Origin of the sequence: Paraburkholderia sediminicola (assembly GCF_902859805.1) — a bacterium.
Classification (GTDB): domain Bacteria; phylum Pseudomonadota; class Gammaproteobacteria; order Burkholderiales; family Burkholderiaceae; genus Paraburkholderia; species Paraburkholderia sediminicola.
Genome location: NZ_CADIKC010000002.1, coordinates 631,777 through 828,729, shown reverse-complemented (window position 1 = coordinate 828,729; position 196,953 = coordinate 631,777). Strand labels below are relative to the sequence as shown.

The 196,953-nt window shown below is 61.6% G+C and carries 171 protein-coding genes and 3 pseudogenes (1 of these 174 only partly in view); 107 read left to right on the top strand and 67 right to left on the bottom strand.

Features of this window, described 5'->3' with window-relative positions; translation table 11 throughout:
* Together R8871_RS12240 and R8871_RS12235 are read left to right on the top strand one after the other, a co-directional pair.
* A pseudogene (locus tag R8871_RS12240) lies at nucleotides 1-277 on the top strand (porin); the annotation flags it as partial.
* A gap of 280 nt (nucleotides 278-557) precedes the next feature.
* Complete coding sequence (locus R8871_RS12235; RefSeq protein ID WP_175050676.1) at nucleotides 558-2,099, top strand: methyl-accepting chemotaxis protein; 1,542 nt, start codon at nucleotides 558-560, stop codon at nucleotides 2,097-2,099.
* Between the two features lie 84 nt (nucleotides 2,100-2,183).
* Here the strand turns inward: R8871_RS12235 and R8871_RS12230 are convergent, their stop codons facing one another.
* Nucleotides 2,184-3,533, bottom strand: a complete 1,350-nt coding sequence (locus R8871_RS12230) for an MFS transporter (protein ID WP_175050675.1) — start codon at nucleotides 3,531-3,533, stop codon at nucleotides 2,184-2,186.
* A gap of 305 nt (nucleotides 3,534-3,838) precedes the next feature.
* Nucleotides 3,839-4,429, bottom strand: a complete 591-nt coding sequence (locus R8871_RS12225) for a TetR/AcrR family transcriptional regulator (RefSeq protein ID WP_175050674.1) — start codon at nucleotides 4,427-4,429, stop codon at nucleotides 3,839-3,841.
* Nucleotides 4,430-4,654: 225 nt separating this feature from the next.
* Here R8871_RS12225 and R8871_RS12220 point away from each other — a divergent pair, with 225 nt between their 5' ends.
* The 11 genes from R8871_RS12220 to R8871_RS12170 all read left to right on the top strand — a co-directional run bounded on the left by R8871_RS12220 (nucleotide 4,655) and on the right by R8871_RS12170 (nucleotide 13,135).
* Nucleotides 4,655-5,983, top strand: a complete 1,329-nt coding sequence (locus tag R8871_RS12220; protein ID WP_175050673.1) for an aromatic ring-hydroxylating oxygenase subunit alpha — start codon at nucleotides 4,655-4,657, stop codon at nucleotides 5,981-5,983.
* A gap of 5 nt (nucleotides 5,984-5,988) precedes the next feature.
* Nucleotides 5,989-6,381 (top strand): hypothetical protein, encoded by a 393-nt coding sequence (locus R8871_RS12215; RefSeq protein ID WP_175050672.1) that lies wholly within the window; start codon nucleotides 5,989-5,991, stop codon nucleotides 6,379-6,381.
* A 104-nt stretch (nucleotides 6,382-6,485) separates the two neighbouring features.
* Entirely contained in the window at nucleotides 6,486-6,836 is a 351-nt protein-coding gene (locus R8871_RS12210; protein WP_246287543.1) for a cupin domain-containing protein, read from the top strand.
* Nucleotides 6,833-7,165 carry a cupin domain-containing protein gene (locus R8871_RS12205; protein ID WP_246287542.1) on the top strand — a complete coding sequence of 111 codons (333 nt, stop codon included), beginning with the start codon at nucleotides 6,833-6,835 and terminating at the stop codon, nucleotides 7,163-7,165. Before R8871_RS12210 ends, R8871_RS12205 begins: the two co-directional genes overlap by 4 nt.
* Nucleotides 7,162-8,421: an NAD(P)/FAD-dependent oxidoreductase gene (locus R8871_RS12200; RefSeq protein WP_175050670.1), complete on the top strand. Its 1,260-nt coding sequence runs from the start codon at nucleotides 7,162-7,164 to the stop codon at nucleotides 8,419-8,421. The genes R8871_RS12205 and R8871_RS12200 overlap by 4 nt, the downstream gene beginning before the upstream one ends.
* 2 nt (nucleotides 8,422-8,423) lie before the next feature.
* Nucleotides 8,424-9,038, top strand: coding sequence for a nuclear transport factor 2 family protein (locus R8871_RS12195; RefSeq protein ID WP_175050669.1), 615 nt, complete (start codon nucleotides 8,424-8,426; stop codon nucleotides 9,036-9,038).
* Complete coding sequence (locus R8871_RS12190; RefSeq protein ID WP_175050668.1) at nucleotides 9,035-9,988, top strand: dihydroorotate dehydrogenase electron transfer subunit; 954 nt, start codon at nucleotides 9,035-9,037, stop codon at nucleotides 9,986-9,988. The genes R8871_RS12195 and R8871_RS12190 overlap by 4 nt, the downstream gene beginning before the upstream one ends.
* Nucleotides 9,982-10,920 (top strand): dihydroorotate dehydrogenase, encoded by a 939-nt coding sequence (locus R8871_RS12185; RefSeq protein WP_175050667.1) that lies wholly within the window; start codon nucleotides 9,982-9,984, stop codon nucleotides 10,918-10,920. Before R8871_RS12190 ends, R8871_RS12185 begins: the two co-directional genes overlap by 7 nt.
* Complete coding sequence (locus R8871_RS12180) at nucleotides 10,917-11,288, top strand: non-heme iron oxygenase ferredoxin subunit (protein WP_175050666.1); 372 nt, start codon at nucleotides 10,917-10,919, stop codon at nucleotides 11,286-11,288. The genes R8871_RS12185 and R8871_RS12180 overlap by 4 nt, the downstream gene beginning before the upstream one ends.
* Nucleotides 11,285-12,382, top strand: coding sequence for an asparaginase (locus R8871_RS12175; protein WP_175050665.1), 1,098 nt, complete (start codon nucleotides 11,285-11,287; stop codon nucleotides 12,380-12,382). The genes R8871_RS12180 and R8871_RS12175 overlap by 4 nt, the downstream gene beginning before the upstream one ends.
* A 45-nt stretch (nucleotides 12,383-12,427) precedes the next feature.
* Nucleotides 12,428-13,135, top strand: coding sequence for a hypothetical protein (locus tag R8871_RS12170; protein ID WP_175050664.1), 708 nt, complete (start codon nucleotides 12,428-12,430; stop codon nucleotides 13,133-13,135).
* A 137-nt stretch (nucleotides 13,136-13,272) separates the two neighbouring features.
* Here the strand turns inward: R8871_RS12170 and R8871_RS12165 are convergent, their stop codons facing one another.
* The 6 genes from R8871_RS12165 to R8871_RS12140 all read right to left on the bottom strand — a co-directional run bounded on the left by R8871_RS12165 (nucleotide 13,273) and on the right by R8871_RS12140 (nucleotide 20,903).
* A complete protein-coding gene (locus R8871_RS12165; protein ID WP_175050663.1) occupies nucleotides 13,273-14,394 on the bottom strand; it encodes a porin in 1,122 nt (373 codons plus the stop codon).
* Between the two features lie 196 nt (nucleotides 14,395-14,590).
* Nucleotides 14,591-15,298, bottom strand: coding sequence for an ethyl tert-butyl ether degradation protein EthD (locus R8871_RS12160; RefSeq protein WP_175050662.1), 708 nt, complete (start codon nucleotides 15,296-15,298; stop codon nucleotides 14,591-14,593).
* A 3-nt stretch (nucleotides 15,299-15,301) separates the two neighbouring features.
* Nucleotides 15,302-16,789: an amidohydrolase gene (locus R8871_RS12155; RefSeq protein ID WP_175050736.1), complete on the bottom strand. Its 1,488-nt coding sequence runs from the start codon at nucleotides 16,787-16,789 to the stop codon at nucleotides 15,302-15,304.
* Nucleotides 16,789-18,339: an amidohydrolase gene (locus tag R8871_RS12150; protein WP_175050661.1), complete on the bottom strand. Its 1,551-nt coding sequence runs from the start codon at nucleotides 18,337-18,339 to the stop codon at nucleotides 16,789-16,791. The genes R8871_RS12155 and R8871_RS12150 overlap by 1 nt, the downstream gene beginning before the upstream one ends.
* A gap of 59 nt (nucleotides 18,340-18,398) precedes the next feature.
* Nucleotides 18,399-19,727 carry an MFS transporter gene (locus R8871_RS12145; RefSeq protein WP_175050660.1) on the bottom strand — a complete coding sequence of 443 codons (1,329 nt, stop codon included), beginning with the start codon at nucleotides 19,725-19,727 and terminating at the stop codon, nucleotides 18,399-18,401.
* A 225-nt stretch (nucleotides 19,728-19,952) separates the two neighbouring features.
* Nucleotides 19,953-20,903 (bottom strand): LysR family transcriptional regulator, encoded by a 951-nt coding sequence (locus R8871_RS12140; RefSeq protein ID WP_175050735.1) that lies wholly within the window; start codon nucleotides 20,901-20,903, stop codon nucleotides 19,953-19,955.
* 186 nt (nucleotides 20,904-21,089) lie between these two features.
* Here R8871_RS12140 and R8871_RS12135 point away from each other — a divergent pair, with 186 nt between their 5' ends.
* The 13 genes from R8871_RS12135 to gltS all read left to right on the top strand — a co-directional run bounded on the left by R8871_RS12135 (nucleotide 21,090) and on the right by gltS (nucleotide 37,345).
* Complete coding sequence (locus R8871_RS12135; RefSeq protein WP_175050659.1) at nucleotides 21,090-22,526, top strand: amidohydrolase; 1,437 nt, start codon at nucleotides 21,090-21,092, stop codon at nucleotides 22,524-22,526.
* Nucleotides 22,527-22,562: 36 nt separating this feature from the next.
* Nucleotides 22,563-23,366 (top strand): alpha/beta fold hydrolase, encoded by an 804-nt coding sequence (locus tag R8871_RS12130; RefSeq protein ID WP_175050658.1) that lies wholly within the window; start codon nucleotides 22,563-22,565, stop codon nucleotides 23,364-23,366.
* Nucleotides 23,367-23,454: 88 nt separating this feature from the next.
* Complete coding sequence (locus tag R8871_RS12125; protein ID WP_175050657.1) at nucleotides 23,455-23,706, top strand: DUF4148 domain-containing protein; 252 nt, start codon at nucleotides 23,455-23,457, stop codon at nucleotides 23,704-23,706.
* Between the two features lie 240 nt (nucleotides 23,707-23,946).
* Complete coding sequence (locus R8871_RS12120; RefSeq protein WP_175050734.1) at nucleotides 23,947-25,557, top strand: ATP-dependent acyl-CoA ligase; 1,611 nt, start codon at nucleotides 23,947-23,949, stop codon at nucleotides 25,555-25,557.
* A 126-nt stretch (nucleotides 25,558-25,683) separates the two neighbouring features.
* Nucleotides 25,684-27,009, top strand: coding sequence for an MFS transporter (locus R8871_RS12115; RefSeq protein ID WP_175050656.1), 1,326 nt, complete (start codon nucleotides 25,684-25,686; stop codon nucleotides 27,007-27,009).
* A gap of 14 nt (nucleotides 27,010-27,023) precedes the next feature.
* The gene (locus R8871_RS12110; protein ID WP_175050655.1) at nucleotides 27,024-28,190 is read left to right on the top strand and encodes a thiolase family protein; all 1,167 of its coding nucleotides are present in this window, start codon (nucleotides 27,024-27,026) and stop codon (nucleotides 28,188-28,190) included.
* Entirely contained in the window at nucleotides 28,187-28,489 is a 303-nt protein-coding gene (locus R8871_RS12105) for a Zn-ribbon domain-containing OB-fold protein (RefSeq protein ID WP_175050654.1), read from the top strand. The genes R8871_RS12110 and R8871_RS12105 overlap by 4 nt, the downstream gene beginning before the upstream one ends.
* Nucleotides 28,490-28,585: 96 nt before the next feature.
* On the top strand, nucleotides 28,586-29,707 hold the full coding sequence (locus R8871_RS12100; protein WP_246287540.1) for a porin: 1,122 nt from the start codon (nucleotides 28,586-28,588) through the stop codon (nucleotides 29,705-29,707).
* A 379-nt stretch (nucleotides 29,708-30,086) separates the two neighbouring features.
* Nucleotides 30,087-30,995: a LysR family transcriptional regulator gene (locus R8871_RS12095; protein WP_175050732.1), complete on the top strand. Its 909-nt coding sequence runs from the start codon at nucleotides 30,087-30,089 to the stop codon at nucleotides 30,993-30,995.
* 209 nt (nucleotides 30,996-31,204) lie between these two features.
* On the top strand, nucleotides 31,205-33,415 hold the full coding sequence (locus R8871_RS12090; RefSeq protein ID WP_175050653.1) for a thiamine pyrophosphate-dependent enzyme: 2,211 nt from the start codon (nucleotides 31,205-31,207) through the stop codon (nucleotides 33,413-33,415).
* 16 nt (nucleotides 33,416-33,431) lie between these two features.
* Nucleotides 33,432-34,931: an indolepyruvate oxidoreductase subunit beta family protein gene (locus R8871_RS12085; protein ID WP_175050652.1), complete on the top strand. Its 1,500-nt coding sequence runs from the start codon at nucleotides 33,432-33,434 to the stop codon at nucleotides 34,929-34,931.
* A 70-nt stretch (nucleotides 34,932-35,001) separates the two neighbouring features.
* Complete coding sequence (locus tag R8871_RS12080; protein ID WP_175050651.1) at nucleotides 35,002-35,781, top strand: cyclase family protein; 780 nt, start codon at nucleotides 35,002-35,004, stop codon at nucleotides 35,779-35,781.
* 361 nt (nucleotides 35,782-36,142) lie between these two features.
* On the top strand, nucleotides 36,143-37,345 hold the full coding sequence (gltS, locus tag R8871_RS12075) for a sodium/glutamate symporter (RefSeq protein WP_175050650.1): 1,203 nt from the start codon (nucleotides 36,143-36,145) through the stop codon (nucleotides 37,343-37,345).
* Nucleotides 37,346-37,422: 77 nt separating this feature from the next.
* On the opposite strand, the gene tssE is transcribed toward gltS, so the two are convergent.
* From tssE to tssB, 8 genes are all read right to left on the bottom strand, one after another.
* Complete coding sequence (gene tssE, locus R8871_RS12070) at nucleotides 37,423-37,857, bottom strand: type VI secretion system baseplate subunit TssE (RefSeq protein ID WP_093641465.1); 435 nt, start codon at nucleotides 37,855-37,857, stop codon at nucleotides 37,423-37,425.
* Nucleotides 37,854-40,646 (bottom strand): type VI secretion system ATPase TssH, encoded by a 2,793-nt coding sequence (gene tssH / locus R8871_RS12065; RefSeq protein WP_175050649.1) that lies wholly within the window; start codon nucleotides 40,644-40,646, stop codon nucleotides 37,854-37,856. Before tssH ends, tssE begins: the two co-directional genes overlap by 4 nt.
* Nucleotides 40,647-40,750: 104 nt before the next feature.
* Nucleotides 40,751-41,236 (bottom strand): Hcp family type VI secretion system effector, encoded by a 486-nt coding sequence (locus R8871_RS12060; RefSeq protein WP_175050648.1) that lies wholly within the window; start codon nucleotides 41,234-41,236, stop codon nucleotides 40,751-40,753.
* A 13-nt stretch (nucleotides 41,237-41,249) separates the two neighbouring features.
* Nucleotides 41,250-42,977 (bottom strand): OmpA family protein, encoded by a 1,728-nt coding sequence (locus tag R8871_RS12055; protein ID WP_246287539.1) that lies wholly within the window; start codon nucleotides 42,975-42,977, stop codon nucleotides 41,250-41,252.
* A gap of 11 nt (nucleotides 42,978-42,988) precedes the next feature.
* Nucleotides 42,989-43,660, bottom strand: coding sequence for a DotU family type IV/VI secretion system protein (locus R8871_RS12050; RefSeq protein ID WP_175050647.1), 672 nt, complete (start codon nucleotides 43,658-43,660; stop codon nucleotides 42,989-42,991).
* Nucleotides 43,657-45,003 (bottom strand): type VI secretion system baseplate subunit TssK, encoded by a 1,347-nt coding sequence (gene tssK / locus R8871_RS12045; RefSeq protein WP_175050646.1) that lies wholly within the window; start codon nucleotides 45,001-45,003, stop codon nucleotides 43,657-43,659. Before tssK ends, R8871_RS12050 begins: the two co-directional genes overlap by 4 nt.
* 120 nt (nucleotides 45,004-45,123) lie before the next feature.
* Nucleotides 45,124-46,671 carry a type VI secretion system contractile sheath large subunit gene (gene tssC, locus R8871_RS12040; protein WP_175050645.1) on the bottom strand — a complete coding sequence of 516 codons (1,548 nt, stop codon included), beginning with the start codon at nucleotides 46,669-46,671 and terminating at the stop codon, nucleotides 45,124-45,126.
* A 26-nt stretch (nucleotides 46,672-46,697) separates the two neighbouring features.
* Nucleotides 46,698-47,204: a type VI secretion system contractile sheath small subunit gene (tssB, locus tag R8871_RS12035; protein WP_175050644.1), complete on the bottom strand. Its 507-nt coding sequence runs from the start codon at nucleotides 47,202-47,204 to the stop codon at nucleotides 46,698-46,700.
* A 273-nt stretch (nucleotides 47,205-47,477) separates the two neighbouring features.
* Between tssB and R8871_RS12030 the strand changes: the two genes are divergently transcribed.
* The 20 genes from R8871_RS12030 (at nucleotide 47,478) to R8871_RS11935 (ending at nucleotide 74,199) form a co-directional block, all read left to right on the top strand.
* A complete protein-coding gene (locus R8871_RS12030; RefSeq protein WP_175050643.1) occupies nucleotides 47,478-49,850 on the top strand; it encodes a type VI secretion system Vgr family protein in 2,373 nt (790 codons plus the stop codon).
* Nucleotides 49,847-50,854: a DUF4123 domain-containing protein gene (locus R8871_RS12025; protein ID WP_175050642.1), complete on the top strand. Its 1,008-nt coding sequence runs from the start codon at nucleotides 49,847-49,849 to the stop codon at nucleotides 50,852-50,854. Before R8871_RS12030 ends, R8871_RS12025 begins: the two co-directional genes overlap by 4 nt.
* A 5-nt stretch (nucleotides 50,855-50,859) precedes the next feature.
* Nucleotides 50,860-53,931, top strand: a complete 3,072-nt coding sequence (locus R8871_RS12020; RefSeq protein ID WP_175050641.1) for a T6SS effector BTH_I2691 family protein — start codon at nucleotides 50,860-50,862, stop codon at nucleotides 53,929-53,931.
* Nucleotides 53,931-54,869 (top strand): DUF6708 domain-containing protein, encoded by a 939-nt coding sequence (locus tag R8871_RS12015; protein ID WP_175050640.1) that lies wholly within the window; start codon nucleotides 53,931-53,933, stop codon nucleotides 54,867-54,869. Before R8871_RS12020 ends, R8871_RS12015 begins: the two co-directional genes overlap by 1 nt.
* Nucleotides 54,866-55,057, top strand: coding sequence for a hypothetical protein (locus R8871_RS12010; protein ID WP_175050639.1), 192 nt, complete (start codon nucleotides 54,866-54,868; stop codon nucleotides 55,055-55,057). Before R8871_RS12015 ends, R8871_RS12010 begins: the two co-directional genes overlap by 4 nt.
* 128 nt (nucleotides 55,058-55,185) lie before the next feature.
* Nucleotides 55,186-56,013 (top strand): DUF6708 domain-containing protein, encoded by an 828-nt coding sequence (locus R8871_RS12005; protein WP_175050638.1) that lies wholly within the window; start codon nucleotides 55,186-55,188, stop codon nucleotides 56,011-56,013.
* Between the two features lie 32 nt (nucleotides 56,014-56,045).
* Nucleotides 56,046-56,201: a hypothetical protein gene (locus R8871_RS12000; protein WP_175050637.1), complete on the top strand. Its 156-nt coding sequence runs from the start codon at nucleotides 56,046-56,048 to the stop codon at nucleotides 56,199-56,201.
* A gap of 110 nt (nucleotides 56,202-56,311) precedes the next feature.
* Nucleotides 56,312-57,139 carry a DUF6708 domain-containing protein gene (locus R8871_RS11995; protein WP_175050636.1) on the top strand — a complete coding sequence of 276 codons (828 nt, stop codon included), beginning with the start codon at nucleotides 56,312-56,314 and terminating at the stop codon, nucleotides 57,137-57,139.
* A gap of 55 nt (nucleotides 57,140-57,194) precedes the next feature.
* Complete coding sequence (locus R8871_RS11990; RefSeq protein WP_175050635.1) at nucleotides 57,195-57,452, top strand: PAAR domain-containing protein; 258 nt, start codon at nucleotides 57,195-57,197, stop codon at nucleotides 57,450-57,452.
* Nucleotides 57,452-58,726, top strand: coding sequence for a hypothetical protein (locus tag R8871_RS11985; protein WP_175050634.1), 1,275 nt, complete (start codon nucleotides 57,452-57,454; stop codon nucleotides 58,724-58,726). The genes R8871_RS11990 and R8871_RS11985 overlap by 1 nt, the downstream gene beginning before the upstream one ends.
* A gap of 73 nt (nucleotides 58,727-58,799) precedes the next feature.
* Entirely contained in the window at nucleotides 58,800-62,366 is a 3,567-nt protein-coding gene (locus R8871_RS11980) for an ImcF-related family protein (RefSeq protein ID WP_246287538.1), read from the top strand.
* Nucleotides 62,367-62,403: 37 nt separating this feature from the next.
* Nucleotides 62,404-63,978 carry a type VI secretion system protein TssA gene (gene tssA / locus R8871_RS11975; RefSeq protein ID WP_175050632.1) on the top strand — a complete coding sequence of 525 codons (1,575 nt, stop codon included), beginning with the start codon at nucleotides 62,404-62,406 and terminating at the stop codon, nucleotides 63,976-63,978.
* Between the two features lie 37 nt (nucleotides 63,979-64,015).
* Nucleotides 64,016-65,839 carry a type VI secretion system baseplate subunit TssF gene (gene tssF / locus R8871_RS11970; protein ID WP_175050631.1) on the top strand — a complete coding sequence of 608 codons (1,824 nt, stop codon included), beginning with the start codon at nucleotides 64,016-64,018 and terminating at the stop codon, nucleotides 65,837-65,839.
* A 74-nt stretch (nucleotides 65,840-65,913) separates the two neighbouring features.
* Entirely contained in the window at nucleotides 65,914-66,906 is a 993-nt protein-coding gene (gene tssG / locus R8871_RS11965) for a type VI secretion system baseplate subunit TssG (RefSeq protein ID WP_175050730.1), read from the top strand.
* A 29-nt stretch (nucleotides 66,907-66,935) separates the two neighbouring features.
* The gene (gene tssJ / locus R8871_RS11960) at nucleotides 66,936-67,547 is read left to right on the top strand and encodes a type VI secretion system lipoprotein TssJ (RefSeq protein ID WP_246287537.1); all 612 of its coding nucleotides are present in this window, start codon (nucleotides 66,936-66,938) and stop codon (nucleotides 67,545-67,547) included.
* A 244-nt stretch (nucleotides 67,548-67,791) separates the two neighbouring features.
* Nucleotides 67,792-70,701, top strand: a complete 2,910-nt coding sequence (locus R8871_RS11955; RefSeq protein WP_175050629.1) for an ESPR-type extended signal peptide-containing protein — start codon at nucleotides 67,792-67,794, stop codon at nucleotides 70,699-70,701.
* Between the two features lie 305 nt (nucleotides 70,702-71,006).
* Nucleotides 71,007-71,699, top strand: a complete 693-nt coding sequence (locus tag R8871_RS11950; protein ID WP_175050628.1) for a response regulator transcription factor — start codon at nucleotides 71,007-71,009, stop codon at nucleotides 71,697-71,699.
* The gene (locus tag R8871_RS11945; RefSeq protein WP_175050627.1) at nucleotides 71,686-72,351 is read left to right on the top strand and encodes a transposase; all 666 of its coding nucleotides are present in this window, start codon (nucleotides 71,686-71,688) and stop codon (nucleotides 72,349-72,351) included. The genes R8871_RS11950 and R8871_RS11945 overlap by 14 nt, the downstream gene beginning before the upstream one ends.
* Before the next feature lie 194 nt (nucleotides 72,352-72,545).
* The gene (locus R8871_RS11940; protein ID WP_175050626.1) at nucleotides 72,546-73,775 is read left to right on the top strand and encodes an MFS transporter; all 1,230 of its coding nucleotides are present in this window, start codon (nucleotides 72,546-72,548) and stop codon (nucleotides 73,773-73,775) included.
* A 49-nt stretch (nucleotides 73,776-73,824) separates the two neighbouring features.
* Nucleotides 73,825-74,199, top strand: coding sequence for a cupin domain-containing protein (locus R8871_RS11935; RefSeq protein WP_175050625.1), 375 nt, complete (start codon nucleotides 73,825-73,827; stop codon nucleotides 74,197-74,199).
* An 11-nt stretch (nucleotides 74,200-74,210) separates the two neighbouring features.
* On the opposite strand, the gene andR is transcribed toward R8871_RS11935, so the two are convergent.
* Complete coding sequence (gene andR, locus R8871_RS11930) at nucleotides 74,211-75,170, bottom strand: anthranilate 1,2-dioxygenase regulatory protein AndR (RefSeq protein ID WP_175050624.1); 960 nt, start codon at nucleotides 75,168-75,170, stop codon at nucleotides 74,211-74,213.
* Between the two features lie 203 nt (nucleotides 75,171-75,373).
* Here andR and andAc point away from each other — a divergent pair, with 203 nt between their 5' ends.
* The 4 genes from andAc to R8871_RS11910 are packed head-to-tail and all read left to right on the top strand — an operon-like array spanning nucleotide 75,374 to nucleotide 78,718.
* The gene (andAc, locus tag R8871_RS11925) at nucleotides 75,374-76,645 is read left to right on the top strand and encodes an anthranilate 1,2-dioxygenase large subunit AndAc (RefSeq protein ID WP_175050623.1); all 1,272 of its coding nucleotides are present in this window, start codon (nucleotides 75,374-75,376) and stop codon (nucleotides 76,643-76,645) included.
* A gap of 18 nt (nucleotides 76,646-76,663) precedes the next feature.
* Nucleotides 76,664-77,140 carry an anthranilate 1,2-dioxygenase small subunit AndAd gene (andAd, locus tag R8871_RS11920; RefSeq protein ID WP_175050622.1) on the top strand — a complete coding sequence of 159 codons (477 nt, stop codon included), beginning with the start codon at nucleotides 76,664-76,666 and terminating at the stop codon, nucleotides 77,138-77,140.
* A 12-nt stretch (nucleotides 77,141-77,152) separates the two neighbouring features.
* The gene (andAb, locus tag R8871_RS11915) at nucleotides 77,153-77,482 is read left to right on the top strand and encodes an anthranilate 1,2-dioxygenase ferredoxin subunit AndAb (RefSeq protein WP_175050621.1); all 330 of its coding nucleotides are present in this window, start codon (nucleotides 77,153-77,155) and stop codon (nucleotides 77,480-77,482) included.
* A gap of 27 nt (nucleotides 77,483-77,509) precedes the next feature.
* Nucleotides 77,510-78,718, top strand: coding sequence for an NAD(P)/FAD-dependent oxidoreductase (locus tag R8871_RS11910; RefSeq protein ID WP_175050620.1), 1,209 nt, complete (start codon nucleotides 77,510-77,512; stop codon nucleotides 78,716-78,718).
* A 170-nt stretch (nucleotides 78,719-78,888) separates the two neighbouring features.
* On the opposite strand, the gene R8871_RS11905 is transcribed toward R8871_RS11910, so the two are convergent.
* From R8871_RS11905 to R8871_RS11895, 3 genes are all read right to left on the bottom strand, one after another.
* Nucleotides 78,889-79,137, bottom strand: a complete 249-nt coding sequence (locus R8871_RS11905) for a CDGSH iron-sulfur domain-containing protein (RefSeq protein ID WP_246287536.1) — start codon at nucleotides 79,135-79,137, stop codon at nucleotides 78,889-78,891.
* A gap of 46 nt (nucleotides 79,138-79,183) precedes the next feature.
* On the bottom strand, nucleotides 79,184-79,402 hold the full coding sequence (locus R8871_RS11900; protein WP_246287554.1) for a CDGSH iron-sulfur domain-containing protein: 219 nt from the start codon (nucleotides 79,400-79,402) through the stop codon (nucleotides 79,184-79,186).
* A gap of 82 nt (nucleotides 79,403-79,484) precedes the next feature.
* Complete coding sequence (locus R8871_RS11895; protein ID WP_175050617.1) at nucleotides 79,485-80,003, bottom strand: flavin reductase family protein; 519 nt, start codon at nucleotides 80,001-80,003, stop codon at nucleotides 79,485-79,487.
* Between the two features lie 320 nt (nucleotides 80,004-80,323).
* Here R8871_RS11895 and R8871_RS11890 point away from each other — a divergent pair, with 320 nt between their 5' ends.
* From R8871_RS11890 to R8871_RS11875, 4 genes are all read left to right on the top strand, one after another.
* A complete protein-coding gene (locus R8871_RS11890) occupies nucleotides 80,324-81,211 on the top strand; it encodes a LysR substrate-binding domain-containing protein (RefSeq protein ID WP_175050616.1) in 888 nt (295 codons plus the stop codon).
* Between the two features lie 357 nt (nucleotides 81,212-81,568).
* A complete protein-coding gene (locus R8871_RS11885; RefSeq protein ID WP_175050615.1) occupies nucleotides 81,569-82,648 on the top strand; it encodes a porin in 1,080 nt (359 codons plus the stop codon).
* Nucleotides 82,649-82,861: 213 nt separating this feature from the next.
* Entirely contained in the window at nucleotides 82,862-83,650 is a 789-nt protein-coding gene (locus R8871_RS11880; protein WP_175050614.1) for an alpha/beta fold hydrolase, read from the top strand.
* A gap of 130 nt (nucleotides 83,651-83,780) precedes the next feature.
* Nucleotides 83,781-84,218, top strand: coding sequence for a DUF3331 domain-containing protein (locus R8871_RS11875; protein WP_175050613.1), 438 nt, complete (start codon nucleotides 83,781-83,783; stop codon nucleotides 84,216-84,218).
* Nucleotides 84,219-84,223: 5 nt separating this feature from the next.
* On the opposite strand, the gene R8871_RS11870 is transcribed toward R8871_RS11875, so the two are convergent.
* Entirely contained in the window at nucleotides 84,224-85,240 is a 1,017-nt protein-coding gene (locus R8871_RS11870) for an AraC family transcriptional regulator (protein WP_175050612.1), read from the bottom strand.
* Between the two features lie 208 nt (nucleotides 85,241-85,448).
* Here R8871_RS11870 and R8871_RS11865 point away from each other — a divergent pair, with 208 nt between their 5' ends.
* A complete protein-coding gene (locus R8871_RS11865; RefSeq protein ID WP_175050611.1) occupies nucleotides 85,449-85,865 on the top strand; it encodes a nuclear transport factor 2 family protein in 417 nt (138 codons plus the stop codon).
* Between the two features lie 602 nt (nucleotides 85,866-86,467).
* Nucleotides 86,468-89,296, top strand: a complete 2,829-nt coding sequence (locus R8871_RS11860; protein WP_175050610.1) for an ATP-binding protein — start codon at nucleotides 86,468-86,470, stop codon at nucleotides 89,294-89,296.
* Nucleotides 89,297-89,354: 58 nt separating this feature from the next.
* Here R8871_RS11860 and R8871_RS11855 read toward each other — a convergent pair whose 3' ends face one another.
* From R8871_RS11855 to R8871_RS11835, 5 genes are all read right to left on the bottom strand, one after another.
* On the bottom strand, nucleotides 89,355-90,059 hold the full coding sequence (locus tag R8871_RS11855) for a LuxR C-terminal-related transcriptional regulator (protein WP_175050609.1): 705 nt from the start codon (nucleotides 90,057-90,059) through the stop codon (nucleotides 89,355-89,357).
* A 262-nt stretch (nucleotides 90,060-90,321) separates the two neighbouring features.
* On the bottom strand, nucleotides 90,322-90,909 hold the full coding sequence (locus tag R8871_RS11850; RefSeq protein WP_246287535.1) for a PqiC family protein: 588 nt from the start codon (nucleotides 90,907-90,909) through the stop codon (nucleotides 90,322-90,324).
* Nucleotides 90,906-92,450, bottom strand: coding sequence for a PqiB family protein (locus R8871_RS11845; protein ID WP_175050608.1), 1,545 nt, complete (start codon nucleotides 92,448-92,450; stop codon nucleotides 90,906-90,908). The genes R8871_RS11850 and R8871_RS11845 overlap by 4 nt, the downstream gene beginning before the upstream one ends.
* A 76-nt stretch (nucleotides 92,451-92,526) precedes the next feature.
* On the bottom strand, nucleotides 92,527-93,804 hold the full coding sequence (locus R8871_RS11840) for a paraquat-inducible protein A (RefSeq protein WP_175050607.1): 1,278 nt from the start codon (nucleotides 93,802-93,804) through the stop codon (nucleotides 92,527-92,529).
* Nucleotides 93,805-94,247: 443 nt separating this feature from the next.
* The gene (locus R8871_RS11835; protein ID WP_175050606.1) at nucleotides 94,248-94,844 is read right to left on the bottom strand and encodes a TetR/AcrR family transcriptional regulator; all 597 of its coding nucleotides are present in this window, start codon (nucleotides 94,842-94,844) and stop codon (nucleotides 94,248-94,250) included.
* Between the two features lie 294 nt (nucleotides 94,845-95,138).
* Here R8871_RS11835 and R8871_RS11830 point away from each other — a divergent pair, with 294 nt between their 5' ends.
* Entirely contained in the window at nucleotides 95,139-95,801 is a 663-nt protein-coding gene (locus R8871_RS11830; protein ID WP_175050605.1) for a DUF3313 domain-containing protein, read from the top strand.
* 131 nt (nucleotides 95,802-95,932) lie between these two features.
* The gene (locus R8871_RS11825) at nucleotides 95,933-96,154 is read left to right on the top strand and encodes a hypothetical protein (protein ID WP_175050604.1); all 222 of its coding nucleotides are present in this window, start codon (nucleotides 95,933-95,935) and stop codon (nucleotides 96,152-96,154) included.
* A gap of 26 nt (nucleotides 96,155-96,180) precedes the next feature.
* Here R8871_RS11825 and R8871_RS11820 read toward each other — a convergent pair whose 3' ends face one another.
* Nucleotides 96,181-96,612, bottom strand: coding sequence for a hypothetical protein (locus tag R8871_RS11820; RefSeq protein WP_175050603.1), 432 nt, complete (start codon nucleotides 96,610-96,612; stop codon nucleotides 96,181-96,183).
* Between the two features lie 127 nt (nucleotides 96,613-96,739).
* Nucleotides 96,740-98,368, bottom strand: a complete 1,629-nt coding sequence (locus tag R8871_RS11815) for a methyl-accepting chemotaxis protein (RefSeq protein ID WP_175050602.1) — start codon at nucleotides 98,366-98,368, stop codon at nucleotides 96,740-96,742.
* Nucleotides 98,369-98,587: 219 nt separating this feature from the next.
* Here R8871_RS11815 and R8871_RS11810 point away from each other — a divergent pair, with 219 nt between their 5' ends.
* The 4 genes from R8871_RS11810 (at nucleotide 98,588) to R8871_RS11795 (ending at nucleotide 102,487) form a co-directional block, all read left to right on the top strand.
* Nucleotides 98,588-98,851, top strand: a complete 264-nt coding sequence (locus R8871_RS11810) for a DUF1488 family protein (protein ID WP_175050601.1) — start codon at nucleotides 98,588-98,590, stop codon at nucleotides 98,849-98,851.
* 287 nt (nucleotides 98,852-99,138) lie between these two features.
* Nucleotides 99,139-99,543, top strand: a complete 405-nt coding sequence (locus R8871_RS11805) for an Hsp20/alpha crystallin family protein (RefSeq protein WP_246287534.1) — start codon at nucleotides 99,139-99,141, stop codon at nucleotides 99,541-99,543.
* A gap of 33 nt (nucleotides 99,544-99,576) precedes the next feature.
* Nucleotides 99,577-101,973 (top strand): endopeptidase La, encoded by a 2,397-nt coding sequence (gene lon / locus R8871_RS11800; RefSeq protein WP_175050600.1) that lies wholly within the window; start codon nucleotides 99,577-99,579, stop codon nucleotides 101,971-101,973.
* A gap of 40 nt (nucleotides 101,974-102,013) precedes the next feature.
* The gene (locus R8871_RS11795) at nucleotides 102,014-102,487 is read left to right on the top strand and encodes a hypothetical protein (protein WP_175050599.1); all 474 of its coding nucleotides are present in this window, start codon (nucleotides 102,014-102,016) and stop codon (nucleotides 102,485-102,487) included.
* Nucleotides 102,488-102,582: 95 nt separating this feature from the next.
* Here R8871_RS11795 and phnY read toward each other — a convergent pair whose 3' ends face one another.
* Nucleotides 102,583-104,037 carry a phosphonoacetaldehyde dehydrogenase gene (gene phnY, locus R8871_RS11790; protein WP_175050598.1) on the bottom strand — a complete coding sequence of 485 codons (1,455 nt, stop codon included), beginning with the start codon at nucleotides 104,035-104,037 and terminating at the stop codon, nucleotides 102,583-102,585.
* Nucleotides 104,038-104,050: 13 nt separating this feature from the next.
* Nucleotides 104,051-105,286 (bottom strand): phosphonoacetate hydrolase, encoded by a 1,236-nt coding sequence (gene phnA, locus R8871_RS11785; RefSeq protein WP_175050597.1) that lies wholly within the window; start codon nucleotides 105,284-105,286, stop codon nucleotides 104,051-104,053.
* 283 nt (nucleotides 105,287-105,569) lie between these two features.
* On the opposite strand from phnA, the gene R8871_RS11780 reads away from it, so the two are divergent.
* From R8871_RS11780 to R8871_RS11760, 5 genes are all read left to right on the top strand, one after another.
* On the top strand, nucleotides 105,570-106,580 hold the full coding sequence (locus tag R8871_RS11780) for a putative 2-aminoethylphosphonate ABC transporter substrate-binding protein (protein WP_246287553.1): 1,011 nt from the start codon (nucleotides 105,570-105,572) through the stop codon (nucleotides 106,578-106,580).
* A 126-nt stretch (nucleotides 106,581-106,706) separates the two neighbouring features.
* Nucleotides 106,707-107,798, top strand: a complete 1,092-nt coding sequence (locus R8871_RS11775) for a putative 2-aminoethylphosphonate ABC transporter ATP-binding protein (RefSeq protein ID WP_175050727.1) — start codon at nucleotides 106,707-106,709, stop codon at nucleotides 107,796-107,798.
* Nucleotides 107,795-109,522, top strand: a complete 1,728-nt coding sequence (locus R8871_RS11770) for a putative 2-aminoethylphosphonate ABC transporter permease subunit (protein WP_175050595.1) — start codon at nucleotides 107,795-107,797, stop codon at nucleotides 109,520-109,522. Before R8871_RS11775 ends, R8871_RS11770 begins: the two co-directional genes overlap by 4 nt.
* 34 nt (nucleotides 109,523-109,556) lie before the next feature.
* A complete protein-coding gene (locus R8871_RS11765) occupies nucleotides 109,557-110,687 on the top strand; it encodes a 2-aminoethylphosphonate--pyruvate transaminase (protein ID WP_175050594.1) in 1,131 nt (376 codons plus the stop codon).
* 106 nt (nucleotides 110,688-110,793) lie between these two features.
* Nucleotides 110,794-112,182 (top strand): FAD-dependent oxidoreductase, encoded by a 1,389-nt coding sequence (locus tag R8871_RS11760; RefSeq protein WP_175050593.1) that lies wholly within the window; start codon nucleotides 110,794-110,796, stop codon nucleotides 112,180-112,182.
* Nucleotides 112,183-112,254: 72 nt separating this feature from the next.
* On the opposite strand, the gene R8871_RS11755 is transcribed toward R8871_RS11760, so the two are convergent.
* Nucleotides 112,255-112,977 carry a phosphonate utilization associated transcriptional regulator gene (locus R8871_RS11755; protein WP_175050592.1) on the bottom strand — a complete coding sequence of 241 codons (723 nt, stop codon included), beginning with the start codon at nucleotides 112,975-112,977 and terminating at the stop codon, nucleotides 112,255-112,257.
* A 104-nt stretch (nucleotides 112,978-113,081) separates the two neighbouring features.
* Between R8871_RS11755 and R8871_RS11750 the strand changes: the two genes are divergently transcribed.
* The gene (locus R8871_RS11750; protein WP_175050591.1) at nucleotides 113,082-113,483 is read left to right on the top strand and encodes a DUF302 domain-containing protein; all 402 of its coding nucleotides are present in this window, start codon (nucleotides 113,082-113,084) and stop codon (nucleotides 113,481-113,483) included.
* Between the two features lie 21 nt (nucleotides 113,484-113,504).
* Here the strand turns inward: R8871_RS11750 and R8871_RS11745 are convergent, their stop codons facing one another.
* The 4 genes from R8871_RS11745 to R8871_RS11730 form a co-directional block, all read right to left on the bottom strand.
* Nucleotides 113,505-113,798 carry a DUF1330 domain-containing protein gene (locus R8871_RS11745; RefSeq protein WP_154562529.1) on the bottom strand — a complete coding sequence of 98 codons (294 nt, stop codon included), beginning with the start codon at nucleotides 113,796-113,798 and terminating at the stop codon, nucleotides 113,505-113,507.
* A gap of 62 nt (nucleotides 113,799-113,860) precedes the next feature.
* On the bottom strand, nucleotides 113,861-115,177 hold the full coding sequence (locus R8871_RS11740) for an MFS transporter (RefSeq protein WP_175050590.1): 1,317 nt from the start codon (nucleotides 115,175-115,177) through the stop codon (nucleotides 113,861-113,863).
* Between the two features lie 122 nt (nucleotides 115,178-115,299).
* Nucleotides 115,300-116,202, bottom strand: a complete 903-nt coding sequence (locus R8871_RS11735) for an HpcH/HpaI aldolase/citrate lyase family protein (RefSeq protein WP_175050589.1) — start codon at nucleotides 116,200-116,202, stop codon at nucleotides 115,300-115,302.
* Complete coding sequence (locus R8871_RS11730; RefSeq protein ID WP_175050588.1) at nucleotides 116,199-117,431, bottom strand: Zn-dependent hydrolase; 1,233 nt, start codon at nucleotides 117,429-117,431, stop codon at nucleotides 116,199-116,201. The genes R8871_RS11735 and R8871_RS11730 overlap by 4 nt, the downstream gene beginning before the upstream one ends.
* A gap of 141 nt (nucleotides 117,432-117,572) precedes the next feature.
* Here R8871_RS11730 and R8871_RS11725 point away from each other — a divergent pair, with 141 nt between their 5' ends.
* Nucleotides 117,573-118,526, top strand: a complete 954-nt coding sequence (locus R8871_RS11725) for a LysR family transcriptional regulator (RefSeq protein WP_246287533.1) — start codon at nucleotides 117,573-117,575, stop codon at nucleotides 118,524-118,526.
* A 112-nt stretch (nucleotides 118,527-118,638) separates the two neighbouring features.
* On the opposite strand, the gene R8871_RS11720 is transcribed toward R8871_RS11725, so the two are convergent.
* The 4 genes from R8871_RS11720 to R8871_RS11705 all read right to left on the bottom strand — a co-directional run bounded on the left by R8871_RS11720 (nucleotide 118,639) and on the right by R8871_RS11705 (nucleotide 122,517).
* Nucleotides 118,639-119,565, bottom strand: coding sequence for a 2-hydroxyacid dehydrogenase (locus tag R8871_RS11720; RefSeq protein WP_175050587.1), 927 nt, complete (start codon nucleotides 119,563-119,565; stop codon nucleotides 118,639-118,641).
* A gap of 22 nt (nucleotides 119,566-119,587) precedes the next feature.
* The gene (locus R8871_RS11715; RefSeq protein ID WP_175050725.1) at nucleotides 119,588-120,364 is read right to left on the bottom strand and encodes a class II aldolase/adducin family protein; all 777 of its coding nucleotides are present in this window, start codon (nucleotides 120,362-120,364) and stop codon (nucleotides 119,588-119,590) included.
* Nucleotides 120,365-120,501: 137 nt separating this feature from the next.
* On the bottom strand, nucleotides 120,502-121,155 hold the full coding sequence (locus R8871_RS11710; RefSeq protein WP_217468898.1) for an RraA family protein: 654 nt from the start codon (nucleotides 121,153-121,155) through the stop codon (nucleotides 120,502-120,504).
* Between the two features lie 9 nt (nucleotides 121,156-121,164).
* Nucleotides 121,165-122,517 (bottom strand): MFS transporter, encoded by a 1,353-nt coding sequence (locus R8871_RS11705; protein WP_175050586.1) that lies wholly within the window; start codon nucleotides 122,515-122,517, stop codon nucleotides 121,165-121,167.
* A gap of 297 nt (nucleotides 122,518-122,814) precedes the next feature.
* Here R8871_RS11705 and R8871_RS11700 point away from each other — a divergent pair, with 297 nt between their 5' ends.
* The 4 genes from R8871_RS11700 to R8871_RS11685 all read left to right on the top strand — a co-directional run bounded on the left by R8871_RS11700 (nucleotide 122,815) and on the right by R8871_RS11685 (nucleotide 126,286).
* Nucleotides 122,815-123,156, top strand: coding sequence for a PadR family transcriptional regulator (locus R8871_RS11700; RefSeq protein ID WP_175050585.1), 342 nt, complete (start codon nucleotides 122,815-122,817; stop codon nucleotides 123,154-123,156).
* Complete coding sequence (locus tag R8871_RS11695) at nucleotides 123,153-124,313, top strand: HAAS signaling domain-containing protein (RefSeq protein WP_175050584.1); 1,161 nt, start codon at nucleotides 123,153-123,155, stop codon at nucleotides 124,311-124,313. Before R8871_RS11700 ends, R8871_RS11695 begins: the two co-directional genes overlap by 4 nt.
* Before the next feature lie 56 nt (nucleotides 124,314-124,369).
* On the top strand, nucleotides 124,370-125,167 hold the full coding sequence (locus R8871_RS11690) for a BPSS1780 family membrane protein (protein WP_175050583.1): 798 nt from the start codon (nucleotides 124,370-124,372) through the stop codon (nucleotides 125,165-125,167).
* 123 nt (nucleotides 125,168-125,290) lie between these two features.
* On the top strand, nucleotides 125,291-126,286 hold the full coding sequence (locus tag R8871_RS11685; RefSeq protein ID WP_175050582.1) for an ABC transporter substrate-binding protein: 996 nt from the start codon (nucleotides 125,291-125,293) through the stop codon (nucleotides 126,284-126,286).
* A gap of 45 nt (nucleotides 126,287-126,331) precedes the next feature.
* Here R8871_RS11685 and R8871_RS11680 read toward each other — a convergent pair whose 3' ends face one another.
* The gene (locus tag R8871_RS11680) at nucleotides 126,332-126,904 is read right to left on the bottom strand and encodes a chromate transporter (protein ID WP_175050581.1); all 573 of its coding nucleotides are present in this window, start codon (nucleotides 126,902-126,904) and stop codon (nucleotides 126,332-126,334) included.
* 2 nt (nucleotides 126,905-126,906) lie between these two features.
* A complete protein-coding gene (locus R8871_RS11675; RefSeq protein ID WP_175050580.1) occupies nucleotides 126,907-127,473 on the bottom strand; it encodes a chromate transporter in 567 nt (188 codons plus the stop codon).
* A 374-nt stretch (nucleotides 127,474-127,847) separates the two neighbouring features.
* On the opposite strand from R8871_RS11675, the gene R8871_RS11670 reads away from it, so the two are divergent.
* The 7 genes from R8871_RS11670 (at nucleotide 127,848) to R8871_RS11640 (ending at nucleotide 137,406) form a co-directional block, all read left to right on the top strand.
* Nucleotides 127,848-128,537: a hydrolase gene (locus tag R8871_RS11670; RefSeq protein WP_175050579.1), complete on the top strand. Its 690-nt coding sequence runs from the start codon at nucleotides 127,848-127,850 to the stop codon at nucleotides 128,535-128,537.
* Nucleotides 128,538-128,625: 88 nt separating this feature from the next.
* Nucleotides 128,626-130,494, top strand: a complete 1,869-nt coding sequence (locus R8871_RS11665) for an amidohydrolase (RefSeq protein ID WP_407673140.1) — start codon at nucleotides 128,626-128,628, stop codon at nucleotides 130,492-130,494.
* 39 nt (nucleotides 130,495-130,533) lie between these two features.
* Entirely contained in the window at nucleotides 130,534-131,181 is a 648-nt protein-coding gene (locus R8871_RS11660) for an HD domain-containing protein (RefSeq protein ID WP_175050577.1), read from the top strand.
* Nucleotides 131,182-131,284: 103 nt separating this feature from the next.
* A complete protein-coding gene (locus tag R8871_RS11655) occupies nucleotides 131,285-131,536 on the top strand; it encodes a DUF1427 family protein (protein ID WP_175050576.1) in 252 nt (83 codons plus the stop codon).
* 149 nt (nucleotides 131,537-131,685) lie between these two features.
* The gene (locus R8871_RS11650; RefSeq protein ID WP_175050575.1) at nucleotides 131,686-132,636 is read left to right on the top strand and encodes a VOC family protein; all 951 of its coding nucleotides are present in this window, start codon (nucleotides 131,686-131,688) and stop codon (nucleotides 132,634-132,636) included.
* Nucleotides 132,626-134,182 carry an alginate export family protein gene (locus R8871_RS11645; protein ID WP_175050574.1) on the top strand — a complete coding sequence of 519 codons (1,557 nt, stop codon included), beginning with the start codon at nucleotides 132,626-132,628 and terminating at the stop codon, nucleotides 134,180-134,182. The genes R8871_RS11650 and R8871_RS11645 overlap by 11 nt, the downstream gene beginning before the upstream one ends.
* Before the next feature lie 203 nt (nucleotides 134,183-134,385).
* Nucleotides 134,386-137,406, top strand: a complete 3,021-nt coding sequence (locus tag R8871_RS11640; protein WP_175050573.1) for a winged helix-turn-helix domain-containing protein — start codon at nucleotides 134,386-134,388, stop codon at nucleotides 137,404-137,406.
* Nucleotides 137,407-137,413: 7 nt separating this feature from the next.
* Here the strand turns inward: R8871_RS11640 and R8871_RS11635 are convergent, their stop codons facing one another.
* The 4 genes from R8871_RS11635 to R8871_RS11620 all read right to left on the bottom strand — a co-directional run bounded on the left by R8871_RS11635 (nucleotide 137,414) and on the right by R8871_RS11620 (nucleotide 145,838).
* Nucleotides 137,414-138,334 (bottom strand): LysR family transcriptional regulator, encoded by a 921-nt coding sequence (locus R8871_RS11635; protein ID WP_175050572.1) that lies wholly within the window; start codon nucleotides 138,332-138,334, stop codon nucleotides 137,414-137,416.
* Between the two features lie 157 nt (nucleotides 138,335-138,491).
* Nucleotides 138,492-141,815 carry an autotransporter gene (locus R8871_RS11630; protein ID WP_175050571.1) on the bottom strand — a complete coding sequence of 1,108 codons (3,324 nt, stop codon included), beginning with the start codon at nucleotides 141,813-141,815 and terminating at the stop codon, nucleotides 138,492-138,494.
* An 81-nt stretch (nucleotides 141,816-141,896) separates the two neighbouring features.
* Nucleotides 141,897-145,028: a winged helix-turn-helix domain-containing protein gene (locus tag R8871_RS11625; RefSeq protein ID WP_175050570.1), complete on the bottom strand. Its 3,132-nt coding sequence runs from the start codon at nucleotides 145,026-145,028 to the stop codon at nucleotides 141,897-141,899.
* Nucleotides 145,029-145,214: 186 nt separating this feature from the next.
* Nucleotides 145,215-145,838, bottom strand: a complete 624-nt coding sequence (locus R8871_RS11620) for a GNAT family N-acetyltransferase (protein ID WP_175050569.1) — start codon at nucleotides 145,836-145,838, stop codon at nucleotides 145,215-145,217.
* Between the two features lie 322 nt (nucleotides 145,839-146,160).
* Here R8871_RS11620 and R8871_RS11615 point away from each other — a divergent pair, with 322 nt between their 5' ends.
* Nucleotides 146,161-146,625, top strand: coding sequence for a hypothetical protein (locus R8871_RS11615; protein ID WP_175050568.1), 465 nt, complete (start codon nucleotides 146,161-146,163; stop codon nucleotides 146,623-146,625).
* An 18-nt stretch (nucleotides 146,626-146,643) separates the two neighbouring features.
* On the opposite strand, the gene R8871_RS11610 is transcribed toward R8871_RS11615, so the two are convergent.
* The 11 genes from R8871_RS11610 to sctU form a co-directional block, all read right to left on the bottom strand.
* Nucleotides 146,644-147,099: a CesT family type III secretion system chaperone gene (locus tag R8871_RS11610; RefSeq protein ID WP_175050567.1), complete on the bottom strand. Its 456-nt coding sequence runs from the start codon at nucleotides 147,097-147,099 to the stop codon at nucleotides 146,644-146,646.
* Between the two features lie 174 nt (nucleotides 147,100-147,273).
* A complete protein-coding gene (locus tag R8871_RS11605) occupies nucleotides 147,274-147,441 on the bottom strand; it encodes a hypothetical protein (protein ID WP_167378473.1) in 168 nt (55 codons plus the stop codon).
* A gap of 159 nt (nucleotides 147,442-147,600) precedes the next feature.
* Nucleotides 147,601-147,849 (bottom strand): type III secretion protein, encoded by a 249-nt coding sequence (locus tag R8871_RS11600; RefSeq protein WP_175050566.1) that lies wholly within the window; start codon nucleotides 147,847-147,849, stop codon nucleotides 147,601-147,603.
* 41 nt (nucleotides 147,850-147,890) lie between these two features.
* Complete coding sequence (locus R8871_RS11590) at nucleotides 147,891-149,210, bottom strand: type III secretion protein (RefSeq protein ID WP_246287532.1); 1,320 nt, start codon at nucleotides 149,208-149,210, stop codon at nucleotides 147,891-147,893.
* Between the two features lie 153 nt (nucleotides 149,211-149,363).
* The gene (locus R8871_RS11585) at nucleotides 149,364-150,401 is read right to left on the bottom strand and encodes a hypothetical protein (protein WP_175050564.1); all 1,038 of its coding nucleotides are present in this window, start codon (nucleotides 150,399-150,401) and stop codon (nucleotides 149,364-149,366) included.
* A gap of 38 nt (nucleotides 150,402-150,439) precedes the next feature.
* Nucleotides 150,440-150,703 carry a type III secretion system export apparatus subunit SctS gene (sctS, locus tag R8871_RS11580; RefSeq protein WP_035546645.1) on the bottom strand — a complete coding sequence of 88 codons (264 nt, stop codon included), beginning with the start codon at nucleotides 150,701-150,703 and terminating at the stop codon, nucleotides 150,440-150,442.
* 36 nt (nucleotides 150,704-150,739) lie between these two features.
* A complete protein-coding gene (gene sctR / locus R8871_RS11575) occupies nucleotides 150,740-151,390 on the bottom strand; it encodes a type III secretion system export apparatus subunit SctR (RefSeq protein ID WP_175050563.1) in 651 nt (216 codons plus the stop codon).
* The gene (gene sctQ, locus R8871_RS11570; protein ID WP_175050562.1) at nucleotides 151,374-152,849 is read right to left on the bottom strand and encodes a type III secretion system cytoplasmic ring protein SctQ; all 1,476 of its coding nucleotides are present in this window, start codon (nucleotides 152,847-152,849) and stop codon (nucleotides 151,374-151,376) included. The genes sctR and sctQ overlap by 17 nt, the downstream gene beginning before the upstream one ends.
* A 14-nt stretch (nucleotides 152,850-152,863) precedes the next feature.
* Entirely contained in the window at nucleotides 152,864-153,598 is a 735-nt protein-coding gene (gene sctP / locus R8871_RS11565) for a type III secretion system protein SctP (protein WP_175050561.1), read from the bottom strand.
* A gap of 10 nt (nucleotides 153,599-153,608) precedes the next feature.
* Entirely contained in the window at nucleotides 153,609-155,639 is a 2,031-nt protein-coding gene (gene sctV / locus R8871_RS11560) for a type III secretion system export apparatus subunit SctV (protein WP_407673145.1), read from the bottom strand.
* An 86-nt stretch (nucleotides 155,640-155,725) separates the two neighbouring features.
* On the bottom strand, nucleotides 155,726-156,892 hold the full coding sequence (gene sctU, locus R8871_RS11555; protein WP_175050559.1) for a type III secretion system export apparatus subunit SctU: 1,167 nt from the start codon (nucleotides 156,890-156,892) through the stop codon (nucleotides 155,726-155,728).
* Nucleotides 156,893-157,206: 314 nt separating this feature from the next.
* Between sctU and R8871_RS11550 the strand changes: the two genes are divergently transcribed.
* The 10 genes from R8871_RS11550 to sctC all read left to right on the top strand — a co-directional run bounded on the left by R8871_RS11550 (nucleotide 157,207) and on the right by sctC (nucleotide 167,056).
* Complete coding sequence (locus tag R8871_RS11550; RefSeq protein ID WP_175050558.1) at nucleotides 157,207-157,812, top strand: HrpB1 family type III secretion system apparatus protein; 606 nt, start codon at nucleotides 157,207-157,209, stop codon at nucleotides 157,810-157,812.
* A gap of 25 nt (nucleotides 157,813-157,837) precedes the next feature.
* Nucleotides 157,838-158,236: a type III secretion protein HrpB2 gene (locus tag R8871_RS11545; RefSeq protein WP_175050557.1), complete on the top strand. Its 399-nt coding sequence runs from the start codon at nucleotides 157,838-157,840 to the stop codon at nucleotides 158,234-158,236.
* Nucleotides 158,237-158,313: 77 nt separating this feature from the next.
* Nucleotides 158,314-159,144, top strand: a complete 831-nt coding sequence (gene sctJ / locus R8871_RS11540) for a type III secretion system inner membrane ring lipoprotein SctJ (RefSeq protein ID WP_175050556.1) — start codon at nucleotides 158,314-158,316, stop codon at nucleotides 159,142-159,144.
* 18 nt (nucleotides 159,145-159,162) lie between these two features.
* Entirely contained in the window at nucleotides 159,163-159,960 is a 798-nt protein-coding gene (locus R8871_RS11535; RefSeq protein WP_175050555.1) for a type III secretion protein HrpB4, read from the top strand.
* A complete protein-coding gene (sctL, locus tag R8871_RS11530) occupies nucleotides 159,945-160,766 on the top strand; it encodes a type III secretion system stator protein SctL (RefSeq protein ID WP_175050554.1) in 822 nt (273 codons plus the stop codon). Before R8871_RS11535 ends, sctL begins: the two co-directional genes overlap by 16 nt.
* On the top strand, nucleotides 160,763-162,112 hold the full coding sequence (gene sctN / locus R8871_RS11525; protein WP_175050553.1) for a type III secretion system ATPase SctN: 1,350 nt from the start codon (nucleotides 160,763-160,765) through the stop codon (nucleotides 162,110-162,112). Before sctL ends, sctN begins: the two co-directional genes overlap by 4 nt.
* Before the next feature lie 20 nt (nucleotides 162,113-162,132).
* On the top strand, nucleotides 162,133-162,639 hold the full coding sequence (locus tag R8871_RS11520) for a type III secretion protein (protein WP_175050552.1): 507 nt from the start codon (nucleotides 162,133-162,135) through the stop codon (nucleotides 162,637-162,639).
* On the top strand, nucleotides 162,636-163,499 hold the full coding sequence (gene sctT, locus R8871_RS11515) for a type III secretion system export apparatus subunit SctT (RefSeq protein WP_175050551.1): 864 nt from the start codon (nucleotides 162,636-162,638) through the stop codon (nucleotides 163,497-163,499). The genes R8871_RS11520 and sctT overlap by 4 nt, the downstream gene beginning before the upstream one ends.
* Before the next feature lie 188 nt (nucleotides 163,500-163,687).
* A complete protein-coding gene (locus R8871_RS11510) occupies nucleotides 163,688-165,163 on the top strand; it encodes a helix-turn-helix transcriptional regulator (RefSeq protein WP_175050550.1) in 1,476 nt (491 codons plus the stop codon).
* 108 nt (nucleotides 165,164-165,271) lie between these two features.
* Nucleotides 165,272-167,056, top strand: coding sequence for a type III secretion system outer membrane ring subunit SctC (gene sctC, locus R8871_RS11505; protein WP_175050549.1), 1,785 nt, complete (start codon nucleotides 165,272-165,274; stop codon nucleotides 167,054-167,056).
* 55 nt (nucleotides 167,057-167,111) lie between these two features.
* On the opposite strand, the gene R8871_RS11500 is transcribed toward sctC, so the two are convergent.
* Nucleotides 167,112-168,170 carry a response regulator transcription factor gene (locus R8871_RS11500; protein WP_246287531.1) on the bottom strand — a complete coding sequence of 353 codons (1,059 nt, stop codon included), beginning with the start codon at nucleotides 168,168-168,170 and terminating at the stop codon, nucleotides 167,112-167,114.
* A 492-nt stretch (nucleotides 168,171-168,662) separates the two neighbouring features.
* Between R8871_RS11500 and R8871_RS11495 the strand changes: the two genes are divergently transcribed.
* From R8871_RS11495 to R8871_RS11485, 3 genes are read left to right on the top strand one after another with little or no spacing between them, the layout of a single operon-like run.
* Entirely contained in the window at nucleotides 168,663-169,760 is a 1,098-nt protein-coding gene (locus tag R8871_RS11495) for an aromatic ring-hydroxylating dioxygenase subunit alpha (protein ID WP_175050548.1), read from the top strand.
* Nucleotides 169,760-171,841, top strand: a complete 2,082-nt coding sequence (menD, locus tag R8871_RS11490) for a 2-succinyl-5-enolpyruvyl-6-hydroxy-3-cyclohexene-1-carboxylic-acid synthase (RefSeq protein ID WP_175050547.1) — start codon at nucleotides 169,760-169,762, stop codon at nucleotides 171,839-171,841. Before R8871_RS11495 ends, menD begins: the two co-directional genes overlap by 1 nt.
* Nucleotides 171,841-173,202, top strand: coding sequence for a polysaccharide pyruvyl transferase family protein (locus R8871_RS11485; RefSeq protein WP_175050546.1), 1,362 nt, complete (start codon nucleotides 171,841-171,843; stop codon nucleotides 173,200-173,202). Before menD ends, R8871_RS11485 begins: the two co-directional genes overlap by 1 nt.
* A 17-nt stretch (nucleotides 173,203-173,219) precedes the next feature.
* Here R8871_RS11485 and R8871_RS11480 read toward each other — a convergent pair whose 3' ends face one another.
* From R8871_RS11480 to R8871_RS11470, 3 genes are all read right to left on the bottom strand, one after another.
* Nucleotides 173,220-176,432 (bottom strand): hypothetical protein, encoded by a 3,213-nt coding sequence (locus R8871_RS11480; protein WP_175050545.1) that lies wholly within the window; start codon nucleotides 176,430-176,432, stop codon nucleotides 173,220-173,222.
* Between the two features lie 169 nt (nucleotides 176,433-176,601).
* A complete protein-coding gene (locus R8871_RS11475) occupies nucleotides 176,602-177,690 on the bottom strand; it encodes an LLM class flavin-dependent oxidoreductase (protein ID WP_175050544.1) in 1,089 nt (362 codons plus the stop codon).
* 14 nt (nucleotides 177,691-177,704) lie between these two features.
* Complete coding sequence (locus tag R8871_RS11470) at nucleotides 177,705-178,373, bottom strand: DUF3455 domain-containing protein (RefSeq protein WP_175050543.1); 669 nt, start codon at nucleotides 178,371-178,373, stop codon at nucleotides 177,705-177,707.
* A 396-nt stretch (nucleotides 178,374-178,769) separates the two neighbouring features.
* Between R8871_RS11470 and R8871_RS11465 the strand changes: the two genes are divergently transcribed.
* The 7 genes and pseudogenes from R8871_RS11465 (at nucleotide 178,770) to R8871_RS11440 (ending at nucleotide 184,039) form a co-directional block, all read left to right on the top strand.
* Complete coding sequence (locus R8871_RS11465; protein ID WP_217468897.1) at nucleotides 178,770-179,711, top strand: TylF/MycF/NovP-related O-methyltransferase; 942 nt, start codon at nucleotides 178,770-178,772, stop codon at nucleotides 179,709-179,711.
* Nucleotides 179,705-180,862 (top strand): cupin-like domain-containing protein, encoded by a 1,158-nt coding sequence (locus tag R8871_RS11460; protein ID WP_175050542.1) that lies wholly within the window; start codon nucleotides 179,705-179,707, stop codon nucleotides 180,860-180,862. Before R8871_RS11465 ends, R8871_RS11460 begins: the two co-directional genes overlap by 7 nt.
* Before the next feature lie 62 nt (nucleotides 180,863-180,924).
* A complete protein-coding gene (locus R8871_RS11455) occupies nucleotides 180,925-181,266 on the top strand; it encodes a hypothetical protein (RefSeq protein WP_175050541.1) in 342 nt (113 codons plus the stop codon).
* A 352-nt stretch (nucleotides 181,267-181,618) separates the two neighbouring features.
* A pseudogene (locus R8871_RS38935) lies at nucleotides 181,619-181,874 on the top strand (hypothetical protein); the annotation flags it as partial.
* 41 nt (nucleotides 181,875-181,915) lie between these two features.
* Nucleotides 181,916-182,236 (top strand): annotated as a pseudogene (locus R8871_RS38930) (hypothetical protein); the annotation flags it as partial.
* 211 nt (nucleotides 182,237-182,447) lie between these two features.
* Complete coding sequence (locus R8871_RS11445; RefSeq protein ID WP_175050539.1) at nucleotides 182,448-183,161, top strand: alanyl-tRNA editing protein; 714 nt, start codon at nucleotides 182,448-182,450, stop codon at nucleotides 183,159-183,161.
* Nucleotides 183,162-183,184: 23 nt separating this feature from the next.
* Nucleotides 183,185-184,039 carry an AraC family transcriptional regulator gene (locus tag R8871_RS11440; protein ID WP_175050538.1) on the top strand — a complete coding sequence of 285 codons (855 nt, stop codon included), beginning with the start codon at nucleotides 183,185-183,187 and terminating at the stop codon, nucleotides 184,037-184,039.
* Between the two features lie 23 nt (nucleotides 184,040-184,062).
* Here R8871_RS11440 and R8871_RS11435 read toward each other — a convergent pair whose 3' ends face one another.
* The 7 genes from R8871_RS11435 to R8871_RS11405 all read right to left on the bottom strand — a co-directional run bounded on the left by R8871_RS11435 (nucleotide 184,063) and on the right by R8871_RS11405 (nucleotide 191,816).
* Complete coding sequence (locus tag R8871_RS11435) at nucleotides 184,063-184,461, bottom strand: hypothetical protein (protein ID WP_175050537.1); 399 nt, start codon at nucleotides 184,459-184,461, stop codon at nucleotides 184,063-184,065.
* Between the two features lie 133 nt (nucleotides 184,462-184,594).
* The gene (locus R8871_RS11430; RefSeq protein ID WP_054039343.1) at nucleotides 184,595-185,275 is read right to left on the bottom strand and encodes an RraA family protein; all 681 of its coding nucleotides are present in this window, start codon (nucleotides 185,273-185,275) and stop codon (nucleotides 184,595-184,597) included.
* The gene (locus tag R8871_RS11425; protein WP_175050536.1) at nucleotides 185,272-186,312 is read right to left on the bottom strand and encodes an amidohydrolase family protein; all 1,041 of its coding nucleotides are present in this window, start codon (nucleotides 186,310-186,312) and stop codon (nucleotides 185,272-185,274) included. The genes R8871_RS11430 and R8871_RS11425 overlap by 4 nt, the downstream gene beginning before the upstream one ends.
* Before the next feature lie 87 nt (nucleotides 186,313-186,399).
* Entirely contained in the window at nucleotides 186,400-187,722 is a 1,323-nt protein-coding gene (locus R8871_RS11420; protein WP_175050535.1) for an MFS transporter, read from the bottom strand.
* 259 nt (nucleotides 187,723-187,981) lie between these two features.
* Nucleotides 187,982-188,881 (bottom strand): LysR family transcriptional regulator, encoded by a 900-nt coding sequence (locus tag R8871_RS11415; protein ID WP_175050534.1) that lies wholly within the window; start codon nucleotides 188,879-188,881, stop codon nucleotides 187,982-187,984.
* Nucleotides 188,882-189,039: 158 nt separating this feature from the next.
* Nucleotides 189,040-190,512, bottom strand: coding sequence for an NAD-dependent succinate-semialdehyde dehydrogenase (locus tag R8871_RS11410; RefSeq protein WP_175050533.1), 1,473 nt, complete (start codon nucleotides 190,510-190,512; stop codon nucleotides 189,040-189,042).
* A 287-nt stretch (nucleotides 190,513-190,799) separates the two neighbouring features.
* The gene (locus R8871_RS11405) at nucleotides 190,800-191,816 is read right to left on the bottom strand and encodes a LacI family DNA-binding transcriptional regulator (RefSeq protein ID WP_175050532.1); all 1,017 of its coding nucleotides are present in this window, start codon (nucleotides 191,814-191,816) and stop codon (nucleotides 190,800-190,802) included.
* 36 nt (nucleotides 191,817-191,852) lie between these two features.
* Here R8871_RS11405 and R8871_RS11400 point away from each other — a divergent pair, with 36 nt between their 5' ends.
* From R8871_RS11400 to R8871_RS11375, 6 genes are all read left to right on the top strand, one after another.
* Nucleotides 191,853-191,996 (top strand): hypothetical protein, encoded by a 144-nt coding sequence (locus R8871_RS11400; RefSeq protein WP_175050531.1) that lies wholly within the window; start codon nucleotides 191,853-191,855, stop codon nucleotides 191,994-191,996.
* A 25-nt stretch (nucleotides 191,997-192,021) separates the two neighbouring features.
* Nucleotides 192,022-193,161 (top strand): ABC transporter ATP-binding protein, encoded by a 1,140-nt coding sequence (locus tag R8871_RS11395; RefSeq protein WP_175050530.1) that lies wholly within the window; start codon nucleotides 192,022-192,024, stop codon nucleotides 193,159-193,161.
* An 86-nt stretch (nucleotides 193,162-193,247) separates the two neighbouring features.
* Complete coding sequence (locus tag R8871_RS11390) at nucleotides 193,248-194,501, top strand: ABC transporter substrate-binding protein (protein WP_246287530.1); 1,254 nt, start codon at nucleotides 193,248-193,250, stop codon at nucleotides 194,499-194,501.
* 75 nt (nucleotides 194,502-194,576) lie between these two features.
* Nucleotides 194,577-195,482, top strand: coding sequence for a carbohydrate ABC transporter permease (locus R8871_RS11385; RefSeq protein WP_175050529.1), 906 nt, complete (start codon nucleotides 194,577-194,579; stop codon nucleotides 195,480-195,482).
* Between the two features lie 19 nt (nucleotides 195,483-195,501).
* Nucleotides 195,502-196,353 (top strand): carbohydrate ABC transporter permease, encoded by an 852-nt coding sequence (locus R8871_RS11380; protein WP_097394315.1) that lies wholly within the window; start codon nucleotides 195,502-195,504, stop codon nucleotides 196,351-196,353.
* 37 nt (nucleotides 196,354-196,390) lie between these two features.
* Nucleotides 196,391-196,953, top strand: partial view of a beta-galactosidase gene (locus R8871_RS11375; RefSeq protein ID WP_175050528.1) — the 5' end (the start) only. The gene runs 1,402 nt beyond the window's last position; 563 of the gene's 1,965 nt are visible here — the first part of the coding sequence; it begins with the start codon at nucleotides 196,391-196,393; its stop codon lies off the right edge, out of view.

Genomic DNA, 196,953 nt, shown 5'->3' with positions numbered 1-196,953 from the left:
GGCTGCCGGCTATAGCTATACGCGCGCAACGCAGTCGAATGGCATCTCGAGCTCGGCACGCTATCAGCAGTTCAACCTCTCGCAGTACTACAGCCTCTCCAAGCGCACTGGTCTGTATGCGCTGGAAGCCTATCAGCGTGCGGGTGGTCAGACGATCGGAACGAACGGCACGAGCATCATCAACGCAACGGCCGATATCGGCGACGGTCAGAACAGTGCGCCGTCCTCGTCACGCAGCCAGTTTGCGGCAGGCGTGGGCATCATCCACCGGTTCTAATTGCCAGGTAACGTGGCGGCGTCTGTCGACGCTGCCACCGCAATTCGCCTTCGAGTGATTGGACTGCACGACCGCGCACCGCAACGTTATCTAATAAGGATAGCTACGCGTGCGCGGAAAAGGCAGCCTACCCCCGTTATCTTGACAGAGCCGTTTCAAGTCAGCCCTGCTGTCACAGAAGTGCAGGTGGATAAGGGTTTGTCCTGGGTCAAGCGGCTTGAAGAAGCATGTCGCGAATGCCGTTAAATGTACCAGATAGTTAACAAGTTGGGGCATTCACATGAAGTTGTCCACCAAATTGCTGGCTCTGGTCGTCGCGGCCTTGCTCGGCGTTGTACTCGTGGCGGCGACCGCCGTTCAGACTGTACGCAGCTCGCTCGTTGATAGCCGGCGGGAGCAGATCGTTATTCTTCTGACGAAAGCCGAGCATCTTGTCAATCACTACCACGACCTGCAGTCGCGTGGCGTGCTGACGCGTGACCAGGCTCAACAGGCCGCCAAAGACGCCGTCTCCCAACTCAATGCAAACACGAAAAGCTACTACTGGGTCACCACGTCCGATGGCGTGAATCTGGTCCACCCGAATGCCCGGTTCATTGGGACCAAGGCGAAGGGCAACAAAACCACGACAGGGTTGACCGACAGCGAGGCCTACCGTGAAGGCATGGCGGCTTCGCATATCGCGCTCGTCGACGTACTCGTGAAGCGCACGCCGGATGCGGACCCGGAGCCGAAGTTGCAGGGCGTGGTTGCGATACCCGATTGGGATTGGTGGATCGGCACCGGATTTTTCTATGACGACATCAACGCAGCGTTCATGAAGCTCGTCATCGTTCTGGGGTCCATTGCAGCCGTTATCTTCGCCGCGGTTGGTGTGATCGCATGGGCCGCGACGCGTAGCGTGAAGAGGGCGCTCGGCGGGGAGCCGGCTTACGCGGCTCATATCGCCACGCAAATCGCGGACGGCAATCTGGCCATCGAGGTTGATGTGGGACGGGCGTTGCCAGGCAGCCTGCTGTGCGTGCTGAACGATATGAAGTCTAAGCTCGCGGTCATCGTGTCCGAGATCCAGTCGACGAGTCGTTCGATCGCGACCGGCTCAGGCGAAATCGCGCAAGGCAACCTCGATCTATCCCAACGCACTGAAGAACAGGCGGCGTCATTGCAGGAAACGGCTGCCAGCATGGAGCAAATTACGGCGACCGTTAAGCAGAACGCGGAAAATGCAAGACAGGCAAACGGGCTCGCCAATGCCGCGACCGAGGCTACAGCGCGTGGAGGTTCGGCGGTGCAGGAAGTGGTCGGCACGATGAAGCAGATCGAGAGCGAGTCGAAAAAGATCGCCGAGATCACCTCGGTCATCGAGGCCATTGCCTTTCAAACCAACATCCTCGCGCTCAACGCCGCTGTCGAGGCTGCGCGGGCAGGCGAGGAGGGACGCGGTTTTGCCGTCGTGGCCGGCGAGGTCCGCGCCCTTGCGCAACGCAGCGCCGCAGCCGCGAAAGATATCAAGAGTCTGATCCAGGCGTCGGTGGCGAACGTGAGTGGCGGCACTCGGCTCGTCGAGGTCGCAGGCGGCCGGATGGCCGAGATCGAGCAGTCGATTCGCCGGGTTACCGACATCATGGGAGAGATTTCTTCCGCGTCGGACGAGCAGAGCACTGGCATTGAGCAGGTCAGCCGGGCGGTGTCGCAGATGGATGAAGTGACGCAGCAAAATGCAGCGCTAGTGGAGCAGGCGGCCGCGGCTGCAGCGTCGCTCGACGAACAGGCGGGGCGTCTGCGTTCTGTGGTGGCGGTATTTCGGGTGGCTGGGCAATAGGGTGTTGTCTGCGGATGCATTGCAAATCCCCGTTGCCCAGGCTATTAATTTGTATGTCTAAATATATTGTTGTTTTTTAGAGAATTAATTTTCGACAGGAATCCCCATCGAGTTCTGAAACGAGTGGCTGCGCTCAGGATTGCGTGTCAGTGCGATAGCCATGGCCGCGACGAGCGCCGATCCCGCGAAGGCGAAGAAATTCCACTTGACGTCGACACCTTGTGCCGCCAGATAGGCGCCCACCATCGGGCCGCTCATCGCGCCGAAGCGGCCGATGCCCACGGCCCAACCCGTTGCGCTCGCCCTTGCATGAGCGCGGTAGTAGTTGGCGATGAAGCCGAGTTGAACCATCGCGACGCCGATGCTGCCGAAGCCAGCCAGCGCGACGAGGATGTAGTTGACGGCGAGACTGCTCTTGATCGCGAGCCCCGAGATTGCCAGCGCGCCGATCACGTATCCGCCGCAGATGGTTTTACGTACGCCCAGGCGGTCGCTGATTCGACCGATCAGAATTCCGCCAATTGCGGACGACAACATGAAGACAGCGAGAAACGACAGGCTCGGGCCCAGGTCGTAGCCGAGTTTGCGCATCAACTGCGGCAGCCATGTCCCCAATCCATAGATCACGAGGACGGCGGCGACCTGCGCGATCCAGAGACTGACCGTCGCCCATCGATTCTGTTTTGAGAACACTTCGCCAAACACGGCGCCGATCGAAGGCTTGGGCAGTGCGTCTTTCGCGAGCCGTTCCAGGCCGGACATCTTGATACCGAGTTTTGCGGCGAGAACTTGCGCCTGTGTCTGTTTTCCACGAGCAATCAGGAAATCGAGCGATTCAGGCAGCAGGTAAAGCAGAAATGGAAGCGCGATGAGCGGACTTGCGCCGAGCGCGACGACGAAACGCCATCCATGCGAACCCAGAAAAGCGATCCCAATCAATGCCGACAGCAGCGCGCCAATCGAATAACCCGAGTACATCAGTGCAAAGTTCAGATTGCGTTTCCCGGCTGGCGAATACTCGACCGTTAGCGCGGCAGCGGCGGAAATGACACCACCCAGACCCAGTCCGCCGGCAAACCGCGCGACTGAAAATGCAAAAGGCGTTGGCGCCCAGGCGGCGCCGAGCATCGACACCGAAAACAGCGCGACGCATCCAATCAACAGTCCCTTGCGGCCAACCAGATCGCTGACGACGCTGATGAAGTATGAGCCGAACAGCGTGCCGAACAGCGCGGCACTGCCCATTGCGCCAATTTCGATCGGTGTCAGCTTCCATGTCTGATCGGCGAGCAGAGACGGCACGATCGTTCCCATCACGCCGATGTCGTAGCCTTCAGCGACAATCGTCAGGAAACAGAGGATCAGAACGAGATAGGTGGTTCGCGCAGGTGGATCGAACGCGGGGCTTGCTGAACTATCGGATAGTGCGGCCATCGAAGACACCTCAGGTGGTGAGCAACACAGATCATGGGTAGGACGTTATGGCCTCCCGCTCGTGACCAGTCTTGTGTGCGATGCCATCTGCCCACAAGGGGCGGCCGGACGCGACGCCAGGGCCGATGCACCAGGCGGCCGTTGCGTCGCTTCGAATCCGGATACGCGCGGAAAGCAGCCGACGTTGCGGCCTAAATACAGAATGGCATTCTTTATTGTGGCGTGTCAAAGAATTTCAAAATTGTCTTTCTATTTTTTCTTCAGACAGCTTGCGAGCGCATCGGCGGGAACCGGCGCCACAGTGTTTAGCGGGCCTTCGGACCCGTGTCGCCTAGCAGCAGATCAGTCATCAATGCGGCGATTCGCTCGATATCCCGCACGTCGCCGATCCGATGGTTGATGACGAAGCCGTCGAACGCCATCCAGATCACATGCGAGATCAGATCGTCGCGTGCGACTTCCGCGCGTTCGGGCGGCAACGATTCGCGCAGCAGCCTGGTTAGAAATCCCTCCACCGAATCGAGCAGTTTCACGGGCTTTCCCATGTTCGGCGGCGCGCTTGCCAATGCGTCGATCAGCGCATTCGCGAACGCCTGGTCGGAGGCTGGAATGTCGGCCCAGAGGCCCGTCAGGATTCGTCGTATCTTTTTCTTCGGATTGGATAGCAGCACCACTTCCGCTCGAAGCGCGTCGAGCTGCTTCATCAGCCACGGCTGGTAGAGCTCGTACAGGATGATGAGCTTCGAATCGAAATAGACGTAGAGATTGGCCACGGTCGTGCCGGCCTGGCGCGCGATTTCGGTCATCGTGGTCGCGGAATAGCCCTTCTCGCTGAACGCCGAAAATGCGGCGGCCAGAATCGCCTCCCGTACTTCTGCTTTTTTTACCTGCGGCACTGGATCCCCTGAATCGGTTGGTTTTCACATTCTGGCGGAGAGGGGCGGAGCGATATCCCCGCTGCACGCTCGTCATTCTAGCAACCGTCCTTGCGACGTGAGTGATCGGGACGCATATCGGCGCTCAACACGTTTGGCCGGAAAGACTTGACAGCACAATTTTTCGAAAACAGAATGACATTCGTTATTAAGCGAATCGTACTTTCCTGTTGAGGATTTCTGCTGATGAACGAGATACCCGCCCCGGAAGGCACGCTCACTGCGCGATACGCGCATCTCGGCTCGGGGTTGATCCCGGTCGAACCTTACATTTCGGCCGAGTACTACGAGCGGGAAAAGGCCCATATCTTCAAGAAGACCTGGCTGCAGGTCGGCCGGGTGGAGGAGATTCCCACCGCTGGCGACTACTTCGTTAAAAAACTGGACGCTTGCGACACCGAAATCATCGTGGTGCGCAACAAGCAGGGCCAGATTCGCGCGATGCACAACGTGTGTTCGCACCGGCTCAACCAGATTGCGTATGACAAGGCCGGCCACACGCGCAAGTTCTTCTGCAAGTTTCACGGCTGGGCGTACGACCTCGACGGCAAGCTGACGGGCGTGCCGGACGAAAAGTGTTTCTTCGGGATCGATTTCAAGGATTACGCGCTGACCCGCGTCGCTTGCGACGTGTGGCAGGGCTTCATCTTCGTCAACATGGATCCGGAACCGAAGGTGTCGCTGGACGACTTCATGAAGCCGATGTACGGCGACATCGAAGGCTATCCGTTCGACAAGATGACGGTCGGTTTTGCATGGGAAACAGTGGTCGATTGCAACTGGAAGCTGGCGCTCGACGCGTTCCAGGAGGCGTATCACGTCGCGTATGTACACGGCAATTCGATCGCCGATGCAATTGACAGGAGTGAGGGTGGAAGCATGCCGCCGCTCGACGCGCTGTGCGGCGACTTGCATCGACGATTGTCTCTCGCGGGTAACCAGAAGTCGGTCTACGGCAATCCGAAAGCGGTTACGTCGGGTGGCGCGGCCGCCAGTGAGGCGCTGTCCGACGCCGGTTCAAAACGACCGATTGCCGCGTCCGCGTTGCGTGCGGGCATCGGCAGTGCACGCCATGCATTTCCGCTCGATGCATTACCCAAAGGCGTGAACTGGACCAAAAGTCCGAACTGGCTATTCGACATTAACGTCGTGTTTCCAGACTTTTATCTGTCGCTGCGGCCGAACTATTGTCAGGCCTACAACTTCCGGCCGATCGCGCACAACAGGACGCTGCTCGAAGCGCGCGTGTACTACCCGGAGATGACGACACCAGGCGGCCGTTTCTTCCTCGAATACATGAAAGTGGCGCTGCGCGACGTGCTCCTCGAAGACCTGAGCACGCTCGAACGCACGCAGCGTGCTGCGGAAACGGGCGTGAAGAAATTCATGGTGCTGCAGGACAACGAACTGCTGGTTCGTCATAGCTATCACGTCATCGAACGCCTGCTGGCCGAAGCGGAAACAGAAGCGGAAGCTAAAGCAGCCGTCAGCAAAGCCGAAGCGGTTACGGAGTGAAGGTCATGGAACAGAAAGTCATCGTCATGCCCAAGCGTGAGGCGCGAACCGTGTCGCTCGCGCTACCCGAAGCGTTCAGCGATCTGGCCTGTTTTGTCGGGATATGGGCGCTGCCCACCGAGACTCAGCGCAACACGCAGCGGCATACCGTCGGCATGGAGGCGATCGTCGAGTTCAAGGAAGCGATGCTACCGAAAGTCGATGAGATCGTCGCATGGTTGAACCAGTACGAACTCGCCAGTCTGCCAGAAGAAGCGAAAACGCTGATGTACCTGTTGCTCTCGTTTGCGGAGATCGCGCCGGCCGTCGAGTTTTACCAGCAGCCGGCGGTGATCGACGGATACGATCCGCGCCGGTTCGTCGCCGATGAAACGTTCACGATGCGTCCGGCAATCTGAAACCGCCGCGACGTGCTAATTCGGATCAGGAGGGCGTTATGCCGAAGTGCCGGATATTTGGAATCGACGATGGCCTCAAGCAGGTCGTCGCCGACGGACTTTATATGAAGACAATGATCGGTCAAACGATGAGCGTTGCCGTCATCAAGTTTGTGGAAGCCGCGGGTCGCGACTTGCCCGCGAAGGCACACGATCACGGCGAGGAGGCGTCGTTGCAGGTGCGCGGCGCATGTTCGATCTTCGAGGTGCACGCTGGTGGCGCGGAAATCGAGCGGCCAATGAATGCCGGCGAGGCGATGATCATCCCGGCCGGATTGAGTCATTACGGTGTGAATCGCTTCGAAGGCGCGGGTGTCAGCATGAGGCTCAATGTTGTGACACCGCCGCGCGCCGAATACGGCAGCGGTGACGAAACACCGTATTACCCGCTCGCCGATCGGGAGAACGCATCGTGACCGGCATCGAGCAGTGCCTGCTGGTCCCAGAGCCCGTTGCATCGTCGGCCATGCAGACTGCGGACGGAGACGCGCTGGCCGCCACAACACAACTGCTGTCACGCGACGAAACCGTCGAGTTCGGCGAAGACGTGCTGGGCGAAGAGGTCGGTGCGGTGCTCGAAGGGCGCGTCGACATCGTCGCGGCACACGAGCATTACGTCCTGTCTGAAGGCGAGGCGATCCTTATTCCGCCCAACGAACCGCGTCGCTATACGTGTGTGTCGGACCGCTGCGTGCTGTACCGCGTGACGGTGCGTACCGCTGCGGATCAGGAGCCTCGGCCATGACTGCGTCGCATATTGCGATTGTCGGGGCGGGGCATGCGGGCGGCCGTGTCGCGCAGCATTTGCGCGCGCTCGGGCACGCCGGCCGCGTCACGCTGATCGGCGCGGAAGCGCATGTGCCATATGAGCGTCCGGCGCTGTCCAAGGATTTGTTACTCGGCACGAGCGCCCAGGAAAGCCTCGCGCTGGCACCTGCGGAGTTCTGGTCGGCAGACGCGTTGTCTGCTGCGAGTATCGAGCGGATTCACGCGTGCGCCGATTCACTCGATATCGACGCGCGGCGCGTGCAGTTGAACAACGGCCGCAGCGTCGATTTCGACCTGATGGTCGTTGCCACGGGCGGCGAGGCGCGACGTCCCGCTTTCATGACCGAGGCAATGCCGGGCGTACATGTGCTTAGAACGCTTGACGACTGCCTTGCGTTGAAGGAATCGCTCGCCGGTTGCCGACGGCTTGCAATCATCGGGGCGGGCGTGATCGGAATGGAAGTCGCATCGACCGCGATCTCGCTCGGTGTGCCCGTTACCGTACTCGAAGCGGGCAACGGCATCATGAATCGCTGCTTGCCTCCGCTCGTCGCCGGTTGGCTCGCGCAGCAGCACATCGCGCGAGGCGTCGAGTTGCATACGGGCGTCAGCGTCGAGCGGATCGTGGCAGCGGAGCGGCAACAAACGAATGTGCTCCGGCTGCGAGTTGATGCCACGCGCAACGGCGCACCGTTTGGCATCGACGCGGATTGCGTGCTGATCGCGATCGGTGTGGATTGCAATCCCCGCTTTCTGATGCACACAGGTCTGTCTGACGCGCGCGGCATCACCGTGGACGCGTTCTGCCGAAGCCCGCAATTGCCATGGCTCTACGCAGCCGGCGACGTCGCCTGCACGCTCGACAGTGACGCCGGTCTTCATCTGCGCCAGGAAACCTGGCGCAACGCGGAGAATCAGGCACGCGCCGTCGCGGAAATCATCATGGGGCGCACGCAGCCGTATCGGGAAACGCCGTGGATGTGGACCGATCAGCTCGGCCACGCGATTCAGGTGACCGGTGTGCCTGATGCTACCGACACGACCGTCGTGCGCGGCGATCTGAATGCGGCGAGCGCGACCGTCATATCGCTGCGTGACGGTTGCGTGAGCGCTGGCGTCACGATCAACCAGAGCCGCGACAGGCGCCATCTGGAAGCGCTTGTGAAATCACGCAGGCGCATCGATCCGCAACAGCTCGGTGACGCGCTGATTTCGCTGAAGGAGCTGGTTTGACGATGAACAGCCCAATCGAGAAAGCCGTGGCGGGAGATGCCGCATCGCTCGAGGCGCGCGTGGCGCGGCTCGAAGCGGTCGATGCCATCCGTGCGCTGAAAGCGCGTTACGCGGCGTTAGCCGATGCCAAATACACCGCTGACTATCAGCGCCAGCCCGAGGGCGTGATGCGCGAGATCGCGCGTCAACAGGCGGAATGCTTTACCGAAACGGCGGTGTGGGTCGGTGGCTCTGGATTCGGCGACAACCTGGTGGGCCGCGAGAAATTAGCCGACTGGTTTCAACGATCGCCATGGCTATTCGCGATGCATTACTACGTCAGCGAAACGCTCACATTCGTCGATACCTGCAACGCGGTCGGCACCTGGCGCTTGTGGCAACTGGCCCTGCGCGACGATGACGCACGCGCTGTGATGCTCGGCGCCGTCACTGAAGAGAAGTACGTGCGTGAAGCGTCGGGCGACTGGTTGGTGCGGGAAATGCGATTTACGCAGCTTCACATGATGGAGCCCGGCGCGCTGGCGTTCCCGCTCGCGAGCGACTTCGCGTCGCTGAATGCGAAACGTGCGGGCGAACAAAGGACATTGATTCGACAGGATATGACGGAAGAAACATGACAAGCTTACAGACAGATACCTGCGCGGCGGAGAATCCCGCATCGGGCAACGAAGCGCGTGCACCGGGCAATGTAGTTCCGCTATGCGCGCATCGTAACGATCCAACGTCAGGCAAGGATCCAACGTGCAGCCAGATGCTATCGATTGCGGAGAACCAGTGTGTCGTGCGTTCGAACGAATGGGTGAATCCGGAATACAAGCATCTCGTGTTGAGCGCACCCGATCTCGCGCTGACCGTGCGCGCCGGGCAGTTTTTCCATCTGGCGTGTCCGCCTTCAAACGATGAAGTGCCTTATTTGCGCCGTCCGATGAGCATCTATCGCGTTGTACCGGACAATCAGCGCATCGAGTTTCTTTACAAGGTGCAGGGCGTCGGCACGCGTGGCCTCGCGCAACTGAACAGGGGCGACACGCTCGACGCGCTTGGACCGCTCGGCAAGGGCTTCGATCTTCCCGCGACGGCAGGCGCGGCTCACGTGCTGCTGCTGGCGCGCGGCGTCGGCCTCGCGACGATGGCGCCGCTTGCGCAAGAAGCGATTGCGGCGGGCGCTCACGTGACAGCCGTGCTGAGTGCGCGCAGTCCGTCGCTGGTGATGTCGGCGGACTATTTGCGCGACGCAGGGGCCGACATCGTCATCGTCACCGACGACGACCAGACCAGCGACGTGGTTCAGGTCGAGCACCTGATCCGTCGCCTCCACGCGTCCCGGCCTGTCACTTTTGCGACGACGTGCGGGTCGAACCGGTTGCTGTCGATGCTTCAACGCGTTGCAGCGGAATTGCAGATTCCCGGACAAATCGCGCTTGAGCAGCACATGGGCTGCGCGATCGGTGCGTGCTATGCGTGTGTGCGCCCGTTCCGCAAGTCAGCCGGTTCCGACGAACTGACCTATCGCCGCGTGTGCTGGGACGGTCCCGTCTTCGACCTTCAGGAAACGACATCATGGTAGACCTCAGCGTCAAAGTCGGCTCGCTCACGCTTGCCAATCCGGTCATGCCCGCGTCCGGCACCTTCGCGGAAGGCACCTCGCGGGTGTTCGACCTCGACTGCCTCGGCGCGATCGTCACGAAGACGATCACGCAGGATATCCGCGAAGGCGTACCGCCGCCGCGCGTCGCCGAGTTTCGCGACGCCACGCTGTTTTCGATCGGCATTCCGAGCAAGGGTAGCGATTACTACATCGAGCAGACTGTTCCGTTCTATCGCCGCTACACCCCACCGCTGGTCGCAAGCATCTCGGCGAACACGATCGAGGAGTTCGGCACGCTGGCCGCGAAAATCGCGGTGCCGGGCGTGGCCGCGATCGAGGCGAATGTGTCGTGCCCGAATCTGAAAAAGGACGGCCGCGCGTTCGGCATGGATCCGGAGGCGACTTACCAGGTCGTCAAGGCGATGAGAGAAGCGTGCGGCCTGCCGGTCTGGGCCAAGATGACGCCGAATGCGGGCAATGTGGTCGAGGTTGCGCTGGCCGCGGAACAGGCGGGCGCGGAGGCGCTTGTCGTCAGCAACGCGATTCTGGCGATGGCGATCGACGTCGAAACGTTCCGGCCGCGTGTCGCGAATGTGATGGGCGGACTGACCGGCGCGGCAACCCGCCCGATCATGCTGCGCATCGCGTACCAGTGTGTGCAGGCCGTGAAGATTCCGGTGATCGGATGCGGTGGCATCGGCACCGCAGCCGATGCGCTGGAATTCCTGCTGGCCGGTTGCCGCGCCGTGCAGGTCGGCACGGCCAACTTCGTGTCGCCCACCGCGATGCCGCGCCTGATCCAGGATCTCACCGCGTACTGCGAGCGGCACGGCGTATCGAAGCTGTCCGACCTGATCGGCGCGGTGCGGATGCATGAACCCATCAAACTTCAACAGAAGGCGGCCCTATGAACGCGATTCATGAGATCAAGGTGGCGTCCGCAGGCGACTACGTCCGTGAGGATGACGGCTGGTATCGGTTGGGGGCGATGGAGCAGGTGTTCGGCTCGCGCGCGTGTCGCGGAATCGAACTGGAGGGCGTCAAGGTCGGGCTGTTCCTGATCGATGACGATGTGCATGCGCTCGACGATATCTGTACGCACGGCGCGGCGCTGTTGAGCGATGGTGAACTCGACGGGCACGAAATCGAATGTCCGCTGCATGCCGGTCTCGTCGACGTGCGCACGGGCAAGGCGTTGTCGGCGCCGATCACGCGGGATACTCGCCGCCACGAGGCGAAAATCGTCGAGGGCGAACTGTTCGTTCGTCTGCAAGCATGAAGCACGATGACATGGAAACGCGGATTGCGTCGCGCGATCTTGTGCGTCCGCGAATCGCAGTGATTGGCACGGGCGGCACCTTTGCCATGCATGGCCGCCACCGCTTCGACTGGATTGAATATGCCGATAGCGGCGTGATTCACCCGATCGACGATCTATTGGCGCGGCTAGGTGAACTCGCGCCGGACGTCGACGTCGTGCCGATTCCGTTCCGCAGTCTGGGCAGCGTAGCAATTACGCCGAAGGACTGGCTCGAGCTCGCCGTGCTGATTCGCGATACGGCCGCCGCCGACCCGTTGCTGACGGGTTTTGTCGTCACGCACGGCACGGCGACGCTTGAGGAGACCGCCTGGTTTCTCGACCTCGTGCTGGCCGTCGAGCAACCCGTTGTGCTGACCGGCGCGCAGCGTCCCGCGAATACAGACGGTAGCGACGCCGCGGCGAATCTGCGCGGCGCGGTCGCGCTCGCAGCGGCGTCGGCCTCGCGCGGCGCCGGCGTGCTGGTGACGATGGGTGGATTGTTTTTCGCTGCACGGGACGTGACGAAGGCGGCCAGTTTCGAGCTTGCTGCATTTGAAGCGCCGCCTTACGGGCCACTCGGCCGGATCGACGCCGACGTCAGCGTGGTGTGGCGCCGTCGCGTGTTTCGTGACGGGCAGCGGAATCCGGCATTTGGCTCGGTGCTCGATCACGCCGGCGCGCACGCGTTCACACTGCCGCGGGTCGATATCGTGACATCCTATGCAGGCGCCGACGGCACGGCGATCGACGCCTTTGTTTCGGCGGGAGCCCGTGGCATTGTCTGCGCGGGGCTTGCGCCTGGGCGGCCGGCCGCCGGCGAGATGCGTGCTCTCCGGGACGCTGTGCAGGCGGGTGTGGCGGTCGTTCAGGCGACGCGTGCACCGCGCGGTGTCGTACCGGTGCAGCGTTTTCTCACGGTTGACGGAATACTGGTCGGTGGCGATCTGGCGCCCGCGAAGCTGCGCATTGCGCTGATGCTTGCGCTGGCCGTGGATCATTCGGACGGGGTTGCGTCTGAGCGGGCGGCGAGCGTCAATGTCGAACGCTTGCAGGCCTGTCTGCTTGACCTATGACGACGCGTTCTCTTTCCCACGTACAACACCTACGTTCAGGCAATCATGCAATTTTCCTACCTCGTAACGTTTACGCACCCCGACGCGAATGCGCGTATTAGCGACGCAGATTTGCAATCCATCACTGATTGCATTCGGGCCACGCCTGCCATGAGCCGCGCGCGCTTATACACGCCGCAAAGCGCGCAAGACTTTTACACGAACGACGGCCCGTCGCCGATTTTCGCGTTCCAGCTCGACTTCGAAAAGCTTGCAGAGCTCGAAGCTGCAATATCCGCCGACGGTCACCTGCAGCAGATCGCTCGTACGGAATTCGAAAGTCTGAAGCCGTCTGCAGTCGAACAGCAGGTCATGGCGCGCCGGCCCTATCCGGTGCTTGATCCTGAGGCCAAGGTGCCGGATGGCGCGCTTCCCTGCCAGTTCCTGGTTCATTATCCGGGGCACGCTGAAAACTTCGACGAGTGGCTCACTTACTATCTGGCTCACCACCCGCAAATCATGAAGTTCTTCGACGGTGTGCGCGAGATCGAGATTTTCACGCGGGTCGATTGGGTCGATGCCATGCCGTGGCGCAAGGTTCACTACATGCAACGTAACAAGCTGATGTTCGATAGCGCCGAGGCGATTACCCGTGCCATGAATTCGCCGGTAAGACATCAGATGCGGGCAGATTTCGAGAAATTCCCGCCGTTCGAAGGGAGCAATATCCATCATCCTATGTCGGCAAGAACCTTCTTTGGTGAGGCCCGTTAAGGCGACACCGTGAGTGCCGTTAAAAACGCGTGCCACTCACTATTTCAGGTTGCGCCGCGATGCGTGCTGCCGGAATGCGCCTCGACCCGTTCGCGCATCCTCCAGCACACATTGCCGTTGTTTCGAATTGAGGGTTGCTAGAACTTCTTCCGGATCCCGACTAGAGCCATGAACTGGCTGTTGTTGCTGGACATCGCCGTTCCGTTGAGAATCCACGCGTGAGCCGTACCTGCGGCCCTTTGGTAGACAAGGTTGCTGTACAGGTCGACTGTCTTCGACAGGAAATAGTTAACCCCTACTGCGCCCTGGTTGTAATGCGTATTCCCGCCGGCGGCAACGGTGCTTCTCTGAGTGGTGTAGAGATAGGCCGCAGTTAGCACCGTGGCGGGCGTCAGTTGATAGCGTAGGCTCGTCTCGTAGTTGTTGAACTTCAGCGTGCCGCCAATGGTCGCGTCGAAGGCCGCATGCGTATAGATGACGCTCGCGAGCAGCGCGCCGAATGTATACGTGCCACCGGCGCCCCATACCGTGTGCTTCGCAATGCCGCCCGCGGCAATCGTTGGAAGCGCGCCATACGTGTTATCCGACGCTTCCGCACCGGCTGTGCCGTAGCCTGGCTGATTGACCGTAAAGAAGCCCGCGTCGAGGTGGACCGGACCGTTCACATAGTCGGCGCTGCCACTCCACAGGCGGTTGGTATTGATCTGGCCGGCGAGGTTCGAAAACGCATACAGGACCTTCGCGGTGAAACCGGCGATGGTAGGTGTCGTGTACTTGACTGCATTGTTGGGCCGGAACGTACAGTTCATGTCGTCGCTGTCATACGGATGGAACGTATAGCCGGACATGTAGAGGGCGGCCATTTCGTTGCCCACATCTTCCTGGAACGGCATGTACTGGCGACCCGCCGTTATGGCTCCCCAACGGTTGTTGACGAGGCCCACGTACGCGCTGCGGCCGAACATCCGGCCGCCTTGTCCGAGCGCGCCATTCTGAATGTTGAAGCCGTTTTCGAGCCTGAAGGTGGCTTGCGTACCGCCGCCGAGGTCTTCGAAGCCGAGCAAGCCCCACCGGTTCGCCGACATGGCGCCGGGCAGCGCCTGAATGCCGTGATTGATATGGCCGTTGGTCGAACCCTGGTTGCTCGTGTAGCCAATTGCCGAATCGACGAGCCCATAGAGGGTTACGCTGCTTTGCGCGTGTGCGGTGCCTGCGATGGAGCCAAGCAGGGTAGCCGTGACTAGAACTTTCCTACACATTTTAAACATCCTCTTAAAGTGCTGCGTAGATCGCCTGAAATTTTGTTAGTGGTGTTCGATTTTTCGAGGCGATTCGTTGACGAAGTTGCTTTCCAAACCTGATTGACTATTTTTATTAAGTATTACTAATATTGAAGCGTGTGATATGAGGCAGCAAATGAAGACTTATCTGGTTTGTCTTTCTCCTTTTATTTGTCTAAGACTTCTTGTTGTCAGGAGCGATTACGTTGGTGAGCATCGGGTAGTGGCAAGCTTGTCCCGAGAACGCCGGAAACCGACCATTGTCTTCTCGCATTCGCGCACGGACGGGAGATGTCAGCGCCTCGGCGAGTAATTGCGATGACGGGAAGGTCAGCATGTTTCGCTGCATGTAGTTCACGCGCGTCCATGGCATCGAATCACACCAGTCGACCCGGGTGAATACGTTGACCTGCCGGACGTGCGGGTAGTCGAGCATGATCTGAGGATGATGTGCGACGTAGTAGGAAAGCCAGTCGTTGAAGTTTTCCGCAGCGCCCGGGTAATGCACGAGATAGCTGCACAACGCCGGTTCAGCAGTCGTGCTCGTGAGCGGCAGAAACGTTCGGGTTAGCATGGCTTGATGCGTGACCAGGCTTGCGCCCGGCGCGAGCCAGTCATCCGATTGCGCAAGCCGCCAGAGAAGTCCGCCCTCGGTGAGTTGTGACTCGAGTGCCTCGATGCTGGCGAACTCGAGCCGCAGCGCGAGCAGGGGCGAAGGCCCGTCGTCGTGATAAGTCGTGATCTGGGCTGGCGTATAAAGCTCGGCCTTCATCAAGTCAGGCGTCGCACGGATCGCTTCCTGAATGAGCCGGCAATGTGTAGTGCTTACCCGCGCATGCGGGTCGTGCTCGTTAGTCGCCGTGATGAAATAAGAAAATGTCATGGGTCAGGTCAATTGCGTGAAAGGAGTGCGGTTGGGCGCCAGGTCAGGTTTCCCTTTTCCGTTCTTTTTACGCAGCGGCGGCGCGAGCACCGATTCCGGAATAGGGCAGACATAGGAACGTCCGCCGGTACGGCGCGCATGTTCTGCCTGAACTGCATCGATAAGCGACGGCTCCGTCAGCAGATCCAGCGCGGTCGCCGCGAGTACCTTTGCCGCGTGCAGCATTCCTTTGTGTGCGGCGGGCAGTTTTCCCTGCGACACCAGTTGCCACGTGTGCATGTTGGTTCCCACTGCGTAACAGGCGCCGAGGTACTGGGTTGTCGGCACCACCCAGCTCACGTCTCCCACATCGCTCGATCCGGTCAACGAGCCGGGGTCTTCGTTCAATGGAAGCGGCGTGTCGGCGAGTCCATGGGCATCGGCCGGTCCTCGATAAGCGTCGAGACATTCCTGCAAATCACCCGCGCTGATGTTTCCTGCGAGCCGCGTGACGAAATCGCGATCGGACTGATCGAAGGGAGGAGCACCGAAACGCTCGAGGTTCGCCATGATCAAGGCTTCGATCGTTTCGTTGCGCAGGACGTCCGAACATGCGCGATCGACTTCGACCTCAACGGTTGTTTCGGTCATCAGCGCAGCGCCCGCGCCGATTCGCCGAACGCGCTCGAATAGCGCCCACGCCTGCTCGATGTTCGGCGCGCGGACCACGTACAGCACTTCGGCACGGGCCTGAACAACGTTTGCAGCGAGGCCGCCGGCATCGGTGATCGCGTAATGGACGCGAGCCTCGGCGGGCATATGTTCGCGCAGGAAATTCACGCCGACATTCATCAGTTCAACCGCATCGAGCGCGCTGCGCCCGAGATGAGGCGAAGCCGCTGCGTGCGAGGCCACGCCGGAGAAGCGGAAAAATGCCTGCATCACCGCCAGCGATTTGTACTTGAAAATGCCCGAGAAAGGGCCTGGATGCCAGGTCAAAGCGAAGTCGATTGCATCGAAGACTCCTTCGCGAGCCATGTAGGTCTTGCCAGCGCCACCTTCTTCGGCAGGGCATCCGAAGTAACGGACGATTCCAGGCAAATCCTGAGAAACGAGGTAGTCGCGCGTGGCAACTGCCGCCAGCATCGCTCCGACACCAAGCAGATGATGGCCGCATCCGTGTCCGTTACCTCCAGCGCATACGGGGCACGCTTCAACGGCCGCGGCTTGCTGGCTCATGTTCGACAACGCGTCGTATTCGCCCAGGAAGCCGGCGACGGGTCCTTCATTCCCGGCTTCCGCGACGAACGCCGTGGGCAGACCGCCCAGGTTTCTCGTGATCCGAAATCCTTCGCGTTCAAGTATCTCGATCTGCGCTTCGACCGAGCGATATTCTTCCCAGCGAGTCTCGGCAAGATCCCAGATCTGATCCGCAAGGCGAATATAGTCGTCACGTTTTGCTTCGACGAGTTGCTCGATGAATCCGACTCGCTGGTTATCTTCGCGCTTCATCACGCGTTACCCCCTGCGTATTGGCCTGGAAATGCGCCTCGAACCGAGCCTCTTTGTGTCCGGCTTTCTTTGGCGATGGGAGGAGGCACGTTGTCCGGAATGGGGCAGATGTAGGTTTCACCGGCTGATTGCTCACGCAATTCCGCCTTGGCCTCTTCGAGCAATGAAGGGCTCGCATAGAGCGCGGCGGCAGTGGCAGCCATCACCTTGGCAACCTGCAGCATGCCCTTGTGCGCAATCGACGATTTGCCTTGTGCGACCAACTGCCAGGAATGGAACGGCGTGCCCAGCGCGAAACAGGCTCCGAGACAGCGCGCAGTCGGCACGACCCAGCTGACATCCCCCACGTCGGTCGACGCCGGCAACAGCGATGGCATCGACTCAGCGGGCAGGACCCCGTCATGCAGAACGCCCACCAGCCGATGGGCGCCGAAGATCGACAGGCTGTCCTTTGCTTCGGCGGGTGTAATGGCGGCGTGCATGCGTGCCGCAAAATCGTGATCGACGGTGTCGAACGGCGTTGGACCGATCGCGAGCATGCGCTTGTACATCAGCTCGGATAGCACCTTGTTGGGCTTCATATTCGACATTGCTTTCTCTACGCGAGACACGACGGTGGTGTCGGTCATCATTGCGGCGCCGTCCGCGATTTTGCGCAGCCGTTCGAGCAGCGAATGGATCGTGGCGAGTTCCGGTGCGCGCAATTGATAGACGACCTCGGCGCGAGCCTGAACCACGTTGGGCGCCGACCCTCCCGTGTCGTGCAGCGCATAGTGAAGGCGGGCGTCGCTCGGTATGTGCTCGCGCAGATAGTTGGCGGCGACATTCATCAGCGTGACGGCGTCGAGTGCGCTGCGCCCCAGGTGAGGCGCGGCCGCCGCATGTGCGGCGACGCCGCTGAACGTGAAGCGCGCGTGAAGCGTCGCAAGGGTTGTCATCGCATCGATGGCGAGGATGCTCGCAGGATGCCAGGTGAGCGCGGTGTCGAGATCGGCGAATGCACCGGCTCGTGTCATGAACGTCTTTCCGGCGCCGCCTTCTTCGGCGGGACAGCCGTAATAGCGAACCCGGCCCGCGCGCCCGGACGCATGGAGCCAGTCCTTGATGGCGAACGCAGACATCAGTGCCGCGCCGCCGAGCAGATTGTGGCCACAACCGTGTCCGCTGCCGGCGTCTTGTGCCGGTTGCCGGGTGGCGGAGTTGGCGACCTGGCTGAGGTGAGGCAACGCGTCGTACTCGCCGAGAAAACCGATGACAGGCCCGCCATTGCCGGCTTCGGCGACAAACGCAGTAGGGATGCCCGCCACTTCCCGTGTGATCCGGAAGCCATGCCGTTCGAGTTCGCGGATTTGCAGTTCCGCCGATTCGTACTCTGCATAGGCAGTTTCAGCGAGGTCCCATAACCGGTCGCTCAGGTGGACACATACATCGCGGTATGTTTCGATCCGTACGGCAATCTCTTGATCGAGTTGATCGAAATTCACATGTTCTCCGGTTCGATTGACGCGCGAGGCCCGCTGCCGTTCGACGATCCACAATCGAATTGGCATTTCAGGTCCCGCATCCGAATGACTAACTTGAATAACTAACGGGGGGCCTCGACGGCCTGCTAGATTCCCGCTTTGGCGTGGAATGCGCTGTTGCGCCCTAGTGTTGTGCGATGTCGCATATAGAGCGTCAGCACGGCGAGGAGCGAAATAGCGTTCGCGGCGAGCAGATACCAGGCCGGCGACATTGGATCGGCTGTCCTTGCGGCGAGCCATGCGACAACCACTTGCGCACTGCCACCGAAGATCGTGGTGGGCACGCTGAAACAAATCGACACGCACGTGCTGCGAATCGCGTTGGGAAATATCTCGGGGATGAAGCACAACTGGAACGGCGCCATCAGTACGCGCAGTAGCGTCAGGAGCGCGACCATCGAAAGAAAGGTGACGGCGGTGCCGTTCTGGGTGACCCACACGAATGCCGGCACGATCGCTAGCACAGTCAGAACCTGTGGCAGCACCATCCACTTCGTATTGGGAAATCGGTCGTAGATCAGACCTGCTGCCAGCGACGCGACAATGCCCACCCCGCCCGTGATGAGCCCGACCAGCATTGAGGTCGACGTGGGCAGGTGCAGCACGCGCAGACCATACGTCGTCATGTAGTACCCGACGACATACACCGTGATCGTCGGTCCGATCAGCACGGCACACGAGATCAGCAAATCGGAAAGGTGCTTGCCGACAATGACGGATGCGAGCTCCGCCGTGCCTTTGACCGCGGACTCGGTATCGAGGGTTTCGCTCAATTGCTTGCGGATATACAGTCCGATCGGCGCGATCAGCAGACCGATGACAAACGGTACGCGCCATCCCCACTCCGCGAGCGCTGCAGGCGACAGCATCGACGATACGATGTAGCCGACCAGCCCACCCAGCAGAGAAGCTACGCCTTGGGTCGCGAGCTGCCAGCTCGTATAGAAGCCGCGCCGGTTCGACGACGCCATTTCGAGCATGTATGTTGTCGCGGGCCCCATTTCGCCGCCGGCCGAAAACCCTTGCAGCAGACGGCCGATGACGACGAGTACGGGCGCCACCACGCCGATCGTTGCATACGAGGGCGTGAACGCGAGGATGGCGGTGCCGAGTGCCATCAGCCCGATCGTTAGAGACAGCGCAGCCTTGCGTCCCGAACGGTCCGCATAGGCACCGATCACGAGGCCGCCGATAGGGCGCGCGACGAAGCCGACGCCGAACACCGCGACCGATGCGATCACCTGGCTCGCCGGAGAAAACGCCGGAAAAAAGGCCTTGCCGATGAACACCGCGAAAAAAGCGTAGACCGTGAAGTCGAAGAATTCCAGGGCGTTGCCCACGACCACCGCAATGAAGTCGAGGGTCGATGCTGTGCGGACTGTCGGGTGCTCACACCCGTTTGTTTGATTTGACACACCCGTCTCCGAATTGGGTTAGCGCCGGCATGCTTGCCGTGCGATTGAAAAAATAATTACGTTCTTTTTTGATGTCGTCAACGTGTCAAAAATTTGCTTTGCTTTCCTGAGCGATTTGATGATTCGGAAAGCACGCGCGAAGCAATCTGGCGTCACGCTTTCCGGCATGGCGAGAATGGATTGCGTTGAGGCGTAACCACTCGCTGCGCAACGAGCGGTTGCTGCCTACAGCAGGCACTCGACAGAGTGAAAGAGCCGGCGCTTGAAGGGATCTTCGGATGCCATGGAGGTGCGGATCACGCTGGTCAGACACTCCACAAAGTATTTGGCGGCATTGCTGAGTGGTGCGGCGCGCCGGTATATAAGGCTGATCTCGGCTTCGGCGATGGAGTCGACCAGCGGAAGAACAGTCAATCGTTCCTTGCTCACGAGCAGTTCAGCGAGCGGCCATGGCATCAGCGTCAACATGTCGGTGCTTGCGACCAATCCAAGCGCGATCGCACTCGAATGCGATATATGAATGCGAGGTTCGTAGACGCGGCAATATTCGGTGAACGCATTGGCAGCGGCGAGTTCATCGACGGAAGAGTCGCGATTCAGGATCCACTCGGCGTCCTTCAATTCATGCAACGATCGACATCCTGCCAGGCGATGTTCCGTCCGGCCGACCACCGCGTAACCGGTGCGAAACAACGGGACATGGGTGAACTCCTCCGTTTGCGTAACAGAGCTAGTCCTTCCAATCGAGATATCGAGCGTTCCGTCGCGCAATCTTGGTATCGACACGGTTGCCAATCCTTCGAAGAATTCGATCTTTACCTCGGGCATACGCGTCTGGAACAGGCTGACAACCTCTCCCAGCAACGTTAGACCGACCCACGACACTGCTGCAATCGACAGGGTGCCGTCCCTCTTACCGGATAGCCGCTCCATTTCCTGCCGCGCTCGCGCCAACTGTCCGACTGTCAGCCTTGCATGCCCGAGCAGCGTCTGACCTGCCTCGGTCAGCGTCACACCTGTCGCCTCGCGGACGATCAGCGTGACATTCAGATCTTCCTCAAGCTCGCGTATCGCCTTGGTAATGGCGGCCGGCGAGAGGTCCGTGGCGCGGGCTGCGTTCCGGATGCTGCCGGTGTCGGCAATCGCAACAAGTGCGCGGAGTTGATGTAGCTTCATGGTCAATGTATGACACCAAATTTTTTCAGGAGGAGACAACCGGGAGTCAACGGCAACACTTTCGTTGAGTTGTTGGCCGCTTATCTGTCGACATACTCTACGCCAGCAGAAAGTGGAAAGATTTGCGCCCGCTTACCGGCGCGAATCTTTCGAAACGACTACCGAACCTGAGAGAATGGAGGCTATGTGGAGCACGCAGCACAGGTGAAGCGTCTCGTTGAGGCAAAGCAGCAGCGATACGTTGAGCTGGCAAATGAAATCTGGTCGTATGCCGAGATGCGCTACAGCGAATATCGCTCTGCCGAGCTGCACGCGGCGCTACTCGAGGAAGAAGGGTTTCGCGTGACGCGTGGCGTGGCCGGACTGCCGACGGCGTTTGTGGCGGAGGCGGGCAGCGGTGGCCCGCTCGTCGGATTTCTGGGCGAATACGACGCTTTGGCCGGGCTGAGCCAGGAAAGCGGCGCGCTGGTCTGCGTACCGGCCGCTGACGGCGTCAACACCAATGGACACGGCTGCGGCCATCACCTGCTCGGCGCGGGCGCACATCTCGCCGCAGTCGCCGCGAGAGACTATTTTGCCGCCAACAATATCGACGCCACGGTCAGGTTCTACGGTTGCCCCGCTGAGGAAGCCGCTGCCGGCAAGACCTTTATGGCGCGCGCCGGCTTATTCGACGACCTGGACGTCGCGTTGAGCTGGCATCCGTCGGTAGCGAATTCGGTGTTCATGAACGCCACGCTCGCGAACGTTCAGGCGTATTTCCGCTTTCACGGCAAGGCCGCGCATGCGGCCCTCGCGCCGCATCTTGGGCGCAGCGCGCTGGACGCCGCGGAACTGATGAACATCGGTGTCAACTATCTGCGCGAGCACATGCCGGACCAGGCGCGTGTACATTTCGCTTACATCAATTCCGGTGGCATTTCGACCAACGTAGTGCCGGTACTCGCCGAACTGCTTTATACAGTGCGGGCACCGCGCAGCGAAGAAGCGCGCGATCTGTTCGAGCGTGTCAAACAGATCGCGGCCGGTGCCGCATTAATGACCGGCACGCGTCTCGAGATCGTTTTCGACAAGGCGTGCTCGAACGTGCTGCATAACGACGCGCTCGATCAGGTTCTCGACCGGAACATGCGGGCGCTCGGCGGCTTCGACGTCAGCGATCGCGATGTCGAATTTGCGAGGCAGATTCAGCAGACCATTTCATCTGACGATTTCGAGAATAGCGCGCGTCATTTCGCGGCGGCGCTGCGCGACCCGCGTCCGATCGTTACGGACATCCAGCCGTATCGGGCCGACATGGTGCGCCCGGTGACAGGCTCGACCGATGTCGGCGATGTCACCTGGGTCGTTCCGACTACGCAATGTTTGACCTCCTGCTTCGCATGGGGAACAGGTTTTCATTCGTGGCAAATGGTCTCGCAGGGAAAAGCGACGCTGGCGCACCGAGGCATGTTGCTGGCCGCGCAGACGCTGGCGGCTACGGCCGTCGATCTGGTCGGCCAGCCGGATGTGCTGCGCGCAGCGAAAGTGGAGCTTGACGAAAAGCGCGGGCGCAAGCCCTATGATTGCCCGATTCCACCGGAAGTCTTGCCTCCGCCGGCGCGTACTCAAGCGACCGCCTGAACGCCGCCGGCCCGGCATATCGACAGAGGATCATCTGTGCGCACTCTCAAGCTTTTCGGGCAAAGCGCTACGCTGCGATTCCATGACATTCCGGGGACAGGCACGCCGCTCGTGTTTGTCCACGGACTTGGCTGCGCGTCCTCGTGCGACTACCCGCACGTGATCGCGGATCAGGCATTGGGGAGGCGGCGCAGCATCCTGGTCGATTTGCTGGGATCCGGGTATAGCGACCGGCCTGAATGTTTTGGATATCGTGTCGAAGACCATGCTCGAATCGTCGTCGAACTCATTCAAAGTCTCGACACAGAAGTCGATCTTTTCGGTCACAGCATGGGTGGGGCGGTCGCGATCGTCGCGGCTACGATGGCGTCTCGGCGGGTACGCCATCTGGTTCTCGCCGAGCCGAATCTTGATGCGGGCGGAGGATTGTTCAGTCGCGAGATTGCGGCCTACTCTGAATCCGACTACCGGCTGTACGGCCACGCGCAAACGGTCGCGACCGCGTCGAGAGAGGGCGATCCCGTTTGGGCGGGCGCTCTCGCGATCTCCTGTCCCAGAGCAGTCCATCGTGCGGCGACATCGTTGGTAGAAGGCGATTCAGTGGCGTGGCGCGAATTGCTGTTCCGGCTGAAAATGCCGCGTTCAGTGATTTTCGGCGAGCGCTCGCTGCCGCATCCCGATGCGGACAGTTTGCCGAGGATGGGTATCGCGGTCAGTATCGTGCAGAACGCGGGGCACTTCATGATGCGGGACAATCCTGCGGGCCTGGTGTCCGCCATCAATAAAGCTTTGTCCGCTGGGGATTCGGACGATTCTTGCGAATTGCTTTCGGTTGTTTGACGCATTTCTGTCGTTGCAGATTCGCACCTATACTTGGCTGAGCGAGGCTGACGCAACCTCCTTTAGCGCCTCGCCAGGAGTGTGGATCATGAACATGCCTCGGATTGTGGTGTCGGCTGCCGCTGCGCTGGTTCTTCTCCCTGGGGGCGCGTTCGCGCAAACATCGAGCGATAGCGCTGTGACACGGACGAAGGTGACGCAGGAACTCAGGGAATTGGTCGCTATCGGATATCAGCCCGACGCAGCACGGTATGACTATCCAAACGACCTCACTGCCGCAGAAAAGCGCCTCGACGCCAAACGTGCAACCCCGGTTAATTCCACCGTTCCACTGCAGTAGCGGGAATGCAGGGTTCGGAACACGTGCGGTGCTTCTGGCGATGGTTTATAAGGATTGCAGATTGAATTGACGCCCTGAAAGATCGGACTTTAATTTGATCGGCTGGACGAGCCGAGCGCGCCACCCAAAATCCGCCAGATTGATAGCGAGAGCAAAATTGATGAATTTGACACATGTCCATCGCGAAACCTAGACTCGCCTGCATACATTTCAGGCGGGGACGACATGGGCAACATCCACATGCCAGTTGCGATTTGCAGCCAGGCGCCGGGGAGTAACACCACGAGACTTACCCTGCCGGATATGCTGGCCGCTCGTGCGGCCCGAAACCCGTACGCACCGCTTTTCTCCGATCGCTCAACGCAATGGACCGGCGCCGAGGCGCTCGATATTGCTGCGCGCCGTGCAGGTTCGCTGGCCGCTCAAGGCGTGGGACGCGGTGACCGTGTGGCGCTGCTTTGCACGAATCGCAGCGAGTTCATGGAGATCATTCTGGGGTGCGCGTGGCTCGGCGCGATCGCAGTGCCGATCAATACGGCTTCGCGCGGCTTGCAACTCGAACACATTCTGCGCAACTCTGGCGCACGACTGATCGTTGCCGAATCCCATCTCGTCGATGCTGTTTATGCACTCGATTCCACCGGCCTGGCAGCCGAATCCGTATGGCTGATTGGGCAAGCGCAAAGCGCAGCGCCGGCACACAGCATTCGGTCCGTGCCGCTGCCGCCGCGGGCTGAACCGGTCGAAGCCGCAGAGCTTGCCGATAGTGATCCGCTCGCGATTCTGTATACGTCGGGGACATCTGGATTATCAAAGGGCGTGATCTGCTCGCACGCGCAGTTCTATTGGTGGGGCAGGCATACGGCTGATTATCTCGGCGTTACGGCCGGCGACGTGCTCTATACCTGCCTGCCGCTTTTCCACACGAATGCACTGAACTTCTTCTTTCAGGCGCTCACGTGCGATGCCGAGCTTGTCGTCGATCGTCGCTTTTCGGCGAGCGGTTTCTTCGACGCGCTCGTTGAGACCAAAGCGACCATCACATCCGTGCTGGGCGCGATGGTGCCGATTCTGCTCAGTCGCGCTGTGTCGCCGAACGAACGCGCACACAGGGTACGCATTGCGCTAGCGCCGGGTGTGCCGGGTCAGTTCCAGCATGAGTTCACCGAGCGTTCTGGAATTGCGCTGCTTGACGGTTACGGTTCGACGGAAACGAACTTCGTGATCGGCGCCCATATCGACGCGCAGCGTCCCGGCTTCATGGGCAAGCTTACGGAGGGCTTCGATGCGCGCGTCGTCGACGAGCACGATCATCCCGTCCCGGACGGCGAGGCTGGCGAGCTGATTGTCCGCGCGGACGAGCCATGCGCGCTCGCGAGCGGCTACTTCGGCATGCCGGAGAAGACAGTCGAAGCGTGGCGCAATCTGTGGTTCCACACAGGGGATCGCGTGATACGCGAAGCCGACGGCTACTACCGCTTCATCGACCGGCAGAAAGACGCGATCCGGCGGCGTGGCGAAAACATCTCGTCCTACGAGGTTGAGCAGGCTCTGCTGAGCCATCCCTCGGTTGAAATCGCTGCGGTATTCGCGGTGCGCTCTGAACTCGCCGAAGATGAGGTAATGGCATCACTCGTGCTGTGCGATAACGCAACGCTGGAGCCACTGGAGCTGATCCAGTACTGCGAGCCGCGTTTGCCGTACTTCGCCGTACCGCGCTTTCTCGACTTCGTGCGCGAGTTGCCGAGAACGGAAAACGGCAAGATCCAGAAGTACAAACTGCGCGAGGCTGGTGTGACAGAGAGCACGTGGGATCTCGAGAAATCCGGCTACCGGCTCAAGCGTTCCTAGCGGCATAGCCTGGCGAGCGACCCGTCTACGCCATCAGCCGGGCGCGTTCACGCTCAGCTGTTTCGCAGCTAATAAGTCGTCGCACCAGCTCAATATCGTGCCGTATTGCGGCATACCGGAGACAGCATGGCAAGCACGCAAACCATTCCCGCGCCTGACGTACAAGCAGTCAGCGGCGGGATCGATCAGAAGTCGTTGCGACGCATAGTGATGGCATCGGTCGCAGGCAATGCGCTCGAATGGTATGACTTCTTTCTCTACAGTACTGCGGCCGCACTGGTATTCGGCGAACTGTTTTTCCCGAAAGGCACGGACCCGCTGATCGGTACGCTTGCCGCGTTCGCAGGCTTTGCTGTCGGTTTTGCCGCGCGGCCGTTCGGCGGCGTACTGTTCGGCCACATCGGCGATCGCTACGGACGCAAGGGCGCGCTCGTGTGGACGCTATCGATCATGGGCGGTGCGACGTTTCTGATCGGCCTGTTGCCGACCTATGCCCAGGCCGGGCTGTGGGCGCCGGCGCTGCTTCTCGTGCTGCGCGTGCTGCAAGGTGTCGCGTCAGGCGGTGAATGGGGCGGCGGCGTGTTGATGATCAGCGAGTCGGCGCCGCCGGAAAAGCGCGGCATGTATGCCTCCTGGAGCCAGATCGGTGTGGGCGGCGGTTTTGTGTTGTCGGCGGCGGTTTTCTTTCTCGTGCAAAAGCTGCCACACGACACGTTCATGAGTTGGGGCTGGCGTGTACCGTTTCTGCTATCGATTGTGATCTTCGGCGTCGGCGTCTACATCCGTTCGAGATTGCCGGAGAGCACTGAATTCTCGAAAGCAGCGGCGGCGGGCAAGACGACGCACACGCCGGTGCTCGAAGCGATCCGCCGCCACCCGAAGGAACTGCTGATCGCAATGGGCCTGCGCGTAGCCGAGAACGGCGGCTCTTATATCTTCCTTGCTTTCTCACTTGTGTATGGCAAGTTCATCGGCGTGCCGAGTTCGGTCATGCTCGCCGGGGTGATGGTGTCGATGACCGTCGAACTGGGCATGATGCTGGTGTGGGGCCGCCTATCCGATCGCATCGGCCGGAAGCCCGTGTACATGATCGGCGCGGTGGGGCTAATCGTCATTGCGCTGCCGTTCTTCTGGCTGATCGACACGAAGGTGCCGGGGCTCATCTGGCTTGCTTTCCTGCTGGCCAATGGTGTGTGTCATGGTGCGATGATCGGGACACAGCCTAGCCTGATGGGCGAACTGTTCAGCACGGAGGTCCGTTATTCAGGCATGGCGCTGGGCCACGAAATCGCCTCCGTATTCGCGGGCGGCCTCTCGCCGCTGGTGGCCACTGCGCTGCTCGCAAAGTACCACGCGGCGTGGCCGGTTGCGCTGATGCTCATGACAATGGGCGCGATTACCGTCGTGGCGCTTCTCTGTGCGCGCGAAACAGCGCACCGCACCGCACGCTAAAGGGGAGATCGATCATGCAGTCACGCGACCATGCGGGGGTATTGATTTGCGGCGGAGTGGAAGTTCCGTATCGCCGCCAGGCCCCAGAAGGCACGACAGGCGATCTGCTGGCGCAGGCGTTCTCATCGGCGCTGGCGCAGTCAGGCTTTGCCGCCCATGAAGTAGACGGGCTGGGGGTTGCATCGTTCACCCTTGCTCCGGATCACGCAATCGACATTGCCTGGCGCCTTGGACTCTCGCCACGCTGGTGCATGGACGACTGTCACGGCGGCGCCAGCGCGATCAACCTGCTGCAACATGCGGTGCGCGCGATCCAGTGCGGCGACGCCAACGTGATCGTGCTCGTATCGGGGGATCGCTTCGAGCCGGCGGATTTCAAGCAACTCGTCGACCATTACAACCTGACGACGCGCACCTGGCTGCGGCCTCTCGAAAGCGGTGGGCCGAACGCGCTGTTCGCCATGATGACGCAGTTGCATGCGCAACGTTACGATCTGTCGCGCGCGGATTACGGCACGCTGTGCGTTGCGCAGCGGGCATGGGCGTCGCGCAACCCGCAAGCCGTCTATCGTGCGCCGCTGACCGTCGAGGCGTACCTGGACGCCCCGCTTGTAGCGGAACCGCTCGGACGCTTCGACTGCGTGCCGGTCGTCAGTGGCGCGAACGCGATCGTTCTCGCGCGAGCCGATCTCTCGAAGCACGACCGGCAGGTCGCGGTGCGTGCGCTGCGCTGCAGCTATAACCCCGACCACCAGATGGGCGACGGATTGCAGACGTCGCTTGCCGCACTTGCCCCGGCCTTGTGGCGCGACGCGGGCTTGACGCCTGCCGACATGGATCTCGTGTCCGTGTACGACGATTATCCGGTGATGGTACTCGTTCAGCTGGCTGATCTAGGTTTCGCGCCGGACGGCGACATGCGTGCGCTGCTTGCGCGCATTGTGTCGGAGGAGTTGCCGGTCAATACGTCGGGTGGACAACTTTCGGCAGGGCAGGCCGGCGCGGCTGGTGGAATGCACGGGCTTGTCGAAGCCCTCACACAGTTGCGCGGCGAGGCAGGTGGGCGTCAGGTAGCGGGTGCCCGGCGGGCGCTCGTCAGTGGCTACGGCATGGTCGAGTATCGCTACGGTATGTGTGCGAATGCGGTGGTGCTTGAAGCTTTCGATCGAGGCGCGCAATGAGCATAAACGTTTTCCGCTGTACGCACTGCGACACCACGCTATTTCCAGCGCGCTACCTGTGCCCGTCTTGTGGAGGCGCTGAATGGTCTGCGTTCGAGGCAGAGGGCGGCACCGTGACGGCGGCGACTGCCGTCCGGCGCCGAGTGGGTGCGGATAACGGCGGTGACATCCACCTGGCGAGCGTTGCCACTGAAGCGGGACCGATTGTCATCGCGCGTCTCGACTCTCCTGTGGAGATCGGCGATGTAGTGAGTCTCGCACTGGATGCACAACACCGGATCGTCGCCCGACGGGATTGACATGTCGCCGTGTGGCGGCTTTCGCGACGCGGCGCGGCGTTACTAGCCGTTCGGTTACACCACCCTAAAAAACGCTCACAGGGAATTGGAGAATTCATGAAAAAAATGCTTGCCTATTCATTCGGTATCCTATCAATTTGTCAGGTGGCACATGCGCAGAGTAGCGTCACCATCTACGGCATCATTGACGATGGTCTCACCTGGTCCAGCAATCAGGGCGGCCACAGCGCATGGCAAATGCAGGGCAGTATCTCGCAAGGCAATCGGTGGGGGATGAAAGGCGTCGAGGACCTCGGCGGCGGCACTTTCGCGCTGTTCCGGCTGGAGAACGGCTTTAACGTCAACAATGGCGCGCTCAGCCAGGGCGGACGCGAGTTCGGCCGCCTCGCTTACGTGGGGCTGTCGAACGACCGTTACGGTACGCTGACGCTCGGCCGTCAGGGTGAGGCGATTGGCGACTACATCGGCGCGCTGTCGGCCAACGGAACCTTGCCCGGCGGGATACTGTTCCCGCACCCGGGGGATCTCGACAACAACGGCATCGACTTTCGTCTGCAAAACGCGGTCAAGTACGTATCGCCGACCTTCGCGGGTCTTACAGGTGTCGGTATCTATAGTTTCGGCGGCGCACCGGGTAACTTCGCGAGCAACAGCGCGAAGTCGTTTGCGCTGCAATACGCGACCGGCAACCTTCAGCTCGTCGGCGCGTATACGTCGATCGATCATCCAGCTACGGCAGTGCCGGACGGCGTCTGGACCGCCGGGAACACAGTGGACGGCAACTACGGTCTCGCGGCAGGCAGTTATAAGGTGTTCGGTGTCGCGGCGTCCTATGGGATGGGACCCGCGCGCATCACGGCGGACTGGACCCACACACAGTTCGGTAATCTCGACCCCAGTCTGGGTGCCAAGATCGGTGGGCACGTGACCTTCAACATCGCTGAAATCGTGGGCAGCTATATGATCACCCCCGCCTTGCAGCTCGGCGTCGCGTATAGCTATACCGAAGGCAATGTGTCCGCAACCGGGCAAGCCCCGCACTACCACGAGGCGGACGCCAGCGCGGACTATTTCCTGTCGAAGTCGACCGATGTCTACGCGAGCGCGACCTACATGCGAGCGGGAGGCGGCGCGGTTGCCGATCTCGCTCCCGTGCTGGCGGCATCAAACTCGGCTAACCAGGTGGCATTGCGAATCGGGATTCGAAAGAAATTCTGAGTTTCGGATGGGACGGTATCCGCTCTAGCGGTAACCACGACCGAGCGCATATCTTCGGTTGAATGAGCACGAAGCTGGCCTGCGCTTCGAGGTCAGCTGACAATGAAAAAAACAGCGCGGCCAGAGCCGCGACTCGCCAGGCGTCTGTTTGTTAATAGCGCTCTCGTCGCCCGATCATACGACCCCACCATCACTTGGCGCGTCTACAATAATGGTTTGCGCTGCCGTTCCGCATTGGCGCAGATGACATGAGTCCGGCGCACCCCAGGTCGCCATTTTCATTTCAGACAGTTCCTGATCAGGGACCGCCCCATGCATTCACAAGAAGTACGGGCGCGTAATGATCACGCCGGTGATCTTTAAGAGTAAGGAATCCATTGTGGTGGACTTCAACGACGTTGACCTGAACCTCCTGCGTGTCTTTCAGGCAATTCTGGAGGAGCGCAGCCTGACGCGCGCCGGGCAGCGGCTGGGTCTGTCACAACCCGCGGTCAGTTACTCGCTCGGGCGGCTTCGCTCACTCTTCGACGATCCGCTCTTTGTGCGCACCACCGGAGAGATGCTACCCACCCCAACCGCAACGGAGCTGTCTGCACCTGTTAATCGGGCGATCTCTTCGCTTCGTGAAGTATTCCGTCATGGAGACCGCTTTGACCCGGCTGCCAGCAGCCGGGAATTTCATCTCTCGATGTCCGACGTCGGCGAGCAGGTTTTTCTGCCGATCCTATGCACCAAGCTTCAGCAAACCGCACCGTCCGTCAGGCTCTCGGTGCAGCAGATTCCCATCGCTGACGCTGAAGAAAGGCTCAGGCTCGGGCAACTGGATTTTGCAGTCGGCAATATGCCGGCCCTCAAGCTGACGACGCAATACGCGCTGCTGTTTCATGAGCCGTATGTTTGCATGACGCGCAAGCGCACAGGCCTGCCTGCCAGACAGATCTCCCGCGAGAAATTTCTTTCCCTGTCACACATCTCTGTTGGATCGAGTGAGAGCAGCCATCGCAACATAGAACATCTGCTGCAGGCGGAAGGTTTGCACCGGAGAATAGCGTTGCGCGTGCCTCACTTCACGGTTGTCCCGCAGATCATCCGGCGCACGGAATGGATGGTCACGCTGCCGCTGCGGGTGGCGCGCCTGTTCAACGAGCGTGGCGAGTTTGTTATCTATCCGCTCCCAGTCCAGATTCCGGAAGTTGAAGTTACCGTGCATTGGCATGATGCATTCGAGTCGGAGGAGGGCAATCGCTGGCTCCGCTCGGTGATTATCGATAGCCTTCACGAAGATTGATCGCACACGGCCGTCATAAACGATTTTATGCACGGTTCGAATTTGATTGATTGGGCTGATTTTCCGCTGCCACCTATACTGGGCTGCAATGAAAGGCGTGCCTCAGTGTCGACCCATCCATGAGTCTGGATTGACCGGCATATGACGGATTGCGCTGAAAGTCCTCGCGGGCATCTGCATTGCATAAATCTGGAAGGTAGAGAGACGCCATGGCTGAGCGGTCGTTTGTCGAAGAGGTGAAGAAGCTGCGTCTGGGTGCGGGCGAACTATTCAGCGGCGAGGGCATCCTGGCCGTGACCAAGGCGCTGCTGGAATCCGGAGTCGCGTATGTGGGTGGGTATCAGGGGGCGCCCATTTCACACCTGATGGACGTGCTGGCTGACGCGCAGGATATCCTCAGCGATCACGGCATCCGTTTCGAGAATAGTGCGAGCGAGGCCACAGCTGCTGCGTCGCTGGCCGCGTCGGTTAACTATCCTTTACGCGGGGCCGTGACCTTCAAGGCGACCGTCGGCACGAACGTCGCCTCCGACGCGCTCGCGAACCTGGCGTCGGGTGGCGTGACGGGCGGCGCGCTCATCATCGTCGGCGAAGACTACGGCGAAGGTTCGTCGATCATGCAGGAACGCAGTCACGCGTTCGCGATGAAGTCGCAGATCTGGTTGCTGGACCCACGGCCGAACTTGCCTTGCATCGTGCAGGCGGTGAAAGACGGTTTTGATTTGTCGGAGGCGAGCCATACGCCGGTCATGTTGCAACTGCGCATCCGCGCTTGCCATGTGCATGGCCAGTTCATTGCCTCGGACAATCGCCGCGCGGCGTTCTCGATCAAGGATGCGCTCGAAAACCCGAGCCGCGACGTCGACCGTATCGTGCTGCCGCCCGCGAGCTTCATGCATGAGCGCGAGAAGATTCATGAGCGCTGGCCGGCCGCAGTCAAGTTCATCGAAGAGCGGAAAATCAACGAGGTCTTCTCGACCGATGCTGGCGAGATCGGCATCGCGATGCAGGGCGGCAGCTACAACACAGTTATGCGCGCGCTGGAACGCCTCGGCCTCGCCGACGTGTACGGCGATTCGAAAATCCCTTTGTATGTGATGAACGTTGCGTATCCGCTCATCGATTCGGAATGGGAGCGCTTTTGCACAGGCAAGCGTGCCGTGCTGGTGATCGAAGAAGGTCAGCCGAACTTCGTCGAGCAAAATGCGAGTTCGATTTTGCGGCAGGTCGGTTCGACCGTGGCGTTGCACGGCAAGGATATGTTGCCGCTTGCTGGTGAGTACAACACCGCTACCGTGCTCAAGGGCTTGCGCGCATTCTTCGAGCGCTATGGCGTGCTCGAACCGCAACCTGTTCCCCGAAAAGTTATTCCGGTATTGGCTGTCTCTCCCACATCTTCCGCGATGGCAGAGCCCGCTGAACCGGTAGAAGCTGAGCTCACTCTGCTCGATCCCGTCTCGGCGCTTGACGCCAATGTGCACGCGCGTCCACCCGGATTCTGCACCGGCTGTCCGGAGCGGCCGATCTTCACGGCGATGAAGCTCGTCGAACGTGAACTCGGTGCGCATCATGTGAGTGCCGACATCGGTTGCCACCTGTTTTCGATTCTGCCGCCGTTCAACCTTGGCGCGACGACCATGGGCTATGGCCTCGGCAGCGCGAGTGCTTCCGCGCTCAATGCGAGCGCTGACAAGCGCGCAATCTCCGTGATGGGAGACGGCGGCTTCTGGCATAACGGGCTCACGAGCGGTATCGCGAACGCGGTGTTCAACCGGAGCGACAATTTGACGATCGTGGTCGACAACAGCTACACGTCGGCTACAGGCGGCCAGGACATTCTGTCGTCGACAGCACTCAATCCGACACGCAGCACGGGTCACGAGATCGAACAGGCGGTACGCGGGGTCGGCGTGAAGTGGGTAAAGACGGTGCGTCGTACTTACGACCTGAAGACGATGATGGCGACGCTGAAGGAAGCGCTCACCACTAGCACGAAGGGGCCGAAGGTACTGATCGCGCAGAGCGAATGCATGCTCAACAAGCAGCGTCGCGAAAAACCGAAAACCCGCAAGGCGATTGCCGCGGGCGAGCGCGTGGTGCGCGAGCGCTTCGGTGTCGACTCGGACACCTGCACTGGCGACCACTCGTGCATCCGCTTATCCGGCTGCCCATCGCTGTCGATCAAACCGAATCCCGATCCGCTACGTACGGATCCGGTTGCGAGCGTGCTCGACAGTTGCGTCGGTTGCGGGCTATGCGGCGAGGTATCGCATGCGGCTGTCCTGTGTCCGTCGTTCTATCGTGCGCAGATCGTCAGCAATCCGACGCGCGTCGACAAGCTGCGCCAAGGAGTCCGCAATGCGGTGATCGGCTGGTTGCAACGTCGTGATGCCCAGCGTCGCGCACGCCTCGCGTTCTGATTCAGAAAGGAAATAGATGAGCAACGCTCAGCCCATCAAGATTGCAGTTCTCGCCATGGGTGGCGAAGGCGGTGGGGTGCTGGCCGACTGGATCGTCAATCTCGGTGAGCACAACGGTTACTACGCGCAGACCACGTCGGTGCCGGGCGTCGCGCAACGGACCGGCGCGACGATCTACTATGTCGAACTGTTCCCGCGCGAGGTGGCCGATTCGAACAGCCGCACGCCGGTACTCGCGCTCATGCCGCTGCCCGGAGACGTCGACGTCGTACTCGCGTCTGAGCTGATGGAGGCTGGACGCGCGGTGCAGCGTGGTCTTGTAACATCGGATCGGACGACGCTGGTGACGTCCACGCACCGCGTCTATTCGATCGGCGAAAAGGCCGCAATGGGCGATGGACGTGTCGATAGCGATACGTTGATCGCTCACGCGAGGCAGGCGGCAAAGCGCTTCGTACGCTTCGACATGGCAGAGGCCGCCGAGACGACTGGCAGTGTGATCAGCGCGGTGCTTTTTGGCGCGCTGGCCGGAACGGGCGTGCTGCCGTTTAGCCGCAAGCAGTTCGAGGAAACGATCGAACGTGGTGGTGTCGGTGTGAAGCCGAGCTTGCGCGCGTTTGACCTGGCCTATCTTCGTGGTGGGGCTGATGAAGCAACGGAAGGTGCGAAAGCCGAGGTTGTAGCGCCGGCTACACCCAGCCATCCGGTGGCCGTGAAACTGCTCGCACGCGTGCGGGCCGAATTGCCGCCCGAGGCGCAGACCTTCGCGATCGAAGGGGTGCGGCGCCTGATCGACTATCAGGACACCAGTTACGCGGCGTTCTATCTGGACCGTCTCTCCGAACTACGCCATGCGCTGCCCGTCGACGACGCGACACTGCTGCGCGAAACCGCACGTTATCTCGCGCTGTGGATGTCGTACGAAGACACCATCCGTGTCGCGGATCTCAAGACGCGCGGCTCGCGCTTCGAACGGGTGCGCGGCGAAGTGCGCGCCGACGAGAACCAGTTGCTCGCGATCAACGAGTTCATGCACCCGCGCATCGAGGAAATCTGCGAAACGCTGCCGGCTGCGCTTGGCCGTTGGCTCGCTCAGCCGCATTGGGTGCATCGCTTGGTGCGACGGTTCACACGGTCGGGACGCGTTGTGACAACGAGTTCGTTGCGCGGCTATCTGACGCTGTATGCGGTTTCGCGTCTTCGCGGCATGCGCCGCAGCACGCTGCGCTACCAGCTCGAGAACGCACGCATTGAAGACTGGCTGGCGCGAATCATCGAGACAGCGAAGCTGAATCCGGCGCTTGCTATCGAGGTCGCGCAGTGCCAACGTCTCGTGAAGGGCTATAGCGATACGCACGCGCGTGGCCTGAAGAACTACCAGACGGTGATGGCGGCAGTCGCCAAGGCGGGCGCGAGAATTGCGCCTGCCACGCTGCGCGAATTGCGCGACGCCGCTCTCGCCGATGAACACGGCAACCGGCTGCGCGAAGCGCTGCGCCGTTACGCTCTTGCATAAGTGCGACCGGAACGAGCGAGGCGCTTGCTCCGTATGCGTGTAATAGCTTCTCAGCCAAGGAGATTAACCGATGCATTCCGCTCTTAGTGAACTAGCTTCCGGCCTCGCTCTCGGCGATGTGCGAGTGGTCGACCTCACACAGACGCTGTCACCCGAGTTTCCCGCGCTTCAGCTCCCTCCGCAGTTCGGGCAGGTGTGGGCGTTCAAGATGGAAACGATTAGCCACTATGACGAGAAGGGGCCGGGCTGGTATTGGAATAATTTCTCATGTGGGGAGCATACGGGAACGCATTTCGATGCGCCTGTGCACTGGGTAACTGGAAAGGATCATCCGCGCAACGCGGTCGATACGATCGATGCACGCAACTTCGTGGCGCCGGCGGTGGTAGTTGATGCAAGCGCGGAGGTCGTTGGGAATCCAGACTGGCTGCTGACTTCCGACTATCTAAGGAGGTGGGAAGAGCAGCACGGCCGTATACCCGCGGGCGCGTGGGTTCTTTTCCGCACTGACTGGTCAAAGCGCACCGATCCGGCTGAATTTCTAGGTCTGAGAGACGATGGGGCACACACGCCAGGTCCCACGCAGGAAGCGGTGGAGTGGATGATTCACGAACGCGATGTTCATGGTTTTGGCGTGGAGACAATCAACACCGATGCGGGGCAGGCTTATGCCTGGCCGATTCCTTATCCGTGCCATACGTTGATGCACGGCGCAAATCGCTACGGCCTTCAATGCTTGACCAACCTTGATCTCCTGCCTCCGGTCGGCGCGATTATCGTTTCGGCTCCGCTTAAGATAAAGAATGGCTCAGGCAGTCCGCTTCGAGTACTCGCTTTGGTGGCGAGTTAGGTTGATGAGGTAAATCCGTTCCGAACGGCGACGCGGTTGCTGTCTTCCCGCGTCACGCTTCGTTCAGGGAAGTAACCGTCGGCCCTCGTGCATAACCCGGCAGCAAGGATGTCGGGCAATCGGCGTGCAACGCGCCCCTTGCATCGCGGACCCGGAATGTTCAAGATAGAGTCCGCTGTGATGCGCTGACCTTCTAACCCACCGCGCATCTCTTTGAGCACTGCATTCGCGACGATGAAGGCACACCGCCCAGCCATCGCCCGGATGTTCACGTTCGCCAATGCCTGGCATCGAACGATGTACGCCTGATTGGGTGTCGGCAACACGCTGCTACCTTACTCCTTGGTTCACGAGGCTAATCATGAGCATCGGCATCTACGGCACCCTCGTTGCGGCTTCACTGGTCCTGCTGCTCGGCAACCGCCTTGTTGCATGGATTCCTGTGTTGCGCACTTACACGATTCCGGAACCGGTCGCCGGCGGTCTTGTCGTTGCGATTGTGCTGCTGGTCGTGCGCGTCGCAGGTCAGGTTGAAGTTCGCTTCGATACCGCCCTGCAAACGCCGATGATGCTAGCCTTCTTCGCCACCATCGGCCTGAATGCCAATCTCGCAAGCCTCAAACAGGGTGGCCCGCTGCTGCTGCGATTTCTGGGGGTAGTAGTTGGCTTTCTGATTCTGCAGAACGCAGTCGGGATTGGACTCACTTATGCGCTCGGCATCGATCCGCTGTTCGGCTTGCTGGGCGGTTCGATCACGCTGTCGGGCGGGCACGGTACGGGTGCCGCCTGGAGCAAGGTATTCGCTGAACATCACGGCCTGCAATCGGCCACCGAAGCCGCCATCGCGTGCGCGACGTTCGGTCTCGTGATGGGCGGCATATTAGGCGGTCCGGTGGCACGTCTGCTGATGCGCCGCGTGGCGAAACCCGACCAGGAATCAACGGGAGCGGCGGCCGAATCTACGCTTGCCTTCGAAGAGCCCAAAGCAGAGCAACCTACCACGCCCGCTGCATTTATCGCCACGTTGGCGCTGATCACGATCAGTCTGGCCGTCGGTTCGACGCTCTCGGACGTGTTGGCCGGCACGGCCTTCAAATTGCCGACGTTTGTCTGCGTGCTGTTCGTTGGCGTGCTGCTCAGCAATGGGCTTGCGCTGTTGGGCAAGCCAGTGGCTCAACATGCCGTTGCGCTACTCGGTAACGTCAGCCTCGCATTGTTCCTCGCCATGGCGTTGATGACCCTGAAACTGTGGGATCTGGCAACGCTGGCGTTGCCGGTCATTTCCATTCTCGTCGCGCAAACTGCATTTATGGCGATTTACGCGACCTTCGTGACCTTCCGCGTGATGGGCGGCAACTATGACGCCGTTGTTCTCGCCACCGGCCACTGTGGCTTCGGGCTTGGTGCGACGCCCACCGCGATTGCCAACATGCAGGCGGTCACGAACCGCTTCGGGCACTCACATCTGGCGTTCCTGGTCGTGCCGATGGTGGGCGCGTTCTTTATCGACATTGCCAATGCGATCGTCATCAAGGGATATCTCGCCTTACCGATCTTTCATTGACGGGAAGCACGCGCAAGTCGAGTTGACGGAGCGCTTCGCCATACCACCGCCTGTGCACTGCCTGTGGTCCCACAACGTCAGTCGCGATCGCGTTCTGCCTGCAGCATCTTGAGTCGTGTCTGCCCGTCCGGTGTGAAGTGCGTGCCAAAGCGCACCAGTCCGCTCTGATGCAACTGGCAACTCAACGTGAAGCTCAGCAGCATGCCGGGTTCGGTATCCTCAATATCGATCGCGATCGATTCAAGGCGCGGCTCGTATTTCAACAGCGTCACTTCGATTGCATGTTTGAGCTTGTGCGCCGACGATGGCAGATGCCGATAGATCTCCGACAGATCGTCGAGTCCGTAATCGGGTAAGTGTGCGAGTCCATTGCGGCGGCTGTTCAGGATACGCTGGATGTTGTCCTGCACGGAGAAGAAGGTCTGTGTTTGCGCATCGAAGTCGTCGACGACCGTGCCGTTTGCGAAGTGCCCGGTCACCAACTCGAATAGCCCGGGTCCTCCTCGCGTCATGTCAGTGCTTCCGCTGCGTCGTCGAACTCCACGGCGATGCCGTCGTCATCCGAGAACGACAGCCGAATCGCCCGGGTGAGCTTCCCGCCAGATGCTGCGCCTGGCAGACGATGTCCTGCGATTCGCACCAGCAGTTCTCGGGAGAGCACCGGCAGGATCTGCTGATCCAGCAGGCTATCGATGTTGCGCGCACCGGAGTCGGGCAACTGGCACGCGTGCACGAGTTCATTTACCAGCGCATCGTTGCAGACGAGCGGCACGCCGAAACGACGCTCGATGCGCCGTGCCACCTTGTCGAGTTTCATTCGCACAATTGACGCCAGCGCCGCGTCCGACAGCGGCCGGTACACGACCGTCTGGAAGCGCGCGAGCAGCGCCGGCTGGAAGTGCTCCACCAGCAGCGGGCGGATTGCTTCCATCAACATGCCGGTGCTCAGATCGCCGCCGGCTTCGGCGACAGCATCTTTGGCCGCCGTGATCTGTTCGCTACCGAGATTCGACGTCATCAGGATCACCGTGTTGCGGAAGTCGATGATACGGCCTTCGCCGTCGCGCATGAAGCCACGGTCGAACACCTGATAAAACAGGTTCAGCACATCGCGATGGGCCTTCTCGACCTCGTCGAGCAGGATCACGCTATACGGGCGTTGCCGTACGGCTTCAGTGAGTACGCCGCCCTGTCCATATCCGACGTATCCCGGCGGAGAGCCTTTCAGTTGCGATACCGTGTGGGCTTCCTGGTATTCAGACAGGTTGATCGTTATCAGCGCTCGCTCGCCGCCGAACATCAGGTCGGCTAGCGCACGGGCTGTTTCGGTTTTGCCGACGCCCGACGGCCCGACCAGCAGGAACACGCCAAGCGGCGCCTCATCGGATTTGAGACCGGCCTTGGCGGCGCGCAGGCTCTTGCCAAGTGCGGCGAGGGCGTCATCCTGACCAACCACGACCCGCGAGAGTCTTGTCTCCAGGTCGAGCAGGGTGGCGAGTTCGTCTTCGAGCAGACTGCCGACCGGTACGCCCGTCCAGTCGGCGATGACGCGCGCGATCGCGGCTTCGTCCACTTCCGCGTGAATCAGCGCGTCGGTGCCGTGTTTCGCCAGCATTTCATGTGCGGCGCGGATCGATTGCTGTAGATCGCGGCGGATGGATTCGTCCGCTGCGGCGTGCCATTGTTGCCGCAGCATCTGCAGCGCGGCAGCGGCGTTTTTCTGTTCGGCGAACGCCGCTTCCAGTGCATCGAGTTCGCCGGCGAGTGGGGCGAGGCGGGTTTCGATGGCGCTCAACCGTTCACCGACCTCAGCGGCGGTTACGCCTTGGTCGTCGATTAACGCCGCACATTCCACTTCGAGCGCGGCGCGCTCGGCGAGACGTGCCGAAATCACCACCGGGGTCGCGTCAGCGCTGATGCTCACGCGTGCCGCTGCGGTGTCTAGCAGGTCGACCGCCTTGTCCGGCAACTGGCGGCCGGTCAGATAGCGGCGCGATAGCCGCACGGCTGCGGCCACTGCCGCGTCGGTGATATGCACGCCGTGATGCAGTGCGTATCGTTCCTTCACGCCGCGCAACATCAGGCAGGCGTTGTCGTCGTCGGGTTCGTCGACCTTGACCATCTGGAAGCGGCGCTCGAGCGCGGCGTCGCGTTCGAAGTACTGCTTGTATTCGGACCATGTGGTCGCCGCGATCGTACGCAGTTCGCCGCGCGCGAGCGCGGGCTTGAGCAGGTTCGCGGCGTCGGCGCCACCGGCGCTGTTGCCTGCACCGATCAGCGTGTGCGCTTCGTCGATAAACAACAGGATTGGTGTGGGTGACTGCTGGACGGCTTCGATCACATTTTTCAGGCGTTGCTCGAACTCGCCTTTGACTCCTGCGCCGGCCTGCAGCAGACCGAGATCGAGCGTCAATACGCTGACATCGCGGATCACCGCCGGCACGTCGCCTTCCGCAATCTTTAGCGCGAGTCCTTCGACTAACGCGGTCTTGCCGACGCCAGGCTCGCCCACGAGGATCGGATTGTTTTTGCGCCGCCTGGCCAGAATGTCGACCATCTGCCGAATTTCCACCTCGCGGCCGAACACGGGGTCGATCCTGCCTTCGCGCGCTTTCTGTGTGATGTCGAGGGTGAAGCGTTGCAATGCGTCGGTCCCAGGGCGTTCGGGGAGGTTTGCGCGCGGTGAATCTTTCGCCGGGGAAGAACGCGTGGACGTGGACGGAGCGGTTGCATCCGTGGCGGTGCGCATGCAGGAAGTTGAGTGTTCATTGCTGCTGGTGTCCGCCGTGGACGGTACGTTTCCATCCGCGTGCACGACGGCAGCTGGCGCTTCGACCGAGACCCTGTCCAGTTCCGGCCTCAGGCGCTCGATCTGCGCGGCGGACACGGAGAGCAGCGGCCACGCATCCGGCGCACGCAGCAGATGCGGCGCGTCGGCAAGTACGGCCAACAGATGCGCCGAGCGGATCGACGTGGCGCCCGCTTCGAGCGATGCGCTCATCCACGCCGCTTCAAGCAGTTGTCCGAGTCGATGGGATAGGCCCGGTTTGCCGCGCAGCTCGTGTGGCAAGCGGTCGATGGCGCTCAGCAGACCATTCCAGATGCTATCGACGTCGAGGTCATAGCGGCGCATGATCGCGACCAGATCGCCTTCGCCCAGTTCGAGCAGCTTGATCAGCCAGTGCTCGACTTCGATATCCCGGTGGGCGCGCGTTTCGCACAGGCTCGCGGCCTCGGCGAGGGCGTGGGCGCAATGGTCGTTGAGGCGGCGCAAGAACGGGGAGAGGTCACGAGCGGTCATGGCAGGAGATCGGAAGGAAAGAAGCGCGCGGACCGGATTGACGGCGGTTCGCGCAAGAAACGGCACCCCGGAGAGAACTGACAGGGGTGCCGGACCAGCTATATTTACGAGCGTTCGTTCCAGCTATCGGCGTGAATGATGTTGCCGTCCTTGTACGACCACGTGATTTTCTCGTAGCGCAGTTCGATCTCTTCCAGGTGATTGTGCTTCTCGTAGGCCGGATTCTTGATGTCCAGCATCTTCGGCTTGACGGCGACAACCTTCACAATGTCGAGCTTCGTATTGAAGTACTCTTTTTCTTTGCCGGCATCGTCGATCTTGTACCACTTGATCTCGACTGACTTGAGCGTCTGGCCGCTGGTCACCGCTTTGTACAAGTACGGGGTCGAGGCGTCGGTTTCTTTCGTGAACGTGATCGGCTTGTGCACGCGCGTGCCGGTCAGCTTGCCGGTATTCGCATCGGTCGGGATGTTCACGCCGTGATCGAGCGCAACGACTTCGACACTGCCTTCGCGGCCCTGGACCGTTACCGAACCCTTGATGTCGGCGCCGCCATCGTCCTTGATCCACATGTATGCCGGAATTGCCATTGTTTTTCTCCTTTTACTCGAATGAACAGGCCGGATGGCCCTGGGTTGCACGATCGTCACGACAATCGGGGACGAGCGTAATTTCGACTCGACGGTTCGCCGCGCGCCCCGCCTCGGTGTCATTGGCGGCCTTCGGACGGGTATCGCCGTAGCCCTGGATTGCGAAGTGCGTTGACGGGATGCCGGATGCGTCTGCGAGCCAGTCGCGTACTGAAGCTGCACGTGCCTCGGAGAGTTTCAGATTCCTGTCAGGAATACCGACGGAGTCGGTGTGGCCGGCGACTAGAACTCGCTTGTCCGAATGCGTCTTGATCATCTCCAGCGCGCCCACCAGAACGCGGTTCGACCCAGGGTTCAGCACGGCGCTGCCAGTGCGGAACAGCGACAGGCTGTCGAGTTCGATGGTGGACGGCGGCGGGGCCGGTGGCTGATAGCTGGCGATCAACGTGTTGACAAGCGGCAGCAGTGGAGCGCCGCGATAGAGGCCGAGGCCCAGCCGCGGCGGCACGCCGGAGCTGGCGTAGCGTTCGAGTTCGTCGCGATCGTGTTTGACCGACTTCAGTGCGTCGATACGTGCCGCGTCCTGGGCCGGCGCGATCGCCTTGTAGCGCGCCATGTCGGTCGTAACACGTTCGACCAGCGCGCGATTCTGCCAGGCGGAGGCGGCCGCGGCAGCGCAGAAGCATGCCGCGAGACACAGAAAGCCATGAGCGAATGCGCGCGGCAGGGCCTGTCTTGCGGGTTGATGCGGGATGCCGCGAATCAGCGGCTCCGGTAGCGGACAAACCCGCCGCGCTCCGGCGACGGTTGGCAGTGTCAGGCCGGTGATAGACGAAACAAACTGACCGTAGAGCGAACCCGGCGTTTGCCGCCCTTCGATGGCGGTTACGCCGAAGGCGGCGATATGTGACGGCTGACTGTTGCGCTGCGTGTCGGTCATCGCAGGCAATATCGCGCTGCAGGTCCATCGCGTGAGAGCATCGAGCCGTGCGGATCGGTGTGCGCGGGGTTCCCTTTCCATTGGAATGGCGAACTGCGTGTACTGTGCGGTGCGCGACGCGATGAGTGCGGGCAGTGTGCCGATCTGCAGCGACGATCCACCGGACACACCAAACCACGGGCAACCGTCGGCTGCCGCATGGGCTTCTTCCGCGTACACGCCGACACATACCGGCAATGCGTAGCCGACTGCGCGGCTCGCCTCGCCGATGGCCGAGCGCCAGCGCTTCAGGCCGGCTGCCAGAATGGCCTGGCTATCGACTTTGTCGGCGGCGATCAGATAGGCGACCGCATCCGGACCTTGTCCGTCACGCCAGCGCTTGAGGGCGTCAGCAAGATGCATGAGTCGTGCGGGGTCGTCCCAACGCACCCAGACTGCTGCGTCCGTGATACGGACCCGGTCTGCGCCGAACGCGTCGTCGAGCACGCCATGCGTATGGTCGGACCCATCAGTAGGATGTCTTTCGGCGTCGCTAACCGTGAGTACCAGCGGCGTGTTGCGCTTGACGTCGGCAGGGAGCGAACTGAGGGCAGTGTCGATGGCGCTTAGCACGTGCCGGGTTGCCTCGCGCCGGGCGCGAGTCCGCTGCGTTGCGATGACGATGGCAACAAGCGCGACGACAACCACCAGTACGGCGAGCACCATGTTCCACCCGGGTGACCAGGGCGAGCAGAGCACGAGCCAGACGAGCGCAAGCGTCGCGCTCCACATAAACAGCGTTCGATACGGATAGCCAGCCAAGCTTCGCCTCGTCAAGGTGCGATCTGTGCGATTGAGGCGGTCAGCCACTGATCGACCGAAAAATACACGACGCCCGCCGCGATGCAGGCGACCACCACCCAGGCGGACGGTGACAGACGTCCACTCCAGCGGCGCGTGATCCCTTCGTTGACGATAACGGGACCGGACGTGTCGCGATGGCGTTCGAGACGCTCATCGAGGGCACGCATCAGTGCTGCGCGTGCATCGCTACCATTCAGCGCGAATTTGCCTTCGAAACCCAGATCGAGCACCGCGATGAAAATGGCAAGCAGCGGAAGCACGGGCTTTGGCTGGGCCAGGCGACGTTCGATGCGCGCGATGAGTTCGTCGCCAGCATTGTGACTCTGGAACTCGCTCACCTGCAGAGGTTCGCGTTCCCACGCGTCGCGGTCGCCTTCCTTCAGGTTGCTGAGCGCGGCCTCGTCGAGCAACGCGCATTGCGCGTAGGTGGCGTCTTCGATGACATCGGCGGGATGACCGGCAGATGCCAGTTCTGTGCGCAGGCGATCGATCTGTTCCTTGCACTTCTGGCGAAACGCGTCGAAAGCGCCCGGCATACTCGGTGCGCCTTGAGTGGCCAGATTCGTGACGGTCAACGCCGTGTCGCGTAGCGCGATCGGGAGAAGCGTGGCGGCGCGAGCGGTGGAAGCTGGAAATGTCATGTCGGCAATACGGCATAGAGTTCAAGCGACACATCCAGAATCGAAGCCGGGACGTAGAACTGGCAAGCGCGTGCGGCGACCATCCGCTTGAAAGCGGGGTGAGCAGCGTCGAGCGCAAAGTACTGGTTCTCGACGCGAATCGGAATGGCGGCCGGCAGACGCGACATGGTGCGCAACGGGATGCCGGGCAACGCCGAGTTGACGATCTGCTCGACTTCGTCGGGTGCGCCCGCTTTGCACAGGCGCGGCAGTTGTTCGAGCAGCGCATGAGCCGGCAGGCTCGACTGGACCGAGAGGTAATAGTCGGCACCGTCGACGAGTCGTTCGTCGTTGATCTTGCCGATCCAGATAGTGCCTCTGACGCGCTCCAGCGCGATTGGCACGACCCGTGACGGTATCACCGTGTCGAGTAGGGTACGGATCAACGATTCCAGTTCCGCGAACACTGGCTCAGGCGCGTGGTGGTCGTACGGTGGAATGGCCTGCAGTGTTTCGGTGGTGGAGAACGTCAGCAGCGACCCTGCCAGACGCGCGAGCACGCCGTACAGCCGCTCGGGATGCTGGTGCGGCGCCTGGCAGAGGCGCGCGAGATCCGGCCATGAACTGTTCACGCTGTGCAATAGCCAGAACAGTGACACGTCGGCTACCGCGTAGTCCGCAATCTGATCGGAGCGCTCACGACGGCGCATGGCGAGGCTCGCGCTCTTTGCCCCCAGGATTTCTGAAAGCCGGTTCATGCGTTCGGTCAGCCGCTCGTTGGCAGACAGGAACAGACAAGGGGGGACAAACGCTGGATCGATCTCGAACCGGCCTTGGGCGTTGCGTACGAACCGGCCAATCGGACAGGTGACGTAGTCGCCCACCGTTTCGAAGTCGAACAGCAGCGTCAACGCATGCCGTTCGATGCTGATTTCCTCCTTGCCCTCGCCGTTAATGTCGGCCACGTGCAGGTATTCCCGCACGAAGCGGCGCGGACGAGCCGGTTTCTCGCCAGCTTCGATACAGTTTCCGCCCTGCGGGTCGACGAGCGCGAGACCGACAAGCGCGACAACCGAGTCGATATGGACGGGAACGTCTGTAAGATCGCGGACAGCAGGCAAGCGATCAGCGGTTTCAGTATCGACAAAAGTCCCGTCCGGCAGGCGTATCGCAAGCGAGCTCAACTGAAGCCGGTTGATCGACAGCGCCTGCGTATCGAACGCAACCTGCCCTACGCCCCATGGCTCGGGACTCGCAATGCGTGCGACGCGTTCGTCGGCAAATCGGTCCCATAGCGCTTGCTGTTGGAAGTGCTGGGGCGTCATGAAAATCCCCTGGGCCCACAGCGGTCTTGTTATCTTCATCGTGATCGGCTGGTGCGCGAAGGGGCGGACGAAAGCCGCTTCGCATTGAATGCGAGCTGCACGGCGACTGCGTGGTCGCCGTGCAGCGGTACTACGCTACTGACAGGGAGCTGCGAATGCTCAGTTCTTCGCCTTCGGCATCTGAGAGACGAGCGACAGATTGATATCCATCCCTTCGATCTGGAAATGCGGCACGATGAAGAGCTTGACGCGGAAGAAGCCGGGGTTGTCTTCGATGTCTTCGACGATTACCTTCGCTTCGCGCAGCGGATGCGACGCCTGCAAGTCATCGCCCGGATCGGTCATTTCGGTGACGAGCGTCTTGACCCAAGTGTTCAGTTCGAGTTCGAGCAAGCGGCGGTCTTTTGTTGTGCCGATGTTTTCGCGCTGAATCAGCTTCAGGTAATGTGCGATGCGCGACAGAAGGAAAATGTACGGTAGGCGTGCATTGACGCGGCTGTTTGCGGTGGCTTCCTTCGTGTCGTACAGCGCCGGTTTTTGTGCCGAATGCGCGGAGAAGAAACACGCGAAGTCGTGGTTCTTGTAGTACGACAGCGGAATGAAACCGAGGTTGGCGAATTCGAACTCGCGCGTTTCTGGAATCAGCACTTCGCTCGGGATCTTGGCCTGGTTGCCGGTGCCCAGGTCGTACAGGTGGATCGGCAGGTCTTCGACCAGACCGCCCGCTTGCGGGCCGCGGATCTGTACACACCAACCGTTCTTGATGAAGCTTTTCACCATGTTTGCGGCAAACGCAAAGGACGCATTCGCCCACAGATAGCTCGTATGGTCCGGTCCCTTCACCGCTTCCGTGTAGTTGAACGCACGCACGGGCACCGTTTCAGGACCATACGGCAGACGCGCGAGGAAGCGTGGCAGCGTAAGGCCGATATAGCGAGCGTCGTCTGAATCGCGGAAACTCTTCCACTTCAGGTATTCAGCACGATCGAAGTAATTACCGATGTCGCGGATGCTGGCGACTTCTTCCATTGAATCCTTGCCGAAGAACTGCGGTGACACCGAACCGATAAACGGCATGTGGGCCGCAGCCGACACCTTGGAAATGTTGCGTAGCAAGGCGATGTCTTGCGGGCCGCGATCGAACTCATAGTTCGAGATGATCGAGCCGATCGGTTCGCCACCTGGTGTGTCGTATTCCTGAATGTACGTGTGCAGGTACAGGCCGCTCTGGATGACTTCGGGCGTGTCTTCGAAGTCCTGGCGCAGTGCGTCTTTCGAAACGTCGAGCACTTCGATCCTGACGTTCTTGCGGAAGTCGGTGCGGTCGACCAGGAACTTCAGTCCGCGCCATGCCGATTCGATTTTCTGGAACGTCTCGTTGTGCATGATCGCATCGAGCTGAGCGCTGATCTGCTGGTCGAGATGCGCGATGTGAAAATCGAGCAAGCTTTTGTCGAGGCGATCAACCTGCTGCGACGAGTCCTTGATCATCTTCAGGAACACGTTCATCGCTTGCGCGACGCGCTCGTCTAAAGAAGACTCCGATAGCGCATCCGCGTTCTGGAAGGAATCGAACGGCCGGGTTGCCTTGACCGGCGTCAGGTTGATCTTCTCGCACAGCGCCTCGTAGACGCTCTTGCCTGGCGCGTCCAGCACGACGGTCTCCGTCGCTTTCGATTCGTGAAGATTGATTTCGTTCTTTGCCATGATGGGTTCCTCGATGAGCTGCGCGGTCACTGGGCGGACGGCGTTGCTTCACCGATCTTTTGCAGATCGGTGCGCAAGCGTTCGGACAGTGCCGGGTCTTTGAGGATCTTTTCCAGTTCGCGGCGGAACGTTGCATTGTCGAGAAGATTCGACTTCAGGTCGCGCAGCAGATTGCGTGCGGCCATCAGCGCGCGCAGCTCGGGTACCTTGCCGGCGACCACGTCCGGCTTGAAATCGTCCATCGACTTGAAGTCGAGGTCGACCGGCAGCTCCGTGCCGTCGCCAGCCAGCGTATTTTCAACAGCGATTTTTGCCTTGGGGTTGTAGTCGGCGAGAACGGAGTTGAAGTTGTTCTTGTTGATGTCAACCTTTGTGCGTTCAGCGAGCGCGCGTGTGTCCTGACCGTTGCTGTAGTCGCCCATCACCAGCAGCTTGAGTGGTAGCTCGACCTTCTTCTGCGCACCCCCTGTGTGCAGATCGAGCTTGATGTTGATGCGGCTTGTTGGTACTTCATTCTGGAAGCTCTCACTCATCTTTCGATCCTTCTAGTTTTTTAATAACAGTCAGTACAACCAAGGTCGTAGGAGAAGCTATCACGGATATCCATGTCTTTGATATGAGATAAGTCTGATAATTGGATCTTGCTTAAAAAATACTTTAAACAAGGGGTGAAGGCATTCACAACGATCGGGAAACCGTTTACCTTCCGTGCCCAAACGCACACATCGGATCGAGGGAGACCGCGCGGACAACACCATGTTCGCCGCCGTTTCTTCCTGGCACGCTTGAGAACGGGGTGAACAACGATGGCAGATTTGGACGAGAGAGTCAGGGAGTACGGCGCCGCGCTTTCAGGTGTGACTGGGCGGCAATCCTATTTTCTGGATGTACCTGGAACAGGGAGTGCGAAGGATCTGTCAGTGGTTTCGTTCGAGGCAGTCGAGCGAATGGGCGAGCCGTATCGCGTGAGTGTCGAGCTTACTCATCCGGATAGCCTGTCGAGGGCGGACTATCTCGGTCGCGATGCCACCTTTACGATCGATCCGGCGGATGGCAGCACGCCGCGCGTGTTCGCCGGTTGCATCACGCGCTTCTCAAAGACGAAGACGACGAAGGACTTCAGCAGCTACCGCATCGTGGTCGAGGCGCACCTCGCGCGGCTCAGACTCACGCGCGCGAGCCGCGTCTACCAGCAGCAGAGCGGGCCACAGATCATCGAGTCGATCCTGCGCCGTCACGGGTTCAAGGGCCACCAGTTCGTCTTCAGGCTGCGCCGGCAGTATCCGCAACATAAATTCAGATTCCAGTACCAGAGTACGGACTGGACCTACATCCAGATGCTGATGCAGAAGGAAGGCATCTACAGCTACATCGTTCAGGGCAAGCATGGAGACATGGTGGTGTTCGGCGACGACATCGACCACTACATCTATCAACCCGAACTGAGCGTACCGTACCGCGAGACGGCGGGGCTGGAGGCCGGGATCGAGACAGTGTTCGCGCTCCAGATACATGCGCAGACCGTGCCGAAGTCGTTTGCCGTCGCGGACTACAACCCCGATCAGGCGTGGGAGCGGTTCCGTGCTGAAGCGAATATTGCGGGCAAGGATGCCACCACGTACGGCCAGCCGTATATCTACGGCACCAACCACCTCGACCAGGATGGCGCGCAGTGGGAAGCGCAGTTGCGCCACGAGGCGGCCATTGCATGGCAGATCATCTATGAGGGCGAAGGCAATGTGCTGGCCTTGCAGCCGGCGCGCATCCTGCGCATGGATGCGGATATGCCGGACGCCTCGCAGGACCATACTCCGGGGGACACCGCCACTGGCCAGGTAGTCATCGAGGTCACCCATACAGGTGCACGTGATCAGGCGTACCGCAACAGCTATCGGGCGATTCCGTCAGATCGGCGCTTCCGTCTGAAGCTCGAAGACGATGCGTGGCCCATGATCAGCGGCACGTTGAGCGCGCGCGTAACGTCGCCGGGCCAGTACAAGTACGCGTACCTGACCCAGCAGGGCTACTACACGGTGCGCCTCGATCTGGACTTTGACGGGTGGAACCCGGGTGGAGAAAGTGTGCCGCTGCGGCTCGCGAAGCCGTTTGCGGGTGCATTGCAGACGGGTTTCCACTTCCCCGCGCTGGACGGCACGGAAGCGGTGATTGCGTTCCGGGACGGCGATCCGGACAAGCCATACATCTCACAGTTCCATCACCACAGCCAGGCCACGGACCTGATCACGAATCAGGAGCGTTGGCTCTCACGCAATGTGATTCGTACGCAGAGCGACAACAAGCTCGAGTTTGAAGACTGGGAAGGTGAGGAGCACGCGAAGCTTTCCACGGAACACTCGGGCAAGAGTCAGCTGACCCTGGGCCATATGGTCAACGGCAAGCGTCAGAAGCGCGGCGAGGGGTTTGAGTTGCGGACGTCGGGCTGGGGGGCGATCCGGGGTGGGAAGGGGTTGTTTGTTTCATCCGACGATCGGCCTAACGCAACGGGCGCGCAGCTTGACATGCAAGAGGCGATGACGCGCCTTGCCGACTCGCAGGGCCGTATGGAGGGGCTAGCTCAGGCGGCGAGAATCGCGCAAGCCGATGCGGCGGATGCAAAGGCCATGCAGCAGGTTCTTCAGAATCAGATCAAGGATCTACAGCAGGCTGTGATCCTGCTGTCTGCGAGTTCATCGATTGCCCTCGTCACGCCGGATGCGATTCAGCATAGTGCGGGCACCAATCTGACGTTTACCGCGGGTGAAGGCGCCGACATTGGTGTGCTTCGCAAATTTACCGTCGCTGCAGGCGAAGCTATTTCTCTGTTCGCACACAAGATGGGCGTAAAGCTGTTTGCGAGCAAGGGGAAAGTGCAGATTCAGGCGCAAGGCGACGAGATGGAGCTCACTTCCCAGCAGAACATGACCGTCAGCAGCAGTGAGGGGCATGTCGTGCTGCAAGCCCGGAAATCCGTCACGCTCACTGACGGCGGCGGCGCCTATATCAAGCTGGAGAACGGCAATGTGACGATCGCGTCGCCGGCACAAGTCACGATCAGGATGGCCAACTTCAAATGGGATGGTCCCGATAGCATCGCCGGGAAACTGCCTGCGTTCGCCGCGTGTCACGGATCACAAGCTGCTGCGGCAACGGCCGGTGAAAACAGTGTGGCGTTGGCATGACGGTATCGACTTCAACCACGTGGCGTGTGGCCGATGCGATTTCTGTATGTCAGCCTCCCTCGCTTTCCCGCGGCGGGTACGTCTTGGTCGACCCGGGTGCATTTCCCGATGCTGGAGAGTTGGCGTCGCTCTATGGACGCATGTGCGTCCCGACCAATTGGGGCAAAGACTTTACTGGCTTGCCAATGCTGATTGATTTGCGTCAATGCGATGCTGGGCGGATAGAGTGGCTGGAATCTAGTCTGTCAGACGAACTCGACGCGCAGCAGCGGTTTCCTTTGATACAACCGCGCGTGTTCGCGTTTCTCGAGACGCTCGTGTCGGCGGACGCGTTCGCTGCGCACCTGGCGCAGCAGATGCTCGTACTGCCGATCGACAGAACGGGGAATCGGTCAGGAAGCGGAGCGTTATGGCGATTCTTCGATCCGCGCGTATTCGCAAATCTCTGTTGGCTGCTGGACACGGATCAATTGACTGCCTTGACTGGCCCGGTTTCGACGTGGCGATTTCCATGGTTCGGCAACTGGTTCGAACTCGCCATGCCTGTCGTACGCATAGCCGGCGTGGACTCAGCTGAACGGATTGCCGGATTTGCGCGCATTGACATCGAGGTCTGGGAACGTGCTCAACGTATTGCGCTAGTCAATCAGGTGCTCGCGCGTCTGGCCTTATCACCAGCTCTTCATTGGCCGCAGCGTGCCTCCGTTGCCAATCGCATAGAGGCGGCCTTGGCAGTGGCGAAAAATCGCCTGCGCTGGCATCAGCCGGATGATCAGGCCCGATACGCCGAGCATGTGGTGCGCTGCGGCCCTGCGTTTCTGAACCATCCTAAGCTCGCGCCTTACTGGACGCTCAGAGAAGCGCAGGAGACACCCGGGAGTTGGGCGGACCTCGCGGCGCTCCTGACGATAGAGGAATCCAACATCCTCGCGCAGCAGGCAATGAACATCGTACAAACCTTACCGCCAGCCGAATTCTCGAACACGGCAGCCTTGGAGGCATGACGTCTATGACGACCACCACCGAACCTAAATGCAATTTCTGCGATAAACAGGGTTTGCTGATCATGCCGGTGCGTTATGCCATCGCACCGCTCGACATGGGGCTGCCTGTGGTAACCGCGCCGCTAAAGGTTGAAGACACGGTCCACAGCGTGGGCAAAGGCAAGAAGCAGGACCTGACACTGCACGGCAGCGCGGGTTACACAACGCGCGTGCTGCGCAGCGGCTACCTGTACGTATACGACGAGAAGCGTGACCGGATGACGGCGTACTGGATTACGCAGGACGGTTATTACATGAGTTTTCCGCTGGAGACGGCGGTATCGGAGCAAGCGAAGACGGCCAGACCGTGCGATTTCGCTGGACATAAGGAACTGGCTGGCTGCATCGCGATTCCGGATGCAGAGCAGGCGGGCATTGTGTGGCTGGGGTATTCGGACGTGCAATGGACGCCGGCAGTTATTGCGGCCCACAAGGGAAACGCGGGCAAGTCGCAGCGCGAAATGCACATGCGCGCCTTTGATGCGAGCGCATGGGCCAAGACACACCAGACGCCGCCAGGACAGGCGACCGCGGCCGGCCGGGGCAACACGGTCCACGCGGTAGGGATGGGCGCTCTGGCCAGTGCCGTGGCCGACTATGCGCCCGCCGCGAAGTCGGCGTCAGCGGGTTCGCGTGCGTTTACGCCGCCCTCGTCACCTCATTTTCACGCGCGCGCGGGGCAGGCAGAGGGCACGCTGTCGGCGTGCCGGCGGCGCAGTGCGGGCATGCAGGCCGCGATCGTGGCGCTGGACGACCCCGCAGGTGTCGCGCAGGATCTCGCCGCGCTGATCAACTGGCATCAGGAGCGCCTGCTCGACACAAGGGTGGAGAAGGGCAAGTACGACAAAGAGAACGGATACGGCAATTACGCTACGACGTACCGGCACCTGGTTGCCCTCGATGGCGCGATCAAATCATTGAGGGTATCTAATGACGAGAAGATCAAGATGCAGGTGTTTTCTAACGCGAATAGTCTCGCGGACTACATGAAGGTGAGCTACGACCTTGCACGGGAAGAGGACGCAGCAATCGCTGTGAGCCCGGTAATGGCGAACCGGCCCGTGATGCCGGGCACGTTCGTGAAGAAGGTGGACCCGGCAGACCTGGCCAGGCAGCAACAGATGGATGCGCTGCTGAGAAATCCGTCGCAGCAGAAGATCAAGATCGCCCAGGACGATTCGTGGAAGGTCTATCTGAACAGGATCAAACCCACGCTCTATGACAACTGGGCGAAGGACTTTAAGACGGTATCAGACAAGCTGCAGGAGGAGCACATTGAAGCATTGGCGAAAGCGCATGCGGCGTGGATGCAGAGCAATCTGCTGTCGAACAAGCTCGATTGCACGCACGACGGGAAGGACCCGCAGTCGGGAGATGTCTATGCGGAGACCTTGCAGCGGTGTATGGCGGCGACACAGCAGATTGAGGGCTGTGCGCAGGTGTATCGCCGGTGGCTGAGTGGCGATATCACGGAGCGGACCAACCTGCTGCTGCGCGCGCTGGTGTTGCATCAGGACGAACTGATCAGTGCGATGCAGACGCTGCCACTCGACCCGGCGAAGCTGCCGTGGGCAGAAATGATGGACAAGTATGCAAAGCACGTGCAGGCGTTGCTTAAGCCCGCATCAGACGCGAAGCTGCAAGCGCAGGCCGCGCACGCGGCAGTAGCGCAAGCGAAGAAGAAATACGATGAGGCGTTCGCAGATTTTGTGGATTCGACAGACATGAGTTCCGGACTCGCGCTCGCCGATACGCCGTTGAAGCGGAAAGCGGAGCAGGCCGAGGCAGAGTGGAAGGCTAGTCAGGTCAAGGCGAGGGAGCAGCAGCGGGAGGCGGTAGACAAATTGCTGCCGGATTCCGTCGCCAGTGTGTTGGTACAGATTGCCGCGCCTATAGCAACGATGCTGCGCGAATTTAACGACAACGCAGCAGAAAAGACGTTGGCTCGCTGGATGGCGGTTGTGGGTGTGACGCTGAGAACGCCAGCTGGGGTGATCGAGGTCTCCGGCAAGGCAGGAGAGACGATCGAGTTCCTGTCGAAGGCCTTTATGGACCATATGACCGCTCAAGGTAAGCAGAGCGGCAAGCCATTGTCAGAGAACACAATCAGGCAGTTGACCTCATACACGAAGAAGCAGGTGCGGGGAAGTTTTGCGAGCGGCAATATCGGATCTTTTGAGTTGGCGGTTGCCTCGAAGGACGTGAAGGCGAAAATGGCCGTGTTTATCCCCGGAGATATGAACGAACAACTGGCCAAGATCGCGGACCCTACCAAAAAGGTGAAGTGGCTGGTCGAGAACGTGACAACGCCGCGGAACCTCCACGAGTACGGCGTGCTGAAGGTCGGGCGTGCCCCTTTGTTTGGTGCAGTGTCGGAAGGCGGGCTGACGGTTATCGATGTGGTCTGCAAATGGGCCACGTGGCAGCAGATGCTCACCGCTGAAACGAAGGCGCTGAGCTTTCAGAAAACCAGGGAGCAGGACACGCGCTATCAGCTCGGCCGTGGGCTCTTTGCGGGTGCACTCGCGACGGGAGTAGCCAACGTCGTGAAGGGCTATGGGGCATGGCGGAACATATATGCGACGGGTATGGCCGAGCGTGTAGCGGGCGAACAACTGGCGAGGCGTGCTGCACTGGCGCTGCGTGTGGCGGGCGGAGGGGCGGCAGCAGTTTCAGGGGTAGTCGCAGCAATGGACATTGCTGATGCTGTTCAAAGCGGTGGGCGCGAGCAATGGGCACTAATGTCATTGCAACTGCTTTCTGGCTTCGCCGGAATCGTTGTTGCTGGTTTCGGAATTTGGGCCGCAGTCGCTACCGAAGGTGGAGCGACTGTAGTCGCCGGGCTCAGTTTGACGGGGTGGGGACTTGTATTCGCAGTAGTCTTGGTGGCGCTGAGTATGCTAATTGACCATGTCAGGGGCGACAACTTTGCACAGTGGCTGGAGCGCTGCTATTGGGGTGGTCTGGCTCCGGACAGCCGCTACGCCAGTTGCGCTAAGGAGCGATCAGATTTCCACCAGGCGATGGCAGGTGTCTGATGTTTACTACAAGCAAAAAACAACGTCGCGTAGGTGCGCTCGATCGTGAATGGCATCTGCCAATCAGCGAGCGTGCCGCCGAACCGCATGCCTCGGGTCGAGTAATCCGGATAAATTCCACCTATCTGGAACTGGTTGACGGCATCTACTCGAATCGCGGAATGATGAGTGCATTTGGGATTTTCGGTGTGAGTCTAAGTGTATTTGTCGTGACTTGGCTCTTCTACGTTGTTGTAGTCGTCCATTATCTGAATCCGTATTGGGACCGTCACGACGCGTCTGCGATGCTGTTATCCACGATTTTTCCTGCAGTTATTTTTTCACTTCTCATCGCTGGCATTGTCGCCTTCAACCGCACGATCGGTGAATGGTTTCGCTACACACACTATCCGATGCGCTTCAACCGCCAGAACCGGATGGTCTATGTGTTTCGCGGCGACGGAACAATTCTGGAAGTGCCTTGGGACAGGGCGTACTTCACCTTGCGTGTGAACAGCCAGGCATTCGGCGTCCGCACGCTGGGAATCTGCGGCCTTGTGCTGAAGGATGCGCAGACCGTTGAGGAAATGTTCGTGTTCGGCTACGCGTCAAGCAGCCGGGACGATTGTCTGCGCCACTGGGAATTTATTCGCCGCTACATGGAAGAGGGACCGCGCGCAGTGATCGACGCACCCGGTTTCACGTACTGTCTGCCGATTGCCGACAAGCGGGAGACGCTGTATCAGGGCTGGATCGCGTTGGTGTCGAAGGACGCATGGAACCCGATTGCCAAATGGTTGATGCTGCCGTTCCACATCCTGTTCTTTATCGGTCGTCTGGCATGCCGCATAACGAGCAAGGTGCCGATGTGGCCAGCCGACATGGAAGTAGCATGCCGGATCGCACCAGGCGACGCGTATGTGCGCGATTCGAGTACGAACCCGGCGGAGTACCGATGAATCGTCACGTGTGCCCGTCAGGTCAAGGCTCGATGTCATCTTTAGTCACGACTGTCGACAAGGTCAAGGGCGACACCGCTGCCCAATGGACGGAACGTAGCTATTGGGGTGGGCTGCCCGTAGGAGACAGGTATTTCAGTTCGGCCAAGGAGATCGATGATTTCAATAAACTCATGGCGGCAGCGTAATGGCGATGGGAAAAGACACTTTCAAGACCATCGCGAAGGAGCGTCCGCTGAGCGAAAGGGATCGAGAATCGCACTTATGCGTTCGGGAGCGTACTGGAGAGCCGCACGCATCATCATTGGTGATCCGAATGAATTCCACCTACCTCGAGCTGGTAGATGGGCTCTATGCGAATCGCGGGGGGATGAGTCTGATTGGGTTGTTCGGAGCGGGTCTATTATCGATTTTCCTGTTTGCAATGTGGTGGTCGACCTTGTTTGATTTCTATTTAAATCCGAACTGGAATCATAGCGATGAAAACGCCATGTTGTTGTCTATGGGTTTAGTAACGGTTGTTTCCTCTCTCTTTATCCTGGGGGTCGTCCTCTTCAACCGCAAGATCGGCGAATGGTTTGGCTACACGCATTACCCGATCAGGCTGAACCGGCGCAACCGGATGGTGTATGTGTTTCGCGGCGACGGCACAGTACTGGAAGCATCATGGGACGCGGTGTACTTCACGCTGCACGTGGCCAAGAAGGTAGCAGGAACCAGTTGGCTGGGTATCAGCGGACTGGTGCTGAAGGATCCGCAGACGGTTGAAGAAGCCTTCATGTTCGGTTACTCCTCGAGCAACAGGAGTTACTGCCTGCGCCATTGGGAGTTCATGCGACGCTACATGGAGGAGGGTCCGCAGTCGGTGATAAATGCACCTGGGCTCCGGTACTGTCTGCCGATCGCTGACAAACGGGAAACGCTCTACCAGGGCTGGATAGAACTGGTATCGAACGACGCTTGGAATCCGATCGTCAAATGGCTGATGCTGCCGTTTCACGTGCTGATGTTTCTCGGTCGTCTGGTATGGCGTGCAACGAGCAAGGTACCGCTTTGGCCGGCCGACGTCGAAGCAGCGTGCCGGATAGCACCAGGCGACGCATATGTGCGCGATTCGAGTACGAACCCGGCGGAGTACCGATGAATCTTTACGCGTACCCGTCAGATCAGGGCTCGATGTCATCTCTAGTCACAACTGCCGACAAGGTCAAGGGCGACACCGTTGCCCAGTGGATGGAACGCTGCTACTGGGGCGATCTGGCGTCGGGTAGCCGCTACACCGATTCCAGCAAGGAACAGTCCGACTTCAGCCTGGCGATGGCGGATGCGTGATGTTTACGACAAACAGAAAACAACGTCCCCTGAGCGTGCAGGACCGAGAATGGCGTCTGTCAATCAGCGAACGCACCGCGGAACCGCACGCGTCTGGCCGGGTGATCCGGTTGAATTCCACCTATCTGGAACTGGTTGATGGGATCTATTCAAATCGAGGAATGATGAGTGTGGTTGGGGTGTTCGGCGCAGGACTGCTTTCATTTTTTCTATTGATTTCGTGGTGGTCGACTTTTGCGGATTTCTATTTCAATCCGAACTGGGATCACCGCGACGAATGCGCAATGCTGTTATTTATGGGGTTCGCGACAATTGTTTCGTCTTTGTTTATCGCGGGCGTAGTTACGTTCAATCGTACGATCGGCGAATGGTTTCGCTACACCCACTATCCGATGCGCTTCAACCGCCTGAACCGGATGGTCTACGTGTTTCGCGGCGACGGAACAATTCTGGAAGTGTCTTGGGACAAGGCGTACTTCACCTTGCGTGTGAACAGCCAGGCGTTCGGCGTCCGCACGCTGGGCATCTGTGGCCTCGTGCTGAAGGACGCGCAGACCGTTGAGGAAATGTTCGTGTTCGGCTACGCGTCGAGCAGCCGGGACGATTGTCTGCGTCACTGGGAATTTATTCGCCGCTACATGGAAGAGGGACCGCACGCAGTGATCGACGCACCCGGTTTCACGTACTGTCTGCCGATTGCCGACAAGCGGGAGACGCTGTATCAGGGCTGGATTGCGTTGGTGTCGAAGGACGCGTGGAACCCGATTGCCAAATGGCTGATGCTGCCGTTCCACATCCTGTTCTTTATCGGTCGCCTGGCATGCCGCGCAACGAGCAAGGTACCGCTTTGGCCGGCAGACGTCGAAGCGGCCTGTCAGATAGCACCGAATGACGCACATGTGCGCGATTCGAGCACAAATCCGGTGAAGTATCGATGAGATGTTCATGGCTTAAATGTGTGAACCGGTTTCCTTAACTTTCAGAAGAGGCCATATGCCAAATGTGATTTACGTAGGCGACGACACGAGCCACGGCGGCAAGGTGCTTACCGGGTCGTCGCGCATTTCATTGAACGATAGACCCGCCTCCCGCAAGACCGACAAGGTGTCCTGTCCCCGCTGTGGTGAAAACGCGATTGCAGAGGGAAATGACAAGATGCTTGATGGCGATCTGCCGATTGCGTTTCATGGTCACAAGACGCTTTGCGGTGCGATTCTGCTGTCGTCTAGTGGAGTGACGGGCAGTACGTAATGGCCTATGACTTGAGACGTATTGCTCCTGAGCGGGAGGTCCCACCGTTTAAACCCGCCTGGCCGCTTTGGGCATTCCTCTTTCTGCTGATCGTCGGCGGCAGTGCTTTCGGTGTCGTCCGCTTCTGGCCGGCTGGCGAGTCCACGCAAACGGTTTGGTTCTGGACGTGCGTGGCAGCGTTCCCGGTGCTCGTATGGGCGGTCCTGCTCTTTAGTTATCTTGGCGTGTTGCAGTCCCGGCGAACCCGTGCCGAAGAGCACAACGATGCACGACGTGAATATAAGGACGACGTCTGTCGGAGGGCCGGCATTCCGTTGCATATCCTCGACTCCGGTTTTGTTTTCTCCGCGCGGGAGCATGAGAACACTGCGTCAGCTGTGGTGGAGCGGCAGCTCACGCTGGAGCCGAGAACCCGGTTCGAGGGCGACAGCGACGCAATCGCCGCTCGGTGGATCGATCCGGATGGCTATGCCTGGCGACCCGGCGACGACGCTGCAGACGAGGAGCGGCATCGCGATGTGCTGGGGTATGTATTCGGCTCGCTGCTGCGGCAGATTGCGCCGGCCGTCAGAGCGTTGCCTGAACGTACACCGCTGGTTGTTCATGTGAGCGTTGCGGCGCAATTGACGATTTCGGAAATCGAAGCAATTTGGCGCGATTCATGGGATGCGCATCAGCTCCGCAATGCGCCGCTAACCGCAGTCAGCACTGACGCTCCGGACCTCATTGCTGTCGACGGATGGCTCGACGGCGCCCCCGGATTCGTCACGGATGCAGTCAACGTACTTTGCGTGGTGCAACTCAACCCGCTTCTCAACGCGATTCCAGATGCCGGAGTGGCGGAAGCGGGAGCCATCCTGATGTTTGCTTCACGGGCGTTCGTCGCGCAAAGGCACTTAGCCAGTGACACGCTGCTATATCGACCAGAACACCACGATGACGAAGGTTTGGCGCAGGGGCTACTGCAAGTATTGCTGTGGAGCCGTTCTCAGGGCGCCGAGCTGAACGACCAGTGGTTGACCGGTGGCATAGAGGCACCTTTGCAGCGGGAGTTGTCGACCCATTTGGATACCCAGGATGTGGGTTTACTCAAGACGGCCGGATTGCAAGGGCAGCATGACGTCGATCTGACTATCGGCGCGACTGGCATGGCTGCGCCATGGTTGTGCGTCGCTCTCGCCGCTGCGCTGGTGCGGAGCTCCGGGCAGAAACAATTACTGAGCATTGCTCATGTCGACCACATGACCCTCGCGGTTGTCGGGCCGCAACTTTAAGATCAGTTTCCCTATGCGCTTCAATTTCAAGCTGGCTGGTTTTTTTGTGGTGTTAGTCGCAAGCGGACTCATCGTGCTTACAAAAGGAGACGCCTTTGGTCTGACCACTCTGGCGCAGAAGCTACTTGTCGTTTCGGGTCTGGTCATCGTGTTTTTGCTCGCCGTTATCGTCGACGTTATGCTGATTCGACAGGCCAACCGCAAGGCTGCGCTGCGAGACGTTGGGTCGGCTGAGCTAGGTAAGCCGCTGGAAGAGACTCAGGCGACAATCGAACCGTTGACCTCTTTGCGGGAATATCTGCGAACACGCCACGGTCTTCGCTATCGCTACCGCCAACCTTGGCTGTTGCTAACAGGCGGCAACGCCGCAATCGCGCAACTGCTCCCCGACCTTGCCGAACAAGGCTGGCTCGTAACCGACGACGCTGTGCTCCTATGGAGCAAAACAGACAAGGACGGTCAACCAGACGAAAACTGGTTGAAGCAGTTAGCCAAACTACGCCGCTGCCGTCCGATCGATGCGGTTGTGCTGACTCTCGACGGCACCGTGGACCTGCCCACCGCGCGCCGCGGCACGAGCGCATACGGCGTGAACCTCTCACGCATCGCCCAGGTACTGCACTGGTCTGCGCCCGTCTACGTCCTCGACGTCGCGCAAGACGACGCGGTCAGCAACGGCGCAACGCCGATAACGGGTTGCGAGTTCCCGCGCACAGCGGACGTCAGCGCAATCGAAACCGCACTGCTGAAATTGCGTGACCGCCTGGCCGATCGCAGCATTGCGCAACTGGCCACCAACGGCTGCGACCGGTACGCCGCGCAACTGTCGCAGAGACTCGACACGCGCAGCGCCCCGCTTGCCGGTTGGATCGTCGCGCTTGCCAGGCGCCAGCGGCACGTTCAACCGGTCAGCGGTGCATTCTTCGCACCGTACCCGTTGCAGGACACAACGAACGAACGCGAGCATCCGACCAGCGCCGACCTTCCTATATGGCAGCACATTGGCGAGGTCGCGCGCACCAACCGCGGCCACCGCCTCGGCTGGCACCCAGTGACGGTGTTCTCGATCATTGCATTGAGTGCAATCAGCCTGTGGATCACCGGCATGCTGATCTCGGGTTTCAACAACGCGCGCGAACTGCATCTCACGAAGCAGGCGGTCCGGGCCCTCGCGGCGGCACCCGATTCCGCCGCCAGACTGCGCGCGCTGCTCACGCTGCAACAGCGCGTCGACCTATACGAAACCCGCACGCAGCATCACACCCCGCTGTTGACCCGCTTCGGCCTGAACCGCGATCACGAGGTGCTCGCCGCGCTGTGGCAACCCTACGCCCGAGCGAGCCGCAACGTCCTCGTGACACCACTCCAGCAAAACCTCGAAGCCTCCCTCGTCGACCTGAGCCAGATGCAGACCGAGCAGGTCGATGACCAGACCAACCGGCTCGCGCTCGACGGCCACAAAGCACTCAAGACTTATCTGATGCTGTCCCAACCCAGCCGTGCCGACGCAGCCTTCATGACCCCGCTGCTCGCCCGCTACTGGAGCACGAACGCGAACCTCCCGACCGGCGAGAAACTCGACCTCTCCGCGCGTCTGCTCGGCTTCTACGCCCAGCACCTGAGAGCGCATGAAGACTGGCGCATCCAGCCGCGCCAGGACCTCGTCAACGCATCACGCCAAACGCTGCTCGCCGTGATCGGCGTGAAAAACTCCGAAGACACGATTTACCAGCACGTGCTCGACACGGTCGGCAATCGCTATCCCGACCAGACGCTTGCGTCCCTCACGGCAGGCACCGACACGCGCGGACTGCTGCGCACCGCAGCATATATATCCGGCGCCTTCACCCGTCAGGCTTACGAGGGCACCATTGCGGCCGCCATAGACGAGGCCGCGAAACGGAACGAAGCTGCGAGCGATTGGGTGCTGGCCAGCAATGTACATCGGCACGAGCCAGAGCAGTCGGCCGATGAAGTGAGGGCGTCGCTCACCAGCCGCTACTTCTCGGACTACGCGGACCGCTGGCAGGCTTTCATGAACACCCTGCAGTGGGACCCGGCGTCCACCCTGCCATCCACGATCGAGCAACTGAAACTGATGGCCGACGCGCGGCAGTCGCCGGTAATCGCGTTGATGAAATCGCTCGAGTACCAGGGCGGAGCGGGTGCGCTGAAGGCGTCGCTGTCCGACACGCTGGTGGACAAGGCACAGCACGTGTTTGGCGGCAAGGTCGAGGGCCCTGAAACAGCGAAACCCGATCCGGCCGGGCCGCTCGGTGCATCATTCGGGCCGGTGCTGCGTCTCGTCGCTCAAGGCAATGCCGGCGCTGCCGCGAGCAGCGACCTGAGCCTGCAACGCTTCATGGAGCGTGTTACCACCCTGCGCCTGAAATTGCAGCAGGTCAGCGACAGCCCGGATGCCGACGCTGAGGCGAAGCAGGTTGCGCAATCGCTCTTTCAGGGCAAGGGCTCGGAACTGGCCGACACCCAGACCTACGCGCAATTGATCGCCGCGAGTCTCGGCGCGCAATGGGTGGGTATGGGCGATGCACTCTTCGTGCGGCCAGTCGCCCAGGCAACGCAAACGGTGCTGAAACCGGCCCAGGCCAGCCTGAACGATGCCTGGCGCCAGACGATCGTCGCGACGTGGAATCGTTCCTTTGCGGGACGCTACCCGTTTGCCAACACAGACAACGATGCGTCGCTACCCGAGCTCGCGCGTTTCCTGCGCCCGCAAGGCGGCCTGATCGGTGCGTTCCTTGGCTCGCAACTCGCGGGCGTGCTTGAACTGCAAGGTGACCAGTGGGTGCCGGTGGCCACAGGCAACACGACGCTGACCTTCGATCGCGACTTCCTCAGGGCGCTGAACACGTTGCAACGCATTGCCGGTCATCTTCTTGCACAGGGGGAGCCGCAATATCGTTTCGACTTCAAGCCGGTCCCGGCGGCGGGTGTGACAGACACGATATTGACGCTCGATGGCCAGAAGCTGCATTACTACAACCAGCAGGAAGCCTGGCAGGCGCTGACGTGGCCGTCGAACAATCCGCAGGGCCTCGGCACGCGTCTGCAATGGCAGACGGAGAAAGCGGGTACGAACAAGAGCTTTGAGTTCAGTGGCCGCTGGGGGCTGGTGCGCATGCTCGAACGGGCCCAGGTGCAGCCGGTTGACAGCGCCACTTTCCAGTTGACGTGGCAAGCTGCGCCGGACACGAGCGCCCCGAAGGCGGCACAGGTACCAAAGCCTGCGTCCGCGCCTTCGGCTGCGAGCGCGTCGAATCTCGCGAACCACAGCGACAACGACAACGATGAAGATGACGACACCAGTGATCCGGCTTTCCTCGGTGCCAAACGTCTCGACAGCCTGACGACCCAAGCTCCGCTCGTAACCGCGTCACGGGACCTCACTTATCCGCTGAGCTTCATGATGCGCACGGACGTGGGCAAGGGGCCGCTGGAACTGCTCGCGCTGCGCAACTTCGCGCTGCCGACGCGCATCTTCGCCGGCACAGCGCCTGTCGCGGCATTGGGCGCAAAAAAGGCCGCGCAGGCTGAGGGTCCACCACCGCTGCCGAGGGCGATGCTCGACGCGGCAAAGCACGCCGAAACTCCGCTTCCCGGTGGATTCAGCCCGCTATGAAAACCGACCCCACTGCTTCGCCCGAAGAAGGCGCTCCATGCTAACGAACCTCCTCAGCGCACTGTTCGGCACCCATCCGCCCTCTGAGCTCGCCCGCTCGACACAGGGGCGTTGGGATGACTGGCTTCGGCCGATCAGCGAGGCTGCGCCGACCGGTGCCGACCCTGGCTATGACGACGACTTCCTGGCGATCAGGGAAGAAGTCGCGAAACTCGCGGACGTCGACGACGCGTTGATCGTCAATACCGCCGAACGCTTGCTCAAACAAAATGCGAAGGATGTCCGCCTCGCGGTCTACTACGTCTATGGGCGCATGCGTCGCGATGGCGCGGAAGGCGTGGCATCCGGCTTTGAACTGCTCTCGGCGCTCGTTGATCGTTTCGGCGACGCATTGTTGCCGGCCCGTGCCGAAACCCGCCGGGCCGCGCTCGAATGGCTTGCCGGCAGCACCTTTGCTGACCGGCTCGACCGTGTGCAGGGCCTGTCCGATACGCTGCTCGAACGTACGCTGTCGGCGCTCGCGCTGATCACGGAGCGTACCGCGCAATGGCCGGAGGCGGCGCGCCCTGAACTCGACCCGCTGTTTCGCCGCTTCGAAGAGCGCGTTGAAACGCCGCTGCCGGTGGCGCGAACAAACAGCGAGACACCGGCAGGCGGTGCATCGGCCACCACGCTGCCGGCAGCCACCGAAGTCTCTTCCGCCCGCGAACTGCTCGACCGCGCGCGCCAGATGGCGCAGTTCCTGCGCGATCAGCCGCAGGGCTATCTGGCGGCGTATCGCCTGATGCGTTGCGTGCGCTGGGATACGCTCACCGAAGTGCCGCCGCACGAGGTTAGCGGCAAGACGCGGCTCGTCGCGCCACGCGCCGAACTGCGCGCGCATCTCAAACGCCTGATGTTGCAAAAGCAGTGGCCGGAATTGCTGGACCGCGTCGAGGCGGCGTTTGCCGAAGGCGCGAATCACTTCTGGCTGGATCTGCAGTATTTCGCATTCATTGCGCAGGAGCAGGCGGGCGGTGAATATGCGCAGGTTCGCGATCTGGTCGCAACCGACTGTGCGTTGATGCTCGAACGTTTGCCAGGTCTGGACCAACTGTCGTTCTCCGATGGCTCACCCTTTGCCGATGACGCGACGGTGGAATGGATCGCACGCTACGCCACCGTGCGTGACGTCGAGCGGGGCGAAGCCGTGGCGCCGGTGATCGTAGCGTCGGCCGATACCGACTGGGCGGAAACCGAGGCACAGGCGTCCGACCTCGCCTTGCAGCAGGGGCTGGACGCCGCTTTTGCCTGGCTGCAACGCTTGCCGTCCCACGACGGCGAACGCGACCGCTACGTACGGCAACTGGTGATGGCCCGCGTCGCCGAGCATGCTGACCGGCCGGATACGGCACTGCATCTGCTATCGACACTCGATCTCGCCGCGCAGCGCTTCAGGCTCACAGAATGGGAGCCGTCGCTAGCGTTCGAAACCAAACACCATCTACTGCGCCTGCTGAAGATCCGGATGAACCGCAAGGACGCTGACAAACTGGCGCTTGCCGCACGCATTGACTCGCTGACTGGCGAGCTGACGGCGATCGATCCGGCGCGAGCCGTGATGTTGGCGTAACCACGACCGGAAACAGCGAGATGACGAGACCAAGCCGATGAGCAGCCCCACCAAAGACAACGAAGTCCTCCGTTACTACGAAGCGGAAATGCGCTATTTGCGCGAGGCGGGCAAGGAGTTTGCCCACGCGTTCCCGGACCGCGCACGAATGTTGAACATCGACCGCATCGGCGAGCGCGACCCGCACGTCGAGCGGCTGTTCGAAGGTTTCGCGTTCCTGATGGGACGCCTGCGTCACAAGCTTGATGACGAATTGCCCGAGCTGACCGAGGGCCTTGTCAGCATGTTGTGGCCGCACTACCTGCGCATGATTCCATCGCTGTCGATTCTCGAAGTGAGCCCGTCCAATGGCGTACTGCAGAAACACGAGACGCTTGCGGCCGGACTTGAGGTCATGTCCGATCGTATCCCGGCGGGGCAGCTTTCCGGCTCGGGCGATCAAGGCGTCGAATGCATCTATCGGACTACGCAGGAAATCGATCTGTATCCGCTGCGCCTCTCCGAAGCGAACGCCTACGCGCGTGAGGACGGCCGTTCCGTGCTGCGTTTGCGGTTCGAGGTCCAACCGCAGGCGCGGCGCGAACAGCTGGTCGTGCCGCGCCTGCGCCTCTTCCTGAACGCCGACCGGCCGGTTGCGCTTGCGCTGTACGCGGCGCTGACCGCCGAGCCTGTTGCGATCAACGTGCGCGTACCGGGCTATCCCGCCGACCGTCCTGGCATGCTGCAACCAATGCCGGGCCTGCACATCGAACCGGCGGGCTTCGCCGCCGATGAGCGCCTGTGGCCGAAAGCGGACAACGCGTTCGGCGGCTACCAGTTGCTGCTCGAATACTTCACGTTTCCTGAGAAGTTCATGTTCGTGGACCTGCTCGGTCTGGACATGCAGGCGATCCCGCAGGACGCACCGTATTTCGACGTCGAGGTCGCACTGGAGAAACCCTATCCTTACGACTTGCGCTTCTCGGCCGAAAATGTGCGCCTCTTCTGCACGCCGATCATCAACCTGTTCCAGCTGGAAGCCGACCCGATCATCGCGACCCAGTTCGAAACCGAATACCGTGTCCACTCGATCGAGCAGCACGGAGACAATGTCGACGTGTATTCGGTCGACACCGTTCAGGGCTTCGAGGCGGGATCGGGCCAGCGCTTCGAATACGCGCCGTTCGCTTCGTTCCGTCATCGCGGTGGCATGCTGCGCCACGAAATGCCCGAACGATATTTCCACACGCGTGTGCGACGCGGGCCATCGGGACGGTTCGACACTTGGGTGGTTCTGGGCGGCCATGCCTGGGAGCATCAGGTGACGTTGCCGAAGGAAACGCTGTCACTGTCGGTAACGGGCACTAACGGGATGTTGCCGCGCAAAGGCCTGCGCGAAGCCGGCATTACCCGCATGCGAAGCGGCTTCACAAACATAGGCTCGGTGCGCAATCTGACCGCACCGACGTTACCGGTTTACCCGCCAACCGGCGACCGCTTCCAGTGGCGCGTGCTGTCGCATCTCGCACCGAATTACCTGTCGCTGCTGAACCCGGAAATTCTGCGCGGCGCGCTTGCGCTGTACGACTGGACCGACGGCGAGCTAAACAAACGCCGCATCGATGCGATCACCGATGTGCAGCACCGGCTGTTGCAGAAGCTCGTCAAGGGCGGGCTGCAGCGCGGCGTTGAAATCGAGGTGACGCTCGACAGCAACCGGTTTGCCGGCAAGGGCGACATCGAACTGTTTGGTGGGATGCTCAACCGTTTTCTCGGGCTGTATGCGACGTTAAACCTGTTCACAAAGCTCGTGGTCGTGTCGCAACCCACGGGCAGGCGCATTGAATGGCCGGATACGAAGGGCGAAGGAGCACCGTTTTGAATGCACCTTCCCGGGAGTTTCCGTCATACGCGGATCGGCAGTTGCTGCCGGCGCTGCTCGACGACGCGCATCGGATGAATTTCTTTCGCTTCTGCGAGCTGATCGAACTCGCCGCTCCCGACAAGCCGCCGCTGGGCGCGAGCGATTCGCCCGCCACTGAGCCCGTGCGTTTCCGCTCGAGGACACGGATCGGGTTTCCGAAACGTGAGATCGACGCGGTGGAATACGATCTGGACAACCCGTCGGCGCCGCCGGCCGTTCGTACGACGTTTCTTGGCCTGTACGGGGTCGACGCGCGCATGCCGTCGTATTTCGTCGACGAAGTTGCGCAGAATCGCGACGGTGCCGAGCCGATGTCGGGTTTCCTTGATCTGTTCCATCACCGCGTCGTTACGCAGTACTACCGCGTGTGGCGAAAGTATCGTTACCCGGCCGGTTTCAGGAGCGGGGGCACCGACGAGATTTCGCGTTACCTGCTGAGCTTCGCGGGACTCGGTATCGGCACTCCAGAGACTGCTCAGGCGGTCGGCACGCGCAAGCTGTTGTCGATGCTCGGACTCGCGGGTCAGAAGACACGCACCGCTGAAGGACTGACGGGTGTGCTGCAGCATGCGGTGCCTGATGCACGCATCACGGTGGAGGAGTTCCATCCGGTATGGATTCGCGTAGACAGTTACTCGCCGGGGGCATTGGGTGAGGGCTGTCTGCTTGGCCGCGGGTTTTATGACCGGGCGAATGCGGTGCGCGTGATCATCACACCACAGACGCGTGAATCCGTACTCGGGCTGATGCCGGGGCGGACCAATCATCAGGAACTCATGGCGCTGCTGCGCTTTTACATGGGCTACGAGGCAAGGGCGCATCTGGAAATGCACGTCAGTGCGGAGCTCATGCCGGCCCAGCAACTGAACTCAGATCAGGTCAGCCTGGGTTACACCACCCAGTTGCCGCCGCCCAGTAAGCACGATTCTGTTGCTGCGCTCACGCGCGTGCAGCTTGGCGAATGGACGGGGGGCAGCGAACGACGTGCCGGCCAGGAGCGTACGGCGCATGGGCGCGGTATTTAACGAATATGGAACACAAAAGGATCAACAGAATGAAGCGACAGCTTCGGGCCGGCACAGCCGTGTTGGCCATCCTTACCGTCGCAGGTTGCGGCGTAGGACAGGCAGTGAAGGACAGTACAGTGGACGCGGCGAAATGGGCGTTCACGACGCAGGTCAAGACAATGAACGTTGACCTCGTCAGTCGGTCTTCATTAAACGCAAATGGTGCTGGGCAATCGTTGTCGACGGTGGTGCGGATCTATCAACTGAAAACGCCGCAGGCATTCCAGCAGCTCGACTACATGCAGCTGCAAACAAATGACCTTACGGCGCTGAAGGCCGATCTGCTTGCGACCAAAGATGTCGTGCTGCGTCCGGACGCGAGCGCGAGCATCAGCGAGCCGATGAGCGGCGATGCGGAGTATGTCGGCGTGGTCGCGTTCTTCCGCGACGCCGGCAAGGACTCGTCGTGGAAGCTGGTGATTCCGAAGAAACAGTGGAAGAAGACCGACCCGGTAAAAATCGAGGCGCGCGACAACACGCTGAATCTCATTGGCGCGACGGATGGCACGATTGAGCGCAACGCGCCGCAGCAGAGCGCGCCGAATCCACCGAAGCCCAAGCCGGCGGCTATCACGGAGTATGGAACGCAGGCGGGGTGAGCGGACACATGCCGTTTTGCATGCATGGCCTGTGCGAGCGACCGCTACCTTGCTCAACTGCGGGGCCGGCAACGCACTTCACCATTTGAAGCATCGTGCGATGGCTTCGTCCAGGCGTGCGTGAGCATTCCTTTTCGGACCAGTACTAGCCAAATCCGACTCTATTCAGTCCAGGTCAGATATTCGATAGCAACTCAAAAAAATACACTCAGCGCTAACAACTTTCTCTTGGCGGGAGTGGAATATGAACAGGGCATATCGAGTGGTATGGAACGCGACGACGAATACATGGAGCGCCGTTTCTGAGTTGGCTGCGAGCCGTCGCAAAGGGACCTCGCGCCGCGCGCTTGCCGCTGCCATGGTGCTTACGGCGACGTTCGGCGGTGCGGGGTTTGTGCGCAACGCGCAGGCGTTCACGCCGATTGGTACAGGAGCGCAGCAAGGGAACGCGGGCAATCTGGTGATCGGCGACAATGCGGACGGCAGTAAGGCGGGGTGCAACTCGTCGTATCTGCCTGGCAGCGCATGTAGCACAATTATTGGCAATGGCGCGTCGTCGACTTCGTCCGCCGCTACAGTGGTTGGCGACCATGCGACTACCACCGGCGCTAACGCAACGGCCATTGGTGCGTACGCAACGGCAGCTTCATGGTCGCAGGCGTTCGGCGCAGGTGCACAGGCAACGGGCGGTTGGGCAACTGCGATTGGGCAGGGCTCCGTGGCGAGCAATGCCAACGCGTCGGCGATTGGTACGAATTCGACGGCTACGGGCAACGCATCGACGGCGATTGGCGGTGGCGCTCATGCGACAGGCGACAGTTCGTTTGCCATCGGCTGGAACTCGAACGCATCGGCTACCGGGTCGATGGCGTTCGGCACAAGCGTCACTGTCGCCGGTGTGAACTCGGTCGCACTCGGCCTTTCCTCGGGCGCTAGCGCAGATTACGCGATCGCCATTGGCGGGCACGCGGCCGCTCGCACGGTGTCGTCCACTGCGCTTGGCGATTCCTCCACGGCCTCCGGCTTGTCGTCCACGGCGATCGGTGGCAACTCCGTAGCTTCGGGTGACTACTCGGCCACTCTGGGCATGAACGCCAGCGCGAGCGCCGCCAATTCGGCGGCGGTGGGCGCGGGTTCGACCACCACGGCCAATCTGGCCGCGGCGGCTTACAACCCGGGCTCGACCGCGCTGTCCGGCACCGCGTCGGTCGCGAACGGCGAGGTGTCGGTCGGCTCGGCAGGCAAGGAGCGCCGTGTAACGAATGTGGCGGCAGGTTCCGCCGCCACGGACGCGGTGAACGTCAGCCAGTTGCAATCGGAAGCGGCGAAGTCCAACGCGATCGGCGCGACCACTGCTGTGGCGCTGGGCGGCGGTTCGACCTATAACCCGGCCACGGGTTCGATCGGCGCACCCACCTACAACGTGGCGGGCGGCACGCAGCACAGCGTGGGCGACGCGCTCGATGCGCTGAATGGCGGCGTGAATAACAACGCGACCAACATTAGCAACCTCACGAACAACATCAACCAGGGCACGATTGGTCTCGTGCAACAGGATCCGACAAGCCGCGTCATTACGGTCGCCAAGGATACGAACGGGACCTCGGTGAGCTTCACGGGCACGGCGGGCGACCGCACGCTGACGGGTGTGTCAGCCGGAGTGGCCGGTACCGATGCGGTGAACGTGAGCCAGTTGCAGAATGTACAGAGCCAGATCGGCACGCAGATTGGCGATGCGACGCGTTACTTCAAGGCCGACGGTCGGAACGACGGCACGGACGATGCGAGCGTGGTGGCCGGCTCGAACTCGCTGGCGATTGGTGCCGGTTCGGTGGCGGATCGTGCGAACACGGTGTCGGTGGGTGCAGTGGGTGCGGAGCGCCAGATCACGAACGTGGCGGCAGGTAAGGAGGACACGGACGCGGTGAACGTATCGCAACTGAAGGATGCAGGCCTTATCGGCGACGACGGCAAGGCCATTGCCGCGGTAACGTACGACCAGAACGCGGACGGCACGCCGAACTACAACAGCGTGACGATGGGCGGCAGCAAGTCGACGGGGCCGGTCGCGATTCACAACGTGGCGGACGGCGCGGACGGCAATGATGCGGTGAACGTGAACCAGCTGCAGGCCGTACAGAACCAGATCGGCACGCAGATTGGCGATGCAACGCGTTACTTCAAGGCCGACGGTCGGAATGACGGCACGGACGACGCGAGCGTGGTGGCAGGCTCGAACTCGGTAGCGATTGGCGCCGGTTCGGTGGCGACTCTGGCCAACTCGGTATCGGTCGGCTCGGTAGGCAACGAACGCTACATCACCAACGTGAAGGCCGGCGTCAATGAGACGGACGCGGTGAACGTCAGTCAGTTGTCGGCGTTGCAGAGCCAGGTGACGAACATCGACGGCCGGGTGACGAACCTCGAAGGCGGCGCTGGTAAGAGCCCGTACTTCGACGCGACAGACAACGCGCAGACTGGCGACTACGAACCCGTGGCAAACGTCGCGCAACCGGGCACGGGCGTGGGCAGTACGGCTGCAGGCTCGGGTGCGACGGTGACGGGCAATTACGGTACCGCAGTCGGTTCGAACGCCAGCGCATCGGGTGAGAACAGTGTGGCAATGGGTTCCGGCGCGGCGGTGACGGGCACCAACTCGGTGGCAGTCGGGTCGGGTTCGCAGGCAACGGCGAATAACGCGGTCGCGTTGGGCCAGGGTTCAGTGGCGGATCGCGATAATTCGGTGTCCGTGGGTTCGGCGAGCGGTGAGCGTCAGATCACCAACGTAGCGGCAGGTTCAGCGAACACCGATGCGGTGAACGTCGGACAGTTGACCAACTCAGTTTCGCAGGGCGTGCAGCAGGCCAACAACTACACCGACCAGCGCTTCAACGACGCGAACAACGCCATCAACAGCGTTGCGAAGAACGCCTACGCAGGCATCGCGGCAGCGATGGCGATGCCGAACATGACGCCGTCCGGTCCGGGGCGGACGATCGTTGCGGCAGGCGCAGCCAACTTCAAGGGCGGCAGCGCAGTGGCAGCGGGTGCAACTTACCGTTCGACGAACAGCAAGTGGCTGGTAAACGGCGCGGTGTCGGTGACGTCCGCCGGCGATGCCGGTGTACGCGCCCAGGTCGGCTACGAGTTCTAGGCGAACCGGTGAGGAAATAGCCAAGAAGTTCTCTGGGAATTTGCCAGGTAGTGCTTTCATGCGCGGTCTCGCCGGTAACGGCAAGACCGCTTTTTTATTCATGCACCCAGGCTGATCCTAATGCCAGAGTTCCACACAAAATCATCCCAGTCAGATTGTAATGGTTGCCGGGAAGGAGTGAACTGTCGGTCTGTTCTGGGACAACCTGATCTCATGACGATTCCGGTGCAACGTTTTTCCGTTAGCGATCCGATGGCTCGTCTTAATCGTTGACCGGACAGTGAAAACCAGGACTATTCATATTCATGCTGATTGCGATTGTTGAAATTTCGAACCCGGACAAGCGGGCCGTTTGTGAAACGCTGGTGAGGTCAGGTTACACGTGTGAGGAGTTCAAAAGTCCTGATGAATTCATGGCAAGGATGCAAGCGGTCATTTTCGACTTGTTGATCGTCAAATGTGATGCCGTCGATGCGAAGGTCATGGCGTTCATCCAGACACTCCGCAGTACGGTCGGACCGTTTCTTCCCATTCTCGTGTCGAGCAGAGAGGGATCGCAGACGGACATCGAGGCCAGCCTGCGTGCCGGAGCGAATGAGTGCACTGCATTTGGCACGTCGAAAGATGTGTTGCTGCGTTCTATCGCGACGTGGCTACGCTGGGCGCAGTACAACACGACAAGGGAAAAGCAATTTCGGGTAGGAGGCTATCAGGTATGTGTCTCGCGACGTAGCATTCAGGTGCGCGATCGCACGATTCAATTAACCGAAAAACAATTCGATGTGGCGATGGCTTTGCTGACGAACATCGGACGCATCTTGAGTCGCGATCATATTTGCAACCTGGTGTGGGGCGTCCAACTGAATTCATTTTCCAGGCGGATAGATACGCATATATCGGCTTTGCGAAGCGAACTCCTGCTCGACGGGAAGAACGGGTTGCAGTTGTTGACCATATACGGTGTCGGATATCGGCTAATGATGGTTGATCATTCGTGATCTTTTCGAGCCGATTCCCGGTTGCAGACGACGATTGTCAGTATTGTTCTGGACTCCGTCCGTGTATGCGGTGATCGAGGCACGAAAGTACGCTGCCCAAAGGCAAATATCGGTCTGGTCCGATTTCAGGCGGTCCTTCAAGACGGTATCGTGGCCTTACCCCTTTTTGACGATGGAGCGCCCGATGCGGACTCATGGAGATTTGACCGACGCGCAATGGCAGCGTGTCGCAGGCCTGTTTAGTGAACTTCGTGCCCGCAAGGACCCGCGGGGCCGCCCTGCACATGATGCGCGCACCGTACTGAACGGTGTGTTGTGGGTTCTCTTTACGGGCGCGGCGTGGGCTACGTTACCCGAGAAGTATCCAGACTATAGAACTTGCCATCGCCGCTTCAAGGTCTGGCATGAGTCGGGCGTTTTGCAGCAGTCGTTGCATGAACTGTTCGGTGCCGAGGGGCACGCGATATGCGAAGCAATGAACTCGCGCATGCGGGCGGAGCGGCGGAGGAGACCCAAAGAGCCAGTCGTCAGGCATAACGTATTGCCGCTCTGGCCGCTGTCGGGTAAAGAGCTGGCTAAATCGCTGCACTACAAGGACACCCCGACCGAAGCGGGAAACCGAACCGGCTCTGCGGTTACTTTAGTGGAATGAATGCCCGTCGTCCGACGTACGTTCCTACCTTAGTACAGGCCACGGGCTTTCTGTCAGGCCGCGCATACCGATCCTTGTTCCACGCCGGGAACATGGTTTTGCAGCAGATGAATTTTGTTCTCCGTCTTTTCGCACGATCATAGACACTATTCCGGTTCGCGTAAGCAAGCGGACAATCGTAGCGAGGAGACAGCATGCAAGCGGCCGTTCCGACACCAACGGACTGTAGTGACGAAGCAGAAGTCGCCAGATTCCGCTGGGTGATTCTGTTTTTCGCGTGGGCCGGACTCATGCTCAGCACGGTCTGCCGTCTTGCCTGGGGCACGCTGGCGTTGCCCGCCGGACAGTCACTCGGGCTGCCGATTGCAGCGCTCGGCGTATTTGTCACAGCGTTTTATGTGGGCTACGTTCTCTCCAATGTCGTGGGTGGTGTCACGACGGACCGGATCGGCGGCCGCGCAACGCTCTCGGTTTCCCTCCTGGGTCTCGCAGTCGCGACGTTCTGCTTCGGCTACACGCCGTCGCTAACTGTCGGGCTCATATTGCAGTGCGTCATGGGTCTGACCGCGGGTGCCGACTATGCGGCCGGGGTGAAGCTCGTCTCGACGTGGTTTGCGAGGCACGAGCGCGGAAGGGCCGTCGGTCTATTGATGAGCGCATCCTCCGTCGCGGTCATCCTGACCAACGCGGTGCTGCCTGGTGTTGTGACAAACCTGGGTTGGCGCAATACCTATCACGGCCTGGGAATTTGCGCGCTGATTCTGGCAATGCTGACGGTTGTGATCGTCCGCAATCACTCCGCCGATACCGACGCGCATCGGTCGGAGCGTGGCTCGGAAAAATTGCGTGTGGCTGGACTCCTCAACCGTAACTTCGTCTTACTCGCGCTCGCCGGCTGCGGTGGGTTCTGGGGCACGCTCGGCTTTGCGTCATGGGCGATTTCGCTCATGGTGAAAGGGCATCACATCGTCCCCGTGCAAGCTGGATTCGTCGTGGCGATCGCAGGAATTGCGGGGCTGGTCAGCAAACCGTCGGTTGGCTGGCTCTCCGACAAACTGGGCGGACGCCGGAAAGCATTGACGGTCGCTTCCTTTATCTTCTTCTTTGCCGCCTTGCTAGGGTTTGGGCAGCTTTCGGAGCTTGATGCATTTCGTCTCGCGGCTCCCTTTGTTGGGATCGGTGCGTTTGTCTATAGCCCGCTTCTGGTGACGCTGGTTGCGGAGCAGAGCGGCATTAATCGGGCTGGCTCCGCCGCGGGAATTGCGAATGCGGTCTGGCAGTCAGGCTCGGCGATGTCGCCGGCTGTCGTGGGCCTTGTATTTCAGGCGACTCACTCATTTCAGACTGCCTTCGCGGCACTCGCACTCGGCCCACTACTGGGCACGTTCTGCATGCTGTTTGTGAAAGAGCACGCCAGCCAGTAGGCATCCGGCGGCACGCAAAAGGCGCCACCATCATCAAGAGAGGACTTGAATGAACCACATTACCCATACCTTCGATACGCCGTGGAGATCGCATCAGATTGAAGGGTCACGCGGCTACGAATTCATCTTCAACATCCTGGGAACCGAATACACCGACGCCTACAACATCGATATCGCCAAGGTGGCGCCAGGTGGATACTCACCACTGCATATTGATCAGGATAACCACGCATTTTATATCCTTGAGGGCGAAGGAGAAATTGACATCGCCGACAAGTGTTTTCAGGTCAAGGCAGGGTCAGTGGTTCGGATTCCGCGTGGCGTGGTGCACGCAATCCGCAATATTGGCGAGGGCTGGTTGATGTTGCTCAGCATTTACGACCCACCGCGCATCCGCAAGCAGAAAGCCGTGGAAACCACGTGAACTCCCAGTCGTTACATCCGCCGCGCTAGCGTATCGGACGGGGATTCGCCGAATCGCTTCTTGTACTCGATCGAAAATCGCCCCAGGTGCATGAAGCCGCAATCCAGGGCGACGTCTGAAACATAGACGCCGTCCGTCGCTTCGCGAAGAATCTTATGTGCTTTGTCGAGGCGGATCTGCCGCAGATACTGTGTGGGACTCACGCCCCGGAACTGCTGGAAGCCGTCACGGAGTGTCCGTTCGGCTAGGCCTAGCGCCGTCGCCATGTCGGGCAGTCGCCAGACTTCGCCACAATGTTCGTGCATGAAATCCTCGGCCCGTTTGACGAAGCCTGGCGTGACGGTCCGACGATCTGTCTCCGGCGCAGATTTGGCGTGACCTAATGTCAACAACTCGAGCAGCAGGCGTCCCAGTTGACTGCCGACGATATCGTTATTTCGGGCAAGCTCGAGCAGAGCCGATGAATTGGCAATGAGGTTGAGTTGCTGCATCCAGCCGCCAAGCGCGGGGCTGTCGATGTGCAGGTGGGAGCCGGACCTCAGGCGCGTCGACCACGCCTGCGTGCCCAGCAAGCCGGTGTCAATGCGCAGAATAAACTGCTCGCAATCCGGCGAAAGAACGGCGTCGAACGGCTCTCCCGCAGCACACAGCACCGCGTTCGACTGATCCACGCAGACCGTTTGCCCTCTCGTTCGCACTTTCGCCTGACCGGTCACGCAAAACATCAGAAGATGGTAACCGTCGACCGCCTCGACATCGACGCGCATCGCGTTTCCAAAGGCAATGGTACCGATTCCAACGCCGCCGAGCCTGACAAAATCCATATGAGAGAGACCTGACTTCGCGCCGGAGGGCACGAGCAGGTGCGGCTGCATCACACGGGAGATACGCTCGCGCGTTTCGTCGAGATCGGCGGATTCGAAGAGCCTGTGTTCGCGCAAGGCTTGTGCGCTAAACGGAGACGTGACCATGACTAACCGATGGGTAGGTGTCGCAGTGATTCAACGATGGAAGTGTGGCTGAAAAATAAATCCGGCGATATCCGATTCCATCCTCGCAACGAAACGTGCCGAAACTGGATAGTGCGCCCCGTTTCCGCGGAAAGTGGATAGCGGATGCATTTTGGCGGCGTCAGCATGCCTTCATCGCGATATTCGAGAGATGGAGGAGCAAGATGCAAACGACGGAGACACCACTGCGCCCAGCCAACAAACTGGACGATGATTTTGTCAGATTTCCGCATACGGATGGCTCGCGCGTCCCATACAAGGTGTTCAGCTCTCAAGCCGTGTTCGAGCGCGAGCAGGAACGGATCTTCCGTGGCCCGACATGGAATTTCGTGGCGCTCGAAGCTGAGATTCCGAACAACGGCGACTTCAAGAGCACGTTTGTCGGCGATACCCCGGTTGTTGTCACCCGCATGGAAAGCGGCGAGGTTGCCGCATGGGTAAATCGCTGTGCGCACCGCGGCGCGATGGTGTGTCGCAAGGCGCGCGGCAACGCAACGTCGCATACCTGCGTGTACCACCAGTGGAGCTTCGACAACGGAGGCAACCTGCTCGGCGTTCCGTTTCGCCGTGGGCAGAAAGGCATGACGGGCATGCCCGCAGACTTCGATCCGAAGGCGCACAGTCTGAAGCAACTGCGCGTTGAGATCTATCGAGGACTCGTGTTTGCCACGTTCAGCGAAGAAGTGGTCCCGCTGCCGGAATATCTTGGCAACGAAATGCGCCCCTGGATCGACCGGATCTTCCACAAGCCTATCGAATATCTTGGTTGCACGCGCCAGTTCTCCAACTCGAACTGGAAGCTCTACATGGAAAACGTGAAGGATCCGTACCACGCGAGCATGCTGCATCTGTTTCACACCACCTTCAACATCTTCCGCGTGGGCATGAAGGCGCGTTCGATTCCGGATGCGAATCATGGCCTGCACAGCATCATTACCGTGACGAAAACGGGAGAAGACACGTCGAGCGCGTACAAGCAACAGAACATCCGCTCGTTCGACGAGGGCTTCGCGCTGGAGGACGATTCGATTCTCGCGCTCGTTTCCGAATACGAAGAAGACACGACCAATCACATCCAGCCGATTTTCCCGCAACTGGTGATCCAGCAGATTCATAACACGCTGGTTGCACGTCAATTGCTGGCGAAGGGCCCGGATAGCTTCGAACTGATTTTCCATTTCTTCGGCTATACGGACGACACCCCTGAGATGCGTGCGCTGCGTATCAAACAGGCCAACCTCGTGGGGCCGGCAGGGTACATCTCGATGGAGGATACCGAGGCCACGGAACTCGTGCAGCAAGGCACCGTGCGGGACGCAGATGCGACTTCGGTCATCGAGATGTCGCGTGGAAATCCGGACCAGCAAGACACGGTCATTACTGAAAGTCTGATCCGCAAATTCTGGGTCGGCTATCAAAAGCTCATGGGTTATTGAATGAAGGGGGAGACAGAGATGGAACAGGAAGCACAACTGTGGTTTGACCTTCATATGCTGCAGAGCCGTTACGTGAATGCGCTTGACAACGATCGGCTCGAAGCGTGGCCCGACTTCTTTGTCGACGACTGCCTGTATGAGATCGTGCCCCGCGAGAACGACGACGCCGGCTTGCCAATCGGCATCATCCACTGCACGAACAAGCGCATGTTGCGCGATCGGGTCGTGTCGCTGCGTAACGCGAACATCTTTGAGGCGCATTCCTACCGTCATATGACGTCCGGTTTGGTGATCCTTGAACAGTCTGCGAATGAAGTGCGCACGGAAAGCAGTTACGTCGTGGTCCAGACGCTGACAAACGGTGAGTCGTTCATCTACCAGGCGGGTCGTTACGTGGATCGCGTGGTTCGGACATCCGATGGCTGGCGTTACGCTGAAAAGCGCGTGATTTACGACACGTCGCGAGTCCAGACGCTGCTCGCAACGCCGATTTGAATGGAGGCTGGAATGTCGGAAATTATTCAGTGGCTCGATGTGGGTGGGGAGGATGACTTCACGGACAACGAGCCAGCCCAGGTTGTCGTGGGCGCGCACCCAGTCGCGGTGTTTCGTACCGATGGTGAATGGTTTGCCCTGCACGACCTGTGCTCGCATGGTCATGCGCGACTGTCTGAAGGTTTCGTGGAAAACGGCTGTGTGGAATGCCCGCTTCATCAGGGGCTTATCGACTTGCGCACGGGTGCGCCGTGTTCTGCTCCGATTACCGAACCCGTTCGCACGTACCCGATTCGTGTAATCGGCGGGCGAGTGGAAATCGGCAGTGCCGCAACGGAGTGACGGTCGGGCAAGTCCGGGAGGTAAGCAATGCAAAATCAGAATTTTATTATCGTCGGTGGCGGACAAGCGGGTCGCAGGGCGGCAGAGGTGTTGCGTCAACGTGCGCCCGACGCGCGCATCTGCATTATTGGCGACGAAACCCATCTGCCGTATGACCGGCCCTCGCTTTCGAAGGATGCGCTGCTCGACGAAGAGCGGGAGCAGCACGCGTTCATTCGGGACTTCGCTTACTACGAGAGCCAGCGTATTGAAGTACGCCTGGGGCAGAAAGTTACGGCGATCAATCGTGCTGACCGGTTGCTCAGCCTGAGCGATGGTTCGGAGATTGCGTACGACCGTCTTCTGCTGGCGACGGGATCGCGAGTTCGCAAATTGCATGGCGGACCGGTGCATTACCTGCGCACGCTCGACGACGCCCGGCATCTGAGAATGCGGCTCGCGCAAGGGGCGCGAGTCGTGATCGTAGGCGGCGGATTCATCGGGCTGGAGGTCGCGGCAACTGCCATCGGCCGAGGGTGTGCAGTGACGCTGGTCGAGCCGGCTGACCGCCTGCTCAAACGCTCGATGCCGCCTGAAGTCAGCGAGTTCATGCGGCAACTCCATGTTAGTCGAGGCGTGACGTTCCGCCTTGAGACGCAGGTCACGGATATCCAACAGGCGCCGGATGGTTCGGTGCGGGTGGCAACCAGCGAAGGGGATCTGTTTGCAGACGTGGTCGTGGCCGGCATTGGTGTGATTCCCAACACGGAACTGGCCGAACAGGCAGGACTCGAGGTTCGGGACGGCATCGTCGTGAATGACGAATGCCGCACCTCTGACCCGAACATTTTCGCGGCGGGTGAGGTCACTCAGCACTTCGTCAGCTCTGCCGGGCGTCATGTTCGTGTCGAATCATGGCAGGTGGCGGAGAAGCAGCCGGCCGTAGCGGCCGCCAACATGCTCGGCGATACTGAGCGTTACGACGAAACGCCGTGGCTCTGGTCGGATCAGTACGACTGCAATGTGCAATCGCTCGGTACCTTCGAAGACGCTCATACCGTGGTCCTGCGCGGTGCGGTTACCGATGGTGCGTTCAGCATGATCGGTCTCAATGACGCGGGTAACGTACGGGCTGCGGTAACGGTCAACAATGGCAAGGACATGGCGATATTCGTAAGAATGGTCGCGGCAGGTCCGGTAGACCGGAATCAGTTAGCCGATACGTCCGTCTCGCTTCGCTCGCTACTCAAGCGATAGTTGTCTGAAGTGTTTCTTGCGAGGCCGATCTTGCCGGATGCAAGGTTGGCCTCTTTTCGTTTTTATTGTCCGCGACCAAAGCGATTGCCAATAGTCTGGGGACGTACAGATCGTATGCGATTGTCGGCTGGTGCTACGACCGGATCGCACGCAATACATTCGAGAACGCTTTAGCCAAGTGTCGATTCGTCTACCTGCCCGTTCTGCGCAGGCGGGGTAGCCTGGGCTTGCACGGATGTGGGTGCGGCGGGAGCCGTGCATCCCGGCCATCGTTGCGCCCGATGTTCACCGTCGCAATACGGCTTGCTCTGGGAGTGCCCGCATCGACAGAGACTGAAAATACCGCTGTTCGGGAAGCGGTTGCCCAGCGCATCGACGATTTCGAACTCGCCGACCACGTGAAGCGGGCCGGCGTTCATGATTTGACCTTTGACGATTGACATAGCGGTGCCAGGTGGGAGCTGCTTATTGCGGGGCGGCGGTGGGAGTTGAAGCGGGCGTCGGATCGGAGTCGGCTTGGCTTTGCGGCGCTCTGGGAGAACTCGCAAATCCTGCGCGTTCGTGCGATGCATCACAGAACGGTAGTCGCGCTGACAGGCCGCATCGGCACAACGTGTAGACCTTGCGAGCGCGCACGATCTGTCCGTTGTCGTCGACGAGTTCGAATTCGCCCGTCAGTTGCATGGGACCGTTGTCTACTATCTGAACCCTGTTTGTCATGGAGAATGTCTGCTCTATCGTGGTAAGTGACGTCTCTTGGCTGCCATCAACCGGATTTCACGGCGCGTTGCAGGTCGGGATGAACGACTTCCACCGGCGGACCCAGCGAATAGAATGTGCCGCGATTGCAGACTAGCGGACGGTCATCCGTGCGGTGAATCTGCAAGGCTTCGCCAACCAGAATAGTGTGGTCTCCGCCTTCGTATGCGGCCCAGCGGCGGCATAGAAACCAGCCAATCGTGCCCGTGAGGATGGGCGTGTCCGCGACCCATTCATGCGGGGGATCCCAACGCTCCGGCATCCGGTTGGCGAAGTAGTGGCCGTGAAAACCCTGGTTTTCAGCCAGAATATTGATTGCGTAGTGGTTGTCGCTGGAAAGAAATGCGTGCGACTTCGCGGTCTTCGCGATGCTGACCGCTACCAGTTGAGGGTCGATTGAAACGGCCGCAAATGAACTCGCGGTCATTGCGTGCATGCCGCCCTGGCCATCTGGCATTGAAACGACGGTGACGCCTGTCGTGAAGGCTCGGAGTCCTTTGCGGAACTCTTCGGGATCGATCTTCAACACTAACCTCGCGGGTGGGTTTGTGGGAGCGCGTATCTGTCTGCGCGGGTTTGAGTCCTATCGTTGCACTCGCCTGAGCCGATATCAAGGCGGATCCGCGCAACGTCATGTTCCGCAGTGGGAACGCGGTGACGAGCGAGACCGCTGATTCGAAGAGCGAGACAGTGCTCCAAAGAGTGCTGGAAATCCCGGTTTGACAGATATTAGTTTCGCCGTTACAAGATCCTTGTGCGGGTAATGAGCTGCAGTTTGCCGACTGGGAAGCATTTTGTTGCGATCGGAAACGACGTCGGCTTCAACGGTTGAGCATCCAGAAACATATGATTGAACTCATCGACATTCGTGTATTTTCGAAACTTTCCGAGTTGATGAGCTTCAGTTCAGTTGCCCGCGTGCTGGCAATGCCGAAATCCTCAGTCAGCCGGTCGCTATCGCGGCTTGAGGAGCATCTGGGTGTGGCATTGATCATCCGGTCCAATCGCAAGGTGACGTTGACCGATACCGGCGTGCTGTTTGCCGAGTCGGCAAAGAAGATACTCAACGAAGTCGAGGACGCGGAGGAAAAGGTCGGACAGGTTCGGCTGACTCCGCGCGGACTTCTGCGGGTCAGTTCACCGGTAACGCCCGGGCAGTTCATGATCGCGCCGCTTGTGCCGGAATACCTCGCTGCCTACCCAGACGTCCAGGTGTCGCTGGAACTCACCAGCAGCAAGATCGAGCCGCTGACAGATGAGATGGATGTGGTCATTCGGACCGGCGCGCTGGAAGACTCCAGACTGATCGCGAAGAGATTGGGGAGTGCCCGGCTGATATTGGTTTCAGCACCTGCGTATCTGCGTAAAAGCGGCACACCTGAATCGCCGCTTGACCTTCCCGCGCATTTTCTCCTCGATATTGCCGACGGCCCGGGCGAGTGGCGCTTGCGTCGAGATGAGGAACTGTCGACTATCGGCGTTCATCCGCGCTTTTTTGCCAACGACACCAGTACCCTGCGGACGGTCTTGCTGTCTGGATCGGGATTGGCCTGGTTGCCTGACTATCTGTGCCGTCAAGACATCGCAGAGGGCAGACTGGTACGGGTCATGCCGGATTGGGAGCGAGGCGAGCGGGAGATAAACGCGGTCTTCCCACGGCACAGAACGCTGTCGCCGAAAGTACGGTCATTCGTGGATTTTCTAGCCGCTCATTTCAACAGCGAAAAGCGCTAGATCCCGTCAAACTGCCGCTCTTTCTCGAGGAGCGGGACTTCCCTTGTTTCGACACGCCACACGGCTGGCGTTCATTGCTATCGCCCGTCGTATCTGAATCTGCGCAACGAGACCTGGCATTCCGCAGTGCAGAAAGAATCCCTCGTCGAACTCCATTTGGCACACCCTCGCCAACACCGTGAAAACCCGGATGACCAGATCAGGAATGTGATGTTCCAGTCCCGAGCCTTGTGCGCCGAATAATGGCTGGGCACTTTTAAGCCATTACGCGGGACGCAGAACGGTCAACACGGTCAACGAAGCGTGTCGTCACACAAGCCGCGACTTTGTATAACTCATCAACACAAGGGGACAAAAATGAAGTCATGGCTTTATCCAGGGGTTGCGGCCTTCATTGCAACGGCTACACCCATCGCGCACGCCCAGAGTTCCGTCACATTGTACGGAATCCTTGACGTCGGGATTCAGTACACCACTAATCAGGGCGGTCACCATAGTGTGCAGGAGGCGAGCAGCATGATGCGCGGCGACCGATGGGGTCTCCAGGGTCGGGAGGATCTTGGTGGAGGATTCAAGGCGGTATTCCGGCTTGAAAGCGGATTCTCCCTGAACAACGGGGTGCTCGGTCAGAGCACATCGACTGCCCAGCGAATCTTTGGCCGTTACGCTTATGTCGGACTCGCAAACGATCAGGTCCAGGTGCTATTCGGAAGACAGCCTGACTTCATGCTTGACTACCTGCAGACTACGGCGAATTCCTGGTACGGTACATCGCTCGAGTTCCACCCGGCCATCAATGCCAACTTCTTTGGAAACAACGGGAGCAATCCCTCGCTCGACCGCATCGGGGGCGGTGAGGTAGACAGTTCCGTGAAGGCAACGTGGAGTCCTGTGAAATCGCTGAGCTTTGGCGCGATGTACGGATTCGGCGATGCACCCGGAATCGGATCACCCAATAGCACGCAAAGCTATGGCGCGACATGGACCACGACTGGTACGTTAGTGGGCGCGGTGTACACCACGCGCAAGGACAATCTGACGCCCGGAACAGTACGTACGCTTGGCGTGGGCGGCACGACGTCTTTGGGCGATTTCATGTTCAACGCGCTTTACACCAACTCGAGGTGGACGCTGACAGGCGACGTTGCCAGCATCTTTGATGTCGGTGTCCGATACAACATCACGCCGTTCCAGGTTGTCGGCTTGGAGTACACGTTCCTCGAGAAGAACCATGGTCCTGCAAACGTCTTCTATTCAAGCGTTCGAAGCACATACGGCGTGGTCTATGACTACAGATTCAGCAAGGCAACGGACGTCTACGTGACTTATGTCTTCCAGCATGCAACGGGTGGCCGTCCGGCTCAGATATTCGGCATGTCGCCGAGCTCGAGTTCCGCGCAGGGCGTTGCGGCGATAGGCCTGCGCCACTACTTCTAGGGCGGGCCGCAAAGGCCATTTCTGTACGCCGCCACGCATGGCGTCGTCAATCGATCAAGCATAGGAAGGAGCGCCTCTCCCAAAAGAGGTAGGCAATCTAGGTGATGGATTCGGCCTGTTCCTCAATCAAACTACAGACGTGCAGCAGACCTCAGTCAGCGGTAATGCCCTGGAGGCCTGCACTTCTATCACCCTTTCCAGAAGAGGTATCAGATGCGATCCAATTCACTCCCCTCCCTGCGTTCCGTGCTCGGTGCGCTGGCTCTCAGCTCGCTCGCGCTCGGCGTCATGGAGTACAGCAATGCAGCCACCGCGGAACCCGTCAAGAACGTCGTGCTGGTTCATGGCGGCTTCGTCGACGGTGGTGGCTGGGAAGCGGTGTACAAGCTCCTGAAGGCCAAGGGCTATAACGTCAGCATCGTGCAAAACTCCACGACGTCGCTCGCTAACGACGTGGCTGCGACGAAAGCCGTGGTGGACGCACAGAATGGCCCGGTAGTCCTGGTGGGGCATTCGTACGGCGGAGCAGTGATCTCGGAGGCCGGCAACGACCCCAAGGTTTCGCGTCTGGTCTACATCGCGGCGTTTGCCCCGGACAACGGCGAATCGGTTAAAACGCTGACCTCCAATCCGCCTCCGGGCGCGGCAATCCCGCCGATCCTGCCGCCGGTCGACGGCTTCCTGATGCTGGACAAGACGAAGTTCGTTGCGTCCTTCGCCGGCGACGTGAAGCCGGAGCGCGCTTCGTTCCTCGCGAATGCCCAGGTGCCGTGGGGCGTGGACGCTTACATGGGGCAAGTCACCACGGCCGCCTGGCACACGAAGCCAAGCTGGTACCTGGTCACCAAGGACGACAAGATGATTCCGCCGGACGCTCAACGCGCGATGTCCAAGCGTGCGGGCGCCACGGTTGTCGAAACGCCGGGCAGCCATGCCATCTACGAGTCGAGGCCCGCTGCTGTCGCGGCCCTCATCGAGCAGGCGGCCTCGGCAAAGCAGTAAGTACATCGCGTATGCATGAAAAAAGCCCTTCGAGTCTGGGCTCGAAGGGCTTTTTGTCTGTGTGGGCGGCGCAAGCCGGTGCAGGTTCGTTAGTGCGCGACACGGCGCACTTTATAAGCGAGGCCATGCTGTGATCAATCATTTCGAACCGTGGGAACGTATCGTCGGAACGCTGCTCAAGGAACCGGGCGTCTGTGTTCTGCCTGTGAGCGAAGCGGCGCATCGCGGCGAGTTGCCGCGTGCTGCTCGTGACGGTGTCGCTGAATACCCGATCGCGACCGTGCAGAAGGGACGGAGCAGTATTGCGGTGCAAGCAGTCGAGAGGCAGAACGATCGCGCGATGCTGCTCTCTTGGAGCGATGCCACCCGGGGTCACTTTGGCGATCAGCGCTGGATTAGCGCGAAGTCGCGTTGTAAAGGACGCTGCGTTTTGACCGGAAGCGTGATCCGCAGGGGTGACACCGTTTATAGGCTGCAACGTCGAGGCTCGGGTTGCACGACGATCGGCTCTGAAATGATACTCGCCGTTGCACTCGGACGTATGGCCGAGCAGGACGCGGTTATTTGATGCGTTCAGCGTTGCCGCTTTTTCTGCGTTTCACGCGGCAACTCATTGAATCGCGCGAAATAGTAGGCCGAAAAACGCCCGAGATGCCCGAAGCCGAACATCAGTGCGGTGTCCGTAACGCTCGCTGTCGGGTCGAGCAGCAAGCGACCCCGGACAGCATCGAGGCGCATGTTGCGCAGCAACTCCATGGGCGTCACGCCGTAATAGCGATGACACATTGCGTTGAGCGTACGAAAACTCACGCCGGCCACGCGTGCCAGATCTTCCAGCGATATCGGCGCGTGAAGCCGCGATTCGATATATGCAAGCATGGCGTCCATCTGCCGGATGCCGCCGTTGGGCGCTCCGGAATCGCTCTGCGTGTTGCGGGAGTCAGTAGGTAGGAGGAGTGCCCGCGGCGCGGAGAGTGGGAGCTGATGGACAAACAGGAACAGCGCCAGATTACGTTCGAAGTGATCGCGCCATTCCGCCCGTATTTCAGGGTCGCCGGACATCGACGAGACGTTGAGCAAGGACTGAACTAGCAGGTCCCATTGCGAGCCAAGGTGGTGCGGGAGGAGAAGGCCAGGCATGAGGCTGGCCTTCTCGCCTTCCACTTTTCCGGAAACCTGCTGGATCAGCGAATCGGGAATCCGGACGATCAACTGCCGTGTGCCAGGCATCCAGCGAAGCCGGATGCGCTTCCTGGGTGCGAGCATTGCCGTGCGGCCTTCGGAAGCGTTCATGACGTGCCCGTCGCTCTCGAATTCCGCGGACCCGGAGAGTGAGGTGTGCAGCAGGGTGAAGCCGTCGAACGGGCGCGGCGTCACCTCTACTTCGGCGCCATACCGCAACTCGAATATCTTCAGTTGATTCAATTCCCCCTTGAAAAATGCCGTATCCGGTGTGCCTTGCTTCCAGCGCAGCACGTGCTCGGCCAATTCCCGTGTGACGTAGTCGTGCGCATCCACGTGCTTGTCGGAGGTGAAAAGACAGTTCCGGTGCAGCGTCTCGAGTAAGTCGGTCTTGGGGGACAAGGCCATGTTTGCTCCGCTGAGATTCGAACTCCAGGATGCATCCGCCCAGTTAGGGCGCTCACCCGTTAGTCCAATAGTTGGGCGCAAGGCTCCTACCTGGATCATACAGCGACGTCACGACCAACTGGGCTGAACGCTAACAAGGTCTAACAACTCAGCGCGCAGGATTTGATAGTCTTGAATCTTGATGGAACTGCAAGCAGTGGGGTAAATCATGGTCCAATTGAACAAACGTTCAAAGGCCTGGCGAGAAATTGCCGGTGATATCGGCATTTCTTTTGTGGATGCAGTCAACGACTTCGACGCTGATCGTCTGATCGACCTCTTCGCCCAGGATGCGCATGTGAATGACCAGTTACGCGATTTCTGGGGAAAGGACGCGATCGCTGATTGGATACGCCGCGAGATTGCCGGAGAACGCTTCTGCATGGACGTGATCGAGGCACGATTGCATTTTGGCGATCTCATTCTTTCGGCGGAAGTGGGCGGCGATTTCGATAAAACGGGATTGCCGTCCCCGTTGATACTGAATTTTATCTTTTCATTTTTCGACGAAAAAATCGTCCGGCTCATTGTTTTAGTGACGCGTCCAGGAGAGACGGAACCTGACGTCAGAATTGCCGGTAGCTAGTCTTACGGCCGGTTGCGACCTTGCACTGCCGGGCTGCCCGCAAAGATCTCGACGGGCAGATCACGCAGCTCCTCATACGATCTTTCCAGCCTCACCGGCTATTTCGAAGGCACTGTGCGTCGGCCACAAAATCCGCACAGCAAACCTCGATATCCTTGTAGCGCCTGGCAAACGGACATCTCGCTCTGGCAGCGAGGCATGAGTTTTCGTACGCTAAACGCGCCATACCGTCGCCAATACGGGGATATCCCGATGGCGTAGCTGCGCAATATCCGTCCGTATCCCACCATCTTCGCTATTTCGTCTACTGACTATATGGAAGTAGATAAGATCTGTATGCGCGCCCGAATCGCCTTCATCGACGGCGAGGGCATTATTGTTATCCGGATTTTGCTTGCCGGGCATAGAGCGTTTATCCACTTTTTGCGAGCTTTTACATAAACGCGATGAAGCGCAATATCATCTGCGGCCTGAAGACCTTGCGCATAAGATTCGACCTGGCGGGGAACGCGTACTTGGGATTCGTGGAAGAGGGACGAAGTTAGTCATCAAAACGCGAACAAACCTTGGGGATCGGGCCCGGGGATAGAGGACTTGCTGCAATGCAAAAGAAAGCAGAACAGGGCACCGCATGGCGAGCCTCCTTTGGCCCGTTCACTTTGTCCCCCTCGGAGCGCCTCCTGGAGCGCGATGGTTTGCCGGTCCGGCTCGGCGGACGGGCTCTCGACATACTGATCGCACTTGTCGAATCCGCCGGGTTTGCGGTCAGCAAGAAGGACCTGCTTTCCCGGGTCTGGCCCAACGTGGTCGTGGAGGAGGGAAGCCTGCGCTTTCACATCGTTGCCATCCGCAAGGCGCTTGGGGAAGGGGAAGGCGGCAGCCGCTATATCGTCAATACAGCCAGCAAGGGCTACACGTTCGTTGCCATCGTCGAACGCCATGAGCTCGACAGAGCCGCCAATCCGACTTCTGCCGGCGCGGTCAAGTCTCTGCCGGCTCCGGCAACGCCCATAGTCGGACGCGATGAGGAGGTCGAGGTGCTCGTCGCGAGCCTTCAGCAACGGCGCCTTGTCTCGATCGTCGGCCCAGGCGGCATTGGCAAAACCACCGTAGCCATAGCGTCCACCAATTCGGCAGCGGGACAATTCAACGGTGACGTGCACTTTGTCGATCTGTCGGTAGCCTCGGACGCCGGACTTGTGCGCTCATCCGTAGCAGGCGTAGTTGGACTTCAGAATCGCCTGGACGACCTGTCGGCGCTGGCAACTCATCTGGCCGAGCGCAATACGCTCATCGTTCTGGATTGCTGCGAGCATGTCATCGCTGCGGCAGCGGAGCTTGCCGAGGTGCTGGTCCGTACCTGCCCGAAGGTCCACATTCTCGCCACCAGCCGCGAGCCCTTGCGTGCCGAGGGTGAGTTTGTCTATCGGTTGCAGCCGTTGGCTTTTCCCCATGAAGGCGAAGGAACGACCGCCGAAGCAGCGCTTGCATTCCCGGCGGTCAGGTTGTTCGTGGATCGCGCTGCCGCCAGTCTTTCGGGCTTTGAACTCAAGGATAGCGATGCTTCATTGGCTTCGCAGCTTTGCCGGCAGTTGGACGGCATCGCGCTTGCCATCGAATTGGCAGCCGGCCGTATCGAGGCTTTGGGCCTCAAGGCAATCACGTCGCACTTCGATGCAAGTGTGAGGCTGATGTGGCACGGAAGGCGCACCGTCGTTCCGCGTCACCAGACACTACGTGCAACGCTCGACTGGAGCTTCAACCTCCTTTCAGACGACGAGAAGCATATTCTGCAAAGGCTCTCGGTTTTCGCGGGACGCTTTTCGCTCGACGCAGCCGTCGAGGTCTGCTGCTTCGACTATGAAAAGTCGCTTGCTATCGAACTGATCGCGTGTCTCGTGTCGAAATCGCTGGTCACGGTCGATGCAGGGGAAGCGACGCTTCGGTATGGAATGCTGGATACAACGAAGTCCTACTGCTGGAAGAAGCTATGTGACTCCGGCGAAGAAGCATCCGTCTCGCGGCGCTTTGCAGATCACTTCGGTGCCTGGGTGCAGCAGTATGCGTCCGTGAACCTGGGCAAGGAGGCGCTCGACGTCGTAGCGTTGGAGTTAGCCAACCTGCGCGCAGCGCTCGAATGGTATTTCCGCAACAATGAGCATACTTCAGACGCTGTCAGGCTTGCGGCCGCGCTGTGCCCTCTGCTGCTCCAGCTGTCGAACGTGGCTGAGTGCTCTCGTTGGGCGCAAACCGCTCTCTCGCAGATGCCGGCGGAATTTGCCGGCTCGTACTTTGAAATGCGACTGCAGGGCTCACTTGGCCAATCGCTGATGTTTTCGAAAGGTGGCGATGAAGCCGAAACGGCGTATCGCCGAAGCATCGAGGTAGCCGAACAGTTGGGCGATTTCCGAAGCACGCTGCACCTGCTCAACGGCTATGCGGTTCTGTTGCATCGGCATGGGCGCTATACCGATGCACTTTCGATTGCCCGGAAAACACGCTCGCTTTTGCTCGAGGTGAACGACACGGAGTCGCAAGCCATTGTCGATTCTCTCACGGGCGTGGCGCTGCATCTCGTCGGCAATGTCGAAGAGGCCATGCATTATTTCGAGCGTTCGCTCGCCCGAAGCTCAGTGGCATCGTCCAGTACGAGGTCCAAGCTCGGCTTCGACTTCCACCTCCGCGCGTTGTGTGGCCGGGCACGCAGTTTGTGGTTCACTGGGCATTACGCCAAGGCAATCGCCGTCGCCGACGAGACCATTGCAAAGGCGCGTGAATCAGGCCACGCGGTAACCTATTGCATCGCACTCATCTGGGCCGGTTCAGTGCATTCCCACGCCCGAAATCTCGCGCGTCAGCAGGAAATCGTCGAGACGATAGAACAGGTTGCGAGGCAACACTCGCTTACGCCGTATTCCACCTCGGCAAATATGGAGCGTGGACAATTGCTGATTGCCGGAGGACACCCGGCTGAAGGCGTCGAACTCATTCGAAGCTCGGTCGAAATACTCCACGAGTGCCGATATGAGATGGTGACCAGCGTCTCGCTGGCCACGATGGCTATCGGGCTTTCCGACATGTCGTTGCACGCTGCTGCGCTGGAAACGTGTGATGAGGTCGAGGCACTCATTCGGCGTTGTGGCGATTTCCTTCGCATGCCGGATCTCCTGTTTGCGCGAGGATACTGCTGTGCGGCTGCGGGTCAGCCGGAGCAGTCGGAGAAAAGCTACCTCGCAGCGATCGAACTTGCACGTTCACAAGGGGTGAAGTCGGCTCAGGTTCGGGCGGCAGTTGCACTTGCTCAGCACCTGATTGGCGCCGGCCGGAACGCTGACGCCCAGCGCCTGCTTCGCCCGCTCGTCGAGGACGCCGGTGACGAAACGTCCCTGGATCTCTCGCTGGCGCGCAGTTTTCTTGGTCAAGTCTCCTGACAAAATTTTCGTCTTTACGACATAAAGGCTGCTTTGACGTTGGCCCGCGAATGTGGGATCAGGCGTAGCTCGCCTGGGGCAAAGCAGGGCGCAGCCACGCCGTCGTGTAGGAGGGCGGTTTCACTCGCCCCGACGCGGTGTCCGGCATCTCGATGAGTCCGCGCTCCGTTGCGATGCGCGCCGCCTCGGTTCGGCAACTGGCGTCCAGCTTGGACATGATCGACTTGACGTGGGTCTTCACGGTCCCGACCGCGATCTCCAGGTCGCGTGCGATTGATTTGTTGCACAGGCCCATGGTCAGTAGCCGAAGAACCTCGTCTTCACGGCTTGTCAACATGTCACGCTGGGAAATCTGGGTCAAAAGCCGCGCCACCGCTGGGCAAAGGTAGTTGCCGCCGCGCGAAAGCGCCCGGACGCCCGCGAGGAGATCGCATACCGGAGACCTGGTCAGCACAAAACCGTGAATGCCCTGCTCCAGTGCGCATCGCACTGCGTGCTCGCGGGCCTGGGCGGAGATCACCAGGATACGGGCGAGTTGAAGGCGTCCGGGCAGATCGAGGCGCAGGCCGTCCTGCACAAATCTGGTTGCTGTCGAGCTGTCCGCGACCACGACGTCGATACTTTGATCGACCAGGACGTGGTCTGCATCGATGACCTCCATGTCCGGCTCAGCCGCAAGGGCCGCGCGAACGCCGACTTGCAAAAGCGGCTCCGCAACGCAGACGAGTACCGCGACCCGCTTTCCGGTTTCGTGCTGACTCATTTCACTCTCCTTGGCGTTGGCAAGTGACTTTGCCGTACCGTCATCTTTGTCCGGGGAGCGAGAGGAGTCGAGTTATCCGTTGTTGGTACTTGCGAGGCGCGCGTGGAACCGGCCGCCCGGCCTGCATAAGCCTTGGGAAATGGCGCTGGAGGCGCCGCTCGGCAGCGCGGACTGCCGGCAGTACCGTTAGATGTTGTTAGCGCTCCTGTCAGGCTGCAAACGGGGTGCTGTTGGGGAATCGAACGGTCGTACCTCTAGCGTTTCATAACCGCAAAGACGATTGCGTTGCCGCAGCGATATCCTTCGCCACGGACAACAGGGCTCGGCTGTGTGCTTTGACCATGCCGTCGTAACCTGGCCCGGCGGCATTCTGATGAACGACAGAACGCCCTGCAATCTGCTTTCCTCCGTTTGGAGGGCGCACCGACCAGATAGCGACCAGCATCACCGTACCATCCGCGCATGAATCGAAGTTTTGCACGTCAACCATGACGCGGTAGGCGCTGTCGTTCGCGCGCTGTGGAAAAGTCGATACGATCGCCCCCGGAATGATTTCCGCCAGATCCGCGGCGAGAACGCGGGGAATCTGACTCTTCAACGGATCGGCCCAGCGCGCAAACTCGTCGATACGGACGCGATTCGCATCGAGCTTCGTAACTATTTGCGAACGATCGACCAGTTCGGGAACCGTAACCAGATCAATTGCGATTGCAATCGGACTCGCACCTGGCGGCTGTTCAATATGCTGGACTGCGCTCAATGTGTAGAACGCGGGCGTCGGCGACGTTGCGCATCCGGCGGCAAGAACAAGCGCGATCATCGACACCGGTAAGACTGAACGTCGGCTCATGGCTTGTCCTCGGTTTTGCCGCGGATCAGCGCTTCGGGATGACGTTCGAGGTATTCCGCAAGCGAACGAATCGAGGCGGCAGCCCGCGAGACCTCACGCATCGTGTCGGCAGTGCTTTGCTGTAAGGGCGAATCGCTTTGCATCGTACGATTGACAGACGCGAGTGCTTCACGGGCTGCGGCCATCGTCGTTTTTGCGTCAGGTGCGATATCCGTATTGATCGTATTCAACAGCGTGTCCGCGTCACCCAATGTCTTGCGCAGGTCCGTGGCTATTCCTTCAAACGGAATACGGTTCAGTTTCGCGACGAGATCGGTGATCGATTCCTGAAGCCCCTGCAGATTGCCCGGCACGGTGGGCAGTTGTGGCGGTTTTTTATTCCAGTCCATGGTCACTTTCGGTGCGGAGGGGAAGAAATCGATCGCGATGTATAGCTGTCCTGTCAGCAGGCTTGCCGTCCTTAGTTGTGCTCGCAGCCCCTTTGAGACCAGGTAGTCCGCAAATTCCTTTCGCGCGGAGGATATTTGACCACCCTGGTCTTTCCATTCGTCGCGTGGGATGAGGCGCTCAGGGAAAATGTTGACTTCGACCGGAATACTGAATTCCCGCGTAGACGGATCGAAGTGTGTGTTGATCGCCGATACTTCGCCAATGACGATCCCGCGAAAGTCGATGGGTGCTCCCACGGTAAGCCCCCGCACAGACTCTTTGAAGTTCAGCACGTACTTGTCGGTGATCGAGTCATGCCGCTTCATCGCCTCGGTTCGATTGAGAAAGAGCGGGTACTGATGCAAGGCGTCGGCTTCAACTGCACCCTTTGTATCGGGCGGGCTCTCGAATGCAAGGCCACCAATCAGGATCGATACCAATGATTCGGTGTCCACCTTCACGCCCGTCGTGTCCACGGTCACATCGACGCCGCTTGCATGCCAGAACCGGGTGTCGTTCGTCACGTACTTGTCGTAAGGCGCATTGACAAAGACGTGGACGATCATCCCCGCACCTTCTGGATCGAGTGCGTAGGAGACGATCTGGCCAACCTGAAGCCTTCTGAAGAACACCGGTGAGCCGACGTCGAGCGACCCGAGGTTTTCACTTTTAAGCACGAACTCTCGCCCCGGCGCGCCGGAAGCGAGGACGGGCGGTGACTCGAGTCCGACGAAATCGCGGCGCGCCTTTTGCGATGTACCGATATCCATTCCGACGTGAGAACCGGACAACAACGTACCGATGCCCGATACCGTGCCGCCCGATATACGCGGCCGAACAACCCAGAAGCGGGTATCGTCGACGAGCATGCTGGAAGCATTGCGGGACATTTCGGCGCTTGCCAGCACCGTCTTGTGATCGTCCGAGAGTTCAACGTTCCTGATTACGCCCACATCGACGTTCTTGAACTTGATCTTCGTCTTGCCGGCCTCAATACCTTCGCCGGTGGAAAACCTGATCGTGATGGTCGGGCCTGTCTGCATGACGGACTTCACGACCAGCCAACCGGCGATCAGTACGGCGACAATGGGCACCAGCCACACGAGCTGCATGCGCCACTTCGAATGTTTGACGGCAACGGCGCTCGGAAAACCGGACGTATCCTGATCATCTTTCTGTCCGGACAACTCATTCACGTTCTGACTCCATTGCGTCCCAGATGAGGCGCGGGTCGAATGACAACGCCGCGAACATGGTCAGCACAACTACCGCGCCGAAGGCAATCGATCCGGGACCTGCGTCAATTGTTGCGAGCGAACCGAATTGCACGAACGCGACAAGGATGGTGATCACGTAGATATCGAGCATCGACCAGCGACCGACAAACTCAATCACTCGATAAATACGCGTGCGTTGATGGGGAATTCGCGGAGAGCGCAACTGGGTACTCCACGCGAGATAGGCTAGCGAAAGAATCTTGAGCACGGGCACCACGATGCTTGCGATGAAAACAATGATTGCCAGCAGCCACGACCCAGAGGTCCAGAGCAACACCACGCCGCTCAGAATCGTGTCGGAGCGCGTGCCAAACAAGGTGCTGGTGACCATCACCGGCAGCAGAACGGCGGGGATGTAGAGGATCATGGCGCCAAGCAGGAACGCCCACGTGCGAACCAGACTATTGGGCTTGCGCAAGTGCAGCACTGCGCCACAACGTGGGCAGATTCCGGCGTGGACATGGGGGAAAAGCGGCTTTGAGAGCAGGCCGCAATCGTGGCAGGCGAACAGACCAGCGCGTGCGGCGGTTGCTGCTGTGACGCTTGCATTCTGCGCGTGTGCCACGCCGCTGTCGCGACGCAACGTGTCGATGCGCGCCCATAGATCGCGGGGGTTAAACGCAACAGTTGCTGCGGCAAGCAGAACCATCACGGCGCCGAACGCCCACGCACCCACTCCGGGTACGACTGTCGCGATGTGCTGGAGTTTGACGAGCGCGATCAGCATGCCGACCATCAGCACCTCGATCATTGCCCATGGCGCAACGTGCCGCAGCACACGAAGAACGATTTCTGGTTTGTGGGGAAATCCGCCTGTATGCAACGGCAGGAGAAGATAGATTACCGCTGCTATGTTCAATGAAGGCATCAGAAGCGTGGTCACGAACACAAGGCCGGCGATGGGCCACATGCCATCTGCGTAAAGCGCGGAAGCGGCGCCGAAAAGAGTGGTCTCGACAGAGGCCCCATTGACCCAGAGTTCAAAGATCGGAAAGCGATTGGCGACAGCGAAGAGGATCGCCGCGGCCAAGGTGAACGCCAGTGCCCAGTCGTGCGACATCGACACGTTTCGGTATCGGTAGAGCGCTGCACCACATCGTTGACATTGCGCTGAGCCGCGCTCAACGAGCGGCGTTTCTCGCTGAAGGAAGTCACATTCGTGACATGCGATCAAGTTGTCTCTGTTCATCTTCTGCATCCGCTCGTGGAAACACGATCCAGAAACGCCCCAATCTGACTTTTGGGGTGAGGGTCGTAAGGGAATAGGCATCGGCTAACTCAATGGGGCTGGGCCCAATTGGCCGTTGCCTTCGACCGTGTCTTTCCGGGAGGTCCCAGAGCTGACGATTCAGGTGAGGCCTCAGCGTAGCATTGCAAATACCATCTGTAAACCGGATAGACGGTTTGTGTTGTGCGAAAAGTGTCGCTGCAACCAGGGCAATACGCATGCGTTCGGAGTGTTGTGCTTTCGACCTAACGGATCAAGGCGACCTGGGAACTGAGGCGTGTGAAAACGCCTCCGATCGCCTAATGGAATGTGATTGGTGCGCGGTTCGCGCTGTGTCTCGAACGGCGCGTTCGGCGCAGCGTGGCTAGTCAGTCAACCTCGCGCTCCATGCGCGCCAGTGTCGGTTAGCGAGCGGACCGCTTGCGAGGCTTGGGTTGTGGAACCTGCGCCGGCCAACTCTCTTCGTCAAGAAGACGATCGAATAGTCTGTTCCGCGCCGAATTGCTCAATTGCGACAGCCCCATCAAAGAATGAAACGCGAGACCGCTAGCCGCAAAGTATCGCAACAATGACAAGTCGAGGTCAGGCGCTTCATCCTGCAACGCCTTCATTTTCGCCGTATCAGACGCCTTGATGCTTTCGAGCAATTCGGGACTCTCAACAAGCGCCGCAAGAATGGCCCGTGCCACGGAATGTGGCTGATTCGAGGATTCCCGATACATTGCAATCTGGGCTGCAAGCGTTGGCTCCGCCTTTGACGCGCCTTCCTTCGCGATATATTCGCGTCCGATTTGCTCGAACTGAATCTGATGCTGTTCCAGCAACGCGCACAGTACTCCGTGCTTCGTGCGGAACTGGTGAAGCAGTCCACCCTTGCTGATGCCACTTTCACGCGACAGCGAATCGAATGTAAGCCCGCCCACACCGTCTCGGGTAAGGATGGTGAAAGCGGCGGCAATCGCTTTTTTGCGGGAAATCTCCGAGCGGGTCTGGTTATCCATTATCGATATTGATGACGTTGCGACGATTGCAGCGCGCACCTGACCGCCGGCGCGCCTCTCTTCTGTTGATGGACAAATCGCCGGCCGCAACACACTGCTGACGATTGGCCTTACGTACCGCCCGCGGAGCAGGCGGCCTCCTGACAAAGCGTAATTGTACGCGCTCAGTTTTTTAATGTACAGACCGTCTGGACGGTTTACATCTTATTCTGCCGATGCTACTGTGGCGACCTGATCAGTTCTCGCCTGAACTGAGCGCCACCTGGCACTTAACTGGCTTTCGAGGAAACCTAAATGTTCAAGAACAAACTAGTCCCGCTTCTTTTCACCGGAGTCGCGGTGCTAACCCTGACAGCGTGTGCCGGCGTGCAACCGGTGGCCTACACGGGCATCGCGTCGTCGTCGCAGTTGAAGCAGAACCGCGATGACGACTCAGGCAAGGTTCCCTACAAGTACGCTACTTCAGTTGCCTGGCCCCAATACACGCAGGTGATACTGGACCCGGTCACCGTGTATCAGGGCAACGACAACCAGTTCGGCGACCTGAAGGAAGCCGATAAAGCGGCGTTAGCCGATTACATGGGGAAGACGTTTTCCGAGAAACTCGCGAAGCGGTTCAGTGTTGCGAACCAGGCCGGCCCGAATACGCTGCGGATCAAGCTGACGCTCACTGGTGCCGAAAAAACGACGTTGCTCGTCGGACAGTTCATGCATTTCGACCTCGCGGGCAATCTCTATAACGGCGTACAGGCAGTCCGCGGGGGGCAGGGTGCATTCAGCGGATCGGTGACTTACTCCGTCGAGGTCTTTGACGGCACTAGCGGCCGTCTGCTGAAGGCATACGTTTCGAAGCAGTATCCGAATGCCATGAATCTGCCGGCAGCCTTTGGCTCGTTGGGCGCTGCGAAGACCGGCCTCGACAAGGGCGCGGATGCCCTGGTGGAACAGCTTCGTTAAGCGGTTTGACTGTTGCCCGAGCATCGCGCGTGGTTCGGCGGATATTCTCAGCGCGCAATAGCCCAAAGTGACGGGGCACCGGAACGCCGCAGCGATAGCGCGGCTGTTTCGGACTTCTATGAGGTTTGCGAATGCGACCCTTTGCCGAAATCGTTGTTTCCTTCGCGTCCCCGCCCTTGATGGTTGCGATCGTTTTCTCGGTCGCGTACCTGCTGGTGGGGATTCCGGTCCATTTCACGCGTGGCGCGACCGCCAGGGACTGGCTCGGCACCCTGGCCGGTATTTTCGCCGCACTCGCATACATCGTGCTGGTTGTGGGCTTTTATCCTGGTGTTCAAACTGCGGCACGATAGACGCGCTTCTCGGCCGACCGCTGACGCTAGCGCGATTTTCGCAAACTGGCCATGATCGTATTGATCTGCGTATCGAAGTGTTCGAACCACACCTGTGTCGCTTCTAACTGCGCGATGACCTCCTGAAAGTGCGCTTCACTCGCTTCGACGGCGTGCTCAGCATCGACGATCGTCTCGGAGGTAGTCTGCGTGCCAAGCGCAAGCGCGGCGAGCGACTTGATCTCGCCGCGGGCGCTGTGAGTCTGGGCCGTGAGTTCAGTCAGTAACGCCCTCAGCATTTGCAACTGATCGTGCCAACCGTTCTCCGAACGACGCAACTCCGCGATAAAAAGACTAATGTCAGCGCCCGGGGAAATGTTTGCCAGGGCGGTGGTGCTCTGTCGCAGGTGATCGAGCACGGCGAGACAACCGTCGGCGCGCTCGATCAGCCCCTTCGCCTGATCATGCGCTTCGGTCATCCGCGCCTGAAGTGCTGTGGCACGGGCGCAAAGCCGCGCCTGTAGGACAAACGTCTGCGGATTCACCGGCAAGTGCCCATCTGTAGGAGTGCGTGGATCGCGATGGAAAACGCGTACATGGGGTTGCTCAACGCGCAGCCATCGCGAGATCGCGACGGACGCTCAATGCATTGCTTCCGACGGCGCGCGCAGGCGATCGTGCGGACTCCGTCTCCGTCGTACTGAACACGAGAATGGCGTCCAGCAGCTTCGAAGACTGCTCCTCGAGGGATTGCGCTGCTGCCGCGGCCTGCTCGACCAGTGCTGCGTTCTGCTGGGTCACGTCGTCCATTTGCGTCACGGCCTGGTTGACCTGTTCGATACCCCGGCTCTGTTCCTCCGAAGCGGCGGCGATTTCCCCCACGATGTCGGCGACCTGCCTGATCGCCTGCTTGACCTGTCCGATGGTGACGCCCACATCGGCCGCCTGCTTTGAGCCGCCCTGGATCATCGCAACGGACGTGCTGATCAATTCCTTGATTTCCCGTGCAGCGGTGGCCGAACGTTGCGCAAGACTGCGAACCTCGCTCGCGACCACCGCAAAACCACGGCCCTGCTCACCAGCACGCGCGGCCTCGACTGCCGCGTTCAGTGCAAGAATATTGGTCTGAAATGCGATCCCCTCGATGACGCTCGTGATATCGCGGATCTTGCTGGAGCTTTCGCTGATCCGGCCAATGCTTGCCACCATGTCCTGCACCGCCTGATTGCCGGCGTGCGCCATGTCTGTTGCGCCCGAGGCCAGTGCGTTCGCCTGACGGGCATTGTCCGCGTTCTGTCTGACGGTCTCAGTCAACTGCGTCATGCTGGCTGCCGTTTCCTCCAGCGACGCTGCCTGCTCCTCCGTTCGCGCGGACAGGTCGAGATTGCCACTCGCGATTTCGCGTGAAGCGACTGTGACTGACTCGGCCGATGCTTTGATACCGCGAACGGTATCGCTGAGTTTAGCGTCCATGGTTTTCAACGCGTCGAGCAGCAGTCCAAATTCACCGCGTATATCGACGGTAATCCGGTTTTCAAGCTTGCCCTCGGCGATCCGGTTGGCAATGTCGACTGCCCGGTTGAGTGGCCGCGTAATCACTCGCACAAGGTAGATCGACATGCCGCCCGCGATCAGTACGCCTGCGCAGAGGAGCGCGACGGTCACTATGAGCAGCGTTCTGTAGGTCGATTCACCGTCGTCGGCAAACTGCTTCGCCTCGAGTACATTAATTTTCGTGTCGTCGCTCAATGCAAGATTCAATACGTCAGCGAGATCCCCTGTGTTGCTGATCAGGTCCGATGCCGCATCGAATTTCCCGGCTTTCAGAAGCGTAATGATATTGCCGGTCTGCGCAGTTATTTCCTTGAGCGCGCGGTCCGCCCGGTCGGCGGCCTCACGTTCGGTCGGGCTCGATACTTCTGCGGGATAGTATTGCGGCCAGTCCTTACCGATTGTTGCGAGCTCGCTCAGAACAATCGGCAACATTTTGTCGACTGTGGCGGGCGTTTTTTCGACCTGAATGCGCCTGAGCTTGACCCTGATGTTCAGTTGCGCCGCGCGTACCTCCGAGATCTGCGCAAGCGGAACCACGGTACCCCCGTACGTCTCGCTCATGTTCGAGTTCAGTCTTGCCAGCCCAACGATCGCCATCGCGCCCATCGCGGCCGTCAGTGCGATGCAGGCACCGAGGACGATAATGATCTTGAACCGGATGGTGTAGACGAATTTATTCACTTTGTCTCCTTCGGGAAGCTTTCAGTGGACGCGATGTTGCACCAAAGGAATTGGCGGCGCCTTACTGGGTATACGGCGACGCCGGGATGCGGCTTGATGTCAGGATTTCCTGATTTTTAACTAGGTATATCCTGCACGTTCGCGTTACCGTAAGAGTCCGTAACAGTTAGATCTTTCGTGCTAGGCTTCTTGCACAGCTAGCTGCCAATGGAGGCGATGATGGCTGACAACATTGAAGGGATTAGTGTCGCAAATGACGGCGAAGCCGTTAAGTTCGGCATCAGAGTCGACAGCGTCCATCACTTCTGCATTGTGAGCAGGGAAGTGCTTAAGGAGTTGTCGCAGCAGGGTGGCCACAAAAGCGATTTGTTGCAGGAGTTCGAGCGGCACCGTGAGTTGATCAGTGAGAAAGCCGCACTTGCAATTCGAAACGGTTCGAGGGGAGACCCGCTACCACTCGGCATTGAACTCTTCCTTCCTTAGCGTAAAACGCTAACCTCCCCTGGGGGCTGACATCGGTCCCCATCCGCACAACAGCGCAAAACCCGATAGTAACTATTGGTCGTATTGATCAGTACATCGACATTTCGACCTCTATCGAGCGTGATCAGGCTGACTACAATCAATGGGTCCAGTAAGACGTCGAGGCCACCTGGCAGGACTAGTTGGTGCGGTGCACTCCCCTCCCGCTTACTTGACACGCGTGCACCGTTGGCCTTTGATGAATGGACAGCCAATGTTGGGCTGACAGAACAGGCAGGGAGCCAGCCGTGACATCCACCCGCCATACCATGATGTGGGAAGCCGCCGTCGATGCGCTAGAGCGCGCCGAGCGACTGCATCGCCAGTTTTTCCGCCTGGCCGGTCAGCATGCGCGGGTGCCGATCTGGGAGCCGCCCATCGAGGTGTTCGAGCATGACGGCCGGCTGGCGATCGTGGTGGCGCTGCCGGGCGTGCCGCCCGATCAGGTCAGCCTGGACCTGGAGGGCGGGACGCTGGTCGTTGCCGCTGAGAGGACACTGCCTCGGGCCTTCGCCGGGGGGGCGGTCCATTGCATGGAAATTCCCTATGGCCGCTTCGAGCGACATATCCGGCTTCCGGCGGGGCGCTACCGTCTGGCCGGGCGCGACTCCGAGCACGGTTGCCTGCTGCTGGACTTCGAGAGGCTGGATTGAGTCCGGCGAGCGTCGGCGAATCGAGGAACGAAGATGAGTACGGATAGCGAGAAAGAGGCTTCCGAGTCGACTCCGGTACGCCCGGGCGCGGTTCCGACCCCTGCACTCCCACAAGACAGTCTGATCCTGCTTCCGGTCCGCAATGCCGTGCTGTTTCCGGGCATGGTGTTGCCGCTGACGGCTGGGCATGGGCAGATCAAGGACGACGTGCAGGCTGCCGTCAAACGCCAGCAGCCCTTGGGCATCGTGCTGCAACGCGATCCTCAGGTGCAGGATCCGCCGTTCGATGGCCTCAACACGATCGGCACCGTGGCAAACGTGCTGCGCTATGTCACCAGTCCGGACGATGGCGCGCATCACCTGATATGCCAGGGTGTGGAGCGCTTTCGTCTGATCGCGCCGGTGGACGGCCTCGGGTTCCGGGCTGCCCGGGTGGCGCTGCTGCCCGACACCGCGCCGAGTGACTCCGCGATCGACGCACGCGTGCTGGTTCTACGGCAACGCGCCGGGGAAATGATCGGACTGTTGCCCAATGCAGGCGGTGAACTTGTGAGGGCATTGGACGCGATCGAGTCGCCCGGATTGCTGGCCGATACCGTAGCGGGTCTGATCGACATCCCGCCGGCGCGCAAGCAGGACATCCTGGAGACGCTCGATCTCTGCAAGCGGCTGGACAAGGTGCTCGACGCCGTCGCCGGACGAATCGAAGTCCTTCGTTTGTCGCAGGAAATCGGCGAGCAGACGCGCGGCCGGCTTGATCAGCGCCAACGCGAGATGATGCTGCGCGAGCAACTCCGCACCATTCAACACGAACTCGGCGAGAGCGCCGACAACCGGGAAGAAGCCCGCAAGCTGGCTGAAGCGATTGAAGCCGCTCATATGCCGCCGGATGTCGAAACTCATGCCCGCAGGGAACTCGCCCGTCTGGAACGGATGCCGGACGCTTCCTCCGAATACTCCATGAGCGTGAGCTATCTCGAGTGGCTGACCGAATTGCCTTGGGCACTTCCGCCGGAAGCATCGATCGACATCGCTCAGGCGAGGCAGATTCTGGATGAAGCGCACTTTGGCCTCGACAAGGTCAAGCGCCGCATCCTTGAGTATCTTGGCGTCAGAAAGCTCAATCCGAACGGTAAGGCACCCATTCTTTGCTTTCTCGGGCCGCCTGGGGTGGGCAAGACTTCGCTGGGCCAGAGCATCGCTCAAGCACTGGCGCGGCCCTTTGTTCGCGTTAGTCTGGGCGGCGTGCATGATGAATCGGAAATCCGCGGCCATCGGCGCACCTATATCGGCGCCATGCCCGGCAATATCGTCCAGGCGATCCGCAAAGCGGGGGCGCGCAATTGCGTCATGTTGCTGGACGAACTCGACAAGCTCGGGCATGGCGTGCACGGTGACCCCGCTGCGGCGATGCTCGAGGTCCTGGATCCCGAGCAGAATGCCTCGTTCCGGGACAACTACATTGGCGTGCCGTTCGATTTGTCTGCCGTCGTGTTCGTTGCTACGGCCAACCAGCTCGACGGTATTCCCGGACCTTTAAGGGACCGCCTCGAGTTTCTCGATCTGCCCGGTTACACCGAGGCCGAGAAGTTTCAGATCGCCCGGCGCTTCCTGGTTCCACGCCAGTTGGAAGCGTGCGGGCTGACCCCCACGCAATGCGAGCTGAGCGACGAGGCTCTGCGGTCCATCATCCGCGACTACACGCGCGAAGCAGGTGTGCGCAGCCTGGAGCGGCAGATTGGCTCAGTGTTTCGGTATGTTGCGTTACGCGTTGCCGAGGACCCGGCCACGCATGAGCGAATCGAGCCCGATCGCTTGCCGTCGATATTGGGTCATCACCGCTATGAGCGCGAAGTGGCCATGCGCACCAGTTTGCCGGGTGTGGTGACCGGACTGGCATGGACACCCGTTGGCGGCGAGCTGCTTTTCATCGAGGCTAGCAGTACGCCGGGCGGAGGCCGGCTGGTGCTGACCGGCCAGTTGGGGGACGTGATGAAGGAAAGCGCCCAGGCCGCGCTGACCTTAGTCAAGTCGCGCTGCGAGGCGCTGCATATCGACTGTTCGGGCTTCGACAAACGCGACATTCATGTCCACGTGCCGGCCGGCGCGGTTCCAAAGGACGGCCCGAGTGCCGGGGTAGCCCTGTTCATTGCGATCGCTTCGCTGTTGATGGGGCAAGCCGTGCGCAGCGATTGCGCTGTGACGGGCGAGATCAGCCTGCGTGGCATTGTCCTGCCAGTAGGCGGCATCAAGGAAAAAGTGCTTGCCGCGTTGCGCGCCGGCATTGGGACGGTACTGCTGCCCGCGCGCAACGCGGCGGACCTGGAAGACATCCCGGCCGACGCGCGAAGCCAGTTGCGCTTCGTGCTGCTGGAGACGGTGGATGATGCGCTGCGCGAGTTAATTGAAACCAAGTCGGTGAAGCGCTGATAGTGCCGCAGATTACTCACTCTTCAATGGGGACCCAATAATGAAAACCGAACATCTTCCCAATCAGCGACTCAAGGAGCGCGAAAAAGCCGGACCGCACCTGACCGCTCAGGAGCACCTGGGCCTGAACGGTAGGATCGCCCTCGTCATCACCAACGCGGTTGGCACGATGTGGTGCGCCTATGTCTTCGCGGTGATCGCGCTTATCAGCTTGCCATCTGCTGTTCAGGGTGGAGTGTCGACGCTGATCGCCTGGATCGCTCAGACTTTTTTGCAGTTGGTGCTGCTGTCAGTCATCATGGTGGGCCAGAAGGTTGCGGCCGCGGCTTCAGACAAGCAGGCGCTACAGACCTACAAGGACGCCGAGGCGCTTCTGAATATCCAGGATGAGATGCACCGGCTCATCGAGATCAACAATTCGCTAACCGAAGCAATTCATCGTGCGGTCATAGCGAAGGGAACCTCACCGGCCGAGCAACCGAAAGTTTCTGGCGACTCCAGCCGGCCAGCGTGATTCAAGGCGACCCGCGGGGCAGTACGGGCGCGTGATGAGAAGCGCATCAGCGCTTCTCATACTTACCTCACACTTACCGCGCCCTCACATCACACTCACCACGGCAGCGAGTAAGTCTTCGTATTGGTAAAGCTCTTCATGGCTTCCTGCACCCCTTCCTTGTAGCCGAGTCCCGAGTCCTTCACGCCGCCGAACGGCGTGAGTTCGAGCCGATACCCCGGCACTTCGCGCACATTCACGCTGCCCACTTCCAGTTCGGTAATGAACCGCGTGATGTAGTCGAAGCGATTCGTGCAGACCGACGATGACAACGCATAGTCCGTGCAGTTCGACATGCGGATCGCTTCGTCGATATTGGCAAAGCGCATGATCGGCGACACCGGCCCGAACGTCTCGTACTTGACGAGCGGCATGTCGGGCGTGACACGGTCGACCACCGTCGGCGAGTAAAGCGCGCCGTCGCGCAGATTGCCCGCAAGCAGACGGGCGCCGCGCGACAAGGCGTCGTTGACCTGGCGTTCGCAGAACTGCGCGGCCGCTTCGTCGATGACCGTTCCCATATCGACCGAACTATCCGCCGGATTGCCGTACTTCCACGCGCGTGTCTTGTCCACGACGAGATCCGTGAAGCGGTCGGCGACCGATTCGTGTACCAGCATGCGCTTGATGGCGGTACAGCGCTGGCCCGAATTCTTGTACGAGCCGGACACCGCGAGCGAACTGGCTTCGTCGAGATCGGCGTCCTCCATCACGATGATCGGGTCGTTCCCGCCGAGTTCGAGCACGGCGCGCCGGTAGCCCATGCGCGAGGCGATCGATTTGCCGATCGAGACGCCACCGGTGAACGTGATGAGATCGATCGCAGGGTTCGTGATCAGCTCGTCGGCAATCACGCTCGGGTCGCCCGTCAACACCTGCAGCATCTGCACCGGCAAGCCTGCCTCATAGAGTATGTCGGCAAGCAGATAGCATGACAGCGGCACTTTCTCCGAAGGTTTCACCACGATGCGATTGTTCGTGGCAATCGCCGGCACGATCTTGTGCGCGACCTGATTCATCGGATGGTTGAACGGCGTAATGGCGGAGATCACGCCCAGCAGCGGATCGCGTTGCGTGTAGACGCGGCGTTTCTTTCCGTGAGGCGTGAGGTCGCACGAGAAAATCTGGCCGTCGTCTTTCAGCACCTCGCCGGCGCCGAACACCAGCACGTCCGCGACGCGTCCGGCTTCGTAGATCGAATCCTTCTTGCACAGGCCCGCTTCCGCCGTGATGACAGCGGCGATTTCTTCGGTGCGTGCACGCACGGCATCGGCCGCACGACGCAGGATCGCAGCGCGCTCGTAGCGGGTCAGCGTCGGGCGATACGCGCGCGCGAATTCGAACGCGCGGCGTACGTCCTCGAGCGTCGCTTTCGGCACGGTGCCGACGAGCGTGCCGTCGTAAGGATTGCGCACTTCGATCACTTCGTCGCGGAAGATTTTTTCGCCGGCGATACGCAGCGCTTCATGACGCACCTGCAATTGAGCCTTGATTTCAGCAACAGCGTTCATGTCTGATCCCCGATCATTGAAGATGGTTGAGTGCGATATCGATGATGTCGAAGTTGCGTAAGCGTGCCCGCTCGCCCACCGATTTCGCGACCGGCTGATTGAACAGAAGCGGCACGATCTGTTCAGCAAGGCCGCCATGCGAGCGCAGCGGCACGTCGAGGCCGGACAGATCGTGCTTGATGCGCCGCGTGCCGAGCACCACGTCTTGCGTTGAAATCACGATGAGGTCGCCCATGCGCGCGGGCGGAAGTTCGAAGCGCGCGCAGCCTTCGGCGCCCGTCAGCACCAGTTCGATGCCGGGTTCCGCGGCGAGCCGGCGGCGCGTTGCTTCGAGATCGGCCGAGGCGGGAAGATAGACCGTTGCGAACGATCCGAGCGCGCCGTGATGCACGACGTACGGGTCCGTGATCGGCAGGATCACGCGGGCAGCGTCCTCGCCGAGCCATTCGTCAAAGCACTCCTGCAGATAGATCACGTTGGGCTCGCCGTCTTCGTTGTGCTTTGCATTCATCCCGTGATCGGCGGTGAGCGCGACGATCGCGCCCAACTCGTCGAGCCGCTGCAGATAGCCGTCCATCATCTGATAGAACGCGTTGGCGCCAGGCGTGCCCGGGGCGCACTTGTGTTGCACGTAGTCGGTCGTCGACAGATACATCAGGTCGATGTCGCGAGTTTCGAGCAGGCGCACGCCGGCCGCGAACACGAACTCGGACAGCTCCGCGCTATAGACGCTCGGCACCGGCTGACCGACCAGTTCGAGCAGGTTGTCGATGCCGTTTTCCTCGAGCGTCGCTTCGTCGGCTTTCTCCGCCGAGAAGCAGATGCCCTTCAGGCCTTTGCCGAGCAGCCGGCGCAGTTTGTCCTTTGCCGTGACCACTGCAACGTGCGCGCCCTGTTCGGCGAAACCGGCGAGCACGGTAGGGGCGACCAGGTACTTCGGATCGTTCATCAGCACCTCGGTGCCGCTGTCGCGATCGAAAAAGTAGTTGCCGCTAATGCCGTGCACAGCGGGCGGCACGCCGGTCACGATCGACAGATTGTTCGGGTTCGTGAAGCTCGGCACCACGCATTCGCCCTTGAGCGACGTGCCGGGATGCAACAGCGTGGCCAGAAAGGGCGCCACTCCCGCCGCGGCCGCCATCTCCAGATATTCATACGCGCAGCCATCCACGCAGACCACGACGACGGGTCTGCGCATCCAGTTGTAGCTGCGGCCGTTCACTTCAATGGAAACCGGTGCTTCGCTCATGACATGTCCTCTTGGCTAGGGTAAGTCGGGTAATGGCAATGTGGCGTTGTGTGGCAAAGTGAGGCAATACTTGACATTAAAATTGATGCTTTGTAGATTGTCAACAACAGACAACAAATCGCAAATCATCAACCGCAGTCGTCAGCAGTTGCTTAAGAGGCTTGCAACACACAGTCGTCCCGTAGCACCGGTCGTTTTCGTCGCTGGCCGCGACGCCACTTTCTCAAGGGGTCTGGAAATGAAGGAACAGTCGTGGTTTAAAGCTGGTAGAGGTCGTCTGAATATGGCGTTGCGCTGTCTGGTCGCCGCCACCGTCACGCTTGGCGCTGTTCAGTTCGCGCAGGCAAAAACGCAGTTGCTGGTCTATACGGCGCTCGAAGACGAAGCGATGAAGCCCTATAAAGACGCGTTCGAAAAAGCCAACCCGGATATCGAAATCCGCTGGGTGCGCGATTCGACCGGCGCGGTCACCGCCAAGCTGCTCGCCGAAAAGAACAATCCGCGTGCCGACGTGGTGCTCGGGCTCGCTGCATCCAGCCTGACGCTGCTCGATCTGCAGGGCATGCTGATGCCTTACTCACCGAAGGGCTTCGACAGTCTGACGCGCAAGTACAGCGACGCGAACACGCCGCCGCACTGGGTCGGCATGGACGTGTGGGGCGCGACGGTCTGCTACAACCGCGTCGAAGCGGAGAAGCGCCATTTGCCTAAGCCCACGTCATGGGAAGACCTGACCAAGCCTGTTTACAAAGGCATGATCGTGATGCCGAGTCCGGTGTCGTCCGGTACCGGCTATCTGGACGTGACGTCCTGGCTGCAAACCTTCGGCAAGGACAAGGGCTGGCAGTACATGGACGCGTTGGACAAGAACGTCGCGCAATACGTGCACTCGGGTTCGAAGCCCTGCACGCTTGCCGGCACCGGCGAATTTCCGATTGGCATCTCATTCGAATTCCGCGGGCATGAGTTGCAGGCGCAAGGCGCGCCCATCGATCTGATCTTCCCGAAAGAAGGCTTGGGCTGGGACATGGAAGCCACCGGCATCATGAAAACGACCAGGCAGCCGGACGCGGCCAAAAAACTCGCGGACTTTATGGCCAGCAAGGAGGCCAATGAAATCACCGCGCAATGGTGGGCGATCGTTGCCTACCCTGGTGTTGCGAAGAAACTCTCCGGTATCCCCGACAACTATTCGGAACTGCTCGTGAAGAACGACTTCACATGGTCCGCAAAGAACCGCGACGCAATTCTCGAAGACTGGCAAAAGCGCTACGGCAACAAGGAACAAAAGTAAGGCCGGGTTCAGCCAGGTCTTGACGAGCGCCGGGGCGCGCATTGCGTGAGCCCCGAACAACGCAGCGATGCGGTGCACGGCAGTGCGTCGCGCCACGTCGACATGCAAGCGGAAGCGGAGGAGCAGATGACAACGTATTTGAGCGTAGAGCGGGTCTACAAGCGGTTCAACGACACGCCGGTTCTGGAGGACATCAATCTTGGCGTGAAGAAGGGAGAAATGCTCTGCTTCCTCGGGCCGTCGGGATGCGGCAAGACCACTTTGCTGCGCATCATTGCCGGGCTTGAAACACAAAGTGCTGGTCAGATCACGCAGGATGGCCGCGATATTTCGCGGCTGCCGCCTCAGCTTCGCGATTACGGCATCGTGTTTCAGTCGTACGCGCTGTTTCCGAATCTGACCATCTTCGACAACGTGGCCTATGGTCTTGTGAATCGCAAGATGAAGCGCGCGGCGATCGCCGATCGTGTGAACGAATTGCTCGCCCTGGTTGGTTTGCCGGATGCGCAGAAGAAGCATCCGAACCAGTTATCCGGCGGGCAGCAGCAGCGTATCGCGCTGGCGCGTGCGCTCGCCACATCACCGGGTTTGCTGTTGCTCGACGAGCCGCTCTCGGCGCTCGATGCGCGTGTGCGTGTGCGGCTGCGCCAGGAAATCCGCCAGCTGCAGCAGCGCCTCGGCGTGACCACGATCATGGTGACGCACGATCAGGAAGAAGCGCTATCCATGGCCGACCGGATCGTGGTGATGAATCAGGGTGTGATCGAGCAGATCGGCACGCCACACGAAATCTATCGCGAGCCGGCCTCGCCGTTCGTTGCCGATTTCATCGGCAAGGTCAATCTGATTCCGGCCGAGGTGGCGCGCGACGGCAGTCTCAAAGCCGGCGCCATCGCGCTGCGCTACGGGTGCGGATCGGAGCGCGCGGTGCTGGGTTCGAAAGTGTCGGCGTTCGTGCGCCCGGAAGACATTCACCTCAGCGCGCCGGGCAACGAGGCGGACAACCTGCTGCCCGCCTCAGTCGAGAAGCTGGAATTCCTCGGCGCGTTCTGCCGGGTCAGCTTCAAGGTGGACGGGCTCGGCGAGCAGGAGATCGTCGCCGACCTGTCGTTTCATGAAATGCATCGTACCCGCCTGCAGCCGGGGTCGCGCTTCAATCTGGCTATCAACCGCGAACACGTGTGCGTCTTCTCCGCCGCGAAGGAGCGACTCCAATGAGCGCCGTTCTGATCGAGCGCCGCAGCGGCGAGGAAAGTCACGCCGAGGTGCGCCAGAAGAGCCATTGGCATGACCGGATCGCGCAGTTGGCGCTGGTGTTGATGTCCGCGTTTCTCGGCGTGTTTCTGCTGTTGCCGCTGGCGTTGGTGATCGGCAAATGCTTCGTCGATGCGGATGGCCATTTCGTCGGACTCGCCAATTTCACCGGCTATCTGGTGGATTCCGGCGTGTGGACGTCGACACTGCACTCGGTCACGGTGGCTTGTCTCGTGACGGCGATCGTGATTCCGATGGCCTTTACGTTTGCGTACGCGCTGACCCGTTCCTGCATGCCGATGAAGAACGCCGTTCGCACGGTCGCGCTGCTTCCGCTGCTCGCGCCGACGTTGTTGTCCGCGGTGTCGTTCATCTACTGGTTCGGCAACTCGGGCATCCTGAAGCCCTTGCTTCACGGGCATTCGATCTATGGGCTGCCGGGCATCGTATGCAGTCTGGTGTATGCCGCGTTTCCGCACGTGCTGATGATTCTCGTGACGGCGCTGTCGCTCTCCGACGGACGTTTATACGAAGCGGCCGAAGCGATGGGCACACGCCGTGCGCGCAAATTCTTCACGATCACATTGCCGGGCGCGAAGTACGGCCTGATCAGCGCGACGATGGTGTCGTTCACGATCTGCATCAACGACTTCGGCGTGCCGGTCGTGATCGGCGGACCTTATTCGGTGCTCTCCACCGACATCTATAAGCTCATCATCGGCCTGCAGGACTTCAACCGGAGCGCGGTGGTCAGCCTGCTGCTGCTCTGTCCGGCGCTGGTCGCGTTCGCCGTCGACTTCTTCATTCGCCGCAAGCAGCAATCGCAACTCGGCGCACGCTCGACGCCTTATCAGCCAAAACCCTCGCGTGGTTTCGACATGGCGATGCTGGGTTACTGCGGATTGATCTGCCTGCTGTTATTGGCTGTGGTCGGTATTTCGGTGTTCGCTTCGTTCGTGAAGTTCTGGCCGTATCAGATGAGCCTCGGCTTGCAGCACTACAAGATGGGACTGATCGGCGCGGGGATTTTCGATGCGTACAAGAACAGCCTGAAAATGGCCGCGTGCGTGGCGATCGGCGGCACCATCATTGTTTTCGGCGGCGCGTATCTGGTGGAGAAAACACGTGGGCCGCGCTGGTTACGCGGCTTTATCAATCTGTGCGCGATCCTGCCGATGGGTGTGCCAGGTCTCGTGCTCGGCATCAGCTATATCTTTCTGTTCAACTCGCCCGCCAATCCTTTGAACGGTCTTTACGGCACGCTCGCACTGCTCGCGATCGTCACGGTGGTGCATTACTACTCGTCAAGCCACTTGACCGCGGTCACCGCGCTTCGTCAGATCGACAACGAGTTCGAAGCAGTGTCGGCTTCGCTGAAAGTGCCTTTCTACAAGACGTTTTTGCGCGTCACCGTGCCTGTATGCCTGCCGTCGATCCTGCAGATCGCACGTTATCTGTTCGTCAACGGCATGACGACGGTGTCGGCGGTCGCGTTTCTCTATTCACCCGACACGCAACCGGCCTCCGTCGCCATTCTCAATCTCGACGACGCCGGCCAGATCGGACCGGCCGCGGCGATGGCCACGCTGGTCCTCGTGACGGCGGCGTTCGCCTGCGTGCTGTTTGCCTGCGTATCGCATGGCGTATTGCGTAGAACCCAGGCATGGCGCACCACGCGCCGTGGCTGAAACAAGTCTTCATCAAGATCGATAAGGAGCTACTGTGAATCTGCCTTCCCAGCCCATTCTGCTCACACCCGGTCCGCTCACGACCTCAGAACGCACGCGTCAGGCGATGCTGCGCGACTGGGGATCGTGGGACGGTGATTTCAATCAGATCACTGCTCGTGTTCGCCAGCAGACGCTGCGCATCGTGCATGGCGAAGACACGCATGAATGCGTGCCCTTGCAAGGCAGCGGCACGTTCTCGGTGGAAGCTGCGATCGGCACGCTGGTGCCGCGCGATGGGCATGTGCTGATACCGAACAACGGCGCGTATTGCCAGCGCATCGCGAAGATTTGCCGCGCACTCGCCCGTCGCCACCAGACGCTCGACTATCCCGAAGACACGCAGGTCAAAGCGGCTGACGTCGATCGCGCGCTAGCGGCTGACCCGAGCATCACGCACGTCGCACTCGTGCATTGCGAAACCGGTGCCGGGGTGCTCAATCCGCTGCATGAGATTGCCATGGTTGTCGCAAAGCACGGTCGCAGTCTGATCATCGACGCGATGAGTTCTTTCGGCGCCATCGACATCGACGCGCGTCAAACGCCGTTCGACGCGGTCGTGGCCGCTTCCGGGAAATGTCTGGAAGGTGTGCCCGGCATGGGCTTCGTGATCATCCGCCGCAGCACGCTGGAGCAATGCGAGGGCAACAGCCCCTCGCTCGCCATGGATCTGTACGATCAATGGGTCTACATGAACCGCACCACGCAATGGCGTTTCACGCCGCCCACTCACGTCGTCGCGGCACTCGATCAGGCGATCGCGCAATACATGGAAGAGGGCGGTCTTGAAGCGCGCGGCGCGCGCTATGCGAGCAATTGCCGCGCGTTGATCGAAGGCATGGCCGTGCTCGGTTTTCGAACCTTTCTCGATCCTGCGATTCAGGCGCCGATCATCGTCACGTTTCACGCGCCTGATGATCCCAACTACGACTTCAAGACGTTCTATACCGAAGTGAAAAAGCGCGGCTACATCCTGTATCCGGGCAAGCTGACCCAGGTAGAAACATTCCGAGTCGGCTGTATCGGGCACTTTGGTGATAGCGGTATCCCCGGCGCTGTCGCCGCGATCGCCGATACGCTGAAGGCCATGGGAATCAAACAGGTATCGGCGAAAGCGTTAGCCTGAGTTGGCCTGAGCATGTCCACGCGCGAAGGCTTCTTTCCGTTGACGCGAGGAGAAGTCTTTCCTTTCGCCGCGTGGCGTTAAACCGTTGTATCAATGTGAGCAATTCATGCGCCCGTTCTGGATTGAACAAGCACTCTTCGCCGATGGTTCATTGGCGCCCGCACTGCAAGGTGCGACGACGGCCGATGTTTGCATTGTCGGTGGTGGTTTCACCGGTTTGTGGACCGCCATCCAGGCGAAGCAGAAGAAACCCGATCTCGACATCGTGATCATCGAGAGCGACCTGTGCGGTGCGGGCGCGAGTGGCCGCAACGGTGGCTGCCTGCTCACGTGGTCGACCAAGTTCTTTACGCTGCGGCGTCTGTTTGGCGAGGCCGAAGCGATCCGGCTGGTGAAGGCATCCGAAGCGGCCGTGGGACGGATTCGCGATTTCTGTGTCGAGCACGCGATCGATGCCGAGCTTCGGCTCGACGGCACGCTCTACACGGCGACATCGCGTGCGCAAATCGGCCTGCTCGACCCGGTGATCGCCGCACTGAGTGAACACGGCATCAATTCGTATCAACATCTCGCACCAGACGAAGTGGTGAGCCGTTCCGGTTCGGCGCGCAATCTCGGCGGCGTGTATTCGCCGGTCGCCGCAACCGTGCATCCGGGCAAGCTCGTACGCGGATTGCGGCGTGTCGCGATTGAAATGGGCATTCGTATTTACGAACGCACGCCGATGCTCGACTTTACGTCCGGCGAGCGTGTGACCGTGCGCACGCCGGCTGGCAGCGTCACAGCGCCCAAGCTGGTGCTCGCGATCAACGCGTGGATGGCGAGCCGCTTCAAGCAGTTTGAGCGCACGCTTGCTGTCGTTTCGAGCGACATGATCGTCACCGAGAAATGCCCGGAGCTGCTGCAGCAAATCGGCTTGAAAGACGGCGTATCGGTGCTCGACTCGCGCATCTTCGTCTACTACTATCGCAGCACGGCGGACGGCCGGTTGATGCTCGGCAAGGGCGGCAACACCTTTGCCTGGCGCGGCCGGATCGCGCCCGTGTTCGACCAACGCTCGCCGTATGAAGCGGATCTGACGCGCAGCCTGCACGATTTCTTCCCGGCGTTGCGCGATGTGCCGGTCACGGCGAGCTGGAACGGTCCGTCGGATCGTTCGGTGACGGGTTTTCCGTTTTTCGGCAGGCTCGAGGACGCGCCGAACGTGCTTTATGGCTTTGGTTATTCAGGCAACGGTGTTGGGCCGACCTATATGGGTGGGCAGATTCTGTCGTCGCTGCTGCTTGAACTCGACAACGAGTGGACGCGGAGTCCATTGACGCAGGGACCGTTGGGCTATTTTCCGCCCGAGCCGATCCGCTACGTGGGTTCGATTACCGTGCGCGACGCGATTCGGCGCAAGGAGCGCGCGGAAGACGAAGACCGGCAGCCCTGGCTGGTCGATCGATTACTCAGCAAGCTCGCCAATGCTGCGGGGAAGTCGGATAAAGCTTAGTGTCATGACGGCCCCGCGCCGCTGAGTGCGGGGCCGCGTGCGCAGTTGTCAGGCCCTGCTTCAGGCCCTGTTTCAGACGCTGCCTGCATTGTCGCTATTGCCGGCAGACGCCGCCCAGTGCTCGTGGGCACGCCGCATTCTCGCGAGCCCATGCGCGACGTGTTCGCGCACGAGCGCGACGGCGCTTTCCGTATCGCCCCTGGCGAGTGCGTTGACGATTTTCTCGTGTTCCGTCACCGACGTTGCCAGCGCGCTCTTTTCCGATTCGATTGCGGCCTGACGCAGCAAACCAAGCTGGCGAACGAGATGCCGATAGGTTTCGATCAGGTGCTGGTTGCCGACGCCCGTCACCATCGCATCGTGCAACTGGACGTTCAATGCCGTGTAACGCGTGAGATCGTGATCCTTCTTCGCTGCTTTCATCGACGTGATGATGCCTTTGAGCGTGGCGAGCGTTTCAGGCGTCATCCGATTGGAGAGTGCGCGGGCGACCGATTCGTCCAGCATGGCGCGAACTTCATAGATCTCCTCGGCCTCGCGTAGCGACAGCGCGCGCACCGTGACACCGCGGTTTTTCTCCGTCTTCAGCAAACCTGCCTGTTCCAATGCGCGGAACGCCTCGCGCAGTGGCCCGCGCGACACATTCAGCCGCGTGGAGACTTCGACTTCGTTCAATTTCTCTCCCGGGGCGAATTCCCCCGAGACGATGCTGCGTTCGAGCATTTCCTGCACTAGCGTCGCAAGGGAATGCCGCTGCAGCAGTTCGATGGCGCTGGACGTGGTTGACGTGGTCATGATCGGCGATTAGAACAAAGGATGGGACAACAGATCGTCGGCTTCTTTGACCATAGCCTGCCAGCTTGTCTATTGTCAACAATCGTCAATACCCGGAGAAATCCATGTCCAGTCTCGCAGCCGATAACGGTATCGTCACCGTACCCACGCAACGCACGGTCGACCAGGCCGCCGACGCACTCGCCTCGCTGATTCAATCGAAGAACATCATCCTGTTCGCGCGCATCGATTTCGCGGCGGATGCACAGCGCGCGGGGCTCGCGATGCTGGCGTCACAGTTACTTGTGTTCGGGAATCCGCGGGCGGGGACGCCGCTGATGCAGGCCGTGCCGAGCGCAGCGCTCGATCTGCCTCTCAAGGTGCTGGTGTGGCAGGACGGCGACGGCCGGGTGTGGCTCTCGTATAACGCAACGAGCTATTTGCAGGCGCGGCATGGCGCGCCTGCGGAGTTGATGACAGCTATCGACGGCATCGGTGCGCTCGTGCAGGCCGCCGCGGCCGGCTGAGCGCAGCATCGCTATGCGTTATTACTCGACGCCGCGAACGATACGCAGGTCGCGCTCGACACCGTCGCCCAGCGCTTCAAGCGCTTTCTTGTACGCGTCGCTCTCATAGGCGGCAACGGCCTGCTCGTAGGTCGGGAACTCGATCACGACCGTTCGCTCCTTCAAACCTTGCTCATGTGCTTCTTCGGCGACGCCGCGCACGATGAATTTGCCGTTGGCGGCCGCCACTGCAGGCGCTGCCAGTTGCGCATACGCGGCCAGTTTAGACGGGTCCTTCGTCGCGCGGTATGCGGTCACCCAATATCCCTTGCTCATGTGAATCTCCTGGTTTTGCGGCGTGAAAGTAGTGGTCGCGTTGCAAAGCAACGACGCGGGAATTATGTCACTTCGCACATCCCCGCGCGCGTTTCACCCGCGCGTATTCCCTTGCGATAACGCCCGAGCCCCACGATCCCAACCAGCGACACCGCCGAAAGCACACTAAAGAAAATCGCCAGCGGCAGCCACTCGCCCTTGTAGTTCTGCGCGAGCGCCGTACCGATCAAAGGCGTCGTCCCACCGGCGATCGTCGCGCACAGTTGATAAGCGATCGAAATGCCGGAGTACCGAACCTGCGTTGGAAATGCTGGCGTCATGAACCCGGCGATGACCGCGTAGACAGCGGACAGCACCACCACAGCGAACGAGATACCCGCCACGATCGCGACCGGATTTTGTGTTTTGACGAGCAGGAACATCGGGTAGGGCGTGAGCATGGATAGCAGGGCGGCGCAGGTCAGAAAGCGGGTTTCTCCAACCCGCTGTGCCAACAGCGCCGAAACTGGCTGGGACGCCAACTGGATCAGAGTGACGACAAACAGGCAATCGAGAATGAACGATTTCGACATGCCGAGATAGCCGGTGACATACGAAATCATGAACGTGTTGGTGAAGAAGAACCCGGCAGAGCCGATTGTCGTGGCCATCGCCGCCATGACAATCGGATACCAGGCGGTACGCAGCACTTCCTTGACCGGCGACTTCAGCACCTCGCGATTCTTGCGTAGTTGCTCGAACTCAGGCGACTCTTTGACGCCGAGCCGGATGGCCATGCCGATCAACAGCAGCACGAAGCTGGCCAGAAACGGCAGACGCCAACCCCACGCAACGAAGCTTGCGTGATCGAGCGAGGTGACGAGTCGGAACGACACGAGCGAAAGAATCAACCCGGCCGGGCTGCCCATCTGCGGAAAGGACGCGAAGAACGTCTTGCGGCCGGTTGGCGCGTGCTCGCTCGCCATCAGTACCGCGCCGCCCCATTCGCCGCCCACGGCGATACCCTGGAGAATCCGCAGCAGCACGAGCGAGATCGGCGCCCAGATGCCGATGCTGGCGTAGCCAGGCAGCAGGCCGATGCCGGTGGTGGCGATCCCCATCAGGAACATGGTCAGCAGAAGCATCTTCTTGCGGCCGAGCTTGTCGCCGAGATGCCCGAATACCGCACCGCTCAATGGGCGCGCGATGAAGCCCACAAAGAACGTGCCGAACGAAGCCATTGTGCTCAGGAAATGATTGCTGCTCGGGAAGAACACCTCGCCGAGCACGAGCGCGGCGGCCGTCGCATAGGTGTAGTAGTCGTAAAACTCGACGGCCGTGCCGATGAAAGCCGCAGTGGCGGCGCGCACGGGCTGATGAGTCTGTTCAGAAGGGGACATGGGGAATCCTGTTGTTGAACGCGCAGCGTTGGCTTGACTGCTGTCTTTATCGGTCGCCGAAATAGGGCCGCCAAATTCGGATTTTTAATCTTCAGTATCAAGGCGGCTAATGTTCGCCACGCTTACGCGTTGTCGCTTTCGTTAAAGGCGCGGAGGAGCGCAGCACGCGCGATCAACCGTTGCGCGTTGTTGCGCTCCGGATAGTCGATCCATGTCGAACCGGCAGGGAACGGATGCGCCTGCTGCGCCGCGTGCGCATCGACGAGCGCACGCGCTGCCTTCACGTCGTCCACGGATGGCGTCAGCGCGCGGTGAATCACCGGCACGTGCTCCGGAAACACGACGCTTTTCGATGCGAATCCGAGTTGCGTGGAGACGTCCAGGTCCTGTCCAAGCACCTGCGCCGACCGGTACGTACAAGGGAGATCGATCGGCACGCAGCCGGCGGCGACGCACTCGATCAGAAAGCGGCTGCGTGCGTAAAGCAGTTCGTTACCGCCCGGCGTGCGGCGCGCGCCGAGATTCGCCGCCAGGTCTTCCACCGCCAGCATGCAGCACCTTATCCGTGCACCAACCTGAAGTAGCGCTCCCAGATTGACCAGACCCTTCGCGGATTCGATAACTGGAACCACCTCCGTCGAGCCCTCCGGAATGCCCAGCTTGCGCTCGATGACGGCCAGCGCATCGTCGAGGGCGGCCAGTTGAGCCGCGCTTTCCGCGTGCGGCAGAAAAATCGCCCGTGGGGTGCCGGGCATGATGCCTTCGAGATCGGCATGGCCGTCGTGCTCCAGTTTGTTGATCCGCACCGAACCGAACGTGCCGGCGCGAGCCGCCTCGCGCAATAGCGTGACAATGCGTTCGCGTGCCTGCGGCCGGTCCTGCGGCGAAGTCATCTCTTCGAGGTCGGCGACGATGGCATCCGCACCGCTTTGCAGCGCGACTGCGTGAGCCCCGGAATGATTGCCGGGTACGAAGAGCCATGTGCGCCGGATGCCTGGCGGGCGCGGCGTTGGATGAGCGTTCATACGGCCTGTCCAGCGCGTGCCAGCATCGCATGAAGCAGCACGTCCGTACCGCGCGTGACGTCTGCCGGCAAAGCGTCCTCGGCTTCGTTATGGCTCAGACCGTCGACGCAGGGAATAAAAATCATCGCAGTCGGACAATGCTTCGCAAGATGGATTGCGTCGTGGCCGGCTCCGCTGACGATGCGTTGATGCGGATAGTCCAGCATCTCCACTGCGTTGCTGACGGCAGCAATGCAGTGCGGGTCGAACGGCGTAGCCGGGCTGACCCAATGCTGTCCCACCTCGACTGTGAGGCGGCGGCGCTTTGCGATGACCTCGAAGCGCTCGCGCAGCGCGGTTTCCATTTTTTCGATCATTGGGTCGTCGGGGTGGCGCAGATCCACCGTGAACGACAGATCCGCCGCGATCGTGTTGCGCGATGCATTGCGTATGTGCAACTCGCCGATGGTGGCGAGTCCCTGCGGGAAGAACTCCGCCGCGATGCTCTCCAGTTCCGCGGCCATTTCCGCGCTCGCGAATAGCGCATCGCGGCGGTACTGCATCGGCGTCGTGCCGGCGTGTGCGGCCTGCCCACGCACGCGCACATCGAGCCAGCGAATCGCCTGGCCGCCCGTGACGACGCCGATCGGCACGCCACTTTCCTCGAGCACCGGCCCCTGTTCGATATGCGCTTCGAAATAGGCGTCGAAGACGATGCCGGGCACGGCGCGCGTGCCGGCATAACCCGTTGCTTCCAATGCCTGCTCGATCGATGTCCCTGCTGAGTCGCGTGTGTTCAACGCCCGGGCCAACGGCATAACCCCCGTGAAGGCCGCTGAGCCAAGCATGGCCGGTGTGAAGCGCGCGCCTTCCTCGTTGGTCCACACGACGATTTCGATCGGCTTGTCGGTTTGAATGTTCGCATCGTTCAACGTGCGGACCACTTCGAGCGCGGCCAGCACGCCGTAGACTCCGTCGAAGCGGCCGCCTTCGGGCTGCGTGTCGAGATGGCTCCCGCTTGCGACGGGCGCGGCGTCGTTCCGTTTGCCGGCGCGCCGGGCGAAGAGATTGCCGACCTGGTCGACGGACAGCGTGAGCCCCGCGTCGACGCACCACTGCGAGAAAAGCGCCCGGCCTGCCGCGTCCTGTTCAGTCAATGCAAGGCGCCGCACACCGCCGCCTGCCGTGGCGCCGACCGCGGCCATGTTCATCAGGCTCGTCCAGAGCCGCTCACCATTGATCTTTAGCATCACACACTCCTGAAGCCGCGGCGTACTGACCGCGTCGGGTTCGTCGTGATGCCTTTATCCGTAATCAAAAATGATAAGTCTAATTTCTAATTCTAATCCTAAGTATAATTTTGGCGGATGATGAAACCTGTGAGGCTCATCGTGAGCAAAGACCGCCCGGACACCTATCTGAACGACCGCCTCGACTGGAATCTGCTACGGACTTTTCTTGCCATTGCGAAAGAGGGCAGCGTGAGTCGCGCGGCGACGAAGCTTCATCTGACGCAGCCCGCGGTCAGCCAGGCGTTGCGACGGCTGGAAGAGCAGTTGGGGCTGCGCCTCGTGGATCGCCACGGTCCGCGTATCGAGGTCACGCAGGCCGGCATCGAAGTGAAGCAGATTGCCGAAGACGTGTACGGCACGATCTCGCGGCTGTCGTTTGCCGAGGTGGATCGCGAACACGATATCTCCGGCATGGTGCGCGTGAGCACCGTCAGCGGAATCGATTTCCCGGACTACGACACGTTTCTCGCGGAATTCCATCGCACGTATCCGCGTATCGAGCTCGAAAGCCAGGAAATGCGCAGCGCCGATGTGGTGAACAGTCTCCAGCAAAAATCCGCAACGCTCGGACTGACGCCACGCCGTGCGTTACCTAAACGGGTCGATAGCCGCGTGTTTCTGCGTCAACGGTATGCACTTTTCTGCGGACGTCATCATCCGCTCTTTGGGCGCAGTGATCTGCGGGTCGCGGATCTCGCCGGCGAGAAGTTCGTCTCCTTCACGGGCGACAAAGTGGGCGACCACCTGTCGCCGCTCACGTTCTTTCGTGACGAGATGGGTTTTACCGGGCGCGTGGTGGGCTCGTCGTCGAGCATGACCGAGGTGAGGCGTTTTATTTTCGCGGGCTTCGGCATTGGCTGCCTGCCGGAACACGTCGTGCGCGACGACATCGTTCAGGGCCGCCTTCAGCGGCTGCCGCCGGATGAAGGCGTGGCCGACCTCGATATCTACATGCTGTGGTCACAGGACCGTAAGCTGAGCGCCGCTGAGGCTGCGTTTATCGATGCGCTGAATGTGTTCATTGATGGTCAGGCGGAAAGTGCTGGCGGCTAACGCAACGCTCGACAGCCGCGCGTCACGTCGACCACGTTCTGCAGCGGTTCGTCGTAGATCAGGCTGCGTGTGTTCTGCGCCACTTCTCTAACGCCGCGCTCAACAACCTCACTCAATAGCCGCGCGTGACATCGACCACGTTCTGCAGCGGTTCGCCACGGATCAGCCTGCGGACGTTGTGCGCCACCTGCGTGCCGATCGTCTCCGAGCTTGCCACCGACGCCATGTGCGGTGTCACGATCAGATTGGGCGCGCGCCATAAATGATCTTCGGGTGGTAACGGTTCGGTCGGAAACACGTCGACGATCGCGCCGCCGATGTGCCCGCTCGTCAGCGCCGCGATCAAATCCGCGGGCACCAGATGTTCGCCTCGACCGACGTGAATCAGCTTCGTGCCAGGCCGCAAGTGTTCGAACGTGTTCGCGTTGAGAATCCAGCGGGTTTCGTGCGTCAGCGGCAGGAGACACACGAGGATGTCCGTCCCCTGAAGGAATGGCTTGAATTCCTGTGGACCGGCGAAGGTCGTCACACCCGGCAGTTCGCGGGGCTTGCGTGCCCAGCCGCGCACCGCGAAGCCGAAGCGCTGCAAATCTGTCGCCACGCGGCTGCCGATTTCTCCCAGTCCCATGATGCCGACGGCGCATTCGGAAGCATCGCGCTGATCGTGGCGGAACCAGCGGTTAAGACGCTGATTGGCGAGCACGCGGTCGAGTTGACGATGAAAGTGCAGCACTCCCCACGTGACAAATTCGCTCATCCCACGTGCGTGTTGCGGATCGACCACCCGGCACAGCGGCACGGCGGGCAGGGCAGGGTCGGACAGGATGTTGTCGACGCCCGCGGCGATGCTATGCACGAGCCGCAGCTTCGGCAGCGCCGCCAATGCGCCGGCCGGTGGATTCCAGCACACGGCAATTTCAGCGTCGGCGGCAGCGTGCTCGCTGTGCATCACGACATCGAATTCAGGGGCGGCGCGCAGAATCGGCCGCACCAGGTGTGACATGTCGTAGTCACGGCTCACCAGAACTAATTTGGTCATTGCATTGAACCGGAGAACGGGCCTAATTGCGGTAGTCGGATTGCGGGTCGTCGATCAACCGTAACGCCGCGCGCCACGCCAGCTCCAGAATTCCCGCGGAGTCGTCGCGAGCGAACTGGCTCGCAGTCAACTCGCACACTTCTCGCGGCGGAATGCGCAGCGCGCTGCCGCCGGCCAGCGCCTGGATTTGCGCCTGACAGGCACGCTCCAGGAAATAGATCTCGTGAAACGCTTCGGCTGCTGTGGCTCCCGCCGCAAGCAGGCCATGATTGCGCAGGATCATCGCCTTGCAGGAACCGAGGTCGCGCACCAGACGCTCGCGTTCACCGAGCTCGAGCGCGATGCCTTCGTAGTCGTGGTAAGCGAGCTTGCCGTAGAACTTCAGCGCATGCTGACTGATCGGCAGCAGCCCCTGCTCCTGGGCCGACACGGCTGTTCCGGCGGCGGTGTGTGTATGGATCACGAAATGCAGATCGTCACGAGCTGCGTGGATGGCCGAATGAATCGTGAACCCTGCGGCGTTGACACGAAACAACGCCGGGTCGCTGTGCGCCCGCTCGTCGATGACGTTGCCGAGATGATCGATCTTCACGAGGTCCGACGCGCGCATTTCGTGAAACAGCACGCCATAGCGGTTGATCAGAAATGCCGGCGGCTCGCCCGGCGAGCTGGGCAGCCGCGCCGTGATGTGCGTGTCGATCATGTCGGTCATGCGGAAGTGAGCGGCCAGCCGGTAGAGCGCCGCCAGTTCTTCCCGTACCTGCTGTTCGGTACCGATCGGCGCCGGCTTGTCGCTCATGCGATCGGATGTGGACGTGGATTGCATTTCAGAAGACTCCCAGGTTTTCACGTGCTTTAGTGCGCATAGTGTTCGTTAGCGCGTCAGTGTCCGTCAACTTCATTGTTCTAATGCAGATTATTAGCCGCGTGAATACTTTACGACATGGCGCATTGCAGCACCTCGTGAAGCGGGGCTTTGGCCTTAAGGCGAGCCAGTATCGCGGGCTCCGCGCGGTCGGACGCCAGCGCCAGATCCAGCACGGCGGCAAGGGTCGGCGCTTCGGCGAACAGCACGCCGTTGTCGTCGGCCAGCACAATATCGCCTGGGCGCACCGCAACCCCGCCGCACATTACGGGCTCGTTGAAGAGACTCGACATCGTGTCGCGCTTTTTGGTCGTCAGCAACGAGGTTCCGCGCGCGAACACAGGCAGCCCCGTGCTGCGTAGTTCGATGAGATCGGTCACCACGCCGTCGACGATAACACCTCGCGCACCGGCGTCGAGCGCGGCGTATGCCGTGACCGCTCCCACCGGCGCATGCGTATGGTTCCCGCTCATGTCGATCACCAGCACGTCACCGGGTTTGAGTTGCGAGAGGGCGCGGTTCACGGGAATGGCATCAGGCGACAGCAGCTTGAGCGTTACCGCGCGCCCGATCACCTTGACGTTAGGGACCATCGCGCGGAGGCGATGGTCCGCGAAGCCGTCTTCCATGAAGTGCCCGAGAGTCGGGAAGCTGACGGATTCGAGGCTGCGCAGTAGGGATGAGTCTGGCGTGGTTTGCATCAGAGCGGTATTTTCCGTTTTCATATCAGACCTTCACGAAAGGCTCGCCGTGGCGGCATTGGTGCGCGCCGCGGACGAGATGTCGCGGCGCAGCGTTTCCGCGAGCAGCACGAGCGCGAGTACTGAAACAGCAGCCGAGCCCATCATGTACCACGCCACCGATGAGCCGCGGCCTGTAGCGGACAACAGCGCAGTGGTGACAATCGGCGTCGCCGCACTGCCGAGCAGCCCGGACAACATGTAGCTCACCGACAGACCGGAGTAGCGAACCTCGGTGCCGAACAACTCCGCGAGGAAGGTGGCGATAGGGCCATAGTTCGCGGCGAAGGCGGTCATCATCAGCAGATAGCCGAGCAGCGCAAACGGAAACTCGCGCGTGTCCAGCAGCCAGAAAAGCGGAAAAGCGAGCAGGGCCTCGGCGACAATACCGCCGATGATTACCGGTTTGCGGCCCACGACGTCGGATAGCTTGCCGAAGGCCGGCAACAACACGATGCAGAGCGCGCAGGCAATCAGCGCGATGGAAAGCATCGCGTTACGTGAGAAGCCCAGCGTCTGTGTCCCATAGGTGAGTCCGAAAGCGACGATCAGGTTGAACGAAGTGCCCGTCGACATCGTTGCGATGCCGCCGAGTAGCACCTGCTTCCAGTATCGGGTGAAGACCTCGGCGATCGGCAGTTTGACCTGCGCGTCGGCTTCCTTGATCTTGCGGAACGACGGCGTTTCCGATGTGTTCAGACGGATATAAAGCCCGACCCCCACGAGCAATGCGCTCGCAAGGAACGGAATGCGCCAGCCCCAGGAGAGCAGGGCGTCGTTTGACAGCGTGGCATTGCAGACCAGAAACGCCAGATTGGCGATCAAGGTGCCGGCAGGCACGCCGATCTGCACCCACGACCCATACAGTCCACGCTTGCCGGCCGGTGCGTGTTCCACCGCCATCAGCACGGCGCCGCCCCATTCGCCACCGAGTGCGAGTCCCTGAATGACGCGCAAGGTGAGCAGCAGAATGGGCGCCCAGATGCCGATCGACGCGTAGTTCGGCAGCAGCCCGATCGAGAACGTCGCGATGCCCATGATGATGAGCGAGACCAGCAGCATCGCCTTGCGTCCGAGGCGGTCGCCGAAATGGCCGAACAGGGCGGCCCCCACAATGCGCGCGAGATAGGCGGAGGCGAACGTGCCGAACGCCAGCAAGGTGCCGACCAACGGGACGAAGCCGGGAAAGAACACCTTGTTGAAGACGAGTGCCGATGCGGTGGCGAAAACGAACAGGTCATACCATTCGACGGTCGTACCGATCACACTCGCCACCGCGATCTTTTTCATGTTGCGTTCGGTGCCGTCTGGTGGCGGTGGTGTGTCCGCAGGGCGATAGGACGTCATGGGTTTCTCCTTGGGCATGGCGGTTTCAGTGGATGAACGCAGCCATTGCGCGCATGGCCTGGTGCCTTTATCGGAAGCCAAAAACAATAAGTAAAAGTCTGATTTCTAATCCTTTGTATTAACGCGGCGAATGATCGGACGGCCTGCCCGGCGAGCTGGCGTGTCCTGTGCATAAAACAGTACCTTGCATTAAACAATACTGGGTGCTAGAGTTCGTTCGTCACCAAGCGGATCGGTACGTTCAGCACCAGTGCATAGCAAGGTACCGTGCCATGCACGCTAATGTAATGGAATTGAATGAAAACGCAGCTCAAGAAGGGAACGCTCGACATGTGCGTGTTAGCTGTCCTCGCCGGCGGCGACAGCTATGCGTACGAGCTCGTCTCGACGCTTTCCGAAACCATGGAAATCAGCGAGGGCACGATTTACCCATTGATGCGCCGGCTGCAGGCCGAGGCATGGGTGTCGACCTATTTCGTCGAATCCAGCTCGGGGCCGCCGCGCAAGTACTACTCGCTGACGGCGGCGGGCCGCAGCAGCCTGGCGGAAATGCAAAGCGAATGGCGCAGTTTTGTCGATGAAGTCAACGGTGTGCTGGCCTTGTCCGGTGCGCCCTCAGGAACAGGGGAAAAGCAATGACGCAGGACGCATTCATCCAGCAATTGCGCCACGAACTGCGGAGTTTGCCGAAGCAGGTGGTCGACGAAATCGTCGCCGACTATCGCGAGTATTTCGGCGACGCGCTCGCTGCGGGCCGCAGCGAGGCGGAAGTGGTTGCAGCGCTAGGCGACCCAGTCAAGCTCGCACGCGAACTGAAGGCCCAGGCGAGCTTCCGTCAGTGGGAAACGCGGCGCTCGTTCGGCAACCTGATGCGGGTGGTCGTATCGATCGCGGGACTCGGCTTGTTGCAATTGTTCCTGCTGATTCCGTTCATGTTCTATCTGCTGATGCTGACGGTCGGCTACATGGTTTCGGGTGCACTCGTGGTTGCCGGACTCGTGACGGTGGTCGCGCTCGGCAGTCATCATCTGTTTGGGTGGCCGGCGTTTCATTCGCTGCCGTTCACCTTCGAAAGCAGTGACGTGAAAACGGGTCAGCAGGCGAGCACCAACGGAAACGACGACGATGATGACGACGCTGCGGATGACGTCCCCAAGCAGGGCGACCCGCGCCTCGCAACCGCCAATATGAAGGTGTTCCGGGTGGACGGCGACCGTTTCGTGCTGCGGCCGGATGCAGCCACGCGGATTTCCGTTGTGACGCTTGCCGGTCCGATCGACATCAAGAACGACGACGGCAAACTCAAAATCAATTCGGTCGGCGGCGCACGCGATCTGTTCAAAGTCGACCCGGACGGCACGTGGTCTATCGCAGCCACCGACATCGTGGCGCTCGATCTTAAGGATGGCGAAGGGGACAAGGTATCGGTTGCGCGCATCGGAACCGGTGCGAAGGCGCTGGCGTGGGACATAAGGAACCACGGTGACCACGTGTCTTTCGTGCAGGGCGCGGACGGCAGCGGCAAGCGTCTGGCGGTCAACAGCGGCACGGATTCGGTCGTGATCGATCGCGACCACATTTCGATCAAGGACGGTTCGGATAACGTCGTGATCGTCGGCCCGCATGGCTCGGGCATCGGCGCAATGATTTACGGATTCACGATGCTGGTCGCCGGCATCGTCGGTTTGTGGCTGTGTTTGTGGTTGACGCGAATTACATGGCGCGCCCTGGTTCGCTATGTTCAGCGGCAACTCGATCTGATTACTGCTCGACTCGACGAAGGGCAATCCGCCTGAGGCGCGGCGCAGGTTGACTGACGTCTCTATCCTCATTCGATGAAAAGGAAACGGTCATGAATATGCATTATTCAGGCGGTACGGCAGTTCCGGCACGTCCGCAACCTGTGTCCGGGCTGCGCTATCCGGATAGTCGTGTGGTCGGTATGCAAAGCGTTGGAGGCTGGCTCGCGGAAGGGATTCGTATCGCTCGCGCGAATCCTGTGCTGTGGCTCGTGGCGATTCTCGGTTGTGCCGATCTGGTGACGCTGTTCGAACTGGCGCCGCCGCTGCGCGTGCTGGCGGTGCTCGTCGGACCGGTCCTTGCCGCTGGACTGGTGCTGATGCAGGAACGTGCGAGCAATGCGCGCCCTTGGTCGATCCGCGAGACGATTGAAGCCGTCAACGTGCATCGCAATGCGTTGATCATGATCGGGCAATGCGGCGCTGCCGTTGCCTACGCGGGGCACCTGATCGCGTTTGTGGCGTTTCATGTGTCGATGAAGACATCTGTCGCACCGAATGGCGTGCATGATCTGACGATCGTCTACGGTGCACATAACGGCACGGGCAATGCGCTGGAGCCGGTGCTCAACATGCTGGCCTACGCGCTCGCGGCTTCGCTCGTATGGTTCGCGCCGGCGCTGGTTGTTCTGAACAACGTGTCGCCTCTGAACGCGATGGCGGCGAGTGTGCGTGCCGTGGCGCGTAACTGGCGCGTCGCTTTGGTATTCGGCATTGCCATCGCTATCGACGTGTGGCTCGCTACCTTCGCACCGCTTCCATTGCGCGGATTGCTGGTGACGCCGCTGGTCAGCGCGCTGATCGTTCTGTCGATGTACGGCGCGTATCGCGGCGTATTCGAGAAGTCGTAAGTGACGGGCTCGCGCTGGGGTGAAAAAGATAGCTGCCCGGCCGAGATAACGATATCGGAATTGAATCATTCTCACGAAGCGTCCTGATCGCTACGCTTGCAGAAATATTGCAAGCGAGGGCATATGGCCGCTTCTGTTTATACGTCTTTTTCCACGCGGCGGCGCACGCTGAAGTTGCTCGGCGCAATGCCGGCGCTTGCCACAGCCGGCGCGTTTCATTCACTCAACGTGCAGGCCGCCGATCTGGCATCGACCACGATCGTGCTCGGCGATCAGGCTGGCGGCACACGGGCGCTCGCCGAAGCGGCCAAGGTACTCGACGGCACGCCGTATGCATTTCGTTGGGCCAATTTCCAGGGCGCCGCGCCACTCTTCGAGGCGCAACGCGCAGGCGCCGTCGATCTTGCGCCGGCGGGTGACTTGCCTGTGCTTGCCGCGGCTGTCGGCGATCCGAGCTTGAAGATCGTCGCGACGCGGGTGGGGTCGGGCGCGCAACTCGGCATTCTGGTTGCGCCCAATTCACCGATTCGCACGGTGGCGGATCTGAAGGGGCGCACCGTGTTCGTGTCGTCGGCGCGCGGCAGCATTTCGCAATTCCAGTTGTATGGTGCGCTCGCCGAAGCCGGACTCTCGAAGGACGACGTCAAGGTCCGTTTCATTCTGCCGGTCGATGCGTTTGCTGCGTTCGCGTCCGGCTCGATCGACGTATGGGCGACGTTCGATCCGTACTACGGTATCGCGGTCCAACGCGGCGCGCGCATTTTGCGCGACGGGTCCGGCATCAATAGTGGTCTCGGCTTTATCACTGCATCGGGCGCCGCGCTTGCGGATACGCGCAAACGCGCGGCGATCGCAGACGTTCTGCTCAGACTGCAGCGCGCGGGTGATTGGGCGCTTGCGAATCCCGATGCCTACGCGCAGATCTACTCGACATTGACGCGCTCGCCACTCGACGCCGCGAAGCAGATCACGCAGCGCGCGGCATTGAAACAGCACTTCGTGACCGAGGCGGATATCGCAGCGCTTCAGAAAGTCGCCGATAGCGCGGATCGCGACGCTATCCTGCCGCGCCGCATCGACGTGCGCGCGATTGCCGAGACGCATATCGCGAAGGTTTGAGGCGAAAGGGGGAGCGCGCCGCGTGTATTCCATGTCGGGCCAGCGTTAGCTCGCCAATTGCACTTGAAGCAGGGACGGAAGGCTGGCGCCAAGTTCGTACATACCAAGCAGCATCAACGCGCCGCAAACCAACAGAAGCAGCGGATTGATTCGCGTGCTGAGCAGCGTCCCCACCGACATAAGGGCGATCGCTTGCGCCGGAAACCCACCGTCGAGCGACTTCAACAGAACCCATCCCGCTGCGAGAATCATGCCGGAGGCGACGGGCCGCAGCCCGCGCTCGAGCGCCAGTTGCCACGCCGCGCCCTTATATCGTGTCCAGAAGTGAGTCACGCCATAGATCAGGATGCCGGTCGGCGCGAGCAATGCCAGCGTGGCCACCACGGCGCCCCAGAACCCGGCAATTTGCCAGCCGATCAAGGTGGCCAGCAGCGAACCAGGGCCCGGCGCCATACGCGAGATGGCGAAATCCACACCGAACTGGGCATGCGTCAGCCATCCATGCACATCCACAACCTGTCGTTGGATATCGGCGATGATGGCCTGGCCACCACCTATCGTCACGAGCGACAGGGGCGCGAAAACAGCCGCAAGTTGTAGCAGAACGCGATTCGACATGGTCAGGCTTTGCGCAGTTTGATGTATTCGAACAGCACGCTCAGACCTCCCGCGCCGATCACGACCCACACCAGCGGCAGACGCAATATGCCGACCGCGACGAAGGTGCCGGCAAGGAACAGCAGCGGCATGAGCCTGCGCTGCACGCGGCGCGCGGTCGTCACGCCCATCGACAACGACAGGCCGGTGGCCGCTGCCGCTGCGCCCGCAAGCAGGATGTGAGCGAGCGGAAATTGCAGCAGATGGCCGAGAACCGTACCGAGAATAATGATGAAAATGGCGGGCGGGACGATGATGCCGGCAACGGCCAGCAGCGCGCCGCGCCAGCCGAGCAGACGGTGGCCGATCCATATCGCCATGTTTTTGACGTTGATGCCCGGCAGCGCCTGAGAAATGGCCAGGCCATTCAGAAAATCTTCTTCACTGATCCAGTCGCGATCCTGGACGAATTCACGCAGGAGCCACCCGCTCAGGCCGCCGCCGAAGCTGGTGAGCCCAATCCGGCTGAATATCAGGAAGAGCCCGGTGAGGGTGGGCGGTCGACTCGTGTTGGCAAGTTGTTGGGACATCGAATCTTCCAGTCAGATTGACGTATGACGGGCGAAATATTTGCTCATGATGAGCGTGCCTCGTCATATGCGGCTGGAAAATTATATCAACCACGGTCCCTTCCGGACTTCTCGGCACAGTTCGGCCTCCCGGATCCAGCGACTGCGTGTAGGAATTCAACGCGGCCAAAGTCCTGCAGAAAATATGAATTCTTCTGAAAACGCCGTCGTGCATGACGCACGCCGCGTCTTTTTCTGCACCCATTTCTTTTAAGAACGATTAAGGATTTCAACAAGGACTCTCGGTAAGGGCGTCGATAGACTCGGCTTCAGTTTCTCTCGCACTTCAGGCGAGTGCGGCATGTCTTCACCCAACCTTTAGGATGTATAGAGCCATGGCAAATCCGAAACTTGAAGTCCTGACACCTGCAAATTCGCAGATCATCTTCATCGACCACCAGCCGCAAATGGCTTTTGGTGTCCAGTCTATCGACCGCCAGGTACTGAAGAACAACGTAGTAGGACTCGCGAAGGCAGCGCGAGTGTTCAACATTCCCACCACGATTACGACAGTGGAATCCGAGAGCTTTTCGGGCTATTCCTACCCCGAGTTGCTGGATGTGTTTCCAGGGCAAAAATTGCTCGAACGCACTTCCATGAATTCGTGGGATGACCAGAAGGTGCGCGACTCGCTCGCGGCTAATGGCCGCAAAAAAGTCGTGGTGGCAGGTCTGTGGACCGAGGTTTGCAATAACACATTTGCGCTATGCGCGATGAACGAAGGCGACTACGAAATCTATATGGTGGCCGACGCGTCGGGCGGGACGTCGAAAGAGGCGCATGAGTATTCGATGCAACGCATGATTCAGGCCGGCGTGGTTCCAGTGACCTGGCAACAGGTGCTGCTCGAATGGCAGCGGGATTGGGCGCGCAAGGAAACCTACGAAGCCGTCATGGCGATCGTCAAGGAGCATTCGGGTGCGTATGGGATGGGCGTGGACTACGCCTACACCATGGTGCACAAGGCGCCCCAGCGCACGGCGGGGTCCCACGAGGTTCTGGCAGCGGTGCCCGCGAAGAAGTAAGCAAAGAAATAAGCAATCGCGAAGAGCACCCGCTTCCCGTGAATCGCTCCGCACGTAAAAAGCGGAGTGCTCCCCAATGAGGATCGCCATGACTTCCCATACTCCCGACCCGGCGTTAGCCGAGGTCGTCTTTTTCAACGGCAAGATCGCGACACAGGACGACAAACGCTCCTTTGCCGATGCGCTCGCCGTAGCGAATGGCCGCATCATTGCGTCGGGTTCACGCGATGCCGTGATGCGGCACGTGAACGACAACACGCGGCACGTGGACCTCAAAGGCCGAACGGTTATTCCCGGTCTCAACGATTCGCACTTGCACATCATTCGCGGCGGACTGAACTTCAATATGGAGTTGCGCTGGGACGGCGTGCCGTCGCTGGCGGACGCGCTCGACATGCTGAAGAAGCAGGTGGCCCGCACACCCGCGCCTCAGTGGGTGCGCGTGGTAGGCGGCTGGAACGAATTTCAGTTTGCCGAGCGGCGGGGACCTACGCTCGACGAAATCAACGCGATTGCACCGGACACGCCGGTGTTCATTCTGCATCTCTACGACAGCGCGCTATTGAACGGTGCGGCCTTGCGTGCGGTCGGCTATACGAAAGACACCCCCAATCCTCCCGGCGGCGAGATCCAGCGCGACAAGCGCGGCAATCCGACGGGCATGCTGATCGCAAGGCCCAACGCCGGACTGCTGTACGCCACGCTGGCGAAGGGCCCAAAGCTCGCGCCCGAAGATCAGCGCAATTCCACGCGACATTTCATGCGCGAGCTGAACCGGCTTGGCGTGACAAGTGCGATCGACGCGGGCGGCGGCTACCAGGCCTATCCAGACGACTACGCGGTCATCATGGACATGGCGAAGCGCAATGAGCTGACTGTGCGCATCGCCTACAACCTGTTCACGCAGAACGCCAAAAAGGAAATTGAAGACTTCGCGAAGTGGGTGAAGATGACGAAGCCTGGTGAAGGCGACGACTTCCTGCGTGTCAACGGTGCGGGCGAAATGCTGGTGTTTTCCGCGGCTGACTTCGAAGACTTTCTCGAGCCGCGGCCGGATCTGCCGGACACGCTCGAAGACGAACTGGAAACCGTCGTGAAGCTGCTAGTCGCGAACCGTTGGCCATTCCGTCTGCATGCCACCTACAACGAATCGATCGAGCGTTTCCTGAATGTCTTCGAGCGCGTGAACGCCGAGATTCCGTTCAACGGCTTGCGCTGGTTCTTCGATCATTGCGAGACCATCACGCAAAAGAATATCGAACGCGTGCGTGCACTCGGCGGCGGCATTGCGATCCAGCATCGAATGGCCTATCAGGGTGAGTACTTCATTCAGCGCTATGGAGAAGAGGCCATTCAGCGCACGCCGCCGGTGCGCCATATGCTGGACGCGGGCCTCCCCGTCGGTGCGGGAACGGATGCCACGCGTGTGGCGAGCTTCAACCCCTTCGTGTCCCTCTACTGGATGGTGTCGGGTAAGACGGTTGGCGGCACCGCGATGTATACGAGCGAAAATCGCCTGGACCGGATGGAAGCACTGCGTCGGTACACGGTGGGGAGCGCCTGGTTCTCGAACGAGGAAGATCGCAAGGGCGCGCTGGTTCCCGGTCAGTTCGCGGATTTTGCGGTGCTCAGCGAGGATTACTTCACCGTCGACGAGAGCCGCATCAAGTATCTGACCTCCGCGATGACGGTGGTAGGCGGCAAGGTCGTGTACGCCGACGACGAGTTCGCGCCGCTCGCGCCTCCAGATCTGCCGGTCAGTCCGTCATGGTCGCCTGTTGCGGAGTTCGGCGGCTACAGCCGTTACAAGCCGACCGCGGTGGCGTGCGTGGATGGCTGCGTGAACCTGTGCGGTGTGCATGCTCATGCGCACGGCTGGGCCTGGCGTAAGAACGTGCCAGTCAGCGATTCGAACGGCTTCTGGGGCGCGCTGGGATGTAGCTGTTTCGCGTTCTGACATCCACGGTTTCTTCCCACGGGGCGAGCGGAGACCACCATGCCGACGACGAAAAGCATTGCGGGCGTCGATATTCCTGACGGTCCGCTGGCCCGGGCGGCAGCCGATCAGATCCGGGCGGCGGAATCCGAGTTGATGTTCCATCACGCGTTGCGGGCATTTCTGTTCGGTGCGCTGACCGGCGCTCGCGAGAATCTGGCTTTCGACGCGGACCTGCTTTACGTCGGCATGCTCTTTCATAACGTCGGTCTTACCATGCAGTATCGACATTCCCGTCACCGGTTCGAAGTGGACGGCGCGAACGCCGCACGTGACTTCATGCGGCAGCACGGTGTTGCCGAGAGCGCGATCCAGGAGGTGTGGGTCGCAATCGCATTGCACACCACGCCGTGTATTCCTGAGTACATGTCGCCGCTGATTGCGCTGGTCAGTGCCGGTGTGCAGATGGATGTTCGCGGCTCCCGCTACGACGAATTCACCGCGCAACAGCGTGACGAAATCGTGCTGGCGTATCCGCGTGAATCCGGCTTCAAGAAGAAGATCATCGAAGCGTATGCGCGCGGCATGCAGCATCGTCCCGAGACGACCTTCGGCACGGTGAATGCCGATGTGCTGGACCGGTGGGACCCGAACTATCGTCGTCTGAATTTCTGCGGACTGGTACTGGGGTGTGACTGGCCGAATTGACGCGATCTATCGTGAAGTACTGCCGCCTGACTGTGTGTCGAGTGCCTGTCGAAAGAAAGAGCTGGCGCGAACACGGATGGCGGCTATTGTGAGGACAGGCAGAATGGGCTACATCATTTCACTAGGCGTCGGCTTCGGAATAGGGCTTCTTTACTGGCTGCTCAAGGTGCAGTCGCCAGCGCCGCCCCTGATCGCGCTCGCCGGGCTGCTCGGCATGGTGTTGGGCGAGCACGCGATACCGGTGGTCAAGGCACAGCTTTTTGCCCAGACGCAGACGGTTCAGGCCGCGGATCAGACAAAAGACGGCGTGGTGCAAAAACCGGCAGCGTCCAGCGCGACGAAAGAAGGCGGCTGACTGGCCTGTCTCCGTGCGGTTTTGCGGCTTTGCCTCTTTGCGCCGAGGAGAGACGCCGGCCGGATCGTCGCTTCGTCATCGACAGACAACAGAATCGGCCTCGCCACGAGGCCGGCCATTCAAACTTCGCCAACACAACGGATAACACTATGTTTAATTCGCTGCAACGCTATCGTCCAGTCGCGCTTCTCTGCGCCGCGGTATTGATCGGCTTGTCGCCGGTTTCGTCGGCATTCGCCGATGCGGGGCCACCGGAAGTGTCGACCGGAAAAACTGCACTTGCAGCCAGACAACCTGACGTGTCGGTCGGCGCGCAGTACGACACAACCCACGTGTATGTGGCCTCGGCCGATCTCGACGCGTTCGTCACCAGCTTCCTCGCGACTTTCGGCGGCAAGGCGTCGCCGCGCGCGGTGTTTACGGTGACGCCTACGCCGAGCAAAACGGCATCGCAGTATGTGCAGACGCCGGTCGGCATGCTGTCGGTCTTTGGCTTCGAAACCCCGATTCCCTATCCGTTCGGCAACGAGCGGACCGGATATCTCGTCACCAATATCGATCAGGCGGTGAGCGCCGCGCGTGCCGCGGGTGCCAATGTTCTCGTCGACACATTCGACGATCCGATCGGCAAGGACGCCGTCATTCAATGGCCAGGCGGCCTGACGATGCAACTCTACTGGCACACCAAGGCGCCGAACTACGCGCCGCTGCACAGCGTTCCGGACAACCGCGTGTATGTGTCTCGCTACGAAGCGAACAACTTCGTGCGTCGCTGGCTGCATTTCTCGCATGGCAAGGTGGTGTCGGACAATCCGCGCGCGGATGCCGGCGTAATCGGCCGTCCGGGCGAGACTATCCGCGAGATTCGCATCAACTCCGGCTTCGGCCGCATGGTGGTGTTCGTCACGGACGGCAAGCTGCCGTTCCCGTTCGGACGCGAGACGACTGGCTATGCCGTGGACGATCTGGCGCAGACGCTCGAGCGCGCGCAGGCGGCCGGCGCGAAGGTGTTGTACGCGCCGTATAGCAGTGACGTGGGCAAGACTGCCGTGCTCGAATTCCCGGGTGGCTACATTGCTGAAGTCCACGATGGCCAGTAATGAGTGCAGCGTGACGCCACTTAAGTCTCAGCACGCAAACCGGTGCCGGCGGCGGTATGCTGCGCTGCGCATCGTTCGCGCGTTGCTATTCAGCACGGGCCTTGCCGCCGCGCTGCCGGCTTCGGCGGCGGATACGGCGCTGGGCAGCGGTGACGACACCAGCACCACGGGCGGCAAGACGGCGACGGCGACGGCGACGGCAACGACATCGTCGGCTGCGGCAAGTACCTCGTGCGCGCGGCCTGCGATCATGTTCAACCGCTGGCAGGAAAACTGGTCGGCTTTGGCCAATCCGTGCGTGCCGAAAGCGCCGTTCGATTCGCTCAAATATATCCCGCTGTTCGGCAATCCCGACGCGTATATCTCGCTCGGCATGGTGCTGCGCGAGAGGCTGGAGATCAACGACGCACCGCTCTTCGGTCTCGGCTCGGGCCGCGACGACACCTACTTGCTGCAACGTCTGGAAGTCCATGCGGACGTGCGCCTCGGTCCCCACGTGCAGTTCTTCATGCAATTCGAGGACGCGCGCCCGTACGGCAAAGACAACGTCACGCCGGTCGACAAGAACCCGCTCGACTTGCGCCAGGCGTTTGTCGCCATCACCGAACCGCTCGGGCCGGGGACTTTCAAATTCCGGGTGGGGCGCCAGGAAATGGCGTTCGACTTGCAGCGCTTCATCTCCGTGCGCGACGGTCCCAACGTGCGCCAGGCGTTCGACGCGATCTGGGTCGACTATGAAACCGGTCCATGGCGCTGGATCGGCTACGCCACGCAGCCGGTGCAGTATCGCGACAACTCGGATTTCGACGACGTCTCGAATCGTGATCTCACCTTCAGCGGTGTGCGCATGGAGCGCAAAGACATCGGCCCGGGGGATCTGTCCGCGTACTACTCCCGCTATAACCGCAGCAATGCGCACTTTCTCGATGCAACCGGCGACGAGCATCGCGACGTATTCGACGCGCGCTACTCCGGCAACCTCAACCATATCGACTGGGACGTCGAGGGGATGTATCAGTCGGGACATGTCGGCAGCAAAACGATCGGCGCGTGGGCTGTGGGCTCGCTCGCCGGCTACACGCTGACAACCGCGCCGTGGACGCCGCGGCTCGGCATTCAGGTGGATGCTGCGTCGGGCGACAAGCATCCCGGAGACGGCCGTGTCGGCACGTTCAACCCGTTGTTCCCGAATGGCTATTACTTCGCGCTGGCCGGCTATACGGGCTATGCCAACCTGATTCATGTGAAGCCGTCGCTTACCCTCAAACCGAATAGCAAGTTGACGCTGCTGGCAGGCGTGGGTTTGCAATGGCGCGAGACCACTGCGGATGCGGTCTACCAGCAAGGCTCGGCTGTCGTGCCGGGCACGGCGGGGCATGGCAGTCCATGGACCGGTTTCTATACGCAACTGCGCGCTGACTGGGCGGTTACCGCGAATCTCGCCGCGGCGCTCGAAGCCGTACATTTTCAGATCGGTTCGTCTCTGCGCGAGTTGGGCGCTCGTAACTCGGACTACGTCGGCGTCGAACTCAAATTCGGCTGGTAGACGGTGCACTCGCACAACGTCATCCCGTTGACGGGCTAGAGGAGGCCAGCTTTCTGGCCTCGCGATCACTCAAAATTTTCGAACAATAGGTTCAGTTTTTTCCGCGCATGCCAACGCTTCGTTGATCTAGACTGCGGGGACGCAACGCCGGGGGATCAACCCTCCGTTGTTCCTCTACTCGCTGCGTCTTGGATACTCAGGCAATGATCTGCATTGGCCCGCTTCAGGTGGACCTCGCCAGCCGAGAACTCTTTCGCGACGGCCAACCACTACGGCTTGGCAGTCGCGCATTCGACATGCTTGCCGTGCTGATCGCTGCCAACGGCGCGCTCGTGTCGAAGAACGACCTGCTCAAACAGGTGTGGCCGGACACGTTTGTTGAGGAGAACAATCTTCAGGTGCACATGTCCGCACTGCGCAAAGCGCTGGGCGAAAGTCGCGGGCTTATCCAGACCGTGTCCGGACGAGGCTACCGTCTGGTGCTCCGTCATCCTTTGGCGACGCCTTCCGATAGCAGCGGTCGTGACGATGAGCTTGAGGCTGCAGTCGAAACGAGGCAAAACCGTGCTGTCCCCAACAATCTGCCTGCCAATTTCTCGACGCTGGTCGGGCGCGAGAAAGCGCTGAACGACGTCGCACTGGCGCTCGCTTCGACTCGTCACATCACGCTGGTCGGCTCCGGCGGTATCGGCAAAACCCGCCTGGCGATCGAGGTCGCGCGCAGTTTGCTGCAGCACTATCCTGATGGTGTCTATCTGGTCTCGCTCGCCGCCACATGCGACGCGAACAGTGTGCTCGCGATGTTCGCCACCAGCATCGGTGTGAACGCGGCAACAGGGGCGCTCACATTTGCACGAGTTAGCAAGGAACTCAGTGCGCGGCGCGTGTTGTTCATACTCGACAATTGCGAACATGTGCTTGGACCCGCTGCCGAGCTAGCCGAAACACTATTGAACGCAAATCCGTCCGCGAGCATTCTCGCGACCAGCCGGGAGCCGTTGCGTGTCGTCGACGAACATCTGTATTGGGTTGCTTCGCTTGAGGTGCCCGCCCAGGACGACCAGAGTCAGGACGTGCTGCAGCGTAGCGCCGTCAGGTTGTTCCTGTCACGCGCACGCTCGATCGACGAGCGTTTTTCAGCCGACGAGAGAAGTATCCATCTGACCGGCATGGTATGCCGGCGGCTCGACGGTATTCCGTTGGCGATCGAACTGGCGGCGGCGCGCGCGGCGATACTCGGCATCGAGACGCTTGCGGATCATCTCGACGACCGCTTCAACATGCTGACGGGCGGCAATCGCACCGCGTTGCCACGGCACCAGACCTTGAAGGCGACGCTCGACTGGAGCCATGCGTTACTCGACGATACTGAGCGCGCGACGCTGCGCGGGCTCGGCGTCTTCGTCAACGGCTTCACGCTTGAAGCCGCGGTTGCCGTGGTCGGTGGCGGCGCGCTGCGCGAACTCGACGTGATCGCAGCGGTGTCGGGCCTTGTCGAAAAGTCGTTGGTGGTAACGCAGGTGGAGCGTGGCAAAGCGCGCTACCGGCTGCTGGAAACCACGCGTGCCTACGCGCTGCAGAAGCTTGACGACAACGGCGAGCGGCGCCTCGCCACGCTCAATCACGCGCGTTACTTCGCAGGTTTGCTCGAGTGCGAAAGGTCCGGCCGTGCGAACCCCGCGAGCGCGTGTTCCGAACCATGGCATCGGCGGATGCACGAATTGCTCGACGATTTGCGCGCGGCGCTCGGCTGGGCGCTATCTCCGAAGGGTGATGAGGCGCTGGGAGAAATGCTGGCCGTGAACGTCACGTCGCTTCTCTACGAGCTGTCGCTGGTCGACGAATGCTGCGTCTGGGCGCGGCGTGCGCTCGATAGCGTGACGGCGGCCCATCAGGGTTCGCGCTCCGGCCGGCACCTGCGCGTGCGTATGCAACTGCTGGCGGCGCTTGGCGGAGCGCTCGTGCATGTCAGCGGACCGAATCGGGAAATGCTTGGCATCTGGGCGGAGGTACTCGCAACGGCGATCGCACTCGGCGATCAGGTGTTCGAAGCCCGAGCGTTGTGGGGCATGTGGAACGCGGATCAATCGTCCGGCGCCGCGCGCAATGCGTTGGCGTTCGCGCAGCGCTTTGCCTCGCTAGCGTCGGAGTCGGGCGACGCGATGAGCGCGATCCTCGGCTACTGCTTGCTAGGTATTGCGTCGCACTACGTGGGCGATCAACAGCAGGCGCGGCTGTCGCTCGAACGGTTTCTGCAGCACGTGGATAGCTTGCAGCATCGTCTGCCGTTGGGACAGTCGGCCGATCAGCGAGTGGTTGGCCGGGCGACGCTGGCACGCGTGCTGTGGCTGCAGGGGTTCGTCGATCAGGCGCTCGCGCTGGCGGAGGATTGCGTGGCCGCTGCATGTCATCACGGCCAGGCGATCGTCACGTGCTACGTGCTGGCTGAGGCGGAGATTCCGCTGGCGCTGCTGTCGGGTAAGCGGGACAGGGCGGCTCGGGCGATCGCGATGTTGCAGGACCTGTCGAGATGCGCGGGACTGAGCGTGTCGCAAGCGTGCTGTCGCTGTTTTGGCGAATACCTGCGCTCACTGGACGAAACCGGTCCGGAGCGTGTGCGTGCGCTCCGTGCGGCGTTGAACGATCTGGAGGCGCTGGAGTACGGTGCGCCGCGCGCGATGCTCGCGGCACAGTACGCCCTCACGCTCGGGCGCGCCGGGCAGCGAAGAGAAGGGATCGCTGCGCTCGCGCATGCATTGGCGCGGTGCGACGAAGCCGGCGATCATTGGTATACGGTCGAACTCAGACGCGTCCACGGCGAGTTGCTGCTGATGGAGTACGCCGGCGAGCCACCGTTGGGCGAGGTGGCGACAGATGCAGAGGCTTGTCTGACTGCGGCACTTGAGGAGTCGCTAGCGCAAGGCGCGCTCTCGCTGCAATTGCGCACTGCGACGAGCCTCGCGCGGCTCTGGTATGCGCAAGGCCGGAACAGGGAAGCCGTGCAGTTGTTGAACTCCGCATGCGCAAGGATGACGGAGGGTTTCGATTGGAACGACTTCAAAGCCGCGAAACAGTTGCTGCGGATCGCCACCGAGGCGAGCAAGCGGGCCGACGCGCCGGCCAATGCGGATGGGGATGCAGATGCGGAAACCGACAGCGATACGAACGCGACATCCGGCCCGCTCGACCAACCGCGGCGAGGCAAAATCAGCCAGGACGGCTAGACACGCTTTATCCGTGCAACATTCTCTGTTGCGCAGCCTCGTCGATCAGATCCGGGCGGTTCAGTTGTTCGACCCACCAGCGCAACGCTCGACCGCTCTCATCGTCGCGCCACGCAAGATAGAAATGCGTGACGTCGCGCATGCCGAGCACTTCCTTTTTCACCAGTTCACCCTGGATCAGCGGTTCGACGGCGAGACATTCCGGGATCGTGCCCGCAGCGAGACCCTTGATTTGCGCGGCGAGCTTGGCTTCGAGCGTCGGCACCGTCAGGACCTCCTGGTTGGCGGCGATTGCGATTGTGCGCGGCGCGAGCTTGCGGGAGGTGTCGCCGATTGCGACCGCGCGATGTCGAGCGACGATATCCAGCGTCAGCGGTCCCGGCATGGACGCAAGTGGATGATGCGGCGCCACCACGAACACATGCCGCAGAGAACCAATTGGTTTGGCGACCAGACCGGGAATCGCCGGCGGCTCGCCCGCAGCGCCGACGATCAGGTCGGCGCGACGCGTCAGGAGCGCGTCCCATGAACCGCCCAGCACTTCTTTCGACAGATGCAGCCGCGTGTCTAGCTTCAGCTTGTAGAACTGGTCGACATGGCTCCAGAGCAAGTCGAACGGGATGATCTCGTCGACCGCGATGTGCAGATCGGATTCCCAGCCATGCTGGATTCGCTTCGCCTTGCGCTCGAGATCTTCCGCGGCCTCCAGCAGGCGGCGGCCTTCTTCGACCACCACGCGCCCCGCATGCGTGAGCGTCGCGCGCCGGCCAGAACGGTCGAACAGCTTGACGCCAAGATCGAGTTCGAGTTTCTGAACCAGATACGTCAACGAAGACGGGACCTTGTGAAGCTTTTCCGCGGCACTTGCAAAGGTGCCGGTTCGATCGATCGCATCGAGCACCTGCAGGACTTCAAAGGATAGGTTCATGGCGAAGAGCCGGATTCGTCGGAGTTTCAGCGGAACGGTCAGCATACTGGATTTCACACTGTCCGCAATGCCTGCTGCGCCTCCACCGTGCTTTCGAAAACGATCCTTCAGATATTTTCAGCTTGATTCAGGATGGTTTCGCCGCGCCGTCCTTGCCTCAACGATCCAACTGATCCACCAGCGCAAACGGAATACTCTCCGCAAACAACTCCCTGTCTCCCGTCGCACTCGTCTGCGTATTCAGTTGCAGCGCGAAGTTCAAACCGGGACTCTGCGTGCTGGTGGTGCGCTCCTTGACCTTCAGTTCGATCGGCATCCACGAGCCCGGTTCGTTCAGAATGCCGTTCACCTTTTCATCGATCTTCGCGCGCCCGGCAGCGGCTTCGCCGGGCGGCAGCTGCTTCGACATCGCCGCGAGCATGTCGAGCTGTTTCGCCGCGCTACGCCGCAAACGGTAGCGGTGAAAGTAAGTCTGGTTTGGCCGCCGGTTCGCCTTCACATCGCCGAGATGCCGGTCGAGCCGTTGTTCCGCGAGTGCGCGCGCCGGTGGTAGCTGCGGCTCGGGCCTGCCGTTCAGCCTCGCTTCCTGCCGTTCGCCTTCCTGTTCGGCATTCACCTGCTCGGTGAACAGATTGACCCACTGGTCACGGCTTGCATCGAGCGCACGCGTATAGGTTTCGGCGCTCGAGTACTCGGTGTCGAGCAGACACGCGCGACGCATCAGCGCGCCGTCCTCGCGCACCAGTTGGACTTTGGCGAGGTGGCTGTCGTCGTTGAACGTCATGGTCGCGGACGGCGCGTCGAGTGAGACGAGCCCCACACCCACGCTCGACTCTTTCGCGCCGACCGGCTGCGTCGCGCTGACGGTGCCGCTCAGCCGCCCGATCAGACGCGAGCCGGCGCCGACGCGATGTTGCTCGATTTGCATGCGCCCAGTTTGCTCATTCGAATCGAGCGTCTGTTTCGCGGTTTTCTCATAACCGATGCCGACGTTGGCGCCCGCGCGAAACGGCGAGCCGATTTTCGGCACGCTTACGGATAGGCCGACATCGGCGGAGGCCCCGCGTTTGATGGTGCGCGCCACGGTGTCGGTCCAACTGATCGACACATCGGGGTCGTCGAAATAATGTTCGGCGAGCCGATTCCAGGTGCCGCGTGAACCTCCCGAGTTGGCGCCGTGCGCCTGGGTCGTTTCGTCGAAGACATGATCGATGATGCCTTCGAGTTTCTCGCGCATCGCGCTATCTTCGTAGCCGGTGCCGTTCGGATTGACGCGGCGTGCCACGCGCAGTGACACGCCGCTCGGCTCGGACAGCTCCTGCGAGTGCAGCACGGCCTGAGTGGTCAGCCCGGCGCGCACCTGGGTCAGCCCGACGTCCATGTCGTAGCCGACCAGTACGCCGACGCCCGCATGCCGCACCTGCGTTTTCGCGGTGCCGACGAACATCTCGACACCGTGCGTGCCGCGGCTCAATTCAACTACGGCTTCACGGCTCTTGGACGCGCGCAGATCGAGGCGCGGCGCGATCGGCACGCCGCCGGTGTGCAACACCTTGCTGAGATTCGCCGACAAGCCGCGTGTGCTGACACCGATGCGGCGGCCGTCGGTAAGACGCAGGCGCGAACTCGATTGCAGATCGTGCGCGACGTCCTTGAGCGTTTGCCGGACCGTGTCGGCATTGTCCGCGGCGGCGGTCGGCGCAGGCGGGCGCGCTTTGTCCTTCAGGTCGGATACATGGGTCCAGAACGGCGAATCGGCGGGTACCTTCGCGACCTTGCCCCACGAGGCGAGCCGTTCCAGATTAAACGGCTGTTTCGCGATCGACTTGAACGGCTTGCTACGGGCGAGCGTGTGCGGATCGGCGGCGGCCCAGCGCGCGGTTTCGGTTTGCAGGCGCGCGAGCGTCGCAGGCGAACCGACGTCACGCGGTTGCAACTCCGCGCACAACTGCTGCGCGCGCTCGGTGACCTTGTGCAACTGTTCCGCATCGAGCTTGCCATTCGGAAAGCCACCCGATTCGAGCCAGACATGCAGCGCCGCGAGTTCGGCGATCGACTGCTCCGGGCGGGCATGCGAAAGCGCCGCCGCGGGACGCATCTCGGGCCGCTCGGCGAGCGGCGCCAACGACCCGTGCATGGCCTCCTCGAGCTTTCCCTGTTCGGTGCCGACAGTCTTGCGCGGCACGCCTTGCGTACCGAAGCGCAGCGCGGAAAGCGGCGAGCTGCGTTTGCCGACGAGCCGCGGCAAGAACGTCTTCCAACGGTTTTCGCTGACGCGGTCGATCGTCTTCGCCGAGAATTTGTTCAGACGTTCGCGTGCCTGCGACAACTCGCTGCCGCGTCCGTCTTCCCGAAAATTCTGGCGCCATGCGAAAAATGCACCCTTCTGATCGGCGTTGAGTGCGCCACGACCCTGTGTGGTCAGTGTCGACGCCGCATCGTAAGCCTGCCAAGCGAGCGGCGTTTCATGCAGCGGCGTGCCCGCCGCGGGCGCTGAGCGCGCGGCGACAGCGGCCGGTGCGGGATCCTGCGCTGGGCCCGCGCCGTGGAGCGGCGGATCGAGCGCGTCGGCGGCTTGCAGCATCATCCGCTGGGCGAGCTGCGTCGACGCATCGCCGGGCGGCGGCTGGCCGTGATGGCGCAATTGGTTGAGCGCGTCGAAACCGGCTTCGGTGCGCGCCAGCGTACGGGCGACTTGCCATGCGCCGGCTTCGGCGGGCGTCGTCGAGCGGGCCGTATGCATCTGCGCGAAGTCGAGGTGTTCGAGTGCGTCGAGCACTTCGTTGGCGCTGTGCGCATCGCCGATATTGGCGCCGTGTAACGCCTGGGCGACCAGTGCGCCGCGATGGGTGTCTGTGGCGGCGTCGGGGCCGCTTAGCGCCGCCAGCCGATGCGAAAGCTCGCCCTGCGCGAGCAGGTTGCCGGGCGGGGCCGGCAATTGACGACCCACATAGTTGCGCAGCGCGGCCTCGCCGGCCATCGCATCGAGCGGAATCGTCGATGCTTCGTTCCCGTTTCCGTTTCCGTGTTCTGCTGCGAGTCTGCCCGCCGAGGATGATGAAGCGGACGAAGCAGCGGACGACGCAGCGGACGAAGCTCGCGCCGTCTTGCCAAGCGCCTGCCGGACTTGCCGCTCGCTCTTCGCCAACGGCGTGCCCGCCGCGTTGGACTCCGCCACCGGCTTCGCAGGATAGCGCTCGCCATTCGCAGTGAAGTCGGCCGGCGCAAACGGCTTGCCGTGCTGACTCGTTTGCGAGAGCGCGGTGCTGATATCGAACTTGCTCGCGCGCAACCGTGCGCCGGTGCGCGACAGCTTGTTACCAAGCCTGCCCAACAGCGTTTCGTCGACTAGCGGCCGGGCCTGCGGCGCGCCCGTGGGCGGCACGGCGGGCGCACCGGCAGGCTGATGGCCGGGCGCTTCAGTCGCTTCAGTCTCGGGCGTGTGAATCGGGTGCTGCGGTACTGCATGGATGTCGGACATAGCGCGTGGCGTTCAACGAGCGGCAGTTGAAGTCACGGTATGGAGCGCGTATGACAGTCCCAGGCAGGGTGCGAAGCGAGGTCACCGCACGCGAAGCAGCCCTGCGGAAGCCGATGCGTCGAGCGCCTCGAGATCGACGGTGATGCGCAACTCGAGCCGTCGTGCGCCGTGCTGCCGCGCGCGCTGCAACGCGTCTTCAAGCAGCGGCCGCACTGCCCGCGGATCTTCGCCGCTGCGCTGACGCAGCGTCGCAATCAGACGCAGGAGCTCCGGCACGTACCAGAGCTCGCCGGTGCGTTCGCTGCGACTCACCGCTTCGCGCAGCGTCGCGGCGAGCGCCGCCGCGAACTCCGGTTCGTCCTGCACCGCGATGCGCGGCAGCAGCGTGGCGATGAAGGCGATATCGGGCACATTGACGCGTTCGCGCGCCATCCGCTTCATCGCGCCGGTAATCAGCCGCCGCGCGGCTTCCTGATCGCCACGCCGGGCGTCGAGCCAAAGTTGAAAGTCGAGGCCGAGACGCAGCCAGCGTTTCACGCCCGCCGCGCGCGCTCGCGTCACCATCGCCGCCGCGCAGGACTCAGTCAGCGGAATGTCGTCGTCGAGTGCGGCAAGTGCGCAGGCGAGGCCGAGCGCAATGCAGCCCGCGAGGGGTTCGCTTTCGTCGGCGGGATCGCGGATCGTGACGCGCAGCGGCGCGGCCATATGCGGTTGACCGACCAGCCACAGCGCGACGGCGTGAATCGCCCGCGCCACGAGATGCAGCGACAGTCCATAGCTGGTGGCGACCGCATTGGCTTCGCGGCTGACGTCTTCGTCGATCTCGTCGGCGGCTTCGTCGTTAAGTCCGACGACCGGCGCGAGCAGGCGAATCGCGGTATCGAATTCACCCGCATACGCCTTGACGATGCCCTCGATGCGCCGTGCGTTGACGCTAACTGCCTGGCTGTGCGCCACCGGCGCAATTTCGCTGAACTCGTTGGAGAGGCGCCGGCAATGCTCGACCTCGCCGGCGTCGAGCGCGCACATCACGAGGCAGAACAGCGCACGCAGGCGGTACGGCGTGTCGGCGCAGATATTGGCGAGCTCGTAGGTGCGCTGCCAGCTCTCGACAATTTCGTTTGACGTGCTGCGCTTGAGCATCAACGCGCGCGCAAGCACGGCACGCAAGCGCATCTCGTCGCGGATACGACGCATCGACACACTGTCCACGCGCGCCAGCACGGCGCGCACCCAGCCGATGTATTCGTCGACGAGCGCGAGCGCCCCCCACATCGGCGCTGTGTTGTCGAGCAACTCGGTGCACAGTTCCACCTTGTCGACCGAGACGGCCCATTCGAGCGCAGCGCGGAGCGCGTCGATATCGTGGCGGCTGTGCGCGGTGGCCACGGTGACGCCCGCGCCGAAACGGCGCGCCATATCGCGGGCAACGAACTGTGCGTGATGCAGATCGGCCTCGGCGCTTTCGCGGTTGCGCTCCAGCGCGTCGAGCGCGAAGCGGCGCACGGCGGGCGGCAAGCGCAGCCGCAAGGCGCCGTCGCAGTCGACCGTATTGACGAGGCCCGCATCCATCAGCGTATGAAGCTGGCGCTCCAGCAGGCGCGGTTCAGGAGGCCCGAAGCCGTAGTCGCTGCCGAACGCACCGAGCATTTCGCAAGCGGCTTCGTGCGAGAACGCGGTGGCAAAAATGCCGAGCCGGCGCAGCATGGTGCGGGTCGGGGCTTCGAGCGCCGCATACGAGAGGTCGAGCATCACGTGGACGATCGCGGCGCGCGGCAGCACGATGCGGCGGCCGCCGCTGCGATGCGTCATCACGGTATCGAGTTCGCGCGCGAATGCGACGATCGCGTCTTCCGGCGGCACACCGGCGCGCACCTGGCCGGCGATCGTCGCTGCAGCGAGTTCGAGTGCGAACGGCACGCCGTCGACACGCCGGCAAATCAGCGCGGCCGCCGCAAAGGTGGCCGGCGCGATGCTGTCCACTTCGGGCAGCGGCGCATGCAAAGCGGCCGGCTTCAGACAGTGCGCGAGCCGGGTGAAGAGCAGGCGCAGCGCATCGTAGTCGAGCGTGGCGGGCGTGCCGTCGATCTGCTCGGGCGGCGCGCGCAACGCGGCCACCGGCACGGCCGTTTCGCCGCCGATGAAAAGCGGCGACTCGCACGTGGCGATCACATGCAAGCCGCCTGTGTTCGCCACCAGCGTATCGATGAGTTCGGCCGCGGCTTCGCTCAGATGATCGCAGTGATCGACGATCAGCAGCATGCGGCGTTCGCCGATCTGCATGGCCAGATTGGCCGCCATCGCCAACTCGTTATCCGGCTCGAGGCCGATAGCCGCGCCGATCGCGTTGGCGATACGGTCGGGCTGGGCGAGCGAGGCCAGCGCCGCGCAAAAATCGCCGTCTGGAAAGTGCGGCGCGAGGTGGCTGGCCGCCTCGATCGCGAGGCGTGTTTTGCCGACGCCGGACGCGCCGGTCAGCGTGACGATACGGCGCGTGGGCACCAGCGCGAGCAATTCGGACAGCTCGGCGTGACGGCCGATGAACGGCGACGGGTCGATGATCTGCGAGCGTAGCGACGTGACGGCGCTGGTCGGCATCAGCGCCGGGAAAGCCGAGGCGGCTGGCGCAGCCGCCGCGGCAAGGCTCGATGCGGCTGTCACTGAGGTCAGCGTGGCGGACGGCGCGGCTTTGGAATACCCCGTGCGAGGCGAGGCCGGAGCAGCGCCGCGCCACGTCGCGCTATAGGACGTGCCGTACGGAGAACCGAACGTGAGTCCGGCCGTGGTCAGCGGGCTGGCTGCGGCTGTTGCCGCGAACGAGGTGGCGAGCGACGCAGCAATGCTGCCGGTGTTCGCCACCGGAAAATCGAGTCCTGCATCGGGTGTTTCGAGCACGCGTACTTCACCCGCAAAGCGGTAGCCACGGCCAGCCACGGTGACGATCAGGTCGCGGTCGTCGTCGAGCGCGCGGCGAATCGCCGAGATCTGCGCCTGCACGGTGTTTGCATCGACATTGCTGCCCGGCCAGACAATCTCGCGCAACTCCGTGGTCGACACCACGCGGCCACGGGCCTCGAGCAGGGCAGCGAGTATCGCGAAGGGGCGCGCGCCGAGTTCGATGACAGCGCCGTCGGAAATCAGCAGGCCCACTTCGCGCGCGAGCCAGAATCGCGAAAAGGCGATCACCTGACCGGTGAGCCGCGGTAGCGACATGATGGGTCTCCGGCGTAGTTGTGTTTCGGTCCACCGGCGAGGGGTACTCGCGAGGCACGCATAACGAATGGCCGCGGTGCGGTATTCGTCTGACCTTTGCATTATCGCCTGAGAAGTGAACAATTGCTTGTGTTGCGGACACTTCTTCGTTCCGGCCCCGACGCTCTGTTGCGCGGTTCGGCGGCTTCAGGCGTCCGCGAGACTCCATTGCATCGTGTTGCGCAGCCAGGCTGCACCCTCGCTGGCAGGCTCCGGCGGGACCGGCGCGGGTCGCGTCAAGGCGTAGAGGTAGCTGTCGTCGGCGGCGAGGCCGCGGTTCGGACGCGGCTCGTGATTCGTGAGCCGCGCTTCCTGCACGAAGCCGAGGCGCTCCATCGAACTGTGCGCGGCGCCATCCACGGCGCAGCACGCGAAGACCCGGTACACGCCTGGCTGCTCGATCAGCCAGTCGATCAATTCCTGCAGCGCGAGTACGCCTGCCCGGCGTCGCCGGGCGCCACCGTGCCGGCTGATGATCACGCCGATCTCCACGCGCGGCAGCGTCGGTTTCAATTCGATCAGTGCGGTCAGCCGGCCAGTCTCCTTGCATTCGAGCGTGTAGCGAATCAGGGTGCCGTCTTCCCAGCCGCGCAGCGCCTCGCCGACGAATTCGGCGGTTTGCGCCACGCCGGTATGGCGCAGCACCGGCAGGTCGCGCATCGTGTCGGCGTCGCCGAGCATCTGGTCGAACAGGGCAGGGGCATCGGCAAGGGTGAGCGGACGCAGCCGCAGATAAGGCGTTTCCATGCTGTCGAGCGGGATGAAGCGCATGAGTCGGACTCCGAATGAGCGACGAACTCACGCAGTGTGCCGCCCGCGTGTGACTCACGCACGACGGTCCGCGAACTGGCGTAAGAGGGTGCGAAGACCGGACTGCGGATGCCTGGCGCGGCGCCGGCTTGCGGCCGACGGGGCTCGTAGCTACGTGATTTGCCCCCTCGCGCCCCGCATCCGGCTTCGCTTCGTCGCACACTATTTCGCACTGTGACTGCGGGCGTCGTACGCCCGTTGTAAGGTCGAACAGGATGCCTGTTCGACGTCCCGTCTTGCGCTTCGTCACCGCGGCGCACATTCCCACCAGGAGCCTTGCACCATGCCGGATTCCCCGTCGATTTCACGCCCGGGCAGTACGCTACCGCTATCCGACGCCAGCACGCAGTCGACACCTGCCACTGGCGGCCGCAAGCCCGTCGACGGGGCGGCGCACGCCAGTCAGCAAGCGGACGCGAATCTCAGCCAGCTAGCCGCCAACGGCAGCGGCGAGGCAACGGGAAAGCGCAAGGGCGCGTCGTTCTCAGCAAATCCCTCGTCGGCGAGCCGGCCTGTGGTGCCTCAGCAAAGCGCGGGAGGCATGCCGGGCGGCGTGCCAGGCCGTCCCGGCCGTTTCGGCGGGCTGGCGCAAGGTGCGGCCACGATCGCGAACGATGCGACCGGCGTGGCGTCGGCAGGCATGAACGTGCTGGGCGGTGTGATGCAACTGGAGCAGGCGGCCGTCAATCAGTTCGCGGAGTTGATCAAGCAGGGCGCGCACAACGTCGAAGAGGCTTCGAAGGGGTGATGAAGGGGTGATGCGGACTTAAGCCCGCAGCCAGAAAAACTCCCCCGAAGCGATGCCTTCGAACATCTCGTCGTTCGATTCGACGATGTTCTGCCGCCAGTAGCGGCCATGCTCCGCGTAATGCGCGAGCAGATCGGCGAGCCCTTCGCCGTTGAGATCGTCGGCGAACGGCAAGCGTAGCACCAGCACCACGCCGCCCGTGTCCGTATCGAGCCCCAGTTGCGCCTGATCCTGTGCATAGATCAGCAGGTTGGCTTCGAGCATGAGCCGGAAGACGACGAGCGTGCGCCCGGCCGTCACCGTGCCGAAATGAAAATTCGCATACATCGCGTCGAGGTCGCGCTCGAAATAGTCGAGCCGCACATCGAAGCCTTCGACCTCGATCGACCGCGTACGCAGCACATGGTCCGCGTCGCCTAGACCGACGGTCGCGCACAGATCCACGATCAGGCTGGTGTAACGCTCGCTGCTCATCCTCGTACCTTGCTTGGGCGATGCGCGCTGGAATCAGCGCGGTGCGGATGCGAGCCGCGCCATGCATCCGGCGAATGCTGAGAATGCTGCAAGAAACACGGCCGGGTCCCGTGCAAAACAGGACCGGCCGTGTGCGGACCGCCGCCGATGGCGAGCGGCCCGCGTGTGCGATGCTTAGCTACCGCGCGAAGCATCCTTGACGTTGCTTGCACCGCTCTTCGCAATGTTTGCCACCGACGAATACATGCTTTGCTCAACTTGCATCTGGGCTGACATCATCGTCATCTGGTCCATTTCCTGCGTGAGACCAGCCATCATTCCGCCTGCGCTTCCTACGGACATAAGAACCTCCAGTGACTATGGGTAGAGAGTGAGTGGCCTATATCGAGACCTGCCGCCGCGCCGGCTGCTCATAAGAACAGGCCGCCGCAGCAAGCGCGTTGCCCGCGAGCCCGGTGCGTGATACGCCGCCAAGCTCGCGGTGAGCCACGCGTCGCCGTATCAGGCGTGCGCGCCGGCCTGTTTTTCCTGCAGCCGCGCGATCACGCGCGACGCAGCGAGAAAGCCGCGATACAGCTTTGCCAGATTGTTGCGGTCGAGGTCGGTTGCGCCCTGCGTTTCGCTGACCCGCTGCGCGGTTGCGTCGAGCGCCTGACGGATCGCGTCCACTTTCGGCGCGCCGGCCGGATCGGCGAGCGTCTTCTGCAAGTCGTTGAATTCGCTGGCGTGGGCTTCGAGCTGCTCGTACATGTCGATCTCCTGATTGAACGGGGCGGTGTGCCGGTAATAGGTCAACTGGACGGACCGCGCGGCTGCGCGGTCGGCAGTGTGGCAGGGTTGGGTAGCGGCACGACGCCGGCTGCGCTGCGGGTGACGGTGTCGTTATCGACGATCGAGGCGTTCGCCGGGTTCGATGGGTTCGCCGTATTCGCTGCATGGGCGGCGTTGGCGCTGGCGTTGGTATTGCCTTTCGCCGTGGCGTTTGCATTCGCTGTCGCGATGCCGCCGGATTGAGCGGCGGTGTTGGTGTTGGCAACTGCTGCGCCGCTTGCGCCGCCTGCCCCCGAAGCTGCATTCGCCGCGGCTGCCGCATCGCTGTCCGACGCCGGCGGATCGACCGCGTAGATATGTTTGACGCCGTCCGGCGTCTGCGCGTAGCGGACGTCGTCGGAGGAAATCATTTCGGAATACGACGCCGCGCTCGGGTTGGCCGCGGCGATGCTGGTGTTTTCCGCGGCTTCCACAACCACGTTTTTCACGTTCGAATCCAGATCGGCACGCACGCGCGCCAGCGCCGCGTCGAGATCCGCGCGGCTGCTGACGGCGCCGGTCACCGCGAAATTGCCGTCGCCGAGATAGCGCACATGAGCGCCCGCAACACCGAGCGAATCCTCGATGCTGCGCGCGTCGTTCTGTGCGACGTCGTAATTGCGCGAGATGCCGGTCGTCGAAATCCGCGCGAGCAGGTTGCGCACGGCGTCGTCGTCGGCGGGGCTCGTGACCATGCCGGTTACCACCACGGTATTGCCGACTGCATGCGCCTGCAAACCGCTCACGTGGGCTGCAGCCAGCGCTTCGCTCACGCGCTGAGCGCGGTCGTCGGCATTGCGCGGCAGGGCGGCGCGACTCATCTGCGTGGTCGTCAGCAGCGAACCGGCGACGATCACGATGCCGAGCGCGAAGCACGCCACCACGGCGCCCACATAGCGGCGGCGTTTCTTGCGTTCGGCCGCGAAGCGCGCTTCGGCGGGGCGCGTCAGGAGCATCGACAGCAGGTCGAGGTCGGACGGCCACACGGCGTCGTCCGCGCCGACGCACAGGATCATGTCGTCGAATTGCATCGGCACGAAGTCCACCAGCAACACCACTTCTTCTGCGACGGCGGGCTGTGCTGGCTGCCCGTCTGCCACGTCCGCTGTCTGCACGGCCGCAGCCGCGACACGCTGCGCGCTGACCACGCCGCTTGCGTCGACATGCAGCAACGCATCCGCACCCCGCCAGTCGGTGAGGCGGATGTCGGCATCGTCGTCGGCGCCGACGCGATGCGTGCCCGGCGTGAGCTGCAATTGCGCTCCCGCGTGAACGCCCGTCAGTATCCGCAGCAGTTTCATCGTGCTCGCACAGGGTGGGTGGGGGGAGTGCCGGGGCGCGCGCGGTGCACGGCGCGACCGGCCCGATCGACCCTAATGTAGCCGCCCGCTATGGCATGCTCCGCAGTGGATGCGAAGGCGCCGCATGGGATGCGAAGCCGCGCGCCAAACCGCCTAGCGGCCGCCGCCAGGAAAGGCCCGGCGCGGGCCTGGCGGGGGCGCCGGCGCGCCGGGCGCGGCCGTATGGGCGTTTCTTTCAGGGGCAGACTCGGCCGCGCCGGATGTACCCAACGCGCCCGAGGCTCCCGGTGCGTCGGAAGATCCCGAAACCGCCGATCGTCCGAGCGTGCCGCTGCGCATCACGCACAACGTGTCGATCGACCGGTTGAGCTGCGCCGGATTCGACGGTTTCTCGGCATGCAGCCAAAGCAACGGAAACAGCAGGTTGAAACGCTGGACTCGCTCCGGCGGCGGCAAGCGCGTCACCCCTTGGGCAGTCGACCCGCCCGTACGCTCCCGTAACGCGGCCACGCCGGACCCCGCCCCCGGCTGCGATGCGGCAATGCTGCCGATTCTCTGCTGCACGCCAAGCAGATCGATCGCCTGTTCCACCACGCGGGCGTCGATCGGCATTTGCGGATTGGCGGCCAACTGCTCGCGCAAGTTCAGCATGTCAGTGCGCCACGCATCGCGGACCGCTGCGGCGCGCGCGCCTTCCTGACCTGGCTGCGCGTACTGCGCGGCGATTGCGTCGAGCCGGCCCGGCGGCGGAGGCGGCACGGCGCTACGATCGCCGCGCGCCTTGATTGCCGGCGCTGCGCCTGAATCGTGCTCGTCGCCATGATCGCCTTGCGAATGACCGCCGCCGCCACGCCCGCCGCCGTCGCGGTTGACCTTATGGCCCTCGGCATGATGCGCTTCGGCGTCGTCCGGGCCGTCGTCGTCGAGACCTCCGGCATTGCTGCGCTGCTTCTTCGCCGCGCGCCGTTTGCGCGCCAACTGATCGGCCATTCGCTTCGCACGCACCGAGCTTACCGACGGACCACGTTGCGCGTCGTTGCCATACGTGAAATTGGTGGTGCCGCGATACAGCGCCGCGAATTGCGCGCCGTTGCGAGCACCTTGCGCATTGGCGGCTTTCTGCTGCGACTGGGCGACGTGTTGCGCCTGGGCCGCCGCCGTATCGCTGCCCTGATGAGAGATTCGGCTCATGTCGGTCCCCTCGCTGGTCGGTCAGGCAGTGCGCCGCTTTACAGCGGCACGGCTGCCTGCATCATTTCGTTGGCGAAGTGCAGAATCGCCGCGCAAGAGAGCGGCGCGGCGACCACGATCACCACCGTCACCGCGATCAGCTTGACCGCGTGCGACAGCGTCTGGTCCTGCATCGACGTAATCGCCTGCAGGAACGACACGCCGAGGCCGACCACCGCCGCGACGATCACCGCAGGCAGCGACACGGTCAGACACAGCAGCATGCCCTCGGTGGTGAAGCGGATCAGCGAATCGATTTCCATGTGAGTTTCCCTGGGCGGCCGTTCTGACTACGCGCGCTATTTGTAGGACATCACGAGACCGTGGATCAGCGTCGACCAGCCGTCCATCACGACGAACAGCAGCAGCTTGAACGGAATCGCGACGTTGGTCGGCGTGACCTGGTTCAGGCCCATCGCAAGCAGCACGTTCGCAATGATCAGGTCGATCACGATGAATGCGATGTACAGCAGAAAGCCGATCTTGAATGCGTCGGTCATTTCCGTCAGCGTGAACGCGGGCGCCAGCACGATCAGATCGTCTTCCTTGATCTGCGAGGCTTCTTCTTTCGGCCAGACCACGGAAGCCGAGCGCAGGAAGAAGCGTTTTTCGCGCTCGTTGGTGTGCTTGACGAGGAATGCGCGGAACGGCTCGCGCGCTGCGCCGAACGCCTGAATCAACGCTTGCGAAGGCTGCGCCGCGAGCTGCTGGCCTTCAAGCGTTTTGGCGGCGAGCATGCCGATCGGCGCCATCACGTAGATGGACACCAGAATCGCGATGCCGTTGAGCACCATGTTCGGCGGCACCTGCTGCACGCCGAGCGCATTGCGCAAGAGACCCAGCACTACGACGATCTTCGCGTAAGACGTGACGACCATGGCAACGAAGGGCAGCAGGCTGATCGCGACAACGACCAGCAGCAGCCCGGTGATATCACTGAATTGGACCATGCCTGTGCGCCATGCGAATGATGCGGATGCCGAGATGCTCGCCGACCGTCACCAGCTCGCCATAGCCGATGGTCTGTCCGTGTGCGACGAGCCGCAATTGCGCGTCTGCCACCGGTACGGGCAGTTCGAGCACGTAACCGGGGCCGAGCGCCGACAATTGGGCGAGCGGTAATGCCACCGTGTCGATCTCGAACTGCACCGGCAGCTCGAGTTCGCCGATCCGGATCGGATCGGCGGGGTCGTCGATGGCGAGCCCGGCGTCGGCGCTCGCCGGGTCCAGCTCTTCTGACATGTTCGGCTCCTTGACGATGACGAGCGACTGCCCGTCGAGTTCCACAGCGGCGCACACACGGGTGAGCCCGGGGGTTCCCCACGCGGCGACGGCACGTGGCCGCGCGTGGGGCGAAGAGGGGGCGCTCGATGCATCGAGCAGCGTTGCATCGAGCGAAGGGAAGGCCGCGCGCAGCAGCACGTCGCCGGGTTCCAGCGCGTGCAGTGTGTCGACGGGTAAGCGCTTGACGCCGAGGATCAGACTGCCGGGGACAGTGAGGTCGAAGGCGGTTTCTGGTGTGTGATCGGACAATGCACGCGAAGCGGTTGAAGCGGCGGCTGCGTGTGATGAAACCGAAGCCGGTGTGGGTTCGGTGCGCAACAGCCGGTCAAGCAGGTCGTAGCACGCGGGATCGGCGCTGAGCGCAGCCTGATAGCAGCGTTCATCGAGCACGAACGAGAGCGCGACGACAGGTATATCGGCGTTAGCCTCGTTCAGTCGTCCGCGGCGAATAGCGGCGACACGTGGGCCTTTGAAACCTGCGCGGATCAATCGTTCGAACAGTGGTTCCAGCACGACGCCCGCGACGGCCTGGCGTAACGCGACGTCGGCGGGAGGCTTCGTGGTGAGTGCGTCGCTGTCCGGCCACGCGGCGATCGTGAGTGCAGGATAGGCGTGCAGATCGAGCGCAACGCGCATGGCGACGGTCGATATGCCATCCGCCGAAGCGAGTGTCAGTTCGATGACGCCCGGGTCCGCGTAAGCCGCATCCAAGCTGTGCGCGTAGGCCAAAGCCGCATGCCATTCGGTGACGCCGAGCGTTGCATGTAGACAACCAGTAAGCCGCGCATCGCAGACCGTGCGCGTCACGCGAGCAGCGGCGCGGCCGATGGCCGGCAAACGTAGCGGCGTGATCGGAGTAACCACTGTTTCGGCCATAGCCGCATCGTGCGCCGGTTTCACTATCGTTGCGACCGGCATTGCAGCCGCGCCGTGCTGCTGCTGTTGCTGTTGTTGCGTATCGCCACGCGCAACATCGTTCGACCGATGCGTCGATTCCACCGCGGCTGCACGCTCGCGTGCCGTATCGCCCACCATGCGCGCTACGCCCGATGTCCGCTTGCGCGCGGCGTGCGGATCGGTCGCGGCTTCGTCTTCGGTTGTCGGCTCGTCGAGCGGATAGGTCATGCGCAGGGAGTCCGTCACCACACTGTGAGTTCGATTTCGCGGGCTTCACCCCACGCGCGCAGCAAGGTATCGAGTTCTCGCTCGAGTAGTGCGCTGTGTTCCAAGAGTAGTTGTCTCGTCGCCGTATCCGGCGTGTCGAACCGAAGCTGCAGACTGAAACGCGAAAGCGTCAGATACAGCGTGGTCTGCGGCAGCAGTTTCTGATCGAGCGGCAACTGCACTTCCCAGTTACCGGCTTCCGCAATCGAAGGATCCCCGCAGAACGCGCCGATCTCACGCGCCAGCGAGCCGAGCAGTTGCACAAAGCGCTGTTGTTGCCGGTAGACGGCAGTCACGACCGGCGCCGCGGCATCGGCGACGCGCGCGCCGATGGCCAGACGCTCGGGCGAGGGTGTGCTATCCGCGTTTGCCGAAGCACTCGCGTCAGCGCCAGATGCGGTGTTCGCGGACGCTTCAGGGCTCGCATCGCCGCCGCTGCGAGCGAACGGGTGCGGTGCGGGCGGAGCGGGTGCATCCGCGGTGTCTTCTGCAGCATCCGCTTCGCCTCCGCCTTGCGAGCCTGCATGCGCATCGGCATTCGCATTGCTGTTGAGCCGATGCAATGCACGACGCCGTCCGAGCAGCGACGCGTAATCGAAGCCGCGGCCACCTGATCCACGCGAGGCTGTGCGCGCATCGATCTCGTCGGCCGTTTCACTGTCCGCTTCGCCGGGAATGACGCGCACGTGGCGCGAAACGATATGCGTCATCGTCGCGGCCTCAGATCGACACGCGGCCGAGCGGCCGCAATTCGACGTGCTCGCCGAGTTCCTGATACGAATACACCGCAAGCCAGCCGAGCCGCGCCTCGATCATGCGCCGCACGTAACGGCGGATATCCATCGACGTCACCAGCGCCACCCCTTCGCGCGGCACAGCGCCGACGAAGGACTGGATCTTGTCGATCAGCAACGTGGCCTCGTCAGGCGGCAAGGCGAGGAAGTTGCCGGTCGGCGTCTGCTTGATCGATTGACGGATATGCTGCTCGACCGGCATGTCGAACAGCACCGCCGACAAGGTCCGCTCGCCGCTCGCGGCACGATGGGCGAGAAAGCGCGAGAGGTCGCCGCGCACGTACTCGGTGAGCATCAGCATGTCTTTTTCCTTTGGTCCCCACGCAATCAGACTTTCCATGATCGTGCGGACATTGCGGATCGAAATCTGCTCTTCGAGCAGGCGCCGCAGCACGTCGGCGATCCGTTGCGGCGGCAGCACTTTCTGCACTTCGGCGACGAGACCCGGATAGTCGCTCCCCAGTTGATCGAGAATCCATTGCACTTCCTGGATGCCGAGAAAGAGCGGTGCGTGCCGCCGCATCAGCGCCACCGACGCATGCGCGATCGCCTGTTCCGCCCGCCATACCGGTGTCTTCGGCGGGACCGCACGCTCTTCGAGCCAGCGCGTCGGCGCGCCACTCGTGTCGATTGGCGGACCGGCCTCGCATTGCGCAATGAGCGCGTCCATTGTCTGACTTTCTTCGCTCGTCAGCGTGACGGGTGCGGCCGAATGCGCGAGACGGCTGGCTTCGGGCAACATCACTTTGCCGGCCGGCAGTTCGATCGTCAGTTGCGGCACATCGTGCACGAGGATCTGACAGGTCGATGAAGGCAGGGCGGCATAGGTCCACATCGTGATGCCTGGAAACGGCAGGCCGAGTTCTTCCTGCAAACGTGCGCGTTCGGTTTCGAACGACTTGTCGAGCGCAGGCATGGTCAGCCGGGCGACGAGGTCCGGCGCAATGCGAACGCCGAGCGGGCAGGTGAACTGTGGGGCGCGCGCCAGAATCGCGGGCACGTCCGTCTTCGAACCCGAGCGTTGCATGGCGTGCAGCGATTCGCGTTCATGGTTTTGCTGCTGGGGTTTTTTTGCGTTCAAACGCCATGCGGTGAATGCGAGCGTGCCGGCGAGCAGCAGGAAGAGTGGGGCCGGAAAGCCCGGCACCGCGGCGAAGCCAAGCAGCAACACGGCTGCGAAATACAGCGCGCGCGAACTGGAACCGAGTTGGCGACCGATCTCATCGCCGAGCGAGCCGGGTTTGGCTTGCCGTTCGTCCGCGACGCGCGTGATCATCACGCCGGCCGCCACCGACAACAACAGCGACGGAATCTGCGACACCATCGCATCGCCGACCGACAGAATCGAAAAGCGGTTCGCCGCTTCGCCCGCGCTCATGTTGTGATACGCAACACCCACCGCGATACCCGCGACGATATTGATCATGGTGATGATCAAGCCCGCAATCGCATCGCCTTTGACGAACTTCATCGCACCGTCCATGCCGCCGTGCAACTGGCTTTCGACAGCAAGCGTCGCGCGTTTGCGGCGCGCTTCCTCGGCAGTCAGCAGATTGGCGCGCAGGTCGGCATCGATACTCATCTGCTTGCCCGGCAGTGCGTCGAGTGTGAAGCGCGCGCCGACTTCGGCGACCCGTTCCGAACCTTTCGCAATCACGATGAACTGCACGGTCGTGATGATGACGAACACCACCAGCCCGACCACCAGGTTGCCGCCCACCACCAGTTCGCCGAAGCTCTCGATGATATGGCCGGCCTCCGCATGCAACAGAATCGACTTGGTCGAAGCGATATTCAGCGAGAGCCGGTACAGCGTGGTGAACAGCAGCAGCGACGGAAACGCGGACAGCGACACCACGTCGGGCACATACATCGTCACCATCAGCAAGGTCACGCTAATCGTGATGTTCACACCGAGCAGAATGTCGATCAGCGTCGGCGGTAACGGCAGGATCATCAGCGAAATAATCGCGACGATCAGCGCGACGATGCCGATTTCACCACCGGCGGGAAGTTTCAACGTCTTCAGCATGGTGGGTCTCGTCAGTGGAGAGCGGGCGGCGGAGTGGAGGGATGCATGGCCGCGCTATCGGTGTGCATATCGGCGTGCGAGTCGGCGTGCATATCGACGTGCGAACCGGCGCCGCTAGCCAGATCACCCTCCACGCGCCGCACGCCGATCGCATCGACCCAGCGGAGAATCGCCGCGACCGTCTCGAACAACTCTTCGGGAATCGGCTGATCGACGCCGACCTTGTACAGCGCACGCGCAACCGGCGGATTGCCGATGATCGGCACGCCCGCATCGCGGGCCGCCCGCCGCAGCTCCGCGGCACTTTCGTCCATGCCTTTCGCGATCACGCGCGGCAGCGGGTGTTCGTCCGGCGCGTAGCGCACGGCGACCGAATAGTGCGTGGGATTGACCACCATCATGTTAGCCATGCCGACCTTCGACTGTGGCGGCGCGTTCAGCATTTCGCGCGCGAGGCGTCGCCGTTCGCCCTTGATGCGCGGATCGCCTTCCTGATTCTTGTGCTCGCGTTTAACCTCGTCTTTCGACATCTTCATCTTCTTGAGGAACATGAAGCTTTGCAGCTTGACGTCCGCAGCGCCGACCAGCACGAATACCGCCGCAGCCACCATGAAGAGCTTCAGCAGCAGGTCCCAGAACATGCGCACGAGTTCCGGCAGCGGCTGATACAGCGAGCCGACGATCAGCGGAAACAGCCACTTGATGGTCTGCCACATCACGCAGAACACGATCGCCGCCTTGACGATCATCTTCGCGCACTCGATCAACGTTTTAACCGAGAAAATGCGCTTGAGGCCCGCCATCGGGCTGACGGCTTTCGGATCGGGCGTGATCGGCTTGGTGGCGATCTGCATGCCGACCTGGCCGATCGAACCGGCGATCGCCGCGAGCGCCGCGATGCATATGCACGGCACGATCGCCGACAACGCGAGGCCGCCGATCTTGTAGAACTGCGTCTGCATATTGGTCAGCGAATGGTCGCCGTTGACGAAGCCCGTGGCGATCAGCACCGCTTCGCGCATCGCGTCGCTGAAATGACTTGCGCCGGCCATCAGCAACAACACCACCGCCGACATCGAAATCGAATCGGTCAAATCGCTGCTGCGGGACACCTGACCGTCTTTGCGCGCGTCCCGCAGCTTTTTCTGGGTTGGCTCTTCGGTCTTTTCGTCGCTCATGTCGGCTCGGTCGCGATGGGAGGAGGGGCGTGGGCGGGCGGCGCGTTCACGAATCAGGCGGCGCTTTCACGAAACGTGCGTGGGGCAAGGGCCGCATAGTCCGCCTGACGATAGCGCTCGCGCCTGGCCCGCGCGCCGGGCGAGGCGAAGCGGGCGCGCGCATTACGAAGCGCTCACCCGGCTTCGCATCCCATGCGCTCACTTCGCGTCCAACGGTTTGCGGCCGCGCGCCGGTTGCTATGTTTGCGTCATCCTTCCCGACCGGCTGCGAACGGCACGGTCGACCTCAACGCTTCTGTCAGGAGCCCATCGCCATGACCGTCAGCACGCCGGAATACATGAATTGCAGCCCCGATGTCGTCGGCGGTCTGATCGAAACCGTTTCGACTGCGTTGCTCAGCAACTTCCCGAAGGTATCGGCCGACCCGTACGACATCGAGCTCGTGCTCGATGCGCTGCGCGTGCTGCGTCCGCGCGTCGCCGAAATCGACACGCTCGACGGCATCCTGCATATGGTGCGCGGCCACTGGGACGACGCCATCCACGTGCTGCGCCAGGTCGGCGAGAACGCGCCGCGCTTCGGTTACGCCAAGGCGCTGCTCGCCTTCTGCCTCTCCGCGAAGGGCGACCCGGACTGGAAGCAAAGCGCGACCGAAGCCATGGAAAACAATCCGACGCGCGACACGCAATCGCTGGTGCGCGCGCTCGAAGCCCGAGAGGACCTGTTGAACGCGATGAAGGTGAAGCGCGCCGGCGGCCAGTTCGTCACGCCGAAATCGTTGGAGGCGCTGGCGGAGTTCGACGCGGAAACCGCAGAGGGCGCTGAACCCGGCGTTCAGCCCGCAGCGGCAGCGCCCGCTCCGTCCACAGCCACGCCGGCGGCAGCCGACTACGCGCACCAGTCGTTCCTGCGAGCCTGATTTCCATCCGTTTCCGGAGCCGCACATGACCGTCAATGCCACCACGACCGCCTTGCAAGCCTCGCTCGAGCAGATGTCGCAAGGCGCGGGCGCCGCGCCGGCCGCGCAGACCGCGCCTGAAATGGCCGACAAGTTCCAGTCGCTAATGCAGAAGTCGCCGATGAGCGCACCCGCCACGCCGCAGCAGGACGGCACGGCGGTCGCTTCGAAGCTGGTCGCCTCGCAGGACGCCGAGTTGCAGCACACCGTCAACGACGCGCTGCAACTCGCCCAGCAGGCGCCGAACATGACGATGAATGAGATGAGCGCGGGCACGATTCGCATGACGCTCGAACTCGCCAGCACGCAGCTCGATCTGGAAGCGAAGATGGGCGTGGTGGATTCGTCGAAGTCGGCGATCGAAACGCTGATGAAGAACCAGTAACGCGTCTGCGCACGCCACCCTGAATGTGGCGCTGCGCCTTCGCGAACCTTGTGCACACGATGCGAGACGCCGCCACCATGTTCGATCGACTGCCGATTCGCCGCCGTGCCGCACCGTTACTCTGCGTGCTCGCGCTATGCGTGACGCTAAGCGGCTGCAAGAAAGAGCTGTACGGCAACCTGTCCGAGCAGGACGTCAACGAGATGGTGGTCGCGTTGCTGGAACGCGGCGTGGATGCGTCGAAAGATACGTCGGACGCGGGCAAGACCTGGTCGCTCGACGTCGACGACGCGCAGATGGTGCGCGCCATGGAAGTGCTACGCGCGCGCGGTTTGCCGCACAACAAGTTCGACGACCTCGGCGCTTTGTTCAAGAAGGACGGACTGGTTTCGACGCCGACTGAGGAACGTGTGCGGTTCATCTACGGCACGTCGCAGGAGCTGTCGTCGACCTTGTCGAAGATCGACGGCGTGCTGGTCGCGCGGGTGCAGATCGTGTTGCCGAACAACGACCCGCTGGCGCAGACCATCAAACCTTCGTCGGCGGCGGTGTTTATCAAGTATCGGCGCGATTCGGATATCGGCGCGCTGGTGCCGCAGATCAAAACGCTCGTCATGCATAGCGTGGAAGGGCTCACCTACGATCAGGTCAGCGTAACCGCGGTCGCGGCGGACCCGGTTGAATACTCGCAATTGCCGCAGAGCAACAGCATGCCGGTGTGGCTGATGGGCGTGCTGGCCGGCGTGGTCGTGCTGGCCGCGACGGCGTTGCTGGTGCTCGCGCGCCGTGGCCTACTGGCGGGGGGACGGCCGGGCGGCGAGTCGAGTGGCGCTGGAACGGGCGAGCCCGCGAGCGGCCGCTTCGCTGGATTGCTGGCGCGTTTGCGCCGTCTGCGCCCCGCGAACTGATCCGGCGACGCGGCTACGATGAACGCGCCGACCGATTTGCCTTTCATGCGGGTGGCCGCGGCGCTCGATTCGTATCGCCGTAACCTCGCGACCGTGGCGCACTGGGCCGATCCGTCGTGGAGCGTTGCATTGCTCGGCGCGAATGCGGCGCAGTTGGAACCGCAGTTGGAACATTGGCGTGCTGCGCTCGAGCGTGCTGGTGCCGCAGCGGTTCAAGCCTGCTCCCAGGCCATTGCTGATGCGGCCGGCGTCAAGCCGCCTTCGTTCGCTTCGCTCACTCAAGCCGCGCTGAAACCGACGCCTGCAGGCACCGTACAGCCGAATGCCGTGCTACTCGACGTGCTGCCGGTCCATCACGCACTGCAGGTTCTGCGCATGCGCGCACTGTCATTCCGGCGCGCCGAGGTGCGTCGTCTGATCGACAAACGCACGCGATCGCAACTGTCGGAATGGACGGGCGTGGGCATCGACCGTCTCACGCAGGACGCCCATCTTGCCGATGCCCCCGACATCGCGCGCTTGGCCGCACGCGCCGCAATGCCGCCGTTGACCGCACTGGATGCCGGGACGTTGGCGGTAGAAGGCTGCGCGCTGTTGTTACGCGATCTGGGCGGCGCGAACCCGGCGAACGGCGCAAGCGGCGCGAACGAAAGCGCGCGTGTGCCGTTTCCGCTGCTACGGCTTGCATTGCCGCGTGTGCTGCCCACTCCTGCATGGCTCGCGTCTGTGCCCGAAGAGCTGGATGCATCCGGTTCCGCACGGCTTTTCTCGCGTCTATCCGATCTGCTACCGGAGTTTGCATGGCTATTTGGTTGAAGCACGCGCGCTCCGCTTTTGGCGAAATCGATGCAAACGCGTCGTTCGCCCGAGTCGGCGCGGCTGCGGATGTGATTCCCCGCGCGACCTTCGGCGAACTGGTCTCGATCGACGAGGCCTATGCCGCGCTCGCCGCCGAACGCGATGCGCTGCTCGCCGACGCGCGTGATGAGGCGGCACGCATCGTCGATGCCGGCCATACACAGGCGGCAGAAATCGCCGAGCAGGCGCAGCGCGAATACGACACCGCCAGCGAGCAGGGCTACCGCGACGGCTGCGATCGCGCGCTCGCCGACTGGATGCAGCGTCTCGCCGACGTCGCCGATGCGCAGAGCCAGTTGCAGATCCGCATGCGTGAGCGGCTGGCGCAGATCGTTGCGTCTGCGGTCGAGCAGATCGTGCGCGTGGAGCGTCACGAGGCGCTGTTTGAACGGGCGCTCGTAACCGTCGACCGCATTGTGGAGGGCGCGACCTATCTGCGTGTCGCGGTTCACCCTGACGACTACGCCGAGGCCAAAGCCACCTTCGACCGGCTTGCCTCGCGCTGGCGCGATCTTGGCCAGCCGATTCCGCTGTCGGTGATCGCGGACAAACGGCTCGATCCCGGCAGTTGCGTTTGCGAGTCCGATTTCGGCACCGTCGACGCGAGCCTCGACACACAATTGCGCGCCATGCGCAGCGCCGTGTCGCGCGCGCTGAAACGCTCGGTCGAAGAGGCCGATGCGCACGGCGAAGAACCGGCGTCGGCCGACTTGGACAACGACGCCGACGGCTACAACCCGCGCAATGACGAGGAAGCAGCATGAGCACGCCGTGGCTCACCCGCACCGTCGATTTCGACCGGCTGACCGACGAGATCGAACGCGAGATTCTGGCCGTGCCGGGTGTCGCGCGCACCGGCAAAGTACTGGAAGTGATCGGCACGCTGATCAAGGTAGCCGGTCTCGATCTATCGCTTGGTGAGTTGTGTGAGTTGCGTGCGCCGAACGGCACTTTGCTTCAGCATGCCGAGGTGATCGGTTTCACGCGCGACGTGGCGCTGCTGTCGCCGTTCTCGCGCCTCGAAAACATTTCTCGTTCGACCCAGGTGATCGGCCTTGGACGCTCGCTCGCGGTGAAAGTCGGTGACATGTTGCTCGGCCGGGTCATCGACAGTCTCGGCGAACCTGTGGACGGCGGTCCACCGATTCATTCCGACACGTTGCGGCCGATTTTCGCGGCGCCGCCCGATCCGATGAGCCGCCGCATGATCGAGGCGCCGTTGCCGACCGGCGTGCGCGCCGTCGACGCGATGATGACGCTCGCCGAAGGCCAACGCATGGGCATTTTTGCGCCGGCCGGCGTCGGCAAAAGTACCTTGCTCGGCATGTTCGCACGTGGCGCTTCGTGCGACGTCAACGTGATCGCGCTGATCGGCGAGCGCGGCCGCGAAGTGCGCGAGTTCGTCGAATTGATCCTCGGACCGGAAGGTATGGCGCGCTCGGTGGTGGTGTGCGCGACGTCGGACCGTTCGTCGATGGAGCGTGCAAAAGCGGCTTACGTCGCGACTGCGATTGCCGAATATTTCCGTGACCGCGGCCAACGCGTGCTGCTGATGATGGACTCGCTAACGCGCTTCGCGCGCGCCGGTCGCGAGATCGGTCTGGCGGCCGGCGAGCCGCCCGCGAGACGCGGCTTCCCGCCGTCGATCTTTGCCGAATTACCGCGTTTGCTGGAGCGCGCGGGCATGGGCGAGACCGGCTCGATCACCGCGCTCTACACCGTGCTCGCCGAAGACGATAGCGGCAGCGACCCGATTGCGGAAGAAGTGCGAGGCATTCTCGACGGCCACATGATTTTGTCGCGCGAAATCGCGGCGAAGAACCAGTACCCTGCGATCGACGTGCTCGGCAGTTTGTCGCGCGTGATGCCCCAGGTCGTGCCGGACGCTTACGTGCAGGCCGCAGCACGGATTCGCGAATTGATGGCGAAGCATCGCGAGGTGGAGATGCTGCTGCAGATCGGCGAATATCAGCCCGGCACCAATCCGCTCGCCGACGAAGCCATCGCGAAGGCTGACGCGATCAAGGCGTTCCTGTCGCAACGCACCGGCGACTATGCCGCGCCGAACGAAACGGAAGCGTTGCTGTACGACCTGAGCGGGCTCGGCTGATGGCGGCAGGATCCATGGGTATGCAACAAAGGCGCATCGTCGCGCTGGAACGATCGTGCACGCGGCGTCGGCGCCTCGATGAGACCTTGCGCGCGACGCTTACGGCGCAGCGCAACGCGCAGCTGCAACTCGAAGCCGCGCGTGACACGAAGGCAGACCAGGTCGCGCACGAAGCCGGTGTGCTGCAGTTCTATCAGCATCGCATCGACGGCATGATGACGGGCACCGAACCGTTCTCGCTCGACGATCTGAACAACTGCCGGTTGTATATCGGCGTAGTGAACGACCGCCTGCGCGTACTCGAAGCGGAACTCGCGCAAGCCGAAGCCGCTGTGCAGGCCAATATCGCCGTGATCGCCCAGACGCAACGCGACATCGCCCTGAATCAAGGCCGCATCGATCTGTGTGGCGAGCGGATTCGCGATATCCGCCGCGCTCAGGACAACGCCGCCAGCGACGCGAGCGACGAGGAGGCCGAAGAAACCGCGCTCGCGCGACGTTTTCAGGCGCGTGGGGCGCACGCATGAACGACATCTTTTCCGCACTGCCGCAACTCGGCACGCTGCTGGTCGGCTACATCACGTTGATCGGCGTGTGTGCGCTGCGCCTGTTCATCGTCATGTTCATCTTTCCGCCGACTGCCGACGGTTTGCTGCAAGGCGTGGTGCGCAATGCCATTGTGCTGCTGTTCAGCTCCTACGTGGCGTACGGTCAGCCCGTCGCCTTCATGCAATCGCTGCACGGGGTCATGCTGCTGGAAGTCGGTTTGCGCGAGGCGCTGATCGGACTCGTGATCGGTTATGCGGCCTCGATCGTGTTCTGGGTCGCAGAAGGCGCGGGCACCTATATCGACGATCTGACCGGCTACAACAACGTGCAGATCACCAATCCCACGCGCCAGGAGCAATCGACGCCGACCGCCACGCTGCTCGGGCAAATCGCCTCCGTTGCGTTCTGGGCGCTCGGCGGCATGACTTTTCTGCTCGGTACGCTATACGAGTCGTATCACTGGTGGCCGATCGTGTCAGCGGGGCCGAATGTGGCGAACATACTCGAATCGTTCGTGCTTTCGCAGACCGACACGCTGATGCAAACCATCGCCAAGCTCGCCGCGCCGATGATGTTCATTCTGCTGCTGGTCGACTTCGCCTTCGGCTTTGCTGCGAAGTCCGCGTCGAAGCTCGATCTGATGACGCTAAGTCAGCCGGTCAAAGGCGCGGTGACGGTGTTGATGCTGGCGCTGTTCGTCGGCATCTTTGTCGATCAGGTGCGTGATCAGGTGACCTTGCGCGGTCTGGAGGCGCAGTTTCGTGTGCTTAACGAAACGACCAAGGCGCCGAATGCTTCGAATGCATCGAACTCTGCGAGCCCGCCGAACAAGCCTTGAGTTTGTGTTGAGAATGCCTGGCAGACCGTCATTGCGCGGCCGCGCCGATGCAAATCTCAAACCTTCTCAAATGCGCCGCAAATATCAGATTAATTGAAACTTCGTTTGGTGTGCCTCGCTACATTGACTCCACTCGACGCATCGCGCATGCCGCTTGCGACGCGTTCCCGCACTCAGAGGAGTCGTCCATGTTCTCGATGCTTTACTTCCCCGTGGTATCCGCGCTCGCGACGCCCGCACCCTGTGCTCACTCCGCACTGTCCGGCCGTTTTCTCGATACCTTGCTCGACGGCAAGCTGAACGCCGCGAGTCAGCTGGCGAGCCGCTGGGCCGACGAAGCCGGCAACGCCGAATTCGCGCCACATGCGCTGCAATTGCACGCCGATCTGCAACTGATGCTCGGCATCGAAGTCGAGGCCGAGGAGAACTACCGTCGCTCGCAAAAGCTGATCCGGTCGTCGAAGCACGCGATCCGTACCGCGTCATGCCGCAACGCCGCATGGCAGGCATTTTTCCGGCATCGCCTCGGCACGGCGCTGGCGTGCTTCTCGCGTGTCGCGGACGAGCCCGAAATCGAACCGGCGCGCGCCGTGGAAGCGTACTTCGGCATTGTTTGCGTGCTCTACGAACTGGGCCGCACCAGCGAAGCCGCCGATGCGCTCGACGATCTTTTCGAGCGGGTAGAGCGCGATCTCGACGATGTAGCGGGCCATTGGCACGCGCTGCTTGCGACACTACGCTTCGACCTCGCAGTGCAAATGGAAGTGCGTAACGCGACGGCGCTGCGCGATCACGTCTACTGGCAGTCGGGTTTGTCGAGCGAACGTGTACCGCGGCCGGGCCAGGGCGCCGATGCGAGCGTCGACAGCCTCGCGCGCGCTGTGTTCGGTGTGCGCTCGCCGTTGCTGCGCGCGCGCATCGACTATCTGCAGCAATTGCGTCTGGCCGCCTGCGCGGATCGGGACGCGATCGGCGAATTGCAGCGTCATCTGCAGTGGTCGCGCGAGCAGGGGATCGGCGACTATCAGCGCACGCTGCGCCTCGAAATCGCGCTGGCGACACTGGCCGGCGCCGCGCCGCATCTGGCCTGCTCGATTCTGGAGCCGCTGCATCAGATCGGCCGCAACGGCACCACCGGCCACCGTCAGCTCGAATATCTCTACTGCAGCGCCAAAACGCGTCAGGCCGAAGGCCGCGCGCAGGAATCGCTGCAACTCTATAGCCGTTATGCGCTCGTGGCCATGCAGTGCCTGCGCGAAGACTCACAGGTGCGCGCGCCGTTCCTGCAGCGCAGCGCGAAGGCCTCGCCGCAACTCGACGATGTCGGCGCACGCCTGCCGGCCAAATACCGCCGTGCATACAGCTACGTGCTCGACAACCTCGACCGTCGCGATCTCTCAGTGCGCGAAGTGGCCGCCGAGATCGGCGTGACCGAGCGCGCACTGCAAAGCGCCTTCAAGAATTTCCTCGGACTGTCGCCGACCGAATTGATCCGCCGTCAACGGATGGAGCGGATTCGCGCGGAACTCACCGACCGGTCGTATTCGAGCGATCGCGGCGTGCTGGGCGCGGCGAGCAAGTGGGGCGTGCAAAACCGCTCGACGCTCGTGAACGGTTATCGCAAGCAGTTTCATGAGGCGCCGTCCGAGACGCTTGAACGATAGCGCTGCCGCTTCTTTGCTACTTCTTTGCTACTTCTTTGCTACTTCTTTGCTACTGCTGCGCGTTACGGTATTCGCGGTTTTTTCCATCACCCTCACACAGTCGACTCCATGAAATCGAAGACGCTGTTCTGCGCCGCGTGGCTCGCGGCGTCCCTGACGTTGAGCGCGCTGCAACCTGCTAGCGCGGCTCCCGTGCGATGGCGCGGCACCTCGGTGCACATCGCCGTGGAAGGCAAAGATCTGAAAGACGTGCTGCGCGATTTTACCGCGAGCCAGGGCGTGGCCGCGTCGATCGCGGGCAATGTTCAGGGCGCGGTGACGGGCCGCTTCGACATGTCGCCACAGCGCTTTCTCGACACGCTTGCATCGACTTTCGGCTTTGTCTGGTTCTATGACGGCAGCGTGCTGTCGATCAGCAGCGCCAACGATGTCACGCATCAGGTGATCAAGCTCGACCACGCATCGGCCTCCGATCTGCGCGCCGCGCTGCATACGATGAGTGTCGACGACGCGCGCTTCCCGGTCGTATACGACGAAAGCGCGGGCACGGCGATCGTCAACGGTCCGCCGCAATATGTGCAGATGGTGAGCGAGATCGCCCGGCGTCTCGACGAGAACGCGAGCCGCCGCAGCGGCTCCGTGATTCGCGTGTTCAAGCTCAAGCACGCGTGGGCCGCGGATCACAAGGTGCAGATCGACGGCAACACGATCACGGTGCCGGGTGTCGCCACCGTGCTGTCGAACATGTATCACGCGAAGCAGGAGAAGGGCGGCGGCCAATCGCAGACCTCGGTGTCGCCGAACATGCAACGCGTGCAGCCGATGAACGACGTGGGTGGCGGCAACAGCGGCGGTGCTCCGGTCATGAACCCGCCGTTGCCGCCCAATATGGCCGACGGGCAAGGCTCCGCGCTCGGCGGCCTGGTCGGCAACGCGCAGCCGTCCAACTACGGCAGCACGGGCAGTGTCGGCTACGCGAACGCGCCTGGCGCCTCGCAGGCGAGCCAGCCGAGCGGCGGCGATCTGACCTTGCCGATCATGCAGCCCGATCCGACCACCAATTCGGTGCTGATCCGCGATACGCCGCAGCGCATCGACCAGTACGCGTCGCTGATCGATCAGCTCGACACGCGGCCCAAGCTGATCGAGATCGAAGCGCACATCATCGAAATCGACGACGACGTGCTCGCGCAGATCGGTGTGGACTGGCGTGCGCACAACAGTCATCTCGACTTCCAGACCGGTACGGGAACGTATCAGCAGAACAGCTACGCGAACGGCCAGATCAATCCGAACTTCGGCACCACGACGCTTGCCGACGGCACCACGGTGGTTTCCGCGACGCCGGTGGGCGCCTCGATCACCGCCGTGCTCGGCGATGCGGGACGTTACCTGATGGCGCGTGTCAACGCGATGCAAAGCACCTCGAAGGCGAAGATCGACGCCTCCCCGAAGGTCGCCACGCTCGACAACGTCGAAGCCGTGATGGACAACAAGACCAAGTTCTTCGTGCGTGTGTCCGGTTATACGTCGGCGGATCTGTATAGCGTCTCGACCGGCGTCTCGCTGCGCGTGCTGCCGATGGTCGTGCAGGAAGACGGCCAGACGCGTATCAAGCTCGAAGTGCATATCGAAGACGGTCAGCTGACCGGCCAGCAGGTCGACAACATTCCGGTGATTACCAGCAGCGAGATCAATACACAGGCTTTTGTCGGCCAGGGCGAGAGCCTGTTGATTGCCGGCTACAGCGTGGATAACAACTCGAATGGTGTGACCGGTGTGCCGGGTCTGTCGAAGATTCCGCTCATCGGCGCACTGTTTCGCAACAACAACGACTCGCGCTCGCATATGGAACGCGTCTTCCTGTTGTCGCCGCGGGTGCTGGATCTGTAATCGGGTGCTGTTGTGAAACGAGGGGCAAGCGCATGCAGCGCTTGCCCCTTATGCTTTAGCGGCGCCGTCCATTGCTTCCTAGCAGCGCGGCGGGAATCGAGAACGAGGTCAATGCCGACGAAGAATCGCTGCCCGGCGATTCAGCCCCGCGCGCCGTGAAGCCCGCTACCGGGTGCACGAAGTGCGCGGTGCCGCTGTGCCACATGGCTGCATACTGGCCCCACGGTTGCGCGCTGCGGGCGGCCTCGCTGTCTTTTGCATGAACGTCGAGCGTTCGGGAAGGGCGCGTTGTTTGCCCAACGCATTCTAAATTCGCTTCGTGGCGGGCAATGTCGACGACTTCAGTGATCGCCGCAATCGCATCGGCGGTCTGCTCGACCTGCGCTATTGCCGGCAGGATGGCGTCGGCATCCGCCTTGCCATCGCACAACTCGACGCGATATCCGTGCGCATACATCGTGCGTAGCTGGACGCCTGACGCGCCGTTCAGCCCCAGCTTCTTGCGCAGCTTGTAGATGTGCTGTTCGAGCGTGCGGCCCACGATATCTTCCGTGCTGCTCCAGATCGCGCCGGCAATCTGCCGGCGGCTCACGTATTCGCCGGCGCGTGAGAACAGCAGCCATGCAATCGCAAATTCGCGCACTGTCAGACGGATTTCGCGTTCGTCCACCAGCACCGTGCCAGTACGCCGGTCCAGGCGATAAGGACCGAGTTCGGCCCGATCTTCGGATTGCAACGGCGGCGGCGACTGAAACCGGCGCAACGCCTGGTAAGTGCGTACCTCGAGTTCGCCCTGATCGATCGGCGAGAGCACCACATCGTCGGCGCCGACTTCGAAGGCCCGTTCGATGCTGTCACGATCGGCAAATGCGCCGATCACGATCAACGGCGCGCGGCGATCGCCATAGCAGGCACGGCGTGCGAACACCGCGCGCGTGGCATCGATGCCCGTTGCCGCGTCGACAAGGATGGCGTGATAGTCCTCCCGATAGATCGCCCGCGAGAGCGCGACGTCATCGAGGAAGCGGCAGCATTCGATCGTATCGTCGCGAAAGCATTGGCAAATCAGATTGAACAGACTGCTGCTGGTGGTCATCACGGCGAATTTCAACATGCCCTCCCGGGACTGATGCCTAAGGTTGCTTCCCAAACCGCATTGCGTGTCCCGAAAATTACGGCCCTTAAAATATCAGGGCTGTAACGAATTGTTTCGCCGCATGACGCATTGAAATTGCATGAAAGATTGAGAATTTGTTTCGCATCGTTTCGATCCGGTCAATAACCAGACAGATCGCGGCTATTAGCCGGGAGATGCACTTCTAAACACGATTTCGGCATCAATTACCGTCACGCATTCCGTAACGGGTAAAAGAGACCCGGATCGCCGGGAATCGCACGCGAAGCAAGGTTCGCAGTACCTTTCAGCGTTGCAAGCCATATTTACTTTTGTTGAGAATCTGAAAAGCGCGTTTTAAGAAATGCGGCTTCGCATTTCCATGAGCTTTGTTGAATCTGTGGGATGGGCGGCTATTTACACTCGTATGAGGTGGCCGCCAGAGTGGCGCCGCGCATTTTTTTTTGTGCCGATTCCATTGCGAGTGCGCTCATGTCCTTTCTGTTAAACGCGTGGTATGTCGCCGCTTTCGCCCACGAGGTCCGCGCCGACGTGCCGTTTTCGCGCACGCTGCTCGGGCGGCCCGTGGTGCTTTATCGCGATGCGGAACAGCGCGCGATCGCGCTCGACGATCGCTGCGCGCATCGTTTCGCGCCGCTGTCGCAAGGCCGTATCGTCGACGGTGTGCTCGAATGTCCGTATCACGGTCTGCGCTTCAGCGCGAGCGGGCAGTGCGTGCACAATCCGCACGGCGACGGCCGGGTGCCGGCCGCCGCGAAGGTGCGTGCGTACCCTTCGCTCGAACGTTACGGCGCCATCTGGTTCTGGCCGGGCGACCCCGCGCGCGCCGATGCGGCCTTGCTGCCGTCGTTTCCGTTCGTCGACCCCGCCGCCAACGTCACGCACGACGGTTACCTGCACACGCGCGCGCACTATCAACTGAGCGCGGACAATCTGCTCGATCTGAGCCACTTCCAGTTTCTTCACCCTGATACGCTCGGCAGTGAGGCGATCGCGCGCGGCGACGTGCAGTCGGGCAGCCTCGACGACATTGTCTGGGTCCGCCGCAGCGCTTACGACGAAGCGTTGCAGCCGTTCGTCGCGCAAGGCTTCGGGATTGCGCCGGGCACGCGGGTGGACCGCTGGATGGACGTGCGCTGGACACCGCCTGGATTGCTCTCGATCGTGGTCGGCGTGACCGCGGCGGGCATGCCGCGCGAAGCGGGGCTGATCGCGCCGTCCGCGCATTGGCTGACGCCGGAGACCGAACGCACGACGCATTACTTCTTCGCGTTCGGTTTGCCGAACGAAATGGGTGACGCGGCGCGCGGCCTGGTGCGCTATGCCGTCGAAGGGCTGATGAAGCCGTTCGAGTGCGAGGACCTGCCGATGCTCGAAGCGCAGCAGAAGAATCTCGGCGACCACGACTTCTGGGCGATGCAGCCGGCGCTGCTGCCGATCGACGCCGGCGCGATCCGCGCACGACGCGTGATGGAGCGGTTGATTGCGGCGGAGCTGGGAGCGGCGCCCGCGCCTGTGCGCACGATTCCGATTACGCCGGTGGCGGGTACTTCGCAAGCGGTGGCTTGATGGGCGCTCTTCCTGATGTTGTCGCGAGGCGTGACCCATTACCTCGCGAAGTCGCGGCGTCGGACGGTGAGGCACTGAACGGCGCGGCTATGACGGCAAGCGCTTTGCGATACGAAACCGTTACGACGGGCAGTGAATCGTTAAGCGAAACCGGCGCGGCGAGCGGCGAATCGCTGAACGCCGTGTGGGTGGAATTCATCGTCGAGATGTTAAGCGCTGCCGGTGTGCGTCGTGCTGTGCTGTGTCCCGGCGGACGCGCGAGCGCCATGTGCCTCGCGTTCGACGCGCATCCGCGCATTGCCGTCGAGATGGTCAGCACCGACGAGCGCAGCGGCGCCTTCATCGCACTCGGAATCGCGAAGGCGAGCGGCGAACCGGTCGCGATCGTCACGACGTCCGGCTCGGCGGTGGCGAATGTTCTGCCTGCGCTGACCGAAGCGGACGCGTCCGACGTGCCGCTCGTCGTACTGACGTGCGACCGGCCGCGTGCGTTGCGCGGCACCGGTTTTGGACAGATGGCGGATCATCTCGGTGCGACCCGCGCGTTCGTGCGCGCACAGGCGGACCTGGAAGATCCTGAAGATGCGGTGCAGGCTCTGGAGCAAGCCCGTGATGCGCTCGCGGCAGCGCTTGCTGCGATGTCCAGGGGCGTGGCGGACCTCGATGACAGCTTGTCGCGCGCCGATGCACATCCATCGTCAAAGCGGCCCACGCGCGGTCCAGTGCATATCAATGTCCCGCTCGCCGGTGTCTACGATGCAGTTGAGACGCAGCCGGTTTCGTTCGAGACGGTCCGCGCGGCAAGGGCACCGGTGGCTTTGGACGATCATGCCGCGTCTCCCGTATCCGAAGCGTCTCCCGCGCGTATCGTCGAAGGCATCATGGCGCGCGTGCTTGCGAAGCGCGGCGGCGTTCCGCTCAGTAATGGTCTCGACGGGTTGATCGTGGTCGGCCCTGAACCGGGCGTGCCACTCGAAGCGATTTTCGCGCTGGCCGCGGCGAGTGGCTTCCCTGTGCTCGCCGACGCGGGCAGCGGACTGCGATCGGGCCCGTTTGCGCTGGCGCCGCAAGCGGCCGCGCGTGGCGCAGCGGGAGCCTTGATCGTCAATGCATTCGATGTATTCGGCGGCGCCGCACGGCTCGCATCGGCGCGCGCGGAGCTGATCGTGCGCTTTGGCCTCGCGCCGGTCATGCCGGTGCTGCACACGTACCTCGAAACACACGCCGACGTGCCGACGATCAAAATTGCACCTTGCCGTGTGGCGCACGACTATCTGCACCCGGCGCTGGATCCGCGTGACGTGCTGATTGCACCGTCATCGGCGATGTTGCATGAAATTGCCACGACGCTCAGCGAAGAAGTGCACGGACATACGCATGCCGACGCCAGTCCCAACGCACCCATGCAGCCCCGTCTGCCTGTCGCCTTTTCCTGGCGCGACCGCTGGGCAAGCGTCGCCGGCTACGGCGCACGCGAGCGGCGCGCCTGCGTCGCATCGCTCGCCTGGGGCGAAGTGTCGGCGGTTCATCGCGTGCTGGCGACGCCGGGTTTCGCCTTCGTTCATCTTGGCAATTCCATGTCGATGCGTCACGCCGACATTGGCTACGACGTACGCGCCGCGCGCCAGGACATCTATGTGAATCGCGGCGTGAGCGGCATCGACGGCACGATGGCGACGTTTATCGGCGAAGCGCTCGTGCGCGGCGATGCGGGCTTGTTACTGCTCGGCGATCAGGCGTTGATCCACGACCTCTCCTCGCTGGCGAGCGCGCAACGTGTGGGTACGCCGGCGTGCATCTGTGTGGTCGACAACGGCGGCGGCGCGATCTTCGACTTTCTGCCGATTGCGCACGCACCGGCCTATCGGCGCACGATCCGCAATCCCTACAAACTAGATATCGGCGCACTCGCGCAGGCGTTCGGCCTGGCGCATCACCGCGTCGAGGCGTGCGATGCGTTGGACCATGCACTCGCCGAAGCGCGCGATCACGCGGGCGTGACAATCGTCGAAGTGGCGGTGGAACCTTATTCCGGTGCGCTGCAAATGCAACAACTCGCCCAAGCTTTGGGAGCGACGTGATGGATTGGGACATTGTCGAGAGCCCGTTGCAGCGTTCGCTCGCCGCGCTGAATCGCTATGCAAGCGCACCCGCGCCGGACGAGGTGTTTCTCGACGACATGCAGCAACGCATCAACGCGGCGCGGCGCGCGCCCGGCCGCAGCGTTTCAGGCGCGAATCGTGACGCGCCGCGCGTGTTGCTGCTTGGTTATAGCGGCGCGGGCAACACAGGTGCCGATCTGCGCACGATCGAGACGATCGCGCAGTTGCGCCGCCTGCTCGCGCCGCGCGAGCCGCGTATCACGCTGTTTGCGCTCGGCGATTGCTTCGATCATCCGCTGCTTGCCGGCACGCCGCGGCTTACGCCTTCGCTGCCTTATCTGCCCGATGCGCTCGACGCCGCCGTGCGCGATGCCGATCTCGTGCTGAACGTGGAAGGCTCGACCTATACGTCGAAGTTCTCGGACTCGTTGGCGGGCGTGCTGATCGGCGGGATTGCGCTCGCGCATGCGCATCGGCGGCCGGCGATTGCCTACGGTGTCGATAGCGGCACGATGAGCACAGCGCTCACGCGCTTTGTCGAACGCAATGCGGAAGCTGGCGAAGTCATTTGCCGCAACGACGCGGCGCGTACGCAACTCGCGTCGCTCGGCGTGAGCGCGCAAGTAGGTTCCGATACCGCGTGGACTTATCGGGCGCCCGCCGACGCAAGCGACGCGGCGCTCAGTCCGCGATGCGTCGCGCTATGTCCGAACAATCCATTCTGGTGGCCAGTGCGCGCCGACGCCGCGCGGGCGCGTGAACTCGATGCGCGCGGCGAGGCATCGTCGCTGCGCTATGGGCCGTTGCATTTTCACAGTTGGGACGCGGCGCGTGCCGAGGCCTATTACGCCTATCTCGATCGCTTCGCGCAGATCGCTGTCGGTTTGAGGGCGCAAGGTTACACGCCGGTGCTGGTGGGGATGGAGCAACTCGATAGCGCCGCTTGCGCCGATCTGGCGGCCCGTGTGCCATTCCCAATCGACGTCGTCGCACGCGGCCCGCGTACGCTCGACGAAGTGGCCGCCACGGTCGCGCATGCAGCGTGCGTGGTGACGACGCGTTATCACGCGGCTGTGCTCGCGATCTCGCATGGCGTGCCCGTGTTCGGGCTTTCGATGGACACGCGCATCGAGCGTCTGCTGAGCGAGGTGGGGTGCGAGTCATGGAGCGCCGCATGCGATGACGATGACGGCGCACAGGCCGCGCTCGCGGCCATCGCATCGCTGCAGGACGACGATGTGCGCAACGCTTTGACCAGGGCATACGGCGACTATGCCCTCAGCCAACGCGCCCGTTTCGACGCAATGGGTGAGCGGGTGCGCGCCGTGCTCGAAAGCTAGGCGCGCTCAGTTCAATTTCAAGGCACCGACAACGAACTGAGTTCCCGCTGCGCGCTGACCTGCTTGACCGCCTGCGCCGTGCCGACGTACGAGAGCCCCGACGTGCGCGACGCCGAATTCGACTCATAGCTGTACAGCACATGATTCGTCCAGCTTGTCGGCGACTCGAGCAGGCGTGCGATCTCACCGCGAATCCGCAGCATCTCCTGCTGCTCGTTCGGGGTCGGCGTGCGTCCGCCCTGTTCGAACATCCGCAGCGTGCCGCGATACGCGTTGATTTCGGCCGCGGCTTCCGGCACGATGCGCTGCCGCTCGCCATAGTACTGATTGCCGCGCGTCGCGTTGAGCTTGACCTTGGTCTGATACGTGTCCAGCTCCTGGCTGCCGTTCATCGAATGCGTCCATGCATCATGGCGGCTGTCGATGTATTGCAGGTAATTGCCGACGCTGGTGAACTCGGTGTCGCGATAGGTGCGCTCGGGCACGATGTCGCCGCTCTCTTCATAGAGCCGCAGCGTCGAACCGGTGCCCGTTTGCATCAAGGTCGTGCCGAAGCCGACCAGCGGCGCGCTCGAAAACGACAGCGAGTTAAAAGGCCCGGCGTTGCCGATCGGCACGGGCGGCGGGCTCGATACCAGCGTGGCGCTGCCGTTGACCGCGAACCGATGCCCGCTGCTCGATTTGTCGACATTGCGTGCGCCGCTCTGATCGGTCGAGTGAGCCTTGCTCGAACTGAACACGGCTTCGCCCGTCACGAGCGGCCCGAACTTGACGTTGGCCGGGGTCACATAACGCGCACCGCCCGTCACTGCGAGCGAGCCGTAGTTCGAACGGCTCTTGTTGTCGACCCAGCCAATCGACACGTCCGGATCGGCAAAGAACCTGTCGGCCATGCCGTTCCACATTTCATCTTTCGTGCGCGGCAGTTGTCCGCCGGGACCGGAGCCGCCGAGCGTGCGCACCACGTCGGTCATCTTGCCGCGCCAGGCATTTTCATCAGCGTTGCCGGTCTGGTTGAACGGCGTGCGGATCACCACGCCGCGCGGATTGCTGGTGTCGCGGCCGCCGACGAGAGACCCGTAGCCGCTCGCCATTGCCTTGCCGCCCGCGAGCGACCAGCCGATAAAGCCGCCGACGCCCAGGTGCGCAGATTTACGGTTGTCGGTGCCGATGAAGATTTCGCCGTGATGCGAGGTGGAACCGACTTCGAGCACCGCATGACGGCCTTTCAGATAGCGCACGTCCGGCGCCACTGAAGCGCTCGGGGCGCCGACGAGGCCGAGCGCGGTCGCGATGTTCTCGGAGATGTTCGCGTCGAGCCCGTAGACGCCGCCGCTCGACATCTGCACGCTCCACGTTTTCGGCACGTTGTCGACCAGATGGCACAGCGAATCGATGTTGCCTTGCGGCGTGGCCGGCGTCGCCACCGGATCCTGGCGGATCGCCTGCATGCGGTCGAGATTCTGGGCGAGCGTGCGGTCGGTCGTGCCGATCCGCGCGTTCATATCCGCGCCCGAGTCGGTTGCCCAGGCGCGCAGGGTCTCGGCGTTCATCTTCGGCAGGTCGCGGAACGCCGGGCTGTTGCGCACCGTGTCCTTGTCGACGTTCAGCGCGCCGGCTACGTCGCGCGCAATCTGATTGCGTTGCAGACGGCCGAATTTCGTGTCGTCGCGCAACCAGCCCTTGGTGCCGATGCTCGCCTTCCAGTTGCGCAGCGCGGCGGCGCGCACGGCGGCGTTCATCGTGGCATTGCTCGGCGCTTCGCCGCGCCGCCGGTGCGGCGCGCCCACCACTTGCGTGTTCAGCGCGTCGACCACCGTGTCGATGGATTGCAGCGTGCTGAAATCCTTGTCCGGGTGATCCATCAAACCGCCGGCCGTGCCCATGCCGAGCGCCGAGATGGGATCCTTTTCGTGGCCGAAGCTTTGCTTGACGCCGCTGCGAAACCGCTGCGCCGTGCGATTCATCCAAGAGCCGGTGCGCGCCGACGTCGCGTTGCGCTGCGCGTGCTTGACCACCGAGTACATGCGGTTCTGCACCTGGCCGACATCGGCTTCGGCAATGCCGTTGCGATGCGCCAGGTAGGCTGATCGAAGATGCGTTTGCGGTTGCGCGCGCGGACTCTCGAGCAATGCGTTGCCGCACAGCATTGCCTTGGCGGTCTGCGTGTGCGGCGTCAGCGCGAGGCTGATCGCAGCCTGTTGCTGGCTTTGGGCGACCTGGGTGTTGGCGTCGCGTTCGGCGGCCGGCAGCATGGCGTTCGCCGACTCTCCGAGTTCGCGCAGCGTGCCGGGTTTTTCCATGCCGTTCGGCCATGCCGACAGCAGCGTGTCGGCGGCGCGCCAGGTTTGCCAGTCGGCTTCCGTGTGCACCTTGCGGTCGCGGTCGGTGGGCGCCTGGATGTTGCCGCCCATTGGCGGCGCCGCTTCGACGTTGCGCAGCGCGTGGAACGCGGCTCGCGAGCGCGCCATCGCGCAGCGGGTCGCGAACGTGTCGCGCATTTGCTGCGGAGTGGGATTCTGGTTCGTGCCTTGCAGCACGTCGAGCACGTCGCTTGCGCGTTGCACGTTGCCGCCGGTCGCTTCAGCGAGCGCGTGACCGAGATAGCGCGACTTCGCGAGCGGCGGGTCGCCGCGCTGACCTTGCGGAATCGCGTCGCGGATGTTGGCGAGCAGCGTGTTGCGCTCAGTTTCGAATTGCGTGCCCGCTTCAGCCGGAAAGCTTTCGGCAAGATGCGCGTCGGCCGCGGCCACGTCGCGCAGTTCGGTGTTTGCTTGCGACAAGGCGCGCTCGTTCTTGCCGACCGCAGTCTTCACGTTGGTGTTGTTGTGCGAATTGACGCCAAGCGGCGTGCTCGCGTTGGCCTTCGGCGTGTGCATTTGCCCAGGGCTCGGCAGGATATCCGGCGCGGGCCGCGATGCGCGTACGGTGGTCCGGGAATGGAACGGCGTGAAGGCGCTGTTCGCACCGCTGCCGGTCAGATCGTTGAGGGGCGAGCCTTGCGGCATCGGGTCACTCTGCGTCTGCCCATGTGCAAGCGGCGTCTGCACCGGCGCGCTGGGCAGATGGTTGCGCAATGCGCGCAGCTTGTCGAGCGGGCCGCCAACCACTCTCGTCTCGGGTAGCGGGACGTTGTTCTGCGGCTGATTAGCCTGCGGGGCCGCAGGCTGTTGCTGTTGCTGAACGGGCGGTGCGCCGCGTGAGAAAGGGTTGCGAATCCCGAATGGCACGAGCGGTCTCCCATGTGAGGACGGTCGCGTCGGCAACTCGCCGACGATGACGAATTTTCATCGCCACGTCACATTGCAGTGCTGGAAGTCCGAAGTGAGGGCCGGGGATGCGAACGTGGCGGCCGTGAATGTCATCCGCACGAGCGCGTGCCATGCGCACTGAATGCGTTCACCACGCCAATGTGGATTCCCATTGCGGGCGCGGTGCCGGCGCTTGCTGGGTGGCCGCTGCAAGCGCACCGTTCGCGAATGCGGGCATCACATCGCGTGCGAACCGGCGCAACGATTCCATCGCCATGTCGTGCGGCATCGAACCGAACCAGAAGCTCGCGCTGAAGTAATCGCAGCCGAGGCCGGCTTGAATCCGGCGCAGTTGATGAATGCATTCTTCTGCGGTGCCGATCACGAGGAAATCGTTGCGCAGCGCGTCGTCGGATGGTTCGTCCGGTAGCGGTTGGGCCGGCACGATGCCGTCCACCACGTCGCCCATGTCGTGACGCAGGCGCAGGGTTGCGCGTCCGTTCCAGCGCCCATGCTCGACGGCCTCGCGGGCCTGCGCTTCGTTTTGCGCGACGAACACCGGTCGCTGCGTGCCGATGCGCACTGTCGAGAGCGCGGCAGCGAGGTCCGGATAGTGACGCCGCACGTCGGTCAGTTTCGAAATGGGTTCGAGCACGCCGGTGAAGAGATTTGCGCGCCGTCGCACCGCCTGTTCGACCGAGGCCCGCCGGCTTGAGTTGACGACGAGCCACACCGGCATCGCGCGTTGCAGCGGCTGCGGGACGAGGCCGGTGCGGGGAATGTTGAAGTACTCGCCCTGATGCTCGAACACGGGTTCGCGTAGTGCTTGCAATAGTACGTCGATCGCTTCGTCGTCGCGGGCGGAGGTGGCGCCTTTGACGAGCTGGAAGCGCTCGTACTGATAGCGTTGATAGCCGCTGCCGAGGCCGGCTTCGACACGTCCGCCGCTCAGCACGTCGAGCGTGGCGAGCTCTTCCGCGATCACGAGCGGATGATGCAGCGGCACCGGCACGATCGCCGGGCCGAGGCGCAGATGGCGGGTGCGCGCGGCGATATGGGACAGCAGCATCAGCGGCCGCGACGAGTGCGAGTAGTTCGTGAAGTGATGTTCGGCCAGCCACAGGTGGCTGAAACCGAGCGTATCGGCGGCTTCGGCCATCGCGATCGCGCGCTGGTAAAGCTCGGCTGCGGGCGCAGGCTCAGGAGCCGGCAACGTCATGAACAAACCGAATTGCATCGTCGACTCCTCGGTTACTGCCGGGTCTGATTTGCCGACAAGGCGACCGGCGCGCGGCCTTTGGCGCGGTAGAACATATAGGTCGCGCCATATGGCACGAGCAGATGCGCGCCCTCGAGTTCGCACGACGGTTGCGGCGGCAAGCCGCCCGAGGTGTCGATGCGCTGGATCGAGCTGACGTCGGCGAAACGACCCTCGCCCGGGCGTGGGGCCGCGACGAAGCGGGCCGTGTAGCGTGCCCATGTCAGCGCATTGGCGCCCACCTGGCTTTCGGCGGCGACGTTTCCGATCACGTAGCTGCCGTCGTAAGAGAGAAAGTAGCGGCCCGGCGCGACGGTGCCGACGCTTTGACCGGCGGCGTCGACGAGGATTGCTTCGGAACCCAAAGGATCCCAGAGCAGTTGCGTGCCGTCGCGGGCGACGCCAGGGAGCGTGTCAGGCAGCGCGGCCGCGCTCGCCTTGATGCGCCGGCATATGTAGGTCTCGTCGCCGTGGGTGGTCATGACTTCCTGGAGCACCTCGTCCTGGCTGGCGCGCAAGGCCACGGGCAAGGACTCGTCGGCAGTCGGCGGAGGCGGTTTAGGCGGCGTCGCGCAGCCGGCGAGTGCGAGCAGGCTGCCTGCCACGAGGCAGGTCATCGACAGGCGCAGCAACTGCGCGGGGCGGGGCGGCAAACCAGTCATTGGCGGAAGGGGAAGGCGGGCGATGTTGCCATCACACCTGATCCGGCACGCTGTTGCGTGGCTCGACACGAAAGACTGCATTGAAAACCGCACGTAGTGGGTGGGCAGATATGCTGGCGCACGAAGGCACGAAGGCACGAAGGCACGAAGGCACGAAGGCACGAAGGCACGAAGGCACGAAGGCACGAAGGCACGAAGGCACGAAGGCACGAAGGCACGAAGGCGGCGAGCGTCGGCGGTTCGCATGAGCATGCATCCGTTCGCAATTCAGCCGAACGGGGACTCGCGTGGGTCGATACTGGTTCGGGCTTGCCGCGGCGCCGAGCCGTGCTCGTAGCGGCTTTCCTGCGCACACATCTCTTCCGCTAACGGCCCGAGCGCCCACCCGAATCCGCGATGGAATTGAATCCTTCGAGTCCTCCTTCCGCTTCTTTGTCCGGCCCCGAGTCGCAGCTATCCATGCTGGTCGCCGACGACGAGCGCGCCTATGCGTACCTGGCGATGATCCGCCGTTACATTGGCGGCGCGGCTGACACTAACGACCTCGCGCAAACCGCCTCGGCCCAAACTGCGCCAATCACCGCCGACGATTGCGCCGAACGGCTCGCCGATGCGGACCAGGTATTCGCCGAATGGCTCGCACCGTTGCATCGCACGGCTGCCGAGGTCGCCGGTATTGAGCCGGCACGTATGGCGGACGCACTCAACCACATGCACCACGAGTCGCGTCGTTTGACTATGTGCGACGACGTGCTGCTCGATAACGTCGTCGAGTTGGCGCGCGTTGTGATCGACGAGCGCGTGCCGGGCGACTTCATCGAAACGGGCGTATGGCGCGGCGGCGTGACGATTCTGATGCGTGCCGCGCTGACCGCGTTCGGCGGCTTTGGCCGCAACGTATGGGTGGCCGATTCGTTCGCGGGTCTGCCCGCGCCGAACCCCGCCACCGATTTGCGCGATGCCATCTGGCATCACCTGATGCGCGCTGTCGGCCTGCTGCGCAGCGATCTGGCCACCGTGCGCGAAGCCTTCGCGCGCGCGGGCCTGCTCGATCGCCGGGTGCGATTCCTGCCGGGCTGGTTCGCCGATACATTGCCGGACGCGCCGATCGAGCGCCTTGCACTGATGCGGCTCGATGGCGACTGGTACGACTCGACCCGTGACGCACTCGACGCCTTGTATCCGCGTTTGTCGCCGGGTGGCTTCGTGATCGTCGACGACTATGGCCTGCCAACCGGCTGCGCGCGCGCCGTCGACGAATACCGCGCCGTGCATCGCATCGACGCACCGCTGACGCGTGTCAACACGCAAGCGGTCTACTGGCGCAAGCCATGGTGAGCATGACGGCGCATGTCGAACTCAGCGCGCTTCTGGAAGCGCGGCTCGGCGAACATTACGTGGCGCCGCCGCAAGCGGTGGCCGTCGATCTGATCGTCAGCGATTGCGCGGATGCCAGCCGTCGTTTCACGTTCGGTCCGCGGATCGAGTCGACGCCAATCCCGCCTGACGGCATGCACCACGCCGCGGCTCGCATCACGCTGAGCCGCGCGTTGTTGAGCGCGATGCTCGACGATCCTACCGGCTTCGATCCGCGCAGTGCGGCGGCCATGGCATTCGGTGGCGTGCGTCTCGACGGCGCTGAGCGGCTCGCCGCTTACTGGCTGCAACTGCTCAAGCGGCCCTCGGTGGCGGCTCGCATGGCGCTGGAGCGAGCCCGGCGGCGCGCACCCGCAGCGCTGGCGAAGGTGCAGACGCTGCAGGCCGGCGGCTGCGATGAGCAGGACCTCCACGCGGCGCTGGCGGACACGCTCGATGCCTCCGTCCCGCTCGTATTGCGCGGCATGGTGAACTGGCCCGAAGTCGCCTGGACACTCGACGATTGGCGCACTCACGAGGGTGCGACAGTGCTGCGCACGAATCCGTCGAGCGGCCTTGCGCAAACCGTTGCCGATTTCATCGATGGCTTCGCGGTGCAGCCTCTCGCCAATACAGGCGCCGCCACCTACACGGAAGGCTGCCTCCTGCCGCCCGCATGGGAAGCGCGTTTTTCTCTGCCGATGCTGCCGGCGCGCACGTTCGGCGCGGGGCAACTGTGGTTCGGGCGGGCCAGCGCCGCCGCACTGGTCACGCGCTTGCACTGCGATCTGGCGAATTCGTTTCTCGCTCAGATTCACGGCCGCAAGCGCGTGCGGCTCTATGCGCCGGCTCAGGAAGGCGCCGTCTACGCGCTCGATGCATTCAACACGTATCGTCCTTGCCGCGTCGACGTAGCGGCTCCGGACCTGACACGCTTTCCGCGCTTTGCCGGTGCGGTTGGTGTGGACGTCACGCTCGAACCGGGCGATCTGCTGGTGATTCCAACTGGCTGGTTTCACTGCGTCTGGGCGCTGGATCACGTGCTGTCGATCAGTCGTTTTGCCGACGACGAAACCGCGGCGACGCTGCTCGACGGCAGGCTTTCACCATCGAATACAACGAGGACTGGATGATCGGCTTAACCCGAAGCGACTCACTTCGCGCTCCCTGTCTGCCATTCGTACGCGGCGTGACCGTGACAGTGCTGATTGCGTCAGCCACGGCGCTGAGTCCGTTATCCGCGCATGCACAGGCTTCGTCGGCAATGACGCAGGTCTGCACGACGCGTGCGAACAACGCGAAGCTGATTGCGCAGGACCGCGATGCGGGCATCAGCAAGGAAGACGAATTGCGCAAGGCGCAACGCATAGCGGCGGCGATGCCGATCGAACGACAGTTGTACGCGCAGGCGGAATTGACGACCTTCATCGACCGTTTGTACGGACAGTACGCCAAAACGCCGCCGCAGCAGGCCTACGATAAGTACCTGGCTTACTGCGAAGAGCAGGCCGCGCGCGGCGCCGCACAAGTCCAGTGATCCGCAGTGCCGGATGCCACGCATTCCCTCTCGCACAGACATGGCTTCGCATTTTCGGCCCGCTTTTCGCATGGGCAGAAACCGGCCCGGTTGGCCCAATTAGCATTAGACGACCCCGGACCGCCGCTGTGTTCCGTTTCACATCCGCATGACCGATGGCGGTCTATCTTTCCTTGCAGAGGATCCCATGACCGCTATCGCCAACGACGCCGTCTCGAGTCTTTCCACACCCAGCTTCGACTCGTCGTTCTCTTCAGAAGATCAGTCCATCCAGCAGCTCGAGCAGCAAGTCGACGCGATGATCAACCAGGTGCTGCAGCAGAGTTCGTCGTCGGTGGGGCAGAACGCAATGGCGCAGAATGCGTCGGGCACGCTCGCCAGCTACATGAACCAGAACGGCATCAAGTCGCTCGATCCGAATCAGCTTTATCAGCTGGCCAACAATCCGCCTGCCGGCACGCCGCCCGATGTGTCCGCCGCGGCGTCGTACATGCTGCAGAATCCGGACGTCTATAAGCAGATCGAGACGCACGACGTGTCCGGTGCGGACGGCATTTCCGGCGTGGGCAACTTCGAGTGGGCGGCGCAGGGCGGCCTGGATAGCGAGCCGTCGCCGAGCACGACCGATACGCTGGATTCGACGTCGACCCAAGGCGCCATGATGGATGCGCAAAGCGCGTCCGGCGCGCTGGCAAGCTATATGAGCCAGAACGGCATCTCGTCGCTCGATCCCGATCAGCTCTACAAGCTCGCCAACAATCCGCCCGCCGGCACGCCGTCCGACGTGTCCGCCGCAGCGTCGTACATGCTGCAGAATCCGGACGTCTACAAGCAGATCGAGACGCACGACGTGTCCGGTGCGGACGGTGTTTCCGGCGTGGGCAACTTCCAGTGGGCAGCGCAAGGCGGCCTCGACCAGACGGTTTCCGGCAACGGTTCGTTCAATTTGCCTAATCTGAATACGGATCTGGCGCTCAATTCGCCCAATCTGAACCTTCAGCAGACGCTGTCCGTCTGATCGCACAAGGGCGTGGCGGCTTACCGGCCGTCTTTCGCCCGATCCCCCAAAGACGGGCGGCCATGGTCCGGCCCCGACTGCGCAGAGCATTTTTGACCAAGACGACCTCCCATGAGACTGAGTATCCTAGGCGTAATCAGTCATTTCATGCGGGGAATTCAAGGTGGCGCACTATCTTTGCCATGAGCAGCCGGACTTACTCGAATTTGAAACGAGCGTGATCGCCTCGCGGCCCGGCGCCGTCGTGTTGGGCCGCACGGCCTTGCACCCGGGCGGTGGAGGCCAGGTCTCGGACGCCGCCACGCTGACGCACGCGCACGGCGCCGTCCGCATTACCGGCGTCGCGCCGGAAGGCGGCATGCTCTGGCATCTGCTCGACGAGCCGCTCGAATTGAATGGCGACGTCCACGTGGCCGTCGACGCGGCCCGGCGTTCCACCGTCGCCCAGCTTCATACCGCCACGCATATTCTCAACGCCCTCGTGTATCAGCGCTTTGCCGGCGCACTCGTGACCGGCGCGCAGATCAATGCCGACGGCACCGCGCGCATGGACTTCGATCTGCCCGAGGCGGATAACGACGCACTGCGCCTGCTCGAGGAGCCTGCCAACGAGGTGATCCGCAGCGCCATGGACGTACGCACCTACTACGTGAGCGCAGCCGAAGCAAAGTCGACGCAAGGCCTGATCCGCAGCCTCTCGGTGGCGCCGCCGCCGACCTCCGACGGCACGGTGCGAATCGTCGAAATCGGCGACCTGGACCGGCAAGCTTGCGGCGGCACGCATCTGACCAACACGGCGCAATCGAAACCGATCCGCATTGTGAAGATAGAAAACAAGGGGCGCCGCAATCGCCGGGTCAGAATAGAGCTGGTTTGAAGGGCATCCCGGGAGAGCGAGTCATGGACACATCGGATAAAAGCGAGCCGGAAGTGGTGTGCTGGCGAGACGGCGCGCTCGACGGCGCCTGTCTCGCGAGCGCCCGCTACGGCGAGCACAAATTCGACCGGCATCTGCACGACGAACTCGTCATTGTCATGACGCAGTCCGGTGCGGGGCAGTGTCATACGCGTACCGGCAGCGAGGTCGCCGGGCCCGGTAGTGTGCTCGTGTTCGGACCGGGCGAATATCACAGCGGCGAGGTGTGGGAAGGCCGCGAATGGAATTACCGCGCAATCTATCTCGACATGGAGGGCCTGGGCGCGCTGGGTGCTGTGTTTTCGCCCGATTCGCGTCCGGACAAACCGCTTCTGATTCCACCCGGGCTCTATCAGGATGCGCATCTGGCCGGCCTGCTGGTCAAGGCGCATGCGAGTCTCGACCAGCACGGCTCGGTCTCGCTGATGGAGCGGCAGGCGAACTGGTGGGCGGCAATGGGGATGCTGGTCGGGCGATATGGGCAATCGCGGCACGAGCTTGGCGAAGCGCGGCGCGAAGCTCACAAGATGGCGCAGGTACGGGAGTACGTCGCAGCAAACTATGCGCGCGATATTCCGGTCGATGAACTGGCGGAACTGGTCGGACTGAGCCGCTACTACCTCACGCGTGCCTTCTGCAAAGAGTTTGGCCTGCCGCCGCACGCCTATGCCACGCAGGTGCGGCTGCTCGCGGCCAAGCGCATGCTTGCGGCGGGGCATAGTGCGGCGACCGCTGCCGCGGCCGTCGGCTTTTACGATCAAAGCCATCTCAACCGGCTTTTCAAGCGGGCCTATGGAATCACGCCGGGGACGTACGCGGCGCTGAAGCCTGGACACTAGGTTCGCGCGCTGTACTTCTAACGTTACTCGGGAAGCGGAACGTCCTCGATCAACGCCGACTGTACAGCGCGAATCCTGCGATCGACGAAGTAGCCGCCTCCTTCCGTGTAGCGCAGATAAAGACGGTCGCACAAGGCGCACTGCCAGACGGCACAGCGGTTGTACGGGAAGTAACGCGGCGCGATGGGGGCATCGGCCGACCAGTAGGTCGTTTTGCCCGGCAGGTATTCGCTGAACGTGGGTTCCGGATCCTCTTCCGGCGCAAGCGTGCCGATCTCCTTGAACTGCGTTTCGTCGAGAGAAAGCGGCTGCGAGTGCCAGCCGTCCAGCGGTGTTTTTGTACACATGCAGGGCGCGGCAACGCGCTGCTCCGCACGTTGCGCGAGTTCAAGGAGCATTGCAGCGTTCAGATATTCAGCCATGAATTTCGCTATAAAGCACACGATTCCTGCAGGATTGGGACGATGTTAGCCGGTTCGCCGTGACTTGCGGTACGCGGCAGGAACCAGCCAGCATCATGCACGCTTTGGCGTCGCGCGCGAAGTCCGCCGTTCATCAGCCGTTCATCATCCGGTCGCGATGCGGCACGACCCACGAACGGTCGAAACAGCCATTGGCGATCGACTTCAACGCCGCCGTTTCCTTCGCATTCTGCCGCCGTGCGCCTTCGATCACCGCTTCCACGTCGGCAGGCGAGATCGCGAGCAAGCCGTCTTCATCGCCAACGATGATGTCCCCAGGATGAACCACCATCCCGCCGACTGTCACAGGCACATTGATCTCACCAGGACCGTTCTTGTACGGCCCGCGATGCGTCACACCGCGCGCGTACACCGGAAAATCGCGCTGACGTAGCGCGCCGACATCGCGGATCGCGCCGTCGATCACAAGGCCCTGCACGCCCAGGCTCTCAGCGAAGCTGGCCATGATCTCGCCCATCAATGCTTGCGTGAGTTCTCCGGCGCCGTCGATCACGAGCACGTCGCCCGGCCGGCAAAAGTCGAACGCGCGATGAATCGCGAGGTTGTCGCCGGGGCGGGTGTGGACCGTGACCGCGGTGCCGGCCATCGGTTTGGGCTGATGATACGGCCGCAAGCCGACCATGCCGCTCGCGCGCGCCATGTTGTCGCTCAGCAGCGAAACCGCCAGTTCACGCAATGCGTCGAGCGTTGCCGGGTTGGCCTGAGGTGCGGATTCGTGTTCGCGCCAGCCGATGGGATTCGTCGTGACAGTCATACCGTTGCCCCTTGCGTGGCGAATTGCTGCTCGAGTTGATGGGACAGCCGCGGGTACACCGCGCGGGCGTTGTCTTCGTAGATACGCTGACGGTCCGCGGCGCTGAGCCATTCGATGGCGTCGATGTAGCGTCGCGTGTCGTCGTAGTAGTGGCCGGTTTCCGGATCGATACCCTGAACCGCGCCGATGGTTTCCGAGGCGAACAGAATGTTCTCGACCGGAATGACTTTGGCGAGCAGTTCGGCGCCGGGCTGGTGATACACGCAGGTATCGAAGAACACGTTCTTCATCAGGTACTCGCTGAGCAGCGGCCGCTTCATGTCCTGCGCGAGCCCGCGATAGCGGCCCCAGTGATAGGGCACTGCGCCGCCGCCGTGCGGAATGATGAAGCGCAAGGTCGGGAAGTCGGCGAACAGATCGCCCTGCAGCAACTGCATGAATGCCGAGGTGTCACCGTTGATGTAATGCGCGCCCGTCGCATGAAAATTCGGATTGCACGACGAAGACACATGAATCATCGCCGGCACGTTCAGGTCCACCATCGCTTCATAGAGCGGATACCACGAGCGGTCCGTGATCGGCAGCCCCGACCAGTGTCCGCCGGAAGGATCCGGATTCAGATTGCAACCGATAAACCCCAGCTCTTCCACGCAACGGCGTAGTTCGGCGACGCAATTGGCCGGCGCCACGCCAGGCGCTTGCGGTAACTGGCACACGCCGACGAAGTTGCGCGGAAACAGCGACACCACGCGATGGATGAGGTTGTTGGATTCGCTCGACCAGACTGCATTGGCTTCGGCCGTGGCGAGGTGGTGCCCCATGCCGGCGGCGCGCGGCGAAAAGATCGTGAGGTCGGTGCCGCGTTCGCGCTGGATGCGGATCTGGCCGGTTTCGATGCTCTCGCGAATTTCGTCGTCGGTAATGAGGGGGCGCGGTGGCGGCGAGCCGCCGTTTTTCAGCGCGGCGATCTGCTGCGCGCGCCAGGCCTCGTGCTGCGGCGGCGAGGTGGTGTAGTGACCGTGGCAATCGATGATCATGGTGTGAAAATCCGGTGATGTCTTTGTGGATGTTTAGCTGTCCGTGCTGTGCGTTCGCTACGTTCGCTATCTCGCCGGTCAGAGCGCTCAGATGCGCGGGGCAGGGTCACCGGTCGCGAGCGAGGCGGCTTCATCTTCAGCCGGCGTGACACGCATCACGAGCGCGATGATCGTCGCGACCACCAGAAACGCGGCGATCGTCAGCAAGGCCAGCTTGAAGTTGCCGGTGGCGTTGCGCACCAGCCCAATGCTCCAGGGACCGACCAGCCCTCCGAACTGTGCGATGGTGTTGATCAGCGCAATCGTCGCGGCGCCCGCGGCACCGGTTCTGAACGACGACGCGAGGCTCCAGAACAGCGGGTTACCCGCATAGATGAACAAGCCGGTCAGGCACAGCAGTGCGTAGGCGATCACAGGGTTCGGCGCGTATGCACTACCGGCAATCGCCAATGCGCTCATGCCGTACACGAAGGCGAGGTGCTTCTTGCGGTCGCCCGTGCGGTCGGAACTGCGGCTGGTCAGGAAGGTGCCCAACACGCCAAGCAGCGGCGGCGCGGCGGACAGAAAACCGACCTCGATGTTGCTCAGATGGCCGAGGCTTTTAACGATCTGCGGCAGCCACAGGAACAGGCCATAGATGCCGACCAGCGCGCAGCCGAACAGACACGCGAGACTCCACACGCGGATGTCGCTCGCCACACGCAGCAGCGGAAAATGCGTGCTACCGCCGACAGCTTCGCGTTCGGCTGCGAGCGTCGATTCGAGCCAGCGCTTTTCGTCGTCGGAGAGCCATTTGGCGTCGGCCGGACGTTCGGTCATGATGCGCAGCGTCAGCAAACCGAGCGCCATCGCCGGGATGCCTTCGAGGATGAACATCCATTGCCATCCCTGCAAACCGAGAATGCCGTTCGCGTAGGTCATCAAAGTTGTCGAGATCGGACCGCCCAGCACCGCCGAAAACGAACCCGCGATGATGTAGCCGCCCACCGCGCGCGCCCGGTAGCGCACCGGAAACCATTTCGTCAGATAGACCGCCACGCCAGGCAAAAAGCCCGCTTCCATCACGCCCAGCAGAAAGCGCAGCACATAGAAGCTCGAGTCGTTGAATACAAAAGCGGTGGCTGCCGCAACCGCGCCCCACGTCAGCAGAATGCGCGCGATCCAGCGGCGCGCGCCGACCCGGTGCAGCAACAGATTGCTCGGCACTTCCAGCAACATGTAGCCGACAAAGAAGATGCTGCCCGCGAAACCGAACACGGCTGGACTGAAGCCCAACTGCTTGTTCATGTCCAGCGCGGCGAATCCGATATTGATCCGGTCCAGATAGTTGAAGAACATCATCGCAAAGAGCAGGGGCATTAATCGCCCGTACACTTTGCGCATGGTGGCGGCTTCGTCGAATGAGGTCATGCTGTCTCCTACCTTGCTGCGACGGCGTCATGAGCCGTCGCGGCGTTCTTATGGTTGGCCTGCCGGATCGAATGCCGACAGTGTCCCGTTGGCCGCGCGTTTGACGGCCCGGCTTCAGGGGTTGCCGCTTGTGCTCGCACGCGCTGATGCTGATGCTGATGCGCTCGTGAACGGACAACGGCTGAAGCATGAAGTCAATGATAAGAACGCCCGGACGGAGAGTCCAAGACCGCTTGCTTATGCTTGTATAGGTATTTACTTATAGTGTGGCGTCAGCAAGCGGCGCGGGGAGACAGGCGAGGAAAGCTCGCAGATGCGGTGAGGCGTCGTCGGTGCGGAAGGTGGCGGCGAGCGTCGATCGGTATGACGAGCCGGGACCGCTGAGGTGGCGGAACACGACGTCCGTGCGCCCATGCTTCGCAACCGATTCGCCGATGAAGGTCACGCCGAGGCCCGCAGCTACGAGTGCAATCGCGGTCTGAATTTCATAGGCCTGGTGAGCGACGACTGGGGTTACGCCCGCATCGCGATAGAGCGTCTGCACCGAGCGTTTGAACTGCGCATTCTGGTGCTTCGGATACAGAATCAAGGGCGTATCGGCGAGCTCGGCGATTCGCACGGTCTTGTGCGCCGCGAGCGGATGACCCGGTTCGAGCGCGACCATGACACGCTCGCGCAGCAGCGGATAGGACGTGCAGCCGTCAATCGCAAGCGGCTGCCGCCCGATGCCGATGTGAATGCGCATGTCGCGCAATGCATCGGTTTGCTCCTCGGTAAGCAATTCGAAGAGCTTGAGTTCGACCTGCGGGAACGCGTTGTGAAACGCTTTGAGCGCGGGCGGCAGGATGCTGTACATCGCCGAGCGCGTGAAGCCGATGCTGAGCCAGCCGCGCCGGCCGACGCCGATTTCTTGCGCCGTAAGAGACACCTGTTCCAACGAACCCAGTATCTGACGCGCCTCCGTGCAGAGGTAATGGCCGGCTTCGGTCAGACTCAACGGGCGTCTTGCCCGATCGACCAGCTGCGTGCCGAGCCGCTCTTCGAGTGAACGGATCTGCTGACTGAGCGCGGGCTGCGCAATATGCAAGCGCTCGGCGGCGCGGCTGAAATTGAGCTCCTCCGCCAGAATCACGAAGCATTGCAACGCCCTAAGATTCATATCCGTGTTTCCTGATCTTCAGTACTTCAGTAGGAAGAGGATAACGGGTTATGCGGTGGACGGTGCAATGCCGGTGTGCCGGGGGAGGTTCCGGCGCCGCAGCAGCTCCTCGAAGCTGCCGCGTTGGGGCGCCGGATCATGGAGCGCGCAGCGGCTTCTTAATCCAGTCCGCCCTGGCACAGATACTTGATCGACATGTAATCGTCGAGCCCGTACTTCGACCCTTCGCGGCCGTAGCCCGATTCTTTTACCCCGCCAAACGGCGCCGCTTCGCTCGACACAGCGCCTTCGTTGATACCGATCACGCCCGCTTCGAGCTGGGCCGCGACGCGATTGATGCGTCGCACGTCCTGCGTGTAGAAGTAGGCGGCGAGGCCAAACGGCGTGTCATTGGAAAGGCGGATCGCTTCGGCTTCATCATTGAAACGGAACAGCGGCGCCACCGGTCCGAAGGTTTCTTCGCAACAGACGATCATGTCGTCCCGTGCATCGGTCAGCACGGTCGGCGCATAGTAGTTCGGGCCGAGTTCGGTCAGGCGCTTGCCGCCAGTCAGCACTGTTGCACCGTGTTTGACGGCATCTTCCACGTGCCGGGCAATCTTGTCGATTGCACGTTCGTTGATCATCGGGCCGATCTGCGCGTCCGGATCGGTTGCGGGCGCAACCTTCAGCGCGGCGACGCGTTTCGCGAGCAGATCGGCGAAACGCGCGTAGACACCCGATTGCACATACACCCGGTTCGGGCACACGCAAGTCTGACCGCCGTTGCGGAACTTGGAGGCCATGAGACCCGTGACCGCCGCGTCGAGATCGGCGTCGTCGAATACGATGAAGGGGGCATTGCCGCCCAGTTCCAGCGACAGCTTTTTCAGCGTGCCCGCCGATTCTCGGGCGAGATGCTTGCCGACCGGCGTCGAGCCGGTGAACGTGATCTTGCGCACGCGTGCGTCGGCGAGCCAGTCAGCGACCGCCGCAATGCCCTGGTCACGCGAGGCCGACAGCATGTTCAGCACGCCGTCCGGCAAGCCCGCTTCCTGAGCGAGCGCCGCTAGCGCGAGCGCGGTGAGCGGCGTGTCTTCCGCGGGCTTGGCCACGACCGTGCATCCGGCTGCGAGCGCGGGCGCGATCTTGCGCGCGATCATCGCCAGCGGGAAATTCCATGGCGTGATCGCCGCGACCACGCCGACCGGTTCCTTCACCGCGCTCATGCGTTTGCCGCGCTGTTGCTGGGGGATCAGATCGCCGTAGATGCGTGTCGCCTCGTCGGCGAACCACGCGACGTAGGAGGCGCCGTAGGCGACTTCGCCGCGGCTTTCCGCGAGCGGCTTGCCTTGTTCCGTCGACATCAGCCTGGCGAGGTCTTCGGTATTGGCGACGATCAGCGCGTGCCAGCGGCGCAGAATCTCCGCGCGTTCGCGCGGCAGCTTGTCGCGCCATGCGGGGAACGCGCGGGCCGCGGCGTCGGTGGCGGCGCGGGCATCCGCTGCGCCACTGTTCGCGACTTCGACGATCAATTCGCCGGTGGCCGGGTTGGTGACGGGAAAGCGCGCGGCGTCGGCGGCGTCGATCCACTTGCCGTCGATCAGGTTCTGCGGGCGAATCAGTTCTTTGCGGGTCAATGCGAGAGACATCGGGGTTGCTCCTTCGGGTTGCCCTGGATGATGAAGCGAGGGCGAGTCATCGATGCGGCGGCGCGGCCGCGCGCACTCGGTCGATTGCGGGCGATTAACACGTTGATCCTACGCGTACGCCGCAGTCAAAGAAATCATCACATGGGGCCCTTGACCATACGCGGAGCGTTTTTTTTGCGCCGCCACAGCATTTTCTGCTGAATGTGGGGTGAAGCGCGCTGCGCCGCGAAACGTGGCGGCTGGCGATGGCCGTGATGGGCGGTCTGCGGTACGCGCAGGCTCGCGCCTCAATTCATGCGCCGCGGTCCCGTCGACGCCCGCACAACGAGTTGCGGCGGCGGCGCGAGCACCATCGACGGTTGCTGTTCGGGCGTCTGGATCAGCCGGATTAGACTCTCGATCGACAACTCCGCGACGGTCGACGTCTGGATCGCGACCGTCGTCAACGCAGGATGCACCTGGTGCGCCAGTTGAATGTCCGTGATGCCGATGACCGACACATCGTTCGGCACGGCGCGGCCAAGCGTGATCAACGCCTGTGCCGCGCCGATCGCGAGCAGATCGTTGGTCGCGAAAATTGCGGTGAGGTGAGAGCAGCTCGCCATCAACTGCATGCAGGCCGCGTAGCCGGCGTCGATCGAGTCGCGGATTTGCAGCACCGCGGCAGCGTCTGTTTCGATTCCAGCTTCGCGCATCACCGCGCGAAATCCGTTGGAGCGCGCATCCTGCAAGCCGCCGCACCCGTCGCCGATAAGCAGGCCGATCTCGCGATGCCCCAGTTCGAGCAGATGCTGTGCGGCAAGCGCACCCGCATGCGCAAAATCCACGGCGATGCAGGGCAGCGCAGGCGGCGCCTCAGGGTGTTCCCACATCGCCAGCAAGATCGGTGCGCTATGCGTGGCCGACGCGCACAATTCGTTGAACTTGATGTCCGTGTTCATCACGAGGACACCGTCCGCGAGTGTGCCGGCGATCTGGTTCAGATACGCACGGCCGACCTCCGCATCATCGTCAGTATTGCAAACCATTAGGAAGTATCCCGCTTTGCGTGCCGCCCGCTCGGCGGCCAACACGAACTCGGGGTAGAACGGGTTCGAGATGTTCGACAGCATCAAGGCCAAAGTCGACGACCGGCCCTCTGCCAGCGCGCGCGCGTTCAGGTTGGGCCGGTAGCCGAGATCGGCGATGGCCTTCAACACGCGTTCGGCCGTCTCCGGGCGGACCTTCTCGCGGTTGCGCAGGACGTTGGAAACGGTGGCGGCGGTGACGTGTGCGCGCTTTGCGACTTCGGAAAGAGTGACCATGTTCTGTTTATCCCATATTCAGGGAGCGCGATTCAAATGTTGCAAGCAACCGGCGACGTTGATAACTTGCTGGAAAACACCAAAGGAGACATCACCATGGCTTTTCCCTTCGAACTCGAATTTAAGCGATTAAATGCCTGCTGCACAAGAGCTGGCCGTTTATTTTTCACAAAAATTTAAGCGGTTAAATCGAGGAGGCAACAGCATGGCTACGATTCGTCTTACGAACGTGCAGAAGTCGTACGGTGACCATCCGCCGGTGATCCGGCGCGTGAATCTCGAGATTGCGCAGCATGAGTTCTGCGTTTTTCTGGGGCCATCGGGTTGCGGCAAGTCGACCCTGCTGAGAATGATCGCCGGTCTCGAAGACCTGAGCGAAGGCGAGCTGCATATCGGCGGCCGCCTGATGAACGATGTGCCCGCCGCCGGGCGCGGCGTGGCGATGGTGTTCCAGAGTTACGCGCTGTTTCCGCACATGACCGTGTTCGACAACATGGCGTTCGGCCTGAAACTCGCGAAGCAACCCAAGGACGTGATCGACCGGAAGGTGCGCGAAGCCGCGCGCGTTCTGCAACTGGACGCTTTCCTCGACCGTTATCCGAAAGCGCTTTCGGGCGGGCAGCGGCAGCGTGTTGCCATTGGCCGGGCGATCGTGCGCGAACCCGGCGTGTTCCTGTTCGACGAACCGCTGTCGAATCTCGACGCGGCATTGCGCGGCCAGACGCGTGTCGAAATCGCCCGCCTGCACCAGCGCTTCGTGAACGCGAGCGTGGTCTATGTGACCCACGATCAGGTCGAGGCGATGACCCTTGCCGACAGAATCGTGTTGCTGCACGCAGGAGCGGACGCCGAACGCTTCGGCAGCATCGCGCAGAGCGGCGCGCCGCTCGAGTTGTATCACCATCCCAAGTCGCGCTTTGTGGCGGGCTTTATTGGTTCGCCGCGAATGAATTTCATCGATGCCGTGGTCGATTCGATCGAAGCGGGCAAGGTGGCCGTCACGCTGACGGAAAGCGGCGAACGGCTGGTCGCTCACGTCGATGGCCAGCGTCTTCAGCGCGGCCAACCCGTCACGCTCGGCGTGCGCCCGGAACATCTCTGCCTCTCTGGCGACGAGCAATCCATTCAATGCGTCACGGTGCTATCGGAACGGCTCGGCGAGCACAGCTATATCCACGCGGATCACGCGGGAGGCACGCTCATCGCCAAGGCTGCGGGCGATACGCCGATCGGTTCGGGCGAGCGCATCTGCATTCACGTTCCGCCTGCCGCATGTCATCTGTTCGATGCGGACGGCGTTGCACTGCGGCGCAGCGCGTTCGAGCCCGAGCGGGTTGCCGCTTGACCGGAAAACCCTATTCCGCCAAAGAGCGGGTACATCGTCTGGCAGCGAGCCGCTGTCAGCCAACAAGGTAGTCAAGGAGACATAAGATGATTTCTCTTCGCCTTCGCCGTCTGGCATACGCGTCGGTTGCAGCCGCTCTGGTTGCAGGCACACTCTGCGCCACCGCGGCTGACGCGGCCACGCTGAGCGTCAACGTATCGGCGCGCGGTAATCAGCGCTCGACGTGGCAGGACGCGTTCGACAAGTTCAAGAAAGCCAATCCCGACGTCGACCTCAAGGTGACCTACGTCAGCGAGGAAGCGTACAAGGTGCAGATGGGCGGCTGGCTCGCCACCGATCCGCCAGATGTCGTGTCGTGGCACGACGGTGAGCGCATGGCGTACTACGCGCAACGCGGCTTGCTGGAAGACCTGTCGTCGGACTGGAGCAAGAACGGCTGGTCGCAGCAGTATGCGTCGGTGAAGGACGCCTCGACGTATAAGGGCAAGCAGTACGCCGCGCCGCTCGGTTACGACGCCTACGGCTTCTTCTATCGCAAGGATCTGTTCGAGAAGGCCGGCATCAAAGGCGAACCGAAAACGTGGGATGAATTTCTCGACGCCTGCAAGAAGCTGAAGGCCAGCGGCGTTGCACCGATCGCCGTTGCGGCGCGCGATAGCTGGACGCTTGCCGCGTGGTTCGATTATCTCGACCTGCGCATCAACGGCAACGCATTCCACCAGCAGTTGATGGCCGGTGAAATTCCCTACACCGATGCACGCGTCAAAAAGGTCTACACCGCGTGGAAAACGCTGATCGACGATCACTACTTCATCGACAACGCGCTTTCTTACGACCTCGATTCGATTGCCCCGTTCCTCGTGAACGGCAAGGCCTCGATGATGCTGATGGGCACGTTCTTCTCGGCGAGCATTCCGCCATCGGTCAAGCCGCAGACCGGTTTCTTCCGCTTCCCGGTGATCGACGCGAACGTGCCGATGGCCGAAGACGGTCCGGTCAACGTGCTGCTGATTCCGGCGAAGGCGAAGAACAAGGCCGATGCCCGCAGACTGCTTGCCTTCATGGAACAGCCGCAGATCAACGCCGATCTCGCGAAGGGTTGGGGGACGTTGCCTTCGAACAGCCAGGCAGCGGAACCTGACGACGAGATTTCCAAGGTCGGCTTCCAGACGCTTTCCAACACGAAGGGCGGCATCGCGCAGTTCTACGATCGCGACATGCAGAAGGAAATGGCCGACGAAGGCATGAAAGCGATGCAGCAGTTCTACAGCGATCCGTCGCAACTCGACGCCGTGCTCGTGCGCCTCGAAGCGACCCGCAAGCGCATCTACAAGAAGTAAGCTCCGGCGCGCCAGCAGGGCAGCAAGCGCTGGCGCTCGCCTTCGATCTCCTTCGATTTTCGACCAGGCCCGATCATGTCTCATTCCGCAGCGCGCCGCCTACCCGCGGCGCGGCACCGGCACGTCTCTACGACGCGCCGTCACCAGCACCGCGCGGCGCTTTTCTTTCTGCTGCCGGGCTGTGTGTTGTTTTGCCTGTGCGTGATCTATCCGATCATCAGCAGTATTTCGCTCAGCTTTTACAACTGGGACGGCATGACGCCGAAGACGTTCGCGGGCTTCGATAACTACATTGAACTGTTTCATGCGGACACCTTCTATACGGCGCTTAAGAACAACCTGATCTGGCTCGCGCTATTCCTGCTGGCGCCGCCGCTCGGACTGTTGTTTGCGTTGTATCTGAACCAGCATATCCGTGGCATGCGGGTCGTGAAGTCGCTGTTTTTCGCGCCGTTCGTGCTGTCGGGCGTGGTGGTCGGGCTCGTGTTCAGCTGGTTTTACGATCCCGGCTTCGGCTTGCTGCGTCTGATCGTCGGTCACGGCATTCCGGTGCTCGGCGATGCACATACCGTCACCTTCGGCATCATCTTCGCCGCGCTGTGGCCGCAAACGCCGTTCTGCATGGTGCTGTATCTGACCGGGCTCACAGGCATCAATCCCGAAGTGGTCGAGGCGGCGCGCATGGAGGGTGCGAAAGGCGTGCGTCTGCTCTGGCACGTGATCCTTCCGCAACTGCGGCCCGCCACATTCATGGCAGTCGTGCTGACCGTGATCGGCGCGCTGCGCAGCTTCGACCTGATTGCGGTGATGAGCGGCGGCGGTCCCTTCGATAGCTCGACCGTGCTCGCCTATTACATGTACGACCAGGCGATCAAGTACTACCGCGAAGGCTATTCCGCGGCGATTGCCGTTGTGCTGTTCGCCATCATGCTCGTCTACATCGTGTTCCATCTGCGCCGCATGCTGCGCGAAGAACACTGATTTCCAGGAGTCACGCGTCATGTATCCGCTTCCCGTCGAACGCTGGAAACCGCTCAACCGCACGCTGTACAAAGCGTCGCTGCCGCTTGCGCTGCTGATATGGCTGCTGCCGATGCTGGCTGTGCTCGTCACGTCGATCCGATCTTCGGACGAGTTGTCGCAAGGCGACTACTGGGGCTGGCCCAGGCATTTTGCGTTAATCGAAAACTACGGCACGGCACTCACGCAAACGCCGATGCTTCATTACTTCGCCAATAGTGTGCTGATTACGGTGCCTTCGGTGATCGGCGCGATCGTCCTCGCTTCGATGGCGGGTTTTGCTTTGGCAACCTACCGGTTCCCGGGCAATACCGCTGTGTTGTTCGCCTTTGTGGCCGGCAACTTCGTACCGATCCAGATTCTGATGATCCCGGTGCGCGACATGGCGCTGAAAGTGGGCCTCTTCAACAGTGTGTGGGCGCTGGTGATTTTTCACGTGTCGTTTCAGACCGGCTTTTGCACGCTGTTTCTGCGCAACTTCATCAAGCAATTGCCGTTCGAGATGATTGAGGCGGCGCGCGTGGAAGGGGCGAGCGAATGGACGATCTACTGGCGCATCGTGCTGCCGCTGATTCGTCCCGCGCTTGCCGCGCTAGGCATCCTCGTATTCACGTTTGTCTGGAACGACTACTTCTGGGCGCTGTGCCTCACGCAAGGCGATGAGGCTGCACCGATCACCGTGGGCGTTGCCGCGCTTAAAGGCCAGTGGACGACGGCATGGAATCTGGTTGCCGCCGGCTCGGTACTCGCCGCTTTGCCCTCCGTGCTGATGTTCTTCCTGATGCAAAAGCATTTCGTCGCCGGCCTGACTTTCGGCGCAAGCAAGGGCTGATCGCCCGTTTGCCGTCATTTAACAAAGAGACTCTCTCATGCAACTTGGTGTTTGCTACTACCCCGAACAATGGCCGCGCTCGATGTGGGCCGACGACGCGAAACGTATGGTCGAGCTCGGCATCACACATGTGCGGATCGCTGAATTCGCATGGAGCCGGATGGAACCACGCGCCGGCGAATTCGCCTGGGGCTGGCTCGATGAAGCCGTCGAGACGCTGGCCTCTGCAGGACTGAAACTCGTGCTGGGCACACCGACCGCGTCGCCGCCGAAGTGGCTGATCGATGCGCACCCGGACGTGTTGCCGGTGCGTGCGGACGGCGTGCGCTGGAATTTCGGCTCGCGTCGCCACTACGATATTTCCAGCGAAACCTATCGGCGTGAGTGCGTACGCATTGTCACTGCGATGGTGGAGCGCTATGGGCGGCATCCGTCTATCGTTGCGTGGCAGACCGATAACGAACTCGGCTGCCACGAGACCGTGCCGAGCTATTCGGGCGCGGCGCTGGCGCGCTTTCAGACGTGGTTGCAGCGTCGCTACGAGCGCGTTGAGGCGCTGAACGATGCGTGGGGCAATGTGTTCTGGAGCATGGAGTATCT

Coding starts and splice junctions, on each gene's coding strand:
- R8871_RS11420 (WP_175050535.1), bottom strand. CDS start 187,722: ATGACCTCATTCGACGAAGCCGCCACCATGCGCAAAGTGTACGGGCGA.
- R8871_RS11405 (WP_175050532.1), bottom strand. CDS start 191,816: ATGGTCACTCTTTCCGAAGTCGCAAAGCGCGCACACGTCACCGCCGCC.
- R8871_RS12000 (WP_175050637.1), top strand. CDS start 56,046: ATGTCATCTCTAGTCACAACTGCCGACAAGGTCAAGGGCGACACCGTT.
- andR (WP_175050624.1), bottom strand. CDS start 75,170: ATGGTCACGTCTCCGTTTAGCGCACAAGCCTTGCGCGAACACAGGCTC.
- R8871_RS11750 (WP_175050591.1), top strand. CDS start 113,082: ATGTCCAGTCTCGCAGCCGATAACGGTATCGTCACCGTACCCACGCAA.
- R8871_RS11435 (WP_175050537.1), bottom strand. CDS start 184,461: ATGGCTGAATATCTGAACGCTGCAATGCTCCTTGAACTCGCGCAACGT.
- R8871_RS12120 (WP_175050734.1), top strand. CDS start 23,947: ATGCCAGTTGCGATTTGCAGCCAGGCGCCGGGGAGTAACACCACGAGA.
- R8871_RS11410 (WP_175050533.1), bottom strand. CDS start 190,512: ATGTCTCTCGCATTGACCCGCAAAGAACTGATTCGCCCGCAGAACCTG.
- R8871_RS11495 (WP_175050548.1), top strand. CDS start 168,663: ATGTCCTTTCTGTTAAACGCGTGGTATGTCGCCGCTTTCGCCCACGAG.
- tssF (WP_175050631.1), top strand. CDS start 64,016: ATGAGCAGCCCCACCAAAGACAACGAAGTCCTCCGTTACTACGAAGCG.
- R8871_RS11545 (WP_175050557.1), top strand. CDS start 157,838: ATGACCGTCAATGCCACCACGACCGCCTTGCAAGCCTCGCTCGAGCAG.
- sctS (WP_035546645.1), bottom strand. CDS start 150,703: ATGGAAATCGATTCGCTGATCCGCTTCACCACCGAGGGCATGCTGCTG.
- R8871_RS12185 (WP_175050667.1), top strand. CDS start 9,982: ATGGTAGACCTCAGCGTCAAAGTCGGCTCGCTCACGCTTGCCAATCCG.
- R8871_RS11665 (WP_407673140.1), top strand. CDS start 128,626: ATGACTTCCCATACTCCCGACCCGGCGTTAGCCGAGGTCGTCTTTTTC.
- R8871_RS11645 (WP_175050574.1), top strand. CDS start 132,626: ATGGCCAGTAATGAGTGCAGCGTGACGCCACTTAAGTCTCAGCACGCA.
- R8871_RS11810 (WP_175050601.1), top strand. CDS start 98,588: ATGGCTGACAACATTGAAGGGATTAGTGTCGCAAATGACGGCGAAGCC.
- tssE (WP_093641465.1), bottom strand. CDS start 37,857: ATGACGCGAGGAGGACCCGGGCTATTCGAGTTGGTGACCGGGCACTTC.
- R8871_RS11780 (WP_246287553.1), top strand. CDS start 105,570: ATGGCGTTGCGCTGTCTGGTCGCCGCCACCGTCACGCTTGGCGCTGTT.
- R8871_RS12160 (WP_175050662.1), bottom strand. CDS start 15,298: ATGACATTTTCTTATTTCATCACGGCGACTAACGAGCACGACCCGCAT.
- R8871_RS11550 (WP_175050558.1), top strand. CDS start 157,207: ATGACCGTCAGCACGCCGGAATACATGAATTGCAGCCCCGATGTCGTC.
- R8871_RS12235 (WP_175050676.1), top strand. CDS start 558: ATGAAGTTGTCCACCAAATTGCTGGCTCTGGTCGTCGCGGCCTTGCTC.
- R8871_RS11700 (WP_175050585.1), top strand. CDS start 122,815: ATGAAAACGCAGCTCAAGAAGGGAACGCTCGACATGTGCGTGTTAGCT.
- R8871_RS11830 (WP_175050605.1), top strand. CDS start 95,139: ATGTTCAAGAACAAACTAGTCCCGCTTCTTTTCACCGGAGTCGCGGTG.
- R8871_RS11585 (WP_175050564.1), bottom strand. CDS start 150,401: ATGAGCCGAATCTCTCATCAGGGCAGCGATACGGCGGCGGCCCAGGCG.
- andAc (WP_175050623.1), top strand. CDS start 75,374: ATGCAAACGACGGAGACACCACTGCGCCCAGCCAACAAACTGGACGAT.
- R8871_RS11705 (WP_175050586.1), bottom strand. CDS start 122,517: ATGACGTCCTATCGCCCTGCGGACACACCACCGCCACCAGACGGCACC.
- R8871_RS11415 (WP_175050534.1), bottom strand. CDS start 188,881: ATGAATCTTAGGGCGTTGCAATGCTTCGTGATTCTGGCGGAGGAGCTC.
- R8871_RS11380 (WP_097394315.1), top strand. CDS start 195,502: ATGTATCCGCTTCCCGTCGAACGCTGGAAACCGCTCAACCGCACGCTG.
- R8871_RS11870 (WP_175050612.1), bottom strand. CDS start 85,240: ATGGCCTTGTCCCCCAAGACCGACTTACTCGAGACGCTGCACCGGAAC.
- R8871_RS11685 (WP_175050582.1), top strand. CDS start 125,291: ATGGCCGCTTCTGTTTATACGTCTTTTTCCACGCGGCGGCGCACGCTG.
- R8871_RS11840 (WP_175050607.1), bottom strand. CDS start 93,804: ATGAACAGAGACAACTTGATCGCATGTCACGAATGTGACTTCCTTCAG.
- R8871_RS12125 (WP_175050657.1), top strand. CDS start 23,455: ATGAACATGCCTCGGATTGTGGTGTCGGCTGCCGCTGCGCTGGTTCTT.
- R8871_RS11590 (WP_246287532.1), bottom strand. CDS start 149,210: ATGAAACTGCTGCGGATACTGACGGGCGTTCACGCGGGAGCGCAATTG.
- sctN (WP_175050553.1), top strand. CDS start 160,763: ATGAGCACGCCGTGGCTCACCCGCACCGTCGATTTCGACCGGCTGACC.
- R8871_RS11680 (WP_175050581.1), bottom strand. CDS start 126,904: ATGTCGAATCGCGTTCTGCTACAACTTGCGGCTGTTTTCGCGCCCCTG.
- R8871_RS11730 (WP_175050588.1), bottom strand. CDS start 117,431: ATGCTAAAGATCAATGGTGAGCGGCTCTGGACGAGCCTGATGAACATG.
- sctR (WP_175050563.1), bottom strand. CDS start 151,390: ATGGTCCAATTCAGTGATATCACCGGGCTGCTGCTGGTCGTTGTCGCG.
- R8871_RS11520 (WP_175050552.1), top strand. CDS start 162,133: ATGCAACAAAGGCGCATCGTCGCGCTGGAACGATCGTGCACGCGGCGT.
- R8871_RS11470 (WP_175050543.1), bottom strand. CDS start 178,373: ATGACTGGTTTGCCGCCCCGCCCCGCGCAGTTGCTGCGCCTGTCGATG.
- R8871_RS11950 (WP_175050628.1), top strand. CDS start 71,007: ATGCTGATTGCGATTGTTGAAATTTCGAACCCGGACAAGCGGGCCGTT.
- R8871_RS11820 (WP_175050603.1), bottom strand. CDS start 96,612: ATGACCGAAGCGCATGATCAGGCGAAGGGGCTGATCGAGCGCGCCGAC.
- R8871_RS11905 (WP_246287536.1), bottom strand. CDS start 79,137: ATGAACGCCGGCCCGCTTCACGTGGTCGGCGAGTTCGAAATCGTCGAT.
- andAb (WP_175050621.1), top strand. CDS start 77,153: ATGTCGGAAATTATTCAGTGGCTCGATGTGGGTGGGGAGGATGACTTC.
- R8871_RS11740 (WP_175050590.1), bottom strand. CDS start 115,177: ATGTCCCCTTCTGAACAGACTCATCAGCCCGTGCGCGCCGCCACTGCG.
- menD (WP_175050547.1), top strand. CDS start 169,760: ATGGGCGCTCTTCCTGATGTTGTCGCGAGGCGTGACCCATTACCTCGC.
- R8871_RS11835 (WP_175050606.1), bottom strand. CDS start 94,844: ATGGATAACCAGACCCGCTCGGAGATTTCCCGCAAAAAAGCGATTGCC.
- R8871_RS12110 (WP_175050655.1), top strand. CDS start 27,024: ATGCAGTCACGCGACCATGCGGGGGTATTGATTTGCGGCGGAGTGGAA.
- R8871_RS11910 (WP_175050620.1), top strand. CDS start 77,510: ATGCAAAATCAGAATTTTATTATCGTCGGTGGCGGACAAGCGGGTCGC.
- sctU (WP_175050559.1), bottom strand. CDS start 156,892: ATGAGCGACGAAAAGACCGAAGAGCCAACCCAGAAAAAGCTGCGGGAC.
- tssC (WP_175050645.1), bottom strand. CDS start 46,671: ATGGCAAAGAACGAAATCAATCTTCACGAATCGAAAGCGACGGAGACC.
- R8871_RS12100 (WP_246287540.1), top strand. CDS start 28,586: ATGAAAAAAATGCTTGCCTATTCATTCGGTATCCTATCAATTTGTCAG.
- R8871_RS11690 (WP_175050583.1), top strand. CDS start 124,370: ATGAATATGCATTATTCAGGCGGTACGGCAGTTCCGGCACGTCCGCAA.
- R8871_RS11885 (WP_175050615.1), top strand. CDS start 81,569: ATGAAGTCATGGCTTTATCCAGGGGTTGCGGCCTTCATTGCAACGGCT.
- R8871_RS11460 (WP_175050542.1), top strand. CDS start 179,705: ATGGTGAGCATGACGGCGCATGTCGAACTCAGCGCGCTTCTGGAAGCG.
- R8871_RS11425 (WP_175050536.1), bottom strand. CDS start 186,312: ATGATCATCGATTGCCACGGTCACTACACCACCTCGCCGCCGCAGCAC.
- R8871_RS11735 (WP_175050589.1), bottom strand. CDS start 116,202: ATGAACGCTCATCCAACGCCGCGCCCGCCAGGCATCCGGCGCACATGG.
- tssB (WP_175050644.1), bottom strand. CDS start 47,204: ATGAGTGAGAGCTTCCAGAATGAAGTACCAACAAGCCGCATCAACATC.
- sctT (WP_175050551.1), top strand. CDS start 162,636: ATGAACGACATCTTTTCCGCACTGCCGCAACTCGGCACGCTGCTGGTC.
- R8871_RS12080 (WP_175050651.1), top strand. CDS start 35,002: ATGCATTCCGCTCTTAGTGAACTAGCTTCCGGCCTCGCTCTCGGCGAT.
- R8871_RS11535 (WP_175050555.1), top strand. CDS start 159,163: ATGAACGCGCCGACCGATTTGCCTTTCATGCGGGTGGCCGCGGCGCTC.
- R8871_RS11865 (WP_175050611.1), top strand. CDS start 85,449: ATGGTCCAATTGAACAAACGTTCAAAGGCCTGGCGAGAAATTGCCGGT.
- R8871_RS11485 (WP_175050546.1), top strand. CDS start 171,841: ATGGATTGGGACATTGTCGAGAGCCCGTTGCAGCGTTCGCTCGCCGCG.
- R8871_RS11775 (WP_175050727.1), top strand. CDS start 106,707: ATGACAACGTATTTGAGCGTAGAGCGGGTCTACAAGCGGTTCAACGAC.
- R8871_RS11610 (WP_175050567.1), bottom strand. CDS start 147,099: ATGAGCAGCGAGCGTTACACCAGCCTGATCGTGGATCTGTGCGCGACC.
- gltS (WP_175050650.1), top strand. CDS start 36,143: ATGAGCATCGGCATCTACGGCACCCTCGTTGCGGCTTCACTGGTCCTG.
- R8871_RS11600 (WP_175050566.1), bottom strand. CDS start 147,849: ATGTACGAGCAGCTCGAAGCCCACGCCAGCGAATTCAACGACTTGCAG.
- R8871_RS12025 (WP_175050642.1), top strand. CDS start 49,847: ATGACGGTATCGACTTCAACCACGTGGCGTGTGGCCGATGCGATTTCT.
- R8871_RS12010 (WP_175050639.1), top strand. CDS start 54,866: ATGAATCGTCACGTGTGCCCGTCAGGTCAAGGCTCGATGTCATCTTTA.
- R8871_RS11650 (WP_175050575.1), top strand. CDS start 131,686: ATGTTTAATTCGCTGCAACGCTATCGTCCAGTCGCGCTTCTCTGCGCC.
- R8871_RS11630 (WP_175050571.1), bottom strand. CDS start 141,815: ATGTCCGACATCCATGCAGTACCGCAGCACCCGATTCACACGCCCGAG.
- R8871_RS12030 (WP_175050643.1), top strand. CDS start 47,478: ATGGCAGATTTGGACGAGAGAGTCAGGGAGTACGGCGCCGCGCTTTCA.
- tssG (WP_175050730.1), top strand. CDS start 65,914: ATGAATTTCTTTCGCTTCTGCGAGCTGATCGAACTCGCCGCTCCCGAC.
- R8871_RS12090 (WP_175050653.1), top strand. CDS start 31,205: ATGGCTGAGCGGTCGTTTGTCGAAGAGGTGAAGAAGCTGCGTCTGGGT.
- R8871_RS11625 (WP_175050570.1), bottom strand. CDS start 145,028: ATGTCGCTACCGCGGCTCACCGGTCAGGTGATCGCCTTTTCGCGATTC.
- R8871_RS11395 (WP_175050530.1), top strand. CDS start 192,022: ATGGCTACGATTCGTCTTACGAACGTGCAGAAGTCGTACGGTGACCAT.
- R8871_RS11510 (WP_175050550.1), top strand. CDS start 163,688: ATGTTCTCGATGCTTTACTTCCCCGTGGTATCCGCGCTCGCGACGCCC.
- phnY (WP_175050598.1), bottom strand. CDS start 104,037: ATGAACGCTGTTGCTGAAATCAAGGCTCAATTGCAGGTGCGTCATGAA.
- R8871_RS11900 (WP_246287554.1), bottom strand. CDS start 79,402: ATGCAACTGACGGGCGAATTCGAACTCGTCGACGACAACGGACAGATC.
- R8871_RS11695 (WP_175050584.1), top strand. CDS start 123,153: ATGACGCAGGACGCATTCATCCAGCAATTGCGCCACGAACTGCGGAGT.
- R8871_RS11715 (WP_175050725.1), bottom strand. CDS start 120,364: ATGAGCGACAAGCCGGCGCCGATCGGTACCGAACAGCAGGTACGGGAA.
- R8871_RS11640 (WP_175050573.1), top strand. CDS start 134,386: ATGATCTGCATTGGCCCGCTTCAGGTGGACCTCGCCAGCCGAGAACTC.
- R8871_RS11850 (WP_246287535.1), bottom strand. CDS start 90,909: ATGAGCCGACGTTCAGTCTTACCGGTGTCGATGATCGCGCTTGTTCTT.
- R8871_RS12210 (WP_246287543.1), top strand. CDS start 6,486: ATGAAGACAATGATCGGTCAAACGATGAGCGTTGCCGTCATCAAGTTT.
- R8871_RS12150 (WP_175050661.1), bottom strand. CDS start 18,339: ATGCCAATTCGATTGTGGATCGTCGAACGGCAGCGGGCCTCGCGCGTC.
- sctL (WP_175050554.1), top strand. CDS start 159,945: ATGGCTATTTGGTTGAAGCACGCGCGCTCCGCTTTTGGCGAAATCGAT.
- R8871_RS11935 (WP_175050625.1), top strand. CDS start 73,825: ATGAACCACATTACCCATACCTTCGATACGCCGTGGAGATCGCATCAG.
- R8871_RS11755 (WP_175050592.1), bottom strand. CDS start 112,977: ATGACCACGTCAACCACGTCCAGCGCCATCGAACTGCTGCAGCGGCAT.
- R8871_RS11760 (WP_175050593.1), top strand. CDS start 110,794: ATGCGCCCGTTCTGGATTGAACAAGCACTCTTCGCCGATGGTTCATTG.
- R8871_RS11990 (WP_175050635.1), top strand. CDS start 57,195: ATGCCAAATGTGATTTACGTAGGCGACGACACGAGCCACGGCGGCAAG.
- R8871_RS11710 (WP_217468898.1), bottom strand. CDS start 121,155: ATGAAAACGGAAAATACCGCTCTGATGCAAACCACGCCAGACTCATCC.
- R8871_RS11795 (WP_175050599.1), top strand. CDS start 102,014: ATGAAAACCGAACATCTTCCCAATCAGCGACTCAAGGAGCGCGAAAAA.
- R8871_RS12115 (WP_175050656.1), top strand. CDS start 25,684: ATGGCAAGCACGCAAACCATTCCCGCGCCTGACGTACAAGCAGTCAGC.
- R8871_RS12195 (WP_175050669.1), top strand. CDS start 8,424: ATGAACAGCCCAATCGAGAAAGCCGTGGCGGGAGATGCCGCATCGCTC.
- R8871_RS11675 (WP_175050580.1), bottom strand. CDS start 127,473: ATGTCCCAACAACTTGCCAACACGAGTCGACCGCCCACCCTCACCGGG.
- R8871_RS11635 (WP_175050572.1), bottom strand. CDS start 138,334: ATGAACCTATCCTTTGAAGTCCTGCAGGTGCTCGATGCGATCGATCGA.
- R8871_RS12220 (WP_175050673.1), top strand. CDS start 4,655: ATGAACGAGATACCCGCCCCGGAAGGCACGCTCACTGCGCGATACGCG.
- R8871_RS11500 (WP_246287531.1), bottom strand. CDS start 168,170: ATGTTGAAATTCGCCGTGATGACCACCAGCAGCAGTCTGTTCAATCTG.
- R8871_RS11860 (WP_175050610.1), top strand. CDS start 86,468: ATGCAAAAGAAAGCAGAACAGGGCACCGCATGGCGAGCCTCCTTTGGC.
- R8871_RS12140 (WP_175050735.1), bottom strand. CDS start 20,903: ATGAAGCTACATCAACTCCGCGCACTTGTTGCGATTGCCGACACCGGC.
- R8871_RS12085 (WP_175050652.1), top strand. CDS start 33,432: ATGAGCAACGCTCAGCCCATCAAGATTGCAGTTCTCGCCATGGGTGGC.
- R8871_RS12175 (WP_175050665.1), top strand. CDS start 11,285: ATGAAGCACGATGACATGGAAACGCGGATTGCGTCGCGCGATCTTGTG.
- R8871_RS12005 (WP_175050638.1), top strand. CDS start 55,186: ATGAATTCCACCTACCTCGAGCTGGTAGATGGGCTCTATGCGAATCGC.
- R8871_RS12050 (WP_175050647.1), bottom strand. CDS start 43,660: ATGACATTTCCAGCTTCCACCGCTCGCGCCGCCACGCTTCTCCCGATC.
- R8871_RS12155 (WP_175050736.1), bottom strand. CDS start 16,789: ATGAAGCGCGAAGATAACCAGCGAGTCGGATTCATCGAGCAACTCGTC.
- andAd (WP_175050622.1), top strand. CDS start 76,664: ATGGAACAGGAAGCACAACTGTGGTTTGACCTTCATATGCTGCAGAGC.
- R8871_RS11770 (WP_175050595.1), top strand. CDS start 107,795: ATGAGCGCCGTTCTGATCGAGCGCCGCAGCGGCGAGGAAAGTCACGCC.
- R8871_RS11845 (WP_175050608.1), bottom strand. CDS start 92,450: ATGCAGCTCGTGTGGCTGGTGCCCATTGTCGCCGTACTGATCGCCGGT.
- R8871_RS11390 (WP_246287530.1), top strand. CDS start 193,248: ATGATTTCTCTTCGCCTTCGCCGTCTGGCATACGCGTCGGTTGCAGCC.
- R8871_RS12165 (WP_175050663.1), bottom strand. CDS start 14,394: ATGTGTAGGAAAGTTCTAGTCACGGCTACCCTGCTTGGCTCCATCGCA.
- tssJ (WP_246287537.1), top strand. CDS start 66,936: ATGAAGCGACAGCTTCGGGCCGGCACAGCCGTGTTGGCCATCCTTACC.
- R8871_RS12170 (WP_175050664.1), top strand. CDS start 12,428: ATGCAATTTTCCTACCTCGTAACGTTTACGCACCCCGACGCGAATGCG.
- sctP (WP_175050561.1), bottom strand. CDS start 153,598: ATGACGCATATCGTTTCGCGCCACGTGCGCGTCATTCCCGGCGAAGCG.
- phnA (WP_175050597.1), bottom strand. CDS start 105,286: ATGAGCGAAGCACCGGTTTCCATTGAAGTGAACGGCCGCAGCTACAAC.
- R8871_RS11385 (WP_175050529.1), top strand. CDS start 194,577: ATGTCTCATTCCGCAGCGCGCCGCCTACCCGCGGCGCGGCACCGGCAC.
- R8871_RS11465 (WP_217468897.1), top strand. CDS start 178,770: ATGGAATTGAATCCTTCGAGTCCTCCTTCCGCTTCTTTGTCCGGCCCC.
- R8871_RS12180 (WP_175050666.1), top strand. CDS start 10,917: ATGAACGCGATTCATGAGATCAAGGTGGCGTCCGCAGGCGACTACGTC.
- R8871_RS12215 (WP_175050672.1), top strand. CDS start 5,989: ATGGAACAGAAAGTCATCGTCATGCCCAAGCGTGAGGCGCGAACCGTG.
- tssH (WP_175050649.1), bottom strand. CDS start 40,646: ATGACCGCTCGTGACCTCTCCCCGTTCTTGCGCCGCCTCAACGACCAT.
- R8871_RS11940 (WP_175050626.1), top strand. CDS start 72,546: ATGCAAGCGGCCGTTCCGACACCAACGGACTGTAGTGACGAAGCAGAA.
- R8871_RS12105 (WP_175050654.1), top strand. CDS start 28,187: ATGAGCATAAACGTTTTCCGCTGTACGCACTGCGACACCACGCTATTT.
- R8871_RS11880 (WP_175050614.1), top strand. CDS start 82,862: ATGCGATCCAATTCACTCCCCTCCCTGCGTTCCGTGCTCGGTGCGCTG.
- R8871_RS11825 (WP_175050604.1), top strand. CDS start 95,933: ATGCGACCCTTTGCCGAAATCGTTGTTTCCTTCGCGTCCCCGCCCTTG.
- sctV (WP_407673145.1), bottom strand. CDS start 155,639: ATGATCCTGCCGTTACCGCCGACGCTGATCGACATTCTGCTCGGTGTG.
- sctQ (WP_175050562.1), bottom strand. CDS start 152,849: ATGACCTATCCGCTCGACGAGCCGACAACCGAAGACGAAGCCGCGACC.
- R8871_RS11440 (WP_175050538.1), top strand. CDS start 183,185: ATGGACACATCGGATAAAAGCGAGCCGGAAGTGGTGTGCTGGCGAGAC.
- R8871_RS11985 (WP_175050634.1), top strand. CDS start 57,452: ATGGCCTATGACTTGAGACGTATTGCTCCTGAGCGGGAGGTCCCACCG.
- tssK (WP_175050646.1), bottom strand. CDS start 45,003: ATGAAGATAACAAGACCGCTGTGGGCCCAGGGGATTTTCATGACGCCC.
- R8871_RS11475 (WP_175050544.1), bottom strand. CDS start 177,690: ATGCAATTCGGTTTGTTCATGACGTTGCCGGCTCCTGAGCCTGCGCCC.
- R8871_RS11720 (WP_175050587.1), bottom strand. CDS start 119,565: ATGACCAAATTAGTTCTGGTGAGCCGTGACTACGACATGTCACACCTG.
- R8871_RS11745 (WP_154562529.1), bottom strand. CDS start 113,798: ATGAGCAAGGGATATTGGGTGACCGCATACCGCGCGACGAAGGACCCG.
- R8871_RS11430 (WP_054039343.1), bottom strand. CDS start 185,275: ATGACTGTCACGACGAATCCCATCGGCTGGCGCGAACACGAATCCGCA.
- R8871_RS12020 (WP_175050641.1), top strand. CDS start 50,860: ATGACGACCACCACCGAACCTAAATGCAATTTCTGCGATAAACAGGGT.
- R8871_RS11890 (WP_175050616.1), top strand. CDS start 80,324: ATGATTGAACTCATCGACATTCGTGTATTTTCGAAACTTTCCGAGTTG.
- R8871_RS11605 (WP_167378473.1), bottom strand. CDS start 147,441: ATGTCCGTAGGAAGCGCAGGCGGAATGATGGCTGGTCTCACGCAGGAA.
- R8871_RS11670 (WP_175050579.1), top strand. CDS start 127,848: ATGGCAAATCCGAAACTTGAAGTCCTGACACCTGCAAATTCGCAGATC.
- R8871_RS11615 (WP_175050568.1), top strand. CDS start 146,161: ATGCCGGATTCCCCGTCGATTTCACGCCCGGGCAGTACGCTACCGCTA.
- R8871_RS12230 (WP_175050675.1), bottom strand. CDS start 3,533: ATGGCCGCACTATCCGATAGTTCAGCAAGCCCCGCGTTCGATCCACCT.
- sctJ (WP_175050556.1), top strand. CDS start 158,314: ATGTTCGATCGACTGCCGATTCGCCGCCGTGCCGCACCGTTACTCTGC.
- R8871_RS11955 (WP_175050629.1), top strand. CDS start 67,792: ATGAACAGGGCATATCGAGTGGTATGGAACGCGACGACGAATACATGG.
- R8871_RS11620 (WP_175050569.1), bottom strand. CDS start 145,838: ATGCGCTTCATCCCGCTCGACAGCATGGAAACGCCTTATCTGCGGCTG.
- R8871_RS11660 (WP_175050577.1), top strand. CDS start 130,534: ATGCCGACGACGAAAAGCATTGCGGGCGTCGATATTCCTGACGGTCCG.
- R8871_RS11655 (WP_175050576.1), top strand. CDS start 131,285: ATGGGCTACATCATTTCACTAGGCGTCGGCTTCGGAATAGGGCTTCTT.
- R8871_RS12190 (WP_175050668.1), top strand. CDS start 9,035: ATGACAAGCTTACAGACAGATACCTGCGCGGCGGAGAATCCCGCATCG.
- sctC (WP_175050549.1), top strand. CDS start 165,272: ATGAAATCGAAGACGCTGTTCTGCGCCGCGTGGCTCGCGGCGTCCCTG.
- R8871_RS12060 (WP_175050648.1), bottom strand. CDS start 41,236: ATGGCAATTCCGGCATACATGTGGATCAAGGACGATGGCGGCGCCGAC.
- R8871_RS11855 (WP_175050609.1), bottom strand. CDS start 90,059: ATGAGTCAGCACGAAACCGGAAAGCGGGTCGCGGTACTCGTCTGCGTT.
- R8871_RS12200 (WP_175050670.1), top strand. CDS start 7,162: ATGACTGCGTCGCATATTGCGATTGTCGGGGCGGGGCATGCGGGCGGC.
- lon (WP_175050600.1), top strand. CDS start 99,577: ATGAGTACGGATAGCGAGAAAGAGGCTTCCGAGTCGACTCCGGTACGC.
- R8871_RS11400 (WP_175050531.1), top strand. CDS start 191,853: ATGTTGCAAGCAACCGGCGACGTTGATAACTTGCTGGAAAACACCAAA.
- tssA (WP_175050632.1), top strand. CDS start 62,404: ATGCTAACGAACCTCCTCAGCGCACTGTTCGGCACCCATCCGCCCTCT.
- R8871_RS12015 (WP_175050640.1), top strand. CDS start 53,931: ATGTTTACTACAAGCAAAAAACAACGTCGCGTAGGTGCGCTCGATCGT.